The following is a 230,686-nucleotide window of genomic DNA, read 5'->3' as shown; positions in this document are numbered from 1 at the left end:
TCCCAGGTCAGTGGTGTCATGTGGAAAATAGAGGCGGTGCAGAAGGAGCAGTTCGTAGGCGCCAGGGTCATCAAGGCACAGGAAGAAGAACGCTACCGCATGTCCAGGGAAATCCATGACGGTCCTGCCCAGGATATGGCCAATATGCTGATCCAGACTTCCATCATAGAAAAGCTTATGGACAAGGATATAGAGGAAGCAAGGCGCACCTTGCAGGAATTGCGGCTGCAGATCAAGGAATGCCTGGGCAGCGTCCGGCAGATTATCTTTGATATGCGTCCTATGGCACTTGACGATTTGGGCTTGGTGCCTGCTCTGCAGCAACTGGTGTCGCGCCTTGCCATCAGGGGCATGATTGCCACGGACTTTTCCGTAGACGGGAATGTCTATGATTTGCCCAAGCATGCTGAGATTGCGGTGTTCCGTATTGTGCAGGAAGCGCTGAACAACATCGTCCACCATGCCGGAGTGCAGGAGGCGAAAGTGCGCCTGCTCTATACGGGAGCGGCGCTGTCTGTGCTGGTGGAGGACAAGGGGGCAGGATTCGACCCTGAGGCCCGCTGGGCTGAGATTGAGTCAGCGGGAGCAGCGGAAGAGCCTGCTGGCGAAAATGCAGAGGATACCAAGAAGGAAGATGCGCTGGGCCACTTTGGCATGATTGGCATGGAGGAAAGGGCCCGCATTATTGGCGCCCAGCTCAAGGTGCTTTCCGCTCCCGGCGAGGGGACGAGAGTGCATTTGAGACTTGAACGGAAGGCGCTTGGCCAAAAGGAACGCAAGCATTGATGGATATGGAAAAGAAAAAACTCTGTGCTCCCATAGCGGAGGCCATGAAGAAATATCGGGAGGATGGGGCTTTGGCCTTCCATACCCCGGGGCATAAGCAGGGCCTGGGAGCCCACCCCCTGCTGCAGGAGCTGATTACAGAAAAAGGCCTGAGGGAGGAAGTCTCCCTGATGGAGGAACTGGATGACCTCCATGAGCCCTCCATGTGCATTGCCGAAGCCCAGAAGCTGGCAGCGGAGCTCTATGGGGCAGGACAGGCTTATTTCTGCATCAACGGCACCACCGGGGCGGTGCAGGCCATGCTGCTGGGAGCACTTTCCTCCGGCGACAAGGTGCTGGTGCCCCGCAATGCCCATCGCTCCATTATCGGGGGACTGATACTTTCCGGGGCAAGGCCGGTGTATCTTCAGCCGGAGATAGATGAAAGGCTGGGTATTCCTGTGGGCCTTGGACTTGAGGCCCTGCAAGAGGCGGTGGAAGCTAACCCGGAGGCCAGGGCGGTGGTGCTGGTCTATCCTACTTACTACGGCACTGCGGTGGATTTGAAGCCTATAGCGGATTTTTTGCACAGCCGTGATATGCTGCTGCTGGTGGATGAGGCCCACGGGCCTCATCTTCCTTTTTCTGAAGGATTGCCCAGTGAAGCCATCGCTGCCGGAGCTGATGCAGCAGCCCTCAGCACCCACAAGATTTTGGGCTCCATGACCCAGACTTCCATGCTGCTGGTGAATAAGGAAACGAAGCTGGACAGGGAAAGGCTCAGGGAAAGCATGAGCCTGCTCCAGTCCACCAGCCCCAACCAGCTCTTGCTGGCTTCCCTGGACATTGCCCGCCTGCAGATGGCAGAGCAGGGCAGTGAGCTGGTGGGCAGGGCGGTGGCCCTGTCCAGGAAACTCAGAGAGGAAATCAATAAGATAGAGGGCCTGTGGTCGCCGGGGGCAGATGATTTCTGCACGCCGGGTGCCTGCGGCCTGGACCTGACGAAAATCACGGTGCAGGTGAAGGAGCTGGGCATTTCGGGGCTGGAGGCAGAGCATTACCTGAGGTTTGAGGAAAAGGTGCAATGCGAGCTGTCCGATAGCTGGAACCTGCTGTTCATAATTTCCTATGCAGATGGGGAAGCTCAGGGGGCAAGGCTGTTGGAAGCCCTGCAAGCCTTGAGCAGGCACGCCAGGAGACTGGGGAAGAAGCCCCTGCGGTCTTGCCTGCCTCCTGAGGCTTCCTTGTGGCAGGAAGCGGAACTGACTCCCAGGGAGGCTTTCTTTGCAGAGAAGGAGAAGGTTGCCTTTGCGGAAGCCGCAGGCAGGATCATTGCAGAGCAGGTCATGTTCTATCCGCCGGGTGTGCCCCTGCTGGTGCCCGGGGAGAGGATAAGCCGGGAGATGCTTGATTATATCGGGACACAGCAGGCCCTGGGCATGAAAATCGTGGGCCCGGAGGATACGAAGCTGAAGACGTTGAAGGTGGTCAAGGAAAAATGAGCAAGGGAAAACTGATTATCATAGAAGCCGGGGACGGCTCCGGCAAGGCTACCCAGACCAAAAAGCTCTATGAAAGGCTGCTGGCTGAAGGCAGGAAGGTTCATAAGGTGGAGTTCCCCGACTATGAAGCGGACGGTTCCATGCTGGTGCGCATGTATCTGCGGGGAGACTTCGGCGGTCATGCGGAGGATGTGAACGCTTATGCCGCTTCCACCTTCTTTGCGGCAGACCGCTATGCCTCCTATCGCATGAAGTGGCAGAAATATTACGCGGCCGGGGATATTATCCTGGCAGACCGCTATACCACCTCCAATATGGTGCATCAGGCGGTCAAATTGACAGATCCGGAAGAACGGGAGAAATTCCTTGAATGGCTTTGGGATTATGAATTCAACAAGCTGGGGCTGCCTGTGCCTGACAAGGTGGTCTTCCTGGATATGGAACCTGAGGCGGCAGACAGGCTCATTGCTGAAAGGGCGAAGGTCACAGGCCAGTCGGATATCCACGAAAAGGACAAGGAATACCTGCACCGCTGCCATGAAGCATATCTGGAACTGGCAGAAAAATACGGCTGGGCAAAAGTGAAATGCAGCGTGGAAGGAAATCCCCTGTCCATAGAGAATATACATGCTGAGGTTTATAGAGCCGTACAGGAAACGCTGGCATGATTTAAGGAGCAAGACATTGATAAAGGAAGTATTAGTAGTCGAGGGCAAGATGGACGTAGTTGCCATCAACAAAGCGGTGGAGGCAGACTGCATCATCACCGAGGGCTTCAACCTGAAGCCCGCTGCCCTGAAGAATATCGAACAGGCCTACAAGAAGCGGGGCATTATCATCCTTACCGACCCGGATTCGGCTGGTGAGCGCATACGCCAGTATCTCACCAAGCGCTTCCCGGAGGCCAAGCATGCCTTTGTGCCTGTGGAAGATGCCACTGCCAACGATGATATCGGCATTGAGCAGGCAGGGCCGGAGGCCATCCGCAAGGCGCTGGCCAAGGTGCATACCCTGAGCTTTGAGCCTTCCAATGAGTTCAGCGGCAGCGACCTCATCATGGCAGGTCTTTCCGGTGGGGCTGAGGCTTCTGCCCGCCGTGCCAGGGCAGGGGAGCTCTTAGGACTGGGCTTTGCCAATGCCAAGACCTTTTTGAAGCGGCTGAATCACTACGGGGTGACCCGTGAGGAATTCGAGGCCGCCGTGGCAGAGCTTGATAGAGATTAAGGAGACAGAATGGATAAAGAAGAAAAAATCGTACAGCCCAAGATTGCCAGCCGTGAGGTGACTACCCATATTCTGAAGGCTTTCGGCCTTCACATGAGCAAGAAACTGGGGCAGAACTTCCTCATTGATGCAGGCATTGTACAGGGCATTGTGGATGCGGCAGATATCCAGCCCGGGGAGCGGGTGCTGGAAATCGGCCCGGGCATTGGCACCCTCACCCAGGGACTGGCAGAGGCCGGGGCCCAGGTCACGGCGGTGGAGCTGGACAAGAAGCTGCCGGCAGTGCTGGCAGAAACCCTCAAGGCCTACCCCAATGTGACCATTGTGCCGGGGGATATCCTCAAGGTTGATATTCCCTCCATCATGGGAGAGGGCACCTTCAAGGTGGCAGCCAACCTGCCCTACTACATCACCACTCCCATCATCATGACTCTGCTGGAGCGCCGCCTGCCTATCGAGCGGCTGGTGACCATGGTGCAGAAGGAAGTGGCTGAGCGCATGATAGCCAGGCCCGGCACCAAGGCTTATGGGGCTCTTTCCGTGGCCGTGCAGTATTACACGGAGCCGGAAATCGTGCTGAATGTGCCGCCACGTTCCTTTATTCCCGCCCCGGAGGTCATGAGCGTGGTCATCGCCTGCAAGGTAAGGGAGACTCCTGCCGTGCAGGTGCAGGATGAGAAGATGTTCTTCCGGGTGGTGAAGGCCTCCTTCGGCCAGCGCCGCAAGACCCTGGCCAATGCCCTCAAAGGCGGCGGCTTCCCCAAGGAGCAGGTGCGTGATGCCATGGAAAAGGCAGGCATCGACCCCACCCGCCGGGGTGAGACTCTCTCTTTGGAGGAGTTCGGCAAACTGGCAGATGCTTTCTCAGAGTTGAATTGATGCTTGTAAATTTGTATACATTGCAAATCCTGTAGTGCTGGTATTGCTACTATGCAAAAAATGTTATACAATTAGACCCATGCGATTCATAAAATAACTTATAGAAAGTAGGCGTATTCATGGCACATACAGCTTGGGCCGTCCTGCCGCCTTTGATTACCATCATCTTGGCGCTATGGACTAAGGAAGTTTATATGTCCCTGTTGATTGGTATCTTTGCGGGGGCCATGCTTTTTACCGGGGGCAGCGTCCTGGAATCTATCCTCACCATGTTCCAGATTTTGGGAGATAAGGTGGGGGGCAACGTCAATATCCTGGTGTTCCTGGTTATACTTGGCATTCTGGTGGCGGCCATCACCCGTTCTGGTGCTACCCGGGCTTATGGCGAGTGGGCGGCCAGGCAGATCAAAGGACCACGCCAGTCCCTGGTGGTGACTGCGCTTTTAGGACTTGTCATCTTCATTGACGATTATTTCAACTGCCTCACAGTGGGTACGGTCATGCGGCCTGTGACGGATAAGTTCAAAGTGGCCCGTACTAAGCTGGCGTATGTCATTGATGCTACGGCAGCACCTATCTGCATCATCGCTCCCGTGTCCAGCTGGGCGGCAGCCGTGGGTTCCTCCCTGCCGGAGGGCAGCGAGATCGACGGCTTCTCCTTGTTCCTGCAGACTATTCCCTTCAATCTCTATGCCCTTCTGACCCTGGCTTTCATGGCTTTCATCATCTGGACGGGCAGGGATTTTGGCGCTATGGGCAGCAGCGTGGAGCGCAGCAATGAGCATTTTGAAGTGCCGGAGGAGTATCAGGATACGGAGCACGCAGCTCTCAGCCGTGAGGGCAAGGGCCAGCTGGTTGACCTTTTCTTGCCCCTGATCGTGCTGATTGGCGCCTGCGTCTTTGGCATGCTCTACACTGGCGGTCTCTTTGCCGGTGAAGGCAAGAGCGTGGCTGATGCCTTTGCGGATTGCGATTCTTCCAAGTCTTTGGTGCTGGGTTCCTTTGTGGCCTTTGTGTTTACGGGGCTGCTCTATCTGCCCCGCCACATTGTCACCTTCAATGCCTTCTGCGACTGCTTCAGCCGCGGTTTCAAGGCCATGACGCCGGCTATCTTTATCCTGTGCCTGGCTTGGACCCTGTCCGGTATCTGCAGTGACAAGTACCTTGATTTGGGCGGTTTCGTAGGCGGTGTGGTCAGCGCCCATGCCTCCATCATCATGTTCCTGCCTCCCATCTTCTTCCTGGTGTCCATCGGTCTGGCTTTTGCCACCGGCACCAGCTGGGGCACTTTCGGCATCTTGATTCCCATTGCCATTGCCATCCTGGGTGTGGAGAATACTTCCATGCTGGTGATCTGCGTGGCAGCCATCCTTTCCGGTGCCGTAGGCGGCGACCATGCTTCTCCCATTTCCGACACCACCATCCTGGCTTCGGCAGGAGCACAGTGCCATCACATCGACCACGTGAGCACCCAGCTGCCCTATGTGCTGACCGTAGGCGCCTGCAGCCTGGTTGGCTATGTAGTGGACGGCTTCACCGGCAACGGTTGGGCCGGCCTGGGTGCAGGCTTTATCTGCCTGGCAGCAGTCATGGCTGTGATTATGGCCAAGGTTGAGCCTGTGCAGGAGCAAGCTTAAAATTTGATAAATAAAAAACTGGGCAAACGACAGCGAATTGTCGTTTGCCCAGTTTTTCTTTTCTCACTGGCAGGACGCCTGATGATTGGCATATCTGGCCAGGGCCAGGGTGTAGGCGTCAGGCCGCTGCCCATCGGGGGCAAGTCCTGTGCGGAGATATTCCTGGGCCCGCTCCACGTCTTTTTTCATCTTGCCGCTATGCTGCCAGGCATGCCACAGGGACAGCACACCCCAGGCGGTGCCAAAGGCCAGGTGCAGCTTCTTGCCTGCAAAGATGGTGGCCACGGTGCCCACCGAAGCAATAGCCAAAGGCCAGCCCAGCGGGGCTTTCTGAAGGTTTTCTTTGATGTGCATAGATGGTTCCTCCTTTTTTCATTTTTGTTCATACTAATATTATACACCATTGCTGAAGTTAGGATTTACATTCCAAGCAAATATACAGGATATGTCCAGGCTTCCTCGTTGATAGGGCGTATTTTATCGCAGGTATCAATAACCAGTCCGGTTTTTATGGGCTGGTTATATTTTTTTAGGACGGAAAAGTTCTTGGTGGGGGTATTGGGGTTCAGGCCTTTTTTTATTTCTATGGGATAGATACTGTCTTGCTGGACATAGATAAGGTCTACCTCTTTCTGGTCTATATCCCTGTAGTAGAAAAGATAAGCCTTGGGGTCAAGGCCGTGGGCATGGGCGTTTTTCAGGATTTCGCTTACCACATAGGTTTCGAAGAAAGCACCACTCATGGCGCAGCTTTCCAGCATTTCGGCATTGGGCCATTTACAGAGATAGGCGCAGAGGCCTGTATCCATGAAGTAGACTTTGGGGGCTTTGATGATGCGCTTGGACATTTTGGCCATATAGGGTTGCAAGAGAAAGATAATACCAGAGGTTTCAAGTATGGAAAGCCATCTTTTGCAGGTGCGGGTGTCGATGCCCACGGCATTGGCCAGCTCTCCGGGATGGAATTCTTGGGCGGTGCGCAGGGCCAGGAGGGAAATGAAGTTGCGGAAGGTAAGTTCATTGTCGGCGGCGATTATTTTGCGGATGTCTTTCTCGATGTAGGTATTGACATAGGACTTGAAGTATAGTTCTCGCTCGGATACTTGGGTGCAGATGTCCGGCATACCGCCTTGGAAGATGTCCGCAAAGATTTCCTTGCGGGAGCGATAGGGGATTTTCAGTTGTTTCTCACGCTTGAGCAGTGGGGGGATTTCCGGCTGGAAAAGGCTGCCGATGGAGTTTTGCTTTTCTGCCTGGGAAAAGGAGGTCATTTCCAGGATTCCGCAGCGTCCGGCCAGTGAATCAGATACCCCTTGCTGGAGTTCGAAGCGGTTGGAGCCACTGAGAATATACATGAGCTGTCGAGTCTGGTTGCTGTTCAGCCAGGCTAGCCGCTGTTCGTCTATGCGCTTCTTTATCTCATCGAGCAGCAGAGGAGCTTTTTGTATTTCATCAATGACTAGGGGCCAGCCGTAGGTTTCGAGGAACAGCTTGGGATTGTTTAGGGCAAGGTTGCGATCCTCTGCATCGTCTAATGTAACTTTGGCGTAGTTTTCGCCAAAGATGTGATTGATTGTGGTGGATTTGCCTACCTGTCTGGCACCGTATATGACAATGCAGGGAAATGATTCGCCCATCTTCCTGATGGCTTCTTCAATAGTACGCTTTATATACATATTTTGTTACCTTTCGATCAAATCAGCAGTGGATTGTTTGTTTAATCGAAGTATAGCAAAAAAGTCCGATCAAATCAACAGTAGAATGTCGATTTAATCGGACTGCCCTTTTGAAATGAGGTCTTAGAAGAATTTTCCCATCATGCCCAGCAGGAGTCCGCAGACCCCTGAGCCTGCCAGTAGTTTGATAACACTGACCTTTAGGCGTACTGCGATGAAGGTGGCTATAAGCATGATGATGCCGATGAGGTCTAGGTTTTCGAGGGGACTGGCGGGCAGGGTTTCTTCGTTCCAGAGGGAGAGAATGATAAAGCCCAGGCCTGCGGAGCAGATGAGGGCGATGACGGCGGGGCGCAGGCCGTTCAGGATGCCGCGGATGATGCCGATGTCACCGTATTTGAAGAAAAGCTTGGCCACGATGATGCAGAGGATCAGGGAGGGGGTGACGAAGCCAAAGGTGGCCAGGATGGCACCGGCTGTGCCTGCCACTTTCATGCCGGCGAAGGTGGCGGCGTTGATGCCGATGGGGCCGGGGGTCATTTGGGAGATGGTGAAGATGTCCACGAACTCGCTGAGGGTCAGCCAGTGGTTGCCGTCCACCACGGCGGCCTGGATGAGAGGCATGGAGGCATAGCCGCCGCCTACGCAGAAGAGGCCTACTTTCACGAATTCCCAGTAAAGCAAAAGATAAATCATAGTCAGCCTCCTCAGTTATATCTGGCACTGCGCATAAAGGCGAGGCCAATAAGGCCGTCCAGCACTACCAGCAGCATGATGTTGATGTCGAAGCAGTAATTGGCGATAAAAGTGCCCGCGATGATGGCCAGAGGCAGAGCCAGCTTCTTTTTCAGCTGCTTCTTCAGGAGGTCATAAGCCACGTTCACGATGATGGCCGTGGCACCGCACTGCATGCCCTTCAGGGCGTAGCGCACATATTCGTTGTTGGCGAAAAGCTCATAGAAGCAGGAAATGATGGAAATGGTGATCAGCGGCGGCAGGATGGTAGCGAAAAGGGCGGTGAGGGTGCCAGCAAGCCCAGCCATGCGGTAGCCCAGCATGATGGCAGAGTTGCAGGCCACCACCCCTGGCATGGACTGGGCAATGGAAACCAGGTTCAGGGTTTCCTTGTCGTCCAGCCAGCCGTATTCGTCAACATATTTGGCCCTTAGCAGGGGGATGATCACAAAGCCGCCCCCCACGGTAAAGGCGCTGATGAGAAAGGTGGATTTGAAAAGCTCCCAGAAAAAATGGGGCGTGGATTTTCGCACTTGGGCAAGTTCTTCTTCGGACATGAAATTCCTCCTTAGGATAGTGAAAAATGTAACAATATAAAGGCCTAAGCCTTCTGATATGCAGTTTCAACTTTATTATAGCACTATGATTATATCTTAAAAGAGTTTTAAGACAAATTCCAGAAATCCTCTTGCCAACCCTTATGGCAGGTGATAGCCTTTTTACCAAGGAGCGTGTAAGAAATGACTATTGATCTGCATAACTGCCGCCTCTGTCCCAGGGATTGCGGCGTGGATAGATATAAGGGGACCGGCTTCTGTGGGGCAGGAGATAAGGCTAGGGTGGCCCTTGTCTCCCTGCATCCTTGGGAGGAACCCTGCCTCACGGGTGAAAAGGGGGCGGGGACGGTGTTCTTCTCCTATTGCAACCTGCGCTGCTGTTTCTGCCAGAACCATGAAATCAGCCACGGGGGCAAGGGGGAGGAAGTGACTGAGGTGCGTCTGGCTGAGATTTTCCTGGAGCAGCAGGAGCGGGGGGCGGCCACGCTGGATTTGGTGACACCCACCCACTATGTGCCGCAGATCATCAGCGCCCTTGGCCTTGCCAGGGACAAAGGCTTCAGCCTGCCTGTGGTCTACAATTCCAGCGCTTATGAAAAAGTCGAAACTATCGAAGCCTTGAAGGGCAGGGTGGATATCTACCTGCCGGACTTGAAATACTTCAGCGGGGAAAGCGCAAGGGCTTACTCTGAGGCAAAGGATTATCCAGAGACCGCCAAAGCTGCCATCAGGGCCATGTTCCATCAGGTGGGGCCCCTGCAGTTCCGTGAGGACGGCAGTCTTGAGAGCGGCGTTATCGTCCGTCACATGGTGCTGCCAGGACACCGCCATGAGAGCATGGAGATTCTGGACTGGCTCTGGCAGGAGTTTGGGGATGAGGTGCAGCTAAGTCTCATGAGCCAGTATACACCCATGTATAGGGCAGGAGAGCATAAGAACTTGAGCCGCCGCCTTACCACCTTTGAGTACGATTCTGTGGTGGAGCACGCGTTGAAGCTGGGCATTACCCGCTGCTACACCCAGGAACGCCGCGCTGCCAGCGAGGAATACGTGCCGGAGTTCGACGGCAGGGGCGTAAGGAGGCAGCCATGAGAGGATATGTGGACGAAAATCTTTGCGTAGCCTGCGGCCTCTGCGCCCAAGCCTGCCCCGAAGGCTTCCGCATGGGAGAGCAGGGGTTGGCAGAGGGGTATCGGGAACTGCCTGATTATGCCATAGACGATGCCCTGCAGGCAGCAGAGGACTGCCCGGTGGGGGCAATCAAGATTGATTTCTGATAGTATATAACTCGGAAGAAGATGTCCCCCACCTCTATAGGTGGGGGGGCGAATATCATAACAGGCGGGAGCGCATATCTCCCGCCTCGTTGAAACGCTGATTGGAAGATTTTGTCTATCGACAAAATCTGAACAATGGCGTTATAAATAAAAGGCCCGGCCTTTTGAGCCGGGCTGCCCTTGGGTTCGTTACTCCCTTAGGCGGGGATACTAATTGCGGGAGTCTTGTCGCTCGTCAAGCCACTTGCAAATGTAGTGAGCTACAATGCTTGCGACTATCGAGAGCAGTAGGTTAAGGAAGATTAACATGGCCCCACCTCCTTTCGGCGGTGGTCCCGCAACAGGGTATATTCTAGCAAAATATTGCGTTTCTGACAAATAAATGCTATAATTCAAGTATGCAAAAGGTTGAGGAAGATATTGCATGGACGAGACCTCTCGGAGTCGTTAACCGAGAGGTCATTTTTATGTGTGAGATTTTGTCTGTCGACAAAATCTGAACAGTTGCGTTATAATGTATAATAGTTGTTTATAACGAGTACAAGATGTCCCCCACTTCTATAAGTGGGGGCGGTAACTTACTAACAGGCGGCGAGTTAATATCTCCCGCCTCGTTGAAAGGCCAAGAGGAAGTTTTGCCTTCGGCAAAACTGGAACAATGGCCTTATAATAAGAAATGGGAGGAATCATAATGTTCGGTTTAGGTGTACCAGAACTTATTATCATCTTGATCATCGGCCTGGTGCTTTTTGGTCCTGGCAAGCTGCCTGATGTGGGCAAGGCTTTGGGCAAGAGCATCCGGGAGTTCAAGTCTGCCACTACGGAGCCGGAGAAGTCTGAGGACAAGATGGTGAATGTGACGGAGCAGCCCAAGGAACTCTCCGAAAAGAATGATAAGGGCTGATGGCGTTGGCAGAGTTAGAAAATAACAAACAGGCAGAGCAGGCCTTGCCGGCGGCCCAGGCGGGCGGTGAGATCATCTCCGAGGTGACGGAGGCAGACGATGACGGCAGCATGAGCCTGACGGCCCATCTGACAGAGTTGCGGAGCCGCCTCATCAAGAGCCTTATTGCCGTGGCTCTGGGCAGCTGCGTGGGCTATTATTTCATCGAGACCATCATGCACTACCTCACCTTGCCGGTGGGGAAGCTCTACTTCATGCAGCCTTCGGAGGCCTTCTTCACCTACCTCAAGGTATCGGTGTTCGTGGGCTTCCTGCTGGCGCTGCCGGTGGTGTTCTTCCATGTGTGGCGGTTCTTTTTGCCTGCCCTCACGGTGCGGGAGCGCATGGTGCTGGGGCTTATCGTGCCCGCTTCGGTGGTGCTGTTTTTCATCGGCCTGGCCTTTTCCTTTTTCCTGGTGCTGCCTACGGCGGTGAAGTTCTTCATGGGCTTCGGGGGCGCGGATTTGGAGGCCATGTTCTCCGTGGGGAATTACTTTGATTTCGTGCTGACCTTCGTGCTGCCCTTCGGCTTTGTGTTCGAGCTGCCGCTCATTATCACTATCTTAGGCAAGATGGGGCTAGTGAGTTCGGCCTTTTTGGGGCGGCATTTCCGCATCGTGATATTCCTGTCCTTCGTGATAGGCGCCATCATCACCCCCACGCCGGACATCTTCACCCAGTCCATGATTGCCCTGCCCATGTTCCTGCTTTACGGAGTGGGGTATGTCATTGTCCGTTATGTTTTGCATAAGTGAGGAACAAACGGGCTTTTTTAAGGAGGAATCTCATTGGCATATAAGGATTTGCGCGAGTTCATGGAGGTGCTGGAAAGCCGGGGCCTCTTGAAGCGCGTCAAGACGGAAGTTGACCCGGAGCTGGAAATCACAGAGATTGTAGACCGCATTTCCAAGGGGCCGGAGGACAAGAACGTGGCCATTCTCTTTGAGAAGGTGAAGGGCTCCTCCATGCCCGTGCTCATCAATGCCTTTGGCAGCTATGAGCGCATGTCCCTGGCCATGGGCGTGGAGAAGCTGGATGATATCGCAGAGGAACTGCGGGAAATGCTGAAGCTGCCCTATGTGTCCCTGCAGAACAAGATGAGTGTCATCACCATGATCCCCATGATCAAGAATGCGGTGAATTTCCCCAAGTATGTGAAGTCCGCCCCCTGTCAGGAAGTGGTGGAGACGGAAAATCCCAATCTGGATGAAATCCCCATTCTCAAGTGCTGGCCGGAGGACGGCGGTCCCTTCGTGACCCTGCCTCTTGTCTTTACCAAGAATCCTAAGACCGGCAAGCGCAATGTGGGCATGTACCGCCTGCAGAAGTACGACAGCCGTACCACGGGCATGCACTGGCATATCCACAAGAACGGGGCGGAGAACTATCGGGATATGGAGGCCGCTGGCGGCGAGAAAATAGAGTGCGCCGTGGCCATCGGCACGGATCCTGTGCTGACTTATGCAGCTACGGCTCCCCTGCCCAGGGATATTGACGAAATGGTCTTTGCCGGATTCCTGCGGCACAAGTCTGTGGAAATGGTGAAGTGCAAGACCGTGGACATCGAGGTGCCAGCTACGGCGGAAATCATTCTGGAGGGCTATGTGCTGCCCCATGAGAGCCGCATTGAGGGACCTTTTGGCGACCATACGGGCTATTACTCTCTGGCAGACGAGTACCCCGTGTTCCATATCACCGCTATCACCCACAGGGAAAATCCCATTTACTTTGCCACGGTGGTGGGACGTCCTCCCATGGAGGATGCGTATCTGGCCAAGGCTACGGAGCGTATCTTCCTGCCTCTCCTGCAGCAGATGCTGCCTGAGGTGAAGGATATCAATATGCCCATTGAGGGCGTTTTCCACGATTGCTGCATTGTTTCCATCAAGAAGCAGTTCCCCATGCACGCCCGGAAGGTCATGCACGCCCTCTGGGGCATGGGCCAGATGATGAACGTGAAGATGATCATCGTGGTGGACGACCATGTGGATGTGCAGGACTATGCCCAAGTGGCCTGGCGGGTGTTCAACAACATCGATGCCGACCACGATCTGGAAATCGTGCATGGTCCCTTGGATGTATTGGATCATTCCTCACCCATGGCCAAGTGGGGGGCCAAGCTGGGCATTGATGCCACCAAGACCTGGCCTGAGGAAGGCCATGCCCGCCAGTGGCCCGAAGAAGTGGCCACACCCGAGGCCGTGAAGGCGCGAGTAGATGCCAAATGGAAGGAGCTAGGACTGGATTGATCAGCATAAAGGCCCATATCAACAATGTGGCTCTGCACCACACCCTCTTTGACCTGCCCTTTGGCTTGATGGCGGCGGTGCTGGCTGCAGATGGCCACCCTGAGCCTATGGTGCTCCTGTGGGTGGCTTTGGCCATCACCACGGGCAGGGCGGCGGCTCTGGCTATGGACAATCTGGCAGACCTCAAATATGACAGCCAGCAGCCCCGCATGGCCTATCGTGCCATGGTGCGGGGGGAGATAACCAAGCGCGAGGCAAAGGTGTTCATCATCATCTGCCTGGCTCTTATGGTGCTTTCCGTGGCCCAGCTCCAGCCTATCTGTCTCTATCTGCTGCCTGTGGCTGCGCTACCCTGCCTGGTTTATCCTTACATGAAGCGGATTACGGGCTGGGTGCATCTTTTCCTGGGGCTGGCCATTGCCATGGCTCCCGCGGGGGGCTGGGTGGCTGTCCGGGGCACTATTGATGCGCCCATGATCGTGCTGTGCACGGCAGTGGCTCTGTGGATTGGGGCCTTTGATGCCATGTACGGGGCACAGGATGAGGAATTCGACAAGAGCCAGGGGCTCCATTCCCTGGCAGTTTCCTATGGCGGTGTGGGGGCCTTCAGGATTTCCAAGGTGCTCCACGTGATTTGTGTTGCTTGTTTCTTTGCCGTGGGCATCATGCTTTCCCTTCATTCCCTTTACTTTGTGGGGGTGGGCATTGCCGCAGGTACTTTGTACTATCAGCACAGCATTGTGTCACCTACGGATTTTTCCCGGGTGACCCAGGCTTATTTCCTGCGCAATGGCGTTGTCTCTGTGGCAATCTGCCTCTGCGCCTGGGTGAGCTATTATCTTTGAGTTGAACGTCGGCAGTTTCTGCCGGCGTTTTTCTGATATAAGGCCTTCCCCTATGGGGAAGGTGGCAGTCCGCAGGACTGACGGATGAGGTGGGGCGTTTTGAGCTGTATAAGCTAGACAGGTTTGGCTTCATCTCATTGAAGACAGATTATTATCGTATGGAGGGGTTCATTTGTCAGCAAGGTTATTGGAAGGAAAGGTTTTTGCCGGGCAGTTCAAAGAAGATGCCAAAGAAAGGGCAGACAGGCTGGAGGAAAAATACGGTGTGCGCCCGGGGCTGGCGGTCATCATCGTGGGCCATGACCCGGCTTCCGAGGTCTATGTGCGGAACAAGCACAAGGCTTGTGAGGAACTGGGCATCTATTCCGAGGTCATTGAAATGGCCGAGGACAGCTCCAAGGAAGAAATCTTAGCCAGGATTGACAGCCTGAACAAGGACGCGAAAATCCACGGCATCCTGGTGCAGCTGCCCCTGCCCAAGGCCCTGCGCTCCGCTGAGGAGGAAATCTTGGACAGCATTGACCCTGTGAAGGACGTGGACGGCTTCCACCCTGTCAATGTAGGACGCATGGTGAAGGGGGAGGAGGCTCTCCTGCCCTGCACCCCTCATGGCTGCCTGAAGATGCTGGAACTGGCGGGCATTGAAATTGAAGGGAAGAAAGCCGTAGTGGTGGGCCGCAGCAATATCGTGGGCAAGCCCATGCTGCACCTGCTGCTGGCCAGGAACGCCACCGTCACCATCTGCCATTCCCGTACGGAGAATCTGCCTGCAGTGACCCGGGAGGCGGATATCCTGGTGGCAGCCGTAGGACGTCCCAAGTTCATCACCGCCGATATGGTGAAGGAAGGGGCTACGGTCATTGATGTGGGCATCAACCGCCTGCCTCCTGCCGAGCCGGGAGCCAAGGAGAAACTTGTGGGTGATGTGGACTTCGAGGCCGTAAAGGAAGTGGCAGGAGCCATAACCCCCGTACCCGGCGGCGTGGGCCTCCTGACGGTGGCTATGCTGATGGAGAATGTGGTGCAGGCTGCAGAAATGCAGCTTGCCTGATAGTTTGGATGTAGGAGGAAAAGCCATGAAAAGCGATGTGGAGATTGCACAGGAAGCCAAAATGCAGCCTATCAAGGAAATTGCCGCCAGCCTGGGCCTTACTGAAGATGACCTGGAACTTTACGGCAAGTACAAGGCCAAGCTCACTGCCGAGGTCTGGAACAACGTGAAGGACAGGAAGAACGGCAAGCTGGTGCTGGTGACGGCCATCAACCCCACTCCTGCCGGAGAGGGCAAGACCACCACCAGCGTGGGCCTGGCCGATGCCCTGCACCGCATGGGCAGGAAAGTGAGCGTGGCTCTGCGTGAGCCTTCCCTGGGTCCATGCTTCGGCCTCAAGGGCGGCGCTGCCGGGGGCGGCTATGCCCAGGTAGTGCCCATGGAGGATATCAACCTGCACTTCACCGGTGATTTCCATGCCATCACCACCGCTCACAACCTGCTGGCAGCAGTGATAGACAACCATCTCCAGCAGGGCAATGCCCTGGACCTTGACGTGCGCCGCATTGTCTGGAAGCGGGTGCTGGACCTCAATGACCGGGCTCTCCGCCATGTGGTGGTAGGCATGGGGGGCAAGCCTCACGGGGTGCCCCGGGAGACGGGCTTCGACATCACCGTGGCTTCCGAGATGATGGCCATTCTCTGCCTGGCTTCCGACCTGCAGGACATGAAGAAGCGCCTGGGAGAGATCGTGGTGGCCTACACCCGCAGCGGCAGGGCAGTCAGGGCTGATGAGCTGGGTGTCACCGGGGCCCTCACCCTGTTGTTCAAGGATGCCATCAAGCCCAATCTGGTGCAGACCCTGGAGGGTACCCCTGCCTTTATCCACGGCGGTCCCTTCGCCAATATTGCCCACGGCTGCAACAGTGTCATGGCCACCAAGCACGCCCTGAAGCTTTCCGATATCGTGGTGACGGAGGCAGGCTTCGGCGCTGACCTGGGGGCTGAGAAGTTCCTGGATATCAAGTGCCGCTTCATGGGCGTGCATCCCGATGCGGTGGTCATCGTGGCAACCGTCAGGGCCCTGAAGATGCACGGCGGCCTGGCCAAGGACCAGCTGGGCAAGGTGGATATGGAGGCTCTGGAGAAGGGCCTGGCCAACCTTTCCAAGCACATCGAGAGCATCAAGGGCTTCGGCCTGCCCGCCGTGGTGGCTGTGAACGCATTCCCCACGGATACGGCAGAGGAACTGAAGTTCGTGGAGGCTGAGTGCAACAAGCACGGTGCCCAGGTGGCCATTTCCGAAGTCTGGGCCAAGGGCGGCGAGGGCGGCCAGGCGCTGGCAGAGAAGGTTCTTGCTGCCATGGAGCAGCCTGCTGACTTCCACCTTACCTATGAGGTGGAGCAGTCCATTCCTGAAAAGCTCACCGCCATTGCCAGGAAGATTTACGGGGCAGACAAGGTGGTTTTCGCGCCGTCTGCCAAGAAGCAGCTGGAGGAAATCGAGGCCCTGGGCTTTGACAAGATGCCTGTCTGCGTGGCCAAGACCCAGTATTCCCTTTCCGATGACCCGGCTAAATTGGGGCGTCCTGAGGGCTTTGCCATCACCGTAAGGGAACTCAGAGTTTCTGCCGGAGCAGGCTTTATCGTGGCCCTTACCGGCAGCATCCTCACCATGCCGGGGCTGCCTGCTCATCCTGCGGCAGAGAAAATGGATATTGATGCCGAAGGGCGCATTACGGGACTATTCTAAAGGTTTGACAAAAGCAGGCCGTGGCTCTTAAAATAGAATGAGGAAAATCCTTTGGGATGCGTCCCGAAGAATATAGCGGGCGGCAGTAAAGGGCCGCCTGCCTCATTTATGGGAGAGTTGTAAGATGCGAAATTTTGGTTCTTGTCATAAAAAGATTTTGGCGGGCTTGATGTGCCTCCTGGCAGGGGTGATGAACCCGGATCCCGCGGCGGCAGAAAATACTGCCGGTGTCGAAGCCAGCCAGATAAGCGAGATGCGCTTTCAGTGGGAGGCCGTGCCCGGGGCTGTGCAGTATGAGTTCGTGCTGCTGAAGGGCCCGGAGAACATCAAGGCCAATGTGCTGCTGCGCCAGCGGGAGATATACACCAATGGCGTGGATGTGGAAGTGAGCCGTTTCAGAAATAAAATCAAGGACTGCTACTGGAAGGTCTGCGCCATGGACTTCCATGGCAACTATATGGGCAGCTTCACCGAGCCTCAGCCTGTGGAGGGGGCGGAGATAAATCCTCCTGCCCCAAAGCCTACGACGGAATTTGAAAAGATGGACTACATGCCCATGTACCCCGTTTATTCCTGGATACCTCAGGCCGGGGTCAAGGAGCATGAGGTAGAGGTTTACCGTCAGAGTCCGGGAGGCGATGTGAAGATCCGCAGCCTCGAAGCCGGGGAATATGACGTATATGAATACTATGGCTACACCCATCCGGGGGAGTACTATTGGCGGGTGCGCTCCGTGTATCCTTCCGGGGCCAGGAGCAGCTGGTCAGAACCCAGCCGTTTTTCCATCAGCGGTGAGCCGACGCCTATAGCGGCTCTGGGGGACAGCATCACCCATGGTGGCGGGGCCGTGTCTGTGCCTCCCGGGTATCTGATGTATGACTGGGAAACCTATTGCCAGGTGCCTGTGAAGAACCTGGGGGTCAGCGGCAACACCACGGCGGCCATGCTGGAGCGTTTTGAGGACGATGTCCTGCCCTGGAAGCCCAGGCTTCTGGTAATCATGGGGGGCGTAAATGATTTCCGGGCAGGAACCTTGGGCTGGGAGACTGTGCAGAACCTCTCTGCCATCAGCGAGAAGTGCCATGCCTATGGCATTATCCCCGTGTTCCTGACGGCTACGCCCATCAATGCAGATTACATGGTGCACCGCATAGCGGGCATCGAAGTGCCGCCCCCGGACTGGCAGGCACATCAGCGCTATGTGAATGACTGGATCCTCCAGCAGCCCTACAGCGTGGACGTATCCAGCGCTCTTACGGATGGTGCGGGCAATTTGCGGGGGGATTATACCAGCGACGGCCTGCACCCGGATTACTTCGGCAAGAAGTACATTGGCGAAAGGGTGGGGGCATACCTGCAGCAGCACTTTGGCTGGCTTACTCAGGGTCTTACCAAGAAATCCTATTGACATGAGGTTAGGAGTGGCACAATGATAAAAATCATCTTTTCGGATATGGACGGGACGCTTTTGGACGAGCAGGGCAACCTGCCGGAGGAATTTCCCCAGGTCATAGAGGAAATGAAGTCTTACGGGGTGCTCTTTGCCCCTGCCTCCGGGCGTCAGTATTACTCCCTGCTGGACAGTTTCTCGGACTACAAAGATGATTTTCTCTTTGTGGCGGAAAACGGCACTCTGGTGAAGCAGGGGGGCAAGGAGCTTTTCTCCAGCCCCATGCCCCGTAAGCTGGCCTTGAAGGTCATCAAGGATGGCCTGGCTAACACTCCCGGCTATGGGGTGGTCTGCGGCAAGAAAAGCGCCTATGCCCTGCATGAGCAGTACACGGAGGAATTCCAGGCAGAGATGCACAAGTACTTCACCCATGCCCTGGCAGTGGACGGTTTTGATGACCTGGATGACGATATCATCAAGGTGTCCTTCTTCGACCCCACGGCAAATGCGGACAAGACCCTCTATCCCTATCTGAAGAAGTACAATGGCCGCCTGCAGGTGGTGCTGGCCAGCGCCTACTGGGTGGACATCATCGGCTTCGGCATCAATAAGGGCATCGCCATCCAGCAGGTGCAGAAGAAGCTCAAGATCACCCCCAAGGAGTGCGCCGCCTTTGGCGACTACATGAATGACGCGGAGATGATGAGCTCCGTGTACTACAGCTATGCTATGGCCAATGCCCACCCCAAGGTGAAGGAACTGGCCCGCTTTGAGGCCAAGAGCAACGCCGAGCACGGCGTCATGGTGCAGATCCGCGAGCTTCTGAAGAGCGGTCTCTGCGGCGAGAAGAAAAATTGATATCAAGGTCTGCGGTCCTTTTGTGGGACTGCGGGCCTTTCTTGTATAGGAAAGGAGAAAGGCATGAAGGCAGATTACCATATGCATTTTGAGAAGGGTTCCTACGACAAGGCCTGGGTGGAAGGGTTCTTTCAGGCGGCGAAAGAGAGGGGCCTGGAGGAAATCGGCATTTCCGAGCACTCCCACACCTTCCCGGAGTTCAAGGAGCTTTACTATGAGGATTTGATACTGGACGATTCCTTCGTGGGTTCCTTCCAGCAGCAGTGGCTGAAGAGCAATAAGTTCAAGTACACCATAGACGAATACTTTGCCTTCATGCACGAGCTGCAGAAGGATCATCAGGTGAAGATTGGCATGGAGGTCTGCAACTTCCAGGACCAGGGCAAGGTGGCAGATATACTGAAGGACTATGATTTTGACTACCTGATTGGCTCTGTCCACTTCCTGCGGGGCTGGGCTTATGATTCGGCAGAGATCAAGGCAGAGTGGGACAACCATGACCTGAGGGAAATCTACGAGTGGTATACGGAGGAAGCAGAGAAGCTGGCAGACTCCGGTCTCTATGATGTGCTGGGACACCCCTTCAATATCCGCCTGTTCAGGATCCTGCCTGATTTCGATGTGACACCCTATCTGGAGAGGGTAGCCAGGGCGCTGCATAAGGCAGGCATGGGGATTGATGTGAATACAGGCACCTACTACCGCTATCCCATTGAGGAAATCTCTCCCTATCCCGATTTCATGGAAGTGGCAGCCAAATACGACCTGCCCCTGATCATCACCTCTGATGCCCACCAGCCCAAGGACTGCGGTGCCTACCATGAGGAGGCAGTGAAGTACGCCCGTTCTTTCGGGTTTACAAAAGCCTGGAATTTTTCTCGTCGGGAGAGGGTTTCAGTGGAACTAGTGTAACTAATCTGAGTGATTTATGAAACAATAATGAAAATTAATTAAATTCTTGACTAATTCCATCCAAACAGTGTATAATAAGTCCAGACATTGAGGGAGGGGAGAAACCCACCCTGCTGGACTTATTTTCATTTTTTCTGGCAATGTTGGTTGGGATGCTTAAGTTTTGGGATTGATTGTACGATAATACTTGTGAGAGGCTTCAGCAAAGGAAACTGGAGCAGGCCAGCGTACTGGTGTCGAGGAGGACACTTAGACGCGCTGGCGTCATTCGAACAAGGCTCAAGGAGGGACTTATCATGAAGATACAGATTTATTCCCAGTGGATGGAGGATGTATTTATTCCTGCAAGGGTGAAACAATTCACCAAGGCAGCAAAGCTGATGGGCTGTCAAAGCTTCGTGGCCTATGCAAGTGACGCAGGTCATGATAAATGTGTGGATGAACGCGCTGCTGTGGGACAGTGGCTGGATAGAGCATGCGAGCAGGTCGCAGAAAGCGTAGCATAAATGAATAACGACGAACATTGCCAGAAGAAATAGCGCAGGCCGGAGAAAAAGGTCTGCGCTGTTTTTATATATGGGGGATAAAGTATTGTCTTTCAAAAGCTAAAGTCATAAAATATAGACAAAGAAAGACGGAACTGCATGAGGAGGGAGCACTATGTATGTTACAATCGTGGATTTTCAGGCTGATATGGATAAATATTTGGCAATGGTCAGCCAGGAAGATATTTTCATAACGGCAAATGGGAAGATCGTAGCCCAGATGACGCAGCCCAAGGAAAGCGTTGTGGATTCGCTTAGAGGGTTGTTGAAGGGGGCGCCGTCGGGTATAACGGCAAAATCTATAAGAGAGGAGCGTCTGCGGTGAAAGTCGTAGGCGTTTTTGTTTTTGGGCAGGTAAATGATGGATGTTTGTAGAATAGATATGAACATAATGAAGTGGTAACGGACTGATTCCTTAGGAGTGATGCTATATGGGGATTACCTGTAATAGTTGCGGAAAGCAAATTTCTGATACTGAAGCCAGTTTTTGCCCGTATTGCGGTGCTGCTATACCGAAGTGTGACTGGAAATGTGAGAAGTGTTCGACAATAAATGACGATGAAGCCAAATTCTGTAAGAATTGCGGGAGCGCAAGGGTGCAGGAAGTGGCTTGTTATGTTGCTGAAAGCAAGGCTGCTGGCGATTGGACAAAGCATAAATATTTCAAGCAGGCTGTTGTTGGCGCAGTCTTGTTACTGGCTACGGGCTTTGGGTCCTATTATTATTTCAACAATATGAATGAGGGCAATTACCTAAAGATGTATGCGGAGGCGCATCGTGTCCTAAATGAAGCCAACAGTGTGGTTGTGTCCAATACGCAGAATGGGGCTGTTAAGGCAGGGGACGTTGATGAACTGAAGAAGCGTCTGCAGAATGAGAAGAATGAAATTGATGCCGAGGCAAAAGAGTTTTCTTCAAGAAAACCATTCCAGGGCTATACGGCACAGCATGAGGCAACAACAGAATTGTTGCAGAAGGAGAGTTCGGTTTTAGGAACTGCAATTCAAATTCTTGGCAGCCCGCTTGATGAGGAATTGGATAGTGTCTTGGAAGAATCTAAGGATACGGTGCAGCAAATAAAGAGCCTGTCTGGGCAAATCAGTGTGCCTAATACAGTTATGACACTGGATGATGATATCACTGTACTGCCAGCGCAACTAAAAGCTTATGTAACGGAGCAGAGAAAACTGGAAGAGGAACGCAAGAGGATAGAGGCGGAAAGACAAGCCAGGCTGAGTGAGCTTAGGGAGTTCTTTAATGCTATGGACGATGCTATTGACAGGTATAACAGTGCTAAGACGGATTTGGGTAGCATGATGGAATCTTCCAGAAATGGTGGGATGATTTGGGCAGATTATTTTAAGGTGCTTGATCAGGCTAAGGATGCAAGAACGTCAGTTAGGTATAAGGTAAAAGACATAAGGACTCCGCAGGGGACAGAGGAATTGAAAAAGGATTTCTTGCAAGTGTTGGATGATTCTGTGCGATACTGTGAAGTTATGAAAATGGGAGCTAACTTGGCTTTTAATCGTTATTATGGAAGTGCTTCCCAGAAGAAGGATGAGGCAGATAGGATAGATAAGGAGGTACAGAATGAATATGCTTCGTTTATTGACCAGTATGAAAGAATAAAAAGTGATTTATTGAAGTAAATATAGATTATTAAATTTTATTGAAAATATTTTAGGAGGCGAGAGAATGAAGAAGTTAGTTCTTAGATTTATATTTATGTTTAGTGTATATTTTCTAATAATTAATGTATGCTTTGCACAGAGTGTGCAACTATCAAATATGGGAGCATATAATCTACATGAGAGAATAGTTTCAATTAACAATTCTGCAAGATTAAATTATAACATTAGTTCTCTTGATAAAAAAAGTGGAAATGTTAATTACTATGGAATGGCTATATGGAAGGGAAAGAATAGATTGCAACTAAGTTTAGATATAAATGAAAATGGATATGTTTCAAAAATATATGCAACTAGTTTAGAACCTATGCTTGTTGTTGATGATATAAAGAATGATTTGACTTCAGATGAGTATTATCGGAGAAAATACAATGATGTGCTGCTTAACCAAAAACATAGTACTTATACTGCAGAAAGACTGGCACAGCAGAGTACGGAAAGATATCAGCGTGATAGGATAAAAAAGATGGATGGATTGCTATATTTGTATGGTGTGAATGGATATGGACGAATAAACTCTCTTGGATCTAAACTTCTCTTGCTAATAGGACAAGAAATTAATTATGATAATGTGGCTAAGTTTTATGGAAATCTTTATCGACAATCTATAGATGTTTCAACTGCACCTGCGAATGCTATGTTAACAAGAAATATTTGTGGACAATTAACATTAATATTTTCTGCTTTAGGTATGTCATATAATGAATGTAATCAAATGATAACTAATTCTCAAAATGGATATTCTAGTGCATGGTGTTCGTCATTGAATCGTAGAGTATGTGTGGAAATACGGACAATATCAGGCGGAGGAACTGTTGAAATAAGCATTACTGCTTCGGATAATTAGAGAAATGGACTTCCTTCCCTGGGGAAAAATTTAAGTTCTTAAAACTTGACAATAAGTCGGCAAAAAGAATTCTAGTTGCTATTAAAGATAATAACAAGAATTGAGAATGAGTACGGTTGCCTTGTTACTGATTGCTGAAGGTGGCGCTTTATGGCACGTATAAAAACAATATTGTTAAGTATATATTTAATAATTATTATGCTTTTTGCTGGAATTGGCGTTTGTGATGCTCAAGAGTATAATTTATACAGAAACAAAGAATATCAATTTAGTCTTGATATCCCTGCGGCTATGAATATCATAGAATCTCGTGGCCCAAATATTAAAATGACTGCATCGACGCCAAAATCAAATTTTATTATGAGTGTTCTGGTTAAAAATAGCCCCGCGATAAAGGAGGCAGATGATGATTTTTTGTTGTGGTTACATCAAGATAGCTTAAGCCAAACGACATCAGATTACTACAAATTTATCAATTGCGATATAATTAACATACCAAATCATAAAGTATTAGTTCAGCTATGGACAGCGAAACATACTTATCCGTCAATGACATTCTATCAAGATGTAATTATGTTTCATTTTGTAACAAACTACAAATATTTCTTAATAACATATTATACCAATCAAGGAGACATGAAAAAATACATACCTGCCATAGAACACAGTATAGGTAGCTTTGTTGATGAGACAGGTTGGTATTGAAATGATTTTGTACCTAAATTGTCTTTGGTGTGCAAGGTGGCATATTAACATGGAGAATTGAACGGTATGAAAAAATAAAAGTGATTTATTGAAGTGGCAAGATGTGAAAAGGAGTGAAATTAAATGAAGAGTAAATGTAGCATTTTATTGGTGTTTTCTATTATGTTCATTACAATGTTTTTTATACCGATAAAAGCTCAAGCAACCCCAGATTCACGTCTTTGGCATTGGATTGGCTCTGATGATGAAATTGGCTTTTTTGTATCTACTAGAAAGCCAACAAGATATTCCACGGGAGTTAAGCAATGGGTAATGCAGGTGAGGCCTGATGATAGTTATGATATTTTATTGCAAGGGTTTAGGTGGAATAATGGAAAGGAGAATACATTGCTTAAGATTACTTTATATACCAATAAAGGTAAAATGATTGATTCTGTAGATTTTTCGATGGGGTGGAGTGAAGTAATACCTGGATCATATGATGATGCAATATGGGACTATGTTTCCAGTCAGGTAAGTCGTATGTAGGTTGTTAATACGTGTGTATGATATTTTTCTGGTAAATTTATGCTGGTGTTCAAAGGAGGCGATCTATTTCATGCCTGATTGGACTGGTTCTGTTGTAAGTGCTGGCATACTTACCTTCATATTAAATGTTTTGCATACTAAATACAAGGCTCATAACGAGAGAAAGCGCCAAGTGACCGCTATAAAGAAAGCTCTTAAAACAGAGCTTGAGACATTGCTTAAAATCTATGAACCACGGAAGATAAAACCAGAACCTCCACATGATGGTGTGGATATAAAGGTAATCTCTCTGCAGTCTAAGTATACTACCGTATTTTCTGAGAATGCCAGTAAAATAGGTATGCTTGATGAAAATACAATCCAATCCGTAGTGGTGGCTTATACCCGTCTATCTGCACTTATGGATACTCTGCGGGTATATAGCAGACGTTGGGAAGATAAAATTGCAAATCAAAGACATGGAGATAATAAGTGCCAAGACATATATGATAAAGATGTTTTGTCGTGCCACATGATATCTTACATAGAACAGGAGATAACCGTCAATGCTATTAATGATGCTATCGAACGTCTCGGCAGATAAATGGGAGATGCATTTCGTTGTAGGCACTGAAAGAAAAATGGGAGTCCATAAATCATGAAAACTTGCTGTGAGAGGCGAGCACTTATTTGAATATGTATGCGGAGGCGCACCGTGTTCAAATGACATTTTATGATAGTAATGGTCACTCTACCGGTTCTTACACGCCTTCCTACTATAGATTGGGAGGCAGTAATACCAGGAAGTTTTTGAGAAGCGCTTCCTGCTTCAACTCTGTGACATAAGCATACAGCGCATTGTGCTCTGTTGCCGCCTTTCTTGTTTAGGAATCTTCATGTTCAATGGCGTTTTGGGCGTCTTCTGCCTCTTCTAGTTTAGTGAGCTTGTCTATAATGCCATTGGCAAGGTCAAAGCCCAGCTTGATTTCCCGTACTGCTACGGAATAGGATTTCAGATACCTGGTCTTGGACTCCATCTGCGTCAATTTGGAAGCGTAGATGTCTATGTCACGGAACATATCGTAGTGCTCATCTGGGATTTTGGAGCACAGGTCGCTGATGTCGTGGGTGCGGTCGTATCTGATGCCGTGAGTTTCAAAAAAATGCTTTAAGGCCAGCTCGATGGTTTGTTGCAGATGATAGGCAACGAGGTTGACGATGCCGTTGTCATCAGGATAGAGCTTGTACATTTCCTTGGCAACGGTCAGGTTGTTCCTGGCCATGCCGAGAAGGGTGTCATTGGTCAGTTTATTATCGCTCATAAACAACTACCCCCGTACTAAGTATTTCGTCCAGCAGGTTTTTATCTACGGAAAAGGTATCCCACTTGTCCCAGACGGTTTCCGTGTCCTTGACCACGGGGAGTTTGGTCATTTCTTGGCTGAGGTCGAAGAAAATGTCAATGTCACTCCAAGGGTTGCACTGGGCAGTGACGCTGCTGCCGAAGATGATGATGCGTTTGATATTGGGAATTTCCTTGCATACGTCAATCATTTTCGCTATTTCGGCCTGCTGAGTGGGGAAAATCCTGTGTATGTTCTTGAATGGCTTGGCTACAGCGTTCCATAGCTTCATGGTGTACCCCTCCGTCTCTTTTAAGATTCTATATTGATTTTATCACAGGTAAGTGGTGTCAATCCATATTTTCGCACTAAAAAGCCCGAAGCATTGCTTCGGGCTGTAATTTACTGGTGACGCCTATGGGATTCGAACCCATGAACCCGCCGTGAGAGGGCGGTGTCTTAACCACTTGACGAAGGCGCCGGTTGGTGACTCCTATGGGATTCGAACCCATGAACCCGCCGTGAGAGGGCGGTGTCTTAACCACTTGACGAAGGAGCCAGTTGGTGACGCCTATGGGATTCGAACCCATGAACCCGCCGTGAGAGGGCGGTGTCTTAACCACTTGACGAAGGCGCCACTATTCAATTTAAGTCTTAAGGGTGTTGCCCTTAGGAACAGAAATAATTATATTACAAAGTGGAGAGGTTTGCAAGACTTTTTTTCAATCTTTCCAAAGAAATTTTTCTGCCCAGCATTTCCAACAGCTCCGTAGCACCACCGGGGGTGACGCTCTGGCCTGCTACGGCAATGCGCAGCACCCACATGGCCAGGCCCTTCTTCAGTTCCTTTTCGGCGATGTAGGCTTCCAGCCTGGCATAGAGATTGTCGTTGTTCCAGCCGTCCTCGTCGATGGTCTCCAGCAGGGCGATCATATCAGGCAGCAGTTCCTGAGCCTTTTCCACCGTGACCTTGTTGCGCTTGTTCACGTAAAGAGAAGCATCAAAGGCAGGCTGCTCGATGAGGAAGGCAATCTGCTCGCCAATCTCGCCGAAGCGGGCCACGCGGGTGCGCAGCAGGGAGCAGAGTTTGTTCCAGTTCTTCTCAAGGTAGTCGGGCACATTTTCTACAAAGCCCTTGGCGCGCTCGGCAAATTCCTCGTCGCTCATGGCCTTGAGGTACTCGCCGTTGAGCCAGCCCAGCTTGTCATAGTCAAAGACAGCAGGGGACTTGGACAGGCCTTCCAGGGAGAAGGCAGAGATGAGCTCTTCCATGGAGAAGATTTCCTGATTGGTGGTCTTGGGGTTCCAGCCGAGAAGTGCCACATAGTTGGTGATGGCCTCAGGCAGATAGCCCATCTTCACCAGATCGTCAAAGCTGGTGGCGCCGTGGCGCTTGGAGAGCTTGGAAACGCTGCCGTCCTCGTTCTTGCCCATGACGGGAGCCAGGTGGATGAAGGTGGGCAGTTCCCAGCCGTAGCCCTGATAGAGCAGCACGTGCTTCGGGGTGGAGGTGATGAACTCTGCCCCGCGGATGATGTGGGTGACGCCCATGAGGTGGTCGTCGATGACATTGGCGAAGTTGTAGGTGGGCATGCCGTCACGCTTCAGGAGCACCTGATCCTCCAGCTCGCTGTTGGGGATGGTGATGTTGCCGTGAAGCACGTCAAAGTAGGTGGTTTCGCCGGTGAGAGGCATCTTCTGGCGGATGACGTAGGGATCGCCATTGTCCAGATGAGCCTTGATTTCCTCCTGGGAAAGGTCGCGGCAGGTGCGGTCATAGCCGCCGAACTCGCCGGTGGAGTGGTTCTCGTCCGGGTTGCAGAAGCAGTAGTAGGCATGGCCCAGCTCTACCAGCTTCTCAGCGTATTCCTTGTAGATCTCCATGCGCTCGCTCTGGACATAGGGACCAAAGTCGCCGCCGATGTCCGGGCCTTCGTCCGGCACGATGCGGGCAGCGTCCAGGGTGCGGACGATGAAGTCCACGGCGTCAGCCACGTAACGGGCACGGTCCGTGTCCTCGATGCGCAGGATGAAGGTGCCCTTCTGGCTCTTGGCGAACAGGTAGCCGTAGAGGGCGGTGCGCAGGTTGCCGATGTGCATATAACCCGTGGGGCTGGGAGCGAAACGGGTGCGGACTTGTTTCTCAGTCAATTTTCTTCCTCCTATAAATAAGACACGTTCATTTTCGTTTAACTTAATAAAGGAACCGCTGATAAAATGAAGTTGTCCAGATTGGCGTAGATTGCTTGTTCTTCACAAGGCGACAAACCGCAGGCATAGCAACGCTATGTCGAGGATTTGTTAACGCAGTGAGGACAAGCAAGATGCGTCAAGATGGGCTGCTGAATTTATCAGCGGTTCCTAAAGTATACTACATGATAATGTAAAAGAAAAGGACATTAAAATCCTCCCCCAAGGCATTTTGGGGGAGGAAGGGGATTCCTTGGAAATTACTTTTTCAGGAAAGCGTAGAGGGCGCGGTACATGAGCATGGAGCTGACAGCACCGGGATCCTCGTAGCCAATGCTGCGCTCGCCTACGAGACTTGCGCGGCCCTTCTTGGCGGCGATGGTCTTGGTGTAGTCCACACCGGCCTTGGCAGCGCGGCTGGCTTCTTCCAATACGGCAAAGAGGCTCTTGCCTTCGGCGTTTTCCGGCAGGAAGCACTGATGGATGGGAATCAGCACGTCCAGCATGGTCTTGTCGCCCTTCTCGGCGCGGCCGCGGGTCTGGATGCCCTTGATGGCAGCACCCAGGAGCTTCTCAAAGCTCTTGATGTTCATGGCAGTATCATCATCACAGGCTTTGGCAGCCTTCAGGAAGCCGGTGCCATAGAGGGGGCCGGCGGCACCGCCCACGTTCTCGATCAGGGTCTGGCCAATGGTCTCCAGCACCGGACCGGGCTTGGTGGTGTCTGCCATTTCGTCTACGGCGTCCTGCACGGCAGAGAAGCCGCGGGCCATGTTGAGGCCGTGATCGCCGTCACCTGTCTTGGCGTCCAAACTGCAGAGGTAATCCTTCTGGGCAATGATGGCAGCTGCTACAGCATCCAGGGCGTCTTTGATTCTGGTCATGAAAAATCTTTCTCCTTCTATATACTATACTCTTGCACACCTTTTGACTAAGGTTATATGTTAATTCATTATACCACATATAAGCTAGAGTACAAGTGTGAATTGACAGAAATATAAGAGCAGAGACACAAAGTTGCATTTGTCATATTTTTGTAGTGAAGAGTATCACTACTTACTATGCAAAAGTGCCTGTTTCTATTGCACTTTTTTGCTGAAAAAAGTATAATAGCCATAATAATAGACTTGCGTTATAGAAAATATAACCTATCCTTATACTAGGCTTTGTTGGAAAGGGTGCTATATTATTATGGAAATAAAGGACATGCGGGCCTTCTATGCCATTGTAGAGGAAGGAAATATCAGTCACGCTGCCCAGCGGCTGGATATTGCCCAGCCTGCGCTTTCCAGGCAGATGAAGCGGCTGGAGACCTCTTTGGGAGTGCAGCTCTTTGAGCGTGGCAGCCGCCGCATACGCCTGACGGATGCAGGCAAGGTCATGTATGCCCGGGTGGAGCATATCCTGGGCATTGTGGACGGAGCTGTGCGGGAAATCACGGAGATGGGCTCCGGGGTGGCAGGGGCAGTGCGCTTGGGCACCATCACCACCTCCGGGGCCATGCTGGTGCCGGAGCTCCTGGCTGAGTTCCACCGCCGTTATCCCCAGGTTACCTATCAGATTTGGGAGGCAGAGGGAGCCCGCATCCTGGAACTTTTGGACAACCGGGTCATCGAGATCGGCATTACCCGCACCCAGGTTGACGCCAAGGTCTATGAATCCATCGTGCTGCCCAATGAGCCTCTGGTGGTCATCATGAACCGGGAGCAGGAGATTGGGGAAAAGGCACATGAAGTGCAGCTGTCAGAATTGAAGGATGTGCCCCTGCTGGTGCCCCTGCGCTGGCAGTCTGTCTTTACGGCCAACTGCAAGAAGCAGGGCTTTACGCCCAACATCGTCTGCGTCAGCGACAGCATAGTGCAGGACCTGCTCCTGACGAAAATGGGCATGGGCATGGCGCTCCTGCCCGTGTCTTCCAAGACGCTTCTGACGGACGGCAATCTCATCTACAAAAAACTGGTGGAGCCTGAGATGAGCACCCATACGGTGATTGCCTGGCTCAAGAACCGCACTCTTTCCACTTCCAGCGCGCATCTTATCCGCCTCTTCCGGGAGATGTATCTGGGGGAGCGGACTGCGTCCAGCCAGTATTAAATTTAAATTAAAATTGGATTAAATTTAGGTTAGATTTTCATCAAATATCTTTTCAAGAATTTCGTTACGGTATATAGTAAGGGTATAGGCTTGGCCATACCCTTTTTGACTATGCTGGCCAGGGTTTTGATTGCGGAGGTAAGGATTCCATGAACAACAATAATGTACATATTCTCATTGTGGAGGATGAGCTGCGCATTGCCAGGTTCCTGCAGATTGAGATGGAGCATGAGGGCTTCAAGGTCACCACCGAGGAAAACGGGGCAAAGGCCTTTGAGCTTATCAAGACGGAGAATTACGACCTGATTCTCCTGGACCTCATGCTGCCGGGGATGGATGGCATGACCATCTGCCAGCGGGTGCGGGAGTTCTCCCAGGTGCCCATCATCATGCTCACGGCCAGGGACGATGTGGAGGATAAGGTAAACGGCCTTGACATCGGGGCTGATGACTACATGACCAAGCCCTTTGCCATTCAGGAGCTCTTTGCCCGGGTGAGGAATGTCCTGAGAAAATCACAGGGGAATCCCAGCCAGAACCAGAGAGAGAGCTACCAGGTGGGTGAGCTGGTGCTCTATCCCAACACCTATGAGGTGGAGGTGGGAGATGTTCCTGTGCAGCTCACCCGCAGGGAGTATGACCTCCTGGAATTCCTCATGCGGAACAAGCGCACGGTGCTTACCCGCGACCAGATACTGGAGCAGGTCTGGGGTTATGACTATTCCGGCGACACCAATGTGGTGGATGTCTATATCCGCTATCTCAGGGCAAAGATCGATGACCGTTTTGGCAAGAAATACATCTACACCGTCCGGGGAGTAGGTTATGTTATCAGGGATTAGGCGGCAATTTCGCCGGGGCCGGGTCATAATCAGGGCGGCCCTGCGCATGAGGATATCTACCAAGATAACCTTCCTCTATGCTGCTATCCTCATGGTGGTGCTGATCCTCTCCAGCGTGGTGACGGGGCTGGGGGTGTTTTTCTCCTTCTACCATCAGGCTGAGGTGGAAATCGAGATGAGCATGCAGCACATGCTGGAGGATTTCCAAAGCGGCAGGATGCAGAATCCGGCCTTCTGGCGGAAGAGCCCGGTCATGCCCGGGGTGGTGCTCCGCATCACCGACATTGCGGGACAGATGGTCTACCAGAACGATGACCACTATCCGTCCATAGAGATAATCGAGGCCAATGAAATCGGCGATCCGCCCTTTTGGGCTGACCAGAACATGCGGGTGTCGGAGCTGAAGAATTTCTCCATCTACCATGCCAAGGCTACGGTGGATTATCAGGGGCAGATTTACCAGCTGCACTTTTTCCGCACCATCACGGCGGAGAGGAATTTCCTGGCCACATTGCAGAAGTTCCTCTTCATCACCACGCTGGTGGGCTGTATCCTGGCTCTGGTGGTGGGCTACTTTGTCAGCAAGAGGATACTGAGCCCCATCAGGAACATCACGGACTCTGCCCGGGAGATTGAGGTTTCCCAGCTGGGACGGAGGCTGGAGGTGCCCCAGACCAGGGATGAGCTGGCAGTGCTGGCGGAGACTTTCAACCACATGTTGGAAAGGCTGGAGCGGGGATTCGAGCAGCAGAAGCGCTTTGTGTCCGATGCCTCCCATGAGCTGAGGACACCTGTGACGGTTATCCTGGGGTATTCTGACCTCCTTTCCCGCTGGGGCCGGGAGGATGCCAAGGTGCTGGATGAGGGCATTGCCTCCATCAGGTCTGAGGCAGAAAATATGCAGGAGCTCATCGAAAAACTGCTGTTTCTGGCCCGGGCTGACCAGAAGCGTCAGGTGCTCCATAAGGAAATATTGGATATGGGGCAGCTGCTGGAAGAGGTCATGAGCAAGATGAAGCTGGTGACTAAGACCCATAGCGTGGAGCTGCTGGAATGCTGCGAGGGGCTGGTGTACGGAGACAAGGTCACCCTGCGGCAGCTGCTGCGCATCTTCCTGGAAAACAGTATCAAATACACTCCTGCCGGCGGCCATATAACGGCTTCCTGCAGGAGATTGCCGGATGGCAGGACGCTGGAGATTATCCTGGCGGACGATGGCATCGGCATCGCCAAGGAGGACCAGCAAAAAATCTTCGAGCGCTTCTACCGGGTGGACAGCTCCCGCACCAAGGGGACGGGAGCAGGCGGCACGGGGCTGGGGCTCTCCATTGCCAAGTGGATCGCGGAGCAGCACGGCATTGTCATCTCCATGGACAGTGCCCTGGGCCGGGGAACCAGGATGCATCTGCTGGTGCCTCTGGCTGAAGACAGCGAAGGAAAAAAGGCAGAAATATAGGAACAAGGCAGGAAGGGGCAGTCCTTTCCTGCTTTTTTTTGTGTCCCGATAGGATTATGGAGGTTGAGTGGCGAATTATCCAAAGATGAAAAAATTATGGAGATGATAGGCATTTAGCTTTGATAGGGGGTATATCCATGGTAAAGAAAAAAGCGTTGGGGGCTGTGGCAGGAGCTGTGATAGCTGCTATGGCCCTGGCAGGTTGCGGCGGTTCCTCCGGGGGCGGCAGCGGTACGGTAATCTATGCCAACTACAAAGATGGGGACGGTTTCACGGATACCCTCCGGGATGAATTCAAGGCCCAGGCAGGCAGCACCGGCTGGCAGGTGGAGTATCTGGATGGCAAGAATGACGGCAATTTCCAGATCGATCAGCTGAATGAGGCTCTGGAGCAGAAGCCTTCAGCCATAGTCCTCTTGCCGGCTGACAGCGCCTCTATCGTGCCCACGGTGCAGAAGGCCAATGAAATGGGCATTCCCATTGTCTGCGTGAATCGCTTCCCGGAGGGGGGCGAATACCTGAAGTCCTACTCTGATGACCTGGAAGCAGGCAGGATGCAGGGGGAGTTCATGGCGAAAGCATTGCCCCAGGGAGCCAAAGTGGTGTATCTGAAAGGGGCCAGCGGCAATGCAGCCGCCGAGGGCCGCTGGGAAGGCTTCAAGAAATACTGCCTGGATCAGCGTTCCGATGTGAAGCTGCTGGCCTTTGCCGATGCCCAGTGGAGCACTGCCGTAGCTATGAAGGATATGTCCCTGTGGCTTGATATGTTCCCCCAGATTGACGCAGTCATCTGCGGCAATGACGGCATGGCCATGGGAGCCATCGCTGCCCTGAAGGGAGCAGGCCGCCTCCAGGGGTGCCTGGTTTCCGGGGTGGATGCCTCGGATGATGCCTTGAAAGCTATCAAGGCTGGGGAGATGGCACAGACTGTGAAGCAGGATGCAGCAGGACAGGCCAAGGGGGTCTTCACTCTGGTACAGCAAGCTATGCAGGGGCAGAAGCCTGAAAACGTGCTGGTGCCCTTTACGGCCATCACCAGGGAGAATGTCTCCCAGTTTGCTAAATAAGGGGGGCTGCAATCATGCTTGAGAATTTATCAGTCAGAATAAAGATCCTGCTCCTGACTACAGTGATGCTCTTCATCATCGTCATCATAGCAGGGGTTGGCATCTACTACAACGGCCAGTCCAAGCAGGCAGTGGATGACCTCTACAGCTCCAACCTCATGACTACCCAGTACCTCAATGATGCCAATAATCAGCTTCGGACCCTGGATGCCGATGTTGCTTATCTGCTCCTGAAGAATTATTCCCCGGAGGAAAAGAAGATCCTGGTGGGGGATATGGAAGGGGCTTTGGCCGCCATCGAGGGGGATATTGCCAAGGTCAAGGAGATAGACGACAGCGAGAGAGCTCAGCAGGCCATCGGCCAGCTGGAAAAAGCTCTGGCAGAGGTGAAGGGTAAAGTCAAGAGCACAGAGAGCCTTTCTAATTCACCGGAAGACCGCATCAAGACTTTTGAAGCCCTGGGCAGCGTGGGCAGCATTTCGGGACATATGAGCGTGCTGACCCCGGACAATGTGTTCCAGGGCAAGCTCCTCTTTGCCGCCAACAATGAGGCCTATGACCGCTCCATCAAGATCTTCCTGGTCATCATCGTGCTGGGGCTGGCTTTGGGCACGGGCATTGCCCTCTACATTGCCAAGGATATCGTCAGTCCCTTGAAGCGCACGGTGGGAGAGCTGAACAATGTGGCAGATGGCGACCTCACTCAGGAGATTCCCGAGACCCTCACCCGCCGCCAGGATGAGATAGGCCAGGTGGTGCAGGCAGTGTCCAGGATGCAGGCCGCCCTGCGCACCGTGCTGAAGGATGTGAAGCAGGAGTCGGAAAGCAATGCGGAAATGGTGGAGGAAATCCAGCAGCTCATAGCCAGCCTCAATGACAGCGCCCAGGATATGTCTGCTGTCACCGAGGAAATGGCCGCCGGCATGGAGGAAACAGCTGCTTCTACCGTGAATATGCAGACCCTCAGCGACCAGCTGAAAGCCGCTATTGAAGCAAACTCCGCCGAGGCCAGGAAGAGCCAGAAGTACACGGAGGAGATAGACAAGCGGGCGGGCAAGCTCCAGGAAAGCACAGCCAAGTCCATTGCGGCGGCAGAAAAGCTCTATGCTGACAGCAAGAACTCACTGGAGGACGCCATCGAATCCTCCAAGGTGGTGGGCAAGATTGAGGAGCTCACAGGGGACATCAGCGAGATTGCCGAGCAGACGAATCTCTTGGCCCTGAACGCCGCCATCGAGTCGGCCCGGGCCGGCGAGGCAGGCAGGGGCTTTGCCGTGGTGGCAGACGAGGTCAGGAAGCTGGCTGAGCAGTCCACCCGTACGGCAGATACCATCAAGGGCCTCACCAGCCAGGTGACTCTGGCGGTGGAGAATCTCTCCAAGGGGGCTTTCGACATACTGAACTTCATTGACGGCACGGTCCATGTGGACTATGATGCCATGGGCAAGACCGCTGAGCGCTACAAGCAGGATGCGGCCTACCTCAATGACTTCACCCGCCAGAGTGCAGAATCTGCCGACAGGCTCAATGCAGATATCGAGACCATGGGCAATGCCATGGACGAGATTGCCAAGGCCGCCCATGAAGGGGCCATGGGCAATACCCGCATAGCGGAGAAAGTCACGGATATGGCAGGCAATGCCAATACCATCATGGAAAGGGTCACCGCTTCTCTGGAGGGCACGCAGAAACTCCTGAAGCAGGTGGCAAGATTCAAGCTTTGATTTAAGAAGATAAAGCAAAAAAGCAGGGGGCAGACGCGAGGTCTGCCCCCTGCTTGTTCATGGGGGAATTTATTAAGATATGCCAGGCTTTCTTCAGAGGAGAGAGCCGGGATAGCGCAAAGTAGCGAAGTAGTCATCAATGGTCTGGGCACGGCGGATAAGCTCTATGTTGCCGTCCTCACGCAGCAGCAGCTCGGCGCTCCAGAGCTTGCCGTTGTAGTTGAAGCCCATGGCGTGGCCGTGGGCGCCGGTGTCGTGGATGATGAGGCGGTCACCAATGGCGATTTCCGGCAGGCGGCGGTCGATGGCGAATTTGTCATTGTTCTCGCAGAGAGAGCCGGTGATGTCGTAGAGGTGGTCCGGGTGGGCCTTCTCTTTGCCTACCACTGTGATATGGTGGTAAGCTCCATAAAGTGCGGGGCGCATAAGGTTGGACATGCAGGAGTCAAGGCCGATGTAGTCCTTGTAGGTCTTCTTCTCATGGAGCACTGTGGATACCAGCCAGCCGGAGGGACCGGTCATGGCGCGGCCGCTTTCCATGGCAATGGCGGCGTGGCCCAGGCCGTTCGGGATCATGTACTGTTCGTAGAGGGCCTTGATGCCCTGTCCCACCTCTTCCAGGTTGACAGGTTCTTCCTCGGGACGGTAGGGAATGCCGATGCCGCCGCCCAGATTGACGAATTCCAGGGCAATGCCCAGCTTTTCCTTGATTTCCACCGCCAGCTTGAACATGAGCTCGGCTGTGTAGATGAGGCCCTCGCTCCTGAGTTCGTTGGAAATGACCATGGTGTGGAGGCCGAAGCGCTTCACGCCCTTTTCCTTGGCCCGCTTGTAGCCTTCCAGCAGCTGGTCGTGGGGCAGGCCGTATTTGGCCTCCGTGGGGCGGCCGATGATGTCATTGCCTTCAATGAGGTTGCCGGGATTGAAGCGGAAGGAAAGGCAGGAGGGCAGGCCTGCATTCTTTTCCAGATAGTCCAGATGGGAAAGGTCGTCCAGGTTGATGATGGCCCCCAGCTCGATGGCCTTCTGGAACTCGTCGGCAGGGGTGTCATTGGAGGTGAGCATGATCTTCTCCCCCGTGACCCCGGCGGCCTCAGAAATCAGGAGCTCCGGCAGGCTGCTGCAGTCGGTGCCGGCACCTTCCTCGGCCAGGATCTGCACGATGCGGGGATTGGGGGTGGCCTTCACGGCGAAGTGCTCACGGAATTCCGGCGCCCAGGCAAAGGCCTTCTTCAGGCGGCGGATATTTTCCCGGATGCCCTTTTCATCATAGAGATGGAAGGGCGTGGGATGATCCTTGATAACCTCTTCAAGTCTTTCCTGGGAAAGGGGAAAATTCTTCTCTGCCATGGACAGCTCCTCCTTGCGAATTGTAATCTTGTAAATTGATTATAACGCCATTGTTATACTGATGTCAAATACTATATATAATATTGCATAATAGGCATAACTTTCCTTGATATTCTGGTCGAGAGTTTGCGGGAAATATGGTAGAATAAAGTTCAAGATTGTATAGGGAGGAAGTATTTTGCGTCTATATATTGCCGAGAAGCCCAGCATGGGCCGGGAAATCGCCAAATGCCTGCCGGGGCCCGTGGAGCGGAGAGACGGGTATCTGGTGACCAAAGGCGGGGTAGTGACCTGGCTCTTTGGCCATATCCTCAGGCAGGCGGAGCCGGAGGAATACGATGAGCGTTACAAGCGCTGGCGGGCCGAAGACCTGCCCATTATCCCCGGGAAGTGGCAGCTCTATGTGGCCAAGGACTGCGAGAAGCAGTTTGCCATTGTGAAGGGCCTCATCGAAAAGGCAGACGAGATTGTCCACGGCGGCGACCCTGACCGTGAGGGGCAGCTATTGGTGGACGAGGTGCTTGATTATCTGGGGAACAAGAAGCCTGTGCGGAGAATCCTGCTGAACGCCCTGGACGAAAAGAGCATCAAAGAAGCTAACGCAGACCTCAGGGACAACAAGGATTTCTTCAATCTGAAGCAATCGGCGCTGGCTCGTGCCAGAGCTGACTGGCTCATTGGTATGAACCTTTCCCGGGCTTACACACTGGCGGCCCGCAGGGCAGGTCATGACAAGCTGGTGCTGCCCATCGGCCGGGTGAAGACCCCGACCCTTTCCCTGGTGGTGCGCCGTGAGCGGGAGATAGAGAATTTCAAGCCGGTGGACTATTATACTATCCGGGGCGTTTTCCAGCATGAGAATGGCAGCTTCACTGCCCAGTGGAAGCCGGAGGATACCCAGGCGGGACTGGATAGCGAGAACCGGCTGGTGGACAAGGCCGTGGCAGAGGCGAAGCTCAGGGAGTTCGGTGAGGAGCCTTTGGAGGGCGTCATCAGCAGCTACCAGAAGACCAAGAAGCAGGAGCCGCAGCCCCTGCCCTTTTCCCTCTCTACGCTGCAGGTGCTGGCGGGCAAGCGCTACGGCTATGCGCCCCAGTTGGTGCTGGATACGGCCCAGAAGCTCTATGAGAAGAAGCTCACCACCTATCCCCGTTCTGACTGTGAGTATCTGCCCACCAACCAGAGGAAGGATGCGGCAACTATCCTGGGCAATCTGGCGGTGGCAGGGGATGAGCAGCTGGCCAGCTGGGTGCCCGGGGCTAATCTGAAGATAGAGAGCCGGGCCTGGAATGACAAGAAGATTTCTGCCCACCACGCCATCATTCCCACCACGGTGAAGGCCAATGTCCTGCAGATGACGGAGGAGGAAAGGAATCTCTACCACCTCATAGCCCGGGGCTATATGGCCCAGTTCTACCCCGTCCACCAGTACGACCAGACCAAGGTGGAGGTCACCTATCATGAGGAGCTCTTCACTGCCAGCGGCCGCACGGAGCGGGATTTGGGCTGGAAGGTCATGTATCAGGCTCAGGTGCGGGGCAAGGCCAGGGACGAAGATGAGCCGGAGAAGGAAGAGGACGAAAGCGCCAAGACACTGCCGGCCATGAAGAAAAAGGACGGCGTTACCTGGCAGAAGGGGGAAATGAAGACCAGCACCACCAAGCCTCCCGTGCGCTTCACTCCCTCCACCCTTTTGGCGGGCATGAAGGAAATCCACAAGTATGTGAAGAACCAGGAAGCCAAGAAGCAGTTGAAGGACGTGTACGGCATCGGCACCGAGGCTACCCGCGCTACTATCATAGACGACCTCATCAAAAGGAAGTTCATGAAGCCCACGGGCAAGAAGAAATATCTGGTGCCCACTCCTGCCGCCTATATCCTGGTAGATGCCCTGCCTGATGAGATGACCTATCCTGATTCCACGGCTATCTGGGAGGACAGGCTCCATTCCATGGCAGAGGGGGAGGGAACCCTTTCCGAGTTCCTGGCGGGACAGATTGAGTTCACGAAGCAGCTCTGCGCCAAGGCGGGCCATGTGAAGATGGAGGTCACGGGGGATAATGTCTGCCCCCGTTGCGGCCAGGGTGTCCTGCAGCAGCGCAAGGGCAAGAACGGCCTTTTCTGGGGCTGCTCCAACTATCCCAAGTGCCGCCTGACCTGCAATGACAAGGAGGGCCAGCCGGATATGGAGGATGCCAAAAGCCGGGCAGCAGGGCGCTCCTTCGTGGGCAGTGCTGCCGCCGGCCAGGCAAGGGGAGCTGCCGCTCCCATGAATCCTGCCGGCTATGGCAGTTACTCCAGCCGCAGGGGCGGTGCCCCCTCAGCTGCGGATATGGCAGAGATTGATGCCCTGCTGGCAGGAGGGGAGCTCTACGGTGCGCCGCCTGCCAGGAACAGTTGGGGCGGCTTTCAGGACAAACCGCGCTATTCCGCCAGCCCTATGGAGCAGAGCAAGAAGGCGGGGACCCTGGATAAGGGGGCGGACAAGGACAAGTACCTTTGCCCCCGCTGCCGTGAGGGTCATCTGCACCTGCACAGGGGGAAGAACGGGCCCTTCTGGGGATGTTCCAATTACCCCAGGTGTACAGCTACTTTCGACGATGACAAGGGAGCGCCCTTGCTTAATTGATATATAGGAGAGAGACGAAATGAATGAGGTAAAGGATTTTGCACAGTTGGGCGTAGACGAACCCCTTTGCGAAGCCCTTGCAAAACAGGATATAACCAAGCCTACGGCTATTCAGATGGAAATCTTGCCCAAGGCCCTGGAGGGGCAGAGCCTTTTGGGGGAGGCCCCCACGGGGACAGGCAAGACTTTGGCTTACCTCCTGCCCACTCTTATGCAGCTGGATGCAGAAGCCAAAGAGGTGCAGGCAGTGATTCTTGCCCCTACCTATGAGCTTGCCATGCAGATAACCAATACTGCCCGGGACCTCAGCCAGCAGGCGGAATTGGGAATCAGGGTGCAGGGCCTTATTGGCGGGGCCAATATTGCCCGCCAGATTGACAAGCTGAAGGAGAAGCCCCAGCTGATCATTGGCTCGGCAGGGCGGCTGCTGGAACTGGCCCGCCGCAAGAAATTGCAGCTGAACAAGGCCAAGGTGCTGGTGCTGGACGAGTTTGACAGGATGCTGGATGACCAGAACCTGCAGAACACCGCCGATGTGGTGCGGCTCATGCCGCCCCGGGAGGAAATGCAGATCCTGCTTTTCTCAGCCACTACTTCCCGCAAGGCCTTGGAGCGGGCTTCTTTCCTGGGTAATCCCGAGCATATAGTGGTAGAGGACACGGCGGTCAAAAGCGGCTTCCGGGATGACTATTACCGCATCACTCCTTTCCGGGAGAAGATTGAAGTCCTGCGGAAGCTCACCCGCCGCCTGAATATCACCCGGGGGCTGGTCTTTATCAACAAGAGATTCGATGTGGAAAAGACCCTTTCCCATCTGCGCTATGAGGGGCTTTCCGTGGAATCCCTGATCAGCGCCGGGGGCAAGCAGGAGCGGCAGCATGCAGTCTCCGCCTTCAGCAAGGGCAAGGTGCGGCTCTTGCTGGCCACGGATGTGGCGGCCCGGGGTCTGGATATTCCCGGCATTGACTATGTGGTGAACCTGGATGTGCCGGAAAATGCCCAGGCCTATCTGCACAGGGCTGGGCGCACTGCCCGGGCAGGCGCTCACGGCACGGTCATCACTCTGGCAGATATCAAGGAAGCCTATAAGCTGGAACTCCTGGAGAAGCAGCTCAAGATTGCCTTGAAGCCCCTGGAGCCGGGAGGCAAGGCCCTGCCCAAGGGGGCACCCCAAAAGGGACGGGCTGCAGGCCACCGTGCTCCTGCCAGAGGCAGGAAGCAGGGCAAGGCAGCAGAGGAGAAGAAGCCTTCTGCCCGTAAACATAGCTGATGGAGGAATTCTTAGTGGACATAGTGCCTATATTATTTGACCTGTTCTTGGTGGCGTTCCTGGTTTTCATGAACGGCTTTTTCGTGGCTTCGGAGTTTGCCTGCGTGAAGATCCGTCCTTCCCGGCTGGAAATGCTGATACAGGAGGGCAACAGGCGGGCCCGCTATGCCAAGGAACTCACTGACCATCTGGATACTTCCCTGTCCGTGACCCAGTTGGGCATTACCCTGGCCTCACTGGGACTGGGCTGGGTGGGCGAGCCTGCGGTGGCCAAGCTCATCCTGCCTGTGACGGAGATGATGGGCCTTGACCTGTCAGCTGGGCACACCATTGCCCTGGCTCTGGGCTTTGCCATCATCACTTCCATGCATATCATTTTAGGCGAGCTGACCCCCAAGACCTTTGCCATCCAAAGGGTGGAGAGCATCATGCTGGGGGTGGCCCTGCCCATGCTGATTTTCCAGAAGCTCTTCTATCCCTTTGTCTGGTTCCTGAACCATGTGGCCAACTGGGTGGCGGCCCGCTTTGGCATAGAGGTGGAGGGCAACGGCGAGCTGGCACACACGGAAGAAGAAATCCGCCTGCTCATGGAGGAGAGCCACAAGCAGGGGCTGGTGGATGATACGGAAGCCGACTTCGTGGATAATGTGTTCGATTTCACCGAGCGCAATGTGCGTGAGATCATGACTCCCCGCACGGACATGATCTGCCTTTATCTGGAGGACAGTCTGGAGGAAAATCTGGAGACGGTCTTCACCGAGCAGATGACCCGCTATCCCATCTGCCGGGAGGACAAGGACCATATCATCGGTTTCCTGCATATCAAGGACCTCTTGAAATACTTGCATAAGGGCCAGAAGGTGAACCTCAGGAAAATGGCCCGCCGCGCCCTGGTGGTGCCCGAGAGCATGGATGTCAGCGTGCTATTAAAGACCATGCAGAAAGGCCGCAGCCAGCTGGCTATCGTAGTGGACGAGTTCGGCGGCACTTCCGGCATGGTGACCATCGAGGATATCGTAGAGGAAATCGTGGGAGATATCCAGGACGAGTTCGATGAAGAGCGCCCCGTGGCAGAGTCCCGCGGCTATGGCGTCTACTCAGTAGATGCCAAGATGCTGCTGGAGGAAATGGAAGACATCCTGGAAATCGGGATAGAGGACGAGGATGTGGACAGCATAGGCGGCTGGCTCAACGACACCATAGGCGGCGACCCGAAGGTGGGCATGATGGCGGCCTGGGAGGGCAATGTGTTCTATGTGGAGGAAGTGGAAGGCGCCAGGATTACCCGGGTGCTCATACGCCTTGACAAGGAACTTACGGAAGAACATGAGGAGATAGTCTGATAGCCTGAAAAAGGAAATGCCTCCGGCTGAGTTGGCCGGAGGCATTTTTTCAGTTATCAGTTATTGGAAAGCTTTATGATAGCTTCAATGATGTCTTTTGATTTCTCGTCCAGGTGGGGATAGGCTTCTATCAAGGTCTCCAGGCGGTTGTCAGTGGGGGATTTCTGTAAATAGTCGCTGTTGCTTTCTGCGGTCATAAAACCCCAGGGGAGATGCTCAGGGGAAGCCGGGACGAAGAAATGCACATCGGTGTCCAGGGCTATAGCCAGCTGACGCAGATCATCAGCGGCGATGCCAGTGGTGTAGCCCCGTTCCCAGTTGGAAATGACCTGTGAAGATTTGTGCACGCGCTTTCCTAGTTCCGTCTGAGTCATGCCCAGTTCCTTTCGCCTCTGACGAATCTTGTCGCCTATGGACATAATGTATCACCTCTAAGAGGAATTATATCTTAAAAGGACCTGGCAGCGGCTTAAACTAACGATATTTGAGAAAAGAGGGTGGATTTTGTTGAATAATAACGCATTACGTTATATAATCGTAGAGGGAAAACTCGTGTTTGAAAAAATTTGCAGGGAGCGTGGATGAGTGGGCCAGCTGATACTTTACGGACGAGGACTCATTGCCGAAGAATATGCGCGCTATTTGGAGGGGCAGGGGCGTGGGGCAGACATAGCTGCTTTCGCTGTCACGAAGATGAACGGTCAGGGAGAAAAATACTGCGGCCGCCCCTGTCTGGAGATAGAAGACGCTTTAAAGATATTCCCAAAAGCGGAAATACACTTGGCTCTGCAGGAAAAATATCATGAAGAAGTTATTTGCTTGCTGGCAGAATTTGGCAGGGAGCCAAAGGAAATAATCGGCCTCCACCGCATGACGCAGCTGCTGGGGGAGCAGGGCATTAAAGAAATCAGTGAGGCCTGCCCCAACCTGACAGTAAAGCGCAACTCCCACGACTACTCCATGTTGGAAATCTCCCCCAAGGAGCACCCAGAAGCCAGGTTCACCTTCTACCCTATGACCCAGGTGCCCCTGTCACAAACGGACATCAGAAACTTACAACAAACCGTAAGTAAATTTAGTAATGGTAGCGTAACAAGTAGGCCTTACCTGCCCCGTTTACGGGGAAGGGGGACCGCGCAAGCGGTGGAAGGGGGGGGATGCCGACTATATTTAGCAATGGCAACATCCCTAAAAGATGCCAGAGTCAGCCTGGAAAACCTGCCAGATTACGTCCATCCCGTTATGGGCGGCGCAGCAGGTTATGATGGCCCCCGCACAGCGGAAATGGCGTATGACGATGAGGTAGCAGACAGCCTTTCTGGTTATAACAGTCTATATTCCGAATTGACAGTTGCCCACTGGCTATGGAAGAAAGCTCCCAGGGCCAAATACCTGGGACTTTGTCACTATCGGCGTCATTTCGTGCTGACAGAAGAAATAAAGAAAGCAATGGCTGAGGGGAAGGTGGATGTTCTGCTGACAACCCCAAGATTGACCTTCCCAAATGTCCATAAATATTTCGCCAATCTTCCTGTCACTACCATGGACGAGCAGGATTACAGCCTCATGCTGAGATTGATTGAGCGTGAAGATTCTGAGCTGGCAAATTTTTCCAAGGAATTCCTGGAAGGGCAGGTTCACTTCCCAAACAACATGGTTATTGCAAAGAGAGATATTTATCTTGATTATTGTCGCTTCATGTTCAAGGTGCTGCAGGGCATGCAGGAGCATTGCAAGCGAGAGGAGATACTCCGTCCGGACAGATATCTTGGGTATGTGGGGGAACTGCTGACTACGGTGTACTTTTCTTATCATCGCGATAAGTGGAAGACAGCGCATATAGATTATGAATTACTGCAAGAGATTTGAAGGGAATTTTATGCCGGAGATTTCAGTTATCATACCAGTTTACAACACATCTGCTTATCTGCAGGAGTGCGTGGACAGCGTCCTGTCACAAACGTTTCAGGACTTTGAAATCATCATCGTAGATGACTGCTCCACTGATGGCAGTATGGCTCTATGTCGGAAGCTGTACGGGAACAACAGCAAGGTAACAATCATCCACCATGAGCAGAATGGCACCGTAGGCACCGCCAGGAACACCGGACTGAAGGCATCCAAGGGCAAATACATCGCGTTCCTGGACAGCGATGACCTCTATATGCCCTATGCCCTGGAAGAACTGTACAAGGCGGCAGAGGCCTATCAGGCAGAGGTGGTTCATTCCCCGGATTGCTTCTTACCCAATGGGAATGTGGAGCATATCAGGACGGAGGACGAATTCCGCAAGCTGCGGCTGGACAAGCTTCCTCTTGGCACTGAAATCCAGCTGCTGTGTTCAGAGAAAGCTGGCAGGGTGCAGGCCTGGGCAGACAAAGGTATTTCCACGGTTGTATGGAGCAATCTTTTCCGCAGGGATTTTCTGGCAGAGCATGATATCTGGTTTGAAGAGGATATCGTGCCGGGACAGGATGGCATCTTCATGTTCCGTTGCGTTTTCCATGCCCACACCTTTGTAAGGATACCTGATTGTGTATACATCTACCGCAGGCCCGCCTCGGCAGTGACCCGCAGCAAGCGTGACGGCAAGTTCCTTGCCAAGCTGGTGCACTGCATGGTGAGGAAGATAGAAAGCCTTGAACGCTATATGGCAGGCATTCCCTACCTGCAGGAGCACCCCGAATTGCAAGACAAAGTGCGAAATTTCGCCATTGCAGACACAGACTCTTTCTTTGCTCAGGACTGCTATCTGCCAGATGGCACAGTTGCAGGAGACATCGAGCCAGTGCATCAGGCATTCAAGAACATCTTTGGGCAGCATGCTTATTTCGCTGAGCATTTTTTCCACGCCAGCCACAAGAAGCAAGTAGGAGATGTAGCAGAATGGGGTCTCCGCATGAACTACATGTTTCCTTGGCACTTGTTCAAGCAGGGGGATAAAGTTGTTCTCTACGGAGCCGGAGAAGTAGGCAAAGGTTTCTACGAACAAGCTCTGCGCTTTCCCTATATAGAGTTGGTGGGCATAGTAGACAAGCAGGCAGGCAAGACCGGCATGCAGGGCATCCCCGCAAAACCCATAGATAATCTAACCAAGTGGGATTATGACTACCTGCTGATAACCGTAGTGAACAAATTAGTAGCAGAAGAAATAAAATCCGAGCTGAAAGCCAAAGGCATCTCGGAAGAAAAAATCCTCTGGGACGGCAAATACTATCCCATAGAAGACTATTTCAGTAATTACTACTTCCCAATATTGGGGAGAAAATAAAAGAGCAAGGCAAAACAAAAAGCCTTCCCCTCTGAGGAAGGCGGTGGATGAGGTTCCCATCGCTTGTCCCTTCAAAGGAGCAATCATAATGAAAATTGCCATCGCCGGCACCGGCTACGTGGGTTTTGTTACTGCCGTCTGCCTGGCCGAGCACGGCCACAATGTCACCTGCGTGGACGTGGACAAAAAGATAATAGACAGTTTGAACCGATACGGCAAGGCCCTGATCTACGAAAAAGACCTGGATGCCTTGATGGAAAAGAACAAGGAGCGCCTCTCATATACTACAGACTATGCCAGCGCCTACAAGGATGCAGAAATCATCTTCATCGGCGTGGGCACCCCGGAGAAGAGGGATGGCTCTGCCAATCTGAACTATGTCTATGCCGTGGCCATGCAGATAGCAGAAACAGCGGAAAGGGAATGCGTGGTGGTAGTGAAGTCCACCGTCCCCATCGGCACCAATGAGCGCATAGAGAAGATAATCAAAGATAACAGGCCAGAGGGGGCGGCTCCCATCCATGTGGCCTCCAACCCGGAATTCCTGGCCCAGGGCACGGCAGTCCATGATACTCTCCATGCTTCGAGGATTGTCATCGGTGTGGAGGATGACTATGCCAAGGCAAAGCTCACGGAACTCTACAAGGACTTCGCTGCACCGAAGCTCATCACCAACCGCCGCAGCGCGGAGATGATCAAGTACGCCTCCAATGATTTCCTGGCTCTGAAGATTAGCTATATCAACGAGATTGCCAACCTCTGTGAGGAAATAGGGGCGGATATCGAGGATGTGGCCAAGGGTATGGGCTATGACAAGCGCATCGGAAGCAAGTTCCTGAAGGCTGGGATTGGCTATGGTGGGTCATGCTTCCCAAAGGATACGAAAGCATTGCACTGGTTGTCGGACTATCATGAGCAGGAATTGAAGATCGTCAAGGCGGCCATTGAGGTCAACGACCATCAGAAGCTGAAGCTTATCCGCAAGGCTCATAAATACTATGAGGATTTGGAAGGGCTTACCGTGGCAGTGCTGGGGCTCACCTTCAAGCCGGAGACTGCTGATTTGAGGGGGGCACCTTCTCTTGTGAATATACCTTTGCTTTTAGAAGATGGGGCCGTTGTGAAAGTTTATGACCCTGTTGGAATGGAAAATTTTAAAGAGTATTTTCCTACTCAGGTTCAGTATTGCAATGACATAGATACGGCTATCAAGGATGCGGATTTATGTTTGATCCTTACTGACTGGAAGAACATCAAAGAATATCCCTTAGAAGGATTTAAGATTAATATGAAGCGGCCTATAGTGTTAGATGGAAGAAATTGCTATGGTTTGGATGAGGCAGAAACTGCGGGCTTGACTTATGTGTCTATGGGGAGAAGAACCATTGTAGCGGATGGCTGCTGAGGACTTTTAATAGGGAAGATATTGAGAGATGAGCAGATTTGGCGGAAAGATAAATTTGAAAGAATATGGCAAAAAGAAAGAAACAGCAATTAGAAGATATGCTGAGCCAAAGGGAATACTGGTATATGGCGCAGGGGCTCATTTAGCAGATATGATTGAGTGGTATCCTGACCTCAAAGAGAATATTACCAGAGTGTTTGACAAGGATGATAAAAGAATGGGGCAAAAGGTTCCAGGTACGGAATGTGATATTGAAAGCCCTGAAGCTTTGAAAAGCATAGCGCCAGGTACAAAGATTGCTATTTCTGCTATACGTTATTATGAAGAGATTGCGAAAGAAATACATGCATTGAATCCTGGTTTGATTTGCTTGGATATTGACGAAGCCTATGCTGACATAGCTATAAGCAAGCTGGCTTCAAGTAGGGGCCAATCCCCTGTTGAAAAAAAGTCTGAGCCTGCTGTAAAAGTACAGCAAGCCCCTAGTGATCTGTATAAACAGAGAATACGTGGCAAGGAAGCTGCTGAAAGATGGCGTCGTAGATTCCTTATCGAGTCTGCCAATATGCGCAAGGTGTTTTGGGGAGTACAAGGTGTTCGTGCAAATTTCCTCATAAGGGAATTCAGGCCCTTTATGGGAAGAGAAGACTTTTTTATAGATGATGATGTGAACCTTAGGGGAATGGTCAAAGCTGGAATGCCAATCTGTTTGCCAGATGTACTTAAGGATATAGATGGCAGATTTAAGATTATAGTTTTGTCTCATGACTATATGAGGATTAGTGCAAGGCTGAAGGATTATGGCTATATTGAAAATGTTGATTTCATTGAAGGCCGGAGGCTTCTTGGGGAAGATGAGAACGGATTCCTTGATGGAACCTCTATGGATAAGAATAATACGTTGATGACTTAGATTAGGAGCAAAGCCATGATAAAGATTATCGCGGCGAATTCTCAGATAGAGGCAATGTTTTCTGACAGGAAAGTAAAAAAGGATGGAAAAGCTTTTTGTATATTCTGTGAAAAGAGTAGGCAAATTTTAGAGCATGGTGCGAAACCACAAGAAGTTTATAAGCGTTTCCATTCTGAGACAAGCTTTAGGCTGTCACCTTCCTTGTTTGAGGAAGCCAGAGATTATTTTCATGCAAATTTCAATCATAGGGAAGATCTTGTCTCAGTCTTTGATGATGATGGGAATGTGGTGGGATATCTCTATTGGGTTCGCAACCGTCTTCGTGATAACAGCATTTATCCGGGGATTCCCGCTGAAGATTTTTGGGATTACGACTTTAAAGGCAGGCCTGTAAATGATTTTGTCCTGAATTGGGCTCGGTGTTATGTTTTTTCCCAGTTGGAAGAATATACCTACGCCATAGCCAGATATATATTGGACAAGTTCCCAGATAGGATTGTATATTTTAACGATTATATGGCAGAATTGGCCATCTGGGGAAAAGCGCAGGAACGTGTGAAGGTGATTGGTTCCTTCTACGACTTGCCAGAGAATTACAGACGCAATTGTATGCAGATTATAACCTCTGAATACAATGCCTATAGTGACCATGCTCCTGAGTCAAAGAATCTCATCTATAACTCTGTGAATATCATGTATAGCATGCTTTGGGGAAGTCATATCTCGCATCCGGGCTGCAAATATCCTGATAAAGTGGTTGTTAGGATTGATAATAAGTTTGCAAGCGTTGGTCTGGTAGATATTATCAAGGTGACCATGAACATCGCCTACCAGGCAAAGATGCAGGGGTATGTGCCTGTGGCAGACCTTTCACAAGAAGGCTGTTGCCAGTATTGGGAGCCGGGGGTCAACGTATGGGAGGAACTGTTTAGGCCTCTTAGCGATATACGGCCTGAGGAAACGGAAGCATGCGCTAATCTGATTAGTGCCCGTAAAGAGGAAAGAGGCTGGTTAGTAAGAGATTGGCGTTCGAATCCTATGTGGCGTGAAGCAGATTATCGCGCTCTTGCTCAGGGGGAGTGGGAAGGACAGCCTTATCTCAGCAGCAAAGCTTGGGACTTTGTGAAAAGACATGCTCCTGTTCCTTTGCAGGGGCGCATAAATGATTTGGCCGCCGCTGAGGAGAAGGAAAAAGCATTTGCTTTGAATCAGGATGATATGCACATACTGGGGGTGATAATCCGGGGGACGGATTATCGTAAGGAAATTGGCATTAGCAATGAAAAGAATGCAAGCAACGCCAGTGTAGAACAGATGCTTGGCTGGTGCAAAGATCTGATGGCAATAGGCAGATATGATTATCTTTTTCTGGCAACAGAGGATGAGGATTATTTCCGTTCATTCAAAGAATCTTTTCCAGTGGATAAGCTGCTGTATGTAGATCAGCCAAGGGTTCATATGGATCTTTCTATGGGGCAACATATTACCACAGATGTGCTCTTCAAGGAAAAAGAAGCTGCAGGATTAGAGCTGGCTAAGTTGTACTTGACCGCAATGAAGTGCTTGGTGGTCTGTGATGACATTATATCTTCCATGGATAATGGCACTTATCGTCAGGTGCTGAGATGGAATGCAGGCCGATATAGCTTGGCCAAGATCGTAAAGGACGAGGAAGCATTGCCTGTAAGTGCCAAGGTGGCTGCCAACAAGAATGGGATAACGACTGAAAACAAAGTGGAAGCGTCTAAGCGAGAAGTGATAAAGGGAGAACCTCCGATGAAAATGAATGTTGCTTCGGTGGTGACAGCAAATTATCAGTCTTTGTTGAGCGACAGGCGTAGAGCCTGGTGGGTAGAGGGTAACCTGCCTCATCTGAAGAAGCCGGAGCTGCTCAGGAAGGGAGATTTCTTTATAACTTCCAGTGAGACGATGTGCGGCAGTTTTGTGTATGGAGCGCCGGTCTGCAGACCTGAGGCGTTGCAAAATTTTGAAGAGAAGCCGGTAGTGTTGCTCCTCCTTGATGATGACAGCAGGGCCAGGAAGATACTTCTCTCCTATGGCTATGTGGAAGGGGGAGATTTTTATGGCTGGGATGATACTGATATCAGTGAGGCAAAGGAAGGAAAAACTACCGAAGTTCAAGGTGAAAAACGACAAAGAGCCAGTCCTTATGATGAGTATCTGCGGCGCTACGGTCAGGTGACGGAATTAGACAGGATGGAGATGGCAAAAGATATTGCTTCTTTTGCCAGTAACCCACTTATATCTATTATCATGCCTGTTTATAATCCTCAGGAGAAGTTTTTCAGGCAGGCTCTGGATTCTGTATTGGCTCAGGTTTATACACGATGGGAACTTTGTATAGCAGATGATGCTTCCAGTGAACCTTATGTCAAGAAAGTCATTGAGGAATACAGGCAGAAAGATGCTCGTATAAAGGTAATCTATCGCAAGGAAAATGGCCATATCTGCAAAGCAGAGAACAGCGCCCTGGAATTGGCGTCCGGGGAGTTTACCGCCTTGATGGACCATGATGATATTCTGTACCCCGAGGCGCTTTACTGCATAGCCAAGGAGATAAATACATCCAGTGGTGCGGTTGATATGATTTATACGGATATGGATTATGTTGATGGGGAAGGGCACAGGTCAAATCCTCGCTTCGGTGGTGATTTTGACCCTGTTATTTTTGCATCATGGAATAATGTGGCTCATCTGGAGGTGTATAGGACTCAGATTTTAAAGGAAATTGGAGGATTCCGTCCCGGTTACGAAGGTAGTCAGGACTATGATCTGACATGGCGTTTTTTTAAGCATACAGACATTGGAAGGATACATCACATCCCACACATATGTTATAGCTGGCGTAGGTTTGCAGGATATGCGACCGTATCTGCAGCTGCTGGCTTGTCAAAGGCACAGGATGCAGCGTTTCGTGCTGTGAAAGATTTTTATGCGGATGATGACAGTATGGAGGTTGTTAAGCTCGTCAATATACAAGCTAAACCTAAGTTGCCTGTGCCTGCACCGATGGTTTCAGTAATTATTGGCAACGAAGACGTTGATGTTTTGAGGGAATGCTTGGATAGTTTTTTCTCTCTGACAGATTATAGTAACTATGAAATCATCGTTATCGATACAGGCAGCGAAGAACAGGAATTAAAGAATTGCTTAGGTGAGATGTACAAAAGGGCTAACGTGCATGTTCATAAGTTTGATGAGGCATCAAATCACTCTGCCATATGTAATTTTGGTGCAGATAAGGCTAGGGGGGACAGCTTTCTTTTCCTGAACTGTGGTTTGAAGATAATAGAGCCTGGCTGGCTTACCAGCATGGTTAGAGAATTGTCTAGAAACAGAGTTGGTGTAGTGGGGGCAAAGATTTTATGTGAAGATGGTAAGATTCAGCATGCTGGGATTGCACTGCGAGGTCCAATGATTGCACATAACCCAGGCGCAGGGATGATGGGGAAGGCTGCAGGTTATAGGAATATCCTGAAGATGACCAGGCAGTGTGCTGCAGTGACAGGTCAATGCTTGTTGATCAGACGTGAAACTTTTGAGGCTGTGCGAGGGTGGGATGATGATTTTCCGGGAATATATGGTGATATAGATCTTTGTCTTAGAGCCAGGGAAAAAGGCTGGCATGTTGTTTTTGATGCTCAAGCTGTTTTATATAATACTGGGCATATTTCAAGGATTAATTATAGAAATGAATCCAAGCATAAAGTCAAAAGTGATATGGCGAGAAGGGCTGGATCCTTGATAATTCAGCGTCACGCCAAAGAATTGTTTAGTGACCCCTTCTATAATCCTAATTTGACGTGGCAGGAGCCAGACTATAGCATAGCTAAGTTTCCAGCTGCGTCGAAGCCATGGCGATCTTGGATAGAGGTTGTTTGTCCTGTTTCGCCTGGTGGTATTCTTATGGGAGTTCAAATTGCTAATCATGCTTACAGGCATGGAGTGAAGCTGCGATTACATGTGCTGGCAGAATATATGCCCTGGCTTTCGGATTTTCGATTACCATTTTCGGTTAGGCCAATGTTGATTCCTGCATCGCCTGATTCGGAACGTGAGATTGTTTACGATAAGGTGTTAGAACAGGTATCTGTTTTGCCAGATTCATCTGGTCTTATAGTTGGAGCTGTTCCTACAAAAACATCTGAGCAGGATTGCAAGTTAAATATGGCTGAGTATCTTCTATGCCAGCTAAGGCTGCCCGTTAGGGAGAAGGTAATGCCACTTTTGCCAGAGGCACGAGAATTAGATGAAAAAACTAAGTCTGTGCTGGTTGGAAAGACTGCGTTGTTATGTGTTGATGGGGAATCAAGTGATAATGTGATGTCAAAAGACGTGGCTATCAGAATCTTGAAGATTTTGCATGAAGCAGGATTTCGTGTGGTGCAGATTGGAAATCTTAAATCTGAATGCATATCAGGTTGTGAAGGATATGTGCTTGAGATGGGGACAGTAGGTTTTTGGCGCTCTGTATTCGATGAAGCCGAGTTGGTTGTAAGCACAGACTCCTGGGTGACGCACTTGGCAAATATATTAAGCCTTCCTCGAATAATTGTATTGTCTGAAACAGGTTGTCAAGATTATTATAGCAACTTGTATCTTAAGGAGAAGGAAGAATATTTGATTATAAAGTCAAATGAAATGTGTGAAGAAGAGGTGGAAAGATTTGTTATATGATATGCTCTTGATTGAGCTGTTGGTGGATGAGGTTTTGTACATTGAAAAATGTGCATGTTTTAATGAGAGTGAATAGTGAACTTTGGGTTTTCTAATTCACATAAATGATGTCATCAAGGAAAGTTTGAAGGAGAATTACAATGATTATTTATGGAGTGGGCGACCATCTATTCGACATGCTTGGATGGCACAAGGAGCTGGCAAGTAAAATCGATAGGATCTTTGATAAGGATAAAAGGAAGATCGGAAAGAAAGTCGATGGGCTGGACATTCTGGTCGAAGCGCCGGAAAAACTAAGTAAATTGAAAGAAGGAACGGAGGTATTCGTGTCTGCCATCCGATACTATGGGGAAATCAAGGATGAAATCCAGACGATAAACCCCGGATTGAGATGCAGGAACATTGACGAGCTATATGGCGTTGTTGATACGGCAAAACAACAGACATCCCTGACAAGCTTTGTGGACGTATTATTCATCAATGGCTGCGACATCAGCTACCCTTCCCGTTATCGCGTCAGTCATGCGACTGAGCAATTATACTCGGTTGGCATGACTTCTTTTGTCGTGAACTGGAGGGATGTTACCAATGAAATGATTCATTTCTGCAAATGCGTGGTGCTATACAGATGTCCTTGGACATGGGATATACAAGAGCTGATTGATGCAGCAAAAAAACGGCATAAGCCTGTCTTTTATGATATCGATGATTTAGTAATCGACACTAAGTATACGGACAACATACCTTACATCAAGGGGTTGAATCGGAGGGTAAGAAGAAATTATGATGACGGCGTGAGACGAAATGGAAGGGTATTGCGGTTGTGTGATGGTGCAATTACCACCACGGAGGCTTTAGCCGAGGAACTGAAGAACTACGTCCCAGTTGTATTCATAAACAGAAACGTTGCATCTGGAACCATGGTTGAGCTATCGCGTCAAGCGGCAAGGCGGGGCAAGGATCAGATAGGATCTGATAAAGTTACCATTGGATATTTCAGCGGGAGTTCTACCCATATTGATGATTTGGAGATGTTGATTGCCCCGCTGGAGCATTTGTTTGAGAAATACGATTCCCTGGAATTTTTGCTGGTTGGTGAAATTGATCTCCCGGAGAAATTGAAAAAGTATAAACAGCGCATTAAGCAACTCGACTTTGTCGATTGGACGAAGTTGCCGGAGCTTATCGCCATGGCGGATATCAATCTTGCGCCATTGCAGGATACCCTGTTCAATGCAGCCAAGTCAGAGAACAAATGGATGGAAGCAAGCTTGGTGGGTGTTCCTACTGTAGCCAGCAACGTGGGGGCCTTTGCGAAGATGATCATTCAAGGCGAGACAGGACTGCTGTGCGGAGATGCCGGCGAATGGGAGGATGCCATTTCCAGGCTGGTTGAAGACGTGGAGTTCAGGGAACGCATAGGAGATCAGGCACGGGAATACGTTATGAAGAATTGCTTGGCTTGCAATACGGGATTGAAGCTGAAAAATTTCCTGGCAAGCCACATGCCAAGAAGCGTTGCCTTTGTCCTTCCTAGCTTTACTACGTGGAGCGGTGGAATCATGGTGGCGCTCCAACATGCCCAAACCCTGTGGAAGCATGGGGCGGATGTGACGCTTATTAATGATGATTGGCGTGAGGACCCTCTTGATTTGCTGCAGGAGATGTTCCCATACTTCGGTAGGTTGGAATATAAAAAAACAGAATTCCTGTCTAAATTTGATACTGCGGTGGCTACGTTCTGGGCGACGGTGAAACGCCTTGGCGCTTTGACGGACAAGGATAGAAGATATCTGGTACAGAATTATGAGCCAGGATTCTATCATTATGACAATGTAGAGCGTCTGGAAGCGTATTCCACATATTGTCGGGAGGATCTTGCATATATCACCATTTCCAGATGGTGCAAGGACTGGTTGGAAAATAGGTTTGGCAAGCACGCCGCATTTGTTTCAAATGGCCTCGATGTGGAGGCATTTCGTCCAGCAGAACGTAGCTGGAACGGCAAAATCAGAGTGTTGATCGAAGGGGATGCTTCGGAACATAAGAACATCGAAGAGGCATTTTATATTGCATCTGTGCTGCCAAGAAAAGAATTTGAAGTCTGGTATGTGTCTTATAACGTGCAGTCCATGCCTTGGCATCGTGTGGATCGTGTCCTTAATCAGGTGAGTTATGACGAGATGCCCGAGGTTTACAAAGCGTGCCACATCCTGCTCAAAACGAGTAAATTGGAGAGCTTTTCATACCCTCCTCTGGAGATGATGGCAACCGGTGGCCTAGTAGTCTTAAGGGCGAACGAAGGAAATCAGGAGTATATTTCCGACGGAGAAAATTGTCTTGTCTATGATCCAATGGATCTGCGCACAGCCATACGATGCATCTACCGCGCGGTAGAGGACAAGGCGCTGCGTGACAGGTTGATTGCGGGAGGCATCGAGACGGCACGCAAAAGGGATTGGAAGAATATTGAGAAAGACATCGTGAAAGCTTATGAGGCTAACGTGTAGAATCATTTGATATGGAGGAAAGACAATGGAGAAAATGACGAAATGCCAGGCCATATTTGAGGAAAATCGTCGGGCTATTGATGGGTATCCATGGTTTCATGGAAAACTTACCGGAGGGGAATTTGACGGGAACAAACTGCCGGAGGTGAAGTCCAAAGCACGCCAGTTTTTGGAGCAAGTGGAGTCACCTATGCCCATCCTGCTCATAGATGCCTATGATACGGAAGAACTGGTCTGGATGTGTACACGCTTGCGCACATCAGAAAAGTATGGAGCGGACAACCGGCTATATTTGCAGTACACGTCATGGGACGAATTCCGGTCAAGCCTTGGGGAATGGGATTGGCGCAAGGTGCTGGCCACTGGCAAAGTGGTATTCCTGTTTTCGGAGGAGCAAAAGAAGCAGCATTACCCGAAAGACAGGGATGAAGCACCTGCAGCTCATGTTATGCCTTTGGCAGTCGAGGAAATCAATGAGATCATCAAGACTTTTCCGAGATCCTTTTCTGGATCAGATTTTCTTGTCATGATTTTCGATAATCATCCATCGCTGCTGACCGTGGGCTTTCACTCCTTGGTGAGCTTTTCCGTGATATACCGGGTCTTTTGCGATGGAAAGAGCGTCACCGAAGCGGTGGCGCACATGAGGGCACCTCGAACTGATGCAGAAGTTGCTGTTTTAAAGCACAATTTGCCGGATATGCTGAAATATAAGTTCCGTGAGAGAATTGACCTGTTCTATGCCGCCTTGCAGCATTTCCTTCCAGAGGACAGGACTTGCAGCATGCTGGAATGGTTCAAAGCGTTTTTCCTTGCCAGCAACGAAGCCGTAGGCCGCAGGTTCCGGCAAAGGATTGCCCCTGCCATTTTTTTTGACATTCATGGTTCGAGCTATCCCTACTTGAAGGATTTTGGAATCGGACGTCAGCAGATAGATTTGGATATAGATGAGATGCTGCAATCGTTTACTTATCTTAAATACATTGCCATTGCCAGGAAACCTGTGCGTCGCTTTGGAAGCGCGATGAGGTTCGCCATGAAGGTATTTGCAAAATCGGGATTTAATCCAGTTAGAACATTGGAAACAGATCTTGATCTCAATAGTAATTATGGGAGACATTTGGTGAACCATGATCCAAGATTGCCCATTGCCAGGATGGTGCGCTTTGAAGACTTGAAGCTCTATCCTCGGGAAACATTGGAGAAATGTTGTGAATTTCTCAGGCTTCCATGGTCGGACACGCTCCTGTCCACGACGGTGAACGGGGATCCCAGCGGGATAGTGGATGGCACGGACGGATTTGACACAGCGCCGGTTTATCGGGAGCATCTTGAGGTCTTTTCCCGCTTGGATTACTACCGCATGGAACTTCTGAATGGCGAGGATTGGTGCCTTTGGGGATACAAGCACCAGTATTATGATGGAAGAAAGTTCACGAAGGAGGAATTGAAGCATTTATTCGCTATCCCCTGGAAGCTGGAAAGCGTGAAGATGGAGGGTCGGCCGGATTGGCCCGATGAAGCAAAAATCAAGGTGTGGCATGAATACGCCTATAACAAGGCTTGCTATGTGATGGAGCATGGACAGGATCCGCATCTTGACAAGGATGGAAAACCGATGAAATTGGTGGAATGTTTATTCCCAGACTTGCAGGAGGGACAAAAGATGTATGAGTGAAATAGTGTTCGGTGACCTTGCAACAGTAACTGACACCGAGAGCAGTAGGCTGTGTATTGTGATTAAAGAACAAGATAGTTATTTCAGTGATTATAGGGAAAGGGGTGGAAGATGGTAACGATCGAAAAATGCCAGGTGGAGTTGCTGCCGGTACATGGAGATACCAAGGAGGATTTGGAGCGGGCAAGGAAGTCAATATCAGATTCTCGGGATTTATATGTCTTGGAAGAGCAGGATGGAGAGAGCTACTATGTTTGCACCAAGGGTCGTAAGGTTATTGGTACGACAACATACACCGCGCTTAGTGAAGACAGGGTGCTGACGAAGGTGATGTTTCGCCTCGAGCCAGGGATTTTTCTGAAAGCACGTGATTATTTTCATGCACATCCAGATGCGCGTGGAAATGAATTTCTTGTTCTAAATGAACAAGGACAATTTGTGGCCAGGCTTGGTTGGCAGTCAAATTTGATAGAGAATAAAACAAACGATTCCGGGTTCAACGAGTTCTGGGATTATGAATATCGATACCCTTTGGTGGAGAATGTTCTGAATCAAGCTTCTGCGTATGTTTTTATGCAACTAGAGGAATATACTTTCGCTATTGCTACCTATGTCATGCAACATTTTCCTGAACGTCCTGTTTTCTTTCGGGATGAGAAGGCTGCATGGCCGATATGGCCTGATATGGGCGGAATCAGACCTCAGGTCGTCAAGGATTTGACAATGTTGCCTGTAGGCTTCAAGTATATGTTTATCCTATCCTCAAACATGAATGCTCACGTCCCTTCACTGGAAGACTACGAGATGTGCTGCTACAACTCCATCAATGTCATGTATAGCATGCTTTGGGGTAGCAAGGTATCGCATCCCGGCGATTTCCTGCCACAGAAGACTGTTTTGCTGATTGATTCACGGCACCCTAGAGCTGGATTGGTGGATATTATCCAGAGTATATGCAGCTGTGCTTATCATGCCGAAAGGAACGGCTGGCTGCCTGTGGCAGATTTATCCACTGACAATTGCTGTCAGTATTGGGAAGAGGGGAAAAATGTTTGGGAGGAACTGTTTTTGCCCTTGAACCAGGTCGGAGTGAAACAAGCCAGAGTAGCCAGGAATCTCTTGAAGGCCAGCGACAGTGGCAGCTGGGTTATGTCGCAGGCATGGTGGCATCCTCATTTTCGTTACAGCTGGCACTGTGCCGACCATCCCGATACGGAAGTCGGCAAATATTACAATGAAAAGACGCGCCTGAATGACGCAACATGGGAGTATGTGTGTGTTCATTCACCTGAAGCCATACGCGCAGCCTTGCAGGAGGAACGTATCCGGGAACAGCAGGGGGGCCACGAGGGGGGGGCAAGTGTATCTAAAACCTCTACATTGGGGGTTGTAATGCGTGGTACAGATTTCTATAAAAATGCTTCCAATGCTGATCAGTCATTGGAGATGACGTTGTTTCACTGCCGCAAACTAATGCAGCGGCAAGACTATCGGCATCTTTTTTTGGCCACTGAGGATGCTCAGTGTTTCCGGGCCTTCGAACGGGAGTTCGGGGACAGGCTTATTTGTGTCGAGCAGCCTCGGGTTGTGTTGGACTATCAGAAGGAGTATAGGGAGGTGGTCTATTTATTGGAGGGTAAACTGGGAGGCATGGAACTTGCGCGTAGATACATAACAGTGCTTAAATGTCTGTCTATTTGTGATGACTTGATCTACTCAACAATCTGTGGCGCAGCACGACAGGCCATTCGTTGGAACGCGGGACGCTACGGCTTCTGTCATGGCGTCAACAGCCCTTATTATCTGAGGCTTTTTCGCGAGGGGAAAAGCGAAATCGAAGCAGAGAAAAGAAAATATCTGTTGCACCGCTATATGGAGACATTGCAGAAAGAGGTACTCAAGTGCCGGATAGAGCCTATTTATCAAAAGGATTGCCGTTGGGCCTATCTTCCATTGTCTGATGACAAGATGCTTCACTATGAAATTCTATTGAACGCCGAGGAAGTCTGCATCTGTTTGCATATGGAGGCTCACTGGAAGGAGCATGGCAGCATCTTTGAAGGGCTTGAAAAAAAGGAGAAAATCCATCAAAAATTTTTTAATGGAGTACTTACTTCGGGTTGTTATGCTGTCAGCTACACTACGGAAGCCGTTGATAGCGTGTCGTATGTGATAGGACTGATGTATGCCTTAGTGGAGCTCACCTTCCCAGTTCTTCGTGAAAGGGGACTTCTATCTGATTCAATGTTAGTTGAGGAGTGTGAAAAAGGATGAAATTTTTTGATGAGTTTACCATATAAAAGTGGTTATTAAAGACTTATTTTTCTGTTTGGTTTGGTCGCAGAAAAATAAAAACTCCCGCCTTTATAGGAGGCGGGAGTTTTGGAATTACCAGTTAGCCTGTACAACGGCCTGGGCCTGGCTTCGGGTGAGGGAGTATTTTTTCATGACCTGCTCTACGGCTTTTGATTGGTCTATGGACAAATCCTTTAAGGTAATGATGAGGGTGCTGATAGCACTTTTGCGTTCTTCGGCCCGTACCTTTTTAGATATTTTTTCGGAATGCAGTTCAAGTATCTTACCGCCCATGATCTTTCGAACCTCCTTTTTTAGGGTTGATTTATCATTCAATAGGTAATTGGTGATTTTGATTATCAGGTTGACTAAATCAGCATAAGCATCGAATTTTTGGTTTTTCTCTGCACATTCTGCAAGACGGATATTCATCTCTTGCAGTTCATTGAGCATGGGTTTCATGGCTTGTCGACTATTTTTGATTCCCTTCAATTGCTTGAGTTGTTTTTCATACCTCATGACATAGAAGGGGAGAAAAAGCCATAGCTGTTTATCAAAGATTCCGTCCAGCGAGTATTCCTGAACGTTGATAACAGGGACTTTGTATGTGAGCGCCTGCCCATCGGGGAAATATACCTGCAGGGAGAGAAAGTCTTTCACGCTGCTGTCGGGGCGCAGATAGATTACTGCGGACATAGGGAACTTGACACAGTAAGGAGACTTGCCCTTGTATGCTTTTTCTAGAGCAATGGCAATATCGTACTCAAACATGCGCATAGCCATGGTGCCGTCAGGAGTGCTCTGGCACTCGATGTGGTATAGCATATCGCCAATTCGGAAGATGGAGTCGGTGATGATTTTCCCAGCCATCTCCAGATGCTCATTGCGAAGTTGGTCGAGAGATGTGTCCATGTTGTAATGAGTGCCAAAGGCTTCGTTGATAAGGGGGATGACGAGGAAGGGGAGCTTTTAGACGATGGTTCGGTAAACGTCATCGAATATGGTGCTGGGCTGAGTAGTAAGTGCTTTCTTGTTTCTTCCCGGCATAGGGTAACTCCTTTCATGGAAATTTTCTTACTATTATTTTAGCAAATTGGAAGCTGATGTCAATATCGTAATAACAAAACCGAGAGAGATAACAGATTTGAATATGGAGTGATCTTTTTAATGAATAAAGGTACAGTTTACTGGATCACCGGCCTTTCTGGGGCAGGGAAGACTACTGTGGGGAAAATTTTGTATGAGAGGATCCGTGCAAAGAAGCCCAATGTATTCTTCTTGGACAGTGATGCTGGGAGGATAGTCTTCAATGACAAGTGCGGCTACAGCAGGGAGGAAAGGCTGGATGGGGCTTACCGTAATGCGCGGGTATGCAAGATGATAGCCGACCAGGGCATTGATGTCATCTGTTCTACTATCAGTATGTTCGATGAAGTACGCGACTGGAACAGGGCGAATATCGAGAATTACAAGGAAATATACCTCGAAGTGCCTATGGAAGTGCTTATCAAGCGCGACCAAAAGGGGCTTTATACTAAGGTGCAAAATGGGGAGTGCAAGGATGTTGCAGGTATGGATATGAAACTGGCTTTTCCTAAGGCACCTGACATTAAGGTAGTCAATGATGGCACTTTGGCACCGGAGAAGATTGTGGAGATGATTCTGTCTGATTAGAGAGAGGACGGTGTGTGCAACGTGAAATCTATACAGACTACAGGCGGTGTCTATACTGAAGAGATAAAATCCTTGGTTATCAGGAACATCTGCCGGGTATTTGACTGCAGCCAGGAGGAGATAGAAAAACTAAGTCCCGTGCAGGCTGGCATGACGAACATAGTCCTCTCATTCAAATATAATGGTGGCAAGTACATCTACAGGCATCCGGGTCTTGGCTCCAATGCTTTGGTGGATAGGGGCAGGGAAACCCTTATGCAGAAGATTGTCGAAGATGTAGGCATAGATACTACGCTGGTGGCCATGGATGTGGACGAAGGCTGGAAGATTGCCAGGTACATAGAGCACCGTGACTTTGATTATCATGATCTCAACGATATGGTGCGGGCCATAATGCTCTTTCGTCGCCTTCATGAAGCTCCCTGCCGGGTCAGGTACAACTTCGATGTTATAGAAAAAGCTGAGGGGATAGAAGCCAAGATTCCCAAGGAGCAATATGGCAATTTCCCAGGTTTTGCAGAACTGCGGGAGCGCTGCTACAAACTGCATGAGTTGGCCAAGACAGACGGCATTCGCTGGTGCAATGTCCATGGGGACGCCAGGGATGTGAATTTCCTCATCAACAAAGAAGAAATTTACCTGATTGACTGGGAGTATGGCGGTTACGGTGACCCTGGCTTTGATATAGGTTCCTATGTAGCGGGTGGCATCCATACTCGTGAGGAAGTAGACAGAATCCTGTTCACTTACTATCGGCACCAACCTACTAAACTGCAAAAACGGCATTTCTATGCCTACATTGCCTTGTCTGGCTGGTTCTATATGCACTGGGCAATGCTGAAGGAGTCCAAGGGACAGGCCACTGCACCGCACATGGAAAGGTGGCACAAATATGCTGAGGATTACAGTCGCTTGGCTCTGGAGATGTATGAGAGATAATTCTCTAGCTGGAGAATTAGGAGGCAGAATCTATGAATACCTATATTATCCTGGCGGCGGGAAAGGGGCGAAACTTGGAGCCCTTGACATTAAAATATCCCAAAACGTCCTACAGGCTTGATGAGCAGACTACGGTCTTGCAACGTCAAGTACGGGGCATAAGAAAATTTGACAGGAATGCGGAAATTGTAGTTGTACTCGGCTATATGGCCGAGACTATCAAGGCAGAGCTTCACGATGATAATGTGAAATTTGTCGTCAATCCGTTCTATGAAGTGACAAACTCCATCTCGTCGCTGTGGTTTGCTAGAAATTATCTGGAAAGAGAAAATGTGTCCATTATCCACGCGGATACTGTATTTGAAGATAATCTGATTAAGGAGCATTTGGTAAAGACCACGGATTATCCCTATGTTCTGGTTGACAGCTCGGTGCAAAAACCTGGGGCTTATAACTGTGTCATCAAGGACGATAGGATACAGGTTATGAGCAAGAAGCTGGAACATTTTGATGCCAAGTATTGCTCACTGGTCAAGCTTGATCCTGTATCCAGCCGTCTATTGAAGACCGAGATTGATGAGATGATTCACTCGGATATGCATGATCAGTATTTTGAAGATGCTCTGGTGCAGATGATTATGTTTCATAACTTCCAAGTAAACTGTGTGGACATCAAGGATTATGGCTGGAGTGAGGTCAACAGTGTAGATGACCTGCTCCGGGCCAGAGAGATACACATGAACTCCATCTTGTCTGTTTCATAAGGGGGAATGGTGCAGAATGAATATAGCCATAATACTTGCTGGAGGTAAAGGTACCAGATTTGGAGCCGTCGATGCTGAGGGGCAGGCGGTGCCGAAGCAGTTTGTAGAAGTCTTCGGCAAGCCTGTCATTGCCTACACCATAGAAGTGTTTCAGAACCACCCTGACATAGATGCCATTGAGATTGTTTGTGTGGAAGGGTACAAGGAGCATCTTCAGTCCATAAAGGAAAAATATGGCTTTTCCAAGATAAGGTGGATTACTCCTGGGGGCAAGAACTTTCAGGAATCTGTGTTGAACGGCGTGATGGCGCTGGAGAGAAAGGCAAATGAAGAAGATGTTGTCCTGGTGAATTTTGGTGTGAATCCAATAGTTTCCCAGGAGATTATCTCTGACTGCATCAAGGTGACCAAAGAAAAGGGTAATGCTATTTCTGCCATTGACTTTTACGACATTAGCGGAAGAAAGAAGAACGGTTCATCTGTCGGGGATAAGGATAATTATACAGCAGAGATGATAGATAGGGATTCCGTGGCTATCATGAGAACGCCTTACGGATTTCAATATGGCTTCATCAGGGATGCATATCAGGAAGCTTTGGATAAGGGCATACTTGACGAAATTGAGGAGCATACAACCTCCATGCTGTATGCCTTGGGCAAGACCATGTATTTCTCTCTTGGCTCCCAGGCAAACATCAAGATCACTCGGAAGGAAGATTTGGATTTCTTTGCTGGCTATGTTATGTGGAAAAATGAGCTGGGACAGCAAAAAGGTAAAAGGTGGGGACTGTTTGCAGATTGATTTGAAAGACATTCAGGCACAGTTGGAAAAAGCAGACAAATTAATTATTACCTCTCACATCCATCCTGACGGCGATGCCATCGGTTCATGCCTGGCCCTTTATCACGTACTGAAGGGCATGGGCAAAGAGGTGCAGGTGGTGATGGATGACCATGTGCCGGAGATATTTGATATCCTCCCAGGCTTTGGGGAGATACAGAGATATGAGGGGCAGCCCTTGGAGGCTGATCTGGTCGTGCTGCTGGATGCCCGTCCTGGCAGGGAGGGAAGAGTTTGCCAGGCTGTCTCTGCTCCGGTTCTGAATATAGACCATCATGCTTTCAATGATATGAGCGCCGACTACGCCTACGTGGAGCCGGAGGCTTCAGCTACGGCGGAGATACTATACGGCATCTTCAGGGAGTGGGGCGTGGCACTCACTGAGGAGATCGCCTCATGTCTCTATCTGGGGATAGCCACGGATACAGGGTTCTTCTCCTTTCCCAATACCCGTCCTGAGACATTGGAAATTTGTGCCAATCTCATGCGGGGAGGGGCGAAGTCTGCGGCTTTGGCTGCGGCTGTGTCACGGAAAACCTTCCATGAGGTAGAGGAACTGGCCAGAGGATTAGGCACCATGGAACTCTTCGCCGGGGGCAAGGTTGTAGGGATTTTCTTGGATGAAAGCTTTCGGGATTTGGAGCTTACCGACGCGCTGATAGATATGGTTCGCTTTATTGATGGCATAGACCTGGCAGTGTTGCTGAAGGCAGAGGATGATAAATCCTGCCGGGTGCGCCTAAGGTCTGAAAGGCTGGATGTGTCAGGCTTGGCCTATGCTTTGGGCGGCGGAGGACATAGGGAATCGGCTGGGGCCACCATTAGGGAAATTTTTGCCAGTGCCAAGGTGATTTTGAAGCAGGAAGTATGCTTGTATCTGGGCAGGAATACCTGAGGTAATGTGGCTGTATTGACATCAAATTGAATGAACAAGAATTTTAATCCTCCATCTGAGATGGAGAGAATGGAATAAGCTGAAACGTTGCCCAGAGTGCCAGAAAATGCAAAACCTCCTGTGTTACGATGATATTGGTTTTGCGGCTATATCACTCACCTGTAGGTGTATTCAGGTTCAGTAGATCGGTGTAGGTGTCCCACTGATATGTGTCCTCGGTGTATGCTTTTAGTTTGGCAAGCATTTCGTTTAGATTGTTCAGCATGGCTTTTAAGGTTGTCTTTTTTCTGTTTCATGGTATCGAATAAACTTTCGTAGCGCATGAGGCAACGTATTTTTGGGGAATCTTCTTGCTATTATTTCAACAAATACTAAATAAGGATATACAATATAGTTTGAATTGACAACCGAGTTGTGAGGAGGAATATTTTTGATTAAAAAAGGCATTATCCTGGCAGGCGGTTCTGGCACCCGTCTTTATCCTTTGACGGAAGTGGTGTCGAAGCAGTTGATGCCTGTGTACGACAAGCCTATGATTTATTATCCCTTGAGCACTTTGCTTCTGGCGGGCATCAATGATATCTTGATCATCACTACGACCAATGACCAGGAAGCGTTTAGGCTGCTTTTGGGAGATGGCAGCCAGCTGGGTATCAGTATCAGTTATGCGGTGCAACCTAGCCCAGATGGATTGGCACAAGCGTTTCTCATTGGTGAGAAATTTATTGATGGAGAAGCCTGTGCATTGGTATTGGGTGACAATATCTTCTATGGCTCTGATCTGGCCAAGGCCATGCAGCGGGCTGCTGCCTGCAATGATGGCGCGACGGTCTTTGCCTATTATGTATCTGACCCTGAGCGTTATGGCGTAGTGTCTTTTGACAAGGAAGGACGCGCTACCAGCTTGGAGGAAAAGCCGAAGGAGCCTAAGTCTAATTATGCAGTGACTGGCCTGTATTTCTACGATAAGGACATCGTGGATATAGCCAAGGAAGTGAAGCCCTCGCCCCGTGGAGAGTTGGAAATCACTGATGTGAACAAGGCTTACCTTGAGGCGGGCAAGTTGCGGGTGGAAAAGATGCGCCGCGGCTATGCCTGGCTGGATACGGGAACCCATGAGTCCCTGCTGCAGGCAGCCCAGTTCGTCCAGACCATTCAGGCCCGTCAGGGGCTGAAGGTGGCCTGCATCGAGGAGATTGCCTATCGCATGGGGTATATTGACAGCGAGCAGCTGCTGAGGCTGGCGGAGCCTATGAAGAAGAATGCTTACGGCAAGTATTTGCAGCAGCTGGCTAAAGAAAAGTAAGGGGCGCAGAGAGAATGAAAGTTACAGAAACAAAACTTAAGGGTGTTTATGTAGTGGAGCCGCAGGTTTTTGGTGATGCCCGTGGCTGGTTCATGGAGAGCTGGTCAAAAAGAAAACTGACAGAGGCAGGGCTTGAGGTGGAGTTCCTGCAGGACAACCAGTCCTTCTCCTCCCAGAAGGGAATACTGCGTGGCCTGCACTATCAGCAGAACCCTATGTGCCAGGCCAAGATGGTCCGCTGCACCAGAGGCCGGATCTTTGATGTGGCAGTAGATATCCGCAAGGGGTCTCCCCAGTACGCTCAGTGGGTTGGGGTGGAGCTCTCTGCTGAGAATAAGAAGCAGCTCTTTATTCCCCGTGGCTTTGCCCATGGCTTCATCACCCTCACAGATGATGTGGAAGTGCAGTACAAGGCAGATAACTACTACGCGCCTGAGTGCGATGGCAATGTGCGCTGGGATGACCCGGAGATAGGGGTGGAGTGGCCCATCCAGCCGCTGATTCTCTCCGACAAGGACGAGAAGGCACCTACCCTGGCTGAGCGTATGGAGAAGAATGAAATCAACTTTGTCTATGAGGAAATGAAGTAAGGGAGCGGAATCATGAATATTGTTGTAACCGGTGGCGCCGGTTTCATCGGTGCCAACTTTGTCTACTATATGCTGGAGAACCGTCCCGAGGACAGGATCATCTGCTATGACAAGCTGACTTATGCAGGTAATCTGGCTACTTTGGAAGAGGCTCAGAAGAATGAGCAGTTCAAATTCATCAAGGGTGATATCGCAGACCGTGAGGCTGTCTACAAGATGTTCGAGGAAGAAAAGCCGGACGTCATCGTGAATTTTGCCGCTGAGTCCCATGTGGACCGCTCCATTGAGAACCCGGAAGTTTTCCTCCAGACCAATGTCATCGGCACCAGTGTGCTCATGGATGCCTGTCGCAAGTATGGCATCAAGCGCTACCATCAGGTGTCCACAGATGAGGTTTATGGCGACCTGCCTCTTGACCGTCCCGACCTCTTCTTCACCGAGGAGACGCCGCTGCATACCAGCAGCCCTTACTCTGCTTCTAAGGCTTCTGCAGACCTGTTGGTCATGGCTTATCACCGCACCTTTGGCCTGCCGGTGACCATCTCCCGCTGCTCCAACAACTACGGCCCCTTCCACTTCCCGGAGAAGCTCATTCCCCTCATGATCATCAACGCCATGCACGATAAGAAGCTGCCCGTTTACGGCGATGGCCTCAATGTCCGTGACTGGCTCTTTGTGAAGGATCACTGCGCCGCTATCGAAATCATCCTGCGCAAGGGCAAGGTAGGAGAGGTCTACAATATCGGCGGACATAACGAGAGGCAGAACATCCAGGTGGTGAAGGCCATCCTGAAAGAGCTGGGCAAGGGCGAGGAGCTTATCGAGCATGTCACCGATAGAAAGGGTCATGATCGCCGCTATGCCATTGACCCCACCAAGATCCGTGAGGAATTGGGCTGGGAGCCCACCACCAGCCCTGAGGTAGGCATCAAGGCTACGGTTGAGTGGTACAAAGAGCACGAAGGCTGGTGGCAGGATATCGTCTCAGGCGAGTACCAGAACTACTATGAGAACATGTACGGCAGCCGTCAGGTTATTGGTTGAATTATAACGCCGTTGTTCCAGTTTTGCCGTAGGCAAAACTTCCTCTTGGCGTTTCAACGAGGCGGGAGACATGTACTCATTGCCTGTTATGATATTCGCCACACCCACCTGCAGAGGTGGGGGCTATCTTCTTCCTCGTTATAGATGATCGAACCATGGTTTAAAAACAAGCTTTAAGAACGTATATTACGAATAGGCTAATAACTGAGTAGCTATAGACATAGTGGGTTAAGAGGCCAATAACGCTATGTGATAAACGCAATATCGCAAAATAAAATAAGATGGGAGGAGATTATGGAGAAATACAAAACCAAAGTCGGACGCCATAGAATCGAATACAGATATACTGGGCAGTTCGATGGTTGGGTGGATGCTACCATGGAGTACATGGGCACATTGATGCCGCCCACCCTTTCCAAGCGGGCGGCGGCCATGCTCTTGCTGGTGGCTGGCATGGGCAATGAGGAGATCGTGGACCTCACTGGCATGTGCATCCGTAGTGTCCGGGCTTTGCGGAAGACCATGGAGGAGCAGGAGCCCACCGCTGAGCTTTTTGCTATCAAGCCCGGCTCCGGGCGAAAGAAAAAGACCGAGGGCATCGAGGAACAGGTGTGGGCGGAACTGGATACCGGCAACTACAGTACCAATAAGGCCGTGGCAGATATGCTGAAGGAGAAGTTCGGCATCGAGGCATCTGTGAATCTGGCCTCCAGGCTGGTGAAGCGGTGGAAGGAGACCCGGGAAGGGGCGGCGGAGTAAGGATTGTTATGGTTTGGAAGAATAAGTTCCATGAACGGATCAACGAATTGTGGGAACGGGCCAAAGAGCAAGACCGAAAATTGACGCAGACTGAGTATGCCAGGCGCCTGGGGGTCACAAGAAATGCTTTTATGGGCTGGCTGCGGGGCGTGGGGCAGCCGGATACAGACGGTCTTGTCCGCATTGCCAGCACAGAAAATGTCAGCCTGTCCTGGTTGCTGGGGGATGAAAGGCACTTTGATAAAAATGAACTCCACCAGGACGAGCAGGTCATGCTGCAGATATATCGAAGCATCAGCTCCGAACGCAAGGAGGATCTGATGGCGTTGGCAAAGCATTTCCAAATGCGCGACAGAGACAACGGCTGCTCTACATGACAAACGGCCCTGCATGTGATGATTTACATCTCATGCAAGGCCGTTTTTTATGCCTTGCTTTTTCTATGCCGAAGCCATAGAATATAGGCAAGTGATATGCAAACGTGCAGGCTATGACGAAGATTGTTGTCAGCGGATTAGCAGAGACCGTATTCACAAACGGGAGGTCAGTGTCATGGAGGATTTGAGGCGGCTCCCCATTGGGGTGCAGAGCTTTCGGAGCATGCGGGAGGATGGTTATGTCTATGTGGACAAGACCCGCTATATACATGAACTGGTCACAGGCAGCAAGCAGTATTTCCTGAGCCGCCCCCGTCGCTTTGGCAAAAGTCTGTTCCTTTCAACGCTCAAGGCTTACTGGGAGGGTAGGAAGGAACTCTTTGATGGGCTGGAAATCATGGAGCTTGAGGTGTATCAAAAGAACGACTGGCCATCCTATCCGGTGTTTTACTTTGATTTCAACGGCAAGAACTATCAGCAAGATACGGCCTTGGAAGATGTGCTGGATAAAATGCTTCTTAACTGGGAGGCCGAATACGGTGGAAGCAATGACCGTCCGTTGGAGGATAGATTTCAACAGCTTTTAAGGCTGGCAGTGGAGAAAACCGGGCGCCGCTGCGTGGTGCTGGTGGATGAGTATGACAAGCCACTTCTGGAGGTGTTGGAAAATGAGGCCAGGGAGGAGCACAACAAAGCTGTATTCAAGGGCTTCTTCAGTACGTTGAAAAGCTACGACGAATATCTGCAGTTCGTCTTCATTACTGGGGGGACCAAATTCAGCAAGGTTAGCATCTTTAGTGATCTAAACCAGCTTAGGGACATTTCCCTTACTTCGGAATTTGCCGGCATTTGTGGCATCACGGAGCAAGAACTTACTTCTTGCTTCGCCCCGGAAATCTCTGATTTTGCCAAGGCTCAGGACATTAGTGAGGAAGAGTGTTTGGCAGAGCTGAGAAGACAATATGATGGTTACCATTTCTACCCACGAAGCGAAGGCGTATATAATCCCTTCAGCCTGTTGAACGCTCTGGCAGATAAAGATTACAATCCCTACTGGTTTTCTACTGGCACCCCTACTTTTATGGTGCGGCGCTTGAAGAACCTGCACTTTGATCTGCGCCAGTTCGCTGATGGTAGCTTATGCGCTAATGCTGCTACGCTCACGGACTATCGGGCGGATAATCCTAACCTTGTGCCTTTGCTGTATCAGACAGGTTACCTTACCATATCGGATTACGAGCGCAGGGGGAAACTGTATCTGTTGAGTTTTCCGAATGAAGAGGTGAAGTTTGGCTTCATGGAGAGCCTGCTTCCTGAATATGCGCCCCAGACCTACCCAGGCTCCGGCAAGGATATTCTTTCCCTGCGTCGTCGGATTGAGGAAGGTGATGTGGAAAGTGTCCGTGAGATTCTTACGGCACTATTTGCAGGTATTCCCTATACCACGGACGATGCCCCTTTCGAGCATTATTTCCAGTCTGTGCTTTACATAATATTCACCTTGTTGGGGCAGTTTGTCACATGTGAAGCACACAGCAGCCGGGGAAGGGCTGACTGCATAATAGAGACAGATGCTTTCGTTTACATTTTCGAGTTCAAGCTGGATAAGCCGGCCGCCGAGGCGCTCGCCCAGATTGATGAAAAAGGTTATGCTAAGCCTTACGGGGCAGATTCCCGTCAAATTTTCAAAATCGGGGTATCCTTTGATTCGAGGGAGCGGAGCCTGAAGGAGTGGCTGGTGGGAGAGTGATGAATACACACTATGGGACGCATATTTAATTTGCTGAAGCTGTTTCGACATGATTTTATCGTGATGCTCATTGCCCTGAGGAACAAGGATACCCCCAAGTCTGTCAAGGGGCTTCTGGTGGCTGCGCTGCTTTACTTTATCAGCCCTGTGGACCTGGTGCCGGATGCCCTGCCTTTGGCTGGCATGATGGATGATCTGGTCATTGTGCCCATGGCGGTGGAGGGGCTGCGGAAGCTGCTGCCCTATCATGTGCTGCGTGACAGCGAGGCCAAGGCGGCGGGTTTTGCCAGGTATATGCCCTGGGCGCTGGGACTGGCTACCTTTTTCATCGCCAGCTGGTTTATCCTGCTTATCTGGGGACTGTTCAGCCTGATAGCGCATATTTTTGGCTGATGACAAATCATATCAGGCATAGCAAAAGCCCGGAGCGCAATTGACTCCGGGCTTTTGTCGTGCAGATTATCAGCGGTAGGAAACAAGTTCCTCTATAGGCTTGGTTTTCTCATGGGTGGGAGTGGGGCGCACGCCCTCGGCAGCGTAGCCGAAATCCATCAGGAGCACTACAGTCTCATTCTCCGGCAGCTTCATGGCCTCGGCGGCCTTGTCGGGGTCGAAGAAGTTCAGCCAGCAGCTGTCCACCCCTTCGGCTTTGGCTGCCAGCATCATATGGGTGGCGACGATGCTGGCATCTTCGGCGCCGGAGTTGTATTTGTCGCCGGGATAGGTAAAGCAATGGGTGCTGTCGTAGGTCACTGCCATCACTACAGGGGCGCCGTAGCGGCAGGGGGTCAGGCTGTCTACCAGCTGCAGGGCTTCCTCACTCTGCATGACGTAGACATGTTGGGGCTGGCTGTTCTTGGCGGTAGGAGCCAGCTGTCCTGCCTTGAGAATCTTGTCAAGTATCTCCTGGGGCACGGCTTTGGCAGGATCATACTTCTTGCAGGAGTAGCGCTCCTGGGCCAGTTTCAGAAAGTCCATGATAATCCTCCTTAGGGAATAGAAAGTTTAGCGAAACTATCAGCTTTTTATTCTTGAGCACAAGGCTTTTTTCCTGCTGCAAGGGCAAAAATTGTTTCATTTTAACGGAGATATATTACAAATGCTGTAACTTGTTGCATTGGTGCGGGTTTATCTTGCGCCATGAAAGGCAAACAGTTAAAATAGTAGGGAATGTTAAATGTGCGTTAGAGGTCGAGAATGGTCATTACAGTAGAGAATTTCACCAAGTCCTACGGGGAGAAAGAGCTCTTCACGGGAATTGATTTCAGCCTGGATGAGGGCGATAAAGTAGGCATTGTGGGGGTAAATGGCACTGGCAAGTCCACTTTTCTGAAAGCGGTGGCGGGGCTCCTGCCTGTGGACGATGGCACCATGACCACCATGAAGGGGCTGCGCTTGGAGTATCTGGCCCAGGATAAGGAACTGACGCCGGAGAATACGGTTCTGACGGAGGTCTTCCGGGGCTATACGCCGCTGATGGAGGCTCTGCGTGGCTATGAGCTGGCTTTGAAGGAAATCGAGGAACAGCCGGAGAATAAGACCATACAGGAACGGCTGGCCAGGTACAGCGCTGTCATCGATGCCGAGGAAGGCTGGGGGCTGGAGGCGGCAGCCAAGACGGTGCTCACGAAGCTGGGAATTACGGATTATCGTGAAAAGGCAGGCAACCTTTCCGGGGGACAGCAGAAACGGCTGGCGCTGGCTTCGGCGCTGATCCAGCCCTGTGACTTGCTGCTTTTGGACGAGCCTACCAACCATCTGGACAGCGAGACCATTGCCTGGCTGGAGGAGTATCTGAAGTCCCGCAAGGGGGCGCTCTTGATGGTGACCCATGACAGGTACTTCCTTGACCATACAGCCACCAAGATACTGGAACTGGACAAGGGCAGGGCCTACACCTACACCGGCAACTACTCCGACTACCTGGAGCAGAAGGAAGCCCGCCTGCAGCGGGAGGAAGCCAGCGAGCAAAAGCGGCAGAACTTCCTCAGGAATGAGCTGAAATGGCTGCGCCGGGGAGCACAGGCCCGCTCCACCAAGCAAAAAGCCCGCATCGAGCGCTACGAAGAGGTCAAGAACCAGAAAGTTGATCTGGACAGGGGCGAGGTGCAGATAGGGCTGGCAGGCAGCCGCCTGGGCCGCACAGTGATTGAGCTGGAGCATATCCACCACGAGTTCGAGGGCGTCACCTATATCAAGGACTTTTCCTATACGGTGCTTCGAAATGACCGGGTGGGCATCTTGGGCCGCAATGGCCAGGGCAAGACCACCCTGCTGGATATCATCTCAGGGCGGCTGCAGCCCACATCCGGCACTGTGACCATCGGCCAGACAGTGAAGATTGGCTACTTCACCCAGCAGGCTCGGGATATGGACGAGCGTCTGCGGGCCATCGAGTACATCAAGGAAGGGGCGCACTACCTGACGCTGGCAGATGGCAGCAGGATTTCTGCCACCCAGCTGATGGAGCGGTTCCTGTTCCCGGGAGATTTGCAGTGGACGCCTATTTCCCGGCTTTCTGGAGGGGAGCGGCGCAGGCTTTATCTCTTGCGCATCTTGATGGAGGCGCCTAATGTGCTGCTGCTGGACGAGCCTACCAATGACCTTGACTTGGAGACTCTGGCGGTGCTGGAAAGCTTCATTGACGACTTCAACGGCGCCATTATCTTTGTTTCCCATGACCGCTTCTTTGTGGACAGGCTGGCTGACAAGGTCTTTGCCTACGGGGAAGACGGCACCCTCACCATGTATCCGGGGGGCTATAGCTACTGGAAGGAAAAGCAGCTGGAAATGGAAGCGGCGCAGGAAGCAGCAGCAGTTTTCAAGCCGAAAGAAAAGCAGGAAGCTGAACCAAAGCCGGAGAAGCCCAAGGCTGCCCGCAAGCTGACCTTCAAGGAGCAGAAGGAATACGCCGAGATTGAGGGGCTCATTGCCAGCAAGGAAGGGGAACTGAAAGTGACCCAGCTGCAGATGGCCCAGAATGCGGCGGATTATGGCAGGCTGAATGAGCTCAGCAAGGAAGAAAGCCGCCTGCAGCAGGAGCTTGAGCATCTGATGGAGCGCTGGGCTTATCTGGAAGAAATTGCCGAAGAGCAGGGCTGAGCCTTGTTTTTATAGAATATTAAAAAGGGGATAGAAATCATGGCATTTGACAAGCATTTGTATGACAGCATCATCAAGGAATTCACTGTGGACAAGGAGCAGCTGCAGATGATTGCGGCTGACTTCCGCTATGACCTGAAAAAAGGCCTGGTAGATCCTGATGAATCCTCCCTGCGCATGCTGAAATCCTATCTGGGCCTGCCCTCCGGCAAGGAGAAGGGTGAGTACCTGGCACTGGATTTCGGCGGCACCAATGTGCGCGTGCTGCTTATCCGCCTGGAGGGCGAGGGCAAGTTTGAAATCCTGAAGAAGGTGGCCAAGCCTCTGAAGGTGGAGGGGCAGTACGATTATATCGGCGCTGATTCCACTGCCGAGCAGATGTTTGACCTGCTGGCAGAGCTCATCGACGAGGCTATCGAGGGTAACCATGAGCAGCAGTACCTGCTGGGCCACACCTTCTCTTTCCCCTCCGAGCAGACTGATCTCAACAATGCCAAACTCATCATCTGGACTAAGGAATTTGCCACCCCGGGCGTGGAGGGCAAGGTGGTGAACGACCTGCTGCTGGAGGCCCTGCACCGCCGCGGCATCGAGAACGTGAAGCCCGCCGCTGTCATCAACGACACGGTGGCTGTGCTTCTTTCCGCTGCCTACAAGCAGGGGGGCACCTACATCGGCTCCATTTACGCTACGGGCCACAATACCTGCTATCTGGAGCCTTACGCAGACAGCGCAGACAAGGCCATGATCCTCAATCTGGAGTCCGGCGGCTTCATGAAGCTGGTGCCCAACCGCTTTGACACGGCCTTTGACGAAGCTTCTGAGAAGCCCGGCGAGCAGCGTCTGGAGAAGATGGTTTCCGGCCGCTATATGGGCGAGCTCTTCGGCATGGCTCTGGCAGAACTCTTGGACGAGAAGGGCAAGGCCTATGGCTTCACCAGCATCGACATGAGCGGCATGCTGGAGGACGAGAGCGCAGGCCGCACGAAGGTGCAGGAAATCGTCAAGGAAAGGACCGGCCGTGAGCTCACCGCCGAGGAAGCTGAGCAGGTCCGCGACCTGGTCATGACCGTGGTAGTGCGTTCCGCCCGTCTGGTGACGGCTTCCTTCGTTGGCATTATCTGGCAGCTGTCCGGCAAGGACGGCGTGCAGCAGCAGCATATTGCCGTGGACGGTTCTGTCTATGAGAAGATGCCCTTCGTGAAGGAGAATATCATGCGCGCCCTGTCCGAGCTCTTGGGCGAGGATGCGGCTAAGGTTGATACGGTGCTGGATAACGGCGGATCCGGGTTGGGAGCAGCCCTTGCTGCTGCCATGTCTGTTGAAAAGTAAGGATTAGAAATACCAGTGGGTACAGCTGATTTTTAGAATTACTCCGTAAATCGTAGGCCTTACCTGCCCCGTGAAACGGGGAAGGTTAAAATATGCCAGTGGCATATTTTAGGCCGAAGGTGGTGGAAGGGGCGAAGGAAACGTGACGGCTTCGATTCCCCCCCTTCCACCGGCTCCGCCGGTCCCCCTCCAGGGAGCCCACCGGGCTCCCGCGCTTAAGCGCCCCCCGCAAGCGGTGGAGGTAAAAACTGCTAGGAGCGTAGTTTTTCTAAATGTAAAAATTCACTGCTCATGAGTATAACATTAACTTGGAGAGAAGGAGGTACTTGATGGAACAGTCACTGCAAATGAATTTATCCCAGCATCTCGCCATGACTTTTGAGATGCAGCAGGCTATCAAGATACTCCAGCTCTCCGCCCAGGACCTCAGAAGTCTGGTGGAACAGGAGTACCTTGACAACCCGACCTTGGAAATGGAATATGGGGCGGGGGCTGAGAGCAAGGAAGATATCTTCAGCGTGGAGGATATTTCCGCTTTGGCGGATTATCTCTACGAGGGAGGGGGCGAACCTGCCTACTTCACGGACGATGTGGACCACGGCCTGGAAGCAGCGGCTCCCTTGGGGCTGACCCTGGAGCAGGAACTGCTGCAGCAGGTGGAGTTTGCCTTTGCCCCGGAAGACGAGGCTGGCCGTTCTATTGCCACCTTTATGGTGGGGTCCATTGACAGCCGTGGGTATCTCACCCTGCCGGTGGAGGAAATCGCCAGGGCCACGGGCACCAAAGTGGAGCAAGTCTTAGCGGTGCTGGAAAGAGTTCAGGCCTTTGAGCCCTTGGGGGTGGGGGCCAGGGATCTGGCTGAATGCCTGCGCATACAGGCAAAGGCCCAGGGCATCTACGAGGGACTGGTGGCCGCTGTCATAGACAAGCATCTGTCTCTGGTGGCGGAATTGGGTATTAGGGAAATCGCTGCTGCCGAAAAGGCCAGCCCTGAGGATGTGCAGCTGGCGGTGGATATCGTCAAGACCTTGAATCCCAAGCCGGGCAGCACCTACGGCACGGAAAATGCCAGCTACATCACCCCGGATGTGACCATCGAGAAGGTGGACGGGGGCTATGAGGTGCGTCTCAATGACAGCTATGTGCCCAAGCTACACATCACCAATCTTTACCGCCAGGCGGCTTCCTTCGATGATGATACCCAGAAATACATCAAGAAGCGTCTGAGCGCTGCTACTTGGCTCATCAACAGCATCGAGCAGCGGCGGGAAACCATCCGCAAGGTGGTGGAGGAACTGGTGCGGGTGCAGCGGGAGTTCCTGGACAAAGGCCCCGCTTATCTGAAGCCTTTGACCATGAAGGAAGTGGCGGAGGCCATCGAGGTCCATGAGAGCACCGTCAGCCGGGCCGTAGCCAACAAGTACGCGGAGATTCCCGGAGGGCTTATGCCCCTCAAGGGATTCTTCCAGACGGGCCTGGGCAAGGCAGGCAGCGGGGAGGATTTCCTGGCCAGCCAGGCGAAAGCAGAACTGGAGCGGCTGATCAAGGGAGAGGACCCCCGAAAGCCTCTGAGCGACCAGAAGCTCTGCGAGCTTTTGAAGGCCAAGGACATGGATATTTCCCGCCGCACAGTTATGAAGTACCGGGAACAACTGGGCTATCCTTCCTCCGTCAAGCGAAAACGCTATTGAATTTTAGTTAGTTTTACTACAATTAAATACAATTAACCTGTTTGAAATCGTAGCAGAGGCAAATCTGCTACGATTTTTCAATTTGTGTTGTTAAATAAACCAATAATAGTAATCTGTAGAAATGTTACGCTTTTGTGGGAAAAAGTAATAAATTTGTGAAAATATGTTAATTACCTCTTGCAATAAGCCATAAACATGATATTATATATAGCAAGCAGAGTAAGTAATATTTTTCACATATTAAAGTTAATTTTTTCACTTTTGTATACTCTCTGGATTGTGTAGGTGTTTGGGAGGTTTTTTTCATGGCAGACAGGAAAAAAGTAGTTATAGTAGGCGGCGGCTTCGGCGGCATCAAGCTGGCTAAGGATCTGGCCAGGGAGGACGTGGATGTGCTCCTGGTGGATCGTCACAATTACCATCTGTTCCAGCCCCTGCTGTATCAGCTTTCCACTGCCATGCTGGGCACTGAGGAGATCGCCTATCCCATCCGCAACTTCTTCCGTGAGAACAAGAATGTGGAGTTCTTCATGGCCAAGGCCCAGGGGGTAGACCAGGAGCGCAAAGTGCTCCTCACCAACCACGGGGAGATCAGCTATGACTATCTGGTGCTGGCAGCCGGCGCCACCAACAATTTCTTTGGCATGAAGGAAGTGGCAGAGCACGCCTACGGCATGAAGTCCCTGCAGGAGGCCCTGCATATCAGGAATCATGTGCTCCATATGTTTGAGCGTGCCAACAAGCATGAGGATGATGAAGCAACCCGCCGCAAGATGCTCACCTTCGTGGTGGTGGGGGGCGGCCCCACTGGCGTAGAGGAAGCAGGGGCGCTCATCGAGCTCATCAATATCCAGAAGAAGGAGTTCCACAATCTTGATTTCAATGAGGTGAAGGTCATTCTCCTGGAGGGCACCAACAAGCTGCTGGCCATGATGCCCGAGGATATGCAGCAGGAAACCGTGCGGGTGCTCAGGAAAAAGGGCGTGGATGTGCGGCTGGAAGCTCAGGTGAGCGGCTACGACGGAGAGGTGCTGAAGCTGAAGGACGGCACGGAGATTCCCTCCTCCACAGTTATCTGGGGAGCCGGGGTCAAGGCTGTGCCCTTCATCGCCAACTGTGGCGGCGAGGTAGACAGGGCAGGACGCATTATCGTGGATGAATATATGCGTGTGAAGGGCAGCGACTGTGTCTTCGCCATCGGCGACTGCGCCAACTACTGCCACGGCACGGAGCGTCCCCTGCCCACCATCGCTCCCGTGGCTACCCAGCAGGCAGCCGCCTGCGCGGTGAACATCATGAAGCTGGTGCGTGGAGAGACCAATCTGGAGCCCCTGCACTACAAGGACCTGGGCACCATGGCCACCATCGGCAAGGGTGATGCGGTCATGTCCTGGAAGGGCCACACCATGAGCGGCTTCTTCGCCTGGTGCGCCTGGCTGTTCGTCCACCTTATCCGCCTGGCCGGGCCTTACACGAACTTCACGGTGGCCATCAAGTGGATCTGGAACTGGATTGCCGGCATCCGCCTGGGACGCATCATTACCAATATCAAACTGGACCCGGAGAATTGAAAAACAACAGTCAGGCCGGTAGCGGATATACTGGCGCAGAAAATTTAAAAATGTTGTTTTAGTTTTCAGTTGGTGTTATGATATAGCCATAACAGAAAAGTAATTCGTGCAGTGCACAACAAGAAGCCCGTCGGAGTGATTAACCGACGGGCTTTTTGCTTACTGGAATTAGTTATAGGCGAGGTTATTATTGTGAGCGATTTTTTTGACGTTCTCCAAAGAAGTGGAGGCTAGGCGGGAAATTCTTTCGTAGGGTTCATGTTCTCGTAACATATTGATTACGAATTCAGTGGTTTTTGCATCAGCAGTTTCAGCACTGGCCTTTTCTGCAGCTTCTTCAGCCCTAACCTCCATGGCTCTGTTCCAATCCCATTTGAAATTGACCATATCGAAAACCTCCTTCTGTTCCTTGCTGGCAAAGTAGTCGGCCAGAAGGTCATGTTTCTTGCAATAGCGGATAGCCGAGGTGATGGCTTGGCGGAGCGTTTTTCCTGCGGCTACTTCGATGCGAACTTGATTGACGAAAATGCTGTAGCATTTGAGGTCGTGACATTTTTGCAGCAGTTCGCCGTTTTTGGCGTAGTTGATGTTAAAGGCTGTGACTTCAAGCTCCAGAGTGCGGTTGTTTTCTTTAAAGGCATCGGAAAGACGCATGGTCCACTTTTCCGGGGCATCGTCGGTGCCGTTGTAGAATACGTAGAAATGTGGGGCGGGCAGGGTGATGCGGGTTTTCTTGTAAGGCGCATCAGGCGTAACCCGTTGCCTGTAGAGTTTGGAGATATACCAAAGCATACGCAAGGGGAGATTCTCTGACAGGGTTGACTGGTGCTCCATGAGTATGATGAAATCATTGCCAGCCATAAAGCTGATGTCGTTTTTGATGTCCTCAAAGAAAGTACCGCGCAAAGTGGTGATCTTGATTTCGTTGAGGGGAATAAGTTTCCCTGTCAAGGCATGATAGATTCGTTGCAGGCGTCGCTTGTCATTGAAAATATCGCGGAAGAGTGAATCCTTGTATGTACGCTTAGGCTTCATGGCTTGTCGCCTCCTATGGTGATTATACCACGAATTTAATAGGCAAGAAAGGCGGGAAAATAATGGCACACACAAAGTAGGAGCGTCTTTGTATCCTGTAAAGAAAAGGTGCAAAAGTTCGTCATCAATGGTATACTGAAAACATCGTATGTGTTAAGTTTACATAAATGAAGTGCAATGTGAAATTTTTCCTGCCTTTCAGGAAAGTGATTATTTTAGGAGAGCATTATGCACAGAGAATTTTTGATGGGCAATGAAGCAATTGCCCTGGGGGCCATGGCCGCAGGTGTGAGGTTGGTGGCGGGGTACCCGGGCACTCCCTCCACTGAGGTGCTGGAAACTGTGGCGAAGCGCAATCCCGGCAACATCTATGTGGAATGGTCAGTCAATGAGAAAGCGGCCATGGAACTGGCGGCAGGGGCGGCTTACAGCGGCGCCCGGGCCATGGTGACCATGAAGCAGGTTGGGCTGAACGTCGCTTCTGACCCCCTGATGAGTTTGGAATACGTGGGTGTCAAAGGCGGCCTGGTGGTGATGGTGGCAGATGACCCCGGTCCTATCTCTTCTCAGACAGAGCAGGACACAAGGACCTTTGCCCAGTTTGCCAAGGTGCCTGTCTTTGACCCTTCTTCCGTGGCGGAAGCCTATGAGATGATACAGGAAGCTTTTGATTTTTCCGAGAAGTATCATACGCCTGTCTTTTTCCGCTGCACCACCCGGGTGGACCACGGCTATGAGGCCATCCAGGTCAAAGACGCAGAGGAGTACAAAAACGTGCCCATGGAGGGCTTTGTGAAAGATTCCTCCCGCTGGGTGATTTTCCCGCGCCTGTCCTTGAAGAACCACGGTCTTATTGAAAAGCGCAACCAGGAACTGACAGCTGTGCTGTCGGAGTATCCCCGCAACGCAATCCAAAGGGAAAACGGCAGCTATGGCGATAACGCAGCCAGGAAAGGCATTGCTTCCCATGGCATCAGCTATATGTATGCCCTGGATTCCCTGGACGAGGAAAACCACGTGCGCCTGCTGAAGGTGGCTACGCCCTTCCCTTTCCCGGAGGAACTGGCTTTGCAGTTCCTGGAGGGCCTGGACGAAGTGCTCTGCATCGAGGAACTTGATCCCGTCATCGAGCGGGCACTGTTGCAGATTTGCGGCAAGCATCATTTAAACGTCAGAATCCGTGGCAAGCTGACAGGGGATATGGCCGCAGCAGGCGAGAACACTATGCTGTCCGTGGGCAGGGCCATAAGTTCCTTCCTGGGGCTGTCAGAGGAGTCTTTGCCCAAGCCGGCAGATATTCCCTTGCCTGTGCGTCCTCCCGTGCTCTGTGCGGGCTGTCCGCACCGGGCTTCCTTCTATGCGGTTAAGCAGGCCATGAAGGGGAAGAAGACCATCTATTGCGGTGACATCGGCTGCTATACCTTGGGCAATGCCATGCCTCTGGATATGTGCGATACCTGCCTATGCATGGGGGCGGGCATCAACATTGCCCAAGGGGTGGGGCATCTGGACAAGGAAACGAAATGCTTTGCCTTTGTGGGAGATTCAACCTTCTTTGCCGCAGGGCTGACAGGGGTAGTCAACGCCTTCTACAATCAGGCTGATATGACCCTGGTGGTTCTGGACAATTCCACTACAGCCATGACGGGGCATCAGCCACATCCGGGCACAGGGCGCACCGTCATGGGGCAGGTGGTGGAGAAGGTCAGCATCGAGAAGGTCCTGCGGGCCATCGGCCTTACCGTAGTGGAGACTGTGAACCCCCTGGACTTCAAGCAGGCACGGGATACTATTCAAAGGGTGGCTGAGGAACCCGGTGTCAAGGCCGTGATCTTCCGTTCTCCCTGCATTGCCGTCACCAAGCCGGCGGGCCATTCTGCTGTAGCGGCGGAAAAGTGTGTTGGCTGCAAGAAGTGCATCCGGGAACTGGGCTGCCCGGCCCTTATTCTGAAGGATGGCAAAGCCTTTATCGATGCATCACTCTGTACAGGCTGCACCCTGTGTGAGCAGATATGTCCTGTAGGAGCCATTAGTGGCGGGGACAAAACAGTCGCATCCAGCGACTGTCCCCGCACTAGCGCTTCCCTGCGCGTCGGAGGTGATAGGAATGCATAAAAACATCATCCTTTGCGGTGTTGGGGGGCAGGGAACCATTCTGGCCTCCAAGCTTATGGCGGCTGCTGCCATGAGTAAGGGCTTCGAGGTGAAGACGGCTGAAACCATCGGTATGGCACAGCGGGGAGGCAGCGTTTTTTCCCATGTGCGTATTGGGGAAGGCTTGAAGTCTCCCATGATTGCACCGGGCAAGGCAGATATCATCATCGCCTTCGAGCCGGCAGAGGCCGTGCGGCATTTGCCCTTCCTCAAGGAGGGGGGGACGGTGGTGGCAAGTCTTGCTCCCATTTTCCCCGTAAGCACCATGATTGGGGATTCATCTTATCCGCTGGAGGAAGTCTTGCAGCAGCTGAAGAAGTCTGTTAAGAACCTCACTCTCATTGACAGCGAGGCTGCTGCTAAAGAACTGGGGTCCATGAAGGTGCTCAACGTGCTGCTGCTGGGAGCAGCGGTGCGGACGGGGGAACTGGGGCTGGAGCTTGAGGATATCGGAGCCGCCCTGCATGAAAAGGTTCCTGCCAGATTCCATGAACTCAATGAGAAGGCGCTCAGGTACACGGAAGGGAAGAAGTTGTCATGAAAATCAATGAAAAGCAATTGCAGCAGGTAGACAAGCAGATACAGAGGCTCCTTCAGGTCAACAATTTTTACGGTCAGAAACTGAGGGAAGCAGGGATTCAGGGGGTCAAGAGCGTGGAGGAATTCCAGCAGCTGCCCTTTTCCCAGAAGCAGGACCTCCGGGACGCTTATCCCCTGGGACTGATGGCAGTGCCGGAGGAAGAGGTGGTGCGCATCCATTCTTCATCGGGTACCACGGGTACTCCTGTCATCATTCCCTATACGGCCAAGGATGTGGATGACTGGGCGGAGATGTTCAAGCGCTGCTATGAGTTTGCCGGCATCACGAATCGTGACCGCATCCAGATCACGCCGGGCTACGGCCTCTGGACGGCAGGCATCGGCTTCCAGAACGGAGCGGAGAAGCTTGGGGCTATGGTAGTCCCCATGGGCCCCGGCAATACCAACAAGCAGATTCAGATGATGATGGATATGAAGTCCACGGTCATCACCGCTACGTCTTCCTATGCGCTGCTTTTGGCGGAAGAAATCGAGAAGCGCGGCATCAAGGACAAGGTGCATCTGAAGAAGGGCGTCATCGGCTCTGAGCGCTGGGGCAAGAAGATCCGCGACAGGATTTCTTCTGAGCTGGGCATTGAGCTCTATGACATCTATGGCCTTACGGAAATCTACGGGCCTGGCATCGGCATCAACTGCAAGTACGACACGGGCATGCACATCTGGGATGATTATGTGTACTTGGAAATCATCGACCCCAAGACCGGGGAAAATGTGCCTGACGGGGAATTCGGCGAGATTGTCATCACGACCCTGGTCAAGGAAGGTGCGCCCCTCATCCGCTACCGCACCCATGATATTTCCCGCATCATTCCCGGGGAGTGCCCCTGCGGCAGCAAGTTCCCCCGCATCGACATCATCTCCGGCCGCAGCGACGACATGATCAAGATCAAGGGCGTCAATGTATTTCCAAAGCAGATCGAGGAAGTGCTGGAAGGTTTCCCTGAACTTTCCAGCGAGTACCAGATCCGCCTGTCCCATCTGGACGGCAAGGACACCATGCGAATCTATGTGGAAACCAATGGCAGCGTGAACTTTCAGGAAATGGCAGGCAAGATTGCGGCGGCGGTCAAGAGCAAGATTGGCTTCACGCCGCTGGTGAAAATCGTGGAAATCGGCATCCTGCCCCGCAGCGAGAAGAAGACGAAGCGGGTCATTGATGAGAGGTATGACTGAGGCAAGGAGGGTTCTTATGCTTACCGCTTTGACGAAAGACTATCCCCTCTCTTCCGAGTTGCAGGAGAGGATTGACCTTGTGCTGGAATCCCATGACTATGACCCTACCCAGATTGTGGGCATCCTGCTGGAGGTGCAGGACCTGGACGAGCGGCATTATGTGCCGGAGCCTACTGCTTATTATCTGGCTGAGAAGCTCTCCATGCCCATTACCAATATCTTTGACTGCCTGAATTTCTATGCCCAGCTTTCGGCCAAGCCCAGGGCTAAATATCCCATCCAGGTGTGCAATTCTCCTGCCTGCCGGGTGAATGTCATTGACACCAAGCGACTTCTGGGCACTTTGGAGCAGCTGCTGGATATCAAGATAGGGGAGACCACCTATGACGGCAGGTTTACCCTGGAGACCATCAGCTGCTTCGGCGCCTGCGACAGGGCGCCTGCTGTGCGCATCAATGGCAAGATATATGACCATCTGGACAGCCGTGAGAAAATAGAGGCGCTGCTGCGCTCCCTGCCCTGAGGAGGTGAGAGTTTCATGGAAAGAATAAGTTTCCTTACCAGCAATTTCGGCAAGTATGACACCAGCTCCATTGGTTCCTATATGAAAATCGGGGGCTTCTCTGCCCTGCGCAAGGCTGTGACCATGGAGCCCCTCTCCATCAGCGACCTCATTGCCAGCGTGAAAGTGAAGGGCAGAGGCGGTGCCGAGTACGACATGGGCCGCAAGCTCTCCCAGGCCCGGGCGGTGAAGGGAGAGCGCAAGGTGGTCATTTGCAACGCGGATGAAGGGGAGACCACCACCTTCAAGGACAGGGAACTCATCAAGAATGATCCCTTCAACCTCATTGAAGCCATCATCATCGCCGGCTTCGTGGTAGGGGCCACGGACGGCTATATCTACATGCGGGCGGAGTATTCCTGCTTCCGTCCCCTGCTGCTGAACGCCATCCGACAGGCGAAAAGCTACGGCTTTTTGGGAGAGAATATCCTGGGCAAGGGCTTTGATTTCAATATCCATCTTTATTCCGGAGCGGGAGCCTATGTCTGTGGCGAGGGCACGGCCCTCATTCGCTCCATCGAGGGCAAGGCGGGCCGCCCTCGCATGAAGCCGCCTTTCATCAAGCAAAGCGGCGTCTTTTCCCGTCCTACCTGCCTCTGCAATGTGGAGAGCCTGTCCATCGTGCCCCATCTGCTGCTGGACGAGGAGCAGGTCTATGCCCGCTGCGGCAGGGGTGATTCCATCGGCACCAAGCTGATCAGCGTGGCCGGCAATGTGAACAAGCCCGGGGTCTTTGAGATTCCCTTCGGCACCACCGTGCGGGAAATCATCTACGAGTTGGCAGGGGGCGTGCAGAAGGACCGCCATATCCGCCTGATCCAGTTCGGCGGCGCTTCCGGCAAGGTGGCGGATGAGAGCATCCTGGACACACCCTACACCTATGAGGACTTGCGGGCGGCGGGAGTCATGGTAGGTTCAGGCGGCATCTTGGTTATCGACGAGCGTACCAGCGTGCTGGATTTCCTGCGTATGAATCAGGAGTTTTTCTCAGAGGAGAGCTGCGGCCAGTGTACCCCCTGCCGGGAAGGGAATCTGCATATCAAGCTCATTCTGGACAAGATGGCAGAGGGGAAAGCCACGGCAGAGGACATCAGGCTGATGCACAAGATAGCCCGGGTCATGTCCATGTCCTCCCTCTGTGGCCTGGGGGAGACGGCCCAGAACAGCCTGCTTTCCGCCATGAAAGTATTCCCCGGGACCTTTGCAGTGGGAGGTGCAGAAGCATGAGTGAAAATGTGAATCAGGCAGAAAAGCAGGAAATGGTGCACCTCACTATCAACAATATTCCCATCGAAGTGCCCAAGGGCACGAAAATCATGCAGGCAGCCCGGGAAATCGGCATCGACATTCCGCATCTCTGCTACCATGAGGACCAGCGCATCAAGGCCCACTGCCGCCTTTGTTCTGTGGAGGTCACGGGCAGGCGCAGGCTCCTGGCGGCCTGCTCCACGGAGGTTTGGGAAGGCATGGAGGTGCACACGGATACCCCCATCGTGCGGGATACCCAGGTGGCCATCCTCCAATTGATGCTGGCTAATCATCACAAGGACTGCCTGAGCTGCCCTCGCAATCAGAACTGCGATCTGCAGCGGCTCTGCAGCCGCTTCAATATCATGGAATCCCACTTGCCCAGCGTGGTGAAGGAGGAGCCCCGCATTGTCACCAATCCCGCCATTGTGCGGGATCCCTCCAAGTGCATCCGCTGCGGCCGCTGCATCCGGGCTTGCAAGGATGTGCAGGGCATCGCCGCCCTGACCTATGCCCACCGCAGCAGTGATATCACAGTTACTACAGCATACGACAAGCCCATGGAGCGCACGGACTGCGTGCTCTGCGGCCAGTGCAGCCTGGTGTGCCCCACGGGGGCCATTGTGGAAAAGGACGATACGGACGCGGTGCTGGACGCCCTGCAGGATCCGAAGAAGCATGTCATCGTGCAGGTGGCGCCCTCTGTGCGGGTGGCCTTGGGGGATGCCTTTGGCATGGAGCCGGGGGAGATAGTCACGGGACAGATGGTCACGGCCCTGAAGCTTTTGGGCTTTGACAAGGTCTTTGATACCAACTTCGGTGCCGACCTCACCATCATGGAGGAAGCCAGCGAGTTCCTGCACAGGCTGGAACATGGCGGTACCTTCCCCATGATCACCTCCTGCAGTCCCGGCTGGGTGAATTTCCTGGAGAAGAACTTCGGCGACTTCACCGCCCATCTTTCCAGCGCCAAATCCCCCATGAGCATGTTCGGGGCAATTGCCAAGACTTATTATCCTGAAAAGGCGGGCATTCCCGTGGAGGATATAGTCACCGTTTCCATCATGCCCTGCACCGCCAAGAAATTCGAGGCTGCCCGCCCGGAGATGGGGCGGGAGGGCAGGCAGGATGTAGATATCGTCCTCACCACCCGGGAGCTTATCAAGCTCATCAAGTATGTGGGCCTCACTTTCCAGAACCTGCCTGAGAGCGATTTCGACAGCCCTCTGGGTTACGGCACGGGGGCAGGTGCTATCTTCGGTGCCAGCGGCGGCGTCATGGAGGCAGCTCTGCGCACTGTCTATGAGAAGTACACGGGCAAGACTTTGGAACGCCTGGACTTCCAGTCCGTCCGCGGCTTCGAAGGCATCAAGGAAGCAGAGGTGGACCTGGGCAGCCGCAAGGCAAAGGTGGCAATTGCCCACACCTTGAAAAATGCCCGCATCCTCATGGAGCAGGTCCAGAGGAACGAATCTCCTTATGATTTCATCGAGATCATGGCCTGTCCCGGCGGCTGCATCGGCGGCGGCGGCCAGCCCATCGGCACCACCAACGCTATTCGCAAGAAGCGCATGGCAGCCCTCTATGAGATTGACAGAAACCTGCCCATTCGCAAGTCCCATGAGAACCCGGATATTATCACGCTTTACAAGGAGTTCTTGGGAGAGCCCTTGAGCGAGAAGGCTCACGAACTGTTGCATACACATTATCATAAGGTGGAGAAGGAATATACCTTCTGAGACAAATCCCGCCCGGGGAATTGGGCGGGATTTTCAAGTTGCAACGAATTGTTTTACTATGAACACTTAGCGAAGCAAGCCTGAAAGGCGCAGTCTGAGCTTAGTGTTCGTGTAAGGGCGTAATGCGAAACACAGTTTAGCATGGAGTTTGTTAGATTGTATAAGGACTTTCTCTGCAAGTGATGATATAATGATAAAAGCGCAATTGTGAATATATTCTTGATGAGGTAATCGATGGTAGAGATAGAAATGGAGGGAGTGGGGAAGTCCTTTGGGGGCACGGTGGTCTTCAGGGATTTCTCTGCTCATTTGCAGGCCGGGGGGATTACGGCTGTGCGGGGAGCCAATGGCAGCGGGAAGTCTACGCTTCTGCGGCTGGCGGCAAAATTGCTTTCTCCTGACACGGGGAAGGTTGTGGCCCGGGACAGGGAAGCAGGGCTGGTGCTGGAGAAGGCGGATTTTCGCAACCGGCTGGCTATGGTGACGCCGGAACTGCGGTTTTATCCCCGGCTGACGGCTTGGGAGAATATGGATTTCCTGATGGGGCTCAGAGGGGAGAAACTTTCTGGGGACAGCTACAGCAAGCTGCTGGAGCGGGTAGGGCTGTCTGAGAAGAAGGTGAACGGCGTGCAGGCCGGGGGGCTTTCCACGGGCATGAGGCAGCGTCTGAAATTGGCAGTGCTGTTGGCTTCTCAGGCGGAGGTTTGGCTGCTGGACGAGCCGGGTGCCAACCTTGACCTTGAGGGACGTTCTCTTGTCTTGAGGGAGGCGCGGCAGGCGGCGGACTCCGGCGTGCTGGTGCTCCTTGCTACCAACGACGAAAGGGAGGAGGCAGCGGCAGATGAATGCATCAGTCTGGGCGGGAACTAAGCTGGTTCTCCTGAAAGAATTCAGGCAGGGCATGAGATTCAAGGCTTCCTGGGCTGCCATGCTCATGTTTGCCCTCACCACCCTTTCCTGTGTTAGCCTGGCCCTGCAGGGGGCGGCCCTGTCACCGAAGCTGGCGGCGGCCCTTCTCTGGGTGATACTTTTCTTTGCCTCCATGGTGGGGGCGGACAGAGTCTTCTTGGACGAAGAAGCGGCAGGGACCTTGCTGGCCTTGCGTGTTTACGGCGGCTCCCAGCCGGTGCTCTTTGGCAAAATGCTCTATACTTATCTGGTCTTGCTGGCCATGGGGCTCTTTATCCTGCCGCTCTTTCTGATGCTGCTGGCGGGAAATGTGGCAGAGCCTTCGCTGCTTGTTCTGACTACAGCACTGGGGCTGCTGGGGGTGGCGGCGGCGGGCACGCTGGTGGCTGCTCTGACTATAGGTTCGGCGGTGCATGGAGGGCTTTTCTCCATTCTCATGCTGCCGGTGATCCTGCCCGTGTTCCTGCCCGCCATCAGCCTGACGGCGGGAGCTTTGGGAGGGGAGGCTGGTTCCTTTTCCTATTTGGGAGGGCTGGCCCTTTATGATATGATTTTGATGGTGGGGGCGTCCTTGCTCTTTGATTATCTTTGGTATGAGGAGTGAAGCCATGCTGGCGGTTTTATCTGTGCTGACTTTGGCAATCATAGGTGTTGTTTTCTTTGTGGTGCCACCGGCGGAGGGGCTGGGCTATTATGTGCGCATTGCCTTCTTCCATATTCCCGTGGCCTGGGTGTCGGTGCTGGCCTTTCTGGTGAGTGCCTTTTATGGGGCAAAATACCTGAAAGAGCCAAAGCGCCATTATGACAGGCTTTCGGCCAATTCTGCGGGGCTGGGACTGGTGTTCGTCATTCTGGCCACCCTTAGCGGGGCGGTGTTCTCCAAGCTCACCTGGGGGGCTTACTGGAACTGGGACCCACGGCAGACCACCATCTTCGTGCTGCTGCTGATTTACGGTGCCTACCTCACCCTGCGGGCAGCCATGCCGGATGAAAAGCGGCGGGCCAGGGTCAGCGCGGTCTACGCCCTGCTGTCCTTCCTGACGGTGCCCTTCCTGGTGTTCATCATTCCCAGGCTGTACTTTTCCCTGCATCCGTCCCCGGTGCTAAATGCCGGCGGCCATATCGACATGGACCCGGTGATGCTCTGGACGCTGCTGGCCGCGCTGGTGGATATGACAGGGATTTACTGTTATTTTCTGAAGCGCTATGTGAAGAAGGCGGAAGATGGAAAAGAAGGGGAGGCTATTCATGAATAGGAAAATCTTGCTCATTGCCCTGCTGGCAGCTTTTGTGGGGTACGCTGCCTGGAATTTCATGGATTCCGTGACCCCCTATGTCAGCGTGGCAGAGGCGAAGACAGCCCAAAGCTCCGTGCAGGTGAAGGGCCTCCTGGACAAGAGCGCTCCCGCGCCCCATCAGGAGGGAGAGGATTTTGTCTTCACCTTGCAGGACGAAGAATCCGGGGAGACTTTGCCCATTCGGTATAAAGGCACCAAGCCTGACCAGTTTGATGAGGCCCATCATATCGTAGCCATCGGCAAATGCCAGGGACAGGACTTTGTGGCAGAGAAGCTTTTGATCAAGTGCCCGTCCAAGTATGAGCAGCAGAAATAAATTTATGAAACATAGGAAAAGGCCCGGCCAAAAGACCGAGCCTTATGCTTTGGCGGCCATCACCCCGCCTTAGCTTGCCCTATTTGTTGCGGAAACGCTTGTCGAGCCATAAGCAGACATAGTGGGCAACTATGCCGGCGACAACAGACAGCGTGAAAGAGAAGAAGATTGACACGAGACCACCTCCTTTCAGGCGGTGGTTCCGCAACAGAACATATTTTATCAAAATCTTGATTTTTAGGCAATCTGATGGTAGAATTAGGGCAGAAAGAAGAGAAGAAGATATTGCACGAGAAAGCCCCCAGCCTCCATCAGCCGGGGGTTTTTTTACGAAAGGGGAATGGTAGTATGTATGGCATCATCGATATCGGTTCCAACACCATCCGGCTCAATATCTATCGTATGGACGGGGATAAGCCAGAGCTCTTGATGAGCAAGAAGGATTCCACGGGTTTGGCTTCGTACATCAAGCATGGGCGCATGAATGAGGAAGGCATTGAGCGGGCCAGCATTATCCTCAGCGAGTTCAACGGGCTTTTGAAGGCCTTTGATGTGGAGGGACATGCCTTTGCTACGGCGGCCCTGCGCAATATTGACAACAGCGAGGAAGCTGTGGATCAGATCATGCGGGCTAGCGGGCTGAAGATAGAGGTCATCCCAGGGGAGAAGGAAGCAGAGCTGGACTTCGTGGGGGCTACCCGGGCCATGCATCTGCACACGGGCCTCCTGGTGGATATCGGCGGTGCCAGCACGGAGCTGGTAGTCTACAAGGACCAGAAGATAGAGAAGGCTTTCTCCATGCCCGTGGGGTCCCTTTCCATGTACAATGAGTACGTGAGCCATCTCATTCCCACCAAGAAGGAGCGCAAGGCCATTCAGGAGGCTGTGTTGGCAGCCATGATGGCGGATGCGGAGTTCTTCGAGGGCAAGTATAAGAAGATTGACGGCATCTGCGGCGTGGGCGGTACCGTGCGCGCCGCCTGCAAGCTCAACAATGCCATGTTCAGCCTGCCGCCAAATAATAGCGTTATTAACGCCGTCAATGTCAAGAAGATCCTCAAGAAGCTGGAGAATCCCGAAGGTGATGAGGAAGTAGCTACTGACAAACTGGACCTCATGCTGAAGGTAGTGCCGGATCGCATCAGGACTATCCTGCCGGGCATGATCATCCTGCAGACGGTCATCAAGCACTTCAAGGCCAAGATGATTCATGTGAGCTATATGGGAGTGCGTGAAGGGTATTTGTATCAGCAGGTTTTGAAAAAGGATATTTGATTACAAAAAGAAGGCTGGAAGGTAAGTTTTTTGTTAGACTTACTTTCCAGCCTTTATTTCATTCCGTCTGTTCATTTTCTTTGGCGCAAAGAAAACGAACCAAGCTACGTGTGACACACTGTGTCACACTACGCCCTCGCACGAACTCTAAGCGATTTACAAGTCCTTCGGACTTGAAATAGCCAAGAGTTCGTAGCGAAAGAAAACGTGGCCTTGAATTTGTCCTAAATTCAACGGCCACAGGGCCCCATCCATGGGGCCCGGGGGTTCGGGGGAGTTACTGGGCTTGGGGTGTGGGATTTTTCTTCATTATCGTGCGCAGCTGGCTTACTATTACTCCTGCGAACATCAGGAGGCAGCCGGAGAGTTGGGCGAAGGTCATCTGCTCGCCTAAGATGATGTAGCTGGCCAGTGCGCCGAAGACGGCTTCGAAGCTCATGATGACGGCGGCTTCGCTGGGGGCGGCGTATTTCTGGCCCACGATCTGCAGGGTGAAGGCCACGCCGGTGGAAAGCACGCCTGCGTAGGCAATGGGGAACCAGGAGTGGAGGATGGGAGCCAGGGAGATGTCCTCCGTTCCCAGGGCGGCGGCAAGGCTGGCTACGAAGCAGCAGATGGTCTGGGAGAGGGAGAGTTCCAGCACGTCCACATGGGGGGCGAAGCGGTCGATGAAGAGTATCTGGGCTGTCCAGCCCAGGGCGCTGAGGGCTACCAGAATGTCGCCCAGGTTCAGGGCAAGGCTTCCCTGGATGGTGAGCAGGTAAAGGCCGCTTACCGCCAGCACAGCCCCAAGCCAGTTTACGGCGTAGACCTTGCCCAGGCGGAAGAGGGCGGCGCCTAGGGGGACCAGCACGATGTAGAGGGCGGTGATGAAGGAGGTCTTGCCCACGGTGGTATACTGCAGGGCTACCTGCTGCATGGAACTGGCGATGAAGAGCAGCAGCCCTGAGCCAAGGCCAAGTTTCCAGCCGGAATGGTGCAGGCCGCGTTCTTTTCTTGAGTTGCGTTTCTTTCCGTCCATGAGCCAAAGTCCCCAGAGGAAGATGGTGCCCAGGAAGAAGCGGGCGGCGGCGTAGGTGAAAGGCCCCAGCTCGTCCATGCCCACCTGCTGGGCCACGAAGGCGGTGCCCCAGATGAAGGCGGTGATAAGCAGCAGGATATTGCCACGCATTTGCATATTTTGGAAGTCTCCTTTGTATGAATATGGATTCATGCTATACTATTAGTTAGTTCATGTCAATAAACAAAAACAGTACAAGGGTTATTGAGATTCATTTGTAATATGGTATAATGACTAGATACTAAAAATACGCAAGTTGATTTGTGAAAGATAGGAGAGTCTTTAATGGTTTACGAATATAAGACGAAGGGCACTTGCGCCCGCAAGATTACCCTGGAGCTGGATGGCAAGACCATCAAGCACGTTGAGTTCGAGGGCGGCTGCAATGGCAACCTGAAGGGCATCAGCAAATTGGTGCAGGGCATGGATATGGATTTTGTCATTGAGCGCTTTGCAGGCAATACCTGCAACGGCAAGAATACTTCCTGCCCGGACCAGCTGGCCAAGGCACTGCAGGCTGCCTACGAAGCTGACCAGATCAACGCCGGCAACTGAGTTTGAATCCAGTCCTGTCCCTTAAGAATGCGAGGTAATCATCATGATGTTTGACAGCCATACTCATACGGAGTTTTCTGCTGATTCGGAAATGCCTGCCTCGGAAGCTTTGGAAGCAGCTGAGAGACTGGGACTGGGGCTGGTGTTCACGGAGCACCTGGATCTGGAAGCTGCTCCCATAGAGTTCACCTTTGACCCTGAGGCCTACTGGAAGAAATACCTGCCCTTGCGGGGGGAGAACCTGCGGCTGGGCATTGAGGTGGGCATGAAGGCTGGCACACTGGAGGGCAGCCGTGAGTTTGTGGCGCGGGTGCCCTTCGACCAGGTCATAGGGTCCATTCACTTCCTGGATGATTTGGACATCTACTATCCGGATTTCTTTGAGGGCAAGGAAAAGGAGGAAGCCTACCGGAAGTATTTCCGTGCTATGGTGGACAACCTCTACAGCCATGATTTCATAGATATCCTCGCCCATATAGACTACATTTGCCGCACTGCTCCTTACGACAACCCGGAGCTTGATTACGGCTCCTTCAAGGAAGAAATCGATGAGGTGCTGAAGGCTGTCATCGAGACGGAAACGGTACTGGAGCTGAACACCCGCCGCTTTGGCGACAAGCTGGCTGTCAAGGAACTGGTGCCCATCTACAGCCGCTACATGGAACTGGGTGGCAAGTATGTGGCCATTGGCAGCGATGCACATAAGCAGGAAGCCATCGGCGCTCATTTCTATCAGGCCAGGCGGTTCGCTTCTGAGATGAACCTCCAGCCAGTGACTTTCTGCAAGAGGCGGATGGAGCTTTGTGACTGACAGTTCGGGCGGAAAATTCTTGCAACAAGAGGATAAATAGGGTAGAATAACAGTATATGCAGATTTTCTGCGATGTGAGGAGGGTTCACGAATGAAGCACATCAAGACGGTCAACAAGCCGACCATGCAGAAGTCCCTGAAGACGGGCGGCTGCGGCGAGTGCCAGGCATCCTGCCAGTCTGCTTGCAAGACTTCCTGCACAGTAGGCAACCAGGTCTGCGAAAAGTAATTGTCCAAGGACAGTTCCCTCCCCCGCTTGGGGGAGGCTTTTTTCATTAATATTGTAAAATATTGTAAGGAGAATGTAAGTGAAAGCCAAGATTCATAAGTTTGAGCAGAACGGCGAATACATCCTTTTGGATATCAACAGCGGGGCGGTCCATGTCATTGACAAGATGATCTATGATATGATGGACGTCTTCGACGGGGAGAACGATGGCGAAGTGCTGGAGAAACTCTCAGGCAGCTACCCCAAGGCTGATCTGGAAGAAGCCCTGGCTGAACTCCATGAGCTCATGGAGGCAGGAGAGCTCTTTGCCCCGGATATTGACGTGCCGCCTACCTTCAAGGAAAAGGGGCTGGTGAAGTCCTTGTGCCTGATGGTGGCCCAGGACTGCAACCTGCGCTGCAAGTACTGCTTCGGCGATGGGGGCAGCTATGGCCAGGAGCGGGCTGTCATGAGTCCCGAGGTGGGCTGCCGCGCCATAGACTACATGCTGGAGAACTGCGGTCCCTTCCGCAAGCACTTCGAGGTGGACTTCTTCGGCGGCGAACCCCTCATGAATATGAAGACTGTGAAGGCTGTGGCAGAGCATGTCCATGAGGTGGAAAAAGAAAAGGGCGTGAGCATCAAGCTTACCATGACCACCAATGGCATGCTGCTGAACGATGAGAATATCAAGTGGCTGAACGACAACAATGTGTCAGTGGTCATTTCCACCGACGGCCGCCGGGAGGTCCATGACCGCATGCGCCCTGATGTGGGGGGCAAAGGCACCTACGACAAGGTCATGAAGAACTTCAAGAAGTTCGTGGACAGCCGCCATGGCGAGCACTACTATATGCGCGGCACCTATACCAATGAGAACCTGGACTTCACAGAAGATGTGCTGGCCATGCACGATGCTGGCTTTGACGTGCTCTCCATGGAGCCGGTGGTGCTGAAGGACAGCCCCCTGGCCCTAAGGGAGGAGCATCTGCCCCGCATCTATGAGGAATATGACAGGCTCACCGAAGCATATCTCAAGCGCCATCGGGAGGGAAAGGGCTTCTTTTTCTTCCACTTCAACATGGACCTTTCCAACGGCCCCTGCGTGGCCAAGCGTTTGTCCGGCTGCGGGGCCGGCCATGAGTATTTCGCCGTGGCGGAAAATGGCGACTTGTACCCCTGCCATCAGTTCGTGGGCAGGGAGGGGTACAAGCTTGGCTCCATCTATGAGGGCGTTACTAATAAGGAGCTGCCCCAGTACTTCCGTGAAAGCCATGTGCTGAACAAGGAAAAGTGCCGGGATTGCTGGGCAAGGTTTTTCTGCAGCGGCGGCTGCCATGCCAATGATGACCTGTTCCACGGCGATATCCGCAAGAGCTACGAGCTGGGCTGCGAGCTCCAGAAGAAGCGCCTGGAGTGCGCTATCTATGTCCAGGCCATGCTGGCTTTGGAGAAAATGGAGCAGGGTGAGAAGGTGGGCGAGTTCACCACCGCCGAGGGCATCCGCTGAGCAGGTTGGGCTTTCTTTCCAATAAATAAGGTTTATGAAGGAAAATTCAGGAGAAGCAGGCAACTCTGCTTCTCTTTTTTTTGCCTTGGGGGAAGTGTCTTGTTTTTCCTTGTTTTTTCATGATTTATTCAGAATTGTCGCCCTCTGTATACCGGAAAAGAACATTCTGACTTTGCAAGCAGAATCTATCAGATAATTGCTGTGATTTATGATAAAATGATTGACTTTAGCCCGTGGTTATTGTATATTATGAGGGTAAGAGTTTGAACTTCTTAAAAATGTTTAGGGGGTAATTTTCAAATGGCAGTAAAAGTTGCTATCAATGGTTTTGGTCGTATCGGCCGTCTCGCTTTCCGTCAGATGTTCGACGCTGAGGGTTATGAAGTTGTTGCAATCAACGACCTCACCAGCCCGGAGATGCTCGCACACCTCCTCAAGTACGATTCCACTCAGGGTACCTACAAGTACGCTGACAAGGTTGAGGCTGGCGAGGACAGCATCACTGTGAACGGCAAGACGATCAAGATCTATGCTGAGAAGGACGCTAAGGACATTCCTTGGGGCAAGCATGATGTAGACGTTGTGCTCGAGTGCACTGGTTTCTACACTTCCAAGGAGAAGGCTTCCGCTCATCTCGCAGCTGGCGCTAAGAAAGTCGTTATCTCTGCTCCTGCAGGCAACGACCTCCCGACCATCGTATACAACGTTAACCACAAGACTCTGAAGGCAGAGGACAAGGTTATCTCCGCAGCTTCCTGCACCACCAACTGCCTGGCTCCCATGGCTAAGGCTCTGAACGACCTGGCTCCCATCGAGTCCGGTATCATGTGCACCATCCACGCTTACACTGGCGATCAGATGACTCTCGATGGCCCGCAGCGTAAGGGTGACAAGCGCCGCAGCCGTGCTGCAGCTTGCAACATCGTTCCGAACAGCACGGGTGCTGCTAAGGCTATCGGCTTGGTTATCCCCGAGCTCAACGGCAAGCTCATCGGCGCTGCACAGCGCGTTCCGACCCCGACTGGCTCCACCACCATCCTCACCGCTGTTGTGAAGGGCGAGGTTACCAAGGATCAGGTCAACGAGGCTATGAAGGCTCAGGCTACCGAGTCCTTCGGCTACAACACTGACGAGATCGTGTCCAGCGATATCGTTGGCATGCGTTTCGGCTCCCTGTTCGATGCTACCCAGACCATGGTTCTGCCCACTGCTGGCGGCAACACTCAGGTTCAGGTTGTTTCCTGGTACGACAACGAGAACAGCTACACCAGCCAGATGGTTCGCACCATCAAGTACTTCGCTGAGCTCGGCTAATCGTACGGCATAGCTGAATACTAAAAGATCTCTTGAGGTCCGGCCTAGAAAACTTGGGCCGGGCCTCAAGTTTTTATGTAACATTTTCGATTTGGAGGCGCATTGTATGGATAAGAAAACCATCAAAGACATTGACGTCAAAGGCAAAAAAGTGTTTGTCCGCGTGGACTACAACGTTCCTTTCGATGAAAATCAGAACATCACCAACGATACTCGCATGGTGCGCACTCTGCCGACCATCAACTACCTGCTGGACAACGGCGCTGCTGTGATTCTGGCCTGCCATATCGGCCGTCCTTCCGAGGCTCGCGAGCCTCAGTTCTCCACCAAGCATCTGGTGGCGCATCTCTCCGAGCTCCTCGGCAAAGATGTGAAGTGGGCTGCTGACTGCGTTGGCCCCGAGGCTGAGAAGGCTGCTGCTGACCTGAAGCCGGGCGAGGTCCTGCTGCTGGAGAACCTCCGTTATCACAAGGCTGAGAAGAAGAACGATCCTGAGTTCGCAAAGCAGCTGGCATCCCTGGCTGATGTGGCTGTGGATGACGCTTTCGGCGTTTCCCACCGCGGCCATGCTTCCAACGCTGGTATTGCCCAGTATGTGGAAGTGGTTGCCGGCTTCCTCATGGAGAAAGAGATCAACTACATCGGCAAGACCCTTGAGGCTCCCCAGCATCCTTTCGTGGCTATCATCGGCGGTGCCAAGGTTTCCGATAAGATCGGCGTCATCAGCAACATGATCGAGAAGGTTGACAAGATCATCATCGGCGGCGGCATGGCTCATACCTTCGATGCAGCCAAGGGCCTGCCCATCGGCAAGTCCCTCTGCGAGCCGGACAAGTATGACTTGGCCCGCGACCTGCTGAAGAAGGCTGAGGACAAGGGCGTTGAGGTTATCCTGCCCGTTGACCTGGTCATCGCTGACAAGTTCGCTGCAGATGCCAACACCCAGACCGTTGATGTGGACAAGGTTCCCGATGACTGGCAGGCACTCGATTCCGGTGTGAAGACTTCCGAGAAGTACGTTGAGGCTCTGAAGGGCGCCAAGACTGTTATCTGGAACGGCCCCATGGGCGTGTTCGAGTTCGACGCTTTCGCCAAGGGCACCCTGGCTGTGGCTGAGGCTGTGGCCAAGGCTACTGAGGAAGGCGCTATCTCCATCGTAGGCGGCGGCGACTCCGTGGCAGCTCTGGAGAAGACTGGCCTCACCGAGAAGATTTCTCACGTTTCCACTGGCGGCGGCGCAACTCTCGAGTACCTCGAGGGCAAAGAGATGCCGGGCGTGGCAGCTATCGCTGACAAATAAGATGGCTTCATAAGGCGCTGATTGTTCAGATTCTGCCTTGGGCAGAATCTGGACAATTGCGTTGTGATTTGGGTGGAACACCAAACCGATAAAACATTTTAGGGAGGATTTTACAAATGGCTAGAACTCCGATTATTGCAGGCAACTGGAAGATGAACAACACCATCGCTGAGGGCGTGCAGCTGGTAAAAGAGCTGGCTCCCCTGGTGAAGGATGCCAAGGTTGACGTAGTGGTTTGCCCCACGGCTACTGCTCTCGCTTCCGTGGCTGAGGCTGTCAAGGGCACCAATATCCATGTAGGCGCTCAGAACGTTCATTGGGAGAAGAGCGGTGCTTTCACCGGCGAAATCTCCACCGGTATGCTGAATGAAATCGGCGTAGACTACTGCGTCCTGGGCCACAGCGAGCGCCGCGACTACTTCGGCGAGACCGATGAGGGTGTCAACAAGCGCGCTCTGGCTGCTTTCAAGGCAGGCATCACTCCCATCATCTGCTGCGGCGAGTCCCTGGAGATCCGCGAGGCTGGCACCTACATCGACCATGTGGTAGCTCAGATCAACGCTGCTCTCGAAGGCTTCACTGCTGAGGAAGCTGGCAAGCTGGTCATCGCTTATGAGCCTATCTGGGCTATCGGCACTGGCAAGACCGCTACCTTTGACCAGGCTGAGGAAGTCTGCAAGGCTATCCGCGAGGCTGTGGCCAAGAAGTTCAACCAGGCTGCAGCTGATGCTATCCGCATCCAGTACGGCGGCAGCGTGAAGCCTGCCACCATCAAGGACCTCATGCAGCAGCCCAACGTAGACGGTGCTCTCGTAGGCGGCGCTTCCCTGAAGTCCAAGGATTTCTCCGAGATTGTCAACTACTAAGATAGAAAGCAAGGCAAAAAATGGCAAAACTTAAAAATGCACCTGTGGCCCTCATCATCATGGATGGTTGCGGCCTGGGCGACAAGAGCGATAGCAACAACGCTGTGCAGGTAGCCAAGACCCCTGTGCTGGACGGCCTTTTCGAGAAGTACAAGACCAGCCAGTTGCAGGCTTCCGGCGAGTACGTGGGCCTGCCTGACGGCCAGATGGGCAACTCCGAGGTTGGCCATACCAACATCGGCGCCGGCCGCATCATCTACCAGCAGCTCACCCGCATCACCCGCGACATCAGGAATGGCGACTTCTTCAAGAATGAAGCTCTCCTCTCCATCGTCAACGGCGTGAAGGAGAAGAAGGGCGCCCTGCATCTCATGGGCCTTGTTTCTCCCGGCGGCGTGCACAGCCATCAGGATCATCTTTATGCCCTGCTGGAGCTGGCCAAGAAGAATGGCATTGAGGAAGTCTATGTCCATGCTTTCCTGGACGGCCGCGATGTGCCGCCCCAGAGCGCACAGCCTTTCCTGGAAGAGCTGGAAGCCAAGTGCAAGGAAATCGGTGCAGGCATGATTGCCACTGTCAGCGGCCGCTACTACGCCATGGACCGCGACAACCGCTGGGAGCGTGTGGTGAAGGCCTATGAGGCTCTTACCCATGCCGAGGGTGTCAGCGCTGACAGCGCTGTAGAGGGCTTGAAGGCCAGCTATGCAAACGATGTGAACGACGAGTTCGTGGTTCCCTTCGTGGTCAAAGGCTATCAGGGCATGAAGAACGGCGACGGCGCCATCTTCTTCAACTTCCGCCCCGACCGCGCCCGCCAGCTCACCCACTCCTTCGTGGATGAGACCTTCGATGGCTTTGAGCGCGATGAGAATCTGAAGATTCCGTTTGCCACCTTCTCCCAGTATGAGGATGGCATGAACGCTCTGGTGGCTTTCCCGCCGGAGTCCATCGACAACACTTTGGGCCAGATTATCCAGGACAAGGGCATGACCCAGCTGCGCATTGCCGAGACGGAGAAGTACGCTCATGTCACTTTCTTCTTCAACGGCGGCGTGGAGGAGCCCTATCAGGGCGAGGACCGCATCCTGGTTCCCTCCCCGAAGGTTGCTACTTATGACCTGAAGCCTGAGATGAGCGCTGTTGAGGTTACGGACAAGGTGGTTGAGGCCATCAAGTCCGGCAAGTACGACTTCATCATCCTGAACTATGCCAACTGCGACATGGTGGGCCACACCGGCGTCTTCCCGGCTGTCATCAAGGCTGTGGAGACCGTGGACACCTGCGTGGGCCGCTTCGTGGACGCTATCCGCGAGGTGGGCGGCGAAGTCTGCATCACTGCCGACCACGGCAACGCAGACCAGATGATGGACTATGAGAACGACCAGCCCTTCACCAAGCACACCACCAATCCGGTGCCCTTCATCGTGGTCTCTGACCGGGTGAAGTCCGTGCAGGACGGCGCTCTCTGCGACATCGCTCCCACTCTCCTTACCCTGGCAGGGGTGGAGATTCCCGCCGAAATGACGGGCAAGAACCTGGTGGAGCTTTAATTCCTTTAGTTCAAGAGCTTTGCCCTTCCCGTATGACGGGAGGGGCGGAGCATTGAATAGCAGCAAACGTGTATTTTAGAGAGAGAGGAAACGAACAATGATTGCTTATTCACAAAAAGTGGAAAACATGGCATGTGTGGCACAGGAAGTGCACCACGGCGCCGCTCCGATTCCTGAGGAGGGCAAGTGGGTTAAGTCCAAGAACGTGCAGGACATTAGCGGCCTCACCCATGGTGTGGGCTGGTGCGCACCTCAGCAGGGTGCCTGCAAGCTGACCCTGAATGTCAAGGACGGCATCATCCAGGAAGCTCTCGTTGAGACCATCGGCTGCTCCGGCATGACTCACTCCGCTGCTATGGCAGCAGAGATCCTGCCCGGCCTCACCGTCCTCGAGGCTCTGAACACTGACCTGGTGTGCGATGCCATCAACACCGCTATGCGTGAGCTGTTCCTCCAGATTGCTTATGGCCGTACCCAGACTGCTTTCTCCGATGACGGTCTGCCGGTTGGCGCAGGTCTCGATGACCTGGGCAAGGGCCTCCGCAGCCAGGTTGGTACTCTCTACAGCACCCTCAAGAAGGGTCCCCGTTACCTGGAGCTGGCTGAGGGCTATGTCACGAAGCTCGGTCTCGACAACGAAGGCCGCATCATCGGCTACGAGATCGTTCAGGTTGGCAAGGTTATGGAAGCTGTCCGCAAGGGTCAGGATGCTAACGAGGCCATCAAGGCCAACACCAGCACCAAGGGCCGTTTCGCTGACGCTGTGAAGACCATCGACCCGCGCGAAGACTGAGGAAACACTGATTAATTCAGCCGCCCATCTTGGCGCATCTTGTCTGCCCTCCCTGCGTTGACAAATCCTCGACATAGCACCGCTATGCCTCCGGTTTGTCGCCTTGGGAAGGACAAACGATCTGCACCAATCTGAACGACTTCATTCAATCAGCGTTTCCTACTTCGTGACAATACCTGTAAGAGTTAAAAGCAATCAGGAGGAATGAATACAATGGCAACATTTGAAGGCTATGAGCGCCGCATTGACACCATCAATGAGGTTTGCAAGAAATATGAGATCAAGGATCTGGACGAAGCCAAGAAGATCTGCGACGAGAAGGGCGTTGACCCCTACAAGATCGTAGAGAGCCTCCAGCCTATCGCTTTCGAGAACGCTAAGTGGGCTTACACCCTCGGCGCTGCTATCGCTATCAAGAAGGGCTGCAAGGCTGCTGCTGACGCTGCCAAGGCTATCGGCGAAGGCCTCCAGGCTTTCTGCGTGCCGGGCTCTGTTGCTGACCACCGCAAGGTTGGTCTCGGCCACGGCAACCTGGGCGCTATGCTCCTCTCCGAGGAAGCTGGCTGCTTCGCATTCCTGGCTGGCCATGAGTCCTTCGCAGCTGCAGAGGGCGCTATCGGTATCGCTCAGACCGCCAACAAGGTTCGCAAGAACCCCCTGCGCGTCATCCTGAACGGCCTGGGCAAGGATGCTGCCCAGATCATCAGCCGCATCAACGGCTTCACCTTCGTGGAGACCGAGTATGACTTCAAGGCTGACAAGGTCAACATCGTGAAGGAAGTGGCTTACAGCGACGGCCTCCGTGCCAAGGTTCGCTGCTACGGCGCTGAGTCCGTACAGGAAGGCGTTGCCATCATGAAGCTGGAGAACGTTGACATCTCCATCACCGGCAACTCCACCAACCCCACCCGCTTCCAGCATCCTGTGGCTGGCTGCTACAAGAAGGATTGCATCGAGAATGGCAAGAAGTACTTCTCCGTTGCTTCCGGCGGCGGCACTGGCCGTACCCTCCATCCGGACAACATGGCTGCCGGCCCTGCTTCTTACGGCATGACCGACACCATGGGCCGTATGCATGGCGATGCCCAGTTCGCAGGTTCCTCCTCCGTGCCGGCTCATGTTGACATGATGGGCCTCATCGGCGCAGGCAACAACCCCATGGTCGGCATGACCGTGGCCGTGGCTGTGGCTGTGCAGGAAGCTATGAGCAAGTAAGAATAGCTTTTAGGCAAAATAGAAGGCGCAAGCTCCTTTGGGGCTGGCGCCTTTTTCTTGTGCGGAAATAACGAAAGTGGTAAAATAAATTAAGACAATTTTGCAAAATGTGCGGTTCATGGACATAAGGAGCAGGTTATGTATATAAATTGGATTGAATACGAAAACAGGACCAGCGGGCAGAAGATAAGCCATGTGAATTTTAACAGGCTTAATATGCTGGTAGGGGCATCTGCTGCAGGGAAAACAACCATTTTGCGTGTTATTTCTCAATTCATTCTGGCAATATCCATGGGGCACAGCATTAAAGAGCATTGCAGTATAAGAATGAGTTTCAGCATAGAAGACAGGCTGTCTGGTGGTAAGAAACTAAAGGAATATCTGTGGGAACTTAGGACAAAGGAAGAAAATGTGTTTGCTGCAGAGGATTCTTCTGCTTGTCCCATTTGTTATGAAGTGTTGCATGAATTGCAAGGAAAAAAAGACATTATAAAGCGGCAGGATAACAGAATCAATATAGATGGTTACGAAAATTTGCCTCAAGTACCTAAATTACAAAGTGCAATCTATATATTTCGAGAGAATGTGCCTTTCAATGCTATTGTTGATGATATGAGGGGAGCTATGACTTTATATAATCAAAATGTTGCCTTTAATCCTGTGTCCACTGAATTGTTGGAGCAAATCAAGAAAATAATTCAAGATGCCAGGAAAAATGAAAGACCTATAAGATGGCACTACGCGGTACAGAATAAATTCCCTATATCTTTGCTGATTTATATTGTAAAGAATACACTTCCAGATAGATATGATGATTTTTTAGAAGACCTGCAGGAAATATTTCCTGAGATAGAAGAAGTGCATATCAATCAGATTGCAAGCGATGATGGCAAATATTATTTAAGCATAAGGCAGAATGGAAACTTGATTTTACAGCCGGACATTTCCAGCGGGATAATGCGTACGATATATGTTTTGTCCTGTATACATTTCTGTGAGTCTAACGCGTTGATAATGTTTGATGAATTAGAGAATAGTCTAGGGGTGAACTGCCTGGATGAAGTAGTGGAGCGTATAAGACAGCAATCCATAGAGAAAAATGTTCAGTTCATGCTGACAAGTCATCATCCTTATATAATCAATCAGATACCTGTTAAAAGCTGGTTGATTGTATCGCAGAAGGATAGTGTAATTGAGTGCAGGAGAGCTGAGGAACTGGGGCTGGGTAAAATGCAAAGAGAAAGTTTCTTTGAACTGATAAACTACTTAAAGAGGCAATCGGCATGAAGCTATATTTTCTGCTCGAAGACCAAAAATCTTTTATGAAGGTGCTGCCTCCATGGTTGGAGAAATGCCTGCCTAAATACAAGCAGGTATATACTGCTGATGATTTATCTGATAATTCCTATCTGATAGAAAGCGGATATGGCTATCCGAATATAAGGAATGTGCTCATAAATAAGCTGAACATGTTTTCAGAAGCAGATACTCGACCTGATTGCATAGTTGTCCTATATGATGTTGATGATTGGTCAGAGGGAAAAATAAGCGGTGTGCGTTCAGTATTCGATAATATTTTCATCAGCAGTGGATTGGATATTGACTATAGGCTATTGCCTATAAGCAGATGTTTTGAGACATGGCTCTTAGGCAATAGGGAGATGTTTCCTAAAGAGATGGATGAAAATTTTAGAAAATATGCATCTTTTTATGATGTTTCCAAGGACGATCCGGAAATAATGATGTGTCCTGAGGATTATGAGGAAACAGTCTCAATCTACCACTATAGCTATCTGCAATGCATGCTTAAACTATCCACAGGAAGAAAGTACAGAAAAGGTAGCCCAGGGATTGTGGCAAATGGGGAATATTTGGATTCTTTGATAAATAGGATTGAGGATACGAAGGATATGGATAGTTTTCGTGGGTTTATACTGTTTTTGCGAGACTTAAAGGGGTTAGAAGTATAGGTGAGAGATAAATAAGAGTGTGAAAAGTTATTGCTTCAATGCTTTGTTTAGAAAAGGGAGATATCATGAGTTTTGTGTACGCTGAAAAAGGGGATAACTCATTAGATATTCATTGTGATACGAAAATCGAATTGGATAGTTTTGCAGGTGCATCATTTTCACTTGAACAGATGGAACTTATTAGAAAGTATGGCATAGTTAAGACTACGCTGGTTTGTCCAGAAATTAGTATTTCTTTTGCTGGTAATAATATATATCTGGCTTCAAAATTGTTTAATAGATTGTATAAAAAGAGGCGGTTTTCCACAAAAGAATTAGTAGATATGGCTTATGCTATACATATGGAAGGAAATATAAATGATATAGAGTTTATCATAGCAAGTTGTGATGAAGGCGTTTTATCGCTAATTTGTATAAAAGAACATGAAATACATACAGACTGTATATTTGCATGGATTGGTTCTCATGTGGCTCATCGTGAGTTTCAAGAGTATAGGATAAAAAACAATGAAGGGAAAGCAAGTGACAGGACCAATGGTGCGTTCCTTGAAATTGTTCAAGGATGTTCGGATAAATCAGTTGGTGGATTTCATATTACAGTGGGATATAACTCTGTTGAAAATATTATAGGATACAAAAGATGCAAAACTTTTCAGAATACCAATCGTCAGATAATTCAGCCTGGAAAGACGGTTCGCTTTCTTGTGGATGCCCAAGAGGGCGGATTCTCTTTTGAACAAATTCCTGTATCTATGGATGATTTAATATTGAGGATAGATCAAATGGAACCCGCAATATTGTATTCTAAAAGAGCAAGGATGACTGAAAGAGATATGGAAAATTCTCAACTATTTTCATTGATGCTTCCTATGCTTATTCGTGAAGATGGCAATGGTAAATGGATTAGGTTATGATATGTTGAGTAGGCCCTAAAGAGGAGAAAATTATCATGAAGAAAATTTTTATCTTCGTACTAATGGTTATATCTTTGCTTACGGCACCTGCACTTGCTGCTGAAAAATTAATAAGTGCCACGGGTATGTATATTGCTGGTGCATCAGAGTCATTAAACGACGCTAAGCAAAACGCCTTGCAAGATGCTATGCGGCAGGCAGCAGAACAGGCTGGGGTGTTAGTGAATTCCTATTCTAAGACACATAATATGCAACTGACAGATGATGAAGTAACTGTGGTAGCAACTAAGATAATCAAGGTGATTGATAAAAAGTTTGATGTAGAACTGTTGTCTGATTCTGAAATAAAAGTTACGGCATATGTTGATGTGGTTGTTAATACTGAAAGTATGAATGAAGATATTATTAAGCTTAAAAATAAAAATGAAGAATTGTTAAGCGAAAAGACAAATTTGCAGATAAAGCAGGATGCATTAAATGAAATGAATAAATTGAAGAATAATATCGTTGAGAAGTATAGAAATATGTTTAATGTTTTTAATGGCCCAATAAAGACAAAGAAACTGGATTTCAATTGTTATTGGAAGGATGCTGTAAGCAATTTTGATATCGAGATGAGTAGATTGGATTATTATGGCTCTGGCGGTTCTTTAGCGATGGCGCGCTCTAATTATTTGAGGAGTAATGTTCCCCAGAACAAATGGAAAGATTATGTCGACGATGTAATTTGTGAATTGGAGATTAAAGCGATAGAACGTCATATAGCTATGGGGGATTATGACTTAGCACTAATGGATTGTTGTTCGATTACACATAAAATAAGTGAAAATAATTTTAGCACTAGAATGCAAGACGATTCAAAAGAAAAGCTTATACGTTATGTAAAAGTGATTGGGGAATATTTGAGTGTTTATGAACCTGAAAAATTTAACGACATAATGCTTAAGCACGTTTTTTCGCCAAAAGACATTAAAAGTTTGCTCGAGAGGCTTTTATGATGTACTATGTTATGGTAGATTTGAATTATGGAAAGCAAGCAGCAGATTTTTGATGCTATGGGAAAGGCTGTCCTGAATGGCCTGGGCAAGGATGCTGCCCAGATCATCAGCCGCATCAACGGCTTCACCTTCGTGGAGACCGAGTATGACTTCAAGGCTGACAAGGTCAACATCGTGAAGGAAGTAGCTTACAGCGACGGCCTCCGTGCCAAGGTTCGCTGCTACGGCGCTGAGTCCGTACAGGAAGGTGTTGCCATCATGAAGCTGGAGAACGTTGATATCTCCATCACCGGCAACTCCACCAACCCCACCCGCTTCCAGCATCCTGTGGCTGGCTGCTACAAGAAGGACTGCATCGAGAACGGCAAGAAGTACTTCTCCGTTGCTTCCGGCGGCGGCACTGGTCGTACTCTCCATCCGGACAACATGGCTGCCGGCCCTGCTTCTTACGGCATGACCGACACCATGGGCCGTATGCATGGCGATGCTCAGTTCGCAGGTTCCTCCTCCGTGCCGGCTCATGTTGACATGATGGGCCTCATCGGCGCAGGCAACAACCCCATGGTCGGCATGACCGTGGCCGTGGCTGTGGCTGTGCAGGAAGCTATGAGCAAGTAAGATAGCCAATGGCTTGATCAAAGGCGCAAGTTCCTTATTGGGGCTTGTGCCTTTTTCTTGCGGAAAGAAATCGTAGATGATAAAATAATTTGAAAGAATTTTGCAAAATAGATGGTACGTACCTCAAGGAGAATTAGATATGTGTTTGGAAGCCAAAAGCGTAAAAATGGTGATACTGGCGGCAGCCTTTTGTGTGTGGTTCGTGTCCTTGCCAGGCTCGGGAGAGGCTGCCTATGAACCATCATTCAGCATGAAGGACGCTTTACATGATGCAGCAAAGGAGGTGCCAGAGCGAGAGAAAATGACCCGTCCCGCAGGGGCGGTGCTGTCCTATCCTGGGCGGCAGGCCCGTTTTGCTGTGAGTGACCCGGAAATTGCGGAGATCCTTCAAGAGAAGGGCGAGTATATTGTGCGCCTGCGCAAGCCTGGTAAGGTGCTGGTGCATGTCATTTTTCCTCGGGGGAATGGGGCGCTTCCTTTAGTGCGGCAATTGCAGTGTGAGGTGACTGGCAGTCAGGCCGAAAGGACTGACACGGCTGCCAGTCAGTATGCCAGGCAGGTACTGGAACTTTGCAATGCGGAGCGGAAGCAAGCCGGGCTGGCGCCACTGAAATTGGATGAAGAACTGGCGGGCTATGCGGAAATCAGGGCGGAGGAGGCTACGCGCAAGTTTGCACATGTGCGGCCAAATGGCAAATATTGCAGCAGCGTCATGCCTTTCTCGTATTTCAGCAGATTCCGGAAATATGGCGAAAACCTGGCGGGGGGACAGCTTACACCGGCTGAGGCGGTGCAGGGCTGGATGAATTCGCCGGGGCACAGAGCTAATATCCTGAATCCGCGCTACAAGCTGCTGGGGGTGGCCTATGTTTACAGGCCGGATAGCAAGTATAAGCATTATTGGGCGCAGCAATTCGGCACACGCTGACATTAGGGGAAAATAGAAAAATGCATGAGATTTGCTTTCTTATTATGGCGTATTCTGATACGATTTATCGTAATTAATCCTTGTTTTTTCTGAACATTACTGCTATACTATTACATGGGTGTAACAACAATTCTGACATTTCGTTTTGTATTGGAGGTCACATCATGAAAAAAATCATCAACGCAGTGGAAAAAGTCGAGGAGCAGATGGTGCTTGGACTGGTGAAGTCCAGGCCGGAGAAGCTTCGCAAGCTGGACTCAGGCAATGTGGTGGTGCGCCAGCCCAAGAAAGAGGGCAAGGTGGCACTGGTTTCTGGTGGCGGCAGCGGACATGAGCCTGCTCATGGCGGCTTCGTGGGCACCGGCATGCTGGATGCGGCTGTGGCTGGCGCGGTCTTCACTTCTCCTACTCCTGACCAGATCCTGGAGGGCATCAAGGCTGTGGCCACTGATGAGGGCGTGCTCTGCGTGGTGAAGAACTACACGGGTGACGTGATGAATTTTGAAATGGCTATCGACATGGCTAAGGATGAGGATATCAAGGCCGATTATGTGGTAGTCAATGATGATGTGGCGGTGAAGGACAGCCTTTATACTACTGGGCGCCGCGGCGTAGCAGGCACTATCCTGGTGCATAAGATTGCCGGGGCCAAGGCAGAGGAAGGGGCCAGCCTGGAGGAAGTGAAGGCTGTGGCTGAGAAGGTCATAGCTAATGTCCGCACCATGGGCATGGCCATAACTCCCTGCACTGTGCCGGCAGCTGGCAAGCCGGGATTTACCCTCACAGATGAGGAAATGGAAATCGGCATCGGCATCCACGGGGAGCCGGGCACCCATCGGGAGAAGCTCCAGCAGGCTGATGAGATTGCCAAGCAGCTCTTGGACAAGATTCTGGAGGATATCGACTTCAAAGGCAGTGAAGTGGTGCTCATGGTGAATGGCATGGGGGCTACGCCCTTGATGGAGCTCTGCATCGTGAACAATTTCGTGCAGGATTACCTGCAGGAAAAGGGTGTCAAGGTCTATGATACTATGATGGGGAACTATATGACTTCCATTGAGATGGCAGGGTTCTCCCTCACTCTGCTTAAGTTGGATGATGAGATGAAGAAGTTGTATGAGGCTCCGGCTGATACGGCTGCGCTTCATAAGTAAGGTTTCGGTTGTTCATTTTCTTTGGCGCAAAGAAAACGAACCAAAAGAAAACGCAGCCTTGCCTTTCATCCATGAAAGCCAACGGCTGCGGGACGCCCATCCATGGGCTGAAGTTTGAATTGCTTGGGTTACCTCCTGTATGAAATAATCACTAGGGGATGAGGTTTATGATCGATAATAAGAAGATGTGTGAGATTCTCGGGGCTATGGCTGAGAAAGTCCAGGAGCAGAAGGATTTCCTCACGGAACTGGATAATGAGATCGGTGATGGGGATCATGGCATCAATCTGGCTCGCGGGTTTGCTGCTGTGAAGGAGAAAATGCCTTCTTTTGCTGATAAGGATGTGGGGGCTATCCTCAAGGTAACTGGCATGACTTTGGTTTCCACGGTGGGAGGAGCTTCCGGGCCTCTCTATGGCACTGCTTTCATGAAGGCTGGCATGGCCTGCAAGGGCATGGCTGAGATCGGCGGGAAAGAGTTCCTGGCAGCCTTCTCTGCTGCTGTGGCAGGCATCAAGCAGCGGGGCAAGTCCGAAGAGGGTGAGAAGACCATGCTGGATGCTCTTTGCCCTGCCGAGCGGGCTCTCACTGAAGCCTTGGGTGGCGGCGCTGACCTTAAGGAGGCTTTGGGCAAGGCTGTAGACGCAGCTGAGGAAGGCCTGGTGCATACCAAGGACATCATAGCTACCAAGGGCAGGGCCAGTTATCTGGGGGAGCGCAGCCTGGGCCATCAGGATCCGGGGGCCACATCCTCCCTGCTCCTGCTGCAGGTTTTTGAAGCTACACTCTGATAAATAGTTCCATACATAGCAATACAGGCAGCAGATATACAGGAGGTAATACTATGGTGGGGATTGTGATTGTGTCCCACAGCCAAAAGCTTGCTGAGGGTGTGGTGGAGATTGCCAAGATGATGGCGGATAAGGATGCTCCCATTGTGGCGGCAGGCGGCATGGAGGACGGTGGCCTTGGCACCAGCTTTGAGAAGATCAGCAGGGCGGTGGATGAGGTCTACTCTGATGAAGGCGTAGCTATCCTTATGGATATGGGCAGTGCCGTCATGACGGCAGAGATGGTCATAGAGGCCATGGAAGACCGCCGCATCAAGCTGATAGACGGACCTGTGGCCGAAGGCGCAGTGCTGGCCGCTGTGGAAGCCAAGATGGGATCCTCTCTGGAGGTCATTGCCCAGCGGGTGGAAGAAGCCAGGGATATCAAGAAACTCAGCGAGTGATTTAAGGAAGCATTAAGAAAATAAACTTTTGCAGGCAGGAAATAACGGGCCTTAGCACGAATAAGTGCAAACGAAGGGGCTTGTTGGTTCCTGCCTCTTTTTTCCTTTATTTTTGAGAATTGTTTGCCATCGGAGTTCTGTTGAGGACAGGTAAAGAGGTGAGACTGTGAAAAAATTCATCAATGGGCCGGAGAATCTGGAGGCGGAGATTACCAGGGGGCTGGCTCTGTCAAAGCCGGGCCTTCTCCGCCAGCTGCCTGGCAGCAATGTCCTTGTACGGCAGAATCTCAAGAAGGACAAGGTGGCACTGGTTTTTGGCTGTGGCAGCGGGCATGAGCCGGCTCCTGGCGGCTTCGTAGGCTTTGGCATGCTGGATGCCGGGGTTCCGGGCAAGATTTTTTCTTCTCCCACCCCTGACATGATTTTGAAGGGCATCAGGGCGGTACGGACGAATGCAGGAGTTCTTTGCCTGATTGTGAATTATACGGGAGATCTGCTGAACTTCCGCATGGCCATGGAAATGGCCCAAATGGAGGGCATTGCCGTGGAGTCCGTCATTGTGGCTGATGATGTGGCTACCCAGAAGAGCAAGTCTGTAGGTCAGCGTGGCCTGGCGGGAGTGGTACTGGTAATGAAAATTGCCGGGGCCGAAGCGGAGATGGGAACAGATCTATATGGTGTGAAGGAAACCGCCAAGTGGGCTGCTTCCGGGCTTCGTACCGTGGGAGTTGCCTGCCGGCCCTGCGTAATTCCTGCAGATGGCGAGCCCAGCTTTGAGCTGGGGGAACTGGAGATGGAGATTGGCATGGGGCTGCACGGAGAACCCGGGGTCATGCGGTGCCCCATGATGAGCGCCCGCGACACCGCCCGTCAGATGCTGGAGCTGATCCTTCTTGACTGCAATTATGAGAACAGCGAAGTGGTGGTTCTCATCAACGGCCTGGGAGGAACTCCCATCATGGAGCTTTATGTGGTCAATGAGTTTGTTCATCAGTATCTGGCCGAGCAGGGCATAGTGGTTTACGATACTATGATAGGCAATTACATGACTTCTATGGAAATGGGAGGTTTTTCCATCAGCCTCATGCGGGTAGATCCGCACTTGAAGGCTCTTTATGATGCTGCAGCGGTGACACCAGTTATCAGGCGTTAGGAGGTGGCTGCATGACAGGGAAAGAATATATGATTGCGGCCCTGGAAGAGGTCAGCAGAGTCATCATGGAGCATGAAACAGTGCTGAACCGCCTTGACAATGCCATAGGCGACGGAGATCACGGCACCAATATGGCCAGGGCTTCACGCATGATGCTGAAGCTTCTGCCGGAACTGGGAGAGACCAGGGATGACATGGGTGCCATCCTCCATCAGGTGGGGATGAGCTGCATCAGCGAGATTGGCGGCTCGGCCGGACCGCTTTTTGGTACCTTTTATCTGAGGGCGGGCATGGCGAACCGCGGCAAGACTTCCATGGAGCCAGCGGACTGGGTGGCCAGTTTTGAGGCCGGGGCTGTGGGAGTTTCCCAACTGGGCATGAGCGCAGAGGGTGACAAGACCATGTTGGATGCGCTTTTCCCTGCGGGCAGGGCTATGCAGGAGGCGCTGGAGGCGGGGAAATCCTTCCAGGAAATCCTGGCAGCAGGAGCCGAGGCGGCGAAGGATGGGGTGGAGTATACCAAGACCATCCAGGCCAGCAGGGGCAGGGCTGCTTATATAGGCGAGCGCAGCATTGGCCATCAGGACCCGGGGGCTACGACCATCATGCTCATGCTTCAGGCCATGCATAAGGTGGCTGAGGAAATGAAGGCTGAATGACAATTTTGGGACATGACATCTGGCTGTTCGATTTCAGCATAATTTTTACTGATGACGGTCACTTTTTGCCATGAATCAAAGCAATAAATTTGAAGCAATTTGCATAAGAAAAAAGTTTTTTCTGAAAATATTTTTTTCAGCCCAAAACCCTTGAAAATGTTTTACTTATGGGGCTAAAACGTGTAGAATAGTTCTTGCAAAAGAGGTGGGGAAATGTTCCCATCCATGATTAAGGCCGAGACAGGGCACTACGAAGCGACGCCATGGAATCAGGAAAGCAAGCGGCTTTCCACGGCAGTGCCCGTCTATATATTATGTTTTATTTAAGGTGGGGGTTAACACATGTTAAAGAAGACGAAAATCATCTGCACCCAGGGACCTTCTACGGAGAAGCCGGGCATCATCGAGCAGCTCATTGAGAACGGCATGAACTGCGCCCGTTTCAACTTCTCCCATGGCGACCATCAGGAGCATCTGGGCCGCATCAACATGGTGCGTGAAGCTGCCAAAAAGGCCGGCAAGGTGATTTCCCTGATCCTTGACACTAAGGGCCCTGAGATGCGCCTTGGTGAGTTCAAGGACGGCAAGGTTATGCTGGAGAAGGGCAACAAGTTCACTTTGACCTTCGAAGACATCCCTGGCGACGAGACTCATGTTTCCGTAAACCATAAGGGGCTCTACACTGAAGTTAAGCCCGGCGATACCCTGCTCCTTTCCGATGGCCTCGTGGCTTTGAAGGTGGACGAGATCAAGGGCAAGGACATTGTCACCACCATCCAGAACAGCGGCAAGATGAGCACCAAGAAGCGCGTAGCTGCTCCTGGCGTTTCCCTGGGCCTGCCTCCCATCTCCGAGCAGGATGCCAAGGACATCGTCTTCGGCTGCCAGCAGGATATGGACTTCGTGGCTGCTTCCTTCATCCAGCGTCCCGAGGATGTGCTGGCTATCCGCAAGCTCATCGAGGAGAACAATGGCCACATGCAGATCATCCCCAAGATCGAGAACCTTGAGGGCGTGAAGAACTTCGACAAGATTCTTGAGGTTTCCGACGGCATCATGGTTGCCCGTGGCGACCTGGGTGTTGAGGTTCCCGCTGAGGATGTGCCTCTGATCCAGAAAGAGATCATCAAGAAGTGCAACAAGGCTGGCAAGCCCGTTATCGTTGCTACCCAGATGCTTGACTCCATGGAGCGCAACCCCCGTCCGACCCGTGCAGAGGTCTCCGACGTTGGCAACGCTATCCTGGACGGCACCGATGCCATCATGCTCTCCGGCGAGACTGCTTCCGGCGACTATCCGGTAGAGGCTGTTTCCACCATGAACCGCATTGCTACCCGCATTGAGAGCTCCCTTGAGTACAAGGATCTCTTCATGGAGCGCGGCTTCGAGCATCTCCAGAGCCGTACCCGTGCTGTGGCTCACGCTACTGTGCAGATGGCTTACGAGCTGGATGCAGCAGCCATCATCGCTCCGACCGAGAGTGGCTACACTGCTGAGGTCATTTCCAAGTACCGTCCGAAGGCAGCTATCGTGGCCTACACTCCGGACGAGCGTGCTGTCCGCCAGCTGAACCTGCGTTGGGGCGTATATCCCATCCTGGGCAACCAGTGGAGCGATGTGAACGAGATGACCAGCGGCGCCACTTCAGCAGCTGTGAAGCATGACTATGTGAAGCGCGGCGACTGCACCATCATCACCAGCGGCATCAAGACCAGCGAAGGCAACACCAACTCCATCCGTATCTACACCATCTGAGTTTAGATTGGATTTCCCAAGGCTCCGGCATCTGCCGGGGCCTTTTTGTGATATGTTGGGATGGATAAATTATTGAATAGTCATACAAAATATTGTAAAATAATCTTCAAGAGTGATACAGTTGCAAACAGTGGATTTTAAATAGCGAAAATGCTGTTAAATATAGGAGAAACAGTATATGGGGAAAATATTGGGAATCGCAATAAAAAATTACGGCTCTTTGAAAGATATCAAGATGGGAAAACTATTCAGTGACCGCAATGCAGCGGAATTGGGCAATATGGTGGCCATCATTGGCCCCGGCGGGAATGGGAAAAGCACGATAGCTGATGCCTTTGGCTTTATTTCCGATTGCATATCTAGTGACGTGGAAACGGCATGCGATGTAAAAAACCGTGGTGGTTTTGATCAATTGATCTCGCAAGGGGAAGCAGATTCGATACACTTTGAGATATACTACAAAGAAAATCAAAATGCCCGGCCAATTACTTACGAATTAACAATCAGCAAGGATAAAAACAACAGACCATACGTGAAGGAGGAACGGCTGCGTCAAAGGAGATCCGGGAAAAGCTATGGCTGGCCACTATCCTTCCTGCATTTAGTAGATGGTAAAGGATATGATGTGAATTAGAAAAGTCGACAGTCTAAATGAGAATGGGTAGCTGTTGGTGTTGAGGTGATGGGAAATGCTTTTACACAAAGCTGGAATACCGTAGCTTGAAAGCGTATGGGAAAATTGGCGCAGAAAACACCAGTCCTTGAAAAAATATTTTTTTCAGGGTTCAAGCACGCTTACGCCAGGCATCTACGTGGATGACGGATATTATGGCGAATAACCTAATATACCACATCATGGAAGAGTGATGGCGTCCTTCTTCCAGTAGCCCGTCAATCTTTATGCGTTTGTTGGCCCGTTCAGCAGATGTGCGCTTGTTGTAGATTTGCTTCCATTGAGGTGAACCGCGTGGAGGATCGCAGAACAGCCGTGGATTATCCTTAAGACTTATATGCACAACACGGCCATAAGTGGATTTGGTACAGCGCTTGTCGCACAAGCATAGCCTTTCTGCGTATTTTGTCTTCGGACAAATATATTTGGCTCTGTGCCGTTTCTTATCAGTGCCATCAGGTTTCAGGGGAAGTCCAAGAGGACAGATTGGCACACCTTTATCACTTATTGTATATCCCTTCTCCTCAGCTGATTTGGTGCCACGAAGATTCAAGTCTATGAAGGGCGTTATGCTGCTTTTGTTGCACATCTCGTACACAGCAGTTGCATCGTGTGCGGAATCAAGGATCAAAACGGAAATATTCCAGTCTGCGAAGAACGCCTTGATGCAGGCAAGTCTGTGCAGCATGGCAGGAAGATCATGGCGGGATGCACGCTCCAGAATAGGGAAGACAGGCAATCTGGAGTTAGCATCCGTGAAGAGATAGAGGTTATAACCATAGAAAAAGAAATTCCTGGACGAATCCTAGCCCCAATTGGCATCTGGCTGGGAGAACCAGCGCTTGTGGTGGCAACTGTCGATGCCCTTTTTATAGCAATCGCACATCGAATGGCTTCGCTCACGGTTAGAAACCTGCACTGGAGTGCCGTCACTGGCCAGAACCAGTTTCTTGACATCCAGAAGATTTTTGTGAATCGAACCGGCCAGGAATACCCTGTTGTAGATTTCACCGATGATGTGCAGTTTGGTCATGAGGATACCTCCGGCGCTGTGTCCATCAAAATACTTGATGACGGTGGCAGCATGATCTTTGTCGAAGGACGGAGACTTTTCGCCATTGCTCTTTCCTTTAGGCGGTTTCTTCCTGCGGTAGCGTAGGTTAGACAAGAAATTGTTGCCTCCTGGCCATAGGCGATGGAAGAAGTCATAAAAAGCGCCGAAGGACGGTGTATGGTCGGGTGAAAAGCCTGACAGTATGGCCATAGACTCATCAGAGCGCAGGCGTTCGGCCCAGTCAACAAGAGAAGTAGACTTAAGCCAGATGGAAAGCAAGTAGGAACGCAGCATAGAGGAAGGCAGCCATGCAGGACGACCTTCCTCTGAGTAAAAAGGGTCGCATAATCTCGTCAACCAGTGAAAGGTCAAGAGCCAGGAGGCTGACTGCCAGCTTGCGATTCTTCTTGTCGAAGCGCTTGAGGCGACTGTTGTGAATGCGTTGGGAGAGGAGCTGCCTATAGGTAGCGTGGGAGCCGATTTCAGGCAATCTCAGCATGATGTTCACCTTCTTTCAAGTACTATTGTACATGTGAAACATCAAACTGAGATGGGTGATACTCATTCGCAGCAGTATTTTGCCATAAAATGTGGGGGCACATTGAATAATGTGCCATGGCTCAAGGCAGACAAATAGAGGGTTTTGAGTTTTCTAATTTACATTATGGTGTAGGGAGGGCTATATTCCATGGCTGACACTCCTTATTATCTTACTCAAACTTCGCAGTTGTGAAACTGCCAAATTATTCGACTTGTACCATTTCCTAAAAAAATAGCATAAGCTCTCTCCGTTTTGTATAATGAAAGTGACAGCAATCATAACATAAACGGAGGGCTTATGCCATGAACATTGTATCACAGAATCATATCTTTGGTGAACAACTTTCTTCAAAAATATCTTGTTTCCTGGAAGAATTCCATGTTGGCAAGATACTCAAGGCCTGCAATGCCTATAAGGTTCGCGGTTTCTCTGTAAGCAATGTGTTTAAGGTTGCGTTCGAGAATGCCTTTCGCAACAAGTCCTTTTATCAGCAGGAAAAGATGGATTCATCTGTTATTCCCTTTGCTAAAGATACCTTTTACCGTTTCATGAATTCCAGTTGTGTCAACTGGCGCAAATTCACTCTGCAGCTTGGTAAATCCATCATTCAAAAAATTGTACCTCTTACCAATGAAAACCGGCGCAACGTGCTTATCATCGATGACTCCTTGTTAAGCAGGGCACGTTCCAAGAATGTGGAGCTGCTTGCCAAGGTGTTTGACCACGTCGAGCACAAGTATACGCGGGGGTTCCGCATGCTGACTCTCGGCTGGAGTGATGGGAATTCGTTTCTGCCACTCAGCCACTGTCTGCTTTCATCTGCCAATCGTGTCAATCGGCTGCAGGAGTCTTCGGATAAGATCGACTCGCGTAGCAACGGCGGGAAACAGCGCAAGCTGGCACAGACTAAGGCTACCGTTGTTATGCAGAAGCTCTTGGCTGAGGCAAAATCTATGGAGATTCCAGCCCGCTACGTTCTTTTTGACACCTGGTTCTGTTCACCGTCTTCCCTTGTTCAAGTCAAGGAACTCGGCTTCGATGCCATTGCTATGGTAAAAAAGTCTGAAAACAGTCATTTCCTTCATGACGAACGCATGAAGAGTGTAATGGCAATCTTTCGCCAGTCTAAAAAGCGTCCTGGTTGCTCAAAGTATCTGCTTTCAGTAGAGGCGGCGGTGGTAAAGGAAGGAAAAACTCTGCCAGTCAAACTCGTTTTCGTTAGGAACAGAAGCAACCCCAAGGACTATCTAATCTTGGTATCCACAGATACCTGTTTGTCTGAGGAAGACATCATCCAGACTTATGGAAAGCGCTGGAATATCGAGGTTTTCTTCAAGATATGCAAGTCATTCCTGAAACTTGGGAAAGAAAGCCACGCTCTGTCTTATGATGCAATGACATCACATGTATCCGTTGTATTTGCAAGGTATATGATGTTGTCACTAGAGCAGCGCCGGAATGTCGATAAACGGAGCATAGGTGAGCTATTCTATCTCGCTTATGACGAATTGCAGGATCTGCGTTATCTCGATGCCTTGGTGTTGCTCTTGAAAGAACTTATTGCTACGGTAAAGGGAAAGACGTTTTTTATGGAAAAGGAACTGGACATGATGCTCGATTTGTTCTTGGAAAATCTGCCGAATTTATGGAACAAGTGTTTGAAACGCTGTGCATGAGGCAGACTTTCTAGGAGTCATGGCTCTACACCGCACATAGGTGCTGGCCTGTTTCTCTTGTGCGAAGTTTGAGTTATCTTATATATTATCTTACATACTATCTTAATCAAAAAGTCTCAGATTGACAAGAATATATTGTAAGGAAATGCTTGTAGCGTTTTACAGTCGTATTTGAGCTTTCGTTGATAGAAGAACCATATTCGTGCTATACTTTATCTACAAATATGAACGAAGGAACGGCATTCAAATGGTAAACCGCAAAGGATGTGTTAACCGTGACATTAGATGATATTATCAGTGGTTCTAAATACGACATGGAGCGTTTTTCCGATAGTCAAAAGGCGGCACTTCTTGCCCGCACGACAACCCAGACGGTCAAGGGCAAGGAGGCACTCTATGTAACCTGCCCTGTTCGTCAGAAGGATATCAAGCTCACGCCAGAGGAAATTGTACGTCAGCTTTATCTGGACGAGCTTCAGGAGACCTATGCGTATCCCCTTTCACGTATACAAGTAGAATATGTGGTCAATATCGGCAGGGATAAGAAACGTGCGGATATTGCAATCATGGATAAAGACCGCCCCAATACGCCATATATCATTATCGAGTGCAAGGAACCGACACTAAAGGACGGTAAGGAGCAGCTCAAATCTTATTGCAATGCTACAGGTGCGCCAATTGGTGTATGGACGAATGGCAATAAGATATCCTACTATAACCGCAAGGACCCTAACTATTTTGAGGATATACCTAATCTCCCAAGTGCAGCCGAAACCTTAGCTGATATCCTGCATGAACGTTGGACGATTGCTACCCTTATTGCCAAGGATAAACTTGTAACGGAGCGCAAATCTCTCAAAGATCTGATTCTCGAAATGGAGGATGAAGTTCTCGCCAATGCAGGCGTGGATGTTTTCGAGGAAGTGTTCAAGCTGATTTTCACGAAGCTCTACGATGAACTGCAGAGTGGCCGTGATGAGGAGCGTAACCTTCAATTCCGCAACTATGGCTATACCGAGACAGAACTCAAGGAGAAGATTCAAACGCTTTTTGATGCCGCTAAGGACACATGGGAAGGTGTTTTTCCAAGTGAAGAAAAAATTGCATTGAATGGTTCTCATCTGTCTGTTTGTGTAGCGAGCCTCCAAGACGTGAAGCTGTTCAACTCTAATTTGGATGTGGTGGACGATGCCTTTGAATATCTTATGAGCAAGAGTCAGAAAGGTGAGAAGGGGCAGTATTTCACGCCGCGTTATGTCATTGATATGTGCGTCCGTATGCTCAATCCTACGGCACAGGAATACATGATTGACACTGCGGCTGGCAGTTGCGGCTTTCCGATTCATACCATTTTCTACGTCTGGAGAAAGATTCTGGAAGAAAAAGGCATGGAGCAGAGCCATTTGTTTACGTCGGAGAAGAAGCCTCTTGAATGTACCGATTATGTCAACAAGCACGTCTTCGCGATTGATTTTGACAAAAATTGCGTTCGTGTCTCTCGCATGTTGAATTTGATTGCAGGAGATGGCAAGACAAACGTTATAAAGCTCAATAGCATAGATTTTGACCGTTGGCTGGAAGAAGTGAAGAATGAAGACTGGATAGATATTTATAACGAAGGTTGGAAGAAGCTGAGGAAACTGCGCCGGGACAAGGATAGCGACCAGTTTTATCAGTTTGATGTTCTTATGGCGAATCCACCTTTTGCAGGGGATATCAAGGAGAGCCGTATTGTTGCTAAGTATGAGCTTGGCAAGAACGCAAAAGGTAAGCAGCAGTCGAAGGTTGGGCGTGATATTCTCTTTATTGAGCGTAATTTGAATATGTTGAAACCTGGCGGACGTATGGCTATCGTTTTGCCACAGGGGAGATTCAACAATAGTAGCGACAAACATATTCGTGATTTCATCGCCAAGGAATGTCGTATCTTAGCTGTGGTTGGACTTCATGGCAATGTGTTCAAACCTCATACGGGAACAAAGACCTCGGTTCTGTTCGTGCAGAAGTGGGATGATGAACTCTGCCCGAAGAAGGATGACTACCCGATTTTCTTCGCTACCATGCAGGAGCCAAGCAAGGATAACTCTGGTGATAAGATTTACGAGGCAAGAGACGGAAAGCCTGTACTTGATTCTCATGGCCATCTGATTGTGAAGCACGACCTTTACAATCATGACGGATTGACACAAGATGGCATTGCTGAAGCATTTGTCGAGTTTGCCAAGAAGGAAAAACTGAGTTTTTTCGCCTGAGCCCGCAACCGTTTGATGCTGAGAAGTATCAACGGTTGATGGACGGGCTGGAGTGTAGCGAGATATCGTTGAGTGCATTGGAGCGCACAACAAGAATAGATTCAGAGTTTTATTCTAAAGAAAATCTGCAAATATCAGATAGAATGAAAAGCTATCATACACAACCGATAACAGAGAAATTCTATGTATCGGATGGAAATCATATGTCCGTATCTGATGACTTTAGAGAAGAAGGAATTCCATATTATCGTGGGCAGGACATCTATAATACCTTTATTGAAAGTGCTTCGCCTATCTGTATTAGTGAAAAGTATTATTATCAGCAGAACATGGAACGTTCGCATTTGCAAAAGAATGACATATTGTTATCTATAGTTGGGGCAATTATTGGGAATACTTCCATGGTATACACAAATAGAAAAGCCACTTGCAGTTGTAAGTTGGCAATAATACGTCCAAAAGATAAGGCTTGCCGGTCTTTTTTTGTCAACGTGTTCCTTAAATCGAAATATGGGCAAAATCAAATTCAAAAGTTTAGGCGTGGTACAGCACAAACAGGTTTTTTGCTCGAAGATATGGAACAACTACTCGTGCCTGTGTTCGGAGAAGTATTTACCAATCATGTTCAAGGTGTCATGGATAGGTTGCATGAACTGATTACTAAATCACAGGAAGTATATCAATCTGCTGAATCACTCCTTCTTTCTACACTCAATCTTGATAATTATACATTTTCAACGGATAATACCAGTATCAAAAATTTCTCACAAATTGACAAGAGTGGGCGTATGGATGCAGAGTATTATCAACCAAAGTATGATGAGATTGAAGAAAAACTTTCCAAATTTCCACAAATAAAGATAAAAGACTTGATTAAATATCCTGTTTGTAGTGGGTCAACACCCAAGGCGGGAGATTCAAGGTATTATACAGATGGAAATAGTGGAATACCCTTCGTTCGGGCAGTTGATATTGTAAATAGTCGTATTGATACGAAGAATTTTATATATATCACGCCAGGTATACATAATAATCTTCTAAAGCGAACGAAACTAAAGAAAAATGATGTGCTATTTTCTATTGCAGGGACTGTTGGAAGATGTGGCATCTTTGATCATGATTTTGAAGCAAATATAAATCAAGCGGTTGCTATTTTAAGGTTCTCTGAAGAGAAAATAAAGCGACAATATCTTGTTCAATATTTCAATTCATCTATCGGTAAATTGATAATTGGTAAATATTCGCGACAAGGTTTGCAAACAAATTTGAACCTGGAGGAAGTGTCTGAACTCTCTATCCCTATTATAAGATATGATATACAGGATAAGATTGCTAAACTTATTAGTGAATCTTTTGTTCTGAGAGAGCAGAGCGAATTACTGCTTAAAGCTGCAACAAGAGCTGTGGAAATAGCCATTGAGCAAGATGAATCAGCTGCTATGGTGTATTTGAAGGAACAGACGAAAGGAGATGCATAAGATGTCCTTTAGTCCAAGACTACGTATACATAACTTAGGCCCAATTGAAGATTGTGACATCCTGCTGAATAGAATGATGGTATTAGATGGTCCTCAAGCAGCAGGAAAAAGCACGATAGCCAAGGCGATTTTTTTCTTTCGCACTGTAAAAGACGAGCTTTATAAATCATTTTTGATAGGATGGGCAGACCCTGTTCCAGAAATTAACGCAAGGTGGTATTTATTAAGGAAGTTGAATCGTATCTTGGGTAACTATATGTCCATAAAACGAGGAACGTACTTATCTTATGAATATGCACCAAATATTAAAATCGAGGTTCGATTGGTTGAGGATACAAGCTCGTTGATAACATTTAGCCCTTCGATTATTAGTGTGTTGGAAAAATATCGTGACTTTGATTACAGAAATACGAATAAAGATGATATTCGGCGGGAATTACAAGAACTGTTTGCTGATAATAGCAAGATAGTTTATCTTCCTGCTGGCCGTAGCTTTACATCGTTGTTAACGCATCAATTGAACTATATCTTGGCAGTCATGGATGACAAACAAAAAGATACGCTTGATTATTGCATGAGGGATTATACGGAACGAGTGCTACAAATTAAGCCACAGCTATTAGAGCAACAGCTATACAATGAGGTTGCAAAAATAGATAGCAAACACTTTGGGTTTATGCGATTTGTAAGGGAATACATGGGGCGTATCCTGAAAGGACGTTATGTCAATATTAACGGTGAGGAAGGAATAGAGCTGTTCAAATCCGCTTCCGATAGGCCGATACCGCTTGATTTTGCTTCTTCGGGGCAGCAAGAAGTGTTGTGGATTCTCAATTTGATATATTATTATTTGAGAGAGAAGCAACCAACCATGTTCATAATTGAAGAACCAGAAGCGCATTTATATCCAGATTCGCAAAAGGAAATTGCTGAGTATATCGCTTTGGCATTGCGTGGGGAGAATGAATGCTTAGTTACGACACATAGCCCATATATCCTTGGAGCGATGAATAACTTGTTGGATATTAAGCGCTTGGCAGATAAGGGCGCGAACGTTACGGATCTCTTAGAGGATAACGGACTTATCGGTTTACAGTTGCTCAACCGCAAAGAATTTGCTGCTTATTTCGTCGATAATGGAAATATAACAGATGCCATGGATGAAGAAACGGGCTTGATTCGCAATGAGATGATTGATGGTGCCTCTGACCGAATCAACCGTCTTGCTGATGAAATATTCGCCTTGGAGTGTGGAAACGATGAGTGAGATATGGCCTAAGAAGTACGAGGAATTGGTCAGCTTCGCTGAAGATAAGCATACTAATCCCATATACGTTTCTAAGGAAAATCACTGTGAACACAGAGCTATTAACAACGACAGGGACTACATTAATCATATCAAGATAGACGGTGAAGTCATTCCTAAGGTTTGCAGAGACACGAAGCGTACTGATTTTCTTCTGCTTAATGAAACAAAAAAGACTGCCTACTTGATTGAATTAAAAGGGAGTCACATAAAGGATGCTTTTGAACAGCTGGAGGTAACGGACAGGCACTTGAAGCCTATATTGAAGGGATATTCTGTTCAGTGGAGAATTATCTACCATTCAAGAACGATAAGAATGCGTACAAACGAAGTGAACCAGTACCGTAGAAAGTATCCGTGTCTGATAATACACAATACGCCGATGGAGGAACATATATAAGCCTTGTCTGTTATGACGCAATATCTCGCAAGCGATTCCAGGAGTGATGTGTACTGAAATTTATGGGGAGGAATAGATTTTGAACTTACTCGTAGTAGGAAATGGTTTTGATTTAGCTCACGGATTGCCGACGAGATATAGTGATTTTTTGGAGTTTTTAACACTATGTATTATAGAATGGCATGACTGGAGAAAAAATCGTGTCTGGCAAGGAGAATATAATCCGTGGGAAAATGACGCACGTATCCTGTACGATTTGGCACGAAAGGTAAAATCTAACCAAAAGGTTGTTGAAATCTTTGAAGCGAACAAAGCAGATATTGAGCAGGCATTTGGAAAAGACGGTAAACTATCGAATTTCAATGATAACACGTGGGTGCGATATTGTCTGTATGTCTATGCATATAAGCAGTCTTTTACAAAAGAGTTTAATTGGATTGATATTGAGACTGAAATATTGAGATTTATACGTTATATTGAATCTCAGAAATATACTGGTACTCAAGTTTCATACTTATCCATGAGTCTTCCTTACTACGAGCATCTTGATAACTATACTACAATCCAATTTGATGTTCGCAGCATTGTTAAAAAAATGTCCCATTCTAATACTCCGGAGGAATTATTGAAGCGAAAGATTTTTGAAAATCTGTTTTGTGAGTTGGAACAGTTTTCGGAGTCATTGAAACTTTATTTTTTATTTGTTAGAAAGACCTTTTGTGAAAATCCCAAAACAATTTTCAAAATAAATACAGATGGATGTGACAGTGTAAGTATTGATAGCATTTTAAGTTTTAATTATACGGATACAGTACAAAGATATTATGCGAGTGCTGCTAATGTCAATTATATAAACGGTAATCTCGATGATGAAAAAATCATCCTCGGTGTGGAAAATCCATCTTTGGATAAAATAAATGATTTTTGTAATGATAGTGTAAATTTATTCTTTAAGAATGTTCAACGAATCTTATATAATTATGGATATGTATATAGCACGTGGTTGTATGAAAATGCAAATTCTCCTGATAGAACAGTTCTGTTTAATGGAGATGTTATTAATGGAGTGAATGTGTATATAATTGGACATTCATTAGCTATAAGTGATAAGTATATCTTAACTGACATCATAATGAACGCAGACAGAGTTAACATATACTATTATAACGAGCAGGATAAACAAGATAAAATAACGAATCTGTATAGACTACTTGGGGATGAAGTGTTCTCTAATCATGTTAATCATTCTAAGGTGAAACCTTCTATTTCTTTTCTAAACCAAGCAGAGCTTATGATTTCCTATTAGGAGCGTTTGAAAAATCAGTGCAATAATTATCTGACTAAAAAGGACTTGCCTATTGTATCTACTAAGAGAATTTTGGCAAGCTCTAGGATATATGTGAATTAGAAAGCTCGGCAATCTAAATGAGAATGGGTGGTCTTTGGTATTGAGGTGATGGGAAATGCTTTTACACAAAGCTGGAATACCATAGCTTGAAAGCGTATGGGAAAATTGGCGCAGAAAACACCAGCCCTTGAAAAAGTAATTTTTTCAGGGTTCAAGCACGCTTGCGCCAGGCGTTTACGTGTATGACGGATATTATGGCGAATAACCGAATATACCACATCATGGAAGAGTGATGGCGTCCTTCTTCCAGCAGCCCGTCAATCTTTATGCGTTTGTTGGCCCGTTCAGCAGATGTGCGCTTGTTGTAGAAATGTATTTCCAATTCTTGATAGAAGATAAATCAGGCATGATCTTGGTTGAAAATATTATGGACAAGCTGGGAGTGCTGATAAATGAGAATTTCTACACAAGAATTTGATACATTTTAAAAGGAGGATTTACTGCTATGCAACATGGTTACATGAAACTTGTACCGCAAAACATAAATGTTACTTTTACGGATATACATACCTCTCCAACTAAAGGGGAGAGTATATGCGTATATTTGGAACGGCCCACAGAACGTGGATTTGACAGGGCAGAGTATGTATTACCAGCCTGTTACCTAAAAAAGTGCATGGGCTTCACTGAGGACGAGGAGTATACCTTGCGCCAGTTTGTGAAGAACAATAGTTCTCTTATCTGGGAAATCGCCCGTGAGGATGGTGAAATCATTGCCGACGTTGTTTGAAATATATGGGTATAGAGTATTCTTCTGGTCAAATGAGGCAGGGGAGCCGATTCATGTCCATGTCTGCCAGGGTAAGCCTACGGGCAATGCCACTAAAATATGGCTGCCGCCGGAGAGCAATCCGGTTGTGGCGAATAATAATAGCGATATTCCTACAAAAGAACTGAACCGAATATTGAAGATGATTGCCCTGAACAGGGACAGCATAATTGCCCAGTGGTATGATTACTTCAATAAGTGAGCTTCATTATAGTAGCTGGATTGGCGCAGGGTGACGGATATGGCGTTGCTTTCTCCTTGAACTTCCTTGCAGGTGCGTATTCTTTGTGTTATGATAGGGAAGATGTATTAGAGACGTTACGCAAGGGAGGCTTGAAACTTGCTTACTTTGATGATGGTGCTGGATGCTATCGTGGCTATCGTGCTCATCGCTGCTATCCTGGGCCAGGAGGCTAAGTCTGCTGGCATGGGCGGCATGGGCGGCGGTGCCGATACGGTTTTCTCCAGCAAGGCGCGGGGCATGGATGCGCTGCTGGCGCGGGTGACGGTGGTCTTTGCCATCTTGTTTGCCGTAATCACTATCGTGATTGCCCGCATGACCAACTAATTGAAGCTTCTTTGAGCGTTCCCGGATCACCGGGGGCGCTTTTAGATTTAGATTACCTAATAAAAATGTTATTTACGTTGTGGGAGGGTGACAGGGATGATCGTGCCTGGGGCGGAACCCTTTTTCTTGCCCGGTGGAAAGCGCGGGGTGCTTTTGATTCACGGCTTCACGGGATTGCCGGCGGAGCTTTTGCTCATGGGCAAGTACCTTCAAAAACGTGGATATACGGTGCTGGGAGTGCGCCTGGCGGGACATGCTACTAAAGTAGAGGATATGAGCCATATGACCGGGGAGGACTGGATGGACTCTGTGCGGGATGGCTACGCTTTGCTTTCGGGGCTGTGCGAGGACATTTCCGTGGTGGGGCACTCCATGGGGGGGCTCTTGGCCTTGCGGCTAGCGGCGGAAAAGCCCCTGGAGCGGCTGGTGACCCTGGCGGCCCCTGCCATCATCCATCCTGGCTGGGGGGTGGAGAAACTGCCTCCCCGGGAAGAGTGTGTGGGACAGTACGTGCCCAAGGCCCGGCGGAATCTGAAGAATGTGCCGGAGGCAGTGAACCGCACTTATAGGAAGATGCCTCTGATGTGCGTCCATGAGCTGCTGGAGGTCATGAAGAAGGCTAATGCCTGCCTGGAGAATATCGAGGTGCCTATTCTTATTGTGCACAGTTATGGGGATCACACGGCAGATCCCAGGAGTGCCGATTATATCTATGAGCATGTGAAGAGTTCGGAGAAAGAGATTTTTTGGTTGGAGAAGGCGGGGCACCTTTTGCCCTTGGAGCCGGAGCGGGAGCTGGTCTTTGCAAGGACGGCAGCTTTTTTGGACGAGGAAGGATAAGTTTCGGCTGTTCATTTTCTTTGGCGCAAAGAAAACGAACCAAAAGAAAACGTGGACTGAAATCACATCGTGTGATTTCCGCGTCCACGGGGCCCATCCTTGGGCCCTGGGGGTTCGGATAGTACGAGTGTTTGATAGTACGAGTGTTTGTGTGGTACGGATTGTACGGAATTTTATTTTGGAGTAAGAACGTATGGAATTGAAAGAACGTATTTTGGCTTATATGCGTGAGGATGCTTATAAGCCGCTTTTGGCAGAGGAGCTGGCGGAGAATCTGGAGCTTAGCGAAGAGGAGCAGGTGGCTTTCTCTGAGGCCTTGGAAGAGCTGGAGCAGGAAGGGGCCATCATCAGGAACCGCAGCGACCGCTATGGCACCCCTGCCCGGATGCACCTGGTGGTGGGGCGGATTTCCATGACTGCCAAGGGCTTTGGCTTCATTATTCCCGATGTGAGGGAGACTGAGGAAGAGACGGATGTCTTTGTGCCGGGGCCTGCCATTGGCTCTGCCATGCATGGTGACCGGGTAGTGGCCCGGGTCACGCCCTCTGAGCAGGAGGGGCGCTCCCGTGAAGGGGAGATCCTGCGCATTCTGGAGCGGGCCAATGAGAAGATCGTGGGCACCTTTGAGAGCAGCAAGACCTTTGGCTTTGTGACGCCGGACAATACCAAGCTCACCCAGGATATCTTCATCCCCAAGAAGCAGATTCATGGGGCCAAGACCGGCAGCAAGGTAGTGGTGGAAATCACCAAGTGGCCCGATGGCCGTCGCAGCGCTGAGGGCAATGTCATCGAGATCCTGGGCAAGGTGGGGGATCCCGGCGTGGATGTGCTCTCTGTCATGCGCCAGTACGATTTGTCCGAGACCTTCCCAAAGGAGGTTCAGAAGGCCGCCGATGGGGTGGAGCAGGAACCTTCCCCCGAGGAGTATCGCGGCCGCCGCGATCGCCGCAACTTCCCCATTGTCACTGTAGACGGGGAGGATTCCAAGGATTTGGACGATGGCGTCTACGCTTACAAGAAGGAGGACGGCTCCTACTTCCTGGGTGTCTACATCGCTGACGTCAGCCACTATGTGCGGGAGAACCAGCCTCTGGATATCGAGGCCCGTGAGCGCGGCACCAGCGTTTACTTGGTGGACCGCGTGATTCCCATGCTGCCCAAGGAGCTTTCCAATGGCATCTGCAGCCTGAATGCAGGGGTTGACCGCCTTTCCATGGCCTGTGAGATGCACCTTTCTCCAGAGGGCGAGATTACCAGCTACGAGATCATCCCCACGGTGATCCATGTATACCGCCGCCTCACCTACAACATGGTGAACAAGGTGCTGGTGGAAAAGGCAGATCCCTTCGTGTCCGACAATGAGGACATCAGGGAGATGCTGGAGACTCTGGCAGAAATCAGGAACCTTCGCAAGAAAATCCGCCATGCCCGTGGCTCAATTGATTTCGAGCTGCCCGAGGTGAAGGTGAAGCTGGACGAGAAGGGGCACCCGGTGGCCCTTATCAAGCGCGAGGGCTCTCTGGCTGAGTCCATTATCGAGGAGTGCATGCTCTCCGCCAATGAGACCGTGGCCAAGCACATGGATCTCAGGCATAAGCCCTTCATTTACCGCGTCCATGAGCAGCCCAGCGAGGAAAAGATCGAGCGCTTCAACAACCTGCTGGCAGCTTTCGGACTCTTTGTCCGCAAGGATGAGGCTGGTCATATCAAGCCCATGGATGTGGAAAAGGTGCTGGAGAAGGTGCAGGGCAAGCCCGAGGAGCGCATCATCTCTACCGTGGCCCTGCGCTCTATGCAGCAGGCCCGCTACAGCGAGATGTCCCTGGGTCATTTCGGCCTGGCAGCCCGCTACTACACCCACTTCACCTCGCCTATCCGCCGCTACCCGGACCTCATTGTCCATCGCCTCCTGCGCGAGGAAATGGCTGAGGGTGGCATGCCCCGCGAGCGTGAAGCCAAGCTGAAGACCATGCTGCCGGAAATTGCCGACCATGCCTCTGCCCGTGAGCGGGTGGCTATCGAGGCTGAGCGGGAAACCACGGACATGAAGAAAATCGAGTACATGGCTCAGTTCGTGGGTGAGGAGTTCACCGGCGTCATCAGCGGCGTCACCGCTTTCGGCATCTTCGTGGAGCTGGATAACGGCGTGGAGGGACTGGTACACGTCTCCACCATGATCAACGACTTCTACGAGTACCGTGAGGACCTCTACGCCATGGTGGGCGAGCGCACCCAGCAGCAGTATCGGTTGGGTGATGAGGTGCAGATTGTATTGGTGCGCGCCAATGTGGAAGAGCGCAACCTTGATTTCGTGCTGAAGGACAATGGCGCCGATGATGCCCAGGCTCTGAGAAATGCCGTGGGCGGCGGCCGCAAGAACAGTGGCAAGCCCAAGGCTGACCGCAAGGAACGCGACAGGAATCGCGGCGGCAGGAAGCGCGGCCCCAAGGATGGCGACCTGGTGGCTTCCGTGCTGGAGGAGATTCCCGATGACGGCAAGAGCAAGAGCCAGCATAAGGGCCACCGCCCAAAGCGCCGCGGCTCTTCGGGAGAGAAGATTTCCCGTCCTGCCGGAGACAAGCCCGCCAAGGGCCGTGCTTCCCGGGCACAGGAGCGCAGCACCGACCGCACGGGACGTGCAGAGCGTGCCACCAGGGAAACCCTGGGCAGGAAGCGCAATGGCGGCAAGAGCCGTGAGGAGCGCCGGGAGGGTGATTACCACCGGGTGAAGATCACGGGCCTGAACTCTGCTGTCTGGCCAGATCCCCCCGGCTACCACGAGCGCAAGGAGCAGGAAATGCGCCGTGAGGGCGCGCCAAAAGGCCGCCCCCATCTCAATCGCAAGACAGAGGGCGGCACGGGTAACTCAAAGTGAGCAAAGTAAGTGAGGGGCAAGGACGCAGCATAAGCGTAACGTGTGAAATTTTTCCGCAGGAAAAATTTCAAGTGAAGCGTTGCTGTGCCCTTGTCCCGAACGCCTTAACATAAGTCAAATCTCAAGAAGAAAGGTGGAGGCTATGGGAAAGCAGAACGCTGCCATCAAGATTGTCTGCGAGAACCGCAAGGCTCGCCATGACTTCTTTATACATGAAACCTTTGAGACCGGCCTGGAACTCAAGGGCACTGAGGTCAAGAGCCTCCGTGCAGGCCGTGCCAACCTCAAGGACAGCTACGCCTTTATCAAGAACGGCGAAGTCTTTGTAGAGCACATGCATATCAGCCCCTATGAGCAGGGCAATATCTTCAACCATGACCCTCTGAGGGTGCGGCGCCTGCTTATGCACAAGGCGGAGATAGTGAAGCTCTTCAGCCAGACGAGAGAGAAGGGCTTCACACTGGTGCCCCTGAAGATTTACTTCAAGCATGGCCGGGCCAAGCTTGAGCTGGCCCTGGCTTCCGGCAAGCACAACTACGACAAGCGTGCCGATCTCCAGGCCAAGGCTGCCAAGAGGGATATTGAAAGGGCCTTGAAGGACAGGCAAAGATTTTAAAAGGATTCAATCATCTACAGCATCTGCTGCTTTGGGCGGCAGGTGCTTTTCTTTTTGCTCATGGGCGGGGGAGGGAGATGCAGGGACGGTATCAAGCTTGGGCAGCAGCAGGGAAAGTATTTCTTCTACCTGTGTGGACATGCCAATTCCCGTCTTGCACCAAAGGGCGAAGTGCTCGCAGTTGTTGCTTACTAGATTGTAGCCTTTTTCCCCAATCTTGCTGCGGGCCCGGGCTACCGTCTCTTCCGGGGAAAATGACTGGAAGTCCTCTCCCCAGATACGCTTGATCAGCCAGTCCAGGAGCTGCTTGTGGTTGCTGTCCCCGTTCAGCACATAGAGGGTGTTGCTGCCGGACATGAATTCGGAAAGGCTGGTTTCCCTGATGATACCGTCGGACACCAGCGGGTTCTTTTCTTTGTAATAATGGACGACACGATCATTGCCTGTGTAAACACCGAAATGCTGATAGCCCCGGTGCTTCACATAGACGATGTCGCCGCTTTCTGCTGTTGCCATAGGTTTCGCTCCTTTGCGTGTTTCGTTTATATAACTATTCTAGGTGGATAAAGGTAAATCCTTGCAGGCCTCTGCTTGATTTTTATGTGTAATGTTGTATAATAAAACCTGTCTACTTACAGGAAACAAATATTACAAAAAGGTGGGGATTGATATGTTAAGCGTAAAAAAACTCAAAGGGATGGTTGCGGCGGCTCTGTTTGCCACGGCAGCCCTGACGGCTGGCTGCGGCGGCGGTGACCAGGCTGCTGGCAGCGGGGAGAAGACTTATCATGTGGGCATTGTCCAGCTGGTGGAGCACAATGCTCTTGATGCTGCCAACAAGGGCTTTGTGGACGGCCTGAAGGAGCGTGGCTTTGAGGAGGGCAAGAACCTCACCATTGACCGCCAGAACGCACAGGCTGACCAGTCCAATCTGCAGAATATCGCCCAGCGCTTTGTAAGCGCCAAGCTTGACCTGATTTGCGCTATTGCCACCCCGGCGGCCCAGACCATAGCCAATGCCACCAAGGATATTCCCATCCTGGGCACGGCTATCACCGACTATGAGGGTGCAAAACTGGTGAAGAGCAACAAGGAGCCCGGTGGCAATGTTTCCGGCACCAGCGACATGAACCCCATCAAGGAGCAGATCGACCTGCTGCTGAAGCTCAAGCCTGATGCCAAGGTCATCGGCACCATCTATTCCTCCAGCGAGGTGAACTCCGAGGTGCAGATCAAGGCCATGACTGAATACGCAGAGAGCAAGGGGCTCACTGTGAAGGTGGCTACTATCTCCACCGTCAACGATATCCAGCAGGCTGCCCAGAGCCTCATCGGCTCTGTTGATGCTTTCTATGAGCCTACGGATAACGTGATTGCTTCCGCTTTCCCCACTCTGCTCGATATCACCAACAGCGCCAAGGTGCCTGTCATCTGCGGCGAGCCGAATATGGTGAAGGTGGGCGGCCTGGCTACCTACGGCATTGACTACTACAAGCTGGGTGTCCAGACGGGCCACATGGCAGCTGATGTGCTGCAGGGCAAGGCCAAGACCGCTACCCTGCCCGTGGAGCTGGCCAAGGACCTGAAGGTCTCCGTGAACAAGAAGAATGCAGAGCTCCTGGGCATCAAGCTGCCTGAGGATGTACTGAAGGATGCGGAGGTCGTTGAGTAAATGGATCTGGTTATTTCAACCGTCTCCCAGGGCCTTCTGTGGGCCTTGCTGGCGATTGGAGTTTATCTGACTTTCCGGGTGCTGGATATCGCTGACCTGACAGTGGAAGGTTCCTTCCCCCTTGGGGCGGCGGTGGCGGCATCCCTGCTGACGGCGGGCTGGCAGCCCATCCCCGCCATCTTCATGGCCTGTGTGGCTGGCATGATTTCCGGTGTGGTGACGGGCTTTCTCTGCACCAAGCTGAAGATTCCGGCCCTGCTGGCGGGCATCCTTACCATGATTGCCCTTTATTCCGTGAACCTGCGGGTCATGGGCAAGGCCAACCTGCCGCTCTTGCAGCAGGAAACCATCTTCACCATCTTCCCCGTAGGGGGAGACAAGAGCATGACGGTGCTGATCATCGGCGCTGTGGTCGTGCTCCTGGTGTCCCTGGCCTGCTACTGGTTCTTCGGCACGGAGATAGGGGCGGCGGTGCGTGCCACTGGCAATAACCCCCACATGATCCGTGCCAACGGCATCGACACTGACGTGATGATCGTGCTGGGCCTGCTGCTGTCCAATGGACTGGTGGCTATTTCCGGTGCCCTGGTGGCCCAGAGCAACGGCTTTGCCGATGTGGGCATGGGGGTAGGCACCATCGTCATCGGCCTGGCTTCCGTGATTATCGGCGAGGTGCTTTTCGGCACCCGCAGCTTCAAGAACTGCCTGATTTCTGTCATCCTGGGCTCCATTGTCTATCGCGGCGTCATTGCCATTGTCCTGCAGATGGGCATGCCGCCTAATGACCTGAAGCTTTTCACGGCGGTGCTGGTGGCCATTGCCCTGTCCCTGCCGCTGATTCAGTCCCGCTGGCGCAAGATGCGCAGGGGTTAGGGCGGAAAGGACGAATATGTTAGATATCAAGGATATTTCCAAGACTTTCAATCCCGGCTCCATCACCGAGAAGCTGGCCCTCAGGAAACTCTCCCTGCATCTTGCACCGGGGGATTTCGTGACGGTTATCGGCGGAAATGGTGCGGGCAAATCAACGCTCCTGAATTCCATTGCGGGAACTTTTCCGGTGGATACAGGCAGCATCACCATTGCGGGCACGGATATCACCAAGTGGCCGGAGTACAAGCGGGCCAAGTTCATCGGCAGGGTCTTCCAGGACCCCATGATGGGCACGGCGGCCAATATGATGATAGAGGAAAACCTGGCCATTGCCTCCCGGCGGGGCAAGCGTCCCACCCTGCGCTGGAGTTCTTCCGACAAGGAACGGGGGCATTTCCGGGAGCTTCTGGCAGGCCTGCACCTGGGCTTGGAGGACAGGCTGGAGTCCAAGGTGGGCCTGCTCTCCGGTGGCCAGCGCCAGGCACTGACCCTGCTCATGGCCACTATGGTGCGGCCTCAGCTGCTGTTGCTGGATGAGCATACGGCAGCTCTTGACCCTAAGACGGCAGAGCAGGTGCTGAGCCTTACGAAGAAAATCGTGGAGGAACAGCAGCTCACCACCCTGATGATCACCCACAACATGCGCGATGCCCTGCGGCTGGGGAACCGGCTGATCATGATGTACGACGGGCGCATCCTGGTGGATGTGGCAGGGGAGGAGAAGAAGAACCTCTCCGTGAAGGACCTCTTAGCCATGTTCGAAAAAGCGGCAGGCAGCGAGCTCACCAGTGACAGTCTGCTGCTGAGCTAAAAACTGGATAATAAAGATTGGCAGTGCCTCCGGGTGGCGGCACTGCTTTATTTATTGTATAATATCATTCGTGTCAATTTATTTTAGAAATGGGATGAATCAATGAGTCAAGCGAAAGCAAGCAAAATGCGGCGGGGCCTCAAGAACCGTCACCTGCAGATGATAGCCCTGGGCGGCGCCATCGGCACGGGGCTGTTCTACGGTTCTGCTTCCACTATTGCCCTGGCAGGGCCTTCGGTGATGTTGGCCTATCTTCTGGGGGGCATCGTGATTTTCTTCATCATGCGCATGCTGGGAGAAATGGCGGTGGACGAGCCTGTATCAGGTTCCTTCAGCTATTATGCCAGCAAATACTGGGGCAGTTTCCCAGGGTTCATGTCCGGGTGGAATTATTGGTTTAATTACGTCATTGTTTCCATGGCAGAGCTCACGGCGGTGGGCATCTACATGAATTTCTGGCTGCCGGATCTTCCTCAGTGGGTCAGTGCTCTGGTGTGCCTCATTGTCATTACGGCAGCCAATTTCATCAACGTGCGCATGTATGGCGAGATGGAGTTCTGGATGGCGCTTATCAAGATCACTGCCATCCTGATGATGATTGTGCTGGGGCTTTACCTGCTCTTTGGGGGCAACATGTCCTTCCCGGAGAACGTCTCCAACCTCTGGTCACACGGCGGTTTCCTGCCCAATGGCTGGTGGGGGCTGGGCCTGTCGCTTACGGTGGTCATGTTCTCCTTCGGCGGCATTGAGCTCATCGGCATCACTGCCGGTGAAGCTGATGACCCTGACCGCACTATTCCCCAGGCTATCAACGGGGTCATTGTGCGCATCCTGCTCTTCTATGTGGGGACTATGGCAGTGCTCATGGCTCTCTGGCCCTGGAATGAAGTGGGCATGGAGGCCAGCCCCTTTGTGCAGATTTTCTCCAATGTGGGCATCCCGGCAGCTGCCCATATCTTGAACTTCGTGGTGCTGACAGCAGCCATTTCTGTCTACAACTCTGCCATTTACAGCAACAGCCGCATGCTTTACGGCCTGGCTGCTGATGACGACGCTCCTACCTTCCTGGCAAAGATTTCCGGCCGTGGGGTGCCGGTGAACGGCATCCTGGTATCATCGGGCATTACCCTGCTGGTGGTCGTGCTGAACTACATGTTCCCGGGCCATGTCTTCATGTACTTCATCTCCATAGCCACAGCAGCGGCAGTGGTAGACTGGATTGTCATCTGCATCACCCATCTGAAGTTCAAGGAATACTGCAGAAGGGAAGGCAAGGAGACCAAGTTCAAGGCTATCCTCCATCCCTGGACCAACTACCTCTGCCTGGCGTTCCTCTTAGGCGTAGTCTTCATGATGACCCAGATCCCCGACATGCAGCTGGCAGTAATCATCACGCCTTTGTGGTTGTTTGCACTGTGGCTCGGTTATAAATATAAAAATCGGTAACCACCGAACCCTCGTCCCCCCGGCGCCCATGGATGGGCGCTCCTGCGGCCGTTGGCTTTCATGGATGAAAGGCAAGGCCGCGTTTTCTTTTGGTTCGTTTTCTTTGCGCCAAAGAAAATGAACAGCCGAAACCAAACAAAGAGAGCAACCAAAAATCCCGAAGAAACTCGTCTTAGAGTATCTTCGGGATTTACTTATTATTAGCAACTCTAGTAATAGCCGCCGCAATATCCGGCAGTGGCAGCTGTTCACACACCGCCCCCTGATCAAAGGCCGCCTTTGGCATGCCGTACACCACGCTGGTGGCCTCATCCTGCCCCAGGGTATAGGCCCCTTGGGCCCTCATCTGCGAGAGTCCGTCAGCCCCGTCGCGTCCCATGCCTGTGAGGATGACCCCCAAGGCTTTGTCCCCCACATATTTGGCTACTGTGTCAAAGAGCACATCCACGGCAGGACAGCAGCTGTGGACAGGCGGCCCGGGGGTGCAGTCCAGCACCAGGGGGCCTGAGCCTGTGCGGCTGAGGGTCATGTGCTTGCCGCCTGGGGCGATATACACATGGTTTGGTTCCACCTTGTCACCAGTCTCTGCTTCCTTGATGGAGAGAGGACACTCTTCATTGAGCCGGTTGGCCAAGAGCTTCGAGAACATGGCCGGGATATGCTGCACGATGACAATGCCGGGCAGCGGAGGTTTCAGCCCGTGCAGCACCACGGACAGGGCTTCCGTACCGCCAGTAGAGGAGCCGATGGCAATGAGCTCGATGGGGCCGCCCCGACGGGGAGGCGGCATGGAGGGGGGAGCGGCAGGCGGGACAGCTGCCGAAGGTGTGCGGCGGGCCAGGGGAGAAAGGCCCGGACGCGCTGCCGGACGGTTGAAGGAAGAGACAGGGCGGGGAGCTGCTGACCCTTCGCCAGGACGGGCTGAGGCAGGGGCATTTCTCAAGGCCTGCAGGTCATCTGCCAGCAGGTGGTAGAAGTGATCGGACAGCAGAGGGTCCGAGGACTTGACCATGTATTTGAGAGCACCCATGCGCTGGGCGGTCTGCTGGCTGGAATTGACCCTGCCGAAAGCGATGGTGGGAATCTGCATCTTCTTGGCCAGCAGGCTGATGAGCATTTCGCCTTCAATGCGGGTGAGGGCCATGGAGAAATTCAGCACCACCGCATTGGGTTTGAACTGGCGCGTCTTCTCGATGGCTTCAGCGGCACCAGAAGAAAACTCCACCTGGCTGTCTTTAGGCAGGCGCAAAGCCAGCTCTTGTGCAATCTTGTTGTCGCCCAATATTTGGTTGCCTATGACTAAGACGCGCAGGGCTGGCATGGCGCCGCCTCCTTACCAATTAGCTTGATGTATGTTTCTGCACAAACTACACTATATTGTATATTCTACGCCTGAATGGAAAAACCTTCTCAATATGTGCTCTGGTTTGGCACCAATAGGCTGACTGCCTTATAAGTTTTGCCAATGAGGTTAGAGGAAATAAAAAAATATATTGACAGAGAGGCAGAGATGGATTATAATATAACCCGTCAGTTGCGCAAGTAACGGATATGCTAGCTTAGCTCAGTTGGTAGAGCAGCTCATTCGTAATGAGCAGGTCACAGGTTCAAGTCCTGCAGCTAGCTCCATAGAAAAATCAAGGCCTCCGGGGTTCCGGGGGTTTTTTCTTTTGCCTAGAAAGACCTAAATGTACCTTATTTGTACCTTATTGTGTCCAAACTGATGCAAAGTTATTGGCTCCATGGCAATGGTAAGCTCATAGAAGGCGGATTAAAGCAGTGTGTGAGCGAATCACTGTACTTAAATATTTGACATTGAAATTGACTTCTAATGAAGTCAACTTCACAAAAGATGATATCCTGTTAAGATTATGATATAATTATATTGAAGTTGGTTTCAATGAAGCGTACTTCAATTAAAGGGGTGTTTGTGATGGTAGAGTTCATAGGCCGCAAGCGGGAACTTGAAGCACTGAATAGCCTTTATCATAAAGATGGTTTTCAGATGATGGTGCTCTATGGTCGGCGCAGGGTGGGGAAATCTACCTTGCTTCAACGCTTTATAGAGGACAAGAAGGCTGTATTTTATACATCGGTGCGTAGCAGTAGCCAGCGCAACTTGAAGTTGATGGGGGACTATGCTATTGAGGCATTGGCTCCTGAGATGCGAGGGGTCAATTTCAGCTCCTATGAGGATTTCTTCAGCTGGATTGGTGAAAAAGCACAGCAGGAGAGGATTATCTTTATCATAGATGAATTCCCCTATCTGGCAGAACAGGACAAGTCTCTGCTGTCTGTTCTGCAAAAATTCATAGACAGGGAATGGCTGGACGGCAATATGTTCCTTATTCTCAGCGGCTCATCAATCAGCTTCATGGAAGATGAAGTGTTGAGTGAAAAGAGTCCCCTCTTTGGCAGGAGAACCTCACAGATGAAGCTAAAGGCCTTCAATTACATGGAGGCGGGGGAGTTTGTGCCTGAGTTTTCTGCTGAGGACAAGGCTGTGGTGTACGGTGTGACCGGCGGCATAGCCAAGTATCTGGCTATGTTTGATGACCGCTTATCGCTGGATGACAATCTGAAGCAGCTGTTTTTCGCTGAGACGGGGTATCTCTATGAGGAGCCCAATAATCTTCTGACACAGGAGTTCAAGAATGTGGCTCTGTATAATGCCATCATAGAAGCAGTGGCAGCGGGACGTAACAAGATATCGACCATAGCAGACCTTACACATATGGACTCAACCAAGGTGTCTCATGCGGCGGCCAATCTGGTGGCTACAGGCATTCTGCGAAAGGACTATGCCATTACGGACGAGAACAACAAGCGCAAGGTGCAATATGTGCTGGCTGACAATATGTTTCGCTTTTGGTACCAGTTTGTCTCTGCCGGAGTAGGCATGATTGACTTTGGCCGTGGCGCTATATACTATGATAATGTGGTCAAGAAGAACCTGCCTAATTATATGGGGAGTGTCTTTGAAGACATGTGCCGCTATTACACCATGTATATGGGCACATCCGGCAGGTTGGCCTGTCTGACTACCAAGGTAGGGAAATGGTGGGGGACTAATCCTGCCAAGAAAGAGGAAACAGATATCGATGTGGTGGGTATCGACAGTATCAGCAAACAGGCGGTCATTGGTGAGTGCAAGTTCAAGAACGAGGTCTTGGACAAGGGCGTATTTGAGCAACTGAAGGCAAGGCACCAACTTATCGACAAGAAGTATACGGTGGTGCAGTATCTGCTGTTCTCAAAAAGCGGATTTTCCAATTGGATTTTGAAGAACGCAGAGCAGGAGCACATATATATGGTAGACTTGGAGCAGATGTATGAGCCTGACGAAGCTGATTTTGTGGTGTCTTAAGCATTGAGATTTCAGCTCCCGAGGAATCGGGGGCTTTTTGCATTGTCTGGGGCAAATAAAATTCTTTTCTAAACAGGATTTAATGCTATTGTCAAAGAAATAACTTAAAATATAGAGTGAAAATGTCGATATATGCTATATAAGATTGGATTTAGTTGATAAAGACAGAGGGTTGATAGCATGGCCAAAAAAATATTATGCCTTACTATGCTGATGGGACTGCTGTTTTCCTGTGCCTGCGTGAGCGCTGCGCCCCAGGTGATACACGCCACGGGGGTCTATGTCATGGGGGATAATGATTCGCCCAAGATCGCCAAGGATGCGGCCCGGCAGGAGGCTATGCGGTCAGCAGTGGAGCAGGCAGGGGTATATGTGGAAAGTTACTCCCGCACGCAGAACTACGAGCTGACTGAGGATGATGTGCGCATGATTTCCGGGGCGGTGCTGAAGGTCACTCATGAGAACTCTGTGCCGGAACTCACGGGCAATGTGCTCAAATATACAGTGAATATCACCGCTGAGGTGGACACGGATACCATCGACCTGCAGAATATGATGCAGAAGCGGCAGGAACTGGAAAAGCTGCAGAAGGAGCGGGACGAGCTCAAGAAGCAGAATGAGGAGCTGCTGCAGAAATACGAGCACGCCAGCGGCAGGGAAAAGCGGGAAATCGGCCATCAGCTGGAAAACCAGTACACCCTGGGACAGATTTTTGACGAGTGCGTGGCCCTCATCCAAAGAGGGGAGCACAACGCTGCCATTACCCGGCTCACCAAGGTTATCCGCGATACCAGCGTCACGGACAGCCCCCTGGCCTATGCCTATTATCTGAGAGGTCGGGCTTATTACGGCCTGCGCTCTGATGACAATGCCATGCTGGATTTTGACAGTGCCCAGAATACGCCCCATGATGATGCCATCTATCCCATCTGGAAGTGCCATCGCTATCGCGGCCTGATCTACTATGACAGGCAGCGTTACCAGGAGGCCTACAACGAGCTGAAGTGGGCTTGGGAGGCTTCACCCAAGGATGATCGGGAGCTTTGGAACGAGCTGCAGCGGGCAGACGAGATGGCCAACAAGCGGCAGGACCCTCCGCCCCAGCAGCCGCCTGCCCAGTCCGGTGACAACATGGAGGATATGTGGAAGCAGGTCATAGGCAATATCCTCATCGATGCTATCAAGGGTGAGATCAGCAAGGAGCAGAATCGGGGGCATGAGGTCTACCGTGGTACTCCCCGGGCAAGGATTCCAGTCTGAAAATCTGAGAAATGAATAGCAGAGTCTGCCCCATGCGCCTTTTGCGGTGCATGGGGCTGTTTATCTGCTGTATTTGTGTTATGATAGTATAGCAAGTTTGTTTGATTTACTAAGGAGTGCGTTTTGGCTATGAAAGCCACTGAACTTGATATGACTCACGGGTCCCTGTGGGACAAAATCGTGAAATTTGCCCTGCCTTTGGCCCTGACGGTGTTTTTGCAGCAGCTCTACAACGCGGCCGATGTGGCGGTGGTGGGGCGCTTTGTGGGCACGGAGGCCATGGCGGCGGTGGGCACCAATGTTTCCATCATCGGCCTGTTGGTGAATCTCTTTATGGGGATTTCCCTGGGTGCCAACGTCATGGTGGCGCGCTTTATCGGGGCCAGAGACATGGAGAAGGCCAGCAGCGCTGTCCATACGGCCTTCCTGCTGGCGCTGGCGGTGGGGCTGGGGCTTATGGCCCTGGGTGAGCTGCTGGCCGGACCTGTGCTCACGGCTCTGGCGGTGCCCGAGAGCGTCATGCCTCTGGCGGAGATGTATCTGAGGGTGTTCCTGCTGGGCATGCCTTTCATGGGGCTTTATAACTTTCAGGCCGCCATCTTCCGCAGTCGTGGAGATACCAAGACTCCCTTGCAGGTCCTGGCGGTGACCAGTGCCGTCAATGCCCTGCTGGATCTCTTGTTTGCCGGTCCTTTGGGCTGGGGTATTGCAGGGGTGGCAGGAGCTACGGTGCTGGCCCAATTCATGGCGGCAGGCATGCTCCTGCACGTGCTGCGCCATACGGAAGGTGTCATCCGCCTGGACCTCAGGCAGTTGCACTGGCAGGGGCAGAGGATAAAGGAAATCGTGAAAATCGGTCTGCCCGCAGGCATTCAGGCCATGGTCTTCTCCCTGTCCAATATTGTTATCCAGGCAGCCATCAACAGCCTGGGGGCGGAGACCATGGCAGCCTCCAGCGCTGCTTTCACCATTGAGATCAATGTCTATTGCATTGTTTATTCTTTCTCCCAGGCGGCTACCACCTTTGTGAGCCAGAACTACGGGGCGGGGAAGCTCTTCCGCTGCCGCCGGGCCACCTGGCTGTGCTTTGGATTGGGGCTTTCCTTTATGACCACTGTCTCCCTGCTGGTGCTTTTCTTCGGGGAGACACTGCTGGCCCTCTTTGACAGTCATCCAGAGGTCATCGCCTTGGGCATGGTGCGCATCTGGTATGTGGTGGTGCCAGCCGGCATCAACGGCATTGTGGATATTTTCTCAGGGGCCCTCAGGGGCTATGGTTTTTCCCTGCAGCCTGCCGTGCTGGCCCTGGTGGGCATCTGCGGGGTGCGGCTTACCTGGGTCTATACGGCTTTTGCCCAAGACCCTGACTTTGCCACCTTGATGTTCTGCTATCCCCTGAGCTGGACGGTGACCGCGGTGTTCATCGCCATCGCCTACTGGTTCTATACAAAACATGTGAAGGTGCTGCGCCTGCGCGTGGCGAGATAAACACTCCCGGGAAAGGAGTTTTTCCATGAATGAAGTAAAGAAGCCCGAGCGGCCCATTATCTTTTACTATATTGTGACCCTCATACTGCTGGTGGCCTTCAACCACCTCTTCATGCCCTACTTTGAAGCCAAGAAAGTGCAGGAGGTGGAATACAACACCTTTATCCAGCAGACCGAAGCCAAGAATGTGGAGAAGGTTTCCATCAAGGAAAACCAGATCATCTTCACGGAAAAAGAAGACGGCAATACTTATAAAACGGGCCGCTTGAGTGACCCGGACCTCACCAAGCGGCTCTACGAATCCGGGGCGGATTTCTCCGGGGAAATCGTGGAGGAGATGTCTCCCTTCATGAGCATTTTGCTGTCCTGGGTGCTGCCCCTCTTGATTTTCTTTGCCATCGGCCAGTATATGTCCCGCAAGATGATGGAGCGCATGGGGGGCGGCCGTGACTCCATGATGTTCGGCCTGGGGGGCTCCAAGGCGAAAGTCTACATCAAGAGCGCCCAGGGGGTGAAGTTCAGCGATGTGGCAGGGGAGGAGGAGGCTAAGGAGAATCTTTCCGAGATTGTCTCCTACCTCCATGACCCTGAGAAATTCAAGGCCATCGGCGCCTCCATGCCCAAGGGGCTCCTGCTGGTGGGGCCTCCCGGCACTGGCAAGACCCTGCTGGCCAAGGCCGTGGCAGGCGAGGCAGATGTGCCCTTCTTCTCTATGTCCGGCTCTGAGTTCGTGGAGATGTTCGTGGGCCTGGGGGCTTCCAAGGTGCGAGACCTTTTCAAGCAGGCCAAGGAAAAGGCTCCCTGCATCGTCTTCATTGACGAGATTGACGCCATCGGCAAGAAGCGCGACGGCCAGATTGGCGGCAATGACGAGAGGGAGCAGACCCTGAACCAGCTGCTGACGGAAATGGACGGCTTCGAGGGCAATTCCGGGGTCATTATCCTGGCGGCTACCAACCGGCCTGATTCCCTGGACCCTGCCCTCACCCGTCCCGGCCGTTTCGACCGCCGGGTGCCCGTGGAGCTGCCCGACCTCAAGGGTCGGGAGGAAATCCTCAGGGTCCATGCCAAAAAAATCAAGGTGCAGGCAGATGTGGACTACAACAAGGTAGCCCGCATGGCTTCCGGAGCCTCCGGGGCGGAGCTGGCCAACATCGTCAACGAGGCGGCCCTCAGGGCTGTCCGGGACGGCAGGAACGAAGCCAGCCAGTCAGACCTGGAGGAAAGCATAGAGGTGGTCATCGCTGGCTACCAGAAGAAGAATGCCATTCTCTCTGACAAGGAAAAGTGGACAGTGGCCTATCATGAGGTGGGTCATGCTCTAGTGGCTGCTCTCCAGACCCATTCCGCCCCTGTGCAGAAAATCACCATCATTCCCCGCACCTCCGGGGCCCTGGGTTACACCATGCAGGTGGAGGAGGAAGGAAACCACTACCTCATGAGCAAGGAGGAACTGGAGAACAAGATCGCCACCTTCACGGGAGGGCGGGCGGCCGAGGCCCTGATTTTTGACACCATCACCACGGGGGCTTCCAACGACATCGAGCAGGCCACCAAGATGGCCAGGGCCATGATCACCCGCTACGGCATGAGCGAGGAATTCGGCATGGTGGCTCTGGAGACTGTCACCAACCGCTATCTGGGCGGCGATACCAGCCTGGCCTGCTCCATCGAGACCCAGACTGCCATCGACCATCAGGTCATGGCCCTGGTGAAAAAGCAGTATGAGAAGGCCTACAAGCTGCTGGAGGATAACAGGGAGTCCCTGGAGAAGATCGCCAGGAAGCTCTACGAGCAGGAAACCATCACCGGAGACGAGTTCATGGAGCTGTTGGATGCGGAGAATGAAACAGGGCAGGAGGGAAATACTGCCCCTGACCAGGAAGGTATAACTGTTGCAACGGAAGAAAGTTTTGAAGAAAAATTGGCCAGGCAGCAGGAAAACGTTGATATACAGGAGAATATCAGAGAGTAAGAGTAAGATTGCCCATGATACGGATGTCCGGGCTTGTTTTTAGGAGGTCAACAAATCATGTTAGGACTTAGCATACCGAAACTTTTATTGATACTGGCAGTAGCTCTCGTGCTCTTCGGCGGCAAGCGCCTGCCACAGCTGGGCAGAAGCATCGGTGAAAGCATCAAGGGCATCAAGGACGGCCTGGCAGCAGAGCCGGTACCCATTGATGATAAGAAGGACGAACAACGCGCTTGAATGCAAACGCAAAGGCTGTGCCGTGAGGCACGGCCTTTTGTATTGCCTTCCCCTTGAGGGGAAGGTGCCCCGTTAGGGGCGGATGAGGTGAAGCGTTTATTTGCTTAGGTAACATATCGAATTTAGTTGCACCTCATCCGTCAGTCCTTCGTACTGCCACCTTCCCCTCAAGGGGAAGGCTTTACAGGTTCACAATTTCATAGTATAATATTCTGCGTTAATGCTTTATCATACTAAAGAAAGTTGGTAGAATATAGATGAACCTGCTGGATATGATCCTCCAGATGGCAGAGGGCAGCAAAGTCACGCTGGAAATTTTCTTCGTGACTTTGCTGCTGGCACTGCCACTTGGTATGCTGGCTTCGCTGGCCAGGCTGTCCTCCTGCCGTCCTTTGTCCCTGCTGATGGAATTCTACATCTGGCTGATGCGCGGGACGCCCTTGATGTTGCAGCTCTTATTCGTGTATTTTGCCCTGCCCATGGTGGGCATCATGCTGCCGGATCTGGCGGCGGCGCTACTGGCCTTCACCCTGAACTATGCCGCTTACTTTGCGGAGATTTTCCGCTCCGGCATCCAGGCGGTGCCAAAGGGACAGTATGAGGCAGCCAAGACTCTGGGCATGAGCTATACCCAGACCATGCGCAGGATTATTCTCCCGCAGGTTATCCGCATCGTGCTGCCTCCCATCAGCAACGAGACTATAAACTTGGTGAAGGATACTTCCCTTATCTATATCCTGGCCATGAATGACCTGCTGAGGGTGGCCCGCACTATCGTGCAGCGTGATTTTGACATGATGCCCTTCCTGGTGGCGGCGGTGTTCTATCTGCTCATGACCTTTGTGCTGACCTGGGGCTTCAAGCGTTTGGAGGTGCGTTATGGCAGATATGCAAAATAAAGGCGACGTCATGCTGCGGGTTTTGGACGTGAAGAAGTCCTTCGGGGACCTTGAGGTGCTGAAGGGCATTGACCTTACTGTAAGGCGGGGGGAAGTGCTGGCCATCATCGGTCCTTCAGGCTCAGGCAAATCCACTCTCCTGCGCTGTCTGAACAAGCTGGAAACCATTGATTCCGGTTCCATTGAGATTGAGGGCAAGCCTTTGGTCAGGACCGGGGCAGAGGGGACGGCCCAGTATGTGGACGGCAAGGCGGAAAGGGAAGTCCTCTCCCGCATGGGCATGGTGTTCCAGCAGTTCAACCTTTTCCCTCACATGACGGTGCTGGAAAACCTCATCGAGGCGCCAGTGCAGGTGCAGGGCATGAAAAAGGCGGATATTCTCCCTTATGCCAGGGAATTGCTGAAGAAAGTAGGCCTCAGCGACCGTGAGGACTACTACCCCAGCCAGCTCTCCGGCGGCCAGCAGCAGCGTGTAGCCATCGCCCGGGCTCTCTGTATGAAGCCTGATATCATGCTCTTTGACGAGCCCACTTCGGCCCTTGACCCGGAGCTTACTGGCGAGGTGCTGAAGACCATGCGGGAGCTTGCTGCCGAGCACATGACCATGGTGGTGGTGACCCACGAGATGGCCTTCGCCAGAGAGGCCGCCAGCCATGTGATATTTATGGCGGATGGGAATATAGTCGAAGAAAACTCACCTAAAGAGTTCTTTGGGAGTCCGAAGGAAGAAAGGACGAGGGCTTTCTTAAAAAATATGTTATAAAATAAAAATGGAGCTATTTTGCCAGTGGCAAAATAGCTCCATTTGCATTATAATATTGAATGTAGTGTGTGTGGAAGCGTTGGTGTACATAGAAATAATGTTCACATTTCCAAGTAGGAGGTTTCTATGAGACACTTAAGGCTCTTGATATTTATGCTTTTGGCCTTGATCCTCTTACCTCTGCAGGCTTCGGCTTCGGACTTTGGGGAGCGGGTCAGCGGCATGGCGGAGGTCACGGGGGTGCGCATCAGCAGCCATAGTGACAAAGTCCGCATCGTGGTGGAAGCCACGAAAGATATGGCCTTCAAGAAAATAATCCTTTCCAACCCGGACAGGGTGGTGGTGGATTTGCCCAATGCCTGGCTCAGTCCCAAGGCCAGGAAAGATCTTGATTTAGACAGTCCCTTCGCCGGACGGCTCAAGGTGGCACAGTTCGACAAGCAGACTGTGCGTATCGTGGTGGAAACCAAGGTAGGCAGGAACAACTACAATGTGTTCAAGCTGACAGGCGGAGCTACGGCCTGCCGCATAGTGTTGGACTTCGGGGACATCTCGGAAAGCTCGGATAACCGCAAGATAGATCTGCCGGATGGAAGTGCCCAGCAGCCTGAGCCTGCCTATACACCGCCGGCTTCCGAGACGGATGAGGTGGAGAAGGAGATGGCTTCCCCGGACAAGTCCGAAAGGACGGAGGAGCCTCAGGACACTGGCAAGAAAGAGACTGAAAAGAAAAATCCCATCAAGGTGGAGGAAACTCCCAGCGGAGGCATCTTTGAAGGCAGTGACAAGGACAGCGGTGATGAGCTGGATAAGATCACAGGCCTCAAGGGCAGGAAAATCGCCATTGATGCAGGTCATGGCGGCAGTGATTCCGGCGCCATCGGACCCACGGGGGTCATGGAAAAGACCATCACCCTGAAAGTCGCTACGGAGCTCAAGAATCTCCTGGTGGCAGAGGGGGCTACGGTCTATATGACCCGTACCAAAGATACGGAAGTGTCCCCCAAGAAAGGTCGGGCTACAGACATTGAGGAACTGCAGGCCCGTTGTGATATTGCCAATGCGAAGGACGCAGACATCTTCATTTCCATCCACATGGATTCCTTCACCAATGCTGCCGCCAAAGGCACCACGGGGTATTATTACGCCAGGGGCTCCAAGAAGTCCCGGGAATTGGCGGATAAGATCCGCCAGGGGGTCATAGACCAGATAGGCACCCAGAGCCGCGGCACCCAGAGCTGCAACTTCTACGTGGTGAAGCATACGGATATGCCTGCCACGTTGGTGGAGCTGGCCTTCATTTCCAACCGTGCGGAGGAGAAGCTCCTGTACAGCGATGCCGGCGCCAAGAAGGCTGCCCAGGGGATACTGGATGGCATAGAGGATTATTTCAATTAAGGTTTTTCAAAAAACCAACCTCAGTAAGATTGCGAGGTTGGTTTTTGGATTTTCAAGGTAGAGGAGTAAGTAAATTGCAGGACAAGAATTTCGAGAATCCCGCGGAGATGCTGGAAGCGGAAATGAAGGCGGAGGCTGAGGCACGCAGGGCCCAGCTCTACAGAAGGAAGCTGCCCAAGGAGCTCAGCCTGGCGGCTGCACTGGGGGAGATGACCAGGGCAGAGCTGGATGATATCCGCTATAACCTGAACGTCACGGGCACCAGCTCCCTGAAGAAAGCAGAGCTTATCGAGCGCCTGGTGCCGGAAATCACCGCTTTTGCCCGCCGCTGGCTGCCCTCCGCTCTGGTGGAGCAGCGCCAGTGCTTTGAGCATCTGCTGGAGAAGCAGGGCCTTTCCACGGAGCTGCGGGACGATGACCTGCGTCTTGACTATCTTAGGGGCATTGGCCTGCTGGCCTGCGGCGTGGACAAAGAATCCGAAAAGCTGGCCTGGTATCTGCCGGCAGAACTGCAGGAGGAAATCAGGAAGATCAGCGGCGGCGCCTACAACTCCATGACGGAGCTCAATACGGAAATGGCCCGTCTGACCGCAGGCCTCCTGTTCTACTATGGCTATCTGAACTTCGAGCAGCTTTACGGAATGGTCATGGGCTATCTTGACAAGTCGGCTGCTGCCGAGGTCACCTTCCAGGATTTCGTGGGGGTCATGCTGAACGCTTCCTGCTGGCTGCCACAGATTGATGCCCTGCCCCAGGGCATGCGCTATTATGCCCTGCTGGATGTGGAAAAGCTGGAGGACGAGCAGCATGCCCGTGAGGCTCTGGGCTTTGCGCCCCTGGCTTACGACAAGGTCTATGAGGCAGGTGAGGAGAACTACATCGAGTCCACCAACGAGTACCGCGCCTTTGCCCAGTACCTGATGAAAGAATGCGGCTACGAGGTGCTGCAGGCGGCTGATGTGGTGGGAGAGATCTACATCCTCCTGCAGAACAGCGGCGATATCAATGAGGCGGCTGATTATCTTTCCGGCCTGGGCCTCATGGAAGATACGGAAAAGGCCAAGGTGCTCCTGATGCTCACGGCTGCTTTCAACAACAGCACCCGCATGTGGCGCCTCAAGGGCTACACCCCGGACGAGCTTTCTGCCAATGAGGAGGGCGGCTCTATGGGCAAGGTGATTCCCTTCGGCAGCCACAGTAAGGCTGCAGGCCGCAATGATCCCTGCCCCTGCGGCAGCGGCAAGAAGTACAAGAAATGCTGCCTGAAAAAGGATGAGGCTAAGCTGAAATAAATAGCTTGCATTTCTCCGTCCTTCATGCTAAAATAGCAAGGTACTGAAATTTCGAGGGGGGTGAATCGTTTGCCGAATATCAAAGCATCTATCCTTAGTGTTAAGACTGACGCGAAGCGCCATGCTAAGAACGCTGCTGAGAAGTCCCGTGTCCGCACGGCTTCCCGTAAAGTGCTCGACGCTGTTGAGGCTGGTAACGCTGAAGAAGCGAAATCCCTCCTTACGGTTGCTTGCAAGACTATCGACCAGGCTGCTGCTAACCATGTGTATCACAAGAACGCTGCCAGCCGCAAGAAGTCCCGCCTTGCCCGCAAGGTCAACGCTATGGCAAAGTAATTCTCGCGATTACGATACAATGGAGCCGCCTGTGCTTTTCGCATGGGTGGCTTTTGTAATATTGAAAGGAAAATGTGAATGGAAAGCAAGCATATCCGCAACTTTTCTATCATTGCCCATATCGACCACGGCAAGTCCACCATTGCCGACCGTCTCATCGAGTACACTGGCACTCTGACCCAGCGTGAGATGGAGGCCCAGGTGCTGGACAATATGGATTTGGAACGGGAGCGCGGCATCACCATCAAGGCCCAGACCGTGCGCCTGGACTACCGGGGCAAGGACGGGGAGATGTATCAGCTGAACCTCATCGACACCCCGGGCCATGTTGACTTCACCTACGAAGTCTCCCGGTCGCTAGCCGCCTGCGAAGGCGCTCTCCTGGTGGTGGATGCTGCCCAGGGGGTGGAGGCTCAGACCCTGGCCAATGTCTATATGGCCTTGGAGCACGACCTGGAAATCATCCCCGTCATCAACAAGATAGACCTGCCCAGTGCCGAGCCTGACCGGGTGAAGCAGGAAGTTGAGGACACCATCGGTCTGGATACGGAAAACGCCATCCTGGCATCGGCCAAGGCGGGCATCGGCATTGAGGAAATCCTGGATGCAGTGGTGGAGCATATCCCTGCTCCGGAGGGTGACAAGGATGCGCCTTTGCAGGCTTTGATCTTTGACTCATATTTCGACTCTTACAAGGGGGCCATTGCCCATATCAGGGTGAAGCAGGGCCGCATCAAGAAGGGCATGAAGCTGAAGATGATGGCTACGGGCAAGGTCTTCGAGGTCACGGACGTGGGCTGCTTCAAGCCCCAGCCTGTGGAGCTGGGCGAACTGAACGTAGGCGAAGTCGGCTTCGTGGCTGGCTCTCTGAAGGACGTGCGGGATGTGCGGGTGGGTGACACCATCACCACCGCCGAGCGGGGAGCCAAAGAGCCTCTGCCCGGCTACCGCGGCGTGACTCCCATGGTCTACTGCGGCCTTTACCCCGTGGACAGTGCCGACTACGACAACCTGAAGGATGCGCTAGAAAAGCTGCAGCTCAATGATGCTGCCCTGGTCTTCGAGCCTGAGACTTCCGTGGCCCTGGGCTTCGGCTTCCGCTGCGGCTTCCTGGGCCTCCTGCACATGGACGTCATCCAGGAGCGTCTGGAGCGCGAGTACAAGCTGAAGCTCATCATCACTGCTCCTTCTGTTATCTATCACGTCTACAAGACCAACGGCGATATGGTGAAGGTCAGCAACCCTGCCGAGCTGCCGCCCCAGACGGAAATCCAGCACATGGAGGAGCCTTATGTGAAGGCCACTGTCATTGTGCCCAACGACTTTGTAGGCGCAGTCATGGAGATTTCCCAGGACAAGCGCGGGGAGTTCAAGACCATGGACTACCTGGACACCAACCGGGTGCTGATCACCTACCATATCCCCCTGAACGAAATCATCTACGACTACTTCGACCGCCTGAAATCCGCTACCCGGGGCTATGCTTCCCTGGACTACGAGCTGGCAGACTATCAGGAGTCCAAGCTGGTGAAGGTGGATATCCTTTTGAACGGCGATGCGGTGGATGCCCTGTCAACCATCGTCCATCGTGATCGGGCCGCCATTCGCGGCCGTCAGCTGGCTGCCAAACTGAAGGAAATCATCCCCCAGCAGATGTTCGAGATTCCCATCCAGGCCGCCATCGGCAGCAAGGTCATCGCCAGAGAGAACGTAAGAGCCCGCCGCAAGGACGTGCTGGCCAAGTGCTACGGCGGCGATATCTCCCGCAAGCGCAAACTCCTTGAAAAGCAGAAGGAAGGCAAGAAGCGCATGAAAGCCGTAGGCTCCGTGGAGATTCCCCAGGAAGCATTTATGGCCATATTGAAGATAGATTGACATAACAAAAGCCTTCCCCTTGAGGGGAAGGTGCCCCGTAGGGGCGGATGAGGTGGAACGCTGACTCGGTTATCTGCCGTGGTTAGTTAATTGGCACCTCATCCGTCAGCCTTTGGCTGCCACCTTCCAGGGTGTCCACCGGACACCCGCGGCTTCGCCGCCCCCTTAAGGGGAAGGCATATAGGGAGGTTTGTCCTAATGCAATGGGGCGTTTATGTGCATATTCCCTTCTGCAAGCGGAAGTGCAATTACTGTGACTTTGCCTCCTATGGAGGCCGGGAAGAAGCCAGAGAGGCCTATGTTGATGCCCTGGGGGTAGAGACTCTGGTGCGGGGGCAGGAAATGGTTTTGAAGCATGGTCGTCCTGCTACCCTTTACATGGGGGGGGGCACTCCCACGGCCCTGACTCTCGAACAGATGGGCACCGTCATGGCCCTGATGAAAAGCGTCTTCGGGGAGCCGGAGGAATTCACCGTAGAGGTGAATCCCGGCACTGTGGACGAGGAATACCTGAAAAAACTCCGGGAGTGGGGGGCCAACCGCCTGAGCATCGGCGTCCAGAGCTTCGATGATGATATCCTCAAAAGGCTGGGCCGCATCCATACGGCGGCGCAGGCAGAGGAAACCATCAGGGCCGCCCGTGAGGCAGGTTTTGAGAATCTCAGCCTTGACCTCATGTACGGCCTGCCGGGGCAGACCATGGAGATATTGAAAGACAGCGTGGAGAAAGCCCTTGAGCTTGCCCCTCAGCATATCTCCATCTACGGCCTGCAGGTGGAGGAGGGCACTCCCTTCTACCGTGACCAGCAGGAAGGAAAACTGGCCTTGCCGCCGGAGGCAGACACCGAGGCCATGTACGACTACATGACTGAGTTCCTGCCGGAGAAGGGATGGCGCCGCTATGAGATCTCCAATTTCGCCAAGCCCGGGCTTGAGAGCAAGCATAACCTCAGCTATTGGCAGGATGTGCCCTATCTGGGCTTAGGCGCTGCGGCCCACTCCTATCTTGACGGCATGCGCCTTGAGAATGTGGCTGACCTGGATGAATACATCAATACTATCAAGTCCGGCAGCCTCCCCCTGCGCTCCGAGGAAGATCCCAGCGAGCAGCATCACATGGAAGAATTTGCCTTCCTGGCCCTGCGCACTGCCAAGGGGCTGGACAAGAAGAAATTCAAGGAGACATTCGGCAAGGATCTGCGCTCCGTCTATGGCAAGAAAATCAACCGCCTGGTGCGGGAGGGCCTCTTGCAGGAAAACAAGAAGTCCATCTCCCTTACCAAAGCAGGGGCCAAGGTTGGCAACCAGGTCTTCGCAGAGTTCCTGCTATAAAAAACACTTAAGTTTTCCCCGCAAAACATCGATAATAAGGGTAACACGGAAGTGTTTTACTAGGAGGTGCGCCTATGGGTGACAATTACATGAGCATTGCGGCCATGTCCGTGAGCATGCATCAACAACAGGCAGCTCAGGACCTGGGCACCGCGGTGCTGAAAAAAGCGATGGAGACGGCCGAGAGCGGCACGGAGCAGCTCTTGGGCGAACTCAGCTCAGATCCGAATCTGGGCGCAAATGTAGACATACTGGCGTGAGTCCAAAATGGGCGGGAGCAGCAATGCTCCCGCCTAAACCATTTTATGGGAAAATTTTTTATGAATTTTTTCTGGAAACCCTTATTTTGTGCTTAAGAAAATCTAGGGTTCATTCGATATACTACATAGAGAGTTGAGCGTGTCTTCCAGGGCTTGGGAGGCAGTGAAGATAAGGGGCCGGAGATGGCTCCTGGCTTGGTTGGGAATATGTTAAAGAGGAGGCGGCCCCTATGGCACTCATAGTCAAGAACAACATGGACAGCGTTAATGCACTGAAGAACCTCAGCAAGAACAACGAGGCCATGAATAAGGATTTGAAGAGGCTGTCCAGCGGTGAGAAGATTACCAGTGCAGCTGATGGGGCATCCGAGTATGCAATCTCTGAGCGTATGAGGGTTCAGGTCAAGTCCTTAGATCAGGATGATCAGAATGCGCAGAATGGTATTAGCATTCTGAATACGGCTGCTGGGGCTCTAGACAGCACTATCAATATTCTTCGCACTATGAAGGAGAAGGCTATAGATTCGGCTAACGATCATAATACTGATGCTGACCGTGCTAATATTCAGAAGGTTTTTGATGAGTATATCAAGCAGATTGATGATAATGCTTTGGTGAGCTACAATGGTATCACCATGCTGGATGGCAGTCATAATTACAGTGTGGTGGAAGGGGGCACGTATACGCACCTTTCCAATTATAGGTTTGCCGATGATACCACTGGCGATACTAGTGTGCTTGACTTGACCAACAAGGATGGCAACAATCTCGGTTTGCAAACTACTGATACAGTTGCTATTTCCTGGGTTCAAAATGGTGAAACGCATACTGTGGAAGTGAGCCCGCTTGAGAAAGAAGATAGTAAGAGAAATCCTAACTATCATCCGTTACATCCTGAAAGGGGGCCTAAGTATTATTATTTCACAAGGCCATACACTTTAACGGAATTGGTAGATAAGTTGGGTGGTGTGATAACATTAAACAGCACCAGCAATTATATAGGTACAGACAAGTCTGGTGAAGAAGTTTATACGGCTGATGGCAGTAATGCTATTACACTGAAAGCTAGTCAGCCAGGATTGGCAGGTCAGATTGCGGGAATAACTTTTAAAATCACTGATGCTGGAGGGGAAATTAGAGACAATGCCAATAAGGTATTTGATTTCTTTGAAGAAAGCATTAGTGCAGAAAATTCCTCAGAGGATAACGCAATGGTCTTCCAGATTGGAACACAGGCTAATCAGTCGTTGCGCGCAGGGTTTGCTGATGTTCGGGCAATTGCATTGGGACTTCGTTCGTATAGTGACGGGATGGCGACTTTGAGTGTTTCAACTCAGACGAATGCCAATGTGGCTATAAATGTTTTGGACAACGCTTTGCAGAAAGTGTTGAATCAGCAGACGGGGGTAGGAGCAGAACTTAGCCGTTTGGAATATACGTCTGCCAACATAGTAATGAATAGCGAGAATACTCAAGCGGCTGAATCAGTCATTCGCGATGCGGATATGGCTAAAGAGCAGACAGCCTATGCTAGGGACAGTATCTTGACTCAGGCGGTGCAAGCGATGTTGGCGCAGTCGAATCAGAACAGCAGTTCAGTGCTTAGTTTGTTACAATGATTTGATTTTTAAGGATATGGAGAGGGGCACCTTTTGGTGCCTCTTTCGGTATTTTATATCATCAGGGATATAGTGAGGAATGGAGTGTATTTTTATGAACACGTTGACGAATAAAGATAAGCTGGCACTGCAGGTCAGTCTTGCTTTGGTTGCCGGCATGTTCAGTTTTGTGCCTACGGTTCATGCGGCACCAGTGCTGGATAAAGATGTGACTGGTGGAGCTACTATTACTACAGGAACAGATACGACTATCACGTCTACGATTGACAATAATGTCATAAACTGGGCAGATTTTTCTGTTGGCAGTGGGGAAAGTGTGACTTTTGACGGTGGGGAGAAGTCTGTTGCTAACGGTGCGCATAATTATCTAAATGTGGTTACAGGGAATGGTACTTCATACATAAATGGCGCTATGAGGGGGGGGAATGATGTTTATCTGGTAAATCCCCAAGGCGTTATAATGGGGGAGTCTGCCAATATTGATGTGGGGAATTTATACGTTTCTACTCAAGATTTGTCAAACCTTAAAAATATAATTGATGGTAAAGATAAGTGGGATGGCACAAGCAGCAGTGTTTTGAGCCCTTCAACCGTTCAGGCTGAAGTTGTTAACATGGGAAAAATAACGGCTAATTCTGTCTATGTTGAAGGCACTAATATCCGTTTTCTTAACACTGCTGATATTGTTTCTGCCGATGATGGCGAAGTTTTGAAAAAGGTCACCCTTAAGAGCAGTTCTGATGGATATGTGCATGTGGGATATTTGACTGCAGATCCAGGCGAGGCTGATTATAAAGATAAAAATGCAGGTAAAGCTAATAAAGCATCTTTCTTATATGGAGATACTAAAATTGTCGATTATATGTTGGTTAATAATGAAGATGAACTAAAAAATATTAATAATAATTTATCTGGTAATTATATGCTTGCTGATAACATAGAATTACCAGTAGAATATACTACGTCATGGGGGGTTAAAATTCCAAAGTCAAATTTCAAACCAATAGGCAAGGATAAGTCTGATGCTTTTAAAGGAAAGTTTGATGGTAATTTTTTTAGTATAAAAAATATTAGCATACAATATGATGATTATGTACAATATGCGGGGCTGTTTGGCTGTACTGATGGTGCAAGAATAGAAAATGTCAAGTTGGTTGATGTATCTATTACTGCAGCTCTTGATGAAGATAATCCTAAGTCACAATATGGTGCTGGGGGGATTGCAGGTTATGCAAATAATACAACTTTTATAAATGTTGCTAATTCGGTATCTGGTACATTAGACTCATTTGGTGAGGTTTCGGTAGTTGCAAATGCAGGCACAGTGAGTGGTCTTACGGTCGAGGGAGCTGCTGGAGGCTTAGTCGGGTGGTCCGCAGGAACAACTAGTATTTCAAACGCCTATAATGAGGCAACTATAGGTGATGGAAGTGGTTTGGTCGGTCAGGTTGTTGAAAAAGGTTTAAAGTTAAATAATTCTTACAATATAGGTGATATGAAGTATGGTACAGATGATAGCAACATAAAATATTATGGTTTGTATGGTGGAGAAGCAACAGCATCAAAAATTACTAATTCATATAATGCGGGGAAATTTTATAATAGCTCGGGTTCAGAGGATACCAGTAGTCATACTATTGGTCCGTCCGGTGGTACTAACTGCATTGATAATGCAACATCTACAAGTCAAAGTGATTATCCAGGACTTTTTTCTGGTACAGAAACAGCAAATGATACTTGGCGTATCTATGAAGGGCATAGTCTGCCTTTACTCCGCAGTTTCCTGAAGGCCAACAGTCATGGTACAGTAGCATTAAATTACAATGTCGGTCTTTATGCAGAAGAAAACGATACCACTCCCAGAGCAGTGATTCCAGGTTCTGCTGCCAAGGATCTTACTTATAATGGCTACTATATGGGAGTAGCCAAGAAAAACGGGAGCGTACTGTCTTCAAGTGGTGCACAGGGGCTTGACAGCAGCAAGATTGGCTACAATGATACGAAAGTTCGTGATGTAACTGCTGAAGGTGAGTCTGGCGTTAATTTCTTCTATTCTTTAGGCGGACAGGATGGCTATGACCTAGCGGACAGTTCCATCAAAGTGGTAGCACGCAACTTGTTGCCTGTTAGCGGTGATGTTCATATCACCAAGGTTTATGATGGTACTGACGACGCAAGCAAAGCTTTTAGTAATGCCTTGACGCTGTCTAATAATGCTGTCGATGTGGCAGATATTTATAATAATGGTGGCACAGTAAATGGCATAACTTATAAGGCTGGCACCTTAGTGGAAACCGGCTTGGTTAAGGTTACCAAAAGCGATGGTACTGTAGTTAAGACGGACGCTGTTACCCTGGATACTTCTGGTTTGACGGCAACTTATGCTTCTGGTGAGAATGTTGTAACCAAGGATACAGTAAATCTGATTTTCCCGAATGATCCTGATTCAATGCTGAAGGCCTCTTCTGACACTGATCATGCAACGGATTATACTAACTATACGTTTGATACTACGCCATTTGATACTAAGGCTATAAAAGTTATCGGCGACATCACACAGAGGCCTGTGCAGGTGTCGCTGACCCAGGCCACCGGTATTGACAAGATTTATGATGGAACTTCGCAAGTCATTGACGCCGTAGCTCCAGCGGATGCAGAGAAGGATAATCCTGAAAAGCATAAGTATCTAACTGGCAACATTACCGAAGAAAAATACAATGCCAGCGATGATAAAGGCAGGGGGATTATTACTGATGACCTTAAAAAGGTCGAAGTGGCTGTAAATAGTGCCTACTATTCCACCGATGGGACGGCGGCCAAGAAGATAGCTCAGGCCAATGATACGGCAAATGCTTACAAAGCGGTTTATAACTTGGAATTCAGCGGCGATTCCACCAAGATTAAGAACTATAAATTCCAGGATAAGAGCGGAAATGATCTGACCGATAATGTCCTTACAGGTACCGGCACCATTGCCAAGCGTAATGTGACGTTGGACAATATTGCCTTTTTGGACAAAGACGGCAAGGAAGTAGATAACAAGAAAACCTATGACTATACCTCTGCCTATACGGATGCGACTCAGGTGAGCTTTGAGTCTGATGCGGTGGCAACTGAAGAGGAAGCACTCGCTCAGACTAAGGTCACAGGAATCCTTAAGGATGACAAGGGCAGCTTTAATTTTACCTTGGACACTACCACCAATTCGCCTAAATTCTACGACAGCAATACTGGTACGCCTAAGGAAGCAAAGACTGTTAGCGATGCCAAATACATAAAGTATACTCTGGCAACTGCAGGTGATGCAGATGTCCTTAAGAACTATACCCTAAACGGCGAGGCGATAACCAACGGAACTGTGTCCGTCTATCGTGAAGGCGAGATTGAGAAGCGGGCTATTTCTGTGGCTATGCTGACTGATTCTGGCATTGACAAGACCTATGATGCCAAGGCAGCCGTGGTGGATGGGAGCAATAAAGGCTATCTGGATTTTAAGGGGACTGGGGCTAGCGGCACCACTACTACCAAGGGCTACGTGGGCTATGCTGGTGATACTGACCATAAACTTGTAGTGGATGATTATGGCAAGACCCGCAATGATGGGACTGCCTTCTCAATTAGTGCTGAGTACACCACTGCAGCTGCTGTTGGGAACGGTACGACTACCAATGCGGCAGATGTTTATGTGGATGACAATAAAAATGCAGCTGCCAAGAAAATCAAGTACACTGTATCTTTGACGGGAGATAATGCGGCAAACTACACCTTGAATGGCAAGGACAGCAATGAGGTGGAGCTTGAGGCAACGGGAACCATCAATCCCCGCAAGATTACTGTCATTAAGTTTGGCGATGTGTCCAAGAAATATGATGGTACGGCAACGGTAGGCGAGGTAAATGGTGTTACCCAGACCAGCAATCAGATTACTATTGCAGGTGTGACTATTGATGATTCAGATGGACTTACTCTGAACGAAAGTGGCCTGCTGGGTGATGATACCTATGATGCGGTGCTGGGCACTACTGGCGGTGTGATTTCCGCGGGCAGTGAGGCCAGCAAAAAAATTAAGGGCACCTATGGTACTCCGGGCTGGACCACAAGCAGCAGCACTGCCTTTAAGGCTGATGAACATGCCCATGCCGACAGCGGCAGCGCCACTGGCAAGAGCCGCCAGGTGCAGTATACTGGCGTCCAGAGTCTGACCAGCAGCAATCACAATTACACTACTGATGGCATGGATGATACTCAGTATGGCAAAGGGACTATCAACCCCTTGACCATAGATACTATTACCACTAGTGGCACGGGTGAAGTTAACAAGGTCTACGACGGTACTAAAAACGTTGTGGGCGGCTATCAGATGACTGCAACTTATGCTGATAATGGTGACATAACTATTGAGAATAAAAAAATTTCCAGTGATGAAGTGAAGTCAAAACTTGGCACTGTTACCATCAAAGGCGAAGGCGTAGGCGGCAAAAAAGTAAGTGTTGATCTGGCGGATGATGCTTATAGTGTAGATACCAACAAAACTCTTTATGACAGCGCCCATGTGAAGGACGTCAGCAAGATTGTTTACGCAGTGGAATTAGATGCCGATAATGGCGACTATGTGCTGGCAGATTCTGGTTCTGGCTATACCAAATCCTCTACTGGTTTGGCACTGATTGACAAGGAAAATAAGAACCTGATTACTGCCCGTGTGCTTAAAACTTCAGGTGTGACCGGGCTTACCAAGACCTATGACGGTACCACGGATGTGGTGGATGACAACGGCAATAAGCTGACGGGGGATAAAGTAGTCAAGTTTGAGGCTAAGACAGAAGTCACTGGTTTGACAGGTAATGATGGTGTGACCAATGTCTCCGTGGCAGAATATGCCGGGGATCTTCGGGATGGTTATGCTGCCAAGGATGCCAATATCTATACTGATGGTGTACAGGAATCAGTGAGCGGCAACAAGAAGGTCAAGTACACAGTAAAGCTTTCCGGCACTTATGCTGACACTGACTATGAAGTCTTTAAGGACACTAACTATGATGGCAAGTTTGCAAGCGCCAAGGATGATGGGAATACCTATACTGTTGGAGATGCTAAGTATGGCGGCAATATCAAGCAGAAAGATTTGAAAGTCTCCTTCAGTGACATTGAAAAAATCTATGACGGCAATGCCTATGTCATGGATTATAAGGACAGTGGGGGCACTACTCACACTGTAACTTTGACTGCCGGCAAAGATAATACTGATGCCAGCCTTACGGGTGTGGCAACTGGGGATACCATTAGCCTTACTACACAAGCTACCAGTGCCTTCCAAGCCACAGATAAGCTGGGCGCCGAGGATGTTGGCGAGCATGAGGTGAAGTATGACCTGGTTTCCACCAGCTCGGACCTCAAGAACTACCGTCTGGTGAACAGTGACGGCAGTAAAGCTTTAGAATTTACCAAGACTGATGATGGCTACACAGTCACTGCCTATGGCAAGGGAACTATTGACAAGCGGACGATTGATGAGATTACTGCAGTCATTGACAAGGTATCCAAGGTTTATGATGGCGGTACTTCCCTTACCTATGTCCACAATGCGTCTAATGGTTATGATGATAGCCAGAAGGCAACGGTGGACAAGATTACCTCTGTCAAGAGCCTTACTCTGGGAAAATTGACTATCACTACTGGCTTCCATGTGGACGAGGGCAATACCAAGTATGCTGATGCCAATGTAGGCAGCAGCAAGGCCATTACCTATACTTTGGTTTTGGAGAAGGATGCGCTTGGGAACTTTGAACTGGAAGATGGTTTGGGCAATTACGACAGCGATGGCAATTTTGTCTTTACCAAGGATACCAATAACAACGCCATCACGGCCAAGAATGTTTATGCGTCCCTGAACGACAAGGGACAGGCGGCTAATCCCACCAAGAGTTATGACGGCACTACCAATCTCCTGAATCTGGCCAAGAGCAACGGCAGCACGGTGGACCAGACGGCAGCCAATTCCTATGTGACCATCAGCGGCATGGAGACTGTAGATACAGCTTATACTGTTACGCCTACTTATGCAAGCAAGGACGTAGCTGTGGCTGATGGGAAAGTTGCGGCCAAGGAGAATGTGGTCAACTATGTGGTGAACGGCCTCAGTAAGAACTATAACCTGAGGACCAAAGACGACACAGCTACGGTGAATGAAACCGATAAGGAAATCGAATTCTATGGTAAGGGGACCATTGAGCCTAAGGCGCTTACTTTGGATGCTACCTTGGCAGAGAAGGTTTATGATACCCACAGTGATGTGGATTTGACCACCGGCACAGGTGTGACCTCTGTTCCTACCCTTACCCTGAAGGGGCTGGTGGGCACCGACAGTATCACTATTGCTACCACTGGCGATAATGCCATTGAGGGTAACTATGGTACTTATGCTAATGGCACCTTTACGGTTGACCCCAATGTGGCCTTTGTTGATAATGCTGAGAAATTCGATGCCAGTGAGGTAACCTATAAAGCTGTTCAGTACAGCAATGCAACAGGCTCTTTTAAAGCTGGTAATGGCAGCACTAAACTCACTAACTATACACTGGCTAATAGTAGTGACCATCTTTATGATGCCGACAGTGATACTCTTACCTTTACCAAGGATAAGGAAAAGGGCAAGATTACCAAACTGGCAGTAGATACGATTGAAGCGGATATTGATATTGTTACGAAGGTCTATGATGGTAATACTTCCCTTACTTATGATTATACTAATGATTTGAGCTATGATGAAAGCCAGCGCAAGAAAGCCAGTGCAGGGGACAAGGTCAATAACATTAAACTGGGTGACTTGGTGACCCTTGATTATGGTTATACCGTTAATAATGAGAATACACACTTTGATAATGCGAATGCAGGGGAAAATAACAAGGATGTTACCTATGAATTTACAGTAGACAGCAGCGTCATAAAGAACCTTGAATTGACCGGGGATAAGATTAAACCTGAAAGTAATGGCAACTATACCTTTACCCAGGTGAAGGAAGGAAATACCATTACGCCAAAGAATGTCTATGCTTCTTTGAGTGAAACTGGCGAAGAGGCTAATCCTACCAAGGTGTACGATGGCGAAACGACGGTCTTCGGTATTGCCAAAGATGGTGAAGAAACTGTTACTGCTGATACGGCTAAGAAGTATGTGAATATTACAGGTCTGAGAGACGAGGATAGTGATAAATATTCCGTTAATGCGGCTGCCTATCAAAGCAAGGATGTCGAAGTAAACATTAAGGCACTGCCTGTTGAGGAAGCTAACAAAATTGACTACACAGTTGGCGGTGTTGGCAACAATTATAAAATTAAAGCTGATGGTTTATTTGGAACCACTAATGATGACAATACGGTGACTTTGGTAGGGAAAGGCACTATAACGCCGCGTCCGCTTACGTTGACAGCTACTATTGCCCAGAAAACCTATGACAAGACGTCTACCGTCAAAATGGATAATAAAAATTATAATCTGGAAGATGGTGACGTGCTGCCTACGTTCACTCTGAACAATGTGCTGACGGAAAAAGGGGAGTCTGTGCAGTTTGGTGCTGTTACAGGTGAGTATGGTACTTATGCAACAGATGAAAAAAAGTTTACTTCAGATCCGAATGTGGCGCTGGATAAGAATAATGATGCAACTTACAAGGCTGTAAGGTATAGCTCTGTAAGGGGACATCTGACGTCTGATAATGGTACAAAACTGACCAACTACACCTTTGCTGACGATGAAGAACATCATTCTTATGATATCGTAGAGGATAAATTGGTCTTTGCGGCTGATAAGAAGATGGGGCTTATCACCAAGCGTAATGTTACTGCGATTACCCCGGACTTTAAGGCAGCCACCAAAGTCTACGATGGAGATACTCCCCTTGACTACGATCACACTGTTAAAGATTTGCACTATGACACTGACCAGGCAATCACGGGCAAAGCTAAAGATTTCGTCAATAGCATTACTCTGACTACTGATGGCTTGGGTGATGTAGATGTTAATCGTGATTCTTACAGTGTTGTAGGCAACTACGAGACGCCGGATGTAGACACGGATAAGAAAGTTACCTATAAATTGTCCATAGCCAAGGACTTTGCCAGGAATTACAATCTGGGTACTCTGGAGGGCGGTTTCTACAAAGATGGTGACTTCAACTTTGAGGAAGAAACCAATAACAATACTATTACGCCCAAGAATATCTATGCTTCCCTGACTGATGAAGGTGAAAAGGCCGATCCTACTAAGGAGTATGACGGCACCAAAGAAGTCTTTGGCAAGGCTATGGATGGAGAGACTGTCGTTGACGAGAACAAGGTCAAAGAGTCCTATATAGATCTCCCAGGGTTTGTGGACAATGACAGTTATACAGTTAGTGCGGCCTACAATAACAAGAATGTTAAGAAGGCTCGTTCTATTAAGTACACTATTAAGGATGTCAGCCCGAACTATAAACTTTACACAAAGGATAGCGATGGTGAAGTAAGCGAAAGTAATTCCCTTATGGGTGGAGGTACTATCACTCCGCGTGGCTTGACTTTGTCCGCTGACCTTGCGCAAAAGACCTATGATGGAAATGCCAATGTGAAGTTTGAGATAACGGAAGATGGCGATAAAGTTCCTACGTTCAGCCTTCCTACCGGGGTAGAAGGAGAGGAAATTAAGCTTGATTCCAGCATCATTACTGGTGTATATGGCACCTACACGGATGCTGATGGATTTGTGGCTGATGCCAATGTTGCCCTTGATGGCAACAATAAGGCAACCTATAAGGCTGTTCAGTATAGCAATGTGGGTAAATCTTTGTCTGCAGGTAATGACCAGACGGATATGTCCAATTACAAATTGGTCAACTACAAGGATGCTCACCTTTACAACAGCGCTACTGATGAACTGACGTTCCTGGCTGCCAAGGAGAAAGGTCTTATTACCAAGCGTAAGGTTAATGAGATTGGGACGGTCATTGATGAAATTGTAGACAAGGTCTATGATGGAGAGACTTCCCTTACTTATGACCATACGGCTGAAGATTTGGAGTATGACGATACTCAGAATAAGGATAAGTCAAACGCTTCGGATTATGTCCATGGCGTGACCTTGACTACTGACCAGCAGAAAAATGTGGATGCTGTTTATAGTGTTGCTGCAGATTATGATACTGCCAAGGCAGGAGAGAATAAGGACATCACTTATAAGATGACCATGGGCGTAGATTTCGCCAGAAACTACGAGATGGATTCCATTAAGAATGGTGAATATGATAGTGATGGCAATTTCATCCTGACCGAGACCACTAAGGGCAACACTATTACGGCAAAGAACATCTATGCTTCACTGAATGATGATGGTTTGGCTGCCAATCCTACCAAGGAATATGATGGTACGACTGATGTTCTGAATGTGACAGTTGATGGTGGAAAAGTTGTTGACGAGGCAAAGGCCAAGTCCTATGTGAAGGTAAAGGGCCTGGTTGGTGATGACAAGGACAAGTATAAGGTAGATGCCGTATATAACGACAAGAATGTAGTAGTCGATGATAATGGCGAAGTTCAGACTAAAGCGCATAAGGTAACTTATACGGTAGATGGTATCGATGACAATTATAAGCTTCATGATGTTGATGACAATCACAATGATAAGAACACGGCAACCCTGACGGGGACCGGCACCATCACTCCGCGTGAGATCAAGCTGGAGTCTGATTTGGCCCAGAAGACTTATGACCAGAATGCCAATGTGAAGCTGACGAATGAGAATCTCGAAACCGGTGATAGTCTGCCTAATCTTAGGGTAGAAACCGGGGTAAAGGGAGAGAGCATCAATACCAGTGTCAGCAGCGGTGTTTACGGCAATATTGTCGATGGGACTTTCAATGAGGATGCCAATGTTGCTCTTGATGCTGACAGAAATGCAGCTTACAAGGCTGTCAAGTACAGCGGCGTAACGTTGTCTGAAGGCAACAAAGATACTGATTTGAAGAACTACAAGCTGGTTGACGGCGAGGCTGTGCTTACAGATGGGGATTGGGTCTTTGCAGCTGATACGCAGAAGGGTCTTATCACCAAGCGGGGCATTGCTGCTGTCGATGCCGATATAGACCCGTTCAGCAAGGTTTATGATGGAACTGCTTCTCTGATTTATAACCACACGGCAAGTGATTATGAAGATCCTAATCAGGTTGAGCAGAAAGCTGCGATAACTAATATCAATGGCGTTACCTTGGGAACTTATGCCATTGAAGCAGATGATTACTCCGTTGAAGAGGCAAATACTAAGTTCGATAATGCCGGCGTTAGCATTGGGGACAAGGCAATTACCTATACTTTGAGAGTAAACAGCGACGTTATCAGCAATTACGATGTGGCTGAAGGCCTTGGCAATTGGAATGATGACTACAGCTTTACTTTTACTAAGGAAACCAACAAGAATTCCATTACTCCCAAGAACGTCTATGCTTCTCTGGTTGACAACCTCAATCCCACTAAGGTCTATGATGGCACTATCACAGTGATTGGCGCGGCAAAGAATAATAATGAAGGTGATGCCATAGATCAGGCTGCGGCCAACTCCTTTGTGAACCTCAAGGGCCTGTTGGATGGGGAAGATAACATTACTGTTACGCCGACTTATCAGAATAAGAATGTAGAAGTTGATGACAAGGGCAAGGCTCAGGCTGGCAAGAATGCTATTAACTATGTTATTAGCGGTGTCAATGGCAATTACAACCTGTATACCAAAGACGCTGATGGAAATATCAGTGCTAAGCCCAATGATACGCTGGTGGGCGATGGCACTATCAATCAGAAGGAAATCAACCTTAAGGTTGGTTATGCAGAGAAAGCCTATGATGCCAAGTCAGATGTCAATCTGGTGAAAACTGATACCAGCGCTGATGATGATAAGTACCCGACTTTTGAGGTTAGCGGCACAATTGAGGGAGAGAATCTTCAGGTTGCCATCAATGGCGATACGCTCATTAAAGGCAGCTATGGCAATTACAATGACGGCGTGTTCACCGAAGATGAGAATGTGGCTTATAAGGGTGGCACGGTAAACTATGATGACAGTGATGTAACATTCAAAGCGGTGCAGTATAGTAATGTGCATGGCTCGCTGATCGGCATAGAAGAGGGCACCTTGGGCACCAACTACAGGATTGCCGAAACCAATGGTAGCTACGATGCTGACACGGATACCCTGACCTTCACGGCTGACCAGGAAAAGGGCAAAATCACCAGGCGCCTTATTACCGGCACTGAGACACAGTGGTCTGGCGAGGTGGTCAAGGAATATGATGGCACCAATAAACTGGTGGGCAAGGATGCAAGCGATGGCTTCAAGATTTTAGGCGTGTATAAAGCAGGGGACGAGGAAGTAAAGGTTCCCATTGGCTACAATCTGGTAGATGCTGGTTATGGATATGCCTATGCCTATGATGATACCCCCACGGGTCCCATAAAGGATGTGGGTGAGAATCTGCCTGTGTACTACAAGATTGATGGCCTGTCAGATGAATCCCTGAAGAATTTCAAGCTGGCTGATGGCTATACTTCCGAGTCCTATCACAGGTACTTTACCCGTGACGACAAGGCAGGCACGATTACCCAGAGGGTCATTTCCGGCAAGGCCAGAAGCGCCCTGCAAGAGAAGATTTATGATGGCAATGACAGCGCCAAGTTGGTGGCAGAGGACGGGACTCCGTATTTTGCCATCGATGAGGAAGATCTGGATGTCATCAATCTGGACAGGGCAAATGGCGAGCTTGTTTCTACGGTCAATGTGAAAGCAGCCTATGAGGACAAGAATGCCAGTATCAGTCCTGAGGCCACGGCCGAGGGCGGCAAGGTAATCAACTACGCCATGGCCTGGGCAGATGCCAAGGACATGGCGAACAAGAATTATATCTTTGCTGACGGCAACGGTGGCCAGACGTCCGACTATCAGGGCTATGGCGATATCCGCCAGCGCAAGGTCTATGTGGAGGACAAAGGAGGCGAGCTGCTCAGCAAGGAATATGATGGCAGGAAGGTCTTGTCCAAGGATGCGGATCTGTCTGGCAGGTTCGTGCTGGAGGGCAGGAATGACGAGGATGAGAGCGGCATCATTGATGCCGGGGTGGGCCTGAATTACTCTGCCATCAGAGGCGAGTACGATACCAAGGATGTGGCCCGCGATAAGAGCGGCAATGTCATCAATAAGGATGTGACCTTCAAGAAGTTTGAGCTGGAGGACAGCAAGACTGCCGATGGCAATGATGCAGGCAACTATGCCCTGGCCATCAAAGACGGCAGCAGCTCTGACGGCAGCATCAACTATGCTGTCACTGATGAGGGCATAGAGATCACTGAGAAGGAAGGAGGCAGGATAGATCCCAAGAACATCACCGTCGCCATCAGGAAGAGTCCTACCAAGCAGTATGATCAGGACAAGCTGGTCAAGGGCGAATATGAGGATGAAGATGGCAATAAGGTGTCTTATGCGTCAGCTTCCAACCTGACGGCTGCAGCCGATGGTGCGAAGGTCAGCAGGTCCTTTGGCAATGCCAACAATATGACCTTGAGCCTAGACCCGGGCAGCGGCGAAACGGAAAGCTTTGATGTGACGCTGACGGATACTCCCACCTATGATGATGAGAATGTCAGCAGGAAGAACGGCAAGGTGCAGAAGGACAAGGCTACCTTCTACAAGCTCAGCTGGAACAATTCCAACTACGATCTGGCAGGCAATTTCACCGCCGATGGCACTAACGGCTACACTTCCGGGAACGGCGAGACCCGCACTGGCGTGCTTCAGGATAATGCCGGTGAGATCACGCCGTATACCATTTCTGTGAAATCCATAGATTCTTCCAAGACTTACGATGGAACCAGGGTGGCCAATAATAATAATCTCACAGTCAATGAGTTTACTATTGATGAGGCTGGAGCGGCGTTTGTCAATCAGGATATGATTAACAGGAAGATGGCTGGCGATGGCAACATTCAGGATTTCCTGGGGCTGACTGTGGGCAAGGCTACCTATGGTGCTCCTACGAAGAAAGCATTGGAGGCAGCTAAGAGGGATGAAAGCATATCTGATAAGGATATAGCAGAAGCTGCCCCCAAGGATGCCGCTTTCAACAGGACATCGGCTCCCTTCCAGCATCAAGTGGTATACAATAGCCTTGCCCTGGGTAATGGCAACTATGAGCTGGACAAGGATGAATTTGACGGTACAGGCATCATCAACAGGGCCGTTATCACTGCTCATGGCAGCAGCGCTACCATTACGGCCGGCCAGGATATGCCGACATTTACCGGAACATTGACAGGTTTTGTGGACGGCGAGACCATGCCTGTGAACGTTACGGAAACCATCAAGAATGAAGATGGTACAACTTCTACCGGCACTACCACCAAACAGGTGCCGCTGGCAGAGTATTACAATGATGCCGAACACATTTATTGGGGGCCTGAGGCCAGTGTTACCAAGTACAGCGTAGGTGAGCATGATGTCTACGGATGGTATCGCATCCCCAGAACGGAACTGGCCTATAATGAAGATGGTACCCTTAAGGTAGATGAGAACGGCAATCAGGTCTATAACCATTATTTGGATCTGTATAAGGAGGCTAACTTAGACAAGAATTATACTTTGAAGAAACAGGAGCCGGGCAATTTCGTGGTGAATCCTTATTCTGGTGGTGGCGGTGGCTATACGCCGACCCCAACTCCGGAACCGACGCCAACCCCGACGCCAACCCCGACGCCGACCCCGACGCCGACCCCGACGCCAACCCCGACGCCGACGCCGACCCCGACGCCGGTTCCTGCGCCTGAGGCAGAGCCTGTATTAGCGGATATCGGCTATGTAGAAAAGCCTATTGTCCCGGACAGCAATGTATACAAGAATGTTTCCAAGGATCAGAGCACAGCCACCGGCAATGGGGCTTCAGCTACCATTCAGTATGGCGAAGATACCACGGCTGTTTCCTCCGTCAATGGGACAACCGGTTCTTCCGGTACTGTGGCTATTGAAATGGCTGAGGTGGTAAATCTCCTGGGTGAGGATGTGGCAAGTGACGGCAGCATGAGCCTCAGCAACACGGACAAGGGCAAGGAACTTTATGTGGAGAGCACAGAAGAAGGTTACCTCAGCGTGGGTGCTGCTGATGGCGAAGGCTCTATAAGCATCGAGACAGAAGATGGAGCGCTTGTGGCAGAGGCCGGGAGCAAGGAGGGAACTATCGGAATTGAAACAGAAGATGGCACTTTGCTAAATTCCGGGCGGAGGAAAGAACTCCTGACGGCAGAACTTTCCGAAGCTGATGAAGGTACAGGCGATGGCTCCGGCAGCAGTTCTTCTTCCAACGGAAGGAATGGCAGAATCAGTCTGGAAACACAGGACAGCGACAGTGACCTGACTATCACCGGTGATGACAGCCTGGTGCCTCTTGAGGATAACGAGAATAAGAAGGACAAGGAGGAAAAGGAGGACAAGGACAAGGAAAACAGTGAAGAAGACGAAAGCCGTGAAGGAAAGGCAGCTATTACCTATAGCGATGTAGCATAACAGAAAGGCCCTGCCGGGAGTTTGGCAGGGCCTTTTGTGGACTTTTGGGGGTGAATTGTGATAAAATGAGGAGGAAATTGAGGAAAATTGACACTGCTGGAATAATGGCCGTATAAGGGGTTTTGGGGATGAAAAAGCTTTTAGAGAAAAGAATGATGCAGGCGGTGGGGGCCTGCCTGATGGCGGGGTCCTTGCAGGGCACGGCCCTGGCGGCTCCCTCACTTTCACAGCCCGGTCAGGACATCGAGGCTCATGCGCCGCTGCCGGAGGCCGAGGTGCATGATAATGCCCCTACCGGGGAAGGGATGCAGGAGGAAGTGCATTTCAAGGTGGAGAACTTCCGCCTGGAGGCACCTGAACTGCATATCGCGAAGGAACCGCTGGTGAAGATTCTCCAGGAGGGCATGAAGGATGACCAGACCCTCACGGGGCTCAATGAGACCATCAGGAAGATCACGGGCTACTGCCGTCAGCATGGCTATCCTGCGGCGGCGGCTTACCTGCCGCCCCAGACCAGCACCGACGGCGTGGTGGTGCTGAAAGTCATCCCCGGCCGCTATGGGGAAGTGAAGATCGACAACCAGAGCAAGCTGAAGGAAAGGGTCATTCAGGGCTTCCTCAATGGCCTGACTAAAGAAAAAGGCAAGATTATCCGCACGGAGGATTTGGAAACCACCTTGTTCTCCCTGTCTGATGCCAGCGGCAACAAGGCCGTGGGCGTGCTGTCCCCGGGAGCGGAGTTCGGCACCAGTGACCTGACAGTGCGGATTGAGAAGGGCAAGAGCACCAATACCATTCTCTATGTGGAGAACTACGGCAGCAAGAATACAGGCCGCTATCGCTATGGTCTGCAGCACAGCATATATGATGTGGGAGGCACCGGGGCGCGCATCAATGTGGGTACCCTTATTTCCAATGACCACCTGCACAACTACTATGCCAACTATGAAGCTTTGATAGGCCACGGCGGCACCACCCTGGGCCTGGGCTACAGCCGCATGGACTATCAGGTGGGCGGGGCTCTGGGCAGCATCGGGGCCGAAGGTACGGCAGATACCATCAGCCTCTTCGGGCATCGTCCCATATACCATCTGCACGACAAGCAGCTCAATGTGAACTACGGTCTTGATTTCCGCAAGCTGAAAGATGAGATCAAGGCCTTTGGCTTCAATACCAAGAAGCACTCCACCAACGTGCATGTGGGTGTGGACGGGTTCCTCCGGGTGGAAGGCCTGTACTTCGGCTACGGTCTCACTGCCCGCACGGGCTGGCTGGGGGCTGACTCCGACTATGGGGAGCAACAGATTGAACTGGCCGGCACCAAGGGCAACTACAGCAAGCTGGAGGCTAATGCTACTGCTGTGAAGCGGCTGGGCAATATGGCAGATCTAATGGTGAAGGCTTCCGGGCAGGTGGCCAGCAAGAATCTGGACGGCTCCGAGGAGATTTACCTGGGAGGTGCCAATGCCATCCGGGCTTATCCACAGGGTACGGGCTCCGGTGACGAAGGTATCCTCGCCACGGCTGAACTGCGTTTCTATACCCCGGTGAAGGGGCTTGTTTTCAGCACTTATTATGATACGGGCTTTGTGAAGTACAACCATGGCGGGGAGTTATATATGACCCGCGACGGGGCTGTGGGCAGTTCCATCCACCTGCAGGGCTGGGGCGTAGGTCTTAGCTACACTGCTCCCGGGGACTGGTTTGCCCGTCTGGACTATGCCCGCCGCATCGGTGGAAGCAAGATGCTGACTGAGGATGAAAAGGCCAAGGGACGCCTGTGGTTTATGGCAGGCAAGATTTGGTAAGATACGAAGACATGAAAAAAGCTGCCGGCTGGCAGCTTTTTTCATGTCCTTATTTAACTATATGCTTCCCTCCCAGGAATCTTGGAGACCAGTAATCATCTGAGAGTTTGTCTATGCGCACGCCTTTGCTGGAACTGGTATGGATGAACTCGCCGCTGCCCAGGTACAGGCCGCAGTGGGAGGCGCCTTTCTCGTAGGTTTCAAAGAAGACCAGATCTCCGGGGACGAGTTCCTTGGAGGTTTTGGTGCGCAACCCCAGCTTGTACTGCTCGTCGGCAGTGCGGGGGATGTTAATGCCCTGCTTGCCGAAGATGTACTGGAGATAGCCGGAGCAGTCAAAGGCTTTGGGAGTGGTGCCGCCGAACTGGTATGGCACTCCGATATAGGATTTGGCTGTGGCTATGAGAGGTTTGACCTTGTTCTGGGGCAGGATGGTCTGACCGTTGGGAGCCAGGGGGCCTTTGGAGCTGATGGCTTCGCCTTTGTCCTTGGGCTTCTCCATGTCTACCCCCCAGGTGCGGGGCTTGGCCTTTTTCAGAGCCCGCCAGGTGGCATTGTTGACGATGCCGGTGATGCGGATCTTCTGGTCCCGCTGGAACTCGGCCACGGCCCGCTCGGTCTCTGCTCCGTAGACGCCGTCCAGGCTCTTGATCTTGTAGCCTATGCTGTTTAATTTTTGCTGAAGCACCATGACTTCGTGTCCGTGGCTGCCTTGCTGGAGGGTGGGAGAGGCCGCTGCCGTCAGCTGGCTGGCGGTGAGGATTATCCCCGCGGCCAGAGGCATCAGGAGAGCTTTCAGGTGGGGATGCCGCCTGTGTTTTTTGCGTCGCTGATGGATTTTGTGCAGGGCATAGAGGATACGAAGGGTACGAAAGTGCATAGGTATCGTCCTTTCCTTCTTATGGTGCTGGTAGATTTCTTATTTTATCTTATTTCTCCTGTACATGCTCCAATCCCTGGCCCATCAGGGTCAGCACATGATGATCATCCAGGGAGTAGAGGGCTTCCTTACCTTCCTTGCGGAACTTCACCAGTCGGGCTGTGCGCAGGACGCGGAGCTGATGTGAGATGGCAGACTGGCCCATTTCCAGAGTCTCGGCTATATCGCAGACGCAGAGTTCTTCCTCGGCGGCCAGCAGCGACAGTATTTTGATGCGGGTCTGGTCACCCAGGACTTTGAAGACTTCGGCCAGCGCCAGTGCGGTCTCGCTGTCCACTTTGTGCAGGCAGGCTGCTTTAATTTTTTCCGGGTGGGTGCAATGGATTTCGCAGCAATCGCAGCTGTCATTTTTTTCTATATCGGGCATTCTTTCCTCCAGGTTTTTCTTTATAGTATATCACTTTCAGTCATGAAATCTAAAAGAAAATTTTCTGCCGGGAGTTATGTACTGCAGGAGGCCCAGTTCTTCTTCATCTATTATGGCCACCACATTGGCGCGGGGGTCGGCATCCTGAGGTGTTTTGATAATCTGCAGTTCCCCCATATACCTGCCGTAGTCCACGTTGTCTAAAGTCACGGCTCCCACTGGGCGGGAGGCTGCGTTCTCAGGGGCTATGGTGATGCCCATTTCCTTCATGCGGGTGCGGCTTTCCTGGGCGCGGATGGCGTCTCTGGCTTCATCCAGCCTGGCGGTGAAGGTCTGGTTCAGGAAGCGGCGAAGGTCTTCATCCTGGCTCAGAAGTTTGGCAGAGAGGGTAACCCTGTCACCGGAAAGGCTGCCCAGAGCGCCCATTTCTTCGTCTGTGGGCAGGGAATCGGACAGCAGCACATAGTCCGTACCAAGGGCTACCAGATGGCGGGCGGAGAGGTCGCTGGGCTCAGGCCGGTGGTCCTCCAGGGTGGGGAGACCGTCTTTCAGGGGGCTTCGCTTCCTGCCCTTCTGACTGGGGACGAAGGCCCCTACTTTGATGCCCAGCTTGTGGAGCATGACATTTTTTCGCACCAGTGCTTCTTCTGACAGCCCTGTGCCCACCCTGGGGTAGAAATTGTGCAAGGCATCTATGACGGAAAAATCCGTCTTCAGTTCCACCAGCGCGGAGAGGATATGTCCCGTGATGGTGGAGGCGTTAAGCTGGAGCCGCACCCCATGGGGATGCCGGGACATGTGAGCAATCTGCTCCAGACCGAAGCCATAGTCCAGCCGCAGGGTGGTTATGCCAAGCATGCGGAAGGCAGAGATCTTGAATTCCTTGATGCCCAGAAGCTTCATGGTCTCGGGGCTGATATCCGAGATTATTTCCATGCCTGCATCATGGGCGGCATGGAGGATAGTGCCCAAATCCCTCTTCAGGGTTTCCATGTCCGTTTCTGGTATATGCAGGGAGGTAAAGAGCCGTTTCAGTCCCAGAGTCTGAGCTCTTTGAATCAAATCCAGATTTTCTTCCAAGGTGTTGTCCAGTCCGGGATAGATTGAAATTCCGTTTTCCATGTCTGAGCCCCTTTCCTGGGTCTTCCTATGTGTCCTCGGATGTCTCCGGCAGGTCGTCAAAGCCTATAAGCCAGGCGGCGATGAAACCTGCCACGTAAGAGATGAGAAGTCCTGCGATATAGATATTGATCTTATTTGCGGCCAGGGCCAGCGGCAGGCCGGAAATGCCGCTGGCGGCAGCGCCTACCATGTAGTATGACTGCCAGGCACCTCCAAAGGCACCACCCAGGCAGGCCGCCAGGAAAGGCCGCCCCAGAGGCAAGGTAACGCCGTAGATCAGGGGCTCACCTATGCCCAGCAGGCCCACGGGCAGGGCTGAAAGAATGGTTTTCTTCAGATGCCTGTTTCTTGTTTTCACAAAGACCGCCAGACTGGCTCCTACCTGTCCTGCACCTGCCATAGCCAGAATGGGCAGCAGCAGGGTGACCCCATAGCGGGAGATAAGTTCCGAGTGGATGGGAGTCAGAGTATGATGGATGCCCAGCATGACCATGGGCAGGAAGGTGCCTGAGAGCAGGAAGCCCGAGATGATGCTGCCCTGATGGATGACTCCTACTGCTATATCTGCAATGGTAAAGGCAATGAGTCCCGCAAAGGGCTGCAGGAAAAAGATGGCAAAGGCTGCTGCTGTGATGTAGGTAAGCAGGGGGGTAAGCAGCAGATTGAGCGCACCCGGTATGATTTTTTTCAGCTTTTTCTCAAACAGGGCCCCAAGGGCTGCTACCAGCAGCACCGCCACAACCCCGCCCCTGCCCGGAGTCAGGGGATAGCCGTTCAGGGTGATGGCAGCCAGGTTCGGGTGGCTGATAAGTGCTCCCAGGATGCCGCCTATAACAGGGGTGCCGCCAAATTCTTTGGCAGAGTTGAAGCCCACAAAGATATTGATGCCCCAGAAGGCTGTGTTGCCTACGATTACAAAGAGCTGGAAAAGGTTGTTGGCTTCCAGTACGGGATAGTTGTAGCGGGCGATGTTCAGAGCACTGGTGATAAGTCCGCAGGCAATGAGGGCAGGGACCAGAGGCAGGAAAATGGAGCTTAGCTTCAGCAGGAATCTTCTGAGAGGTGGGAGCGCAGACGTATCGGGAATCTGGTCCGGGAGGGCCTCGCCGGGGGCCAGAGGCTTGCGTGCGAGGTCGCGTAGTTTCATAGTCATGCTCCTTTCTTTTTATTTAATTTGTGCGTTTCAGCGCATTGGCCAGATGTCCCTGGGTGAGCCCAAGCTGCAGCCTCCCTTCAGCGGGTGAGCAGCCGGTGAGAGCGATGAGAATGGCAAGCTTCGCCTGTCCCCCTGCTTTCATCAGGGTGTCCTCAGCTTCTTTGCGCTTGCAGCCTGCTGCCGCCATGACAATGCGCAGGGCCCGCTCAGATAGTTTTTCATTGGTGGCTTTCACATCTACCATGAGGTTGCCGTAGACCTTGCCCAGCTTAATCATGGTGCCTGTGGAAAGCATATTCAGTACCATCTTTTGGGCAGTGCCTGCCTTCAGGCGGGTGGAACCGGTGATGACCTCCGGGCCAGTGACGGGCAGCAGGGCGATGTCTGAGAGCTCTGCAATCTCTGCTTTTTCTGCGCAGGCCAGGGCAACGGTGGCTGCGCCCAGCTCTCTGGCGTAAATGAGCCCCCCTTTGACATAGGGAGTGCGGCCTGAGGCGGCAATGCCCACCAGCACATCCTTATTGGTAAAGCCTGCTTCTTCCAGGTCGGCGCGTCCCAGCTGCGGGTCGTCCTCAGCCCCTTCCTTGGCGCGGAAGATGGCTGTAGCACCGCCGGCGATGAGTCCCTGCACCATTTCATAGTCGGTGCCGTAGGTGGGAGGGCACTCCACTGCATCGAGGATGCCCAGGCGGCCGGAGGTTCCTGCTCCCATGTAGAAGAGGCGGCCTCCCTTTTGCAGCTTTTCGGCAATGAGGTCGATGGCTTGGGCAATCTCAGGCAGGATTTTTCCTACAGCTTCGGCAACCTTCTTGTCTTCTGCATTTATCAGGGTCACCATGTCCAGAGTGGACAATTCATCGATGTGCTCAGTGGCAGGATTCCTTTGCTCGGTGGTTAGTTTGTCAAGTGCTATCACGTGTGATTTCTCCCTTGTTTTTAATTATTCGCCTTTATTTGGCTAATTCCTATCTATAGTATAACATAATCTGTGATAACCTTTCCTTACTGGCTTAATTGTCTTATTTTTTCCAAGATAGAACCTTATTGATTTTGCATTGACAGCCTTAGTACCTACTTATATAATCTAAATATCATTCATCAATTTTTCATATCAGCAGAAAGGATGTATTGCTTTGTTTCTCATAGCACTCTCACCGATTCTCTGGCTGGTTATCGCCCTGTCTGTACTGCACATGCCGGCGCATAAGGCTTGCTCGGCAGCTCTCGTCATCGCGATTGCGGCAGCCATGACCATGTTTGGTCTCGATGGCAAATTGGCGGCGGAGGCCGCCCTGGATGGCGTGGCACTTGCGTGCTGGCCAATCCTTCTGGTCATTATCGCAGCGATTTTTACTTACAACCTGGTGGTACACACCAAAGGCATGGAGGTCATCAAGTCCATGCTGTCCTCGGTGAGCTCTGACCGCCGCGCCCTGATTCTCCTCATCGGCTGGGGCTTCGGCGGCTTTTTGGAGGGCATGGCAGGCTTCGGTACTGCTATCGCCATCCCTGCCGGCATGCTGGCAGGGATCGGCATTCCCCCTGTCATGGCTGTGGGCGTCTGCCTCATCGCCAACTCTGTGCCTACGGCCTATGGCTCCATCGGCATCCCTCTGGTGACTCTGGGCAGTGTCACGGGCATTGATGCCACTACTCTGGCCGGCTACACTTCCCTGCAGCTGGCTCCTCTTACCCTCCTTTGCCCCTTCCTCATGACTATTGTGTCCGGCGAGGGCCTGAAGGGCCTCAAGGGCATGGGCATCATGTGCCTGGCAGCGGGCCTGGCTTTCCTGATTCCTGAGTATCTCATTGCCAGCACCATGGGCCCTGAGCTGGCTGTGGTGGCCGGTTCCATCGGCGCCATGGCCGCCATTGTGGCCTGCGCCAAGATGTTCCCCGTGAATAATCCCGAGTACGAGATGCATCCTGACCACACGGGCACCGAGGAGGAAGTTACCGCCAGCAAGGGGCTGGTGGCCTGGCTGCCCTTCATCCTGATCTTCGTGTTCCTGCTGCTCACTTCCAAGCTGGTGCCTGGCATCCATGATCCCCTGTCTGCTATCAAGAGCTCTGTGCTCATCTACAGTGGTGAGGGCGGCACTCCCTATACCTTTACCTGGGTGAACACTCCCGGTATCCTGATCTTCCTGGCAGCCTTCATCGGCGGCAGCGTACAGGGAGCCGGCATGGGCGAGATGCTGGGAGTATTGAAGAGGACTATCTTCAACCTGCGCTTTACCATTGTCACCATCATCACGGTCATCGCTACCGCCAAGGTCATGGATCACAGCGGCATGACTTTGGAACTGGCCCGCACGGCTGTAGCCGTCACCGGCACCATGTATCCGCTGGTGGCAGCCTTCATCGGCTCCATCGGTACCTTCATCACCGGTTCCGCTACTTCTTCCTGCGTGCTCTTCGGCAAGCTCCAGACTGGTTCTGCCCAGGCTATCGGCGCCAGCGAGACGGTGCAGGCCTGGATTGCGGCTTCCAATGCTACCGGTGCCTGCGCAGGCAAGATGATTTCCCCTCAGAGCATTGCCATCGGCGTGGCCGCTATCGGTGCCAAGGGCATTGATGGAGAGCTGCTGCAGTTCGCGGTGAAGGTGTATATTCCCTTCATCATCGTTATGGGGTGCATTGTGTATTTCGGTCAGACCCTCGTTGGATAAGTTTCGGCTGTTCATTTCTTTGACGCAAAGAAACGAACCAAAGAAACAGCGGCCTTGCCTTTCATCCTTGAAAGCCAACGGCCGCGGAACGCCCATCCATGGGCTGAAGTTTGAGTTCTCTTTGGGTTAGTTTGTGTCACTTGTGTCGATACACAGGGGCAGTTTGTCCTGAAAAAAATCTAAAAAACGTCCTCCGCCCGCTTGCTGTGCGGGTGGGGGGCGTTTTGTGATTTATACCACATATAGTATGGTTATTGACAGGTAAATCCTAGATGTTGTATAATTTGCTTACAACAAGAGATGAAAAATACATGAAATACAAGTGGAAGGAACAGGTGACAAAGCATGGTAGTCAACGGCATTGATGTGACTGTGGAAGGTCTGGAGGATGTCTCTGAGCAGGAAATTCTGGGGTACATTGACTATGTGAATGAGCATACTGAGAACCGTCTGGGCAAGCTCTGCATCTCTGCTGCAGGCGATGGCAATGTGACGCTCAACTACGCCTTGATGCCTCAGAAGTTCGAGCGCATCCGCCGCATCACAGGCTATCTGGTGGGCACCATTGACCGCTGGAACGATGCCAAGCAGGCTGAGGAGCATGACCGGGTAAAGCATGGTGTCAGGCACTGAGTCATCAGAATAGAGAGAGGAGGGGACAGAGATGAGCGAGATTCGCATAGCGGGTACGGTAGATGATTCTATCGTGGATGGGGAAGGCCTCCGTTATACTATCTTCGTCCAGGGCTGTCCCCGTCGCTGCCCCGGATGCCACAACCCTGAAACCCAGTGTTTCGAGGGGGGCAGGGTCGTGAGCACTGACGAGCTGCTGGCAGAGATTGAAGCCAATCCCTTGCTGACAGGGGTTACCTTCAGCGGCGGCGAGCCCTTCATGCAGCCGGTACCGCTGGTGGAGATAGCCCGTGCCTGCCACGGCAGAGGGCTAGACATCTGGAGCTACACTGGCTTCACCCTGCAGGAACTCCACGCCCGCCACGATACGGCGGTGGAAGCCCTGCTCTCAGAGGTTGATGTGCTGGTGGACGGGGAGTACAGAGAGGGAGAACGAGACCTCACCCTGATGTTTCGGGGTTCCCGCAACCAGCGCATCATAGACATGAAGGCCAGCCGCAAACAGAAGAGACTGGTGCTTCTCTACCAGGAAGAAGAAAACGAACAGAGCGCATGATATAGTCAGGAACGTGAAATTTACGCATCTGACCAACCCAAAAGGGGCTGCGATAACGCAGCCCCTCTTTTTATGTCATTTTGCCTGTGATGCCATTTCCTTCATCAGCCAGTCGTGGATGGCCTTGTTATCTGCCTTTCCATCTTCCGTATTTTCATCAAGATAGGTCGCTTTGAAATAGCTGGGCAATTCTTCATTGATGAGCTGAATCACCCAGGCGCCTTTATTCTCGCCGATGCCGTAAATGGCATCCTTGTTGACACCATAGTTCTGCCGGACATCTTTCAATATATACCGGATGGTATCCATGCCCTCTGTACTGGACAGGCGGCCAACACGCGCTTCTGAGTCCTTCGTTCCCTGAATGGTCAGCATGATTGCATACTGTTGGTTGTTCTCCAGTTCATCTGCCCAGGCAGTGACACCGTCCGTCTGCTTCAGCAAGGCCTTTTCATCTGTTTCCCCGGCCACATCATTGACTACGACAATCAGGGGGTAAGTCTTGGCAGAATCATACCAGCGCGGCAGGCAAAGCTGATAGGGAATTTTTCCTTCTGTACTTACAAAACGCTGGGAAGCAGGCAGCTTATCCTCGGACGAATCCTGACCGGGAGCTACTTTCACCCCCGTATGGGTCTCAAGGGCTTCCTGAGTAGCAGGACGGAACTCCGCATGTGCCATGGCGCCAAAGCCAACATTGAAACCAAAGGCAGCAATAGCAACAGCCGTCAGGATCTTTTTCTTTTCCATGATGATGACCTCCTTAGTCTTGTGGTCGGTTATTTATTTACTTACATAACTGCGCATTTCTTCCGGCATCTCTTCCCATTTGATTTCGTTTACCGGAGTTCCCTTGGATATTCCCCAGGCTGCAGCGATGCCCGCTGCCTCACCCATGCTCATGCAGGTGGGCTGGATGCGGAAGGAAGCCTGGGCGGCGAAGCTGCCGCTGGCGCAGCGTCCCACTACCAGCAGGTTGGAAATCTCGTTGGTCACCAAGGCCCGGTAGGGGATTTCGTAATACTGTCCTTTTTTCAGCTTTTCAAAGAGCTCCAGCTTCACATCATGGATGTCGATGGGGTATGCAGTGCAGCAGACAGCATCGGGGAAATGATGTGCTTTCAGATAATCTTCGGCATCCATATAATATTTCCCGCGGATCCGCCATGATTCCCGCACGCCCACCATGCTTGCTTCGCGGCTGATATATGCTTTCTCAAAGCCAGGAATATTCTTGATGAAGAATCCTGCCAGACGGCGCATCATTTTCCGGCCGAAGGTCACAGCCTTGCTGTAGGACACAGCATCCGTGGAGCTGAAGCCCAGCGGCGGCATCTCCGGGCAGTTCATGGACATTACGGTGGGTTTGCCTGGAATGGTGAAGGCTTGTATGTACAGGATATCATCTTCGGTCAACTCACCGTGGGTGACACCGTCATTGAAGAATTGCTCATTCTTTTTCCACTTCGCGAACTCGAAGAAGGGCGGTCTCTTCTCCTTCAGAGCTTCCTCCACAATCTTGACGAAAAGCCCACGGGTATAATCATCTTTCAGATTCTTCGTGAAGAAATGGAAGACCTTGCCTACATCAATGCCGCCCATTTCAAAACGCAGGCTCATGGGCTGGTTGTGCCCCGTCTTTTCTGAGCCTTTTTCCACTGGAACGCCGGCAAACCGGGAAAGCAATGCGTCTCCCGTGCCATCGATGAACACCTTGGCGTTTATCCTTGCCAATCCCTCCATGGTTTGGAGAATACAGGAGACAATCCTGCCCTCATTGGTCACCGCTCCCACCAGGGAAGCGTTGTAAAGTATATTTACGCCGGCCTCTTCGCACATTTCATCGTAGACGTAGGCAAGATATTCTGGCACATATTGTGATCTGCCGCCTCCATAATATGTATCGGTAGTTATGCCAAGGGAGGGCGAGGACCCCTGTTTTTCCATGCGCTTGTTCAGGTCCGTGATGTAGGGAGTATCACTGCCTTCGACAAAAGTAGGCATGCAGGGGAAAACGCACCCTTGGGTCGCCAGACCTCCGAGGGAAATGCCGCGCTCCACAAGGACAACCTTCGCTCCCTTCCGTGCAGCGCTGACAGCAGCCGCCGTACCAGCCGCACCGCCGCCAACCACGCAGACATCCGCATTGAAGAGTACGGGAAGCTCCGCGTTGTTGAAATCCATCGCATTTATCATGGAAGAAGCAGCTTCCACTCTTGCGGCATCATCTTTGAGGCCGAGCACTGTCCCAGCTGCGGCCAGGCCCATCATCTTCATAAAACTGCGCCTGGATATAGGGATTGCAAATGATTTATCCATAAACACACCTCCATCATATCGCACTCATGCAGAGGTTCTATTCTATCAGCATGCCTGTTTTTCCTGCTTTTCCTCATGTATATCATGCAGCCGGGCCGGGAAAAGGCAAGAGGAAAGGGACTTCAGAAATGGAGCAGGGAATATTGACAAAAATTATAAATGATAATAATATTTAAATAGCAACTTAATATGGCTGGGAACAGGTGTACTTAGGTACTTAATAGGGAATCCGGTGTGGGGCGTGTTGATTAATTCGCTCAGCCCATCTTCACGGGTCTTGACTGTCCCTGCTTCGTTGACAAATCCTCGACATAGCGCCGCTATGCCTCCGGTTTGTCGCCTTGCAATGGACAGCCAATCCCCGCAAATCTGGGCAAAGCTCATTTAATCAACACGCCCTAAGCCGGAGCGGTCCCGCCACTGTAGGGTGGAGTCCTGCACATGAGGTCACTGGGGTAGATATGCTTACCTTGGGAAGGCGTGCAGGGCCATGAAGCCGAGCCAGGAGAACTGCCTGTTCTGTCATCACCGTATAAGAGAGCCGAAGCATCGTGCCTGGTTCCCTTATGTGCCTGCGAGCGATGGGTAGGGGATTGGGCTTAGGGCTTTTTTGCTGTGGCCATTTTTAGGCAATCCGTCTGCGCGCTTGCAGGTGGGTTGCCTTTTCTGTTGGGTTTCACAAATCACACAAGGAGGCTGCAGTATGAGCAACGAGCTGGAAAAAAGCGGCGAGCTCGACCTTCAGGCTATCCTGAAAAAGGCCGAGCAGCAGACGGACTTTCCCGATGTGCCACTGGATGAATTCACTCCTCCCACCTATGAGGAGTGGAAGGAGGCCTGCATCACTCTCTTGAAGGGGGCACCCTTTGAGAAGAAAATGTATACCAAGACCTATGAGGGCATTACCTTCGACCCCATGTACTTCCGCAAGGATACGGAGGATATCCTGCCCAAGGGGGAGTTCCCCGGCATGGGGGATTACCTCAGGGGGGCACAGCCCAGCGGCTATGTTGGGAGGCCCTGGGGCATTGCCCAGTCCTGCGATGAGACCAGCCCCAAGGAAAACAATGAGCTGCTGCGCCATGAGCAGGAGAAGGGTTCCACGGTCTACAATATCCGCCTGGACAAGGCCACCCTGGCTGCCAGGGATGTGAGAAAGGCGGAGACCCCCGGTGATGAGGGCGTGTCCCTGACCACCCTTGATGATGTGCATACCCTGCTGGAGGGGCTGAAGCTGGACAAGTACCCCCTCTATATCTACGCCGGGGCCACGGCTCTGCCCATGCTGGCTCTGGCAGTGGGGGCCTTGAAGTCCTCCGGCACGGACCTGAAGCAGCTCAAGGGATTTGTGGGAGCAAATCCCCTGGGGGCTTTGGTTGAAGAAGGGGAACTGCCTGCTTCTTTGGACAAGCTCTATGATGAGATGGCGGAAGCCGCCAAGTGGGCTAAGGAAAACGCTCCGGGCCTGGCCACGGTCTTTGTCCGCAGTGATGTATTCAGCCGGGGCGGTGCCAATGATGTGCAGGAGGCTGCCTATGCCCTTGCCATGGCGGTGGCTTATCTGCGGGCGCTGATGGACAGAGGGCTGACTATCGACGAGGCGGCGAAGCAGATTGTCTTCGGCTTCTCCATGGGGGCCAATTTCTTCCTGCAGATTGCCAAGCTCAGGGCCCTGCGTCCCCTCTGGGCGCAGATTGTTGAAGCCTTCGGCGGCAGCCAGGAGGCAAGGCGCATGCACATCCATGCCAAGCCCGCCCTGTTCTTCAAGACCGTCTATGACCCTTACGTCAATATGCTCCGCAATACCACGGAAATTTTCTCAGGGGTAGTGGGGGGCATTGATTCCTTCGAGAGCAGTCCCTTTGACGAGCCCATCCGCAAGGGGGATGAGTTCTCCCGCCGCATTGCCCGCAATGTGCAGATCATCCTGCAGGAGGAATTCGGCCTCTTGCAGCCCATTGACCCAGCTGGCGGTTCCTGGGCGGTGGAGACTCTTACCAAGCAGATGAAAGAAAAAATCTGGGAGGAGTTCCAGAAGATAGAGGCCAAGGGCGGTATCCTGAAGGCTCTGCAGGAGGGCTATCCCCAGGATGAGATTGCCAGCGTCCTGAGCGCCCGTTTCAAGGCAGCCGAGACCCGCAAGGACCGTATCGTAGGCAACAATATGTATCCCAACATGACGGAGACTTTGCTTGATCCGCGTCCCGAAGATGTGGAGGAAATCAAGCAGCAGCGCAAGGCTGAGGTGGAAAGCTATCTGGCCGATATTGACGAGCAGTTCAAAGAAGAAAAGCTGGCTGAACTTTCCTCTGCCAAGGCTGGAGTGACGGAAGCTGCCGTAGCTGCTGCCTGCGCTGGCGCCACCATTGAGGAACTGGCAGAAGCCCTCCATGGGGGGAACAAGGGTGAGGAACAGGTGAAAGCCATCGAGCCCCACCGCTGGAGCGAGCGCTTTGAGGCCTTGAGGAAGCTTACAGAGGGGTTCAAGGCTGAGCATGATGATAATGTGAAGATTTTCCTGGCCAATATGGGCCCCATCCCCCAGCACAAGGCCAGGGCTGATTTCACCACGGGCTTCCTGCAGGTGGGTGCCTTTGAGGTGCTTGGCAACAATGGCTTCCAGACTGTGGAGGAAGCAGCCCTGGCTGCCAAGGAGTCCGGGGCAGATGCCGTGGTCATCTGCTCTACTGATGCCACTTATCCCGAGATTGTGCCGGCCCTGGCGCCGAAGCTCCATGAGGTACTGCCCAAAGCCACAGTATTCCTGGCCGGGGCTGCTCCCCAGGATATGCTGGAAACCTACAACCAGGCGGGCATTGATGAGTATATCCACGTCCGTGCCAACTGCTATCAGATCCTGCAGCTCCTGCAGAAGAAGAAAGGGATGATTGCATAATGGCTTACACAAATCCTGATTTCACCCAGATAAGCCTGAAAGATGCTCCCCAGGGGGCGGCAGGGGACTGGAAGAAGCTTTTCGAGGCCCAGGCCGGGGCGGAGTTTGAGGCTCTCACCCGCCGTACCATGGAGCATGTGCCCGTGAAGCCCCTTTATGGCCATGACGAATATGACCACATGAACCATCTGGACTTTGCCAGCGGTATTCCTCCCTGCCTGCGGGGGCCTTACTCCACCATGTACGTCTTCCGTCCCTGGACGGTGCGCCAGTACGCAGGCTTCTCCACAGCAGAGGAGTCAAATGCCTTCTATCGCAGGAATCTGGCTGCAGGCCAGAAGGGGCTTTCCATCGCCTTTGACCTGCCCACCCACCGCGGCTACGATGCGGATAACCCCAGAGTAGTGGGCGATGTGGGCAAGGCTGGCGTGTCGGTCTGCTCTATGCTTGATATGAATATCCTGTTCTCCGGCATTCCCCTGGACCAGATGTCTGTGTCCATGACCATGAACGGGGCGGTGCTGCCCATTTTGGCCTTCTTTATCCAGTCCGGCGTGGAGCAGGGCGTGGACAAGAAGATCATGGCAGGCACCATCCAGAACGATATCCTCAAAGAGTTCATGGTGCGCAATACCTATATTTATCCGCCTGAGATGTCCATGCGCATCATCGGCGATATCTTCGAGTACACCACCAAATACATGCCCAAGTTCAACAGCATTTCCATTTCCGGCTACCACATGCAGGAGGCAGGGGCACCGGCAGACATTGAGCTGGGCTATACCCTGGCAGATGGCCTTGAGTATATTCGCACGGGCATCAAGGCTGGCCTGCCGGTGGATGCCTTTGCCAAGCGCCTGTCCTTCTTCTGGGCCATCGGCAAGAACTACTTCATGGAAGTGGCCAAAATGCGGGCAGCCCGTGTCCTCTGGGCCAAGATCGTCAAGTCCTTTGGGGCAGAGGATCCCAAGTCCATGGCCCTCCGTACCCACAGCCAGACTTCCGGCTGGTCGCTTACGGCCCAGGATCCCTTCAACAATATTTCCCGCACCGCCATGGAGGCCATGGGGGCGGCTTTGGGCCATACCCAGTCCCTGCATACCAATGCGCTGGATGAGGCCATCGCCCTGCCCACGGACTTCTCTGCCCGCATTGCCCGCAACACCCAGCTCTATATCCAGGATGAGACCAGCGTCTGCAAGATTATCGATCCCTGGGGCGGTTCCTACTATGTGGAAGCTCTCACCAACGAGATCATTCGCCGGGCCTGGGCTCATATCCAGGAAGTGGAGGCTTTGGGCGGCATGGCCAAGGCTATTTCCACGGGCCTGCCCAAGATGCGCATCGAGGAGGCGGCTGCCCGCCGTCAGGCCCAGATCGACTCCGGCAACGAGACCATCGTGGGCCTGAACAAGTACCGTCTGGAAAAGGAAGATCCGCTGGAAATTTTGGCCATCGACAATACCGCTGTGCGCAATGCCCAGGTGGAACGTCTGGAAAAATTGCGTCGTGAGCGCAATGATGATGATGTGCGCCGGGCCTTGGAAGCTATCACCAAGGCAGCAGATTCCCGCGACAACGGCAACCTCCTGGAATGCGCGGTGGAGGCAGCACGTGTGCGGGCCTCTTTGGGCGAGATTTCCGATGCGGTGGAGAAGGTATCGGGCCGCTATCAGGCTGTGATCCACACCATTTCCGGGGTCTATTCCTCCGAGTTCACTGATAAGACGGAGCTGGACAAAGCCCGCAGCATGGCTGACGAGTTCGAGCGCCTCACGGGCCGCCGTCCCCGCATCTTCGTGGCCAAGATGGGCCAGGACGGCCACGACCGCGGCCAGAAGGTCATCGCTTCTTCCTTCGCGGACATGGGCTGGGATGTAGATGTGGGACCGCTGTTCCAGACTCCTGCCGAGACCGCCCAGGATGCAGTGGACAACGATGTGCACATGGTAGGGTTTAGTTCCCTGGCAGCAGGCCACAATACCCTGCTGCCGCAGCTGGTTGAGGAGCTCAAGAAGCTGGGCCGCGAGGATATCATGGTGGCCATCGGCGGCGTCATTCCCGTGCAGGATTATGACAACCTCTATGAGCATGGGGCCGTGGCTATCTTCGCCCCGGGCACCAATATTCCTGAGGCAGGGATCAAGTTGCTGACACTGTTGATGGATCGCGTCAAGGAAGAACTTGCTGAAGAGTAAGTTTAGATTGCTTATTTTAGTTTCGGCTGTTCATTTTCTTTGGCGCAAAGAAAACGAACCAAAAGAAAACGTGTCCTTGAATTTATCCTAAATTCACACGGCCACAGGAGGCGTCCATCCATGGACGCCGTTACAATGGTCTTTTGGGGAGGAGGAACTAATGGAGCAAAAATATACTACCAGTAAGCCAAGCTGGGTGCCTGAGGAAAAGAATGACAAATTCGCCTGTTCCGTCATGAGCGGCATTGACGGCATCAAGGACACTACCGTGGGCAATATCAATCCCGCTCTGGCCAGCGGGAAGCTGAAGCCCAAGCGGAAGATGATAATGTCTGAGGATGACTATGTGGAAGGGGTTGCGCGGGGTGACCGCATGACCCTTTCCCGGGCCATCACCCTCATTGAGAGCAACAGCCCCAGGCACTTTGCCAAGGCTCAGCGGGTGCTGCAGAGGCTGCTGCCCAGGACAGGCAAGGCCCTGCGCATCGGCATCACCGGCGTGCCGGGGGCGGGCAAGAGCACCATGATAGAGGCCTTCGGCAATATGCTCTGCGATGCAGGCCACAGGGTGGCAGTGCTCACTGTTGACCCCACCAGTTCCGTCACCAAGGGCTCCATACTGGGAGACAAGACCCGGATGGGGACCCTGTCCAGACGGCCTGAGGCCTTTATCCGCCCTTCCCCCGCAGGGGGGACTTTGGGGGGCGTGGCCCGCAAGAGCCGGGAGACCATGCTCATGTGCGAGGCGGCGGGCTATGATGTCATCATCATCGAAACCGTAGGTGTAGGCCAGTCGGAAACTACCGTGCGCTCCATGGTGGATTTCTTCCTGCTGGTGGTGCTGACAGGGGCGGGTGATGAGCTGCAGGGCATCAAGAAGGGCATCATGGAACTGGCAGATGCCATCGTCATCAACAAGGCTGATGGCGACAACCTGACCAAGGCCCAGGTGTCCCGGGGACAGTACGAGCGCATGATAGAGTATATCCGCCCTGCTACGCCGGGCTGGCCCACCCATGCTTACCTGTGCTCCGCGCTGGAAAAAACGGGCCTGAAGGAGCTGTGGGAGGTCATCCGGGCCTTCCAGAAGATGACCACTGAAAGCGGTGTCTGGCAGAAGCGCCGTGACGGGCAACTGCTGGACTGGATGCACAGCATGATTGACGAGCACCTGCACAACCTATTCTTTGAGGATGCGGTGGTGACAGGCCGCATGCCGGAAATCCGGGAGGCGGTGCTGCAAGGCGTGGTGTCGCCCACCCAGGCAGTGGCGGAGCTTATCAACCTCTTTGACGTGAAGCGGGCCGCCATGCGGCAGGTGGATCTCTTCCACCCGGAAAAGGAGAAGTGAGATGTATACCAAGAAAATCTATTTTTCCGGGGGAGACTTCCACGAGCTGCAGGAGGTATTCAGGAGCCTGCCTGGCGTGACAGATACCTGCACAGGCTATATCAACGGTGAAGGGGAGACGGACTTTGAGTCCGTTTCCTCTGGCACTGCCCGTGCCTATATGGGGGTGGAAGTAGCTTTCAACCCCAAGAAAACGGACCTGTCCCAGCTGATGGATGTGCTTTTTGCTGTGGTGAATCCCTATGTGCCTGACGGACAGGGGGAAGCCAGGGGGGAGCAGTACCGGGCAGGTGTGTTCTACGCCTCCGGTGAGGACGAGCCACAGGTGCAGCTGCATCTGAATTTCATTGCCAGCCGGGGCAAGCCTTCGGCGGTGAGTGAAGGGGGGCTGACCCTCAATGACCCCAACAGCAATCCAAAGCTGGCCCGTCAATGCCATGCTCTGGCCCTGCCCTTGAGAAATTTCCAAAGGGCAGAGGAGGAGCATCAGCACTACTTTGAGAAGCACCCGGAAGAAAAGAGCTTCATCGACTTCCCTAAGCTGAGAGAGTATCTGAAGTTTTGAAAGCTGTAATTCCACAGGCAACAAGAAAGCCCGGCTTTTCGGCCGGGCTTTCTCTATGGAAAATGGTATTATGGGGGAGCTATTTGACTACCAGTACGGGGCACTTGGCCTGCTCTACGATGTACTGGCTGACACTGCCCAGAAGCACGCCTTTGACGATACCCAGGCCACGGCTGCCCATGACGATGAGGTCGGCGTTGTTGCTGGTGGCAAAGTCCAGGATGACCACAGCAGGAGAGCCCGTTTCTGAGAAGGCTTCCTTCGCGATGCCCGAGGGCACCATTTCCATGGCCCGGTCAAGGATGACGTTGCCGGCCTTGGTGACGGCTTCCAGGATGGCGTCGGAGAGACATGCGTTGATGGCCAGCTGGTTGATGTTGGCCACATATAGGAAGTTCAATTTGGCATTGCAGACCTCTGCCATGGAGATGGCATGGGTGATGGCGCGGTCAGAGCCTTCGGAGCCGTCTACGGGCACCAGAATGTTTTTGATTTCCATATAAAAGACCTCCTGACTTTATTTGTAAATTTACTTTCGGTTCAATGGGGGAAGGGTTTTCTTCACCAGATCCGTCAATTGGGAAAAACTTGAGAACATGCCTTCTTCTCTATGAGGCACATCCTTTGGATTCCTGGCAATCAGTACCGATACAGGGGATTCTTCCAGCAGCTGCTGGCTGATGCTGCCCATGAGGAAACCTTCCACGGCTCCCAGGCCTCTGCCTCCAACCACAATGAGCCAGTCCTGCTGCTGGTGGGCGAAGCGCAGGATTTCTTCTACGGGATTCCCTGTGCGCAGGTGAAAATCAGCCGACAACCCCTCAGGCAGGCTCTTCCGTGCCCTGTCCAGCACTTCCTGCTGCTGGTCGCCTACGGCACCGGCCACTTCCTCAGGCAACCAGCTGTCTGCCTGACTGTCTGTCTTACTGTCGAAGTAGGAAACATGGAGTATGTCCAAGGTGCAGCCGGTGGAAAGTGCCAAATCTCCTGCCAGGCTGATGGCCTGGGCCGAACCCTCCGAGCCGTCCACCGGTACCAGGATTCTTTTTCTTTTCATGGACATTCCCCCTTGTTGTTTACTTGAGATATTCGTGCTAAGAGGGGAAAAACCCTCCAGAGCTTGAAAGTTTTCTTGCTTTTAGTTATGATGATGGCAAAGAAACATTGTAGATACTGGGAAGCGCAGGTGAAATAATGAAGCTGGATATACCTGATAGATTGGTGAGGGAAATTGTGACACTGGCCAGAAAGTATAAGATAGAGAAATTATTGCTTTTTGGCTCACGGGCACGGGGGACAAATCATCCTCGCAGTGATATAGATTTAGCGGTGGCAGGCGGAGATGTGCTGGGGTTTTCCCTTGAGGTGGAAGATAATACCGATACTTTGCTCTCCTTTGATGTAGTCAATTTGGATGAGGGAATTTCTGCTGAATTGCAGAAAGAGATAGATAGGGATGGGATAGATATGTATGAATTGGGCGGAGAGATGAAAAAATATCAGGCATTCGCAGGCTGCTTGAAGGTTCTTGAACAAGTGGATATAGAAATGTCGTCAAGGAACGAGATTTACCGTATGGGAGTCATTGGCCAGTTCAACCTCACTTTTGAACTGGCATGGAAGGCATTGAAAGAGGTACTGACCTTGTACGGTGTGGCAGAAGCAGCCACTGGCTCGCCTAGGGAAATATTCAAGGCAGCTTATGGACTAGGGTGGCTGACAGATGAGAAGGTATGGTTGGAAATGCTGAAAAACAGGAATGTGGCTATCCATGTATATGATGAAGAGAAAGCACAGGTGGTGCTGCAGGCTATATTTGATAAGTATGTGGGAGGTTTGCAGGAACTGCGGGATAAGCTGGAAGAACGGTTGAGAAATATCTCTGCGTAATGTGTGCCTGTTTCTGATTGACAAAGCGTCCTCTCTGATGTTACACTTTAATGAACGAAAAGGTGTAACATTGTAAAACAGGGGGCCGTCATAATGTCGAAAGAGGAACAGCAGGAAAAGGTTGTCAAAAAGAGCGAGGCAGATGTAGTGGCGAATACCACCATTGCCGATGTGTATAAAGCAGCCCAGCAGCTGGAGGGAGTAGCCCGGCATACGGAGCTTGTCCACAGTGATTTCTTCTCTGAAATATCTGGCTGCGATGTCTATATGAAGCCGGAGAATCTGCAGCATACGGGGGCATTCAAGCTGCGTGGGGCTTACAACAAGATCAGCCAGCTCAGTGAGGAAGAGAGGAAGCGCGGGGTTATCACCGCTTCCGCTGGCAATCATGCCCAGGGGGTGGCCTATGCCGCCCAGAAGCTGGGTGTGAAGGCGGTCATCTGCATGCCGGCCACCACGCCTATCCTCAAAGTTGAGGGCACCAAGGCGCTGGGGGCAGAAGTTGTGCTCTTTGGTGATGGCTTTGATGATGCCTATGCTCACAGCCTGGAACTGCAGAAGAAGCACGGCTATGTGTATGTGCATCCCTTCAATGACCTGCAGGTGCTTCTGGGACAGGGCACTACGGCTCTGGAAATCGTGCAGGACCTGAAGGATGTGGATGCTATCCTGGTGCCCATCGGCGGCGGCGGTTTTGCCTCCGGAGTGGCTCTGGCTACGAAACTGGCGGCTCCCCATGTGAAGGTCTACGGCGTGGAGCCGGAGAATGCCGCTTGCATGCAGGCCGCCCAGCAGCAGGGCAAGATTGTGACCCTGTCCAGCGCTGATACGGTGGCTGACGGCTGCGCTGTGAAGACGGCAGGAACCCTCACCTATGAGTTCTGCAAGAAATATCTGGATGGTATCATCACCGTGTCGGAAATGGAAATCATGGGCGCACTGCTTTCCCTCATTGAGAAGCACAAGCTCATTGCCGAGGGGGCAGGGGTGCTGGCTCTGGCCGGCCTTGACAAGCTGCCTGAGAGCCTCAAGGGCAAGAAGGTGGTGCCCATCGTCAGCGGCGGCAATATCGACATCTCCACCATTTCTGCCCTCATAGACAAGGCCCTTATCGCCCGCGGTCGTGTCTTCGCCTTCGCCGTGCAGTTGCCGGACAAGCCGGGCCAGCTGCTGAAGGTGGCGCAGATCCTCACAGATGAGAATGCCAATGTCATCAAGCTGGACCACAACCAGGCCATGGTGACGGACTCCTTCAAGAAGGTACAGCTGACCGTGACTTGTGAGACCCACAATGAGGAACATATCCAGCGGATTGTGAAGGCCCTGGAGAAGAACGGGTTTGAAATCAGCAGGGTTTATTGAAGCTTGAAAGGCAAAGGGGACTGACCGGAATTTGGTCAGTCCCCTTTTTCAGCTTATCTGCCACTGGGCGTGGCTGCCGTGTTCGTCCTTGGTGACCAGGAGCTGGTTGTCCATTTCCTGCTTGAGCTCTGTCACATGGCTGATGATGCCGATGAGCTTGTCACCGCCGGAGAGGCGTTTGAGAACTTTTATGGCCTGGCTTCTGGCGTGATCGTCCAGGGAGCCGAAGCCCTCGTCTATGAACATGATATCCAGATTGATGGCAGAGGTGTTGGCCTGAATCTGGTCGGAGAGGCCGAGAGCAAGAGATAGGGCGGCCATAAAGGACTCGCCACCGGAGAGGGTGCGGATGTCCCGTTCCTGGCCGGTGACGGTGGAGTAGACCCGCAGGTCAAGGCCACGGTTTTTTCCCTGGCCTGCATCCTCAATGGGCATGAGCCGCAGTTCAAACTGTCCAGCGGACATTTCGGCAAAGCGCCGGTTGGCGGCTATGAGAATCTGGCTCAGGTAGTGGCGCTGGACGAAGGTTTCGATGTCCATGCGGCTGCCGCTGATTTTTCCCGACAGTCGGTTGTAGAGACTTTCCAGCGAGGCGGCTTCCTGGAGTTTGTCCTGGCGGGCTGACAGATTCCTTTTCAGATATTTGGTCACTGCTTCGTTCCGGTTCAGCATATCCCGCAAATGCTGCTGCTTGCTGTTCTGCGTCTGCCAAAGGGCATTTATCTCCTGCTGGCGGGCGGTTATCCCTTCCATATCCGGACGGGGAGCATTGCCAAGGGAGGCTATGATGGTTTTGGCCTGTTGCAGGGCAGCCTGGGCTGACTGGCTGGCCTTTTGGGCCTCCTGCAGTTTGTCTTGGGCTGCCTTTTGGGTGCTTTCCGCGCCGGCTAGTTCGGCTCGGGCTGCCTGGCTGTCAGGGTACGTTTGCTGGGCTTGGAGAGCCTTGCTCTTTCCCTCCAGTGCCCGGACTTCGCCCTCGGCCTTCTGCTTGTTTTCTGCGGCTTGGTCGGCGGCTTCCTGCAGTTTCTGCAGTTTTTCACTGCTTTGGGAGAGGGCCTGCTGTATGGCTGTCAGGTCATTTTCCTGTTTGGTCAATTCCTGCAGCTTGGCGGCTATTTGATTCTGCCATTTTTTCAGGCTGGCTTCTATAAAGGAGAGGGGGGTATCTTCCGGGACAATGAGCTTGGCCTGCTGGTGCAGGTCTTCGCAAAGTTCTTTGAGTTGTGAGCTGAACTGCTCTTCCAGCGCCTGTTTGGCAGTTTTTTCCTTCTGGGCCCGATTGGAGGCCTCTATCTGCAGATTGTTCAGTTCGGCTGCTTTCGCTTGCAATAGTTCCAGTTCATGGCGTTCCAGGGGCTTGTCCTGCTGGTCGAATTGGTGGGGATGGGGGTGCTCAAGGGAACCGCATACTGGGCAGGGAGAGCCATCTTTGAGGCTCTGGGCCAGCACGCCGGCCTGGGCGTCAAGGAAGCGCTGATGCTCCCTGTGGTATGAATCCAGCTTCTCCTGGTACACCTTTTTCTGTGCCAGATAGGCTGACTGGGCGGCGGCAGTTTTTTGGGTGGCAGTGGTCAGCCTGGCTTGCAGGTCAAGCAGGCTCAGACGCTTGTTTTCCCAGCCCCGGGTCTTTTCCTGCTGTCCCCTAGCTCGTTCCAGTTTTTCCTTGATTTCGGGGAGGGCTGTCACCTGCTGTTGCCAGCTGTTTATTTTAGCTGTGTAGTCTGATTGTGTTGTTTTTGTTTCATTGAGCTTTTTCTCTGCACCCTCAAGTTGCGCTTTAGTGCTTGCCAGCAATTTCTGGGTGTTTTCAAGTTCTGCCAGCTGGCTGAGGGCGGCATCCACTTTTGTTTTGGTGGCGGTATAGGAAGCCAGGGCGGCTTGGGCGGCAGTCTGGGCAGATTTTTCTTTTTCCTGTGCTGCCCTTGTGCTGCTTTCCAGTTTTGCCAGCAATTCCTCTTTTGTTGTTTCCTGTCCCGAAATATTGTCCAGCTGTCGGTAGGCTTTCTCCAGTTCCTGAGCTTTGGCCAGCTGGGAGTTTATCTCGTCCCGCTTCCTGGTGGTGTCTTCCCAGGACTTGGTTATTTCGTCCAGCTCGGTATGCTGATTGTCTGTAAGGGCAGCAAGTTCTTCTGCCAGCTTTTCCAGCTCTGCGATGTTGGGCTTGTTCTTCTTGTCCAGCACTCTTGCTTTGAGTTCCGGCAGGGGATTTTCCAGGGTGAGATCTTTGGGCAGGCAGATATCCTCTGCCCGGCTCTGGCAGTTTTGCAGGAGGTCATTCATTTCTCCCTGCATGCTGCTATTGCGCAAGCGCAGTTCATTTACAATGGCATCGAAGATTTCCGTGCCGAAGAGGCGGCGGAAGATTTCCTTTTTCTTGGAGGAGTCCAGTCGCAAGAGTTCCATGAACTCTCCCTGGGCAATCATGCCCACCTGCATGAATTGCTCCTTGGTGAGCCCTACGATTTCCTGCAGTTTGGCGTTGATTTCGTTGATCTTGCCAAGGAAGTCGCTGCCATCGGGCAGGGTCAGGGTGATTTCTTCCTTAGTTTCAATATCCTCACCCTTGCCCCGCAGACGCTTGCGGAAGTGGTGGGGGACGCGGCGGACTGTGTACCTATCTTCATGTCCTCCGTTAAGCTCGCTGAAAGTCAGCTCCACAAAAGGGGTGACTTCCCTGCCGATATACTGGCTTTGCATATCGGTGCTGGCTTTTTTATTGTTATTGGAGCTGTTTTCCCCGTAGAGGGCAAAGACCAGGGCATCGAAGATGGTGGTCTTGCCTGCGCCGGTGTCACCAGTGATGAGAAAGAGGTTCTGCCGGGGGGCTGTGAAGTCAATCTCAGTTTTTGTCCCGTAGGAGCCAAAGGCCTGCAGGGTCAGTTTGATGGGTTTCATATCTTAGCCTCCCTGGCGCTATGCTGTACGCTGTTGATTATTTCTGCCAGCAGGGCCTCGTCCTCCGGGGCCAGGTCACTGAGGAAAGATTGGCAGAGCTGGAAGGGGGAGAGGCTTTCCTGAGGTGCAAGTCCGGCTTCATAGTCGGCACTGTGGCGGGTGTTGCGGCGCACTTCCAGCAGGTTAGGGAAGGCGGCGCTGAGACGGTCCTGCATATCAAAGACGTCCAGGTCATTTTCGTCCGTCAGGGTGATGCTCACATAGTCTTCCGAAGGGGCAGAGAGCACTTCGGCCAGTTTGCCTTTTATTTTGCGGACATCGTGGAGGGGCTTGAGAGGGATAACGGAAGTCCTGACCGTGCCCTTTGCTTCAAGTTCGACTTCAACAATGCCCTTCGCCTGCCCTGCCTCGCTGACAGAGCAGGGCAGGGGCGTGCCGCAGTAGCGGTAGCAGTCCTTGCCGTTCAGCTGCATGGGCTGGTGGATATGGCCGAGAGCCGCATAGTCGAAGCGCTCCAGGATATCTCCCTTGACGGAGTCGATATTGCCCACGGTGACGATTTCCGAGTCTGCTCTGGGAATGTCAGCGGCGCTCTTGCCAGTGGAGAGATAGAACTGATGGCTTACCAGTACATTGCGGGCCGTCGGATCTATGTTTTCCCGTCCTATCAAGGCGTGGAGGGCGGCATCATAGGTCAGGTTCGTGCCATTTTCATCGGTGCCGGTGATGGCCTTGACCATGGAGGGCTTCACGAAGGGCAGCAGGTAGAAATGCACCGGGCCGTATTTGTCAGTGAGGGTGATTTTCTCGATGTGTTCCTCTGGTTCCAAGGGAGGCAGGCCAATCATGTGCAGGTGATGGTCGGAGAGCAGTGAGCGGAATGCGTTCACCCGCTGGGCGCTGTCATGGTTGCCGGAAATCAGCATGATTTCCATTTGGGGCAGGGCATGGGAAAGTTCTGTGATGAATCTGTCGAAAATGGCTACTGCCTCTGCTGAGGGGACGGACTTGTCGTAGATGTCCCCGGCTATGATGAGGGCCTCGGGCTGCCTTTCCCTGGCAGACTCAATGATCTTATCCAATATATATGCCTGGTCATGGCTGAGGTCATGGTTCATAAGTTTCAGACCGATATGCAGGTCAGAGAGATGGAAAAATTTCATGCGGTTTGCCTCCTGTGCTTGCTGATAGGCAATATTATAGCACTTTTGTTCGCATTTATCTGCAGGCAAATGAAAAGGACCGGCTTTTGCGCCAGCCCCTTCAGATTCACTTATCTAAGCCATAATACCACAGCAGGGCCTGCGTGCCCTTGTCTCCCTTGCCCTGCCTTTCCATCTGCCTGACTTCCGAGAGCACCTGTCCCAGCACTGGCAGGGCGGCACCATAGGCGGCGGAGGTTTCAGTGCCGATGGCCAGGTCCTTGCCGAAGTGCTTGAGCATGAAGCCGGGTTCGAAATCACCATCGAGGCCCCGGTGCACCACATTTGACATCTGGAAACTGCCGGCGGCACCTGCGGAGATAGCCTGGAAGGTTTTCTCAAGATCCAGTCCTGAAGCCTGGGCGTAAGCATAGGCTTCGCAGGCCCCTGCCAAAGCCCCGGCAATGGCAATCTGGTTGCAGGCCTTGGCTTTCTGCCCTGCCCCTGCGCTGCCCATGTAGACCAGATTCTTTCCCATGGCGGAAAAGACGGGCTTCAGGGCCTCGAAGGAGCTTTCCTCGCCGCCCACCAGGATGGATAGGGTGGCATTCTTTGCTCCCACATCGCCCCCGGTCACCGGAGCGTCCACGGCGTGGATGCCTTTCTGCTTTGCCGCGGTGAAGATCCTTTCTGCCAGAATGGGAGAGCTGGTAGTCATATCAATGACATAGGCGCCTTCCCCGGCGCTTGAAAGTATCCCGTCCTTGCCCAGATAGACTTCTTCCACGTCTTTGGGATAACCCACGATGGTGATGACTGCGTCCTGTCCCCTGGCGCATTCGCCGGGGCTGCCACACCACCTGGCTCCCTTTTCTATGAGCCCTTCCGCCTTGGCCTTGGTGCGGTTGTAGACGCTGACTTCAAAGCCTGCTGCCAGCAGATGACCTGCCATGGCCGCTCCCATGATGCCAGTGCCGATAAAGCCGATTTTCTTTATGCTCATGCTTTCAGCCTCCTGAATAGATTTCTTGCCGACTCACATACCATTTCTGCAAGGAAGGCGTATTTCCTGCCCGGACACAAAAAAGAGGCCGCTCTAGGGCAAGCCTCCCGTGTTTTATTCGCTTTTATTCTGCACAATGGTCCTGATGGGGAAGGGAATTTCGATGCCTTCCTGGCGGTAGCGCTTGGTCAGGGCCTTGATGAATTCGTGCTTCAGCAGGAACTGATGATCAAAGTTGCTGCTGTGCATGATGACGTTGAAGTCGATGGAGGATTCTCCGAAGGTGTGGAATCTCACGGTGGGGGGGATGTCAAGCTCCCTGTCAACTTCTTCCATGACCTTGGTAGCCACCTCCAGCGTGACCCGCTCTACCTGCTCCAGGTCGCTGCCATAGGCTACGCCAATGGGAATCTTGATGATGATATCCTTGCGGGGCAGGCTGTAGTTGGTGATGATGGCGGAGGCGATCTTCTGGTTGGGAATGACCACCATATTGCCGTCCCCTACAGGGGTGATGGTGGTGAAGCGCCAGGTGATGTCCGTGACCCGGCCTTCCTCGTTGGAGCTGAGCTTGATATAGTCCCCCAGCCGCAGCTGCTTGGAGAGTATCAGATGGAGGCCGGAGAAGATGTTGGCCAGGGTCTCCTGCAGGGCCAGGGCCACGGCCATACCACCGACGCCCAGGGCGGTGAGGATGGGGGCGATGGAAATGCCGTAGTATTGCAGGACCACCAATACGCCCATGGCGTAGATGATGACATTGACGATGGCGTTCAAAAGAGTGGTGCGGGGCAGGTCCCTGGACTTGGCTATCTGCATATCCACGAAGCCGGACACGGTGCGGGCTATGACCCGCGTGATGGAAAGCACGATGACCGTAAAGAGTATATAGGAGAAGAGCTTCACGAAGGACTGGATGAAGTCAATGAGGCTGATGCTCCAGTAAAGGCCTATGATGAGGCAGAGAGAAATAGGGACTCCCCTGAGGGCATTCAGGAACAGATGCGTCCAGGTGCCTTCTTCCCCTTGCAGATGCTGATTGAGGCGGCGGTTCAGGAGCTTGTTGATGGCTATGCCGACCGCAAGGGATGCCAGCATCACCAGGGTCGGGGGCAAGAGGGGCATCATTACACGGCCGGCGAATTCGTCCCAGCCGGAAATTCCCAATAGTTCTAGCATGATAAGTCCTCCCTAGTTGCAATAGAATAACACTACTATTATACTATATGCAGAAATTGATTACATTAGGAACTTTTCATAAATAAATTTTAGATGAGGGTGAATAATTGTGGAAACATTGACATACAGCTTTCCAGAGGAAAAGATAAAGGGAATTCTGGCAGAGGGGCCGCGGCTTAGGCTCAGGAGGGCGGAGGAGAGTGATCTGCCTTATATCATGAAGCTGGAATTTGCACCGGATAACCTTAAGTTCATCGTGCCCTTTGAAGAGGCTTTCCATCATAAGATCATCACGGAAGGGAAGGCTTCACTGGATATCATCGTGGAGAGACCTGACGGCACGCCAGTGGGCTATATCCTGATGAATGGCTTGCTGACGGAGGCTAAGGAGGCGGAGTGGACTCACTTCATCATGGGGGAGAAAGGCAAGGGGTACGGCCATGAGGCCATGAAGCTGATCAAGGCCCTGACCTTCAGGGAGCTGGGCTTTCACCGGGCCTGGCTGGACTGCAAGGATTATAACGCCAGAGCCCTGCACCTCTATCAGTCAGAAGGCATGGTAAGGGAAGGCCTGATACGCGATACCATCATAACCAATGGCAAGTACGAGAATCTGGTTATTCTGGGCATGCTGGAGCGCGAATATGAGGCAAGGCGCCAGCAGTATCTGGAATATTAAATAATCTTCTGTAAATAAAAAAATTACGGATTTTGGGGCACATGCAGACATGTGTCCTTTTTATTTGGGATAAAAAAAGATACAATAAGAACAACAAAGAAACAAGGCGCAAGGAACTGGAGCGGGATAAATTGTACAGATGGCGCAGAACAAATTTTCATAGGCAAGGCGAAGGAAGGAGACGTAGCGGTGCTACGTCGACTGACGACAACGCAGCCTAGGGGAATTTGGGCAAGCAAGATGTATAATTTATTTCGTGATAGTTCCTACGATTTTAAGGAGGCCTGCAAAATGAAAGCAGCAGAGATTTTGGCAAGGGTTGACCACACCCTTTTGAAGCAGACGGCAACTTGGGCAGAGATACAGCGTATTTGCGAGGAGGCAAAGACTTATCACACTGCTACGGTGATGGTGCCCTCCTGCTTCATCGCCCGCATCAAGGAAACCTACGGCGAGAGCGTGAAGGCAGCTACGGTGGTTGGATTCCCCAACGGCAACTGCAATACGGCGGCCAAGATAGCTGAGACTGCCCAGGCCCTGGCTGATGGCGCCGAGGAAATCGACATGGTCATCAATGTGGGAGCCCTCAAGGCCGGGGAGACAAAATACGTAACTGATGAAATCAAGGCCCTGAAGCAGCTCTGCGGCGAGCGGGTGCTGAAGGTCATTGTGGAGACCTGCTTCCTGACGGAAGAGGAAAAGATTACCGCTTGCAAGTGCGTCACCGAGGGCGGCGCGGACTTCATCAAGACTTCCACGGGTTTTGGCACTGCAGGAGCAACTCTGGAGGATATCAGGCTCTTTAAGGAGCATATCGGTGAGGGCGTGCAGATGAAGGCAGCCGGCGGCATCCATACCCGCGAGGAAATGGAAGCCTTTATCGAGGCAGGCTGCACCCGCCTGGGGGCCAGCGCTGCTGTGAAGGTGCTGAAAGACGAAATCTGATTCTCTGGTTGGCAGGAGGTTATCTAAATTGAGCAAGTTCAAGCGTGCTTTTATCATTGTGCTGGACAGCTACGGCATTGGCCAGGAGCCTGATGCAGCGGAGTTCGGAGACGGGAAGTGCAACACCCTGGCTTCCATCGTGGCTTCGCCCAAATACTCCACGCCCAATATGGAAAAGCTGGGCCTCTTCAATATTGACGGGGTGGGCTGCGGCAAGCCTGTGGAGACGCCCATTGGCAGCTTTGCCCGCCTGCGTGAGCTTTCCCGTGGCAAGGACACCACTACGGGCCATTGGGAAATTGCAGGCATTGTGTCCGAGCGTCCCATGCCCACTTACCCGGATGGTTTCCCGGCTGACTTGATTGAGAAGCTGGAGAAGGCCTTTGGCAAGAAAATCCTCTGCAACAAGCCCTACTCCGGTACGGCCGTCATCAATGATTATGGCCGGGAGCAGGAGGAGACCGGCGGCCTCATTGTCTACACCTCAGCTGACAGCGTGTTCCAGATTGCTGCCAACGAGGCAGATGTACCGGTGGATGAGCTTTATGGCTACTGCAGGACCGCTCGTGAGATCCTGCAGGGAGAGCATGGGGTAGGCCGGGTCATTGCCCGCCCTTATGTGGGTGAGTACCCCAACTACCAGCGCACCTCCCGCCGTCATGACTTCTCCCTGGATCCCACGGGGGACACCATGATGGACGCTTTGCAGCGCAAGGGCCTCGATACTATCGGCGTGGGCAAGATTTCCGATATCTTTGCAGGCCGCAGCATCAGCCGCAGCCTGGGCATCAACAAGGACAACGTGGATGGCATGGAAAAGACTCTGAAGGTCATGGACGAGGACTTCGAGGGCCTGTGCTTCGTGAACTTGGTGGACTTTGATATGGCTTATGGCCATCGTCGTGATGTGGACGGCTATGCTGAAGCGGCTACGGTATTTGACCGCCAGCTGGGCGAGTTTATGGCCAAGATGCGTGAGGACGATGTGCTCATGATTACCGCTGACCACGGCTGCGACCCCGGGGCTCCCGGCACTGACCACACCCGTGAGTATGTGCCCCTGCTGATTTACGGCGAGCACATCAAGGCTGGCGTGAACCTGGGCACCTATCCCACCTTTGCCATGATTGGCGCCACCATTTCCGATATGTTCGGGGCAGACCTTAAGACCAAGGGCGAGAGCATTTTGGCCAGAATCGTGAAGTAAGTGAGGGTCGCAGACATAGCATAAGCGGAACGTGTGAAATTTTTCCGCAGGAAAAATTTCAAGTGAAGCGTTGCTATGCCTTTGACCTGAACGCCTTAGCAGGCTATGCGCCCTGTTAAGTGAATTTTATCAAGGGAGAGATTTCCATGAGAATGTATGACCTGATTACCAAGAAGAAACACGGTGAGGCACTCACCAATGAAGAGATAAAGTTCATGGTGGAGGGATATGTGAAAGGAGAGATTCCCGACTATCAGATGTCTTCCATGTTGATGGCTATTTGGTTCAAGGGCATGAATGATGAGGAAATCACCGAGCTCACTATGAACATGGCCAAGTCCGGGGACATGATTGACCTGTCTGCCATTGAGGGCCTGAAGGTGGACAAGCACTCCACTGGCGGCGTGGGGGACAAGACTACTTTGGTGGTATCTCCTATCGTAGCTGCCTGCGGCGGCAAGGTGGCCAAGATGAGCGGCCGCGGCCTGGGTCATACCGGAGGCACGGTGGACAAGCTGGAAGCTATCCCGGGCTACCGTACCACCCTTGACCGCAAGGAATTCTTTGATACTGTGAATAAGTGCGGCATGAGCCTCATCGGCCAGTCGGGCAATCTTGCGCCTGCTGACAAGAAGCTCTATGCCCTGCGTGATGTGACGGCTACCGTGGACAGCATTCCCCTCATCGCTTCCTCCATCATGAGCAAGAAGCTGGCTGCAGGCTCTGACTGCATCCTGCTGGATGTGAAGACCGGCAGCGGTGCCTTCATGAAGACCCTGGATGATTCCATCAAGCTGGCTCAGACTATGGTGGCTATCGGCGAGGGTGCCGGCCGCCGCACCATGGCTCTCATTACAGATATGGATACTCCCCTGGGCTACGGCATCGGCAACAGCCTGGAGGTCATGGAGTCCATGGACGTGCTGAAGGGCAAGGGGCCCAAGGACCTCACGGAAGTCTGCCTGCAGCTGGCTGCCAATATGCTCTACCTCATTGGTGTGCATGATGATCTGGATGAGTGCCGCAAGGCTGCTGAGAAGGTCATTGAGGATGGCAGCGCCTTCGAGGCTTTCTGCACCATGGTCAAAGAGCAGGGGGGCGATGACAGCGTGCTCCGTGACTACACGAAATTTGCCCAGGCTCCCTACACTCAGGAAGTGCTGGCTGACAAGGATGGCTTCGTGACCAGGATGAACGCTGAGGAAGTGGGCGTGACCTCCGTGGTGCTGGGGGCAGGCCGCGAGACCAAGGAAAGCGACATTGACTTCTCCGCAGGCCTTGTGATCCACAAGAAGCCCGGCGATGAGGTGAAGAAGGGCGAGAGCCTGGTAACCCTCTATACTTCAAAGAAGGAAGCTCTGGCAGAAGCTGAGCGCATGTACCGCGAGGCCGTGATTATCGGCAGCGAGAAGCCTGCTGTGGAGCCCCTGGTTTATGCCCGTGTTGAGAAAGATAAAGTGGAGAAATACTGAGATGACAGATGAAGAACTGATTGAAGTTGCCAAGAAATACAGGGAGTTTTCCTATAGCCCGTACTCCAAGTTCAAGGTGGGGGCGGCAGTGCTCACGAAATCCGGCAAGGTTTTCGGCGGGTGCAACATAGAGAATTCCTCCTATCCCGTCACCAACTGTGCCGAGCGCACGGCTATCTTCAAAGCTGTGTCCGAGGGGGAGAGGGAGATTGAAGCCATCGCCCTCATAGCTGACACGGAAGGTCCCTGCTCCCCCTGCGGTGCCTGCCGCCAAGTCATGGGAGAGTTCAAGATAAACAGGATTATCATGGCTAATCTCAAGGGAGACAAGAAGGTTGTGACCCTGGAAGAGGTCCTGCCCTTTGCCTTTTCTGAGAAGGATCTGTAACTGACAGGGCCGCCTTGGAGGCGGCCTTGCCTTTAGACAGAATTGACGGAAAAAATAGGTTAATCTAATGAGTTGCAACAGAGTAAATCATTAGATTGGGCGTGTGGATTGACACCTTTGTCCTATTGTGAGACAATGGGACTTGTGACTTTCGTCGCAGTCATACAATTTATCAAGGGAGTTTTTTATTATGTATTTTGCCATCAACGTGCTGGGCGTACTGGTCTTTCTGGCTGTGGGCGTCCTGCTTTCCAAGAAGCGCAACCGCATCAACTGGCGGGGTGTGGGAGTCTTGCTTCTGCTGAATCTCTTCATTGCCTGGTTCCTCACCTCCTTCTCCATCGGACGTGAGATTGTCAGCGGTGCGGCGGCGGCCTTCGTGTGGCTGGTGAGCGTGGCTTATGACGGCATTGCCTTTGCCTTTCCGGACTGGGTGAATGTGCCGCAGATGAACTTCTTCACCTCCGCTCTGCTGCCTATTCTGCTGGTAGTGCCCATGTTCGATATCCTCACCTATATCGGCGTGCTGCCCTTCATCATCAAGTGGATCGGCAAGGGGCTGGCAGTGCTCACCCATCAGCCGAAGTTCGAGTCCTTCTTTGCCATTGAGATGATGTTCCTGGGCAACACCGAGGCTCTGGCCGTGTCCAGCCTGCAGCTCAAGCGCATGAAGGCTGACCGCTGTCTGACATTGGCCATGATGTCCATGAGCTGCATCACTGCTGCCATGGTGGGCATCTACACCAAGATGATGCCCGCAGAGTTCATCCTCACCGCTATTCCTCTGAACGTGATCAATGCCCTGATTGTCACCAATATCCTGCACCCCGTGAAGATCTCCGAGGAAGAAGACACGGTGGCACAGGTTACAGACGGCGGACAGGGCAGGGAGCCCTTCTTCTCTTTCCTGGGCAACTCCATCCTGGGGGCAGGCAGGCTGATTCTCATCATCTGCGCCAACGTCATCGCCTTTGTGGCCCTGGCTGCTCTCATTGACAAGGTACTGATGCTCATTCACCCCGAGTTCACTTTGGAAAATACTTTGGGCATCATCATGTTCCCCTTTGCCTGGCTCATGGGCCTGGATGTGTCCGAGGCCTTCAAGCTGGCCCAGTACATGGGCACCAAGCTCATCACCAACGAGTTCGTGGTCATGCTGAATGTGCAGGATATCATGGGCGAGTTCAGCCCCCACATGCAGGCCGTGCTCACTACTTTCATCACCAGCTTTGCCAACTTCGGCACCTTGGGCATGATCATCGGCTGCTTCAAGGGCATGGTGGATGACAGCAAGAATGAGCTCATTTCCCGCAATGTGGCTTACATGATGCTTTCCGGCATCCTGGTGTCGCTGCTTACCGCAGGCATTACCGGTCTTTTCATCTGGTAATATCTTTAAGGTCTTTCCTTCTTTGAAGGAGAGGCCTTTTTTGTGCAGGGGAGAGGAAATAGGGAAAGTTTGACGAATATAGCACTTAAAACATTATTCACTGCAAATGGCAATTAAATCATAACTCAGTATGCAGCTGGGGAGGCGGCAAATTTGGATAGAAAACTCAAGATACTCATTACCGATGATTCAAAGCTCCTGCGCAAGAAGCTCCGCACGGAGTTGGAGAAGCTGGACTGTGAGGTGCTGGAGGCTGTCAACGGCAAAGAGTCGGTGGAGATAGTGCTGCAGCAGATGCCTGATTGTGTCTTTCTTGACATCGTCATGCCCGAGGTGGGAGGCATCGAGGCACTGCAGGTCATCAAGGAGGTGAGCCCGGAGATTCCCGTGGTCATGTTGTCCTCGGCAGGCTCTCCCCAGAAACTCATGACTACCCTCAAGATGGGAGCTATGGAATTCATCCAAAAACCATACAAGAGCGAGCAGATACAGAAGGTGGTGGAAACCATCCGGAAGAAGGTGGGCCTGGATGGCTGACTTCAACGTGGCACAGTGCCTGATGAATGGCGGAGGCTACTCCACGGATGAAATGCAGGACATATTGGCTGAGGCAGAGACTGACGAGTCCGTGTTGGTGAGTTATCTCTCCGATGATGTGGAGGTAGACCCCAGACCCGTAAGGACGGCAGTCATGAGGGCGGCAGCAAATACCACTCAGGACAGGCTGGAACTATATGCTGAATACATGGAGCTGCTTCTGGATTCGCTGCAGAGCATGGCCGCCACCCAGGCAGTCATCAGCCCTGTGTCCATAACGGAAATGGCCTGGGAACCAAACCACGGCACCTCACAGGCGCTGAAATGCGCATTGGGCTTCGTGCCGGGCATCATTGCTACCGATGATGTGTTTCTGGAAATTGCCAGGCGCTATAGTCAGGAGGAGCTGCCGGAGATAGACGAGCTGGCCATAGACAGCGTGGAGGAACTGCTGAATGTGGTGAACGGCCTTTTCACTATCCAGCTGGCCAAGGAGAAGCTAACAGCAGAACTTGGCCTGCCAAAGTCCGGGGAAAATGTACAGCCTTTTGGCAATGAGCAGCTGCGGCTGCGGGTCATTACTGCCTTTGGCAGCTTCGAAGCTGTACTGTCGGCAGAGGAGTTCATAGAGCTTGAATGAAGGGAGCGCAGGCTCCCTTTTTGAATGCCTGAAAAGTTTTTTAAACTTTTTTCAAAAAAGGTGTTGACAGTAGTGTTAAAAGCCCGTATAATAATCATCGTTGCAAGCGACAGACGCAAACAACAAAAACTGAATAGCTTCTTTGGTAGAGCATTGTGGAGAGTTGTCCGAGTGGTTGAAGGAGCACGCCTGGAAAGCGTGTATACGGCGAACACTGTATCCGGGGTTCGAATCCCCGACTCTCCGCCATTTTTTTATCTAAATGCCTTATGTAAAGAAGCAGGAAGCTTTTTCAGGTCGGGCCATAGCGTTTGGGTCTCGCGCAAGGGAATCCCGCGAACCTCGTCAGGTCCGGAAGGAAGCAGCGATAAGCGGATCATTCACTGTGCCGTGAGGTCGCCTGAGGGCTGTGGTCCGACGTGAAAAAGCAGATATGAGCAGCCGCAAGGCTGCTTTTCGTGTGTTTAGGGGTGAGTTCATGGCTTATGTAGCTTTATATCGCAAGTGGAGACCGGAAACCTTCAAAGATCTGGTGGGGCAGGAGCATATCAGTCGTACTCTGTCCAACGCTATCACTTCCGGCCGCATTGGCCATGCCTATCTTTTCTCCGGCCCCCGGGGTACAGGCAAGACCAGTACCGCCAAGATTTTTGCCCGGGCTTTGAACTGCGAGCAAGGCCCTACGCCTGACCCTTGCGGTGAGTGTGAGCCTTGTCGGAAAATCGGCGATGGCTCCTCTATGGACGTCTTTGAAATCGATGCGGCTTCCAACCGTGGCATCGATGAAATCCGTGACTTGCGCGAGACGGTGAATTTCGCCCCGGTGGATGGCAGATACAAGGTCTACATCATAGACGAGGTGCACATGCTCACCACGGAGGCTTTCAATGCTCTCTTGAAGACCCTGGAGGAACCTCCTGCACATGTGGTCTTTATCCTGGCCACTACGGAAGCCCACAAGGTGCCGGCTACCATCCAGTCACGCTGCCAGCGCTATGATTTCCGGCGCATCACAGCGAAAGAAATCGAGGCGCGCATGGCTCACATTGTGGCGTCCATGGATATAGAGGCAGAGCCCGAAGCGCTGTCTATGATAGCTTTGCAGGCAGACGGCGGCCTGCGTGATGCCCTTTCCATTCTTGACCAGTGTGCTTCTCTGGCCGAGGGCACGGTGACGGCTGACAGGGTGCGGCGCATCCTGGGGCTGGTGGGCCATGACTGGATTTATAAGCTTACGGCGGCCCTGGCTGGCAAAAAGACCCAGGAAGTGCTGGAAATCCTGGCAGAGCTCTTGCGGGAGGGGCAGGACTTGAAGCAGATTCTGGTGGAACTTTCCCTGCATCTGCGTAGCCTGATGATCTATCAGGCGGCAGGCAGTTTGGAGCAGCTCGACCTTTATGAGGAAAAGCAGGAGGCTCTGGAGGAGCAGGCGAAGTTCTTCCCTGCGGACCGCTTGATGCAGATGATAGGGCGGCTGCATGAGGCTCTGACGGAATTGAAATGGTCACCACAGCCCCGCATTACGGTGGAGGTGGCGTTGCTTTCCCTGTGCCGTGAGGAGGGGAATGGAGAGGCTGCCGCCGTGCAGGCTGTGGCTGCTCCGGCAGATGAGGCCAGACTGGCCCAATTGGAGGCCAAACTGGCACAGGTCACGGCGGCCCTGGCCAAGGGAGCGGCAGCTGCTGCCCCGGTGGCGGCTATGCCTGCGCCCCGGCCTGCCCGTCCTGCACAGCCCCGTCCTACTGCTTCTTCGGGAGAGCCGGTGGGGGCGCTGACGGCAGATGAGTCTGGCGTGCAGCTTTGGCATGGCCTTTTGCAGGAACTTAAGGCCCGGAATAAGGCGCCTGTGCTGGCCTGCCTGCAGCAGGGACGTTTTGTGGGCATGAACCAGAGCCAGTTTGTCATAGCTTTCGGCAACAGCCTGATGGCTTCCCTGACTGCCCGCAACTACAGGGCTCTTTGCGAGGAGATACTGGCAAATCTGGCAGGAAGGGCCCTGCGTCTGGTGGCCAGAGGTGAAGATGCTCCCCTGGCACCGCCGCCTGCTCCCCGTCCAAGGAAGGAACCAGAGGTGCAGATAGAATCACCTCCCCGGGTGGAGATTCCGCCGGAGGAAAGGCCACCGGCTCTTGCGAAAGCCATGGAGGTTTTCGGGGATAATATCGTGGCTGTGGAAGAGGAAAACAGTTGACTACCGCCATGGGTTTTGGTAGTCTAAGTAGAGTTGATCAAGATAGAAAAGAGAGGTGTCTGCTAATGTTTGGTGGCATGGGCAATATGGGCAATATGGCCGGTATGATGAAGAAAGTCCAGAAGATGCAGAACGACATGAAGAAGATGCAGGAGGAATTGAAGCGCAAGACTGTGGAAGTGACTGCTGGCGGCGGTGCCGTGAAGATTGTCATGGACGGCGAGAAGCGCGTGCAGGCGCTTACCATTTCTCCGGCAGCTGTAGATCCGGAGGATGTGGAGATGCTGCAGGATCTCATCTCTGCTGCCTTCAATGAGTCTGTGAAAAAGGTTGATGACATGATGGCCTCAGAAATGCAGAAGATGACGGCTGGTCTTGGCCTGCCCCCGGGGTTGTTCTAAGTGGAGCACATTGCACCCCTTGCAAAACTCATAGAGCATTTTCGCGCACTGCCGGGCATTGGTGCCAAAACGGCAGTGCGCCTTGCTTATCATGTACTGGATATGGATGCGGGAGAGGCAAGGGCACTGGCGGGGGCTATCATCGAGGCCAAGGAAAAGATAGGCTTCTGCAATACCTGCTTCAACCTAAGTGACCGCAATCCCTGTGCTATCTGTGCTTCTGCCGAGCGTGATCACTCTGTCATCTGCGTGGTGGAGCAGCCCCAGGATGTGGCAGCCATGGAGCGCATGAGAGATTACAAGGGGCTTTACCATGTGCTGCACGGAGCCCTTTCTCCTTTGGAAGGGGTTGGGCCCGGCGATATACGCATCAAGGAACTTCTGGGGCGTCTGGAAGATGAGTCTGTCAAGGAAATCATCATGGCCACCAATCCCAATGTAGAGGGAGAGGCTACTGCCATGTATCTGGCCAGGCTCTTAAAGCCCATGGGCATCAAGGTCACCCGCATAGCTCACGGGCTGCCTGTAGGGGGAGATTTGGAGTATGCTGATGAGGTAACCTTGTCCAAGGCCATGGAAAATCGGAGGGAAATCTGATAATGTTGGAACTTATTGTAGCTTTTGCTGTGGGCATCATCGTACTGGCGCTGATAGCAAAGGTTATCACACTGCCTTTGCAAGTAGTATGGAAACTGATCACCAATAGCATTGCAGGCGCTATTATCCTCTGGGTGGTAAACCTCTTTGGGGCAGGCGTAGAGATAAGCATTCTGAATGCCCTGATAGCAGGCATTTTCGGCGTGCCGGGCGTGATTGTAGTGCTTTTGCTCAAGTATATGGGATAAGGTGGACAACTTTTTTGAGGAAATCTCAAAAAAGTTGTTGACAAACCTTCTTTGTGCGTGTATCATAATACAAGTCGCTAACGGGAACGGCAAGCGCAAGAATGAATTTTCTTCAATAATATGAGCACCTTGATTGGTTGCTGGAAATTGAAAAAAGAAATTCAAAAAAGTGCTTGACACTCTGGAAGAGACAAGATATAATAAACAAGTCGCTTCAAGAGAGCGATGCTTGAGAAAACAAGTTGTTCCTTGAAAACTAAACAATGCAAAATGAATCATGCAACATGATTCAAGCCAGATGTTAGTCAAACCTTTTGGTTTGAAATAAAACATCGATTGGTATGAACAACATAGCAATCGGCAATTTCTTTAAACAAATGAGAGCTTGATTAAGTTCTTCAATATTTATTGGAGAGTTTGATCCTGGCTCAGGACGAACGCTGGCGGCGTGCTTAACACATGCAAGTCGAACGGGACTGATTGAAAGCTTGCTTTTGAAAAGTCTAGTGGCAAACGGGTGAGTAACGCGTAGGCAACCTGCCTCTAAGATGGGGACAACAGTCCGAAAGGACTGCTAATACCGAATGTTGTGAGTTTTCCGCATGGGAAGCTCATTAAAGATGGCCTCTACTTGTAAGCTATCACTTAGAGATGGGCCTGCGTCTGATTAGCTAGTTGGCGGGGTAACGGCCCACCAAGGCGACGATCAGTAGCCGGTCTGAGAGGATGAACGGCCACATTGGGACTGAGACACGGCCCAGACTCCTACGGGAGGCAGCAGTGGGGAATCTTCCGCAATGGGCGAAAGCCTGACGGAGCAACGCCGCGTGAGTGAAGAAGGTCTTCGGATCGTAAAGCTCTGTCGAAGGGGACGAACGTGGGTTCTATCAACAACGGAACCTAATGACGGTACCTTTCAAGAAAGCCACGGCTAACTACGTGCCAGCAGCCGCGGTAATACGTAGGTGGCGAGCGTTGTCCGGAATCATTGGGCGTAAAGGGAGCGCAGGCGGGAAATCAAGTCCATCTTAAAAGTTCGGGGCTCAACCCCGTGATGGGATGGAAACTGGTTTTCTTGAGTGCAGGAGAGGAAAGCGGAATTCCTAGTGTAGCGGTGAAATGCGTAGATATTAGGAGGAACACCAGTGGCGAAGGCGGCTTTCTGGACTGTAACTGACGCTGAGGCTCGAAAGCGTGGGGAGCGAACAGGATTAGATACCCTGGTAGTCCACGCCGTAAACGATGAGTGCTAGGTGTAGGAGGTATCGACCCCTCCTGTGCCGGAGTTAACGCAATAAGCACTCCGCCTGGGGAGTACGGCCGCAAGGCTGAAACTCAAAGGAATTGACGGGGGCCCGCACAAGCGGTGGAGTATGTGGTTTAATTCGACGCAACGCGAAGAACCTTACCAGGGCTTGACATTGAGTGAAACATCCAGAGATGGATGCCTCTCTTCGGAGACACGAAAACAGGTGGTGCATGGCTGTCGTCAGCTCGTGTCGTGAGATGTTGGGTTAAGTCCCGCAACGAGCGCAACCCCTATCATTTGTTGCCAGCACGTCAAGGTGGGAACTCAAATGAGACTGCCGCGGACAACGCGGAGGAAGGCGGGGATGACGTCAAGTCATCATGCCCCTTATGTCCTGGGCTACACACGTACTACAATGGGATGGACAGAGAGCAGCGAACCCGCGAGGGCAAGCGAACCCCATAAACCATCTCCCAGTTCGGATTGCAGGCTGCAACCCGCCTGCATGAAGTCGGAATCGCTAGTAATCGCAGGTCAGCATACTGCGGTGAATACGTTCCCGGGCCTTGTACACACCGCCCGTCACACCACGGAAGTCATTCACACCCGAAGCCGGTGGGTTAACCGCAAGGAAACAGCCGTCTAAGGTGGGGGCGATGACTGGGGTGAAGTCGTAACAAGGTAGCCGTATCGGAAGGTGCGGCTGGATCACCTCCTTTCTAAGGATTATTCCTAGGTCGTTAGCATCTGGTTTTGCATTGTCTAGTTTTGAAGGTACAACACCTTCTAATTGATCTTTGAAAACTACACAGAAGAATGAAATGTATCAATTTCAACCAAGGTAACAATTGGTTTGAACGAACATTTTAGGATTCAAAAGCATAGACATCTGAAACAGATGAACTTAGTTGCTTATTTTAAGTTAAGCTACCAAGGGCATATGGTGGATGCCTAGGCGTTCCGAGTCGATGAAGGACGCGATAAGCTGCGATAAGCTGGGACGAGCCGCAAGTAGGCTTTGACTCCCGGATCTCCGAATGGGGCAACCCGATACGAGTCATGTCGTATCATCCGAAAGGAAGACACACCTGGTGAACTGAAACATCTAAGTAGCCAGAGGAAAAGTAATCAAGAGAGATTCCCTCAGTAGCGGCGAGCGAACAGGGAAGAGCCCAAACCGGGAGACTTCGGTCACCCGGGGTTGAGGACCGGCATAAAGCAGAAAGATCCTAGCTGAAGCTTCTGGGAAGGAGCGGCACAGAGAGTGAAACCCTCGTAAGCGAAAGGATAAGAAGTGGGCCGGTATCCAGAGTACCACGAGACACGTGAAACCTTGTGGGAAGCAGGGTGGACCACCATCCAAGGCAAAATACTACGGAACGACCGATAGCGCATAGTACCGTGAGGGAAAGGTGAAAAGGACCCCGGGAGGGGAGTGAAATAGAACCTGAAACCGTATGTCTACAAGCAGTTGAAGCACTTTATATGTGCGACAGCGTGCCTATTGAAGAATGAACCGGCGAGTTAATCTATGTGGCAAGGTTAAGCGGAAAACGCGGAGCCGAAGGGAAACCGAGTCTTAACAGGGCGAAGGTCACATGGATTAGACCCGAAACCACAGTGATCTATGCATGGCCAGGCTGAAGCTCAGGTAAAAATGAGTGGAGGGCCGAACCCGTGAGTGTTGAAAAACTTTGGGATGAGCTGTGCATAGGGGTGAAATGCCAATCGAACGTGGAGATAGCTGGTTCTCCCCGAAATAGCTTTAGGGCTAGCCTCAGGCGACACATGCAGACGGTAGAGCACTGATCGGACGCGGGTCTGTAATGGATACCAACTCCAGTCAAACTACGAATGGCTGCATGAGAAGAACCTGGGAGTCAGAGTGCGAGTGATAAGACCCGTACTCAAGAGGGAAACAGCCCAGACCGCCGACTAAGGTCCCCAATGCTGTACTAAGTGGAAAAGGATGTAGGACTTCATAAACAACCAGGATGTTGGCTCAGAAGCAGCCACCATTCAAAGAGTGCGTAATAGCTCACTGGTCGAGAGGCCCTGCGCCGAAAATATCCGGGGCTCAAGTACAGAACCGAAGTCGCGGCAGACGCAAGTCTGGGTAGGGGAGCGTTCCAAGGGCGTTGAAGGTTGACCGCAAGGACAGCTGGAGCGCTTGGAAGTGAGAATGCTGGTATGAGTAGCGAAACGGTCAGTGAGAATCTGACCCACCGAAAGCCTAAGGGATCCTGGGCAACGCTCGTCGTCCCAGGGTAAGTCGGGACCTAAGCCGAGGCAGCAAGCATAGGCGATGGACAACAGGCAAAAATTCCTGTACCGCATGGAACCGTTTGAGGATGGAGTGACGCAGCAAGGAGCTTGAGCTGGCGATTGGAAATGCCAGTCGAAGGCGGTAGGCTGGTGTGGAGGCAAATCCCCACATCGTAAGGCCGAGAACCGATAGATAGGGAACCCTGCGGGGTGAACAAATTCAAGCGTACTACACTGCCGAGAAAAGCTTCTAACGAGGTGAAATGCGCCCGTACCAAAACCGACACAGGTAGGCGGGGAGAGAATCCTAAGGTGCGCGGGAGAACCCTCGTTAAGGAACTCGGCAAAATGCATCCGTAACTTCGGGAGAAGGATGGCCGGAGCTGGTGAAGTCCCCTGCGGATGGAGCTGGAGCCGGCGACAGAAGAGAAGCCCAAGCGACTGTTTACCACAAACACAGGTGCCTGCTAAAGAGAAATCTGACGTATAGGTGCTGACACCTGCCCGGTGCTGGAAGGTTAAGAGGAAGGGTCAGGCGCAAGCTGAAGCTCTGAATTGAAGCCCCAGTAAACGGCGGCCGTAACTATAACGGTCCTAAGGTAGCGAAATTCCTTGTCGGGTAAGTTCCGACCCGCACGAAAGGTGTAACGATTTGGGCACTGTCTCAACGAGGGACCCGGTGAAATTGAAATACCTGTGAAGATGCAGGTTACCCGCGACTGGACAGAAAGACCCCATGGAGCTTTACTGCAGCCTGGCATTGATTTTTGGCATGTAACGTACAGGATAGCTGGGAGACGGAGAACCACCATCGCCAGATGATGGGGAGTCATTGTTGGGATACCAGCCTTTACGTGTTAGGAATCTAACTCTAGGATTAACAAAACTGAGGACAGTACCAGGTGGGCAGTTTGACTGGGGCGGTCGCCTCCGAAAGAGTAACGGAGGCGTCCAAAGGTTCCCTCAGCGCGGACAGAAATCGCGCGAAGAGTATAAAGGCAGAAGGGAGCTTGACTGCGAGACATACAGGTCGAGCAGGTACGAAAGTAGGGCTTAGTGATCCGGTGGAATGAGAGTGGAATTGCCATCGCTCAACGGATAAAAGCTACCCTGGGGATAACAGGCTAATCTCTCCCAAGAGTCCATATCGACGGGGAGGTTTGGCACCTCGATGTCGGCTCATCACATCCTGGGGCTGAAGCAGGTCCCAAGGGTTGGGCTGTTCGCCCATTAAAGTGGTACGTGAGCTGGGTTCAGAACGTCGTGAGACAGTTCGGTCCATATCCATCGCGGGCGCAAGATACATGAGGGAGACTGCTCCTAGTACGAGAGGACCGGAGTGGACGGACCGCCGGTGAACCAGTCATGCCGCCAGGTGTGCAGCTGGGCAGCTGCGTCCGGAAGGGATAAACGCTGAAAGCATCTAAGCGTGAAGCCTGTCCCGAGATGAAGTATCTCATAGCACAAGCTAGTAAGACACCTTGAAGAAGACAAGGTTGATAGGGTAGGTGTGGAAGTACCGTGAGGTATGAAGCTAACTACTACTAATATGTCGAGGGCTTAACTTAAATTAAAATGTTCAATACACGATTTCTTCTGTATAGTTTTGAAAGAGCAATCTTTCAACTGAATATCTGGTGGCGATGCCTGAATGGATCCACCTGTTCCCATTCCGAACACAGTAGTTAAGCATTCAGAGGCCGAAAGTACTTGCCTGGAGACGGGCTGGGAGGATAGGAAGCTGCCAGTTAAGCGAAGGCACCCTGCGGGGTGCTTTTTTGTTGCTGGCACTGCTGGTGGGCGTTCGGGGCATGGGCATGGCAACGCTTCACTTGGAATTTTACCATAGAATCTAAGCTCCCACTGCGCTTTGCTCACTAAGATTTATGGTAAAATTCCACACGTTCCGCTTATGCCATACCCATGCCCCTCACTTACTGGCGATAAACCAATAAACACAAAAAAAGCCGCTGCACGCGGCTTTTTAGCTTCCCTGGTTCATAAGGTAATAAGTGGGATCGAAATTCAGCTCGTGGAGGAAGTGGCGCAACTCGTTATCGAGGATAACCAGCTGGATAGCATCGTTCTTTTCCTCAGTATTGCTGAGATTGATGGTCAAGGGCTTTTTCATGAGCTTGCCTTCAAGGGTGGCAAAGACGATGATGGTGGGAGTGGAGGTACGCCCAAACTGGACTTCAGAAACTATGGCGAAGCCGTAGACGGTTTGGAGAATAGTGCCTACGGGGTAGAGGGCTACGTTATTGAAGAAAATATCAAGCACTTCCGGGTCGAACTGCCCCCTGTTCAGCCGCACCATGATGTTGTGGGCCACATTGGGGGGATAGGCTTTCTTATAGGGACGTACGCTGGTGAGGGCATCATAGACATCTGCCACGGCCACCACCTTGGCGTAGCGGTTTATCTGGCCGCCTCTGAGACCTCTGGGGTATCCTTTGCCGTCTATATGCTCATGGTGCTCGGCGGCGATTGAGGCCAGGGTGCTGGCATCAGGCAGCTTGTCCTGCATCTCCATGATGCGCAGGGCGCCGTTGCCGGGATGTTGCTTGATGGTATCATATTCTACATCTGTCAGTCGTCCGGGCTTGTTCAGGAGGTCATTTGGGGTATCAATCTTGCCCACATCATGGAGCATGGCTCCCATGGTCAGCAGCTGCAGATCCTTTTGGTTGTAGCCTTTCAGCACTCCCATCATGGCCGAGAGGATGGCCACGTTGACGCTGTGGGCAAAGGTGTAAGTGTCATGGAGACGGATATCCGTGAGCTGTACCAGATTGTGACGCCGTTCGATGATATCCAGGACCAGTGTGTCCGTAACGGATTGTATGGCAGCCACGTCCAGGCTGCCTTCTTTTTCTATGGATTGAAAGGCGTTGTAAATGGTCTCTATGGCATGAATGCGGGTATTTTCCTGCACGATGTCTTCGGGGGGAGGCAGCTGGAAACGCGGGTCAGAGGAAGTGACGGTTACTGCAGGCAGTCCGATTTTGGAAAGACGTGCAATATATTCCTCGGTCAGTGGTCTGCCCTTCACCAGGTAGCTTGCGCCGCGCCTGTTGTAGATGCTTTGGGCGATAATCATGCCGGGTTTCAGTTTTTTTATGGGCAGGCGTATCATTCTATCACTACCTTTCTCGCTATATATGATTCAATCTTACCTTATTTTATCCTGCTTGAACAGCTATATTTTTCCGATTTTTGCCCGCTTTCTGCAGGTCATTGCGGCAGGCTTCCAGATTTGATATACTAGGCTTCGTGGGTCCATATATATTTAGGTAAGGAGCAGAGCTCAATGCGAAAGAAACGCAAAGTAAAGCGTGATTATACCAGGGTGAAATGGCTGGGAGCCGTTGCCCTGCTGGTGATGTTGGTGGCTGTCGCCCTTTTGCGCGGCGGCATAAGTCCCGGAGCATCTCCAGGGGAGGTCAGCCGTCCTGACGATGTGAAGTACGTGATGATCATGGGAGTTGACCGCCGGGCAGATGATGTGGGCCGCAGCGACACCCTGATGGTGGCTGCTGTGGATGTGGACAGCAGCAAGGCAGCCCTTCTGTCCATTCCCCGTGATACCAGGGTGGCCATTGAGGGAAATGGCTTTGACAAGATAAACCATGCCTATGCCTTTGGGGGGCACAAACTCACCCAGCAGACAGTGGAAAATCTGTTGGGGGTCAAGATGGATCACTATATCCTCATTGACACCAAATCCTTTGAGCGCATCATTGACGCCATCGGCGGCGTAGACCTGAATGTGGAAAAGCGCATGTATTACGAGGACCCCTGGGATGATAACGGGGGGCTGGTCATTGACCTTTATCCTGGTGAGCAGCATTTGGACGGGGACAGGGCCATCCAGTATGTGCGCTATCGCGACGGCGAGGGTGACATTGGCCGGGTGGGCCGTCAGCAGAAGTTCATGAAGGCGGTGCTGGCCAAGGTCATTTCTACAGAGATGCTGCCCCGCCTGCCCAAGCTGGCAGAGGAAATCCGCACGGCTGTGGAGACGGATATGAGCGTCACGGAACTGCTGGAATTTGCAGGGCTGATGGAGCAGGTACACAAGAACGGCCTGCAAGCCCAGATGGTGCCGGGACAGCCTGCTTTCCTGCAGGATATCAGCTACTGGATTCCCGATATTACTGATGTGCGTGCCATTCTGCCTCAGGCTTTGGGCTTGGAACTGGGCACGGAAGCGCAGCAGGCAGACCAGGAGGCTGAGGACAAGTACCTGGCTGAACTGCCCAAGGGAATCAAGCTGGGAGAGAAGCAGGATGGCCAGTCTTCGGCCGGCACTGAGGAGAAGCCTGAGCCTCAGGAACCCATGAAGCCCTCGGAAATCAAGGTGCTGGTGATAAATGACAGCGGCATCAACGGGGCTGGCGCGGAGGCAGCAGAAATCCTCCAGCGCAAGGGTTTTGTGATTTCCAGCGTGGAGACTGGCAAGACCAGTTCCCGTGAGCAGACCAGCATCACAACCTCTGCCCGCAACACCGATGTGTTCTACGGTATGCCCTTCCCCTGCATCATCATGGATGGGGGCAGCAGCAATCAGGCGGTGCTGCGCATAGGGCTTGATTACAAGACAAGGTAACAGGAGAAACGCAATTGAGTATGCTCAAGGTACAAGGCCTCAAGAAGGCCTTTGGCATAGACGAACTTTTTAACGATGTGAATTTTGAGATTTCCCGGGGGGACAAGGTGGGGCTGGTGGGGCCGAATGGTGCCGGCAAGACTACCTTGATGCGCTGCCTCATGGGACTGGAAGAAAGCGACGGGGGAACCGTCGCTTTTGACACTAATGCCACCATCGGTTATGTGGAACAGCAGGCTGATTTTGGCACGGGCACCCTCTTTGAGGAATTCAAGCGGGCCTTTGAGGATATCATCGAACTGGGTGAACGCAAGAAGGCGCTGGAAAAGGCCATTGCGGAAAATCATGATGAGGAGACCCTTTCTGCCTATGGCCGCGTAGTGGAGCGTTTTGAGCTCCTGGGGGGCTATGACTATGAGAGCCGTATCCGCCGCATTGCCTACGGCCTGGGCTTTACGGAGGAGGAGTTCAAGAAGAACGTCCAGCATTTCTCCGGGGGACAGAAGACCCGCATCTGCCTGGCCAAAGCCCTTCTGAGGGAGCCTGACTTCCTTTTCCTGGATGAGCCTACCAACCACCTGGATATCAGGATGATTGAGTGGCTGGAAGGGTTCCTCAAAACCTACAGCGGCGGCGTGCTGATCATCTCCCATGACCGTTACTTCCTGGACCGCATTGCCACCCATATCTTTGAGCTGGATGGTAAGACCATCACTGCCTACCATGGCAACTACACCTACTACATGAAGGTGAAGACGGAGCGCAGGGCAGCCCTGCAGTCTGCCTATGAGAAGCAGCAGGAGCATATCAAAAAGACCGAAGAGTATATCAGGAAGTACAAGGCGGGCATCAAGTCCAAGCAGGCCCGGGGCCGTCAGAGCCAGCTGAACAGGCTGGAACGCATCGTGCTGCCGCCGGAGACGGCCACCTTCAACTACTTTGCCCTGAATGCTCCGCCGGAGTGTGCCCAGCGGGTGGCGGAACTGGAGAATATTTCTTTTGCCTTTGGCAATCACGAGGTCTTCAAGGACATAAATCTCCTGATCCGCAATGGTGATGGTGTGGCTCTGGTGGGTCCCAACGGGGCAGGCAAGACCACTCTGCTGAGGATTCTGGTGGGAGAGCTTGCTCCCAAAAGCGGCGATGTGAAAATCGGCAGCCGGGTGAAAATCGGCTACTTCTCCCAGCAGCATGAAGGGCTGAATCCTGAAAACACCATTCTGGACGAAATCCTCTATGAGTATGGCATGGATGAGGAACAGGCCAGGAAATATCTGGGAGCCTTCCTCTTCCATGGGGATGAGGTGCTGCGCCGCATAGGAGAACTTTCAGGCGGTGAGCAGTCCCGGGTTGCCTTCCTCAAGCTGATGCTGACGGGGGCCAATTTCCTGATTCTGGATGAGCCTACCAACCATCTGGATATCCCGGCCCGGGAGGCAGTGGAGGAGGCCCTCATGGCCTACCCCGGCACCTTCCTGGCAGTATCCCATGACCGCTACTTCCTGGATAAAGTGGCCAACTGCACCCTGGAGCTGGCTGAGGGCACTCTCACGGAGTATACCGGCGGCTACAGCTACTATCTCATGAAGAAGGAAGCTGAAGTGGAAGCTGAGGCCGAGGAGCGGGCAGAAAGGGAAGCCGAGGAGCGCAGGCAGAAGGAAAAGCAGAAGCAGGCGCAGGTTGCTGGTAATCAGCAGGAAAAGGCTGCCAGAAAGCAGGAACAGCAGAAAGCAGAGCTGGGACGCATCCAGAGCATGAGCGATGCCAAGCGCACTGAGATGATCCAGCGGGCCGAGGCGGAAATCGCCATGGCTGAGGCTGAGCTCAAGGGCCTGGAATATGAGATGAATCTGCCAGAGGTGCAGGCTGATCCGGAAAAGAGCCAGCAGATAGCCGAAGCCTATGCAGCCAAGGAGAAGGAAATCGAGGAGCGCTATGAGAAGTGGGCGCAGCTGACGGAGGCGTAAGCCATGAGTAAAGCAAAAGAAGCTGACAGCCAGCAGCTTTCTCTGCCAGGACTGGAGGCAGCGGAAGAACTGGAAGGCGTGGTGGACAGCATTGTCTTTGCTTCGGAGGACGGCAGGTTTTCCGTTATCCGCTTGCAGCCTGTGCATACCAAGAGCCGCACTTCCGTCACTTTGAGCTGTGAGCCGCCGCTGGTGGGCCAGCAGGTGCATCTTACGGGCAAGTGGGTCACCCACCCCCGCTTCGGCCAGCAGTTCAAGGCTGAGAGCATGCACCTTTCCTCCCCCACCAGTGCCGCAGGCATAGAGCGCTTCCTGGCCTCCGGGGTCATTGAAGGCTGCGGACCGGTGAACGCCAGTCGGCTGGTTAAGCATTTTGGCAAGGACACTTTGGATATCATAGAAAACCACCCCGGCAGGCTGAAGGAAGTGCCGGGCATCGGCAAGAAGACGGCGGAGAAAATCGCCGAATCCTACCGGGCCCAGTCGGAGCTGCGGGAAATCATGCTGTGGCTGGAAAGCCACGGCGTGTCCGGCACTTATGCCGCCCGCATCTTCAAGGTTTACGGCTCCTTTGCTTTGGAAGTGCTGGAAAAGTCTCCCTATCGCCTGGCCCGTGAGGTGGAGGGCATAGGCTTTGCCACGGCAGATGCTATCGCGTCTTCCATGGGGCTGACCAAGGATGATGAAGGGAGAGTGGCGGCAGGCATTGACTACGCCCTGCAGAATATTGCCCTCTCAGGCCATTGCTGTGTGCCGGAGGACCCTTTGGTCAGCAAATCCGCCAGCCTGCTGCATGTGGAACCTCAGCGAGTGAGGGAAGTGCTCAAAGTCCAGCTTCAGCGGCAGGCCTTGGCCGTGGAACATGTCAAGGGCGGTTCGGAGCTCTTGATATATCCTCCCTATCTTTACAGGGCAGAGGTGAAGGCTGCCAAAAAGCTTCTCTATCTGCAGAAATATGCCGATGAATATGAAACGGCAAGCACAGACCGCAGGATTGAGAAGTGGGAGCACCGCACAGGTGTGACCTTGGCAGAGGGCCAGAGGGAAGCCATGAAGGCGGCTCTTACTTATGGGGTCATGGTGCTTACCGGCGGTCCCGGTACAGGCAAGACCACGGTGGTGCGGGGCATTATCGACCTTTTGGAGGCCAAGGGGCTGGAGGTGCAGCTGGGGGCGCCCACAGGCCGGGCGGCCAAGCGGCTTTCGGAGGCTGCGGACCGCAAGGCCATGACTATCCACCGCATGCTGGAGGCCCAGGGGGGCAAAGGCGGCATGGCCTTTGCCAAGGACGAGGAGCAGCAACTGGAGGCTGATGTCATCATCCTGGACGAGGTTTCCATGATGGATATCGTGCTCATGGAGCACTTCCTGGCGGCGGTGCCGGATGGCTGCCATCTGGTGCTGGTTGGGGACGTGGACCAGCTGCCTGCCGTGGGGCCGGGGTCGGTGCTGAAGGATATCCTGCGCTCCGGGGTCATACCCAGGGTTTGCCTGACGGAGGTCTTCCGCCAGGGGGAGGGCAGCGGCATTGTCATGAATGCCCACGCCATCAACGCCGGACGATTGCCAGAGTGCAGTCCCCTGGGGGAGGGGGATTTCCAGTTCATTCCCCTGCCGGACGGCACAGCCACGGCTGAAATGGTGGTGAAGCTCTGTCGGGAGATCCTTCCAAAGGAAGGTTGGTCACCCCTGCAGGATGTGCAGGTGCTCGCGCCCATGCACAGGCAGGAGTGTGGCACGGAGAATCTCAACAAGCTCCTGCAGGAGGCTCTGAATCCCAAGAGCCCCCAAAAACCGGAGTTCAAGAATTCCATCCAGACCTTCCGGTTGGGTGACAAGGTCATGCAGACCAAGAACAACTATCAGAAGCACGTGTTCAACGGGGATATTGGCTTTATCGTGCAGATGGAGCCGGAGAAGGCCAGCGTGAAGTTCGGCGATGACTTCATCGTGGATTATGAGAAAAGCGAGCTTATAGAACTGCAGCTGGCCTATGCCATGAGCGTCCACAAGAGCCAGGGCAGCGAGTATCCCGTCATCATCCTGCCATTGGTGGAAAACCACTATATCATGCTGCAGAGGAATCTCCTGTATACGGCAGTCACCCGTGCCAAGCAGAGGGTGATTCTCCTGGGCAGCAAGGCGGCGCTCAACACGGCGGTGGAAAATGACCGCACCAAAAGGCGCTACACCCTGCTGGCAGAAAGGCTGGCACAGCAGATTGACCCTTGACCCCGCAGTTTTAATCTGGTAGGCTTAATGTCAAGGAATATTTTGACAATATGGGGAGGAATTGACCATGAAGATAGCAATGGCTAATGATCATGCAGGCACCAAGCTGAAAGAGGAAATCAAGGCTTATCTTGAGAGCGAGGGCCATGAGGTGAAGGATTTCGGCACCTATGATGAGGAGTCCTGCGACCTGTCGGATTTTGTCTATCCTGCAGCTTTGGCTGTGGCCAAGGGCGAGTGTGACAGGGGCGTTTTCGTGGACGGCGTGGGCTACGGCAGCGCCATGATTGCCAACAAGCTGAATGGCATCTACGCCGTGGTGTGTCAGGACCCCTTCTGCGCCCAGCTTGCCCGTGAGCACAATGATTCCAATGTGCTGTGCCTGGGGGGCAAAATCATCGGCGGCGCCATCGCCATGGAGACGGTGAAGACCTGGATGCACACCGACCCGCTGACGGCTGAGAAATATCGCCGTCGCGTGCAGAAGGTGAAGGAAATAAACGACAAGCACTGCGTGGAGGTCAAGTGAGACCAGGCGTGCTGAAGGGGCTCGTGCTGGCAGGTCTGCTGGCAGGGGCCTCTTTGGCTGTAACAAGTACAGCAGAGGCTATGCCTGTGAATGCAGAACTGCCGGTAGGGGCAGTCAGTACAGCTGAAGAAGTACCTCTGTCTTACCAGTGGGACAAGTATTGGCTTCAGGGGGACAGCTATGTTTACAATCATGGGCTGGCACGCATCTGTGGGGCCATATCATCATCTGTATACCTGCAGGAGCAGGGCACACTGACCAGGCTTTGGACGGAGCTGGGCGGCGATGGCAGTTCTGTGCGCGACTATCATTACAAGCTGATAGAGCCTGAGTATAAGGATAAGAGCGCGTATTCCTTCGGCCTGATGGAACTGCCCAACGGAGATATAGCAGTGCTGGTGGCCATACGCGGCACCAACGGCCAGCAGGAATGGCTCAGCAATCTCAATATTGCGGACTCCACCCGTAAGAAGCAGCGCTACCATGAGGGCTTCGAGAAGGCTGCCCGACTGGTGCTGCAGGATCTTTACGCCTATCTGCAGGAGCAGGGGGTAGAGGAAGGCCGGGCCAGCTTCCTGATTACGGGCCATAGCCGGGGGGCGGCGGTGGCCGATTTGGTAGGTGCGTTCCTGGACAGGGGGGAACCTGCTGACGATGGCACAATCTTCCAAGTGGAATCCAGCCAGGTATACACCTATACCTTTGCCACTCCCAGCAGCTGCACGGTCATAGGAGAGCGCAGGGCGGGACTCTATCAGAATATCTTCAATATCATCAACCCGGAGGATGCAGTGCCGGAGCTGCCCTTCAAGGGAGGTTCCTGGGATTACAATAATTTTGGGGTCTGCCTCTATCTGCCTACCGCTACCAAGCTCAAGGGCAACACAGAGCGTTATGACCAGCTGGTGGCCAGGATGGAAGTGCCATTTACGGAGCTGACTGGCAGGCGTTATAAGCCCATGCCGGGCAGTGAAGAGTTTGCCCGGGCGGTGAAGAATATGCAGTGGGCCGTGGGGTCTGTGGAAAAATTCTACAAGCGCCGGGGCAAGCTGGGGCATACTGCTATGGTAAATGCTATCAAGAAAAGTATGCCAGAGAGCGGTGAACAGGCTGCCAGCGGGGTGGGCTTCACGGAAATGCTGCAGGAAAAGAATCCTGAGGCAGCCAGGAGTGCCATGAATATGCATTCGGCAGACACTTACAATGCCTGGATTCTATCTGGCGAGCCAAAAGAGATTTATATGCGGGGAACCCCTACCTTGTGCCGCTTGCAAGTGGATTTTGAAGGGAAGCAGCCTGTGAAAGTGAATCCCGGCCAAAGTGGCATTCCTTTGGAAATAACGCTGTCTTTGCCTGGGGGAGAGGAAACAGCTTCCTATTTGAATGGCAGCATAACCCATCAGTCCCACAGCGTGGATTCGGAACTGAAAGTTTATGGCAGGATGGCCTCTTTCATGGTGCCGGAAGGAGAAAAACTGGAAGTAAGCGTGAAGGTTCCTGACTCTGGGGAGGAAATTGCCTTCCAGCTTGTCACCAGCTTGGAGGCTAACGAGGAAAATGGCCTGGAAAAATATCAGCAACCCCTGTCCTCAGCCAGGAAAATCCTGAAACCGGGAGAGTCGGCAAGATTCCTGATTGATAACCGTAAGGCAGGGGAAGTAAGAAGCAACAAATCCGATCATTGAGGGGCTATTCTTTTGGGCGCTTTAGCTTGCAAAAGAGGTGGAAACAGTTTACAATATTACTGACTTTGGCCAAGTATTAGCCTGGTTTTATGAGACATAAATTTCCTTAATGATAGGGGGCAGAACATGAAGCGTGTTTCCGTTGAACTGGTGCCGCGGGAGGAAGAAAGCCTGCGGGGAGAACTGGAACTCTTGAAAAAATACCAAGGGCAGGTAAATGTCATCAATATCCCTGATCTCCTTAGGCTGCCGCTGCGCAGCTGGGAGGGGGCAGGCATTGCCCAGGATTATTTCGGCACGGTGATGCCCCATATCAGAGCCATGGACGTAGACCTTGATAAGGAGCTGCCCATGAAGGAATACCTGCGTGAGCACCGCATCACTGAGGTGCTGGTCATCGAGGGCGACCCGCCCCAGGATATGCTCCACGAGGTTTATCCCACCCAGTCTACTGATGTTATCCGCAAGTTCCGTCAGGAAATGCCTGAGGTGAAGGTCTATGCAGGCATTGACCAATACCGCTCTTCCATGAAGGAAGAACTCTACAGGACCCGCCGCAAGAAGCAGGCGGGGGCAGCGGGTTTCTTCACCCAGCCTTTCTTTGATCTGCGTTATCTGGAGGTTTATGCGGATATGCTGCAGGGCATGGAAGTGTACTGGGGCGTTTCCCCGGTTATGAACAGCCGTTCCCAGAGCTACTGGGAGAGGAAGAACAACGTGGTCTTCCCCCATGACTTCCGCCCTGACCTGGAGTGGAGTGTGGCCTTTGCCAAGAAGGTCATGGATTTCGCAGAGCGCACGGGCAGCAGCCTTTACGTCATGCCCATCAAAACCAATCTGGAAGCTTACCTGGCCGGTATTTTCGGCTGAGAAATAGATTTGCATAATTGTATTTAGGAGAGTGCAGCATGTTCAAGATTTTGAAGAAAGAGGAGTGGTCTCCCAGCGTTTTCGCCATGGAGATTGAAGCACCCCGGGTGGCTAAGAAGGCCCAGGCAGGACAGTTCATCGTCCTGCGTGTAGATGAAAAGGGAGAGCGCATTCCCCTTACCATTGCAGATTTCAACCGTGAGACCGGCGCCGTGCTGATCGTGTTCCAGGTCATCGGCGCTTCCACTATGAAGCTGGCTGAGCTCAATGTGGGGGATTCCATCGTAGATTTCGTGGGTCCTCTGGGCCAGCCTTCCGAGATTGAGAAGCTGGGCACCGTAGTGGTTGTGGGCGGCGGCATCGGCGTGGCTCCCACTTATCCCATTGCCCGTGCCATGAAGGAAGCAGGCAACAAAGTCATCGCCATCATGGGCGCCAAGACAAAGGACATCCTCATCATGGAGGAGGAGATGAAGGCCGTCACTGATGAAGTGGTGGTCACCACCGACGATGGCTCCTACGGCATCAAGGGCTTTGTCACCAATGCAGTGCAGGCTCTGGTGGACCGCGGGGAGAAGATTGACCAGATTACCGCCATCGGTCCTGTCATCATGATGAAGAGCGTGGCAGATGCTACCCATGATTTAGGCATCCGCACCATCGTCAGCCTGAACCCCATCATGGTGGATGGTACCGGCATGTGCGGCGGCTGCCGGGTGCAGGTGGGTGACGAGACCAAGTTTGCCTGCGTGGACGGCCCGGAGTTTGACGGCCACCTGGTGGATTTCAAAGGCCTCATGAGCCGTCAGCGCATGTACCGTGACCTGGAAGCCCAGGAAAAGGATCATGTGTGCAATATCGGGTTGGATCGCTGAGCGGAGGTAAGCTAAATGGCTCTTTCTTTGGAAAAACATAAAATGCCGGTGCAGGACCCCAAGGTTCGTGCACATAATTTTGATGAAGTAGCTCTGGGCTACGATGAGGAAACTGCAGTGGCCGAGGCAGAGCGCTGCCTCCACTGCAAGGTGCCCCAGTGCCGCAAGGGCTGCCCTGTGTCCATCGACATCCCAAAGTTCATAGGCGAGATCAAAGAGCGCAACTATGATGAGGCCATCAAGACCATCAAGGAGTCCAACGGGCTGCCTGCCGTCTGCGGCCGCGTCTGCCCTCAGGAGAACCAGTGCGAGAAGATGTGCGTGCTGGCCAAGAAGGGCGAGTCCGTGGCTATCGGCCGTCTGGAGCGCTTCGTGGCTGACCGGGCCATGGCCAAGAATGAGCCTGTGGAGCCTGTGCAGTACGCTGAAGATGCCCAGAAGGTAGCTGTCATCGGCGCAGGTCCCTCCGGCCTTTCCTGTGCAGGGGACCTGGCCAAGAAGGGCTACAAGGTAACCATCTTCGAGGCCCTGCACAAGGCTGGTGGCGTGCTTTCTTACGGTATTCCCGAGTTCCGTTTGCCCAAGGATAAGGTTGTGGCCAAGGAAATCGAGAACATCGAGAAGCTGGGCGTGAAAATCGAGCTGGACAGCGTGGTGGGCCGTGTGGTTACAGTGGACGAGCTCATGGAGGAAGAGGGCTTTGATGCAGTCTTCCTGGGCACCGGCGCAGGCCTGCCCCATTTCCAGGGCATTCCCGGCGAAAGCCTCAACGGCGTGTACTCTGCCAATGAGTTCCTGACCCGCTGCAACCTCATGAAGGCCTACAAGTTCCCCGAATATGCTACCCCAATCAAGGTGGGCAAGAATGTGGCCGTGGTAGGCGGCGGCAACGTGGCCATGGACGCAGCCCGCACGGCTCTGCGCCTGGGGGCCGAGCATGTCTACATCGTCTATCGCCGCAGCGAGGCCGAGCTGCCCGCCCGCAAGGAGGAAGTGGAGCACGCCAAGGAAGAGGGCATTGACTTCCAGCTGCTCACCAATCCTGTGGAGGTTCTGGGTAACGAAGAAGGCTGGGTGAAGGGCCTCAAGTGCATCCGCATGGAACTGGGCGAGCCTGACGCTTCCGGCCGCCGCCGTCCTGTGCCTGTGGAAGGCTCTGAGTTTGAACTGGAGATGGACACGGTCATCATCGCCATCGGCACCGGTCCCAACCCCATCATCGCCCACACCACCCCGGGGCTCGAGACTACCAAGCGGGGCAATATCGTGGCCGATGAGGAGAGCTGCGCTACTTCCAAGCCCGGTGTCTTTGCCGGCGGCGATATCGTCACTGGCGCAGCCACGGTCATCCTGGCCATGGGCGCAGGCCGCAAGGCAGCTGCCGCCATTGATGAATACTTGAAGGAAAAGAGAAGCAAGTAATGATGAATTTTGCGGCGATAGATTTTGAGACTGCCACTTCTGCCCGGGACTCAGCCTGTTCCGTGGCGGTGGTGGAGGTAGTGGAGGGCAAGCTCTACGATTCTTACTATACCCTGATTCAGCCGCCTGAGAATAAATACAATCCCTTCAATATCCAAATACACGGCATCACCCGGGAAGATACCCGCTATGCTCCCAGCTTTGCCAAGATATGGCCGGAGCTGCAGGAGCATCTGGAAGGCAAAGTAGTGGTAGCTCACAATGCCCCTTTTGATATGGGGGTGCTGGGAGCCTGCCTCCTGCGGGCAGGGTTGCCAGTGCCGAAGTTTTCCTATTGCGACACCGTGGCCATTTCCCGCAAGGTTTGGCCGGAGCTGGAGAATCATAAGCTGAATACGGTGGGGTCCTTTCTGGACATAGATTTCAAGCACCATAATGCTCTTGACGATGCCCGTACCTGTGCCGCCATTCCCCTGAAGGCTGGGGAAGAGCTCTGCGAAGACAGCTTCCTGGGGCTGGCAGGCAGGCTGGGCGTTTCCGTAAAGCCCTTTGGCATCAGGAGAGGAGGATGCAGGAGATGATTCTGGTCAGTGCCTGTCTTTTGGGGCACAAGGTGAAATACTCCGGCGGGGCCAATCCCCATGAGCTTCTCATGCGTTACAACGAGCGGGGCAGGTTCATAGCCATCTGTCCCGAGTGCTTCGCCATGCTGCCCGTGCCCCGTCCTCCTATGGAAATCCAGGGAGGCAACGGCAAGAAAGTTCTTCAGGGCAAGGCCAAAGTACAGGACGAGGAAGGCAGGGAAACTACTTCCTATATGCTCACAGGTGCGGATAAGGCCTTGAAGATTGCCGAAGCCTACCATGCCCATGTAGCCATCCTCAAGGAGGGCAGCCCTTCCTGCGGCGTACACCGTGTCCACGATGGCAGCTTCACGGGCAAGTACACCAAGCATCCCGGTGTGACCGCTGCCCTACTGATGAAGCACGGCCTCAAGGTTTATTCCGAAAAGGACATGACTGTGGGCAGGCTGGAGGAGCTCATAGCCGAAGATATCAAGCGCGATCGCACGTAATCGTGAGAGCGAAATAAGGCACCCGGGACTTCGGTTCGGGGTGCTTTTGGTATATGGCAAAGAAAAAGCGCCCCTACAGGGCGCTGTGGGAGATGGCAATTATTCCAGGAAAACAGTTTCTGACAGAGAGGCCAGGAGGTCGTTGGTCTGGGGGACGGTAAGGTGATGCTCCAGGGCATGCCAGATGATGCTGTCCCAGGAATCCCGCACGTAGAGCTGGGTAGCGCCATCGTAGTAGAGCAGGTGCTGGGTTTCTTTTGGGGTGAGTTCCATGGCCAGGGCCAGAGCGATTGCTTTGTTGCGGGAGGTTTTCGCCTTCCGGCCAGCGAATATGTGGTAGGCGTAGGTGGAATCCAGGCCGGATCTTCCGATGACAGCTTTTTTGTCCAGGCCTTTCTGCTTAAGCAGCAGTTCAAGATATTCGGCCAGGGTATAATTCTGCAGGTTTTCATGATTGTTTGCGAGGTAATCATCCACTTTTTCAGCAGCAATCAGTTCGTGCTGTAGTTCTTCGGTATCTTTTTCACTCATGTCCTCCGCTCCTTTCAGGTATGATTAGCATGATACAACTGTTGGAGGCAAAAAGCAAGGTGGTGCGGATGAAGGCTGAAACAATGGCTTATCTGGAAGAAAAGTATGAAAAACTGCGGTTGCTGAAGCGTACTGACAAAAGCATGATCTGGCTGGCTTCTGAAAGGGACGGCAGTCTGGTAGTGTGGAAGGAAATAAGCTTCACTGGCCTCCCATATGCAGCACTGAAGCAGTTGCCACCAGGCCCCTGGCCTCGTGTGCTCCATGCGGCTGAGGATGGAGTAAGTACGTTGGTCATCGAGGAATACATACAGGGGGAATCCCTGCGTGAAAGGCTTTTCCGCAAAGCTTTCCTGACGGAAAAGGAAGCCGCAGGAATTATCATCCGGCTTTGCGAAGGGCTGGCCCGGCTCCATGAGGTAGGGATTATTCACAGGGATATCAAGCCGTCCAATATCATCCTGCAGGTAGGGGGCGGGGCGTGTCTGGTAGATTTTGATGCAGCCCGACTGGTGAAAGAGCACAGGGAGGAAGATACTCGTCTGTTGGGCACCAGAGGTTATGCCCCGCCGGAGCAGTTCGGCTACGGGCAGACGGAAGCCCGCAGCGATATATACTCGCTGGGGGTAACTATGAAAGAGGCGTTATCTCCAGGATACCGGGGCTATCTGCAGGGCATACTGGCCAAGTGCATGGAGATGGATGTGAAGCGTCGTTATGGCAGTGCTCAGAAACTGGCTCGGGCAGTGCGCTATGGGAAATACTGCAGTCCAGGGTTGCTGGCAGGAGCCTTTGTCCTGTCTGTGGCAGCGCTTTTTTTCCTGTACTCGTCTGTGCAACTCCGGCAGGAAGATATGTCGGAAACCATCACCAGCCAGCAGGAAAGCCTGCGTGAAACTGAGCCCGGGCAGGAGGAGAGCAATACTGCCCCCGAACGCTCCCAAGAGCAGGAAAAAGTGCCGCTGCCTCCTGTTCCGTCTGCTCCTCTGGCAGCAAATTCACCTGCGCCAATCCTTGCAGAACAACCAAGCGCAATACTTTTGGCCGGAGAGCAGCCTGAGGAAGAGGAAAGCGCCCCTCCTGCAGCGGAGGAGCGCATTTATATCACTATTTATTGGAACGGTCAGGAAATATGGCAGGGCCGCAATGAATTCGGCGTACCGCTAAACAACATGGGCAAGATGATAGATATTCCCAAGTCCCTTTGGAAAAGCTGGGGCGGGGATGCGTCACCTGTAAACTATCCAAGCAATTGGCAGATGGAGTTCAAGGTGCAGAACGCCTCCTCAAGCCCTTGGTACGGCCCAAGACTGGAGATTTCCTACGATGACCGTGGTGTTAGTCAGAGCAGTGTGCTGGAAAGAACTGTCCTGCAGGCGGGGGAGGAAATGACCTTTGAGATTCCGTTGGAGAGCTATGGCGCAAGGGAGCCTTGGGAAGAAGGCCCTACAAGGGAATTGCATCTGCACCTGTCAGGCGAAGGCAGCCAGAAGGTTTTCAACAGCGACTACAGCGTGAATTTTGCCTTTGAGCAGTGAGGCTTTAGAGAAAAAATTTGCATACAGGTACCACAGTTACCCCGCAGGTAAGTACATCCTGCGGGGTTTTTGTTACAATATGAGAAATGATAAGTTCACTCCTGCCGGGCAGGGGCACTGGGGTAAGGTTCCCTACGGTTGGTCAGACCCAGCAGGTAGTCAGTACTGGTGTGATGGTAGCGGGCCAGCTGGATGAGGACTTCCGTGGGTATGCTGCGAGAGCCAATCTCGTAGTAGGAATAGGATACCTGGCTGCAGTTCAGGTAATCAGCCATCTCTTTCTGTGTCAAATCCCTGTCCTCCCGCAGCTCTCGTATGCGGGGATAGCGCATGGGCATCAACCTTTCAATAGCATAGGCTAAGTATAGCCAATGCAGGAGAGGAAACTTGACTTTTAAAACAAATTGTTTTAAAATTGAGATGATTTTATAAGGAGAATGGGGGCAGTGCGGTTGCACTGTTGTAGCAAAATGTACCCGAGAAGGTGAGATGTTATCACACGGGGGAGGGGCTCCATGAACCCAATTCGCGAATATCGCCTGAAGCGCAAGCTGACACAGGAGGAACTAGCCGAGATGGTGGGCGTAGACCGCTCCAACGTAGCCAAATGGGAGACAGGAGTACACAAGCCCCGGGCAGACATGCTGGTCCTATTGGCAAAAGTTTTGCAATGTTCTGTTGACGAGTTGCTGAGGGAGGGGGCGGGATGAGCTGGTTGGTGACAATGGTGATGAAGATTATTTTGATAATTATAAAATTTCTCATATTATTGCCATAAAGAGCAATGGAGAAAGGAGAATATATCATGATATTCGATAAAGCAAGGGAGATAATTGCAGGAAGTCGTGAGTACCGTCGTGATGCGGATTTGGAAATATTAGCAAATGCCGATAATGAGGATTTAAAAATTCTGGTGGAATATTTGACAAAGGATAAGGAAGGAAACAAACTAATTAATGAGGAATTGACATCTCTTGATAAATACAAATCCAATCCAGATAATCCCAAGAGTTATTGGCAGGAGATTGCCAGAGAATTGCAGTTATATGGCGGCAATACATTGGTTTCTGCTCTTAGGGGGAAGGGTGTGCCTTATCGTGAAATTCTATGTGATGTTTGTGACAAGATGAAAGTAAATTACAGTAAAAATTCTAATATTGGGCTTATAGAATTAAATTTTTTGGAAAAAATTATTACAGATGTTATTGAAAAAATGAATGATGAAGAAAGAAAAGAGTTCGTCGATATATTGGGAATCGATGTTGCCAGCAATTCTGCGATTCCTGTTATCGGTGCTGTTCGTGCAGAAATAATGTAATTTAGAAAACACGGCAATCTAAATGAGAATGGACGGCTGTTAGTATTGAGGTGATGGGAAATGTTTTTACACGAAGCTGAAATACCTTAGCTTGAAAGTGTATGAGAAAATTGGCGCAGAAAAACCAGCCTCTGAAAAATATAGTTTTTCAGGGTTCACGCATGCTTACGCCAGGCCTTTACGTGTATGACGGATATTATTGCGAATAACCTAATATACCACATCATGGAAGAGTGATGGCGTCCTTCTTCCAGTAGCCCGTCAATCTTTATGCGTTTGTTGGCCCGTTCAGCAGATGTGCGCTTGTTGTAGATTTGCTTCCATTGAGGTGAACCGCGTGGAGGATCGCAGAACAGCCGTGGATTATCCTTAAGGCTTATATGCACAACACGACCATAAGTGGATTTGGTACAGCGCTTGTCGCACAAGCATAGCCTTTCTGCGTATTTTGTCTTCGGACAAATATATTTGGCTCTGTGCCGTTTCTTATCAGTGCCATCAGGTTTCAGGGGAAGTCCAAGAGGACAGATTGGCACACCGTCATCACTTATTGTATATCCCTTCTCCTCAGCTGATTTGGTACCACGAGGATTCAAGTCTATGAAGGGGGTTATGCTGCTTTTGCTGCACATTTCGTACACAGCAGTTGCATCGTGTGCGGAATCAAGGATCAAAGCGGAAATATTCCAGTCCGCAAAGAACGCCTTGATGCAGGCAAGTCCGTGTAGCATGGCAGGAAGGTCGTGGCGGGATGCACGCTCCAGGATAGGGAAGACAGGCAATCCGGAGTTAGCATCCGTGAAGAGATAGAGGTTATAGCCAAAGTAAAAGAAATTTCTGGACGAATCCCAGCCCCAATTGGCATCGGGCTGGGAGAACCAGCGCTTGTGGTGGCAACTGTCGATGCCCTTTTTATAGCAATCGCACATCGAGTGGCTTCGCTCACGGTTAGAAACCTGCACTGGAGTGCCGTCACCGGCCAGAACCAGTTTCCTGACATCCAGAAGATCTTTGTGAATCGAACCGGCCAGGAATACCCTGTTGTAGATTTCACCGATGATGTGCAGCTTGGTCATGAGGATACCTCCGGCACTGTGTCCATCAAAAAACTTGATGACGGTGGCAGCATGATCTTTGTCGAAGGACGGAGACTTTTCGCCATTGCTCTTTCCTTTAGGCGGTTTCTTCCTGCGGTAGCGCAGGTGAGGCAAGAAATTGTTGCCTCCTGGCCATAGGCGATGGAAGAAGTCATAAAAAGCGCCGAAGGATGGGGTATGGTCGGGTGAAAAGCCTGATAGTATGGCCAGAGACTCATCAGAGCGCAGACGTTCAGCCCAGCCAACAAGAGAGTTAGACTTAAGCCAGACGGAAAGCAAGTAGGAACGCAGCATAGAGGAAGGTAGCCATGCAGGACGACCTTCCGCTGAGTAAAAAGGGACGCATAATCTCGTCAACCGGTGAAAGGTCAATAGCCAGGAGGTTGACTGCCAGCTTGTGCTTCTTCTTGTCGAAGCGTTTGAGGCGACTGTTGTGAATGCGTTGGGAGAGGAGCTGCCTATAGGCAGCGTGGGAGCCGATTTCAGGCAATCTCAGCATGATGTTCACCTTCTTTCAAGTACTATTGTACATGTGAAACATCAAACTGAGATGGGTGATACTCATTCGCAACAGCATTTTTTCCATAAATTGTGGGGGCACATTGAATAATGTGCCATGGCTCAAGGCAGACAAATAGAGGGCTTTGAGTTTTCTAATTTACATAAATAGTGAAAGGAGGGGATGTTGCTTTTGAAATTTCACTTATGCTTGCGTATCAGACGGCGCAGTCAACATTACCCAAATCAACACTTTCAACACTTGCTGCGGTAGGGGGGGGTGGTGGTGGATTTGCGGTTAGCAGGGGAATAGCCAGCATTTTGGCAGGACCAATTGGTGTGGTGCTGGCAACAGTATGGACAGCCGTAGATGCTGCCGGCCCTGCTTATCGTATTACTATTCCAGCGGTGATTCAAATAGCACATATTCGTATAAAATCGCAAAATAGATGAAAAGTGACGAAGGAGATCTTGCTGTGAAAAATATAAAATATTCTGTTAAATGTATAACTATGGGAAGCGGTTTAGAAGTATTATGCAGGAAATTGAAATCGCTGAATGGAATAGAAATTATCGATAAAAATGGATTAGATGAAGATGTATGGAAAAATGTAGATTTAGGTTTCATAATAGCAGATGATGTGGATGATGATGAATTGGAAGCGGTATTGAGGAATGCTGGAAAGTATGCAAAAAATGTTTTTACAATAGCAATATCAGATAAAGGTATAATGGGAAATTTTTTAAGTATAAATCCTTCTGAATTCAAAAATGATGATATGTATGATTATATTATTAATGCTGTAGAGTCAATAATAGGCGAAGTAGGCCTTCCTGGTGAGGTTTCTTTAGATATAGATGATTTTTCAAATTTGTTTAGTATAAATCATCAAATATCTTTTACATATGGTGAAGCTGCAGGAGATAAAGTATTGGTAGAAATAACCAGATGTGTCATTGATAAAAATAAATTGGATTTGTCAAAGGCTGATTATATCATATACAGTGCGGTAAGCGGTAAAAACAATATAGAGCTGCACGAAATAGATGAAGTTATAAAGATGTTAAAACGTGGGTCAAATAGTGATACAAATATCATTTATGGATTTAGAATGGATAAGAATTTAGGCGACAATGTTAAAGTCTTTATTTGGTCGGCATAGTAAATGAATTGCAAGTAAAAAGGATTTGCAAGAATATGAAAAACTATATAAAAATCATACATAATCCTCATAATGGTCAAGTTTCATTCCACTTTAGAGAAGAGGATGGTAAGTGGCGTGCTTTATCCAGCTATTCTCCACTAACAAGACCTGAATATACCAATATGAAAAACTTATCTTCCGAAGCATTGCATAAATTAATCGAAAAGATAGATGAGGTATACAATAGGAACAATAGAGGTTTAGAAATTGTATATGAAGGGTCTGAGACAATCTTTGATTCTATTAGAAGAATAATAAGAAATGGGTATCAAAACAGGTGTATTAAATGTAAATGGGAAACAACTAATATAGCAGTCCTTGGTAAAGAAGGAGTTGATAAATCAGATGTGATAGAATCCCTGGGAAAATTCATGGGATTTGAGTGCAAAAGAGAAATGGGAAGATACTTTATTCGTTATATTGATGAGTATAATCATGTATGCTGGTATGTTAATAGAACTGATGATATTAGAAAATTTTATGATAGTATTTTTGATAAAGATATAACAGTACTCTTGTATTGTATACAAGGAGGAAGAATAGAGCCCTACGAATTAAGTTTCTTAGCAGATGTCAAAGAGAAATTTTCGCATATGAATATGAATGTTGTGTTAACAAATTGTAGTATGGAAGAGAATGAACTTAAAAATATGATTAGTGAGATTGAAAAAGCAATGGATAATAAAATAAGAGTTATTCCTATTATGGGGTATAATGTGAAGTTAAGAGGAGTGGGAGAGTTAAAGCCGTTTGGATTGAAGTAATTAAGCGAAAGAGTATTTGAAGGAAAATAAAGGCATATAGAGTTGCGAAAATAGAACAATTGTTTACACCAAAGGGGTACGTGGTATTATGCACGATAAAGAAAATAATAAAATTTATAAAGGTTTGCGTAAAAAAGGTTTGACTGTAGCTGAGAAGAAAAAGGAATTAGAGAAAAAGGTTGATTCATGTAAGGAAAAAGGAGAA

At 51.8% G+C, this 230,686-nt stretch carries 194 protein-coding genes, 5 tRNA genes, 3 rRNA genes, 1 other RNA gene, 2 pseudogenes and 1 riboswitch (2 of these 206 only partly in view); of the genes and pseudogenes, 165 read left to right on the top strand and 40 right to left on the bottom strand.

Features of this window, described 5'->3' with window-relative positions:
• The 6 genes from P159_RS0102420 to P159_RS0102395 form a co-directional block, all read left to right on the top strand.
• A protein-coding gene (locus tag P159_RS0102420; protein WP_037376843.1) for a sensor histidine kinase crosses the window boundary here: on the top strand, positions 1-786 show its 3' portion. The gene continues 474 nt to the left of window position 1, outside the view; the window shows 786 of its 1,260 coding nt (coding positions 475-1,260); its start codon lies beyond the left edge, outside the window; the stop codon is at positions 784-786.
• Positions 786-2,267 carry an aminotransferase class I/II-fold pyridoxal phosphate-dependent enzyme gene (locus P159_RS0102415; protein ID WP_029541095.1) on the top strand — a complete coding sequence of 494 codons (1,482 nt, stop codon included), beginning with the start codon at positions 786-788 and terminating at the stop codon, positions 2,265-2,267. Before P159_RS0102420 ends, P159_RS0102415 begins: the two co-directional genes overlap by 1 nt.
• A complete protein-coding gene (locus tag P159_RS0102410) occupies positions 2,264-2,935 on the top strand; it encodes a thymidylate kinase (protein WP_029541093.1) in 672 nt (223 codons plus the stop codon). The genes P159_RS0102415 and P159_RS0102410 overlap by 4 nt, the downstream gene beginning before the upstream one ends.
• 16 nt (positions 2,936-2,951) lie before the next feature.
• Positions 2,952-3,491, top strand: coding sequence for a ribonuclease M5 (gene rnmV / locus P159_RS0102405; RefSeq protein ID WP_029541090.1), 540 nt, complete (start codon positions 2,952-2,954; stop codon positions 3,489-3,491).
• A gap of 9 nt (positions 3,492-3,500) precedes the next feature.
• Positions 3,501-4,370: a 16S rRNA (adenine(1518)-N(6)/adenine(1519)-N(6))-dimethyltransferase RsmA gene (gene rsmA / locus P159_RS0102400; RefSeq protein ID WP_029541089.1), complete on the top strand. Its 870-nt coding sequence runs from the start codon at positions 3,501-3,503 to the stop codon at positions 4,368-4,370.
• 119 nt (positions 4,371-4,489) lie between these two features.
• Positions 4,490-6,007: a Na+/H+ antiporter NhaC family protein gene (locus P159_RS0102395; RefSeq protein ID WP_029541086.1), complete on the top strand. Its 1,518-nt coding sequence runs from the start codon at positions 4,490-4,492 to the stop codon at positions 6,005-6,007.
• Between the two features lie 63 nt (positions 6,008-6,070).
• Here the strand turns inward: P159_RS0102395 and P159_RS0102390 are convergent, their stop codons facing one another.
• The 4 genes from P159_RS0102390 to P159_RS0102375 form a co-directional block, all read right to left on the bottom strand.
• Positions 6,071-6,361: a hypothetical protein gene (locus P159_RS0102390; protein ID WP_029541084.1), complete on the bottom strand. Its 291-nt coding sequence runs from the start codon at positions 6,359-6,361 to the stop codon at positions 6,071-6,073.
• A 65-nt stretch (positions 6,362-6,426) separates the two neighbouring features.
• The gene (locus P159_RS0102385) at positions 6,427-7,683 is read right to left on the bottom strand and encodes a DUF4143 domain-containing protein (protein WP_029541082.1); all 1,257 of its coding nucleotides are present in this window, start codon (positions 7,681-7,683) and stop codon (positions 6,427-6,429) included.
• 123 nt (positions 7,684-7,806) lie between these two features.
• A complete protein-coding gene (locus P159_RS0102380; RefSeq protein ID WP_029541080.1) occupies positions 7,807-8,379 on the bottom strand; it encodes a chromate transporter in 573 nt (190 codons plus the stop codon).
• 11 nt (positions 8,380-8,390) lie between these two features.
• Entirely contained in the window at positions 8,391-8,975 is a 585-nt protein-coding gene (locus P159_RS0102375) for a chromate transporter (RefSeq protein ID WP_029541078.1), read from the bottom strand.
• 183 nt (positions 8,976-9,158) lie between these two features.
• Between P159_RS0102375 and P159_RS0102370 the strand changes: the two genes are divergently transcribed.
• The 18 genes from P159_RS0102370 to P159_RS0102280 all read left to right on the top strand — a co-directional run bounded on the left by P159_RS0102370 (position 9,159) and on the right by P159_RS0102280 (position 25,092).
• On the top strand, positions 9,159-10,067 hold the full coding sequence (locus P159_RS0102370) for a radical SAM protein (protein WP_029541075.1): 909 nt from the start codon (positions 9,159-9,161) through the stop codon (positions 10,065-10,067).
• On the top strand, positions 10,064-10,252 hold the full coding sequence (locus P159_RS0102365) for a ferredoxin (protein WP_029541072.1): 189 nt from the start codon (positions 10,064-10,066) through the stop codon (positions 10,250-10,252). The genes P159_RS0102370 and P159_RS0102365 overlap by 4 nt, the downstream gene beginning before the upstream one ends.
• Before the next feature lie 691 nt (positions 10,253-10,943).
• Positions 10,944-11,156 (top strand): twin-arginine translocase TatA/TatE family subunit, encoded by a 213-nt coding sequence (gene tatA, locus P159_RS0102355; protein ID WP_029541070.1) that lies wholly within the window; start codon positions 10,944-10,946, stop codon positions 11,154-11,156.
• A gap of 44 nt (positions 11,157-11,200) precedes the next feature.
• Positions 11,201-11,950, top strand: a complete 750-nt coding sequence (tatC, locus tag P159_RS0102350) for a twin-arginine translocase subunit TatC (RefSeq protein WP_318253501.1) — start codon at positions 11,201-11,203, stop codon at positions 11,948-11,950.
• Positions 11,951-11,983: 33 nt separating this feature from the next.
• Positions 11,984-13,444 carry a menaquinone biosynthesis decarboxylase gene (locus P159_RS0102345; protein WP_029541065.1) on the top strand — a complete coding sequence of 487 codons (1,461 nt, stop codon included), beginning with the start codon at positions 11,984-11,986 and terminating at the stop codon, positions 13,442-13,444.
• Complete coding sequence (locus P159_RS0102340) at positions 13,441-14,289, top strand: 4-hydroxybenzoate octaprenyltransferase (protein WP_318253481.1); 849 nt, start codon at positions 13,441-13,443, stop codon at positions 14,287-14,289. Before P159_RS0102345 ends, P159_RS0102340 begins: the two co-directional genes overlap by 4 nt.
• Positions 14,290-14,461: 172 nt before the next feature.
• Positions 14,462-15,340 (top strand): bifunctional methylenetetrahydrofolate dehydrogenase/methenyltetrahydrofolate cyclohydrolase FolD, encoded by an 879-nt coding sequence (gene folD / locus P159_RS0102335; protein WP_029541060.1) that lies wholly within the window; start codon positions 14,462-14,464, stop codon positions 15,338-15,340.
• 25 nt (positions 15,341-15,365) lie between these two features.
• Entirely contained in the window at positions 15,366-17,033 is a 1,668-nt protein-coding gene (locus tag P159_RS0102330; RefSeq protein ID WP_029541057.1) for a formate--tetrahydrofolate ligase, read from the top strand.
• A gap of 124 nt (positions 17,034-17,157) precedes the next feature.
• Positions 17,158-18,441: an SGNH/GDSL hydrolase family protein gene (locus tag P159_RS0102325; RefSeq protein WP_080705879.1), complete on the top strand. Its 1,284-nt coding sequence runs from the start codon at positions 17,158-17,160 to the stop codon at positions 18,439-18,441.
• A 21-nt stretch (positions 18,442-18,462) separates the two neighbouring features.
• The gene (locus P159_RS0102320; RefSeq protein WP_029541052.1) at positions 18,463-19,281 is read left to right on the top strand and encodes an HAD family hydrolase; all 819 of its coding nucleotides are present in this window, start codon (positions 18,463-18,465) and stop codon (positions 19,279-19,281) included.
• A gap of 63 nt (positions 19,282-19,344) precedes the next feature.
• Entirely contained in the window at positions 19,345-20,193 is an 849-nt protein-coding gene (locus tag P159_RS0102315) for a histidinol-phosphatase (RefSeq protein WP_029541051.1), read from the top strand.
• Between the two features lie 296 nt (positions 20,194-20,489).
• On the top strand, positions 20,490-20,699 hold the full coding sequence (locus P159_RS0102310) for a hypothetical protein (protein WP_029541050.1): 210 nt from the start codon (positions 20,490-20,492) through the stop codon (positions 20,697-20,699).
• 154 nt (positions 20,700-20,853) lie between these two features.
• On the top strand, positions 20,854-21,063 hold the full coding sequence (locus tag P159_RS0102305; RefSeq protein WP_029541048.1) for a hypothetical protein: 210 nt from the start codon (positions 20,854-20,856) through the stop codon (positions 21,061-21,063).
• Between the two features lie 106 nt (positions 21,064-21,169).
• The gene (locus P159_RS0102300) at positions 21,170-22,390 is read left to right on the top strand and encodes a zinc ribbon domain-containing protein (protein WP_029541046.1); all 1,221 of its coding nucleotides are present in this window, start codon (positions 21,170-21,172) and stop codon (positions 22,388-22,390) included.
• Between the two features lie 46 nt (positions 22,391-22,436).
• Positions 22,437-23,276: a hypothetical protein gene (locus P159_RS0102295; RefSeq protein WP_029541044.1), complete on the top strand. Its 840-nt coding sequence runs from the start codon at positions 22,437-22,439 to the stop codon at positions 23,274-23,276.
• Between the two features lie 150 nt (positions 23,277-23,426).
• Positions 23,427-23,981 carry a hypothetical protein gene (locus tag P159_RS0102290; protein WP_029541043.1) on the top strand — a complete coding sequence of 185 codons (555 nt, stop codon included), beginning with the start codon at positions 23,427-23,429 and terminating at the stop codon, positions 23,979-23,981.
• A 123-nt stretch (positions 23,982-24,104) separates the two neighbouring features.
• Positions 24,105-24,509 (top strand): hypothetical protein, encoded by a 405-nt coding sequence (locus tag P159_RS0102285; RefSeq protein ID WP_029541041.1) that lies wholly within the window; start codon positions 24,105-24,107, stop codon positions 24,507-24,509.
• A gap of 70 nt (positions 24,510-24,579) precedes the next feature.
• Complete coding sequence (locus tag P159_RS0102280) at positions 24,580-25,092, top strand: hypothetical protein (protein WP_029541039.1); 513 nt, start codon at positions 24,580-24,582, stop codon at positions 25,090-25,092.
• Between the two features lie 280 nt (positions 25,093-25,372).
• On the opposite strand, the gene P159_RS0102275 is transcribed toward P159_RS0102280, so the two are convergent.
• The 7 genes from P159_RS0102275 to dhaL (P159_RS0102245) form a co-directional block, all read right to left on the bottom strand.
• Entirely contained in the window at positions 25,373-25,810 is a 438-nt protein-coding gene (locus P159_RS0102275) for a HEPN domain-containing protein (protein ID WP_029541036.1), read from the bottom strand.
• Positions 25,800-26,123 carry a nucleotidyltransferase domain-containing protein gene (locus tag P159_RS0102270; protein WP_029541033.1) on the bottom strand — a complete coding sequence of 108 codons (324 nt, stop codon included), beginning with the start codon at positions 26,121-26,123 and terminating at the stop codon, positions 25,800-25,802. Before P159_RS0102270 ends, P159_RS0102275 begins: the two co-directional genes overlap by 11 nt.
• 114 nt (positions 26,124-26,237) lie before the next feature.
• A tRNA-Glu gene (locus tag P159_RS0102265) sits at positions 26,238-26,312 on the bottom strand.
• 3 nt (positions 26,313-26,315) lie between these two features.
• A tRNA-Glu gene (locus P159_RS0102260) sits at positions 26,316-26,390 on the bottom strand.
• A 3-nt stretch (positions 26,391-26,393) separates the two neighbouring features.
• Positions 26,394-26,468 (bottom strand) — tRNA-Glu (locus P159_RS0102255).
• Between the two features lie 53 nt (positions 26,469-26,521).
• Positions 26,522-27,982: a glutamate--tRNA ligase gene (gltX, locus tag P159_RS0102250; protein ID WP_029541031.1), complete on the bottom strand. Its 1,461-nt coding sequence runs from the start codon at positions 27,980-27,982 to the stop codon at positions 26,522-26,524.
• Between the two features lie 299 nt (positions 27,983-28,281).
• Positions 28,282-28,905 (bottom strand): dihydroxyacetone kinase subunit DhaL, encoded by a 624-nt coding sequence (gene dhaL, locus P159_RS0102245; RefSeq protein ID WP_029541028.1) that lies wholly within the window; start codon positions 28,903-28,905, stop codon positions 28,282-28,284.
• 307 nt (positions 28,906-29,212) lie between these two features.
• On the opposite strand from dhaL (P159_RS0102245), the gene P159_RS0102240 reads away from it, so the two are divergent.
• From P159_RS0102240 to P159_RS0102220, 5 genes are all read left to right on the top strand, one after another.
• A complete protein-coding gene (locus tag P159_RS0102240) occupies positions 29,213-30,115 on the top strand; it encodes a LysR family transcriptional regulator (RefSeq protein ID WP_029541027.1) in 903 nt (300 codons plus the stop codon).
• 149 nt (positions 30,116-30,264) lie between these two features.
• Entirely contained in the window at positions 30,265-30,957 is a 693-nt protein-coding gene (locus P159_RS0102235; protein ID WP_029541025.1) for a response regulator transcription factor, read from the top strand.
• A gap of 46 nt (positions 30,958-31,003) precedes the next feature.
• A complete protein-coding gene (locus tag P159_RS0102230) occupies positions 31,004-32,413 on the top strand; it encodes an ATP-binding protein (RefSeq protein ID WP_051650056.1) in 1,410 nt (469 codons plus the stop codon).
• Between the two features lie 137 nt (positions 32,414-32,550).
• A complete protein-coding gene (locus P159_RS0102225; RefSeq protein WP_029541021.1) occupies positions 32,551-33,480 on the top strand; it encodes a sugar ABC transporter substrate-binding protein in 930 nt (309 codons plus the stop codon).
• Between the two features lie 14 nt (positions 33,481-33,494).
• Positions 33,495-35,204 carry a methyl-accepting chemotaxis protein gene (locus tag P159_RS0102220; protein ID WP_029541020.1) on the top strand — a complete coding sequence of 570 codons (1,710 nt, stop codon included), beginning with the start codon at positions 33,495-33,497 and terminating at the stop codon, positions 35,202-35,204.
• A 93-nt stretch (positions 35,205-35,297) separates the two neighbouring features.
• On the opposite strand, the gene P159_RS0102215 is transcribed toward P159_RS0102220, so the two are convergent.
• Positions 35,298-36,554: a diaminopimelate decarboxylase gene (locus tag P159_RS0102215; protein WP_029541018.1), complete on the bottom strand. Its 1,257-nt coding sequence runs from the start codon at positions 36,552-36,554 to the stop codon at positions 35,298-35,300.
• Between the two features lie 178 nt (positions 36,555-36,732).
• Between P159_RS0102215 and P159_RS0102210 the strand changes: the two genes are divergently transcribed.
• The 3 genes from P159_RS0102210 to P159_RS0102200 are packed head-to-tail and all read left to right on the top strand — an operon-like array spanning position 36,733 to position 41,796.
• Complete coding sequence (locus P159_RS0102210) at positions 36,733-39,183, top strand: DNA topoisomerase 3 (protein ID WP_029541017.1); 2,451 nt, start codon at positions 36,733-36,735, stop codon at positions 39,181-39,183.
• 19 nt (positions 39,184-39,202) lie between these two features.
• Positions 39,203-40,453 carry a DEAD/DEAH box helicase gene (locus P159_RS0102205; protein ID WP_051650055.1) on the top strand — a complete coding sequence of 417 codons (1,251 nt, stop codon included), beginning with the start codon at positions 39,203-39,205 and terminating at the stop codon, positions 40,451-40,453.
• Positions 40,454-40,467: 14 nt separating this feature from the next.
• Entirely contained in the window at positions 40,468-41,796 is a 1,329-nt protein-coding gene (locus P159_RS0102200; protein WP_029541014.1) for a hemolysin family protein, read from the top strand.
• Between the two features lie 56 nt (positions 41,797-41,852).
• Here P159_RS0102200 and P159_RS18250 read toward each other — a convergent pair whose 3' ends face one another.
• Positions 41,853-42,215: a helix-turn-helix transcriptional regulator gene (locus tag P159_RS18250; RefSeq protein WP_037376841.1), complete on the bottom strand. Its 363-nt coding sequence runs from the start codon at positions 42,213-42,215 to the stop codon at positions 41,853-41,855.
• 166 nt (positions 42,216-42,381) lie between these two features.
• On the opposite strand from P159_RS18250, the gene P159_RS0102190 reads away from it, so the two are divergent.
• The 8 genes from P159_RS0102190 (at position 42,382) to P159_RS0102150 (ending at position 58,545) form a co-directional block, all read left to right on the top strand.
• Positions 42,382-43,665 (top strand): DUF4422 domain-containing protein, encoded by a 1,284-nt coding sequence (locus P159_RS0102190; RefSeq protein ID WP_029541010.1) that lies wholly within the window; start codon positions 42,382-42,384, stop codon positions 43,663-43,665.
• 10 nt (positions 43,666-43,675) lie between these two features.
• On the top strand, positions 43,676-45,067 hold the full coding sequence (locus P159_RS0102185) for a glycosyltransferase family 2 protein (protein WP_029541009.1): 1,392 nt from the start codon (positions 43,676-43,678) through the stop codon (positions 45,065-45,067).
• Positions 45,068-45,155: 88 nt separating this feature from the next.
• Positions 45,156-46,472 carry a UDP-glucose/GDP-mannose dehydrogenase family protein gene (locus tag P159_RS0102180; protein ID WP_029541007.1) on the top strand — a complete coding sequence of 439 codons (1,317 nt, stop codon included), beginning with the start codon at positions 45,156-45,158 and terminating at the stop codon, positions 46,470-46,472.
• 28 nt (positions 46,473-46,500) lie between these two features.
• Positions 46,501-47,385, top strand: coding sequence for a hypothetical protein (locus tag P159_RS0102175; RefSeq protein ID WP_029541005.1), 885 nt, complete (start codon positions 46,501-46,503; stop codon positions 47,383-47,385).
• Between the two features lie 15 nt (positions 47,386-47,400).
• Entirely contained in the window at positions 47,401-52,083 is a 4,683-nt protein-coding gene (locus P159_RS19045; RefSeq protein WP_051650054.1) for a glycosyltransferase, read from the top strand.
• Between the two features lie 140 nt (positions 52,084-52,223).
• Complete coding sequence (locus P159_RS0102165; protein WP_051650053.1) at positions 52,224-54,593, top strand: glycosyltransferase; 2,370 nt, start codon at positions 52,224-52,226, stop codon at positions 54,591-54,593.
• A gap of 25 nt (positions 54,594-54,618) precedes the next feature.
• Positions 54,619-56,271, top strand: a complete 1,653-nt coding sequence (locus tag P159_RS0102160) for a sulfotransferase (protein ID WP_029541000.1) — start codon at positions 54,619-54,621, stop codon at positions 56,269-56,271.
• A 111-nt stretch (positions 56,272-56,382) separates the two neighbouring features.
• Complete coding sequence (locus P159_RS0102150) at positions 56,383-58,545, top strand: hypothetical protein (protein ID WP_029540998.1); 2,163 nt, start codon at positions 56,383-56,385, stop codon at positions 58,543-58,545.
• A 114-nt stretch (positions 58,546-58,659) separates the two neighbouring features.
• On the opposite strand, the gene P159_RS0102145 is transcribed toward P159_RS0102150, so the two are convergent.
• Positions 58,660-59,436, bottom strand: a complete 777-nt coding sequence (locus P159_RS0102145) for a hypothetical protein (protein ID WP_029540996.1) — start codon at positions 59,434-59,436, stop codon at positions 58,660-58,662.
• Positions 59,437-59,733: 297 nt separating this feature from the next.
• Between P159_RS0102145 and P159_RS0102135 the strand changes: the two genes are divergently transcribed.
• The 12 genes from P159_RS0102135 (at position 59,734) to P159_RS0102080 (ending at position 69,898) form a co-directional block, all read left to right on the top strand.
• Positions 59,734-60,240 carry an adenylyl-sulfate kinase gene (locus P159_RS0102135; protein WP_029540993.1) on the top strand — a complete coding sequence of 169 codons (507 nt, stop codon included), beginning with the start codon at positions 59,734-59,736 and terminating at the stop codon, positions 60,238-60,240.
• A gap of 21 nt (positions 60,241-60,261) precedes the next feature.
• On the top strand, positions 60,262-61,179 hold the full coding sequence (locus P159_RS0102130) for a phosphotransferase (protein WP_185753579.1): 918 nt from the start codon (positions 60,262-60,264) through the stop codon (positions 61,177-61,179).
• 32 nt (positions 61,180-61,211) lie between these two features.
• On the top strand, positions 61,212-61,943 hold the full coding sequence (locus P159_RS0102125; RefSeq protein WP_029540989.1) for a sugar phosphate nucleotidyltransferase: 732 nt from the start codon (positions 61,212-61,214) through the stop codon (positions 61,941-61,943).
• A 16-nt stretch (positions 61,944-61,959) separates the two neighbouring features.
• Positions 61,960-62,745: an IspD/TarI family cytidylyltransferase gene (locus P159_RS0102120; RefSeq protein ID WP_029540988.1), complete on the top strand. Its 786-nt coding sequence runs from the start codon at positions 61,960-61,962 to the stop codon at positions 62,743-62,745.
• On the top strand, positions 62,735-63,679 hold the full coding sequence (locus tag P159_RS0102115; protein ID WP_029540986.1) for a bifunctional oligoribonuclease/PAP phosphatase NrnA: 945 nt from the start codon (positions 62,735-62,737) through the stop codon (positions 63,677-63,679). The genes P159_RS0102120 and P159_RS0102115 overlap by 11 nt, the downstream gene beginning before the upstream one ends.
• 430 nt (positions 63,680-64,109) lie before the next feature.
• Entirely contained in the window at positions 64,110-64,985 is an 876-nt protein-coding gene (gene rfbA, locus P159_RS0102110; RefSeq protein ID WP_029540985.1) for a glucose-1-phosphate thymidylyltransferase RfbA, read from the top strand.
• Between the two features lie 14 nt (positions 64,986-64,999).
• On the top strand, positions 65,000-65,575 hold the full coding sequence (gene rfbC, locus P159_RS0102105; protein ID WP_029540982.1) for a dTDP-4-dehydrorhamnose 3,5-epimerase: 576 nt from the start codon (positions 65,000-65,002) through the stop codon (positions 65,573-65,575).
• Between the two features lie 12 nt (positions 65,576-65,587).
• Positions 65,588-66,619: a dTDP-glucose 4,6-dehydratase gene (gene rfbB, locus P159_RS0102100; protein ID WP_029540981.1), complete on the top strand. Its 1,032-nt coding sequence runs from the start codon at positions 65,588-65,590 to the stop codon at positions 66,617-66,619.
• A 294-nt stretch (positions 66,620-66,913) separates the two neighbouring features.
• Positions 66,914-67,378, top strand: coding sequence for a helix-turn-helix domain-containing protein (locus P159_RS0102095; protein WP_029540978.1), 465 nt, complete (start codon positions 66,914-66,916; stop codon positions 67,376-67,378).
• A gap of 8 nt (positions 67,379-67,386) precedes the next feature.
• Entirely contained in the window at positions 67,387-67,755 is a 369-nt protein-coding gene (locus P159_RS19040; RefSeq protein ID WP_051650052.1) for a transcriptional regulator, read from the top strand.
• 175 nt (positions 67,756-67,930) lie between these two features.
• On the top strand, positions 67,931-69,505 hold the full coding sequence (locus P159_RS0102085) for an ATP-binding protein (RefSeq protein ID WP_029540976.1): 1,575 nt from the start codon (positions 67,931-67,933) through the stop codon (positions 69,503-69,505).
• A 30-nt stretch (positions 69,506-69,535) separates the two neighbouring features.
• Positions 69,536-69,898 carry a DUF1232 domain-containing protein gene (locus P159_RS0102080; protein WP_318253480.1) on the top strand — a complete coding sequence of 121 codons (363 nt, stop codon included), beginning with the start codon at positions 69,536-69,538 and terminating at the stop codon, positions 69,896-69,898.
• Between the two features lie 69 nt (positions 69,899-69,967).
• Here P159_RS0102080 and P159_RS0102075 read toward each other — a convergent pair whose 3' ends face one another.
• The gene (locus P159_RS0102075; protein WP_029540973.1) at positions 69,968-70,483 is read right to left on the bottom strand and encodes a nitroreductase family protein; all 516 of its coding nucleotides are present in this window, start codon (positions 70,481-70,483) and stop codon (positions 69,968-69,970) included.
• Positions 70,484-70,702: 219 nt separating this feature from the next.
• Between P159_RS0102075 and P159_RS0102070 the strand changes: the two genes are divergently transcribed.
• From P159_RS0102070 to P159_RS0102055, 4 genes are all read left to right on the top strand, one after another.
• On the top strand, positions 70,703-72,607 hold the full coding sequence (locus tag P159_RS0102070) for an ABC-F family ATP-binding cassette domain-containing protein (protein ID WP_029540970.1): 1,905 nt from the start codon (positions 70,703-70,705) through the stop codon (positions 72,605-72,607).
• Positions 72,608-72,646: 39 nt separating this feature from the next.
• The gene (locus P159_RS0102065; protein WP_029540969.1) at positions 72,647-73,939 is read left to right on the top strand and encodes a hexokinase; all 1,293 of its coding nucleotides are present in this window, start codon (positions 72,647-72,649) and stop codon (positions 73,937-73,939) included.
• Between the two features lie 329 nt (positions 73,940-74,268).
• Complete coding sequence (gene rpoN, locus P159_RS0102060) at positions 74,269-75,630, top strand: RNA polymerase factor sigma-54 (RefSeq protein ID WP_029540966.1); 1,362 nt, start codon at positions 74,269-74,271, stop codon at positions 75,628-75,630.
• 305 nt (positions 75,631-75,935) lie between these two features.
• A complete protein-coding gene (locus P159_RS0102055; protein WP_029540964.1) occupies positions 75,936-77,201 on the top strand; it encodes an NAD(P)/FAD-dependent oxidoreductase in 1,266 nt (421 codons plus the stop codon).
• Between the two features lie 168 nt (positions 77,202-77,369).
• Here P159_RS0102055 and P159_RS0102050 read toward each other — a convergent pair whose 3' ends face one another.
• Complete coding sequence (locus P159_RS0102050) at positions 77,370-78,236, bottom strand: Rpn family recombination-promoting nuclease/putative transposase (protein WP_029540961.1); 867 nt, start codon at positions 78,234-78,236, stop codon at positions 77,370-77,372.
• A gap of 228 nt (positions 78,237-78,464) precedes the next feature.
• On the opposite strand from P159_RS0102050, the gene iorA reads away from it, so the two are divergent.
• The 11 genes from iorA (at position 78,465) to P159_RS0101995 (ending at position 89,510) form a co-directional block, all read left to right on the top strand.
• Complete coding sequence (gene iorA / locus P159_RS0102045) at positions 78,465-80,351, top strand: indolepyruvate ferredoxin oxidoreductase subunit alpha (protein WP_080705875.1); 1,887 nt, start codon at positions 78,465-78,467, stop codon at positions 80,349-80,351.
• Positions 80,344-80,931: an indolepyruvate oxidoreductase subunit beta gene (locus P159_RS0102040; RefSeq protein WP_029540957.1), complete on the top strand. Its 588-nt coding sequence runs from the start codon at positions 80,344-80,346 to the stop codon at positions 80,929-80,931. Before iorA ends, P159_RS0102040 begins: the two co-directional genes overlap by 8 nt.
• The gene (locus P159_RS0102035) at positions 80,928-82,163 is read left to right on the top strand and encodes a phenylacetate--CoA ligase (RefSeq protein ID WP_029540955.1); all 1,236 of its coding nucleotides are present in this window, start codon (positions 80,928-80,930) and stop codon (positions 82,161-82,163) included. The genes P159_RS0102040 and P159_RS0102035 overlap by 4 nt, the downstream gene beginning before the upstream one ends.
• Before the next feature lie 16 nt (positions 82,164-82,179).
• Entirely contained in the window at positions 82,180-82,686 is a 507-nt protein-coding gene (locus P159_RS0102030; RefSeq protein WP_029540953.1) for an NAD(P)H-dependent oxidoreductase subunit E, read from the top strand.
• A 15-nt stretch (positions 82,687-82,701) separates the two neighbouring features.
• Positions 82,702-83,952 carry an NADH-ubiquinone oxidoreductase-F iron-sulfur binding region domain-containing protein gene (locus P159_RS0102025; RefSeq protein WP_029540950.1) on the top strand — a complete coding sequence of 417 codons (1,251 nt, stop codon included), beginning with the start codon at positions 82,702-82,704 and terminating at the stop codon, positions 83,950-83,952.
• Positions 83,949-85,712, top strand: coding sequence for an NADH-dependent [FeFe] hydrogenase, group A6 (locus P159_RS0102020; protein WP_029540947.1), 1,764 nt, complete (start codon positions 83,949-83,951; stop codon positions 85,710-85,712). The genes P159_RS0102025 and P159_RS0102020 overlap by 4 nt, the downstream gene beginning before the upstream one ends.
• A gap of 234 nt (positions 85,713-85,946) precedes the next feature.
• Positions 85,947-86,582 (top strand): ABC transporter ATP-binding protein, encoded by a 636-nt coding sequence (locus P159_RS0102015; RefSeq protein ID WP_029540945.1) that lies wholly within the window; start codon positions 85,947-85,949, stop codon positions 86,580-86,582.
• The gene (locus P159_RS0102010) at positions 86,554-87,225 is read left to right on the top strand and encodes a heme exporter protein CcmB (protein WP_029540943.1); all 672 of its coding nucleotides are present in this window, start codon (positions 86,554-86,556) and stop codon (positions 87,223-87,225) included. Before P159_RS0102015 ends, P159_RS0102010 begins: the two co-directional genes overlap by 29 nt.
• Before the next feature lie 4 nt (positions 87,226-87,229).
• Entirely contained in the window at positions 87,230-87,877 is a 648-nt protein-coding gene (gene ccsA, locus P159_RS0102005) for a cytochrome c biogenesis protein CcsA (protein ID WP_029540941.1), read from the top strand.
• A complete protein-coding gene (locus P159_RS0102000; RefSeq protein WP_029540939.1) occupies positions 87,870-88,235 on the top strand; it encodes a cytochrome c maturation protein CcmE in 366 nt (121 codons plus the stop codon). Before ccsA ends, P159_RS0102000 begins: the two co-directional genes overlap by 8 nt.
• 348 nt (positions 88,236-88,583) lie before the next feature.
• The gene (locus tag P159_RS0101995; protein WP_029540937.1) at positions 88,584-89,510 is read left to right on the top strand and encodes a phosphatase; all 927 of its coding nucleotides are present in this window, start codon (positions 88,584-88,586) and stop codon (positions 89,508-89,510) included.
• Between the two features lie 277 nt (positions 89,511-89,787).
• Here the strand turns inward: P159_RS0101995 and P159_RS0101990 are convergent, their stop codons facing one another.
• Positions 89,788-90,687, bottom strand: coding sequence for a DMT family transporter (locus P159_RS0101990; RefSeq protein ID WP_029540934.1), 900 nt, complete (start codon positions 90,685-90,687; stop codon positions 89,788-89,790).
• Positions 90,688-90,855: 168 nt separating this feature from the next.
• Between P159_RS0101990 and P159_RS0101985 the strand changes: the two genes are divergently transcribed.
• The 23 genes and pseudogenes from P159_RS0101985 to P159_RS0101870 all read left to right on the top strand — a co-directional run bounded on the left by P159_RS0101985 (position 90,856) and on the right by P159_RS0101870 (position 112,709).
• Positions 90,856-91,125, top strand: a complete 270-nt coding sequence (locus tag P159_RS0101985; protein WP_029540933.1) for a TIGR03905 family TSCPD domain-containing protein — start codon at positions 90,856-90,858, stop codon at positions 91,123-91,125.
• Between the two features lie 43 nt (positions 91,126-91,168).
• Entirely contained in the window at positions 91,169-91,936 is a 768-nt protein-coding gene (locus P159_RS0101980; RefSeq protein ID WP_029540932.1) for a histidinol-phosphatase HisJ family protein, read from the top strand.
• Positions 91,937-92,027: 91 nt separating this feature from the next.
• Positions 92,028-92,165, top strand: a complete 138-nt coding sequence (gene scfA, locus P159_RS19780; protein WP_072004094.1) for a six-cysteine ranthipeptide SCIFF — start codon at positions 92,028-92,030, stop codon at positions 92,163-92,165.
• Between the two features lie 79 nt (positions 92,166-92,244).
• Complete coding sequence (gene scfB, locus P159_RS0101970; protein ID WP_029540931.1) at positions 92,245-93,654, top strand: thioether cross-link-forming SCIFF peptide maturase; 1,410 nt, start codon at positions 92,245-92,247, stop codon at positions 93,652-93,654.
• 300 nt (positions 93,655-93,954) lie between these two features.
• Positions 93,955-94,968 carry a type I glyceraldehyde-3-phosphate dehydrogenase gene (gene gap, locus P159_RS0101960; RefSeq protein ID WP_029540930.1) on the top strand — a complete coding sequence of 338 codons (1,014 nt, stop codon included), beginning with the start codon at positions 93,955-93,957 and terminating at the stop codon, positions 94,966-94,968.
• A gap of 106 nt (positions 94,969-95,074) precedes the next feature.
• Entirely contained in the window at positions 95,075-96,268 is a 1,194-nt protein-coding gene (locus tag P159_RS0101955) for a phosphoglycerate kinase (RefSeq protein WP_029540929.1), read from the top strand.
• Positions 96,269-96,384: 116 nt separating this feature from the next.
• Positions 96,385-97,134 carry a triose-phosphate isomerase gene (gene tpiA / locus P159_RS0101950; protein WP_029540928.1) on the top strand — a complete coding sequence of 250 codons (750 nt, stop codon included), beginning with the start codon at positions 96,385-96,387 and terminating at the stop codon, positions 97,132-97,134.
• A 20-nt stretch (positions 97,135-97,154) separates the two neighbouring features.
• Positions 97,155-98,684: a 2,3-bisphosphoglycerate-independent phosphoglycerate mutase gene (gene gpmI, locus P159_RS0101945; protein WP_029540926.1), complete on the top strand. Its 1,530-nt coding sequence runs from the start codon at positions 97,155-97,157 to the stop codon at positions 98,682-98,684.
• 100 nt (positions 98,685-98,784) lie between these two features.
• The gene (locus P159_RS0101940; protein WP_029540925.1) at positions 98,785-99,477 is read left to right on the top strand and encodes a hypothetical protein; all 693 of its coding nucleotides are present in this window, start codon (positions 98,785-98,787) and stop codon (positions 99,475-99,477) included.
• Positions 99,478-99,690: 213 nt separating this feature from the next.
• Positions 99,691-100,692 carry a GGGtGRT protein gene (locus P159_RS0101935; RefSeq protein ID WP_029540924.1) on the top strand — a complete coding sequence of 334 codons (1,002 nt, stop codon included), beginning with the start codon at positions 99,691-99,693 and terminating at the stop codon, positions 100,690-100,692.
• 138 nt (positions 100,693-100,830) lie between these two features.
• Positions 100,831-101,979, top strand: a complete 1,149-nt coding sequence (locus tag P159_RS0101930) for an ATP-binding protein (RefSeq protein WP_029540923.1) — start codon at positions 100,831-100,833, stop codon at positions 101,977-101,979.
• Positions 101,976-102,662 (top strand): hypothetical protein, encoded by a 687-nt coding sequence (locus P159_RS0101925; protein WP_029540922.1) that lies wholly within the window; start codon positions 101,976-101,978, stop codon positions 102,660-102,662. The genes P159_RS0101930 and P159_RS0101925 overlap by 4 nt, the downstream gene beginning before the upstream one ends.
• 65 nt (positions 102,663-102,727) lie before the next feature.
• Entirely contained in the window at positions 102,728-103,576 is an 849-nt protein-coding gene (locus P159_RS0101920; RefSeq protein ID WP_029540920.1) for a hypothetical protein, read from the top strand.
• Positions 103,577-103,611: 35 nt separating this feature from the next.
• A complete protein-coding gene (locus P159_RS19035; protein ID WP_029540918.1) occupies positions 103,612-104,574 on the top strand; it encodes a hypothetical protein in 963 nt (320 codons plus the stop codon).
• 63 nt (positions 104,575-104,637) lie between these two features.
• Positions 104,638-105,192 (top strand): annotated as a pseudogene (locus tag P159_RS0101910) (GGGtGRT protein); the annotation flags it as partial.
• 139 nt (positions 105,193-105,331) lie between these two features.
• Positions 105,332-106,120, top strand: a complete 789-nt coding sequence (locus tag P159_RS19030) for a CAP domain-containing protein (RefSeq protein WP_051650051.1) — start codon at positions 105,332-105,334, stop codon at positions 106,118-106,120.
• Positions 106,121-106,284: 164 nt separating this feature from the next.
• Positions 106,285-107,274 carry a dihydroxyacetone kinase subunit DhaK gene (gene dhaK, locus P159_RS0101900; RefSeq protein WP_029540913.1) on the top strand — a complete coding sequence of 330 codons (990 nt, stop codon included), beginning with the start codon at positions 106,285-106,287 and terminating at the stop codon, positions 107,272-107,274.
• Positions 107,275-107,441: 167 nt separating this feature from the next.
• Positions 107,442-108,065, top strand: a complete 624-nt coding sequence (dhaL, locus tag P159_RS0101895; protein WP_029540911.1) for a dihydroxyacetone kinase subunit DhaL — start codon at positions 107,442-107,444, stop codon at positions 108,063-108,065.
• 53 nt (positions 108,066-108,118) lie between these two features.
• Positions 108,119-108,508, top strand: coding sequence for a dihydroxyacetone kinase phosphoryl donor subunit DhaM (gene dhaM / locus P159_RS0101890; RefSeq protein ID WP_029540909.1), 390 nt, complete (start codon positions 108,119-108,121; stop codon positions 108,506-108,508).
• Between the two features lie 166 nt (positions 108,509-108,674).
• Positions 108,675-109,661 carry a dihydroxyacetone kinase subunit DhaK gene (locus tag P159_RS0101885; protein ID WP_029540907.1) on the top strand — a complete coding sequence of 329 codons (987 nt, stop codon included), beginning with the start codon at positions 108,675-108,677 and terminating at the stop codon, positions 109,659-109,661.
• A gap of 11 nt (positions 109,662-109,672) precedes the next feature.
• Positions 109,673-110,320, top strand: coding sequence for a dihydroxyacetone kinase subunit DhaL (dhaL, locus tag P159_RS0101880; protein WP_029540905.1), 648 nt, complete (start codon positions 109,673-109,675; stop codon positions 110,318-110,320).
• A 342-nt stretch (positions 110,321-110,662) separates the two neighbouring features.
• On the top strand, positions 110,663-112,075 hold the full coding sequence (gene pyk / locus P159_RS0101875; protein ID WP_029540903.1) for a pyruvate kinase: 1,413 nt from the start codon (positions 110,663-110,665) through the stop codon (positions 112,073-112,075).
• A gap of 178 nt (positions 112,076-112,253) precedes the next feature.
• A complete protein-coding gene (locus P159_RS0101870; RefSeq protein ID WP_185753578.1) occupies positions 112,254-112,709 on the top strand; it encodes an AAA family ATPase in 456 nt (151 codons plus the stop codon).
• A 151-nt stretch (positions 112,710-112,860) separates the two neighbouring features.
• Here the strand turns inward: P159_RS0101870 and P159_RS18240 are convergent.
• From P159_RS18240 to P159_RS18230, 3 genes and pseudogenes are all read right to left on the bottom strand, one after another.
• Positions 112,861-113,523 (bottom strand): annotated as a pseudogene (locus P159_RS18240) (hypothetical protein); the annotation flags it as partial.
• A 30-nt stretch (positions 113,524-113,553) separates the two neighbouring features.
• Positions 113,554-114,096, bottom strand: coding sequence for a hypothetical protein (locus tag P159_RS19775; protein ID WP_072004093.1), 543 nt, complete (start codon positions 114,094-114,096; stop codon positions 113,554-113,556).
• The gene (locus P159_RS18230; protein WP_037376837.1) at positions 114,062-114,301 is read right to left on the bottom strand and encodes a hypothetical protein; all 240 of its coding nucleotides are present in this window, start codon (positions 114,299-114,301) and stop codon (positions 114,062-114,064) included. Before P159_RS18230 ends, P159_RS19775 begins: the two co-directional genes overlap by 35 nt.
• A 344-nt stretch (positions 114,302-114,645) precedes the next feature.
• Here P159_RS18230 and P159_RS0101860 point away from each other — a divergent pair, with 344 nt between their 5' ends.
• The 12 genes from P159_RS0101860 to smpB all read left to right on the top strand — a co-directional run bounded on the left by P159_RS0101860 (position 114,646) and on the right by smpB (position 128,531).
• Complete coding sequence (locus P159_RS0101860) at positions 114,646-116,019, top strand: transposase (protein ID WP_029540897.1); 1,374 nt, start codon at positions 114,646-114,648, stop codon at positions 116,017-116,019.
• 275 nt (positions 116,020-116,294) lie between these two features.
• Positions 116,295-118,271 carry an N-6 DNA methylase gene (locus tag P159_RS0101855; protein WP_029540895.1) on the top strand — a complete coding sequence of 659 codons (1,977 nt, stop codon included), beginning with the start codon at positions 116,295-116,297 and terminating at the stop codon, positions 118,269-118,271.
• Between the two features lie 68 nt (positions 118,272-118,339).
• Complete coding sequence (locus P159_RS0101850; protein ID WP_185753577.1) at positions 118,340-119,749, top strand: restriction endonuclease subunit S; 1,410 nt, start codon at positions 118,340-118,342, stop codon at positions 119,747-119,749.
• 1 nt (position 119,750) lies between these two features.
• Positions 119,751-121,016 (top strand): AAA family ATPase, encoded by a 1,266-nt coding sequence (locus P159_RS0101845; protein ID WP_029540891.1) that lies wholly within the window; start codon positions 119,751-119,753, stop codon positions 121,014-121,016.
• Positions 121,009-121,455 (top strand): hypothetical protein, encoded by a 447-nt coding sequence (locus P159_RS0101840; protein WP_029540890.1) that lies wholly within the window; start codon positions 121,009-121,011, stop codon positions 121,453-121,455. Before P159_RS0101845 ends, P159_RS0101840 begins: the two co-directional genes overlap by 8 nt.
• Positions 121,456-121,534: 79 nt before the next feature.
• Positions 121,535-122,761 carry an AbiH family protein gene (locus P159_RS0101835; protein WP_029540888.1) on the top strand — a complete coding sequence of 409 codons (1,227 nt, stop codon included), beginning with the start codon at positions 121,535-121,537 and terminating at the stop codon, positions 122,759-122,761.
• 646 nt (positions 122,762-123,407) lie between these two features.
• Complete coding sequence (locus P159_RS0101825; protein WP_318253479.1) at positions 123,408-123,593, top strand: hypothetical protein; 186 nt, start codon at positions 123,408-123,410, stop codon at positions 123,591-123,593.
• On the top strand, positions 123,568-123,834 hold the full coding sequence (locus P159_RS0101820) for a DUF4160 domain-containing protein (RefSeq protein ID WP_318253500.1): 267 nt from the start codon (positions 123,568-123,570) through the stop codon (positions 123,832-123,834). The genes P159_RS0101825 and P159_RS0101820 overlap by 26 nt, the downstream gene beginning before the upstream one ends.
• Before the next feature lie 153 nt (positions 123,835-123,987).
• Positions 123,988-124,200: a preprotein translocase subunit SecG gene (secG, locus tag P159_RS0101815; protein WP_029540881.1), complete on the top strand. Its 213-nt coding sequence runs from the start codon at positions 123,988-123,990 to the stop codon at positions 124,198-124,200.
• A 96-nt stretch (positions 124,201-124,296) separates the two neighbouring features.
• Positions 124,297-125,040 carry an alpha/beta fold hydrolase gene (locus tag P159_RS0101810; RefSeq protein ID WP_029540878.1) on the top strand — a complete coding sequence of 248 codons (744 nt, stop codon included), beginning with the start codon at positions 124,297-124,299 and terminating at the stop codon, positions 125,038-125,040.
• A 193-nt stretch (positions 125,041-125,233) separates the two neighbouring features.
• Positions 125,234-127,915, top strand: coding sequence for a ribonuclease R (gene rnr / locus P159_RS0101805; protein ID WP_029540876.1), 2,682 nt, complete (start codon positions 125,234-125,236; stop codon positions 127,913-127,915).
• Between the two features lie 142 nt (positions 127,916-128,057).
• The gene (gene smpB / locus P159_RS0101800; protein ID WP_029540873.1) at positions 128,058-128,531 is read left to right on the top strand and encodes an SsrA-binding protein SmpB; all 474 of its coding nucleotides are present in this window, start codon (positions 128,058-128,060) and stop codon (positions 128,529-128,531) included.
• A 6-nt stretch (positions 128,532-128,537) separates the two neighbouring features.
• On the opposite strand, the gene P159_RS0101795 is transcribed toward smpB, so the two are convergent.
• Positions 128,538-129,047 (bottom strand): lecithin retinol acyltransferase family protein, encoded by a 510-nt coding sequence (locus P159_RS0101795; protein ID WP_051650050.1) that lies wholly within the window; start codon positions 129,045-129,047, stop codon positions 128,538-128,540.
• A gap of 181 nt (positions 129,048-129,228) precedes the next feature.
• On the opposite strand from P159_RS0101795, the gene P159_RS20445 reads away from it, so the two are divergent.
• The 4 genes from P159_RS20445 to P159_RS0101775 all read left to right on the top strand — a co-directional run bounded on the left by P159_RS20445 (position 129,229) and on the right by P159_RS0101775 (position 133,333).
• Positions 129,229-130,203, top strand: coding sequence for an ABC transporter substrate binding protein (locus P159_RS20445; protein ID WP_029540868.1), 975 nt, complete (start codon positions 129,229-129,231; stop codon positions 130,201-130,203).
• Complete coding sequence (locus P159_RS20440; protein ID WP_029540867.1) at positions 130,204-131,076, top strand: ABC transporter permease; 873 nt, start codon at positions 130,204-130,206, stop codon at positions 131,074-131,076.
• A 16-nt stretch (positions 131,077-131,092) separates the two neighbouring features.
• Positions 131,093-131,887 carry an ABC transporter ATP-binding protein gene (locus tag P159_RS0101780; RefSeq protein ID WP_029540865.1) on the top strand — a complete coding sequence of 265 codons (795 nt, stop codon included), beginning with the start codon at positions 131,093-131,095 and terminating at the stop codon, positions 131,885-131,887.
• Between the two features lie 102 nt (positions 131,888-131,989).
• A complete protein-coding gene (locus P159_RS0101775) occupies positions 131,990-133,333 on the top strand; it encodes an amino acid permease (RefSeq protein ID WP_029540863.1) in 1,344 nt (447 codons plus the stop codon).
• Between the two features lie 190 nt (positions 133,334-133,523).
• On the opposite strand, the gene P159_RS21095 is transcribed toward P159_RS0101775, so the two are convergent.
• Positions 133,524-134,654, bottom strand: a complete 1,131-nt coding sequence (locus P159_RS21095) for a CheB methylesterase domain-containing protein (protein WP_318253478.1) — start codon at positions 134,652-134,654, stop codon at positions 133,524-133,526.
• 232 nt (positions 134,655-134,886) lie between these two features.
• Here P159_RS21095 and P159_RS0101765 point away from each other — a divergent pair.
• From P159_RS0101765 to P159_RS0101680, 17 genes are all read left to right on the top strand, one after another.
• Positions 134,887-134,962 (top strand) — tRNA-Thr (locus tag P159_RS0101765).
• Positions 134,963-135,266: 304 nt separating this feature from the next.
• Positions 135,267-136,700: an ATP-binding protein gene (locus P159_RS0101760; protein ID WP_029540859.1), complete on the top strand. Its 1,434-nt coding sequence runs from the start codon at positions 135,267-135,269 to the stop codon at positions 136,698-136,700.
• Between the two features lie 180 nt (positions 136,701-136,880).
• Complete coding sequence (locus tag P159_RS0101755; RefSeq protein WP_051650048.1) at positions 136,881-137,960, top strand: hypothetical protein; 1,080 nt, start codon at positions 136,881-136,883, stop codon at positions 137,958-137,960.
• A 129-nt stretch (positions 137,961-138,089) separates the two neighbouring features.
• Positions 138,090-139,448 (top strand): MATE family efflux transporter, encoded by a 1,359-nt coding sequence (locus P159_RS0101750; protein WP_029540856.1) that lies wholly within the window; start codon positions 138,090-138,092, stop codon positions 139,446-139,448.
• Positions 139,449-139,473: 25 nt separating this feature from the next.
• Positions 139,474-141,423: an ATP-dependent zinc metalloprotease FtsH gene (gene ftsH / locus P159_RS0101745; RefSeq protein WP_051650047.1), complete on the top strand. Its 1,950-nt coding sequence runs from the start codon at positions 139,474-139,476 to the stop codon at positions 141,421-141,423.
• A gap of 57 nt (positions 141,424-141,480) precedes the next feature.
• Entirely contained in the window at positions 141,481-141,660 is a 180-nt protein-coding gene (tatA, locus tag P159_RS0101740; protein ID WP_029540852.1) for a twin-arginine translocase TatA/TatE family subunit, read from the top strand.
• 257 nt (positions 141,661-141,917) lie between these two features.
• Positions 141,918-142,559 (top strand): amino acid ABC transporter permease, encoded by a 642-nt coding sequence (locus P159_RS0101735; protein WP_029540849.1) that lies wholly within the window; start codon positions 141,918-141,920, stop codon positions 142,557-142,559.
• A complete protein-coding gene (locus tag P159_RS0101730) occupies positions 142,540-143,322 on the top strand; it encodes an amino acid ABC transporter ATP-binding protein (RefSeq protein ID WP_029540845.1) in 783 nt (260 codons plus the stop codon). The genes P159_RS0101735 and P159_RS0101730 overlap by 20 nt, the downstream gene beginning before the upstream one ends.
• Before the next feature lie 126 nt (positions 143,323-143,448).
• Entirely contained in the window at positions 143,449-144,720 is a 1,272-nt protein-coding gene (locus tag P159_RS0101725; protein WP_029540841.1) for an N-acetylmuramoyl-L-alanine amidase, read from the top strand.
• Between the two features lie 74 nt (positions 144,721-144,794).
• The gene (locus tag P159_RS19025; protein WP_318253477.1) at positions 144,795-146,012 is read left to right on the top strand and encodes an SEC-C domain-containing protein; all 1,218 of its coding nucleotides are present in this window, start codon (positions 144,795-144,797) and stop codon (positions 146,010-146,012) included.
• Positions 146,013-146,081: 69 nt separating this feature from the next.
• Positions 146,082-146,348 (top strand): 30S ribosomal protein S20, encoded by a 267-nt coding sequence (gene rpsT / locus P159_RS0101715; protein WP_029540836.1) that lies wholly within the window; start codon positions 146,082-146,084, stop codon positions 146,346-146,348.
• A 78-nt stretch (positions 146,349-146,426) separates the two neighbouring features.
• Entirely contained in the window at positions 146,427-148,223 is a 1,797-nt protein-coding gene (gene lepA, locus P159_RS0101710; RefSeq protein WP_029540833.1) for a translation elongation factor 4, read from the top strand.
• 198 nt (positions 148,224-148,421) lie between these two features.
• The gene (gene hemW / locus P159_RS0101705; RefSeq protein ID WP_029540830.1) at positions 148,422-149,555 is read left to right on the top strand and encodes a radical SAM family heme chaperone HemW; all 1,134 of its coding nucleotides are present in this window, start codon (positions 148,422-148,424) and stop codon (positions 149,553-149,555) included.
• Positions 149,556-149,629: 74 nt separating this feature from the next.
• Positions 149,630-149,815, top strand: coding sequence for a YjfB family protein (locus tag P159_RS0101700; RefSeq protein ID WP_029540826.1), 186 nt, complete (start codon positions 149,630-149,632; stop codon positions 149,813-149,815).
• 230 nt (positions 149,816-150,045) lie between these two features.
• Positions 150,046-151,434: a flagellin gene (locus tag P159_RS0101695; RefSeq protein ID WP_029540824.1), complete on the top strand. Its 1,389-nt coding sequence runs from the start codon at positions 150,046-150,048 to the stop codon at positions 151,432-151,434.
• A gap of 1,867 nt (positions 151,435-153,301) precedes the next feature.
• Positions 153,302-166,003: a hypothetical protein gene (locus P159_RS0101685; RefSeq protein WP_029540819.1), complete on the top strand. Its 12,702-nt coding sequence runs from the start codon at positions 153,302-153,304 to the stop codon at positions 166,001-166,003.
• Between the two features lie 128 nt (positions 166,004-166,131).
• Complete coding sequence (locus tag P159_RS0101680; RefSeq protein WP_029540817.1) at positions 166,132-167,811, top strand: ShlB/FhaC/HecB family hemolysin secretion/activation protein; 1,680 nt, start codon at positions 166,132-166,134, stop codon at positions 167,809-167,811.
• Positions 167,812-167,860: 49 nt separating this feature from the next.
• On the opposite strand, the gene P159_RS0101675 is transcribed toward P159_RS0101680, so the two are convergent.
• From P159_RS0101675 to murQ, 5 genes are all read right to left on the bottom strand, one after another.
• Positions 167,861-168,595: an NlpC/P60 family protein gene (locus P159_RS0101675; RefSeq protein ID WP_029540815.1), complete on the bottom strand. Its 735-nt coding sequence runs from the start codon at positions 168,593-168,595 to the stop codon at positions 167,861-167,863.
• 145 nt (positions 168,596-168,740) lie between these two features.
• Complete coding sequence (locus P159_RS0101670; RefSeq protein ID WP_139283552.1) at positions 168,741-169,118, bottom strand: metalloregulator ArsR/SmtB family transcription factor; 378 nt, start codon at positions 169,116-169,118, stop codon at positions 168,741-168,743.
• Positions 169,119-169,154: 36 nt separating this feature from the next.
• Entirely contained in the window at positions 169,155-170,240 is a 1,086-nt protein-coding gene (locus P159_RS0101665) for a MupG family TIM beta-alpha barrel fold protein (protein WP_029540811.1), read from the bottom strand.
• Positions 170,241-170,265: 25 nt separating this feature from the next.
• Complete coding sequence (locus P159_RS0101660; RefSeq protein ID WP_051650046.1) at positions 170,266-171,387, bottom strand: PTS transporter subunit EIIC; 1,122 nt, start codon at positions 171,385-171,387, stop codon at positions 170,266-170,268.
• Positions 171,388-171,409: 22 nt separating this feature from the next.
• Positions 171,410-172,312 (bottom strand): N-acetylmuramic acid 6-phosphate etherase, encoded by a 903-nt coding sequence (gene murQ / locus P159_RS0101655; RefSeq protein ID WP_029540805.1) that lies wholly within the window; start codon positions 172,310-172,312, stop codon positions 171,410-171,412.
• 217 nt (positions 172,313-172,529) lie between these two features.
• Between murQ and P159_RS0101650 the strand changes: the two genes are divergently transcribed.
• The 3 genes from P159_RS0101650 (at position 172,530) to nrdG (ending at position 175,257) form a co-directional block, all read left to right on the top strand.
• A complete protein-coding gene (locus P159_RS0101650) occupies positions 172,530-174,068 on the top strand; it encodes an L-lactate permease (RefSeq protein ID WP_029540802.1) in 1,539 nt (512 codons plus the stop codon).
• 345 nt (positions 174,069-174,413) lie between these two features.
• Complete coding sequence (gene nrdD / locus P159_RS0101645; protein ID WP_029540800.1) at positions 174,414-174,701, top strand: anaerobic ribonucleoside-triphosphate reductase; 288 nt, start codon at positions 174,414-174,416, stop codon at positions 174,699-174,701.
• Positions 174,702-174,732: 31 nt separating this feature from the next.
• The gene (nrdG, locus tag P159_RS0101640) at positions 174,733-175,257 is read left to right on the top strand and encodes an anaerobic ribonucleoside-triphosphate reductase activating protein (protein ID WP_029540799.1); all 525 of its coding nucleotides are present in this window, start codon (positions 174,733-174,735) and stop codon (positions 175,255-175,257) included.
• 75 nt (positions 175,258-175,332) lie between these two features.
• Here the strand turns inward: nrdG and P159_RS0101635 are convergent, their stop codons facing one another.
• Both P159_RS0101635 and P159_RS0101630 read right to left on the bottom strand, forming a co-directional pair.
• Complete coding sequence (locus P159_RS0101635; RefSeq protein ID WP_029540797.1) at positions 175,333-176,007, bottom strand: hypothetical protein; 675 nt, start codon at positions 176,005-176,007, stop codon at positions 175,333-175,335.
• Positions 176,008-176,040: 33 nt separating this feature from the next.
• The gene (locus P159_RS0101630; RefSeq protein ID WP_051650045.1) at positions 176,041-177,576 is read right to left on the bottom strand and encodes an FAD-dependent oxidoreductase; all 1,536 of its coding nucleotides are present in this window, start codon (positions 177,574-177,576) and stop codon (positions 176,041-176,043) included.
• Between the two features lie 184 nt (positions 177,577-177,760).
• Positions 177,761-178,109, top strand: a riboswitch (cobalamin riboswitch).
• 170 nt (positions 178,110-178,279) lie between these two features.
• Between P159_RS0101630 and P159_RS0101625 the strand changes: the two genes are divergently transcribed.
• The 4 genes from P159_RS0101625 to P159_RS0101610 all read left to right on the top strand — a co-directional run bounded on the left by P159_RS0101625 (position 178,280) and on the right by P159_RS0101610 (position 184,586).
• Entirely contained in the window at positions 178,280-180,472 is a 2,193-nt protein-coding gene (locus P159_RS0101625) for a methylmalonyl-CoA mutase family protein (RefSeq protein WP_029540793.1), read from the top strand.
• The gene (scpA, locus tag P159_RS0101620) at positions 180,469-182,670 is read left to right on the top strand and encodes a methylmalonyl-CoA mutase (RefSeq protein WP_221174052.1); all 2,202 of its coding nucleotides are present in this window, start codon (positions 180,469-180,471) and stop codon (positions 182,668-182,670) included. The genes P159_RS0101625 and scpA overlap by 4 nt, the downstream gene beginning before the upstream one ends.
• 160 nt (positions 182,671-182,830) lie before the next feature.
• Positions 182,831-184,021, top strand: coding sequence for a methylmalonyl Co-A mutase-associated GTPase MeaB (meaB, locus tag P159_RS0101615; RefSeq protein ID WP_029540789.1), 1,191 nt, complete (start codon positions 182,831-182,833; stop codon positions 184,019-184,021).
• A gap of 1 nt (position 184,022) precedes the next feature.
• Positions 184,023-184,586, top strand: a complete 564-nt coding sequence (locus P159_RS0101610; protein ID WP_029540786.1) for a peptide-methionine (S)-S-oxide reductase — start codon at positions 184,023-184,025, stop codon at positions 184,584-184,586.
• A 79-nt stretch (positions 184,587-184,665) separates the two neighbouring features.
• Here the strand turns inward: P159_RS0101610 and P159_RS0101605 are convergent, their stop codons facing one another.
• Both P159_RS0101605 and P159_RS0101600 read right to left on the bottom strand, forming a co-directional pair.
• Positions 184,666-185,085, bottom strand: a complete 420-nt coding sequence (locus P159_RS0101605; protein WP_029540783.1) for a universal stress protein — start codon at positions 185,083-185,085, stop codon at positions 184,666-184,668.
• Positions 185,086-185,115: 30 nt separating this feature from the next.
• Positions 185,116-185,643: a universal stress protein gene (locus P159_RS0101600; RefSeq protein WP_051650044.1), complete on the bottom strand. Its 528-nt coding sequence runs from the start codon at positions 185,641-185,643 to the stop codon at positions 185,116-185,118.
• Between the two features lie 137 nt (positions 185,644-185,780).
• Between P159_RS0101600 and P159_RS20855 the strand changes: the two genes are divergently transcribed.
• Both P159_RS20855 and ilvA read left to right on the top strand, forming a co-directional pair.
• Complete coding sequence (locus P159_RS20855; protein WP_221174042.1) at positions 185,781-186,476, top strand: HI0074 family nucleotidyltransferase substrate-binding subunit; 696 nt, start codon at positions 185,781-185,783, stop codon at positions 186,474-186,476.
• Positions 186,477-186,569: 93 nt separating this feature from the next.
• Entirely contained in the window at positions 186,570-187,838 is a 1,269-nt protein-coding gene (gene ilvA, locus P159_RS0101585) for a threonine ammonia-lyase (protein ID WP_029540777.1), read from the top strand.
• Between the two features lie 48 nt (positions 187,839-187,886).
• Here the strand turns inward: ilvA and P159_RS0101580 are convergent, their stop codons facing one another.
• The 4 genes from P159_RS0101580 to P159_RS0101565 all read right to left on the bottom strand — a co-directional run bounded on the left by P159_RS0101580 (position 187,887) and on the right by P159_RS0101565 (position 194,057).
• A complete protein-coding gene (locus P159_RS0101580; RefSeq protein WP_029540774.1) occupies positions 187,887-190,733 on the bottom strand; it encodes an SMC family ATPase in 2,847 nt (948 codons plus the stop codon).
• Complete coding sequence (locus P159_RS0101575; protein WP_029540773.1) at positions 190,730-191,896, bottom strand: exonuclease SbcCD subunit D; 1,167 nt, start codon at positions 191,894-191,896, stop codon at positions 190,730-190,732. The genes P159_RS0101580 and P159_RS0101575 overlap by 4 nt, the downstream gene beginning before the upstream one ends.
• 106 nt (positions 191,897-192,002) lie before the next feature.
• Complete coding sequence (locus P159_RS0101570; protein ID WP_072004091.1) at positions 192,003-192,878, bottom strand: NAD(P)-dependent oxidoreductase; 876 nt, start codon at positions 192,876-192,878, stop codon at positions 192,003-192,005.
• Between the two features lie 114 nt (positions 192,879-192,992).
• Complete coding sequence (locus tag P159_RS0101565) at positions 192,993-194,057, bottom strand: mechanosensitive ion channel family protein (protein WP_051650043.1); 1,065 nt, start codon at positions 194,055-194,057, stop codon at positions 192,993-192,995.
• 145 nt (positions 194,058-194,202) lie between these two features.
• Between P159_RS0101565 and P159_RS0101560 the strand changes: the two genes are divergently transcribed.
• The 17 genes from P159_RS0101560 (at position 194,203) to rrf (ending at position 210,016) form a co-directional block, all read left to right on the top strand.
• On the top strand, positions 194,203-194,736 hold the full coding sequence (locus P159_RS0101560; RefSeq protein ID WP_029540767.1) for a GNAT family protein: 534 nt from the start codon (positions 194,203-194,205) through the stop codon (positions 194,734-194,736).
• 291 nt (positions 194,737-195,027) lie between these two features.
• Positions 195,028-195,681, top strand: a complete 654-nt coding sequence (deoC, locus tag P159_RS0101555) for a deoxyribose-phosphate aldolase (RefSeq protein ID WP_029540764.1) — start codon at positions 195,028-195,030, stop codon at positions 195,679-195,681.
• 28 nt (positions 195,682-195,709) lie between these two features.
• Positions 195,710-196,888, top strand: coding sequence for a phosphopentomutase (locus tag P159_RS0101550; protein WP_029540762.1), 1,179 nt, complete (start codon positions 195,710-195,712; stop codon positions 196,886-196,888).
• A 146-nt stretch (positions 196,889-197,034) separates the two neighbouring features.
• Positions 197,035-198,360, top strand: coding sequence for a pyrimidine-nucleoside phosphorylase (locus tag P159_RS0101545; RefSeq protein WP_029540761.1), 1,326 nt, complete (start codon positions 197,035-197,037; stop codon positions 198,358-198,360).
• 1 nt (position 198,361) lies between these two features.
• Positions 198,362-198,748, top strand: a complete 387-nt coding sequence (locus P159_RS0101540) for a cytidine deaminase (protein WP_029540758.1) — start codon at positions 198,362-198,364, stop codon at positions 198,746-198,748.
• Between the two features lie 190 nt (positions 198,749-198,938).
• On the top strand, positions 198,939-200,138 hold the full coding sequence (locus P159_RS0101535) for a nucleoside transporter C-terminal domain-containing protein (RefSeq protein ID WP_029540755.1): 1,200 nt from the start codon (positions 198,939-198,941) through the stop codon (positions 200,136-200,138).
• Positions 200,139-200,291: 153 nt separating this feature from the next.
• Positions 200,292-200,675 carry a response regulator gene (locus P159_RS0101530; RefSeq protein WP_029540754.1) on the top strand — a complete coding sequence of 128 codons (384 nt, stop codon included), beginning with the start codon at positions 200,292-200,294 and terminating at the stop codon, positions 200,673-200,675.
• The gene (locus tag P159_RS0101525) at positions 200,668-201,315 is read left to right on the top strand and encodes a hypothetical protein (protein WP_029540752.1); all 648 of its coding nucleotides are present in this window, start codon (positions 200,668-200,670) and stop codon (positions 201,313-201,315) included. Before P159_RS0101530 ends, P159_RS0101525 begins: the two co-directional genes overlap by 8 nt.
• Before the next feature lie 157 nt (positions 201,316-201,472).
• A tRNA-Ser gene (locus P159_RS0101520) sits at positions 201,473-201,564 on the top strand.
• A gap of 60 nt (positions 201,565-201,624) precedes the next feature.
• Positions 201,625-201,724: signal recognition particle sRNA small type (ffs, locus tag P159_RS19765), an RNA gene on the top strand.
• 69 nt (positions 201,725-201,793) lie between these two features.
• Positions 201,794-203,506, top strand: coding sequence for a DNA polymerase III subunit gamma/tau (gene dnaX / locus P159_RS0101515; RefSeq protein ID WP_029540751.1), 1,713 nt, complete (start codon positions 201,794-201,796; stop codon positions 203,504-203,506).
• Between the two features lie 65 nt (positions 203,507-203,571).
• Positions 203,572-203,907, top strand: a complete 336-nt coding sequence (locus tag P159_RS0101510) for a YbaB/EbfC family nucleoid-associated protein (RefSeq protein WP_029540750.1) — start codon at positions 203,572-203,574, stop codon at positions 203,905-203,907.
• Positions 203,908-204,504, top strand: a complete 597-nt coding sequence (gene recR / locus P159_RS0101505) for a recombination mediator RecR (RefSeq protein WP_029540749.1) — start codon at positions 203,908-203,910, stop codon at positions 204,502-204,504.
• Between the two features lie 5 nt (positions 204,505-204,509).
• A complete protein-coding gene (locus P159_RS0101500; protein ID WP_029540748.1) occupies positions 204,510-204,752 on the top strand; it encodes a pro-sigmaK processing inhibitor BofA family protein in 243 nt (80 codons plus the stop codon).
• 405 nt (positions 204,753-205,157) lie between these two features.
• Positions 205,158-206,720: ribosomal RNA gene (locus P159_RS18220) — 16S ribosomal RNA — on the top strand.
• Between the two features lie 201 nt (positions 206,721-206,921).
• A 23S ribosomal RNA gene (locus P159_RS0101490) occupies positions 206,922-209,834 on the top strand.
• Between the two features lie 65 nt (positions 209,835-209,899).
• Positions 209,900-210,016 (top strand): 5S ribosomal RNA (gene rrf / locus P159_RS0101485).
• The 16S, 23S and 5S rRNA genes sit together here, the layout of an rRNA operon.
• A 234-nt stretch (positions 210,017-210,250) precedes the next feature.
• On the opposite strand, the gene P159_RS0101475 is transcribed toward rrf, so the two are convergent.
• Positions 210,251-211,402: an HD-GYP domain-containing protein gene (locus tag P159_RS0101475; RefSeq protein ID WP_037376830.1), complete on the bottom strand. Its 1,152-nt coding sequence runs from the start codon at positions 211,400-211,402 to the stop codon at positions 210,251-210,253.
• Positions 211,403-211,576: 174 nt separating this feature from the next.
• On the opposite strand from P159_RS0101475, the gene P159_RS0101470 reads away from it, so the two are divergent.
• The 10 genes from P159_RS0101470 to P159_RS0101425 all read left to right on the top strand — a co-directional run bounded on the left by P159_RS0101470 (position 211,577) and on the right by P159_RS0101425 (position 223,530).
• On the top strand, positions 211,577-212,875 hold the full coding sequence (locus tag P159_RS0101470; protein ID WP_029540744.1) for an LCP family protein: 1,299 nt from the start codon (positions 211,577-211,579) through the stop codon (positions 212,873-212,875).
• 20 nt (positions 212,876-212,895) lie between these two features.
• Positions 212,896-214,842 (top strand): ABC-F family ATP-binding cassette domain-containing protein, encoded by a 1,947-nt coding sequence (locus P159_RS0101465; RefSeq protein WP_029540743.1) that lies wholly within the window; start codon positions 212,896-212,898, stop codon positions 214,840-214,842.
• 3 nt (positions 214,843-214,845) lie between these two features.
• Positions 214,846-217,074 carry an ATP-dependent RecD-like DNA helicase gene (locus P159_RS0101460; protein ID WP_051650041.1) on the top strand — a complete coding sequence of 743 codons (2,229 nt, stop codon included), beginning with the start codon at positions 214,846-214,848 and terminating at the stop codon, positions 217,072-217,074.
• Between the two features lie 67 nt (positions 217,075-217,141).
• A complete protein-coding gene (locus P159_RS0101455; RefSeq protein ID WP_029540739.1) occupies positions 217,142-217,603 on the top strand; it encodes an RpiB/LacA/LacB family sugar-phosphate isomerase in 462 nt (153 codons plus the stop codon).
• Complete coding sequence (locus P159_RS19020) at positions 217,600-219,288, top strand: lipase family protein (protein WP_029540737.1); 1,689 nt, start codon at positions 217,600-217,602, stop codon at positions 219,286-219,288. Before P159_RS0101455 ends, P159_RS19020 begins: the two co-directional genes overlap by 4 nt.
• Before the next feature lie 126 nt (positions 219,289-219,414).
• Entirely contained in the window at positions 219,415-220,158 is a 744-nt protein-coding gene (locus P159_RS0101445) for a methylenetetrahydrofolate reductase (RefSeq protein ID WP_029540732.1), read from the top strand.
• Between the two features lie 38 nt (positions 220,159-220,196).
• Positions 220,197-221,033 carry a sulfide/dihydroorotate dehydrogenase-like FAD/NAD-binding protein gene (locus P159_RS0101440; protein ID WP_029540729.1) on the top strand — a complete coding sequence of 279 codons (837 nt, stop codon included), beginning with the start codon at positions 220,197-220,199 and terminating at the stop codon, positions 221,031-221,033.
• A gap of 15 nt (positions 221,034-221,048) precedes the next feature.
• A complete protein-coding gene (gene gltA, locus P159_RS0101435; protein ID WP_029540726.1) occupies positions 221,049-222,455 on the top strand; it encodes an NADPH-dependent glutamate synthase in 1,407 nt (468 codons plus the stop codon).
• Positions 222,455-223,036, top strand: a complete 582-nt coding sequence (locus P159_RS0101430; RefSeq protein ID WP_185753575.1) for a 3'-5' exonuclease — start codon at positions 222,455-222,457, stop codon at positions 223,034-223,036. Before gltA ends, P159_RS0101430 begins: the two co-directional genes overlap by 1 nt.
• Entirely contained in the window at positions 223,033-223,530 is a 498-nt protein-coding gene (locus tag P159_RS0101425) for a DUF523 domain-containing protein (RefSeq protein ID WP_029540719.1), read from the top strand. Before P159_RS0101430 ends, P159_RS0101425 begins: the two co-directional genes overlap by 4 nt.
• Positions 223,531-223,629: 99 nt before the next feature.
• On the opposite strand, the gene P159_RS0101420 is transcribed toward P159_RS0101425, so the two are convergent.
• Positions 223,630-224,061 carry a helix-turn-helix transcriptional regulator gene (locus tag P159_RS0101420; RefSeq protein ID WP_029540718.1) on the bottom strand — a complete coding sequence of 144 codons (432 nt, stop codon included), beginning with the start codon at positions 224,059-224,061 and terminating at the stop codon, positions 223,630-223,632.
• 29 nt (positions 224,062-224,090) lie between these two features.
• On the opposite strand from P159_RS0101420, the gene P159_RS19015 reads away from it, so the two are divergent.
• A complete protein-coding gene (locus P159_RS19015; RefSeq protein WP_185753574.1) occupies positions 224,091-225,599 on the top strand; it encodes a serine/threonine-protein kinase in 1,509 nt (502 codons plus the stop codon).
• A gap of 95 nt (positions 225,600-225,694) precedes the next feature.
• On the opposite strand, the gene P159_RS0101410 is transcribed toward P159_RS19015, so the two are convergent.
• Positions 225,695-225,931: a helix-turn-helix transcriptional regulator gene (locus P159_RS0101410; RefSeq protein WP_029540716.1), complete on the bottom strand. Its 237-nt coding sequence runs from the start codon at positions 225,929-225,931 to the stop codon at positions 225,695-225,697.
• Positions 225,932-226,114: 183 nt separating this feature from the next.
• Between P159_RS0101410 and P159_RS0101405 the strand changes: the two genes are divergently transcribed.
• Together P159_RS0101405 and P159_RS0101400 are read left to right on the top strand one after the other, a co-directional pair.
• On the top strand, positions 226,115-226,309 hold the full coding sequence (locus tag P159_RS0101405) for a helix-turn-helix transcriptional regulator (protein ID WP_037376824.1): 195 nt from the start codon (positions 226,115-226,117) through the stop codon (positions 226,307-226,309).
• 95 nt (positions 226,310-226,404) lie between these two features.
• Positions 226,405-226,917, top strand: coding sequence for a DUF3944 domain-containing protein (locus P159_RS0101400; protein ID WP_051650039.1), 513 nt, complete (start codon positions 226,405-226,407; stop codon positions 226,915-226,917).
• Positions 226,918-227,072: 155 nt separating this feature from the next.
• Here the strand turns inward: P159_RS0101400 and P159_RS18210 are convergent, their stop codons facing one another.
• Positions 227,073-228,308: a transposase gene (locus P159_RS18210; RefSeq protein ID WP_072004085.1), complete on the bottom strand. Its 1,236-nt coding sequence runs from the start codon at positions 228,306-228,308 to the stop codon at positions 227,073-227,075.
• Positions 228,274-228,513: a hypothetical protein gene (locus tag P159_RS19010; RefSeq protein WP_051650017.1), complete on the bottom strand. Its 240-nt coding sequence runs from the start codon at positions 228,511-228,513 to the stop codon at positions 228,274-228,276. Before P159_RS19010 ends, P159_RS18210 begins: the two co-directional genes overlap by 35 nt.
• Positions 228,514-228,988: 475 nt before the next feature.
• On the opposite strand from P159_RS19010, the gene P159_RS0101385 reads away from it, so the two are divergent.
• From P159_RS0101385 to P159_RS0101375, 3 genes are all read left to right on the top strand, one after another.
• Entirely contained in the window at positions 228,989-229,675 is a 687-nt protein-coding gene (locus tag P159_RS0101385; RefSeq protein WP_029540698.1) for a hypothetical protein, read from the top strand.
• A gap of 35 nt (positions 229,676-229,710) precedes the next feature.
• Positions 229,711-230,481, top strand: a complete 771-nt coding sequence (locus P159_RS0101380; protein WP_029540692.1) for a hypothetical protein — start codon at positions 229,711-229,713, stop codon at positions 230,479-230,481.
• Between the two features lie 88 nt (positions 230,482-230,569).
• Positions 230,570-230,686 carry the 5' portion of a GTPase domain-containing protein gene (locus tag P159_RS0101375; protein ID WP_029540691.1) on the top strand. Its footprint extends 1,101 nt past the window's final position, so 117 of the gene's 1,218 nt are visible here — the first part of the coding sequence; its start codon is at positions 230,570-230,572; its stop codon lies off the right edge, out of view.

Source organism: Selenomonas sp. AB3002, from assembly GCF_000702545.1.
GTDB classification, from domain to species: domain Bacteria; phylum Bacillota; class Negativicutes; order Selenomonadales; family Selenomonadaceae; genus Selenomonas_B; species Selenomonas_B ruminantium_A.
Note: the sequence above shows the minus strand (reverse complement) of the source record. Positions and strands in the feature narration are given on the sequence as shown.

Bases quoted from the DNA above. Each gene is read 5' to 3' on its own strand.
- P159_RS0101955 (WP_029540929.1), top strand. From the start codon at position 95,075: ATGGATAAGAAAACCATCAAAGACATTGACGTCAAAGGCAAAAAAGTG.
- P159_RS0102280 (WP_029541039.1), top strand. From the start codon at position 24,580: ATGCCTGATTGGACTGGTTCTGTTGTAAGTGCTGGCATACTTACCTTC.
- P159_RS0101845 (WP_029540891.1), top strand. From the start codon at position 119,751: ATGTCCTTTAGTCCAAGACTACGTATACATAACTTAGGCCCAATTGAA.
- P159_RS0101795 (WP_051650050.1), bottom strand. From the start codon at position 129,047: ATGGCAACAGCAGAAAGCGGCGACATCGTCTATGTGAAGCACCGGGGC.
- P159_RS0102030 (WP_029540953.1), top strand. From the start codon at position 82,180: ATGCTTACCGCTTTGACGAAAGACTATCCCCTCTCTTCCGAGTTGCAG.
- P159_RS20445 (WP_029540868.1), top strand. From the start codon at position 129,229: ATGGTTGCGGCGGCTCTGTTTGCCACGGCAGCCCTGACGGCTGGCTGC.
- gltA (WP_029540726.1), top strand. From the start codon at position 221,049: ATGGCTCTTTCTTTGGAAAAACATAAAATGCCGGTGCAGGACCCCAAG.
- P159_RS0101445 (WP_029540732.1), top strand. From the start codon at position 219,415: ATGAAGCGTGTTTCCGTTGAACTGGTGCCGCGGGAGGAAGAAAGCCTG.
- P159_RS18210 (WP_072004085.1), bottom strand. From the start codon at position 228,308: ATGCTGCGTTCCTACTTGCTTTCCGTCTGGCTTAAGTCTAACTCTCTT.
- P159_RS0102075 (WP_029540973.1), bottom strand. From the start codon at position 70,483: ATGGACTTTCTGAAACTGGCCCAGGAGCGCTACTCCTGCAAGAAGTAT.
- P159_RS0101935 (WP_029540924.1), top strand. From the start codon at position 99,691: ATGGCAACATTTGAAGGCTATGAGCGCCGCATTGACACCATCAATGAG.
- P159_RS0102365 (WP_029541072.1), top strand. From the start codon at position 10,064: ATGAGAGGATATGTGGACGAAAATCTTTGCGTAGCCTGCGGCCTCTGC.
- P159_RS18230 (WP_037376837.1), bottom strand. From the start codon at position 114,301: ATGCTGAGATTGCCTGAAATCGGCTCCCACGCTACCTATAGGCAGCTC.
- P159_RS0101540 (WP_029540758.1), top strand. From the start codon at position 198,362: ATGACAGATGAAGAACTGATTGAAGTTGCCAAGAAATACAGGGAGTTT.
- P159_RS0101510 (WP_029540750.1), top strand. From the start codon at position 203,572: ATGTTTGGTGGCATGGGCAATATGGGCAATATGGCCGGTATGATGAAG.
- P159_RS0101455 (WP_029540739.1), top strand. From the start codon at position 217,142: ATGAAGATAGCAATGGCTAATGATCATGCAGGCACCAAGCTGAAAGAG.
- P159_RS0102325 (WP_080705879.1), top strand. From the start codon at position 17,158: ATGCGAAATTTTGGTTCTTGTCATAAAAAGATTTTGGCGGGCTTGATG.
- P159_RS19035 (WP_029540918.1), top strand. From the start codon at position 103,612: ATGAAGAAAATTTTTATCTTCGTACTAATGGTTATATCTTTGCTTACG.
- dhaM (WP_029540909.1), top strand. From the start codon at position 108,119: ATGGTGGGGATTGTGATTGTGTCCCACAGCCAAAAGCTTGCTGAGGGT.
- P159_RS0101675 (WP_029540815.1), bottom strand. From the start codon at position 168,595: ATGCCTCTGGCCGCGGGGATAATCCTCACCGCCAGCCAGCTGACGGCA.
- P159_RS0102415 (WP_029541095.1), top strand. From the start codon at position 786: ATGGATATGGAAAAGAAAAAACTCTGTGCTCCCATAGCGGAGGCCATG.
- ilvA (WP_029540777.1), top strand. From the start codon at position 186,570: ATGTCGAAAGAGGAACAGCAGGAAAAGGTTGTCAAAAAGAGCGAGGCA.
- P159_RS0101545 (WP_029540761.1), top strand. From the start codon at position 197,035: ATGAGAATGTATGACCTGATTACCAAGAAGAAACACGGTGAGGCACTC.
- P159_RS0101380 (WP_029540692.1), top strand. From the start codon at position 229,711: ATGAAAAACTATATAAAAATCATACATAATCCTCATAATGGTCAAGTT.
- P159_RS19775 (WP_072004093.1), bottom strand. From the start codon at position 114,096: ATGCTGCGTTCCTACTTGCTTTCCATCTGGCTTAAGTCTACTTCTCTT.
- P159_RS0101870 (WP_185753578.1), top strand. From the start codon at position 112,254: ATGGGGAAAATATTGGGAATCGCAATAAAAAATTACGGCTCTTTGAAA.
- P159_RS0102290 (WP_029541043.1), top strand. From the start codon at position 23,427: ATGGCACGTATAAAAACAATATTGTTAAGTATATATTTAATAATTATT.
- rpoN (WP_029540966.1), top strand. From the start codon at position 74,269: ATGGAACAGTCACTGCAAATGAATTTATCCCAGCATCTCGCCATGACT.
- P159_RS21095 (WP_318253478.1), bottom strand. From the start codon at position 134,654: ATGCCAGCCCTGCGCGTCTTAGTCATAGGCAACCAAATATTGGGCGAC.
- P159_RS0102085 (WP_029540976.1), top strand. From the start codon at position 67,931: ATGGAGGATTTGAGGCGGCTCCCCATTGGGGTGCAGAGCTTTCGGAGC.
- P159_RS0101920 (WP_029540920.1), top strand. From the start codon at position 102,728: ATGAGTTTTGTGTACGCTGAAAAAGGGGATAACTCATTAGATATTCAT.
- P159_RS0101725 (WP_029540841.1), top strand. From the start codon at position 143,449: ATGAGACACTTAAGGCTCTTGATATTTATGCTTTTGGCCTTGATCCTC.
- rfbC (WP_029540982.1), top strand. From the start codon at position 65,000: ATGAAAGTTACAGAAACAAAACTTAAGGGTGTTTATGTAGTGGAGCCG.
- P159_RS0102300 (WP_029541046.1), top strand. From the start codon at position 21,170: ATGGGGATTACCTGTAATAGTTGCGGAAAGCAAATTTCTGATACTGAA.
- P159_RS0101440 (WP_029540729.1), top strand. From the start codon at position 220,197: ATGTTCAAGATTTTGAAGAAAGAGGAGTGGTCTCCCAGCGTTTTCGCC.
- iorA (WP_080705875.1), top strand. From the start codon at position 78,465: ATGCACAGAGAATTTTTGATGGGCAATGAAGCAATTGCCCTGGGGGCC.
- P159_RS0101665 (WP_029540811.1), bottom strand. From the start codon at position 170,240: ATGGAAAACGGAATTTCAATCTATCCCGGACTGGACAACACCTTGGAA.
- P159_RS0101680 (WP_029540817.1), top strand. From the start codon at position 166,132: ATGAAAAAGCTTTTAGAGAAAAGAATGATGCAGGCGGTGGGGGCCTGC.
- P159_RS0101400 (WP_051650039.1), top strand. From the start codon at position 226,405: ATGATATTCGATAAAGCAAGGGAGATAATTGCAGGAAGTCGTGAGTAC.
- P159_RS0102320 (WP_029541052.1), top strand. From the start codon at position 18,463: ATGATAAAAATCATCTTTTCGGATATGGACGGGACGCTTTTGGACGAG.
- P159_RS0102035 (WP_029540955.1), top strand. From the start codon at position 80,928: ATGAAAATCAATGAAAAGCAATTGCAGCAGGTAGACAAGCAGATACAG.
- rnr (WP_029540876.1), top strand. From the start codon at position 125,234: ATGGAATTGAAAGAACGTATTTTGGCTTATATGCGTGAGGATGCTTAT.
- P159_RS0101570 (WP_072004091.1), bottom strand. From the start codon at position 192,878: ATGAGCATAAAGAAAATCGGCTTTATCGGCACTGGCATCATGGGAGCG.
- ftsH (WP_051650047.1), top strand. From the start codon at position 139,474: ATGAATGAAGTAAAGAAGCCCGAGCGGCCCATTATCTTTTACTATATT.
- P159_RS0102180 (WP_029541007.1), top strand. From the start codon at position 45,156: ATGAAAATTGCCATCGCCGGCACCGGCTACGTGGGTTTTGTTACTGCC.
- P159_RS0101605 (WP_029540783.1), bottom strand. From the start codon at position 185,085: ATGGAAATCAAAAACATTCTGGTGCCCGTAGACGGCTCCGAAGGCTCT.
- P159_RS0101460 (WP_051650041.1), top strand. From the start codon at position 214,846: ATGAGTAAAGCAAAAGAAGCTGACAGCCAGCAGCTTTCTCTGCCAGGA.
- meaB (WP_029540789.1), top strand. From the start codon at position 182,831: ATGGAGCAAAAATATACTACCAGTAAGCCAAGCTGGGTGCCTGAGGAA.
- P159_RS0102275 (WP_029541036.1), bottom strand. From the start codon at position 25,810: ATGAGCGATAATAAACTGACCAATGACACCCTTCTCGGCATGGCCAGG.
- P159_RS0101730 (WP_029540845.1), top strand. From the start codon at position 142,540: ATGGCAGATATGCAAAATAAAGGCGACGTCATGCTGCGGGTTTTGGAC.
- P159_RS0101430 (WP_185753575.1), top strand. From the start codon at position 222,455: ATGATGAATTTTGCGGCGATAGATTTTGAGACTGCCACTTCTGCCCGG.
- P159_RS0102270 (WP_029541033.1), bottom strand. From the start codon at position 26,123: ATGAAGCTATGGAACGCTGTAGCCAAGCCATTCAAGAACATACACAGG.
- P159_RS0102095 (WP_029540978.1), top strand. From the start codon at position 66,914: ATGGAGAAATACAAAACCAAAGTCGGACGCCATAGAATCGAATACAGA.
- P159_RS0102145 (WP_029540996.1), bottom strand. From the start codon at position 59,436: ATGGCTGGGAAAATCATCACCGACTCCATCTTCCGAATTGGCGATATG.
- P159_RS0101755 (WP_051650048.1), top strand. From the start codon at position 136,881: ATGGCCAAAAAAATATTATGCCTTACTATGCTGATGGGACTGCTGTTT.
- P159_RS0102150 (WP_029540998.1), top strand. From the start codon at position 56,383: ATGGTAACGATCGAAAAATGCCAGGTGGAGTTGCTGCCGGTACATGGA.
- P159_RS19015 (WP_185753574.1), top strand. From the start codon at position 224,091: ATGATACAACTGTTGGAGGCAAAAAGCAAGGTGGTGCGGATGAAGGCT.
- dhaL (WP_029541028.1), bottom strand. From the start codon at position 28,905: ATGACCAGAATCAAAGACGCCCTGGATGCTGTAGCAGCTGCCATCATT.
- P159_RS0101695 (WP_029540824.1), top strand. From the start codon at position 150,046: ATGGCACTCATAGTCAAGAACAACATGGACAGCGTTAATGCACTGAAG.
- P159_RS0101470 (WP_029540744.1), top strand. From the start codon at position 211,577: ATGCGAAAGAAACGCAAAGTAAAGCGTGATTATACCAGGGTGAAATGG.
- P159_RS0102160 (WP_029541000.1), top strand. From the start codon at position 54,619: ATGGAGAAAATGACGAAATGCCAGGCCATATTTGAGGAAAATCGTCGG.
- P159_RS0101750 (WP_029540856.1), top strand. From the start codon at position 138,090: ATGAAAGCCACTGAACTTGATATGACTCACGGGTCCCTGTGGGACAAA.
- P159_RS0101925 (WP_029540922.1), top strand. From the start codon at position 101,976: ATGAAGCTATATTTTCTGCTCGAAGACCAAAAATCTTTTATGAAGGTG.
- P159_RS0101635 (WP_029540797.1), bottom strand. From the start codon at position 176,007: ATGGAAAAGAAAAAGATCCTGACGGCTGTTGCTATTGCTGCCTTTGGT.
- P159_RS0101410 (WP_029540716.1), bottom strand. From the start codon at position 225,931: ATGCGCTATCCCCGCATACGAGAGCTGCGGGAGGACAGGGATTTGACA.
- P159_RS0102010 (WP_029540943.1), top strand. From the start codon at position 86,554: ATGAATGCATCAGTCTGGGCGGGAACTAAGCTGGTTCTCCTGAAAGAA.
- P159_RS0101565 (WP_051650043.1), bottom strand. From the start codon at position 194,057: ATGCTAGAACTATTGGGAATTTCCGGCTGGGACGAATTCGCCGGCCGT.
- P159_RS0102050 (WP_029540961.1), bottom strand. From the start codon at position 78,236: ATGAAGCCTAAGCGTACATACAAGGATTCACTCTTCCGCGATATTTTC.
- P159_RS20855 (WP_221174042.1), top strand. From the start codon at position 185,781: ATGAAGCTGGATATACCTGATAGATTGGTGAGGGAAATTGTGACACTG.
- P159_RS0101420 (WP_029540718.1), bottom strand. From the start codon at position 224,061: ATGAGTGAAAAAGATACCGAAGAACTACAGCACGAACTGATTGCTGCT.
- P159_RS0102315 (WP_029541051.1), top strand. From the start codon at position 19,345: ATGAAGGCAGATTACCATATGCATTTTGAGAAGGGTTCCTACGACAAG.
- P159_RS0102055 (WP_029540964.1), top strand. From the start codon at position 75,936: ATGGCAGACAGGAAAAAAGTAGTTATAGTAGGCGGCGGCTTCGGCGGC.
- P159_RS0102390 (WP_029541084.1), bottom strand. From the start codon at position 6,361: ATGCACATCAAAGAAAACCTTCAGAAAGCCCCGCTGGGCTGGCCTTTG.
- P159_RS18250 (WP_037376841.1), bottom strand. From the start codon at position 42,215: ATGTCCATAGGCGACAAGATTCGTCAGAGGCGAAAGGAACTGGGCATG.
- rsmA (WP_029541089.1), top strand. From the start codon at position 3,501: ATGGATAAAGAAGAAAAAATCGTACAGCCCAAGATTGCCAGCCGTGAG.
- P159_RS0102305 (WP_029541048.1), top strand. From the start codon at position 20,854: ATGTATGTTACAATCGTGGATTTTCAGGCTGATATGGATAAATATTTG.
- P159_RS0102410 (WP_029541093.1), top strand. From the start codon at position 2,264: ATGAGCAAGGGAAAACTGATTATCATAGAAGCCGGGGACGGCTCCGGC.
- P159_RS0101860 (WP_029540897.1), top strand. From the start codon at position 114,646: ATGAACATTGTATCACAGAATCATATCTTTGGTGAACAACTTTCTTCA.
- nrdD (WP_029540800.1), top strand. From the start codon at position 174,414: ATGGTAGTCAACGGCATTGATGTGACTGTGGAAGGTCTGGAGGATGTC.
- scfA (WP_072004094.1), top strand. From the start codon at position 92,028: ATGAAGCACATCAAGACGGTCAACAAGCCGACCATGCAGAAGTCCCTG.
- P159_RS0101735 (WP_029540849.1), top strand. From the start codon at position 141,918: ATGAACCTGCTGGATATGATCCTCCAGATGGCAGAGGGCAGCAAAGTC.
- P159_RS0102120 (WP_029540988.1), top strand. From the start codon at position 61,960: ATGAATATAGCCATAATACTTGCTGGAGGTAAAGGTACCAGATTTGGA.
- gap (WP_029540930.1), top strand. From the start codon at position 93,955: ATGGCAGTAAAAGTTGCTATCAATGGTTTTGGTCGTATCGGCCGTCTC.
- P159_RS0102020 (WP_029540947.1), top strand. From the start codon at position 83,949: ATGAGTGAAAATGTGAATCAGGCAGAAAAGCAGGAAATGGTGCACCTC.
- P159_RS0101760 (WP_029540859.1), top strand. From the start codon at position 135,267: ATGGTAGAGTTCATAGGCCGCAAGCGGGAACTTGAAGCACTGAATAGC.
- P159_RS0101700 (WP_029540826.1), top strand. From the start codon at position 149,630: ATGGGTGACAATTACATGAGCATTGCGGCCATGTCCGTGAGCATGCAT.
- tatA (WP_029540852.1), top strand. From the start codon at position 141,481: ATGTTAGGACTTAGCATACCGAAACTTTTATTGATACTGGCAGTAGCT.
- P159_RS0102070 (WP_029540970.1), top strand. From the start codon at position 70,703: ATGGTCATTACAGTAGAGAATTTCACCAAGTCCTACGGGGAGAAAGAG.
- P159_RS0102215 (WP_029541018.1), bottom strand. From the start codon at position 36,554: ATGGCAGAGAAGAATTTTCCCCTTTCCCAGGAAAGACTTGAAGAGGTT.
- P159_RS0101775 (WP_029540863.1), top strand. From the start codon at position 131,990: ATGAGTCAAGCGAAAGCAAGCAAAATGCGGCGGGGCCTCAAGAACCGT.
- P159_RS0101990 (WP_029540934.1), bottom strand. From the start codon at position 90,687: ATGCAAATGCGTGGCAATATCCTGCTGCTTATCACCGCCTTCATCTGG.
- P159_RS19040 (WP_051650052.1), top strand. From the start codon at position 67,387: ATGGTTTGGAAGAATAAGTTCCATGAACGGATCAACGAATTGTGGGAA.
- P159_RS0102000 (WP_029540939.1), top strand. From the start codon at position 87,870: ATGAATAGGAAAATCTTGCTCATTGCCCTGCTGGCAGCTTTTGTGGGG.
- P159_RS0102330 (WP_029541057.1), top strand. From the start codon at position 15,366: ATGAAAAGCGATGTGGAGATTGCACAGGAAGCCAAAATGCAGCCTATC.
- P159_RS0102175 (WP_029541005.1), top strand. From the start codon at position 46,501: ATGAGCAGATTTGGCGGAAAGATAAATTTGAAAGAATATGGCAAAAAG.
- P159_RS0101985 (WP_029540933.1), top strand. From the start codon at position 90,856: ATGGTTTACGAATATAAGACGAAGGGCACTTGCGCCCGCAAGATTACC.
- P159_RS0101995 (WP_029540937.1), top strand. From the start codon at position 88,584: ATGTATGGCATCATCGATATCGGTTCCAACACCATCCGGCTCAATATC.
- P159_RS0102370 (WP_029541075.1), top strand. From the start codon at position 9,159: ATGACTATTGATCTGCATAACTGCCGCCTCTGTCCCAGGGATTGCGGC.
- P159_RS0102185 (WP_029541009.1), top strand. From the start codon at position 43,676: ATGCCGGAGATTTCAGTTATCATACCAGTTTACAACACATCTGCTTAT.
- P159_RS0102015 (WP_029540945.1), top strand. From the start codon at position 85,947: ATGGTAGAGATAGAAATGGAGGGAGTGGGGAAGTCCTTTGGGGGCACG.
- P159_RS0101660 (WP_051650046.1), bottom strand. From the start codon at position 171,387: ATGAAACTACGCGACCTCGCACGCAAGCCTCTGGCCCCCGGCGAGGCC.
- P159_RS0101580 (WP_029540774.1), bottom strand. From the start codon at position 190,733: ATGAAACCCATCAAACTGACCCTGCAGGCCTTTGGCTCCTACGGGACA.
- P159_RS0101840 (WP_029540890.1), top strand. From the start codon at position 121,009: ATGAGTGAGATATGGCCTAAGAAGTACGAGGAATTGGTCAGCTTCGCT.
- P159_RS0102385 (WP_029541082.1), bottom strand. From the start codon at position 7,683: ATGTATATAAAGCGTACTATTGAAGAAGCCATCAGGAAGATGGGCGAA.
- P159_RS0101525 (WP_029540752.1), top strand. From the start codon at position 200,668: ATGGCTGACTTCAACGTGGCACAGTGCCTGATGAATGGCGGAGGCTAC.
- P159_RS0102380 (WP_029541080.1), bottom strand. From the start codon at position 8,379: ATGATTTATCTTTTGCTTTACTGGGAATTCGTGAAAGTAGGCCTCTTC.
- smpB (WP_029540873.1), top strand. From the start codon at position 128,058: ATGGGAAAGCAGAACGCTGCCATCAAGATTGTCTGCGAGAACCGCAAG.
- dhaL (WP_029540911.1), top strand. From the start codon at position 107,442: ATGATCGATAATAAGAAGATGTGTGAGATTCTCGGGGCTATGGCTGAG.
- deoC (WP_029540764.1), top strand. From the start codon at position 195,028: ATGAAAGCAGCAGAGATTTTGGCAAGGGTTGACCACACCCTTTTGAAG.
- P159_RS0101930 (WP_029540923.1), top strand. From the start codon at position 100,831: ATGTATATAAATTGGATTGAATACGAAAACAGGACCAGCGGGCAGAAG.
- dhaL (WP_029540905.1), top strand. From the start codon at position 109,673: ATGACAGGGAAAGAATATATGATTGCGGCCCTGGAAGAGGTCAGCAGA.
- P159_RS0102375 (WP_029541078.1), bottom strand. From the start codon at position 8,975: ATGTCCGAAGAAGAACTTGCCCAAGTGCGAAAATCCACGCCCCATTTT.
- P159_RS0101600 (WP_051650044.1), bottom strand. From the start codon at position 185,643: ATGAAAAGAAAAAGAATCCTGGTACCGGTGGACGGCTCGGAGGGTTCG.
- P159_RS0102285 (WP_029541041.1), top strand. From the start codon at position 24,105: ATGAAGAGTAAATGTAGCATTTTATTGGTGTTTTCTATTATGTTCATT.
- P159_RS19030 (WP_051650051.1), top strand. From the start codon at position 105,332: ATGTGTTTGGAAGCCAAAAGCGTAAAAATGGTGATACTGGCGGCAGCC.
- P159_RS0101465 (WP_029540743.1), top strand. From the start codon at position 212,896: ATGCTCAAGGTACAAGGCCTCAAGAAGGCCTTTGGCATAGACGAACTT.
- P159_RS0101630 (WP_051650045.1), bottom strand. From the start codon at position 177,576: ATGGATAAATCATTTGCAATCCCTATATCCAGGCGCAGTTTTATGAAG.
- pyk (WP_029540903.1), top strand. From the start codon at position 110,663: ATGTTAAAGAAGACGAAAATCATCTGCACCCAGGGACCTTCTACGGAG.
- P159_RS0101625 (WP_029540793.1), top strand. From the start codon at position 178,280: ATGAGCAACGAGCTGGAAAAAAGCGGCGAGCTCGACCTTCAGGCTATC.
- nrdG (WP_029540799.1), top strand. From the start codon at position 174,733: ATGAGCGAGATTCGCATAGCGGGTACGGTAGATGATTCTATCGTGGAT.
- P159_RS0102310 (WP_029541050.1), top strand. From the start codon at position 20,490: ATGAAGATACAGATTTATTCCCAGTGGATGGAGGATGTATTTATTCCT.
- P159_RS0101980 (WP_029540932.1), top strand. From the start codon at position 91,169: ATGATGTTTGACAGCCATACTCATACGGAGTTTTCTGCTGATTCGGAA.
- tpiA (WP_029540928.1), top strand. From the start codon at position 96,385: ATGGCTAGAACTCCGATTATTGCAGGCAACTGGAAGATGAACAACACC.
- P159_RS20440 (WP_029540867.1), top strand. From the start codon at position 130,204: ATGGATCTGGTTATTTCAACCGTCTCCCAGGGCCTTCTGTGGGCCTTG.
- P159_RS0102065 (WP_029540969.1), top strand. From the start codon at position 72,647: ATGGCATTTGACAAGCATTTGTATGACAGCATCATCAAGGAATTCACT.
- ccsA (WP_029540941.1), top strand. From the start codon at position 87,230: ATGCTGGCGGTTTTATCTGTGCTGACTTTGGCAATCATAGGTGTTGTT.
- P159_RS0101405 (WP_037376824.1), top strand. From the start codon at position 226,115: ATGAACCCAATTCGCGAATATCGCCTGAAGCGCAAGCTGACACAGGAG.
- P159_RS0102125 (WP_029540989.1), top strand. From the start codon at position 61,212: ATGAATACCTATATTATCCTGGCGGCGGGAAAGGGGCGAAACTTGGAG.
- P159_RS0102295 (WP_029541044.1), top strand. From the start codon at position 22,437: ATGAAGAAGTTAGTTCTTAGATTTATATTTATGTTTAGTGTATATTTT.
- P159_RS0102040 (WP_029540957.1), top strand. From the start codon at position 80,344: ATGCATAAAAACATCATCCTTTGCGGTGTTGGGGGGCAGGGAACCATT.
- P159_RS0101810 (WP_029540878.1), top strand. From the start codon at position 124,297: ATGATCGTGCCTGGGGCGGAACCCTTTTTCTTGCCCGGTGGAAAGCGC.
- lepA (WP_029540833.1), top strand. From the start codon at position 146,427: ATGGAAAGCAAGCATATCCGCAACTTTTCTATCATTGCCCATATCGAC.
- P159_RS0102240 (WP_029541027.1), top strand. From the start codon at position 29,213: ATGGAAATAAAGGACATGCGGGCCTTCTATGCCATTGTAGAGGAAGGA.
- secG (WP_029540881.1), top strand. From the start codon at position 123,988: ATGGTGCTGGATGCTATCGTGGCTATCGTGCTCATCGCTGCTATCCTG.
- P159_RS0101425 (WP_029540719.1), top strand. From the start codon at position 223,033: ATGATTCTGGTCAGTGCCTGTCTTTTGGGGCACAAGGTGAAATACTCC.
- P159_RS0101475 (WP_037376830.1), bottom strand. From the start codon at position 211,402: ATGATACGCCTGCCCATAAAAAAACTGAAACCCGGCATGATTATCGCC.
- P159_RS0101780 (WP_029540865.1), top strand. From the start codon at position 131,093: ATGTTAGATATCAAGGATATTTCCAAGACTTTCAATCCCGGCTCCATC.
- P159_RS0101535 (WP_029540755.1), top strand. From the start codon at position 198,939: ATGTATTTTGCCATCAACGTGCTGGGCGTACTGGTCTTTCTGGCTGTG.
- P159_RS0102225 (WP_029541021.1), top strand. From the start codon at position 32,551: ATGGTAAAGAAAAAAGCGTTGGGGGCTGTGGCAGGAGCTGTGATAGCT.
- P159_RS0101575 (WP_029540773.1), bottom strand. From the start codon at position 191,896: ATGAAATTTTTCCATCTCTCTGACCTGCATATCGGTCTGAAACTTATG.
- hemW (WP_029540830.1), top strand. From the start codon at position 148,422: ATGCAATGGGGCGTTTATGTGCATATTCCCTTCTGCAAGCGGAAGTGC.
- P159_RS0102230 (WP_051650056.1), top strand. From the start codon at position 31,004: ATGAGGATATCTACCAAGATAACCTTCCTCTATGCTGCTATCCTCATG.
- P159_RS0102395 (WP_029541086.1), top strand. From the start codon at position 4,490: ATGGCACATACAGCTTGGGCCGTCCTGCCGCCTTTGATTACCATCATC.
- P159_RS19010 (WP_051650017.1), bottom strand. From the start codon at position 228,513: ATGCTGAGATTGCCTGAAATCGGCTCCCACGCTGCCTATAGGCAGCTC.
- P159_RS0102135 (WP_029540993.1), top strand. From the start codon at position 59,734: ATGAATAAAGGTACAGTTTACTGGATCACCGGCCTTTCTGGGGCAGGG.
- gpmI (WP_029540926.1), top strand. From the start codon at position 97,155: ATGGCAAAACTTAAAAATGCACCTGTGGCCCTCATCATCATGGATGGT.
- P159_RS19045 (WP_051650054.1), top strand. From the start codon at position 47,401: ATGATAAAGATTATCGCGGCGAATTCTCAGATAGAGGCAATGTTTTCT.
- P159_RS0102235 (WP_029541025.1), top strand. From the start codon at position 30,265: ATGAACAACAATAATGTACATATTCTCATTGTGGAGGATGAGCTGCGC.
- P159_RS0101610 (WP_029540786.1), top strand. From the start codon at position 184,023: ATGTATACCAAGAAAATCTATTTTTCCGGGGGAGACTTCCACGAGCTG.
- P159_RS0102220 (WP_029541020.1), top strand. From the start codon at position 33,495: ATGCTTGAGAATTTATCAGTCAGAATAAAGATCCTGCTCCTGACTACA.
- P159_RS0101670 (WP_139283552.1), bottom strand. From the start codon at position 169,118: ATGCCCGATATAGAAAAAAATGACAGCTGCGATTGCTGCGAAATCCAT.
- rfbB (WP_029540981.1), top strand. From the start codon at position 65,588: ATGAATATTGTTGTAACCGGTGGCGCCGGTTTCATCGGTGCCAACTTT.
- dhaK (WP_029540913.1), top strand. From the start codon at position 106,285: ATGAAAAAAATCATCAACGCAGTGGAAAAAGTCGAGGAGCAGATGGTG.
- tatA (WP_029541070.1), top strand. From the start codon at position 10,944: ATGTTCGGTTTAGGTGTACCAGAACTTATTATCATCTTGATCATCGGC.
- dnaX (WP_029540751.1), top strand. From the start codon at position 201,794: ATGGCTTATGTAGCTTTATATCGCAAGTGGAGACCGGAAACCTTCAAA.
- P159_RS0102205 (WP_051650055.1), top strand. From the start codon at position 39,203: ATGAATGAGGTAAAGGATTTTGCACAGTTGGGCGTAGACGAACCCCTT.
- P159_RS0102025 (WP_029540950.1), top strand. From the start codon at position 82,702: ATGGAAAGAATAAGTTTCCTTACCAGCAATTTCGGCAAGTATGACACC.
- P159_RS0102165 (WP_051650053.1), top strand. From the start codon at position 52,224: ATGATTATTTATGGAGTGGGCGACCATCTATTCGACATGCTTGGATGG.